This window comes from Aeromicrobium piscarium, from assembly GCF_007421815.1.
Taxonomy (GTDB): domain Bacteria; phylum Actinomycetota; class Actinomycetes; order Propionibacteriales; family Nocardioidaceae; genus Aeromicrobium; species Aeromicrobium piscarium.
Map to the genome: position 1 here is coordinate 206,634 of NZ_VLNT01000002.1, position 226,478 is coordinate 433,111.

Sequence of the window (226,478 nt, forward strand, 5' to 3'; positions counted from 1 at the left end):
CCCCCCGGCGCCCTTTTGGGCGGGGGTGTGCCCCTTCCCACGCCGTTGTGAGGGCCACAACCCGGCAAAAGTCGTCAGAGGGGGTGCGAGGTGGGGCGGTAACGGCGGGTGAGGACTCCGGTGAGCCACTCGATCGGTCCACGACCGACCCAGCGAGCCCAGGCCCATCCAGCGGCGCCGACGCCGAGCACGATGATCAGGAAGCCGCCCCAGTCGTTCGTCGCCCGTATCGCATCGTCGCGGTTCAACCAGGCGATCACCGCGATCTGCAACACGTAGAGCGACAGCGCGACCGTCCCGACCTCCTCGATCGGGCGCAGAGCCCGTGCCCACCGCATCCGCACCGCCAGGCCGCACAGACCGAGAACCACTGCGACGAGCGAGGCGTCGTGCAGCAGATCGAGGGTCGAGCCGGAGACCGTGTCCGCACCGGGTCGCGTCCGCAGCGCCGTGACGACGAGCTGCATCCCGGCTCCACCGATGAGGCTCACGGCAGACCACCACGGGTCGGGACGCCGCGCGTAACCGACCAGCAGCGACCCGACCAGGAAGAACGGCAGCAGCGAGGTCACCCGATAGTGCGGGTCGGCCACGAACCAGCGGACCAGCAGCTCGCCCACGGAGGGATCGTTGGCGATGTCCGCGTAGTAGCCGCCCGGCCAGTCGACGGCGCGCTGCACCGCCGTGTTGAGCAGCGGCGAGAAGACGAAGAAGGCCAGCGCGATGACCGCGACGCTCCGCCGGCCGAGCAGCACCAATGGCATGCCGATGATCAGGAGGCAGCCGAGCATCGCGAGCACGATCGCCACCCAGCTCCCCCACGTCTCCAGCCAGATGCCGAGCGCGATCAGCACGACACCACGCACCAGGTTGTGCACGAGCACGGATCGCGGTCGCGACGCGGACCGCTGGATCATCACACCCGCGGAGATCCCCATCACCAGCGCGAAGAGCGGCGAGGCGACGTCGTTGACGCGGCTCAGCAGCTCGTCGGCCCAGTCGGGCCGATCCGGCACCAGCACCTGGGCGTGCGCGACCAGCATCGCCACGATGGCCACGCCGCGCGCCAGGTCCGGCAGCGGCCATCGAGAGCTCACGAGCTCGTACCGAGACGCTGGAGCGGATCACCGGAGAGCCGGTACGTGAACCACTCGCGCTGATGGACCGCGCCGAGGGACTCGTAGAAGGCGATCGACGGGGCATTCCAGTCGAGCACCTGCCAGACGAGCCGGGAGTAGCCGCGCTCGACGCAGACCTGTGCGAGCGTCGCCAGCAGCGCACCGCCGAGTCCCGCTCCCCGATGCTCGGGCGTGACGTAGAGGTCCTCGAGATAGATGCCGTGCACGCCGTCCCAGGTCGAGAAGTTGAGGAACCAGATCGCGGTTCCGACGACCTCGCCCCCCACCTCCGCCACGTGCGCGAACACCGCCGGCGACTCACCGAACAGCCGCTCCCGGAGATGCTCCTCAGTGAGCCGGCACTGCTCGGGGGCCTTCTCGTAGGCGGCCAGTTCGTGGACAAGCCGCACGAGTGCGGGAACGTCGTCGGGGCGCGCGACACGGATCTGGGGCTCGGCCATGACCCCGATTCCATCACATGGGCCGGGAGGTGGCGGGTCCCGACGCGGTAGCCTCGGCGATGTGACTGATGAGGCGCTGCGAGACGGGGAGCTGTCGCTCGAACCGACCTCGGGGTCCGCGGAGTTCCACGGCTTCGCGGTCCTCATCGACGAGGAGCGCGTGGGCACGGTGGCGTTGCGTCCGGACGGCCGGCGCGAAGGCTCCATCCGCTGGAACCTGGGAGACCATGGTTCCTTCGCCGCCAGCCGTGCGCTGCGACTGGGCATCCAGCACGCGTTCACCGAGCTCGGTTGGGAACGCGTCTGGGCCCAGGTCGATGTCGACGACACCACCGACCTGCGCAGCGCGTCCCTCGCCGGCCTTCGTCGCGAGGGAGTCACCCGTCGCAGCGGGGCGCCGGATCGCGTGCTGGTCGGCCGGCTGATCGACGATCCCCCCGCGCTGAGTCGCGAGGGCTTCGTCTCGATCCTCAACGCGGGCCTGCCGCGCAAGCGCGTCATCGCCCAGGGTCTGCTCCGCGATGAGCACGATCGGGTGCTGCTGTGCGAGCTGACCTACAAGCGGGAGTGGGACCTGCCCGGCGGCGTGATCGAGGTCGGGGAGTCTCCCGGCACGGGACTCGTGCGCGAGCTGCACGAGGAGCTCGGCATCACGGTCGATCTCGGCGCGCTCGTGACGATGAACTGGCTGCCGCCGTGGCGTGAGTGGGACGACGCCTGCCTCTTCGTCTTCGACCTGGGACGGATCGATGCCGCGACCGTCGAAGACATGGAACTGCAACGCACCGAGATCGCCGGGGTCCACTGGTGCGATCTCGAGGCGGCGCGGGCTCACGCCACGGGCGCCACGGTCGAGCTCCTGGAGGCACTCGAGGCCGGTGAGCTCCCCGCCTATCGCGAGGCTCCGCTCCAGCCCGAGTGACCTCGCGCGACCTCAGCGGGGTCGAGCACGGCGCCGGCGATCCCCGCCAAGGTCTGCGACATCCCCTCCAGCATCAGCGCGTCGAAGGTCTCGCGACCGCCCATATAGGTCTCGGTGAGCTCCCCCGAGAAGGGCGAGATGCCCTCGGGCGCCTCGCGGCGCTGCACGAGGGTCGTCCCCTCCTCATGGGGCTCGAGCAGGAAAGACCAGATCACCCAATTCTCCTCGATCCGAAAGGCGATCTCGCGGTCGACCTCGAAACGCACGATCTCGCCGTGGGTGATCCACTCCATCTCCCCGTGGCTGTTGCGATTGGTGAACCGGGTACCCGCCTCCACGCGCTCGAAGCCGGCGCGCAGGCGGGTGGAGACCACCTGGGGGCTCCACTCCGGCATCCTCCGGATCGCTCACGACCGGCCACACCCGTCCCGGTGGCGCGGCGATCACGAGCTCTCGTTCGAGCAGTGTGGCGTCCATCGACATCTCCTTATGCGTCCGATCGGTCGTCTAGGACGACCGTAGGCCATCGCCAACTTGACGTCCACTCGGTCGTCTACCATGTGGGCATGCAGGAGAGCTCACACCGAGACGGGCGGCGAGTCCGCGGGGACCGCACCCGGCGCCTGGTCGCCCACGCCGCGTCTCAGAGCGCCACCGTGCGCGGCCTCGACGCGATCACCGTCGGCACGCTCGCGGCCTCGACCGGGGTGAGCAAGAGCGGCATCCTGACCGTGTTCGAGTCCCGCGAGGCGATCCAGCTCGCCGCCGTCGCCCATGCCCGCAAGCTCTACCGCGAGCACGTCATCGGCCCAGCCTGGCGACGACCGCCCGGCCGCGAGAGGCTCCGCGGATGGATCGAGGCGTGGCAGGACTACCTCCGCGCGAGAGTTTTCGCCGGCGGCTGCTTCGTGACCACCACCTCGGCCGAGTACGGCCATCGCGACGGCCCCGTCGCCGAGGCCGTGCGAGAGCTCAAGACCGAATGGCTGGAACTCCTGCGCGATGACCTGCGCATCGCGGGCTCGGCCGATGCCGAGACCGATGCCTTCAAGATCGACGCCTATCTCAGCGCCGCCGCGACCCGCCGCGAACTGCTCGGCGACGACCTCATCCTCGACCGGGCACGGGCACTGGCCGACGAGATCATCGACGCGGCCGATTCCGCTCAGCCGGGCCCGCCCTCCTGCGAGGACGAGTCCACCACCCCGCCGGACGCTCCGAGAGTCCGCGGAAGCTCATCGGCCCCCTCGGGCGGGATGTAGACGACGAGCTGATGGGCGTACCGCAGCGATCCGGTGCCGACGACCCCGTCGGGCCAGAAGGCCCGTTGAGGTGAATCCTCCGGCCAGGTCACCCGCAGACCTCCGTCCACCGTGAAGGTGTCCTGGCGCAACAACGTCCCGAACACCAGCGCGCCGCCGTCCTCGGTACGCAACGCGTAGACCTGCGGATCGGCCGACCACGCCTGCTCGAAGCTCACGCCTTCGAGCTGTTCATTGGCGCTCAGCGTGCGGGTCATCTGTTCGACGAAAGGGTCGCCGCGCCATGATGCCGCCGCCCCCTCGTCGTCATCGAGGCTCGCGGCGAGCGAGGCCAGCACCCCCTCGGGCGCCCCGGTCATGGCGGTGGCGTCATCGGCTGCCACCCGGCGGGCCGCATCGCCGACGGACCTCACACCGGGAAGGCGCGTCTTCTCGGTGATCTCGGCAGTCAGCGTCACGAGCCACGGTTCGCTCGCCGTACCGCGCTCGAAGACCTGGACCTGACGGCGTCCCGTGGCGTCGTCGGCCACCACCGCCGCGAACCACAGCGGATAGCGCGAGAAGCGCGGCAGATAAGTCTCCTCGATCGTGAAGGGGCCGTCGAAGGCGAACTCCTCGCGTTCGAGCTCCTCGGCGATCGAGAACATGCCGGTGTCGATGGCGAGCGCCGATCCCGTCTCGACCGTCGACAACGGCTGAGGGTCCAGCGCATCGGCGGCGGCACCGCGAACGGTCCGGTACTCGCGGACGACATCGTCGACCTCCTCGGCCGTCAGCACGTGCTTGACGATCGGGGCCTCCGGGTCCCGTTCGCCGGGCAGAGCGCAGCCGGCAAGGAGCATCAGCGCCGCCAGGCACAGGGTAGCGGCCCTCATCGGCTCTCCCCCGGCGGCAGCTCGGTCTCCTCGACGATCTCCACCTCGCCGAGGGCCTCGACCTCCTCGGCCGAGATCTCGCGCTCGGATCCGTCCTCCTCGACGACGACGTAGACGACCTCCTGCTCGTCCTCGACCGGTCGCCGGCGCAGCAGCAGGTGGACCAGGACCGCCACGGCACCCCCGGCCACGATCAGGCCGATCGAGCGGGCGAAGATGCCCTCGATCCCGTAGGCCGTCGACAGGGTGAGACCCCGCAGATTCGCGTCTCCCACCGACAGGACCGCCACCGAGACCGATTCATCGGGGAGCCTGGCCTGGAGCAGCGCGCCGCCCAGGCCTCCCTCGCCGGCGATCCACCAGTCCATGGCGGTAGGGGAAGCGGGCAGTGCGGGCCCGCCCTCGGCAGCTGAGGCCTCCATGCGCCAGGGCGGCTCGAAGGCGGTGACCTCCAGGCGTTCGGTGCCCTCGACATAGCTCATGACATCGACGCTGTTGCCGAGACCGATGAAGACGGGCTTGTCGCCCGGCACCTCGGCGAGGACCTCGATCTGGACGTCCTTCCACGCGATCACCCCCGGGCGGGTGACGACGGCGGACCCCTCGGTGTCGATCGGATGCGGGCCGGAGACGAAACGGCTGTCCGGGCCGAACACGACGATGCCGGCGACGCCGACGAGCAGCGCCACCACCCCGGCGCCTTGAAGCAGCCGCCACCCGATGATCCGCACGGCATGAACCGTAACCGACAGTGACGCCTTCGGCCGCACCACTCACCCGGCCTGGACCGAAATGTGCTCCCGATTCGTCAACCGGGACATCCCTGGGTCGACGAATCGGGAGCACATCTCGGTCCAGGGCGCCGGGGTCAGAAGAGGGCGGTGGCGAGTGAACGCCGCGCCGTCGCCACGCGGGGATCGGTGACGCCGACGACCGTGAACAGTTCGAGCAGGCGCTGTCGGATCCGTTCGCGCTCATCGCCACCCGTGCGCCGGATCAGATCGATGAGCCGGTCGAAGGCATCGTCGACATGTCCGCCCGAGACATCCAGATCCGCCACCAACAGCTGCGCCTCGACGTCCTCGGGACGATCGGCAGCGGCCTGCCGCGCGGATGACAAGTCGGCTCCCTGAGTGCGTGCCATCAGCTTGACACCGGCGAGGCGCTCGCCGATCTCGCTCTCCCCCGGATGCTGCGCCGCGAGCTTCTCGTACTCGGCGATCGCGGTCGTGAAGTCTCCGGCGGCGAAGGCCTCGTCGGCGGCCGCGAACCGCGGGTCGTCGGCCGGCTCGTCGTCGGCACTCTCGTCGACCGGGGCCTCGCCGCTGGGCTGGGCCCGGCCGGTCAGACCGTGCTGGGCGGCGAGACGGACCAGCTCGTCGAAGTAGCGGTCGACCTCGGCGGCGTCCACCGTGCCTTGGAAGAGCGGGACCGGCTGACCCTTGACCAGACCGACCACGAAGGGCACACCCTGGGCACCGAGAGCCTGGGCGACACCGGGACTGGCGTCGACATCGACCCGTGCCACCTGGATCGCCCCTTGATGGCGCGCGGTGGCGGCCACGAGCACCTCATTGAACTCCTCGCTCTGCGGCGATCGCGGCGACCACAGACTCAGGACCACGAGATGCTGCATCGAGGACTCGACCACTGCCTGGAAGTTCTGCTCGGTCGCGTCGATGACGTAGACGCCACCGCCACCGGCTCCTCCGCCGGGAGGACCGGACGGGGCCGGGTTCGACAGAGCGGACAGATCGAAGGCACCGGGGCGCGAGAACGTCATGGACCCATTGTAGGAACCACCTCGACACTCCCCGGGCGGTGACCTACACACCTCTCGCGGGCTCGTTCCGCGCCGGGGCGGTGACGTACGCACCTGTCACGGCCGGCGAGACGTGCCTGACTCACCGCTCGATCGAGTGAGACGTGCGTAGGTCACCGCCCGGGATCGCGGGGCCCGCCGGGCTAGTGGAAGGCCGTCGGGTTGCGCGGACCGCGCAAGCCCGAGCGCTGGACGACGCGCTGGATCGTGAGGTCGCGGCCGTCCGGGTCGGAGATGTAGCGGATCTTGCGGAGCCCCTGCGACCGGGCTGCGGACTCGAAGACGAAGTGCCCGTAACCGAGCACGCGACCGATGACGGGCTTCTCGACCGTGATGTCGAGGATGCGCGTGATGGGCATCGTGGCGATCTTGACGGTGAAGACCCCGGAGGCGCGAAAGACCCGCATATTGGTGACGACGAAGATGTCGCGATACTCGCGAGCGGCGATATAGCCCGCCCAGCCGGCGACGCCGAGCGAGAGCAGGAGGAAGAACCATCCGGCGCCGACCGGGACGACCGCGACGGCGACGTAGATCAGGAAGACCGCGAAGAGTCCGCCGATCGATGGCAGGACATACACCACCCAGTGCTTGCGGACGAGGTCGATGACGTGCTCGCCTTCGTCGTCGAGCAGATGGTGCTCGACCTCCTGCTCGAGCATCCGCAGCAGCCAGGCGAACACCGGCCGGTCACGTCCCGAAGAGCGAGTCGATGAAGACGCCGACCTGCGCGAAGGCACCGAGGGTCGCGTCCCAGGCGTCACCCACCGCACGGGCAGCGCCTTCCGGGGCCGTGAGCAGGTAGTACAGCACGAACCCAGCGATGACGAGAACGACGAGCTTCTTCAGCACGGTTCCGTTGTACCGGAGTCGGCAGCGCGATCGGTGAAGGCGCGCCCGAGGGTGCCGCCCTGCCCGTCCGGCGTGGCGGCCAGCAGTTCGTCGGCCGCGGTGAACGGATCGGTCCGTCCGGCGAGAACGTCCTCGGCGAGCTCCTCGAGCCGGTCCCGGCGTCCGAGCTCGAAGCGGCGGCTCACCTCGGCGAGGGCGATCTGCTCCACCTCACGGCGCAGGCGTGCACGTCGCCGCCGCTCCAGGGCACCCGAGGCCTGCTGGTGCGCGTGATGCTCGTCGAGAGCCGAGACGAGATCGTCGACGCCCTCCCCTGTCGTCGCGACCGTGAGCACGATCGGCGGCGTCCAGGCGTCGTCCGTGCGCTGGGTCATCGAGAGCATCGTGCGCAGTTCGCGCCGCGTGGTGGCTGCTCCGTCGCGGTCGGCCTTGTTGACGCAGAAGACATCGCCGATCTCCAGGATGCCTGCCTTGGCGGCCTGGATACCGTCGCCCATGCCGGGCGCGAGCAGCACCACCGCGGTATCGGCGAGCCCGGCGACCTCGACCTCGGACTGGCCGACTCCGACGGTCTCGACGAGCACCACATCGCAGCCGGCGGCATCCAGCACGCGGATCGCGTGCGGTGCCGCCCACGACAGTCCGCCCAGGTGGCCGCGGCTCGCCATCGAGCGCACGTACACCCCGCGGTCGGTGGCGTGCTCCTCCATGCGGATGCGATCGCCCAGCAGCGCTCCCCCGGTGAAGGGAGAGCTGGGATCGACCGCCAGGACTCCCACGGTCCTGCCCTGGCGACGCATCGCGGTGACCAGCGCCGAGGTGGTGGTCGACTTGCCGACCCCCGGCGCGCCCGTCAGCCCGATCACCTGTGCCCGCCCCGTGTGACCGGCGAGCGCAGCGCTCACCTCGCGCAGCGCTGGCGATTCCGCCTCGACGAGCGAGATCAGACGTGCGACCGACCTGGCCTCACCGGCGCGAGCGCGGGAGACCAGGTCGGCGACGTCGTGACGAGGAGGCAGCGCTCAGCCCTGCGGGACGCGGACGATGAGCGCATCGCCCTGGCCGCCGCCACCGCAGAGCGCGGCGGCACCGACGCCACCGCCGCGGCGCTTGAGCTCGTGGACGAGGTGCAGGACCACGCGAGCGCCGCTCATGCCGATCGGGTGGCCCAGAGCGATGGCACCGCCGTTGACATTGACGATGTCCTCGCTGATGCCGAGCTTCTTGGTGGAGGCGACACCGACAGCCGCGAAGGCCTCGTTGATCTCGACGAGGTCGAGGTCGGCGGCGGTCAGCCCCTCCTTGGAGAGAGCCTTCTCGATGGCATTGGCCGGCTGCTCCTGCAGCGTGGAGTCAGGGCCGGACACATTGCCGTGGGCGCCGATCTCGGCGATCCACTCGACTCCCAGCTCCTCGGCCTTGGCCTTGCTCATGACCACCACGGCACACGCGCCGTCGGAGATCTGGCTGGCGGTTCCGGCCGTGATCGTGCCCTCCTTGGAGAAGGCCGGGCGCAGCTTGCCGAGGGACTCGGCGGTGGTGTCGCCACGCACGCCCTCGTCGGCGGAGACCACGACGGGATCGCCCTTGCGCTGGGGGATCTCCACAGGCACGATCTCGTCGTCGAAGGCACCGTTCTTCTGCGCCGTGGCCGCCAGCTGGTGGGACCGGGCACCGAAGGCGTCCTGTTCCTCACGGGTCAGCCGGTCGACCTGGGCATTGCGCTGCTCGGTGAGCGAGCCCATGGCCTGATCGGTCAGCGCGTCCCAGAGGCCGTCGTACTCCATGTGGTCGAGCATCGTCGCGGCACCGTACTTGTAGCCCTCACGCGAGCCCTTGAGCAGATGCGGGGCCTGAGTCATCGACTCCTGGCCACCGGCGACAACGATGTCGTATTCACCGGCGCGCACCAGCTGGTCGGCCAGGGCGATGGCATTGAGGCCCGACAGGCAGACCTTGTTGATGGTGATGGCCGGAACGTCGAGCGGAATGCCGCCCTTGAACGCCGCCTGACGAGCGGGGACCTGTCCGGCTCCGGCTCCGAGCACCTGGCCCATGATCACGTAGTCGACCTGGTCGCCGGCGATACCGGCCCTCTCCAGGGCGCCCTTGATGGCGATGCCGCCGAGATCGGATCCGGACAGCGTCTTGAGGCCGCCGAGAAGTCGTCCGATCGGGGTCCGGGCCCCGGCGACGATGACGGACTGGGTCATGGCACAGCTCCTTCGCGTGACGTTGCGATCACATTACTGCAGAGTCAACTTACGGTGGCCGCGTGTGGCGGGGTTCACAGGGTCACATGATCGGGATGTGCACGGGCTCGTCCCCGAAGCGCACGCGGCGACCGGTGATCTCATCGGCCTCGATCGCGATGACGTTGTACTTGAAGGTGGGCAGCTGCGGATGGAGTCGGTCGACGTCGAGGCGCTCCTTCTCGTCCTCGGACTCGACCTGCCGGGCGCGACCGCGGACGACGACGCTCACCGCTCCCTCCTCCCCTACCTCGTCGGCCTCGAAGGCCACGTGGCCGTCCAGGATGAGGGCCATCAGCTTGGTGCCCTCGGCCGTGCGGAAGAGGACGGTCTCGCCGGTGACGATGTAGTTGACCGGGAAGATGTCGGGACGGCCGAGGGTCGACACCGCCAGGCGCCCCAGCGACTGCGCCGCCAGGAACTCCCAGGCCTCATCGATGCTCAGCTCGGTGATCGGGGCATCGTTCATGTCTCTATTGTCCTCCACCATCGGGCTCAGCGATATGGGCTGCATTACGCTGCGTCCATGTCCAGCGAATCCCTTGTTCCCGGTCACCTGCTCACCGCCATCGATCACGTCGGCATCGCCGTCGCGGATCTCGATGACGCCATCGAGTTCTATGCGCGCGTCTTCGGCCTCGAGTCCGTCCACGAGGAGGTGAACGAGGAGCAGGGCGTCCGCGAGGCGATGCTCGCCGTCGGCGATTCCGGCTCGTGCATCCAGCTGCTCGCGCCGCTCAGCGATGACTCGACGATCGCCAAGTTCCTCGATCGCAACGGCCCCGGCCTCCAGCAGCTCGCCTACCGCGTGAGCGATATCGATGCCGTCTCGGCGACCCTGCGTGACCGCGGCGTTCGCCTGCTGTACGACGCTCCCAAGCGCGGCACCTCCGACAGCCGCGTCAACTTCGTGCACCCCAAGGACGCGGGCGGCGTCCTGGTCGAGCTCGTCGAGCCGGCGACCGCACACTGACGCGAGACCTGCGTCACACGGTGAGACCGTAGCCTCACAAGTTTCCCCTCGGTAACATCCTGGCAACACCCCGACCCCGGAGGACACCCGTGCAGAACATTCTCGACGCCATCATGGCGGGCGACACGACCAGCGACGAGTTCGCGACGATCGAGCTTCCCGAGTCCTACCGCGCGATCACCGTGCACAAGGACGAGGAGACGATGTTCGAGGGCGTCGCGACCAAGGAGAAGGACCCTCGCAAGAGCCTTCACCTCGACGACGTCGCCCTGCCCGAGCTCGCCCCCGGTGAGGCATTGGTGGCCGTCATGGCGAGTGCCATCAACTACAACACCGTCTGGACGTCGATCTTCGAGCCGGTATCGACCTTCCGTTTCCTCGAGCGCTACGGCAAGCTCTCGGAGTACACCAAGCGGCACGACCTCCCCTACCACGTCGTCGGATCCGACCTCGCCGGCGTTGTCCTGCGCACCGGGCCGGGTGTCAACGCCTGGAAGCCGGGCGCGGAGGTCGTCGCACACTGCCTCTCGGTCGAGCTGGAGAGCCCGGACGGCCACGACGACACGATGATGGACCCCGAACAGCGCATCTGGGGCTTCGAGACCAACTTCGGCGGCCTCGCCGAGCTGGCGATCGTCAAGGCCAACCAGCTCATGCCCAAGCCCGACCACCTGTCGTGGGAGGAGGCCGCGAGCCCCGGCCTGGTCAACTCGACCGCCTACCGTCAGCTGGTGAGCCACAACGGCGCCAACATGAAGCAGGGCGATGTCGTGCTGATCTGGGGCGCCTCGGGCGGCCTCGGCTCCTATGCGACGCAGATGGCCCTCAACGGCGGTGCGATCCCCGTCTGTGTGGTCTCCAGCCCGGAGAAGGCCGAGATCGTGCGCTCGCTCGGTGCCGAGCTCGTCATCGACCGCTCGGCGGAGGGGTACAAGTTCTGGAAGGACGAGTCCACCCAGGACCCGGCCGAGTGGCGCCGGTTCGGTAAGAAGATCCGCGAGCTCACCGGCGGCGAGGATCCCGATATCGTCTTCGAGCATCCGGGTCGTGAGACCTTCGGCGCCTCGGTCTACGTGGCGCGCAAGGGAGGCACGATCATCACCTGTGCGTCGACCTCGGGCTACATGCACGAGTACGACAACCGCTTCCTGTGGATGAACCTCAAGCAGATCAAGAGCTCGCACTTCGCGAACTACCGCGAGGCCTACGAGGCCAACCGGCTCATCGACAAGGGTCTCATCCACCCGACGGTGTCCAAGGTGTACTCGATCGAGGAGACCGGTCAGGCCGCGCTCGATGTCCACCACAACAAGCATCAGGGCAAGGTCGGCGTGCTGACCCTCGCCCCGGAGGAGGGGCTCGGTGTCCGCGACGCCGAGAAGCGTGCGAAGCACCTTGACGCGATCAACCGCTTCCGCGGCATCTGATCATCTCCGCCTGACACGAGGCCCGGTTCCGTCGCGGAACCGGGCCTCGTGCCGTCTCACGCTCCCCCGTCCGCGCCAGGCCACCTCACCGCTCCGGGACCGCCAAGTGGTGCACATTCGCCCTTCATCGACCGGATCGAGGGCGAATAGGCACCACTCGCGGTCACCAGTACCTTCCGGGGCGAGACCGAGGGATCAGGCGTGACGACGCCAGCAGTCGGTGTGCCAGTGCCGGCGCTCGTCGAGCGCGTCGGCGCTCAGCAGGGGCTTGATCTCGGGCCAGACGACGACATGCGGCGTGGCCGGACGAATCGGCTGGAGACAGCCGGGGCACGTGTAGACCTTCGTCGACGACGACCCGGTGAGCGAACGCACCCACCAACCGCCGTCGCGCTTGGTCTCCAGTCGCTCCGTGCCCGGCCTCGCGCCCGGCGGACCGACGCGGCGCTGCGCACGGGCGGCGGCGGCCTTGCGTCGGGACATGACCCCATCGTACGAGTCCATGACGACCGAACGGCGGTAGCTGGTCAACCCCATCGAACCGCCATGAGGTTGACCGGCTACCGCCGTGCCGTGCGTAGGGTTGATGACCTACCGCCACGAGGAGGGCTCAGTAGGTGTGGAAGCCTTCCTTGGTCTTGCGGCCGAGCTTGCCGTCCGCGACGACCTTCTCCAGCGTCCGGGCGGGCTGCCAGCCCTGGTGACCGAAAGCGCCGATCAGGGTCTGCTGGATCGCGAGCGACACATCGTTGCCGACGACGTCGAGCAGCTCGAACGGTCCCATCGGCAGCCCGGTCGCCTTCATCGCGTCGTCGATCTCCGCGAGCGAGAGTCCCTCGGCCTCGTGGAGGCGGATCGCGTCGTTGAGATAGGGGAAGAGCAGGGCGTTGACGATGAATCCCGCTCGATCCCCGCAGGAGACCGGGTGCTTGCCGACGGCGAGACACAGGGCGCGCACGGTCTCGTCGACATCGGCGGCGGTCTCGTCGGTCGTCACCACCTCGACGAGCTTCATGACCGGCGCGGGGTTGAAGAAGTGCATGCCGATGACATCGGCGGGCCGCGAGGTGACCGCCGCGCACTGCGCGATCGACAGCGAGGACGTGGTGGTGGCGAGGATCGCGCCGGGCTTGCAGATGCGGTCCAGGTCGCGGAAGAGCTCGAGCTTGATGTCCAGGTCCTCGGCGATGGCCTCGACCACGATGTCGGCATCGCCGAGGGCCTCTCGCTCCGTCGAACCGGTCAGGCGGCCCAGCACATCGGACTTGCCGTCCTCGTCGAGCTTGCCACGGCTGATCGCCTTGTCGAGGCTCTTGGTGATCCGCGCGAGGACGCCGTCCACCTTGTCCTGCCCACGCCCGACGTAGACGACGTCGTAACCGGACTTGGCGAACACCTCGACGATCCCCGAGGCCATCGTCCCGGTGCCGACGACGCCCACGGTCGCGATCGGGCGCGCGAAGGACGGTGCCGCGGAGGTGTCGGCATTGGGGTCCTCGGAGAACGAGCCGTCACCGGCGGCGTGCCGGGTCAGGACGTCGGCCGGCTGGTGCAGCGGATCACCGGTGCGGCCGTGCTGCTCGATCAGCCCGGAGACGACGGTCTCGGCACCGAGAGCGTCGATCAGGGTCAGCGGCCCGACGGGGTAACCGCAGCCGAAGATCATCCCAGCGTCGATATCGGCGGCCGTGGCATAGCCGCTGCCGAACATCGTGGCGGCATGATTCAGATAGGGATAGAGCAGCGCCCGGGCAATGCGCCCGCCCTGATCGTCGGCCACGATGCGGTCCACGATGTCCTGCATGCTTTAGTCTCCTTAGGCGGTTTGTGCACGAGTCGGTTACCGACTGGTAGCAAACAGTAGCCCACGCCACACCCGACTGAGAGGGAGACTCCACGTTGAGGGTCGTCATCGCCCGCTGCCAGGTCGACTACGCCGGTCGGCTGACCGCTCACCTGCCCATGGCCACGCGCGTCATCATGGTCAAGGCCGACGGTTCGGTCCTCGTTCACTCCGACGGTGGCTCGTATAAGCCACTGAACTGGATGAGCCCTCCGTGCACGCTGCGCGAGGAGGTCGCCGAAGACGGAGTCACCGAATGGACGGTGTCGGCGGCCAAATCCGATGACACCCTGAGGATCCGGATCGAGAAGGTCTTGCACGACACCTCGCACGACCTCGGCGTCGACCCGGGGCTGCGCAAGGACGGCGTGGAGAAGCACCTGCAGGAGCTGCTGGCCGAGCACACGACGACCCTCGGCGAGGGCATGTCGCTGGTGCGCCGCGAGTACATGACGGCGATCGGCCCGGTCGACCTGCTGTGCCGGGACGCCGCCGGGGCGGCCGTGGCCGTGGAGATCAAGCGTCGCGGCGAGATCGACGGCGTGGAGCAGCTGACCCGGTACCTGGAGCTCATGAATCGCGATCCGCAGCTACGTCCCGTGCGCGGCGTTTTCGCGGCCCAGGAGATCAAGCCCCAGGCACGTGTGCTCGCCGAGGACCGCGGTATCCGCTGCGTCGTGGTGAACTACGACGAGCTGCGCGGCATCGACGACCCGAGCCTGCGCCTGTTCTAGCGCCTGACCAGAGGGCGGTGGGTTACGCACCTCTCGACCGAGCTGAGGCGTGCGTAACCCACCGCTCACCGAAGCGAGAGGTGCGTAACCCACCGCTCACCGAAGCGAGAGGTGCGTAACCCACCGCTCACCGAAGCGAGAGTGGTCAGGCGCCGGCGACGGGCGGGGCCATCGGGTCGGAGTCCGGCCCGGAGTCCTCGCGGGCGACCCAGTCCTCGATACGCTCCAGATCATCCTTGGAGCGGGTCACGACCGCCAGCAGATCGCTCATCGTGGCGACCTCCTCGACCTGCTCCTTGATGAACCACTGCATGAACTGGTCCGAGGCGAAATCCGAGGCCTCTCGCGCCACCCGCGTCAGCTCGTTGATCTGCTCGGTGACCCGCTTCTCCTGAGCCAGCGCGAGCTCCACGGGAGACACCACATCGGCGAAGTCCATCCGGGGCGCGTCGAGGGCCGGGATGACGACCTGCTCGTCGGCATCGAGCAGGTACTGCACCATCATCATCGCGTGGTCGCGCTCCTCGAGCGCCTGTGCGTAGAACAGCGCCGCCATCTGCGGCATCGTCAGGGCGTCGTAGTACGTCGCGATCGCCACATACTGCTGGTGTGCCGCGAACTCGTGACCGATCTGCTCTTGCAGCTTCTCGACGAATGCGGGTGCCGCCATGTGCATGTCTCCTGTCTCGAGGTGAGGTCAGGCTCACCTGTCGCTGGTACCGTTCACCTCGTGCCCAAGCCCCCGAAACGCAAGTGCTGCGAGAGCACACCGCGCTGTCAGCGGTGCCCGCTGCGCATGCTCAAGGAGGGCACGCTCCCCGCAGAGTACACCGTCAAGAAGCGACGGCTGGTGATGGCGGACGGCTCACCGCTGCCCAAGAAGGACAAGAAGAAAAAGGGCAAGAAGAAAAAGAAGAAGGCGCGCGCGGAGAAGAAGGCCGCGAAGGCATCGGCCGCCCTCGTCTTTAACGCCTCTGCCGTCGGCGGTGAGCCAACACGTATCTGAAGGCCACTAGTGCGTGCTGGCGCACCGCCCAGGCACCGGGTGCGGGATCACTCACCGCCTGCCGTCGGTCAGTCCAGGCCGTTCGCCTTGCGGATCTCCTCGACCACACGACCCATGATGTCGGTCATGCCGAAGTCCTTCGGCGTGAAGACCGCGGCGATGCCTGCGGCTTCGAGCTTGCGACCGTCCGAGTCGGGGATGATGCCGCCCACGATGATCGGCACATTGTCCAGGCCGGCCTCAGAGAGTCCTCGCTGCACGTCCGGCACCAACTCCATATGGGAGCCCGAGAGGATGGACAGACCCACGACGTCGACGTCCTCGGCCACCGCGGCGGAGACGATCTGATCGGGGGTCAGCCGGATGCCCTGGTAGATGACCTCGAAACCGGCATCGCGGGCGCGCACCGCCACCTGCTCGGCACCGTTGGAGTGGCCATCGAGGCCGGGCTTGCCGACCAGGAAGCGCAACCGACGTCCGCCGAGCTCCTCGCCCGTACGCCGGACCTGCTCGCGGACGGCCGTGAGCTCGGCACCCGCCTCGGTGACGCCCACGACGCCACCGACCCCGGTGGGTGCGCGGTACTCGCCGAAGACCTCGCGCAGCGCCCCGGCCCACTCCCCCACGGTGGCCCCGGCGCGCACCGCGGCGAGCGTCGCCTCCATCAGGTTCTCATCGGTCTTGGCCACGGACTGGACCCGCGCGAGCGCGTCGTCCACCACGGCCTGGTCGCGCTGCTCGCGCCACTGCTGCACGTCGGCGACCGCATTGGCCTCGGCCTGCGGGTCGGCGACCATGATCGCGGCATCGAGGTCCTCCGTCAGCGGGGAGGGCTCGGTCTCGGTATAGGAGTTGACGCCGACCACCTTGAGCTCGCCGTTCTCGATCCTGGCGCGCCGCTCCGCGTGCGACGACACGAGGGCCTGCTTCATGTACCCGGACTCGACCGCCGGGACGGCACCGCCCATCGCCTGGACGCGGTCGATCTCCGCCTTGGCGCCCTCGACGAGCTCGTTCACCTTCGCCTCAATGACATGCGACCCGTCGAAGATGTCCTCGTATTCGAGCAGATCGGACTCGAAGGCCAGGACCTGCTGCAACCTCAGCGACCACTGCTGGTCCCAGGGACGCGGCAGCCCGAGCGCCTCATTCCACGCCGGCAGCTGGACGGCGCGCGCCCGGGCCCGCTTGCTCAGCGTCACGCCGAGCATCTCCAGCACGATGCGCTGGACATTGTTCTCCGGCTGCGCCTCGGTGAGTCCGAGGGAGTTGACCTGCACGCCGTAGCGGAAGCGCCGCATCTTCTCCTCGGTGACGCCGTAACGCTCGCGGGCGATCTCCTCCCACAGCTGCGTGAAGGCGCGCATCTTGCACATCTCCTCGATGAAGCGCACACCGGCGTTCACGAAGAAGGAGATACGTCCGACGACCTTCTCGAACTTGTCCTCGGGCACCTGACCGGAGTCCTTGACCGCGTCGAGCACCGCGATCGCCGTCGACAGCGAGAAGGCCAGCTCCTGCACCGGCGTGGCACCGGCCTCCTGGAGGTGATAGCTGGAGATATTGAGCGGATTCCACTTCGGGATGTTGTTGACCGTGTAGGCGATCATGTCGGTGGTCAACCGCATCGACGCCTCCGGCGGGAACACATAGGTCCCGCGCGAGAGGTACTCCTTGATGATGTCGTTCTGCGTGGTGCCCGCGAGCGCCGCCGCGTCCACGCCCTGCTCCTCGGCCGCCACTTGGTACATCGCCAGGAGCCACATCGCCGTCGCGTTGATCGTCATCGACGTGTTCATCTCGTCGAGCGGGATGTCCTGGAAGAGCCGCCGCATGGCGCCCAGGTGCGGGATCGGCACGCCGACCTTGCCGACCTCGCCGCGCGACAGCACGTGGTCGGGGTCGTAGCCGGTCTGCGTCGGCAAATCGAAGGCGACCGAGAGACCGGTCTGCCCCTTCGCGAGGTTGCGGCGGTACAGCGCGTTCGACTCCGCGGCGGAGCTGTGGCCGGCATAGGTGCGCATCACCCAGGGCTTGTCAGGCATGGCCACACGTTACCGCCAGGTAAAGCACCCCGTCACCCATGGTCGGGTGATGCAGGTCACCCCGCTCAGAGGCGTGGTGCGAGCAGGTCGCGGCGAATCACGTGCTTGGTGATCTTCCCCGAGGGATTGCGCGGGAGCTCGGGCACGCGGACCACCTCTCGCGGGAGCTTGTAGCGGGCGAGCTTGTCGCCGAGGTACTCCCGTAGTTCCTCCACCGTGATCTCTTCGTCGTCCCCGCTGACGTACACGGCGACGACGACCTCGCCCCACTCGGGATCCGGCCGGCCGACGACGGCGACATCGGTCAGCCGCGGATGACCGCGCAGCACCTCCTCGACCTCCTGAGAGTGCACGTTCTCGCCCCCGACGATGATGATGTCCTTCAGGCGGTCGACGATGAACAGATAGCCGTCCTCGTCCATGCGGGCGACATCGCCGGTGCGGAACCACGGGCCCGCGAACACCGCGTCGGTCGCCTCGGGATTCTCGTGGTAGCCGATCATCCGGGTGTCGGCTCGCAGCCAGATCTCCCCGGTGCCGCCCGGTCCGACATCGCGGCCGTCCAGGTCGACGACACGCAGGTCTACGCCGACGTGCCCGCCCCGCCCGATCGATCCGGCCTTGGCGATCTGCTCCTCGGGATAGAGCGCCGTCCCCACCGGACCCATCTCGCTCATGCCGTAGACCTGGAAGAAGCGATCGGTCCTGTAGGCATCGATGAGCGAGGTCGCGACCTCTCGACCGAGGGGTGCTCCGCCGTACAGCCACGTGTCGACGCTCGACAGGTCGAAGGACTCCAGATCGATCGCGCCGGTCCGCGCGAGCTGCAGCGGCATCGTGTAGGCGATCGGCGCGCCGAAGAAGGCCGTGATCCGGTGCCGTTGGACGTTCTGAAGCATCTCGACCGGGTGATACTCGCGCTGCAGCACGACGGTCGCGCCGAGGAACATCATGGTGAGGAACCAGCAGTTGAGCGGCGCGGCGTGCCAGATGGGCATCGCCAGCAGGAAGCGCTCGCGCGAGGTGAACCCGAGGGTCGCGGCGAGAAGAGGCGCGGCGCTGCTGATGGTGCGGTGGGTGTGCACGCAGGCCTTCGGCGCACTCGTGGTGCCCGAGGTGAAGAGCAGCTGCGCCGGGGTGTCCAGGTCGTCGTCGACGGGGGCCGCGATCGGCTCGCAGGAGCGCGAGAGCTCATCGAAGTCCTCCAGCCCCTCCGCCGGAGCCTCGGTCGACAGCCAGCTGACGCCCGGGGCGGCCTCGGTCGCCGTACGGGCCAGCTCACCGGCCACGATGCCGAGAACCGCGCCGCTGTGCCCGGCCGCGTGACGGACCTCGGGCACGGCGAGCTTGTGATTGACCGGCACGAGAACGGCTCCCGCGAACCAGGCCGCGAAGGCCGCCACGGTGAACCCGGGGGTGTTGAACGACATGATGGCCACACGGTCACCCGGCCGCACTCCGCGCTCGACCAGGGCAGTCGCACCGCGGCGCGACCTCTCGAGCAGCTCCGCATAGGTGAGGGTCTCGTCGCCGTAGACGATCGCCTCGGTGTCGGGCGCGGAACGGGCGGCGCGTTCGAGGACCGCTGTCAGGTGCATGGGGCTTCTCCAAGTCCGAGGGGTGACGGTAGTATTGAACCACGCTTCAATTCTTCAGTAGGGGGTCGGTCATGCCGTACCGCGAGACGGACGCCACCCGGCGACGCGCCGAGGAACGCCGCTCCTCCCTGCTCACAGCGGCGCGCGCCCTCGTCGCCCGGCACGGATTCGCGGGGGCCAAGGTCTCGGCGATCGCCGACGCCGCCGGGACCAGCACCGGTCTCGTCTACTCCTACTTCGACAATCGCGACGAGCTGCTCGCCACGGTGTTCCGCGAGTCCGCCTCACATGAGCTGGCCATGACGCGACACGCCACGACGACCTCGGGCCCGGACGTGGCCGGCCGCCTCGAGGCCTTCATCCGCACCTTCGCCGGTCGCGCCCTCCGGGGCCGTCAACTGGCCTGGGCCCTTCTCTTCGAGCCGGTGTCGGCGCTCGTCGAGGCCGAACGACTCGTCTATCGGCGTGCCTATATCGACATCGCGGAGCACCTGGTGCGCGACGGCATCGACACCGGGGCCTTCGCGCCCCAGCATCCGGGAGTCAGCGGTGCGGCCACGATCGGCGCGATCAGCGAATCGCTCATCGGCCGCCTCAATCCGCTCGGCCACGACAGCCTCGACGGCCTGCCCGACGAGACCATCGTGGACGACATCGTCCTCTACTGCCATCGCGCTCTCGGCGCGTCTGTCATCGAACCGAAGGAGACATCACGATGAGCCGCACCCATGAGGTCCTCAACCAGTCGCCGCCTCGCGTGGACGTCAACGAGTACACGGCCAACACCGCGCTTGTCGAGGCCGTGGCCCGCTATGACGCGGACTGGGCGCACGATGCGCTCGTCGAGGCCGGCGCGCTCGTCGGGCGCGCGGACTTCCAGCACGATGCCGAGATCGCCAACACGATCACCCCGGTGCACCACAGCCACGATCGCTGGGGGCACCGCGTCGACGAGATCGAGTTCCATCCCGCGTACCACCGTATCTTCGGCGAGGCGATCGCACGTGGCGCTCACACCTCCTGCTGGACCGAGGATCGCAAGGGCGCACACGTCGCCCGCGCCGCGATGTTCATGCAGTTCGGGCAGATCGAGTCCGGTCACTCGTGCCCGGTGAGCATGACCCATGCCGTCGTGCCCTCTCTGCAGCTCGCCGAGGCGCCCCTCCGCGAGTTCTGGCTGCCCAAGGTCTTCGCCACCTCCTACGACCCCGAGCTGCGCGATCCGGCCACCAAGGCCAGCGCCGTGTTCGGCATGGCCATGACGGAGAAGCAGGGTGGCTCGGACGTGCGCGCCAATACGACGCGCGCCGTGCCGGCGGCCGATGGCACCTGGCGCATCACCGGTCACAAGTGGTTCTGCTCGGCGCCGCAGTCGGACGCATTCTTGATGCTGGCTCGGACCGAGTCCGGACTGTCCTGTTTCCTGGTCCCCCGCGTGCTGCCCGGCGGCGAGCTGAACCGGTTCTTCGTCCAGCGACTCAAGAACAAGCTCGGCAACAAGTCCAATGCGTCCTCGGAGATCGAGGTGGACGAGGCCACCGGATGGCTCGTCGGCGACGAGGGACGCGGCGTGCGCACCATCATCGAGATGGTCAACCAGACCCGGCTCGACTGCATCTTCGGCTCAGCCTCGGGCATGCGTCAGTCGGTCGCCGAGGCCGCCTGGCACGCCGCGCACCGGCGCGCCTTCGGTGCGACGCTCATCGACCAGCCGGCGATGGAGCAGGTCATCGCCGACCTGCACCTCGAGGCCGAGGCGGCGACCTGGACGGCGATGCGCATGGCGGCGGCCTTCGACGCCGCCGACGAGCAGTCGACCGCCTTCGCCCGGCTCGGCACCGCCGTCGCGAAGTACTGGATCTGCAAGCGCGGCCCGCACCATGCCTATGAGGCGATGGAGTGCCTGGGCGGCAATGGCTACACGGAGGACTTCCCGCTGGCCCGCCGCTACCGCGAGCAGCCTGTGATGGCGATCTGGGAGGGATCGGGCAATGTCATCGCCCTCGACGTCCTGCGCGCCATGGCGCGCGAGCCGCACGCGGTCGAGGCCTTCGTCGACGAGGTGAGCCGGGCGCGCGGCGCCTCCGCGGGCTTCGACGCGCATCTGGACCGCATGGGCGCACTGCTCGGTCATGCGGCCCAGGACCCGGCTGCCGCGCCCGCCTTCGCCCGCCGGGTGGTCGAGTCGATGGCACTCGCACTGCAGGGTTCGGTGCTGCTCCGCGAGGCACCGACGGCGGTGGCCGATGCCTTCGTCGCCGGCCGTCTCGGTGACGATCGTTCCTTCGAGTACGGCGGCCTGCCCGACGGCGTCGACACCACCGCCCTCGTCGCCCGCGCCCAACCCCGTTGACCCTGGGGGCGCGTAACTGAAGCCCTAGACTCGGGGCATGGTGAACCTGACGCGCATCTACACCCGTACGGGCGACGACGGCACGACGGCGCTCGTCGACATGAGCCGGACCTCGAAGAACGATACGCGGCTCGTGGCGTATGCCGATGTCGACGAGGCGAACAGTCACATCGGCGTGGCCCTGGCCATCGGCGGATTGGACGACGCCGTCAGCGCCATCCTCACGCACATCCAGAACGATCTGTTCGACGTGGGTGCCGACCTGGGCGCCCCCGTCGTGGACGACCCCGAGTTCCCTCCCCTGCGGATCGAACCGGACTACGTCGAGCGGCTGGAGGGATGGTGCGACGAGTACAACGCCCTGACTCCGAAGCTCCGCTCGTTCATCCTGCCCGGCGGGACCCCGGCCGCCGCGCAGCTGCACGTCGCGCGCACCGTCGCACGACGCGCCGAACGATCGGCCTGGGCTGCGCTCGACGAGCACGGCGACAGCATGAACGTCCTCACCGCGAAGTACCTCAACCGACTGAGCGATCTGCTGTTCATCCTCGCGCGCCACGCCAATCTCGAGCACGGAGACGTGCTCTGGGTGCCGGGGGGCGAGCGCGGCGGCCAGCAGCCCTGAGCCCGGACACGACGACGGGGCCGCCCCGAAGGAGCGGCCCCGTCGTCGACTCGTCGTCTCGTACCGGTGATCAGTACCAATCGATCCGGAACGGCGCGAACGAGGTGACAGGCGCCGTCTTGGACGACGTCGTGACCGAGCTCTTGGTGGAGGTGTCGGCGGGGGCAGCATTCGAGGGAGCCGGGATGGCAATCACCATCGCGGCTGCCACGAACGTCGAGGCGATGATCTTCTTCACCTGCTCATCGTGACACAAAGTGACCCCCGGTCGGTAGTGCTTACAGCACATTGTTGACGCCCTGGCCCGGCGGGGAGGATTCGAGCCACGCCAGCAGGCCCGTGAGCGACGAAGGGCTCAGGGCCAGCTGCCGGATGGGCGTGGGGCTCTGTGCGTCGACGATGACGTGACTGTCGTGCAGGGCGTAGGCCTCGGCGCCCTGCGGGACACGTCGTCCATCGATCTGGACCGCACCGCGCGGGAGCCGGTACTTGGGTCGCGGCGAGAGAGAGAATCCGCGGAACCACTCGATCTCCGTCGACCGGTACACCGCGATACCGAGCATCCACCCGCGTGCCGATGCCTCAGGGTGGCGGTTGACGCTCATCTCGAAGGCGCCCCCGCGGCGCGTCAGCCAGCGGCGACGCACCACGAGAGCGACCAGCAAGAACGCTGAGAGGGCGACGAGCAGCGCCAGGGAGTCGACCAGCCACAGCCACAGCGGCACGATCTACTCCCCGGCCAACTCAGGCTGCCTTGCCCAGCAGGCGCAGCTTCACCTCGGCACGATGGCGTGCCTCGTCGTCGTTGTTCGCCTCGGCCTCGGACAGCTCATGGCGGACCTGCGCCTCGTCGATCTCCTCCAGCAGCCAGGTGTCCTCGCTGAGGATCGACACGTGATTGTCGGCCACCGAGAGGAAGCCGTCGCCCACCGCGGCCTGGACGATCGCGCCGTCGACCGGCTTGATCATCACGACACCGGGCACCAGCAGCGACAGCAGCGGAGCGTGATCGACGAGCACGCCGAGGTCGCCCTCGGACGTGCGGGCGATGACCTCCGAGGCCTCACCGGACCAGACCACGCGATCGGCCGCGACGAGCTCGATCTGCAGTGCGCCCGCCATCAGGAGTTCTTCTGGATCTCGGCCCACTTCTGATCGACGTCGTCCAGACCGCCGCACATGAAGAAGGCCTGTTCGGCCACGTGGTCGTAGTCGCCGTCGCAGATCTTGGTGAACGCCTCGATCGTCTCCGACAGCGGGACCGTCGAGCCCTCGATGCCGGTGAACTGCTTGGCCACGTAGGTGTTCTGGCTGAGGAAGCGCTGGATACGACGGGCGCGCGAGACGATCGTCTTGTCCTCTTCGCTGAGCTCGTCGACACCGAGGATCGCGATGATGTCCTGCAGCTCCTTATTGCGCTGCAGGATCGACTTGACCCGGGTGGCGGTGTTGTAGTGATCCGCGCTGATGTAGCGGGGATCGAGGATCCGCGACGTGGAGGTCAGCGGGTCGACCGCCGGATAGATGCCCATCGACGCGATCTCACGGTTGAGCTCGGTCGTGGCGTCCAGGTGCGCGAAGGTCGTGGCCGGAGCCGGGTCGGTGTAGTCATCGGCCGGCACGTAGATCGCCTGCATCGAGGTGATCGAGTGGCCACGCGTCGAGGTGATCCGCTCCTGCAGCACGCCCATCTCATCGGCGAGCGTCGGCTGGTAGCCCACGGCCGAGGGCATGCGGCCCAGCAGCGTCGAGACCTCCTGGCCGGCCTGCGTGAAGCGGAAGATGTTGTCGATGAACAACAGCACGTCCTGCTTCTGCACATCGCGGAAGTACTCGGCCATCGTCAGCGCCGACAGGGCCACGCGCAGGCGCGCTCCCGGCGGCTCGTCCATCTGGCCGAAGACGAGCGCCACCTTGTCGAAGACGCCGGACTCCTGCATCTCGTCGATGAGGTCGTTGCCCTCACGCGTGCGCTCACCGACACCGGCGAACACCGAGACGCCGTCGTGGTCCTTGGCGACGCGGGCGATCATCTCCTGGATCAGCACGGTCTTGCCGACGCCGGCGCCGCCGAACAGGCCGATCTTGCCGCCCAGCACGTAGGGGGTCAGCAGGTCGATGACCTTGATGCCCGTCTCGAACATCTCGGTCTTGGACTCGAGCTGATCGAAGGCCGGGGCCTTGCGGTGGATGCCCCACCGCTCCTCGGGCTCGAAGGTCTCACCCTCGGCCAGGTTCATGACGTGGCCAGTGGTGTTGAACACCTTGCCCAGGGTCACCTCGCCCACGGGCACCGAGATCGGGCCGCCCGTGTTGGTCACGGTGCTGCCGCGCACGACGCCATCGGTCGGGCGGAGGCTGATCGCGCGGACCAGACCGTCACCGATGTGCTGGGCGACCTCGAGGGTCAGGGTCTCCTGCGCGCCCTCGATCTGGGTCTCGACGGTCAGGGCGTTGTAGATGTCGGGCATCGCATCGGACGGGAACTCGATATCGAGCACCGGACCGGTCACCCGGGCCACGCGACCCGTGGCGGTCTTCTTCTCTTCGACGGTGGCAGTCATGTCTCTCACTCACTCCCAGCGGCGTCGGCAAGCGCGTTAGCGCCACCCACGACCTCGCTGATCTCCTGGGTAATGCCGGCCTGGCGGGCCTGGTTGGCAATGCGGGTGTACTTGTCGATGAGGTCCTCGGCGTTGTCCGTCGCGGACTTCATGGCCTTCTGACGGGCGGCGAGCTCGGAGGCTGCCGCCTGCAGCAGGCAGTAGTAGATGCGGCTGTGCACGTACTTGGGCAGCAACGCGTCCAGCACCTCGTGGGTGCTGGGCTCGAACTCGTACAGCGGCAGCAGCTCACCCTCCTCGGGCGGCTCGGTGCCCTCGACGACCTCCAGCGGAAGCAACCGGATCGTGGTCGGCTCCTGCGTCAACATCGAGCGGAAACGCGTGAACACGATGTGCAGCTCGTCGACCGCGCGCGCCGGATCGACCGCCTCCTCTGCCGACTCATCGGCATTGAAGGCCTCGACCAGCGTGTTGCCGATCTCTCGTGCCTCCTCATAGGAGGGCCTGTCCGAGAAACCGGTCCACGCGCGGACGAAATCGCGCTGACGGAACGTGAAGTACGCCTCGGCCTTGCGGCCGGCGAGGTAGAAGTCGACCTCCTTGCCCTCGCCGCGCAGCTTCTCAGCCAGCCGCTCGGCCTCCTTGAGCGCATTCGAGGAATACGCTCCGGCCAGACCGCGGTCGCTGGAGATGACCAGCACGGCCGCCTTGGTGGGGTTCTCCTTTTCCGTCGTCAACGGATGGTCGACATCGGAGAAGGTGGCCACCGCGGAGACCGCTCGGGTCAGCTCACGGGCATACGGCGCCGCCGCCGCCGCGTACTGCTGCGCCTTGATGATGCGCGAGGCGGCGATCAGCTCCATGGCACGCGTGATCTTCTTGAGCGACTGCGTCGACCTGATCTTCGCGCGGTATTCGCGGAGCGAGACGGCCATGCTCAGCCTCGCTTCTGCTTGACGATCTGCTCCTGCTCGACGTCCTCGTCCTCGAGCGCCTCGAACTCTTCGTGACCGGCCTTGATCGACTGACCTTCGCTGGTCTCGAACTGGTCGAGGAACGAGTCGTAGGCGGACTCCAGCGCCGAGCCGTTGTCATCCTCGAACCGTCCGCTCTCACGGATCGCGTCGAGGATGCCGCTGTGCGAGCGCTTGACGTAGTCGAGGAACTCGGACTCGAAGCGACGGACATCGCTGACCGGAACCGGATCGAGCTTGCCGTTCTGGATCGCCCAGAGCGAAACCACCTGCTGCTCCATCGGATACGGAGCGTACTGGCCCTGCTTGAAGACCTCCATGATCCGCTGACCGCGAGCGAGCTGCGCCTTGGACGCCGCGTCGAGATCCGAGGCGAACATCGCGAAGGCTTCCATCGCGCGGTACTGCGCGAGCTCGACCTTCAGCGAGCCGGTCACGGCCTTCATCGCCTTGGTCATCGCGGCGCCGCCGACGCGCGACACCGAGATGCCGACGTCGACCGCGGGACGCTGGTCGGCGTTGAAGAGATCCGACTGCAGGAAGATCTGACCGTCGGTGATCGAGATGACATTGGTCGGGATGTACGCCGACACGTCGTTGGCCTTGGTCTCGATGATGGGCAGACCCGTCATCGAGCCGGCGCCGAGATCGTCGCTCAGCTTCGCGCAACGCTCCAGCAGGCGGCTGTGCAGGTAGAAGACGTCACCGGGGTACGCCTCACGGCCCGGCGGACGGCGCAGCAGCAGCGAGACGGCGCGGTAGGCCTCCGCCTGCTTCGAGAGGTCGTCGAAGACGATGAGGACGTGCTTGCCCTCGTACATCCAGTGCTGGCCGATGGCCGAGCCGGTGTACGGGGCCAGGTACTTGAAGCCGGCCGAGTCCGAGGCCGGGGCCGCGACGATCGTGGTGTACTCCAGCGCGCCGGACTCCTCCAGAGCGCCACGCACCGAGGCGATGGTCGAGCCCTTCTGGCCGATGCCGACGTAGATGCAGCGCACCTGCTTCTCCGGATCGCCCGTCTCCCAGAACTGCTTCTGGTTGATGATCGTGTCGATCGCGATGGCGGTCTTGCCGGTCTGCCGGTCGCCGATGATCAACTGGCGCTGACCGCGGCCGATCGGGGTGAGCGAGTCGATCGCCTTGATGCCGGTCATCAGCGGCTCGTGCACGCTCTTGCGCTGCATGACCGTGGGTGCCTGCAGCTCAAGCGCGCGGCGGCCGACCGTCTCGACCTCGCCGAGGCCGTCGATGGGATTGCCCAGCGGGTCGACGACGCGGCCGAGGTAGCCGTCGCCGACCGGGACGGAGAGCACCTCGCCCGTGCGGCGGACCTTCTGGCCCTCCTCGATCCCGGCGAAGTCACCGAGGATGACGACACCGATCTCGCGCACGTCCAGGTTCAGCGCGAGGCCGAGCGTGCCGTCCTCGAACTCCAAGAGCTCATTGGCCATCGCCGAGGGGAGACCCTCGACGTGGGCGATGCCGTCGGAGGCATCGGAGACGATGCCGACCTCCTCGGCCTTGTCCGCGGTCGGCTTGTAGTCCGACACGAACTTCTGCAACGCGTCGCGGATCTCGTCCGGACGGATCGAGAGTTCCGTCATGTGTGGTGCCTGCCTTCTTGAGGTAGAGAGATCGGGGTCAGCCTGCGAGGGCCCGGCGGGCGGACTCGAGGCGGGTGGACATCGTGGCGTCGACGACTTCATCGCCCACCGTGACCGCGACGCCGCCGACGACGGCCGGATCGACGATCACATTGAGCTGGACCTCGGCGCCGTACTTGCGCTGCAGCACCGACGCCAGTCGCTCGCGTTCGGCGTCATCGAGGTCGTAGGCGGCCCGCACAGTGGCCGCCAGACGTCCGCGGCGCTGGGCGACGAGGACGTTGAAGCCTTCGAGCACCTTCTCGAAGGACCCGGTCCGAGCCACGGTGGCCTGCTGGAGCACCGCCAGGGCGGTGGGGACGACCTTGTCGCCCAGCACATCGGCCAGGAGCTGCTTGCGGGCCGCCACCGGAGCGGACTTGTCGCTCACCGCGCGACGAAGGTCGACATCGCCCAAGACGGCCTGCCCGGCCTCGAAGAGGCCGGTCTCGAAGCGCTGGCCTTCGCCAGCGTCCTGAGCCGAGCGCACGTAGGCGGCGATACCGGCTTGCTCGAGCCCATCGGCGAGGTCACGCCCGGCCGCCCACCGGCCGCCCACAGCTGTGCGCAGCACGCCGACGGTGTCGGCCGAGAACGTGCCCCCGAAGACGGAGGACGCCAGATCCTGCTTGGCCTCCGTATCCGTCGAGGGGTCCGTCAGCACACGACGCAATGCGGGGTTGGCGTCGAGGACGTCGACCGCGGCCAACAGCTGGGTGCCGAGCTCGGCGACATCGCCCTGGACCGCGTCGACCGCGGCCAGGACCTCGTCGCGAGACTTCGCTGACGTTCCGCGCATCAGTTGGCAGACCCCTCGAGCTCGTCGATGAAGCGAGCGACCGTGCGCTTCTGCCGTTCATCGTCGGCCAGCGACTCGCCGACGATCCGCTCGGCGAGCTCGGTCGCGAGCGCGCCGACCTCGCTCTTGAGCTGAGCGAGGACCTGCGAGCGCTCCGCCTCGATCTGCGCGTGGGCGGTCGAGGTGATGCGTTCGGCCTCGGCCTGAGCCTGGCCGCGCATCTCGGCGACGATCTGCGCGCCCTGCTCCTTGGCCTCCTCGCGGATGGCCGCTGCCTCATGACGGGCATCGGCCAGCTGTGCGGTGTACTGCTCGAGCGCAGCCTTGGCCTCGGCCTGCGCCTGCTCGGCGTCGGCGATGCCGCCCTCGATCGCGGCCGTCCGGTCGGCGTACGCCTTCTCGAAGCGCGGAACCACGAACTTGGCGATCGCAGCGACGAGCAGAAGGAAGACGACCGCGCCCAGAACGATCTCGCTGAGGTGCGGAATCAGCGGATTGGGTTCACCGCTGGCCGCCATAAGCGATTCGGACATGATGCTCCTTGGGTCTCGTACGCCAGTTCAGAGGCCGGCGATCAAATGACGAATGCGAGCGCGATGCCGATGATGGCGAGCGCCTCGGCCAGGGCGAAGCCCAGGATCGCGATCGGCTGCAGACGCGACTGCGACTCGGGCTGACGGGCGACGCCGTTGATGTACGCGGCGAAGATCAGACCCACGGCGATGGCCGGGCCGATGGTCGCCAGGCCGTAGCCAATCATGTTAAGGGAGCCCACGGGCTTTTCCTTTCGTCGTGACGCACCAAGCGTCTCTTCTGGACCGGATCGGTCCGTTGTTCTCGGTCGTATTCAGTTGTGCCGTCCCGGGTTTCCCCGAGACGAAGCCAGATGAGCTCAGTGCTCGTCAGCGAGCGACTCGCCCAGGTAGGTGGCGGCGAGCAGCGTGAAGACATAGGCCTGGAGGAACATGATCAGCAGCTCCAGGACGGTGACGGCCCCGAACATGACGGCCGACAGGATGCCCGCGAAGCCGTTGATGAGGCTCTGCGACTCGAAGAGCAGGTACTCCGCGCCGAAGGCGAACAGCATGAGCAGCAGGTGGCCGGCGAACATATTGGCGAACAGACGCAGCGAGAGCGTCGCGGGGCGCACGAGGATATTGGAGAGGAACTCCAGCGGGATGATGATGATCAGCACCGGGCCCTTGACGCCGCTGGGGATCGTGACGTGCTTGAGGTAGCCACCGAAGCCGTGCTTGCCGATGCCGACGCCGATGTAGAGGATCCAGACCAGCAGCGCGAGGGCGAGCGGGAAGCCGAAGTGCGCCATCGGGGGGTACTGGACGACCGGGATCAGGCCGAAGTAGTTGTTGACCGCGATGAACAGGAAGAGGCTGAACAAGAAGGGCACGAACTTCATGAACTTCTCGGAGCCGATCGCGTCGCGGGCGATGCCATTGCGCACGAAGCCGTAGACGGCCTCCCCCGCATACTGCAAGCGCCCGGGCACAACGGCGGCCGGGCGCGCAGCGAAATAGCTGAAGGCGAAGACGAGGACCGCCGCGAGCACCACGAGCATCATGGGCTTCGTGACCTCGCCGAAGACCGGCGGCAACTGGAAGTCGGCTGGGCCGGGCGGCTGGAATCCATTGCCTCCGGCAGTGCTGATCACGGTCGCGATCGTCAAGTCGTCATTCCTTCATGTGGCGCGGTCGGGTGCTGAACCGCCTGGGCGTGCGTCACGATGCAGTGCTCGGGAAATCCGTCACTTGCTCGTACCTAAGCTATCAGGGCCCTTGTCCTCGTCGTCAGGCAGGTCGAACATCGGAATCCTGGCGCGAGTCGCATCGACGGTGCTCACGGCCATCCAGACGAGCGTCACGACGATGACGGTGCCCGCGACCGCCGCACGGTGCAGGGGGCCCGCGGGCTCGGCGAACCGGTCCACGACCACGAAGAAGGCCAGCAGCGCGACGACCTTGGTGAAGTAGAACAGCATGGCGGTCGCCAGCGAGGCATGTGGCAGCACCGCGACGATCGGACCGAGGAAGGCCTTCGTCGAGCCGAAGAACACGATCACCAGAGCTCCGCCGACCGCCGCGCTGCCGGCCCCGGATGCTCCGTACTCGGCTGCGGCCACGGCGGCACAGACGACGATGGCGATGAACGCGGCGGCACCGGTGAAACGCCGGGGCTGCCTCACTTCCATACGCGCTCCTCGATTCGGGGCAGGAGAAGCATGGCCGCGGCCGTCAGAGCGGCGAGCACCCCGAACACCACCACGAGCTGCCAGCCGCTGAAGAGGCTGACGATGACGACGCCGAAGGCGACGAGCGCGGCGGACGCGTACATCAACAGGACGGCGCGGCGATGTGAGTGGCCGATCTCGAGCAGCCGATGATGCAGGTGCATCTTGTCCGGGGCCCAGGGCGACTGACCGGCGCGCGTCCGGCGCACGACGGCGAGCACCATGTCGAGGAAGGGGATGAGCAGGATCGCGAACGGCAGGATGAGCGGCAGGTAGGCGGCCAGGAAGCTCGCGTCCGCTCCCCCGATGCCCTCGGAGATGCTGGTGGCCGGGAACTGTCCGGTCAGGCTGATCGCCGAGCAGGCGAGCACGAAGCCGATCAGCATCGATCCGGAGTCGCCGATGAACATCTTGGCCGGGAAGAAGTTGTGCGGGAGGATCCCGAGACAGGCACCTGCCAGCCCGGCGGTCAGCAGCGCCGACGACATCGCGCGGGACTCGCCGTTCTCGACCGCCAGCACGAAGGCGTACAGGAAGAACGCGATCGCGCCGATGCCGACGATTCCCGCCGCCAGACCGTCGAGACCGTCCACGAAGTTGACGGCGTTGACCGTGGCGACGATGACGAAGACGGTCAGGATCATCGCCTGGATCTGATCGAGCCCGAAGTAGGTGCCCGGCAGCGGCAGATAGATGAACTGGACGCCCATCGCCACGACGACGACTCCGGCGAAGACCTGCCCGGCCAGCTTGCTCAGGGCGTCGAGCTCGAAGACATCGTCGATGATCCCGACCGCGCAGATGATCGCCCCGCCGATCAGCACGGCGCGTGCGTCCTCGAAGACGGTCGTCCCCGCTCGCGACAGGAACGGCAGCTGCGTGGCGACCACGAAGGCGGCGATGAGTCCGAGCAGCATGGCCGGTCCGCCGAAGTACGGCATCGGCACCGCGTGCACGTCACGGTCGCGTACCTTGGCGACGGCCCCGAGCGAGTGCGCCGACTGACGCGCCACCGACGCGAGCAGATAGGTGACCGCGAGGGCGATGCCGAACACGACGAGGTATTCGCGCACTAGGGAGCGTCCTGCGCGGGCTCGATGGTGTTGTTGAAGGCGTGGAGCGTCTCCAGCGCCACCGCGCCATGGCGCAGCACACGCGGACTCGAGCCGGTGGCGTCGAGGATCGTGGAGGGCACCGCGTCGGCCGTCGACCCCCCGTCGAGGTAGACCGTCACGTTGTCGCCGAGCATCTCCTCCGCCTCGCCGACCGTCGTGGCGGGAGGCTCCCCCGTGCGATTCGCGCTGCTCACCGCGAGAGGGCCGGTGACATCGAGCAGTCGCCGGGTCCGTTCATCGGCGGGGACGCGCACGGCGACCGTCCCGTGCGTCTCTCCGAGATCCCACGTGAGCGAGGGCTGGGCCTGCAGGACGACGGTCAAGGCGCCCGGCCACACCTCGCCCAGCAGGCGGCGCAACCATCCCGGGACATCCGCGACGAGTGCATCGAGGGTCTCGGGACGGCCGATCAGGACCGGAGGGGGCTGACTTCGCGTTCGGCCCTTGGCGTCGAGCAGACGGCGCACAGCGGTGGGCGAGAAGGCATCGGCCCCCACGCCGTACACCGTGTCGGTCGGCACCACGATCAGCTGTCCGGCGCGAACGGCCTGACTGGCCGCCGCGATGCCGCCTTCGAGATCGGTGGTGAGGTCGCGCGTCGTCACGCCCGCCAGCGTAGCCGCCGCTTCCCGGCCACCCACCGCGCCCTCGTGCGTCAGCGCCGGCGCCCGGAGACCGATGATGATGTGTTGCGGTCGCTATGGCAGCCGCAACGCATCGTCGTCCGTCCGGGCGCGCACGAAAGTTGATGCACCGGGGTCGCCCTGGCGACCGCTACGCATCATCATCAGTGCGCGGCGTAGGCGATCGGGAGCGCCACCATCGCGAAGCGCGCCAGTCGGCCGACGAACACCGCCACACTGAACAGCACGATGTTCTGCCGGGCGACACCGGCCATCACCGCGACGATGAACAGCGGCGGTATCCCGAAGATGGCAGCGGCCAGGATGGTCAAGGGGCCGAGGCGCGGGTCCCCGAGCCAGGTGAGGAGCAGGTCACCGGTCTGCCGAATCCACAGCCGGATCCGCGATGTCGGCGGCGGGAGGCTGTCACGGGACTGGGCCTTGCCCACGCCGAGCTTCTGCGAACCACCGCGGGCGAGGACGAAGAGCACGACCTTGCCGGCCACGGTGCCGAGCGCCATGGCGATCACCGCGAGCACCGTGGTGCTGGGCTGGGCCGCCGCGGCGACGACACCGACGTAGAGCTCGGAATTGAAGATCGGGATGATCGAGGACAGCACACCGAAACCGAGTGCGCTGATCACCGTCAGCAGATCATTCACACTCGGCCCTCCGAAGGCCGCAGACCGGCGTGGCCGTCACGCCGCGATTTCCCGCGCCGATGCCAGTCTCGCCACCCGCACTGCGCTGGCGATCTTGACGGCAATCTGTGCCAACACGATGATCAGCGCCACCCACAGGTTGCCGATGACGACGGCCACGACGATGCCGACATTGTTGAGCGCCTTGGCCGGATGCGACCAGTTGTACCGGAAGACCTTCTGATCCACCTGCGCGAAGTAGTTGGGGCTCACCAGGGGCCACAGTAGGAAGGACAGCGAGAGCACATTGTCGACCACCATGAAATTGAGCAGGAAGATGGCGATCGGCACCACCAGGTGCGGCTGCTCGAGGATCAGGCCGCACGCGAGGAGGGCGGTGCACAGACGGTCGCTGCAGATGTCGAACACGGCACCGGCACGCGTCTCCTGGTCCAGGATACGGGCGAGCAGGCCGTCGAGGCTGTCCCCCAGCCAGTAGGTGAGATAGCCGGCGATGAGCCACGGCACCCGGTCATCGGCGCTGAGCGCCACGAGCGCCAGCGCGGTCGCGGCAACCGTCCGCACGATCGTGACGAGGTTCGGAACCGTGCGAAACGGGCCCGGACCGGGCAGGTGCGTACTCACGGTCAAACCCTACGATGCCGCAGAGAACGACCGTGGACGGGTGCCGCAGTCACCGAAGCTGTGGCTTGCGGGCTGTCAGGAATCTCGGCCGTTCGGCGAGGTCACGATGATCCTGGACATCGGTCCACCGCCGCGCGAACACCTCCGGCGCGCTGACTGCCTGCGCGTCGGCGTGCTCCGCGCCGACCACTCCCCCGGGACGCAACAGACGCCAGGCGGTCTGTTCCAGCACCCGCATGGCGTCCAGGCCGTCCTCGCCGGACCAGAGCGCCAGCGACGGATCGTGGTCGCGGACCTCGGCCGCCACGCTCTCCCATGCCTCGAGGGGGATATAGGGCGGATTCGAGACGACGACGTCCACCTGCCCGGTGAGGTCCTCGAAGGCATCGGCCATATCGCCGTGACGCAGGTCCACGCCCGTGCCGTCGAGATTCCGCTGGGCCCAGCCGAACGCCCGTTCGTCGAGCTCGACGGCATGGACGCGGGCCTTCGGCACCTCGTGCACGAGCGACAGTGCGATCGCGCCCGAGCCGGTGCACAGGTCGACGACGACGGGATCGTCCCGAGTCGATGCCTGCTCGACGGCCCAGCCGGCCAGCAGCTCGGTCTCGGGCCGCGGCACGAAGACGCCGGGTCCGACGTCCAGCTCGACATAGCGGAAGGCAGCCGACCCGGTGAGGTGCTGTAGCGGCACCCGTCGGCTGCGTGCCTCGACCAGCTCGCGATAGGAACGTCGTTGCACGTCGTCGAGGCGCGCGGACACGATCAGCAGCGCGCGCGGCACACCGGTGACATAGGACATCAGCAGCTCGGCATCGGCCCGCGGGGACGCGACCCCGGCGGCCGCCAGCTCGCCCTCGGCCCGCTCGAGCTCTGCCCGCGTACTCATCGCTGTCCCACCTGTACCGAGATGTGCTCGCCATGAGTCGACCGGAGCCCACTGGGGTTGACGAATGGGGAGCACATCTCGGTACAGGGTGCGTTCATGCGCGGTCCTCGAGGGAGGCGAGCCGTTCGGCGAGGTCGGCCTCGACCAAGGAGGCGATGACGCCGTCGAGTGCCCCGTCCATGACCTGGTCGAGGTTGTAGGACTTGTAGCCCGTGCGGTGGTCGGAGATGCGATTCTCCGGGAAGTTGTACGTGCGTACGCGCTCGGAGCGGTCGACGGTGCGAACCTGCGACTTGCGGACATCGGCGGCCTCCGCGTCCGCGGCAGCCTGCGCGGCATCCAGCAGCCGCGACCGCAGCACGCGCAATGCCTGCTCCTTGTTCTGCAGCTGGCTCTTCTCGTTCTGCATGCTCACGACGATGCCGGTCGGCAGGTGCGTGATCCGCACGGCCGAGTCGGTCGTGTTGACGCTCTGACCGCCGGGCCCGGAGCTGCGGAAGACGTCGATGCGCAGATCGTTGTCGTTGATCTCGACATCGATCTCCTCCGCCTCGGGCAGCACCAGCACACCGGCGGCAGACGTGTGGATGCGCCCCTGCGACTCGGTCACCGGCACCCGTTGGACCCGGTGCACGCCGCCCTCGAACTTCAGCTTGGCGTACGGCGCCTCGCCTGGATCGGGCGTGCCCTTCGCCTTCACCGCCATCGTCACCGACTTATAGCCGCCGAGGGCGGACTCGGTGGCATCGAGGATCTCGGTGCGCCATCCGTGCTGCTCGGCGAAACGGGTGTACATGCGCAGGAGGTCGCCGGCGAACAGGGCCGATTCCTCGCCGCCCTCGCCACCCTTGATCTCGACGATGATGTCCTTGCCATCGGAGGGATCGCGCGGGACGAGCAGCTGCTGGAGCCGCTCAGCCAGCTGGTTCGCCTGCTGTTCCATCTCGTCGATCTCGTCGTCGAGGCCGAGTTCACGGGCGGCGCCGAGGTCGGCGGTCGCCTCCTGCCATGCGCGATAGGTGCGCACGATGGCACCGAGCTCGGCGTAGCGCTGCCCGAGCCGCTTGGCGCGGGCGGGGTCGCTGTGGACGGCAGGGTCGGCCATCGCCGTCTCCAGCTCGTGATGCTCACGAACGAGCTGATCGACCGCCTCGAACACATCGACTCCTCACGTCACGACGGGTCTGGAAACACCAGAACGCCGGCCCTGTCGTGCAGGACCGGCGTTCGGACGGACTTACTTCTTGCCGTAACGCTTCTCGAAGCGCGCGACGCGTCCACCGGTGTCGAGGATCTTCTGCTTGCCCGTGTAGAACGGGTGGCAGGCCGAGCAGACGTCGGCACGGATGTTGCCCTCGGTGGCGGTGCTGCGCGTGGTGAACGTGTTGCCGCAGGTGCAGGTGACCTGGGTCTCCACGTACTCGGGGTGGATGCCTTGCTTCATGATGAGTCCTCTCTGCAGGTCGCTGGGTCGAGCCGCGGCGCGCCTCGTGAACCAGAACCAAGGAACGATTCTGCCAGTTGCCCCCTTGTCAACGACACCCGGGGCGGCTTTGTTCCCCACCGGCGGCCAGGGGCCCCGACCTCCCCCGCCTGGGGCGGTGAGCTAGGCACGTCTCCCCGCGGGGGGCGGTGAGCTACGCACGTCTCAGAAGCGCGGAGAGGTGTCTCATCCACCGCTCATGATCGAGAACGGACGCCTCAGCACCGCCCGCGGTCAGAGCAGCTTCTCGATATCCGGCGCGATCGACTCGGGCTTGGTCTGCGGCGCGTAACGCTTGACCACCTCGCCCTCGCGATTGACCAGGAACTTGGTGAAGTTCCACTTGATGGCACCCCCGAGCACACCGGACTTCTCGTCCTTGAGCCACCCGTAGAGCGGATGCGCGTCCTCACCGTTGACATCGATCTTGGCGAACATCGGGAACTGGACGCCGAAGCTGGACTCGCAGAAGGTGGCGATCTCGTCCTCCGTGCCGGGCTCCTGGTGGCCGAACTGGTCGCAGGGGAAGCCCAGCACGACGAATCCTCGCTCGCGGTAGGTCTCGTACAGCTCTTCCAGTCCGGCGTATTGCGGCGTGAAGCCGCACTGCGAGGCGGTATTGACCACGAGCGCGACCTGGCCTCGGTAGTCCGCGAGCTGGCGCTCGGCGCCGTCGATCCCCGTCGCCGTGAAGTCATAGGCAGTCGTCATGGGGCCCAGGTTACTGTCCCCTCCCCGCCGCGGTGCCTCATCAACCCCATCCGGAGTCGATGAGGTTGCAGGGCTACCGCGCCCGAGGACGAAGGGTTGACCAGCTACCGCCACGGGGCGGGAGATGACCGAAGGGCCGCACCCGTACTGGGTGCGGCCCTTCGATGAGGACGATCAGGAGTCGCCGTTGTTGACGCCCCCGGGCATCGTCTTGTTGATCTCCATGAGGAACTCGACGTTGTTGGAGGTCTTCTTCAGCTTGCCGAGGACGAGCTCCAGTCCCTGCTGGCCCTCCAGGCCCGACAGCACCCGGCGGAGCTTCCAGATGATCGAGAGCTCGTCGCGTGCCATCAGCAGCTCCTCGCGACGGGTGCTCGACGCATCGACGTCGATGGCCGGGAAGATGCGCTTGTCCGCGAACTCGCGGCGCAGACGCAGCTCCCAGTTACCGGTGCCCTTGAACTCCTCGAAGATGACCTCGTCCATGCGGGATCCGGTCTCGATCAGCGCCGTGGCGAGGATCGTCAGCGAGCCGCCGTCCTCGATATTGCGTGCAGCACCGAAGAACTTCTTCGGCGGGTACAGCGCCGAGGAGTCGACGCCGCCGGACATGATGCGGCCCGACGCCGGAGCGGCGAGGTTGTAGGCACGGCCCAGGCGGGTGATGCCGTCGAGCAGCACGACCACATCGTGGCCCAGCTCGACCAGGCGCTTGGCGCGCTCGATCGCCAGCTCGGCGACCGTCGTGTGATCGCCCGCGGGACGATCGAAGGTCGAGGAGATGACCTCGCCCTTGACCGTGCGCTGGAAGTCGGTGACCTCCTCGGGACGCTCGTCCACGAGGACGATCATCAGGTGGCATTCGGGGTTGTTCTCGGTGATGGCGTTGGCGACCTGCTGCATCACCATCGTCTTGCCTGCCTTGGGCGGGGAGACGATGAGACCGCGCTGGCCCTTGCCGATCGGCGAGACCAGGTCGATGACGCGACCGGTCAGGCCGCCGGCCTCGCCCTCCAAGCGCAGGCGCTCGGAGGGGTACAGCGGCGTGAGCTTGGAGAACTCGACCCGGCGCTTGGCGTCGTCGACCTCGAGCCCGTTGACCGAGTCGATCTTCACCATCGGGTTGAACTTCTCCTTGCGCTCGCCCTCGCGGGGCTGGCGCACCTGACCCACGACGGCGTCGCCACGGCGCAGGCCGAGACGGCGCACGAGGGACATCGCGACGTAGACGTCGTTCTCGCTCGGCAGGTAGCCGGTGGTGCGGACGAAGGCGTAGTTGTCGAGGATGTCGAGGATGCCCGCTGCCGGCACCAGGACGTCGTCCTCGGTGTAGGTCGGCTCGGCCTCGAGCCCGCGGCCGCCACGGCCGCGCCCACGACGGTTGCGGCGGCGTCCGCCGTCGTCGTCGTTGTCATTGCCACGGTTGCCGCGGTTGTCATTGCCACGGTTGCCGCGGTTGTCGTTACCACGGTTGCCGCGGTTGTCGTTACCACGGTTGTCGTTCTTGCCCTGGCCACCGCGCGACTGGTCGTTCTTCTGGCCGCCCTTGCCCTGGTCGCCGGACTGGTCGTTCTTATTCTGGTCGCCCTTGGACTGGTCGATCTTCTGACCGCCCTTGCCCTGGCCACCCTTGTTCTGATCGGCCTGAGGCTGGTCGTTCTTGGGCTGGTCGTTCCTGTTCTGGGCGTCCTTCTTCTGATCGCCCTTATCGACCGTGTCGTCCTTCGCCGGAGCATCCTGCTTGTGCTCGCTCTCGGCGGCCGACTCGGCATCGCTCCGGCGCGTGGCGCGGCGGCGTGCCGGCTTGCTCTCGGCCGCGGCCGGCGCCTCAGCGGTCGTATCGCCCGACTCATTCGCGGCCTTCGCCTTGGGAGCCTGAGTTGTGGGCGCCTCGGCCTTCGGAGCCTCGCCCCGCGCCTCCTTGATGGCGTCGATGAGCTGGCCCTTGCGCATCTTGGTGCCGTCGATCCCCAGGCCTGCGGCGATCTCCTGCAACTCGGCGAGCACCTTGCCGCCGAGGGAGCCGCCGGACTTGCGGGCTGTCTTCTTGGGCGCCGCGGTGGTCTCGGTGGTGCTGGTTTCAGTCACTCGGTTCAATCCTTCTGGACAGCCACGAGCCCACGGACCCACCCGGTGATCACACGCAGAGGCGGGAAGAATATTGACATGGGCCTGCCCGCATCTGACGGGCATATGAAGTGGCATTGCGCCGGGGAGATCGTCGTCTCGACTCCGACATTCACCACTGTAACACCCGATGCCCTCACGGTATTTCGTTCGGGGTGGTTTTTGGTCGTGCCGGGCTCAGAGCAGCCGTGTGCCGCGAGGGTCCACGCCGAGCTCAGCAGCCCACCAGCCCTCCGGAACGGCCCCGGCGATACCGTCGGCGAAGGCCAACACGGTTGGGCCCGCACCGGAGATCACGGCGGGGATCCCCTCGACCCGCAGCTGGCGGACCAACCTATAGGAGTCCGGCATCGCCTGTGCACGGAAGGACTGATGCAACCGGTCCTCGGTCGCAGAGATCAGCCGCTCCGGCGCTGCGGTGAGCGCCGCGACCAGCAGTGCGGCACGACCGGCGTTGAACGCGGCGTCCCCGTGCGGAACGACGTCAGGGAGCAGCCCCCGAGCCTTCTCGGTGGACACCGCCTCACCCGGCACGAAGACAGTGACCGGGACATCGACGTCCAGACGCAGGCTCTCGGCGGCAGCGCCGTCGATCCACGCGATCGCGAGACCGCCGAGGAGGGCCGCGGCGACATTGTCGGGATGGCCCTCCAGATCGGTCGCCAGCTGGAGCATCGTCCGCGCGTCCAGACGCTCCTCGCCGCCGACCACCAGAGCCCTCGCCAACACGATCCCAGCGCTGATCGCCGCTGCCGACGAACCGAGCCCGCGGCCGTGCGGGATCGTGTTCTCGCAGACCAGCCGGAGACCCTCGGGACGCTCTCCGAGCAGATCGAAGGTCGCGTCCATCGCCCGCACGATCAGATGCGACTCGTCGCGCGGGACGTCGGCGGCACCTTCGCCGCTGACCTGGATCTCCACACCGCCAGCGGTGGCCTCGGCGGTCACCAGGTCGCCCATCGTCAGGGCGAGACCGAGCGCGTCGAATCCCGGGCCCAGGTTGGCGCTGGTGGCCGGTGCGTGCACACGCACCGGCCCTCGGGCGATGCTCATCGCAGGCCCGCCACCTCGGCCGCAGCCTCGACCGTCGGTTCGATGACCTCGTCCACGATGGAGTCGATCCGCGAGAGGGGGGTGTCGATGTCCTTGAGCCCGTGGCCGGTGACCGTCACGGCGATCACCTGCCCTGACGGCACCTCACCGGCCTCCGCGGCCGCGAGGAGACCCGCGATCCCGGCTGCGGACCCGGGCTCGACGAAGATGCCTTCTTCGGCGCCGAGACGACGCTGGGCGTCGAGGATCTGGTCATCGGTGACCGCGTCGATCCGTCCGCCGGACTCGTCCCGGGCGTTCTCGGCGAGCTGCCAGGAGGCGGGATTGCCGATGCGGATCGCCGTCGCGAGGGTCTCGGGCTCGCGCACGATCTCTCCGCGCACGATCGGTGCGGCGCCGGCCGCCTGAAAGCCCCACATCGCGGGGCGAGTGCTCGCGATGCCCGCATCGGCGTACTGCCGGTACCCCATCCAGTAGGCCGAGATATTGCCCGCGTTGCCGACGGGCAGCACGTGCAGGTCCGGGGCCCGGCCGAGAACGTCGACGATCTCGAAGGCCCCGGTCTTCTGGCCCTCAAGCCGCATCGGATTGACCGAGTTGACGAGCGCGACCGGGTAGTCCTTGGCGAGTCCACGACTGATATTCAGACACTCGTCGAAGCCACCGCGGACCTGGATGATCTCGCCTCCGTGCATGACCGCCTGCGCCATCTTGCCCGCGGAGATCTTGCCGTGCGGGACCAGCACGATCGGCGTCAGCCCCGCGCGAGCGGCATAGGCGGTCATCGAGGCCGACGTGTTGCCGGTCGACGCGCAGACGACCGCCTCTGCGCCTTCACCCTTGGCAGCGGAGATCGCGACCGTCATGCCGCGGTCCTTGAACGAACCGGTCGGGTTGTCGCCCTCGACCTTGACGAACACCTCGCCACGAACGATCTCGGAGAGCCAGGCCGAGTGAATGAGCGGTGTGCCGCCCTCACCGAGGGTGACGGTGGGAGTCTCCTCGCCGAGGGGAAGCCAGTCCCGGTACTCGGCGATGACCCCGCGCCAGGGCTGCGCCATCAGGCCACTCCTTCCACGCGCATGACCGAGGAGACACCGCGCACCATGTCGAGATCGCGCAGCCGGTCGATGGTCGCCGACAACGCGGCGTCTTCGGCCTCGTGGGTGACGACAACGAGCTGGGCGTCATCGCCGTGGCCCTCCTGGCGCACGGTCTTGATCGAGACGTCGTTCGCGGCGAAGGCCTGGGCGACCGCCGAGAGCACGCCCGGACGGTCGTCGACATCGATCGCGACGTGGTAACGGGTGCGGGCACGCCCGATCGGCACGATCTCGTGCTGGGCATGCACCGTCTCCCCCGCCCCGCGCACCCCGGCGAGCCGGTGCCGGGCGACGCTCACGACGTCGCCGAGCACGGCGCTGGCGGTCGGTGCGCCACCGGCACCGGGTCCGTAGAACATGAGCTGGCCGGCGCCCTCGCTCTCGACGAAGACGGCGTTGTAGGCGCCGCGGACGCTCGCGAGCGGATGCGAATCGGGAATCATCGCTGGATGCACGCGGGCCGACACCTCACCGGAGGGCCCGAGCTCGCAGATCGCGAGGAGCTTGACGACCGAGCCGATCTCCGCGGCGGAGCGGACATCGGCGGCGGTGACATCGGTGATGCCCTCGCGATGCACATCGGAGATGTGGACCCGGGTGTGGAAGGCGAGGCCGGCAAGGATGGCGGCCTTCGCGGCAGCGTCGAAGCCTTCGACATCGGCCGTCGGGTCGGCCTCGGCGTAGCCGAGACGCTGCGCTTCGTCGAGCGCATCGTTGAAGCCCGCCCCGGTGGTGGACATCGCATCGAGGATGAAATTGGTGGTGCCGTTGACGATGCCGAGCACGCGCGTGACACGGTCCCCCGCGAGCGAGTCACTCAACGGCCGGACGATCGGGATGGCACCGGCGACAGCGGCCTCGTAGTACAGATCGCGTTCGGCCTTCTCGGCAGCCTCGTAGAGCGTGGCGCCGTCCTCGGCGAGCAGGGCCTTGTTGGCGGTCACGACCGAGGCGCCGTTCTCCAGGGCCGCCAGGATGAGCCCGCGCGCCGGCTCGATGCCGCCGATGACCTCGATGACGACATCCAGGTCACCGCGGGCGACCAGGGCCATCGCATCGGTGGTGAAGAGGTCGTCGGGGACGTCGAGGTCCCGGCGTCTGCCCTCGCGGCGGACCGCGATGCCCACGAGCTCGATCGGCGCGCCGACCCGCTGGGCGAGCTCGTCGGCATCGCCGGTGAGGACTCGTGCGACCTCTGTGCCGACGACACCGCAACCGAGCAGAGCGATGCGCAAAGGACGTCTGGGGTCAGGCAAGGTGGTCACCACCACAGCCTATCGGCGCGTCTCGTCGGCCGGACGCGATGCCCCGAATCTGGGACGCACACCCCGCACCGATCACCGGGCCTCGGCCGCTGACACCCGCCGGGAAGCGGGGAGGGCGAGGAGGGCGATCCCAACGGCGACGGCGAATACCGCGATGAACGGGGTCGCGGGGCCCTTCGCGAGTAGCCAGCCGAACAACCCGCTGCACACTGCGAGTACGAGCGCGTCGGCGACCGCATCGCTCGTCTGCATCGAGGCACTGTTGCGGCCTTCCTCCCCCACGACCGAGTGCTCCAGCAGCAGAACGCTCAGCGCCGGCATCGCCAGCCCCATCCCCCATCCCGCGAAGGCCCAGCCGATCGCGAGCGCGACCACCGGAACTCCGGGCACGGGGATGAGGAGTGTCGAGCAGAGGGCCGCCGACACGCTGACGGCGCCGAGTGCGATGCGAGGAGCCGGCGACAGCCAACGGTCCGATGCCCACGCGCCGGCGAACCAGAGCAGTGCCGTCGAGGTGAGGAACAGGCCTGCGTGCGTCGGAGTGAGTTCGCGCAAGCGGACGAGGGCGAGCGGCACGAAGGATTCCGCGGTCGCCAACCCCGTCCCCATCAGACTGCGGGTGGCGATCACCGCGGGGAGCCCGCGAGCAGCCCGCACCGTGCCCCTCGGCACGAGCGGCACCGCCGCCACCACCGCGAGGACGACTCCGACCGCCACGAGCGCGCGCCATCCCGGCACATCGCGCTGGCCGCCGATCATCACGGCGAAGATCGCGACCGCCACCGCCAGGGAGCAGAGGACCCGCGCCCATGGCATCGGAGCGGTCGCATCCCCGTGCGATGAACGCAGCGCAGGACGCAACAGTGCGAGCGCCCCGATGGCGACCGACGGAACACCCAGGAATACCCAGCGCCAACCGAGATGCTCGGCGATGGTCCCGGAGATCAGGGGCCCGACGACCGCGGGGAGCACCCAGGCGCTCGTCAAGACGACGAAGGCCCGCGGTCGGAGGTGATCGGGGAAGGCGCGGGCGACCAGGACGTACAACGCCACCGAGACGAGGCCGGCCCCAAGCCCCTGAACGGCGCGTCCGGCCACGAACCATTCCATCGACGGAGCCGCTCCCGAGAGCACCAGCCCGATGCCGAAGACCGCCATGCCCATGAGGATCGGGCGGGCATGGCCGTACCGATCGCACCACCAGGCGGCGCAGGTCATCGCACCGATCGCCGTCGCCGCCGGGGCGGCGAAGGACACCGCGAACAGGGATAATCCATCGAGTTCGATCGCGACGACCGGAAGGGCTGTCGCCACCGCGAAGGTCTCGAAGGCGACGAGGAATGCGACGCTGAAGAGCCCGACCGCCTGCGGCAGATGTCCGCTCTCCCGCCATCGGGGACGGATCGCCGGCGTCGTCATCGCGGTGCCTGCGTTCTCATGCCCCCGATCGAACAACCTGAAGCGCGCTTGAAGTCAAGGGCGAACGCCCCCTCCGCCTCGTCCAGGATTTGGCCGGTTGTGGCCCGTTCGGGAGCGGTCAAGCGGGCCACAACCGGCCAGATCCTTGGCGGAGGCCCGAGTGTGGTGGGTCAGCCGAGGTCGAGGGCGAGGAGGTCGTCCTCGACCTCACGCCGCAGCAGCAACCGGGCCTCGCCCTCCCGCACGGCAACGACGGCCGGGCGGGGGACGTGGTTGTAGTTGCTCGCGAGCGAGCGGCAGTACGCGCCGGTCCCCGGAACCGCGATCAGGTCCCCCGCACCCACGTCGGACGGCAGGTACTCGTCCTTGACGACGATGTCGCCGCTCTCGCAGTGCTTGCCGACGACCCGGCTCAAGGCGGGTCCCGCATCGGAGTCGCGCGAGGCGAGCGTGCAGGAGTAGTCGGCACTGTAGAGCGCGGGACGGATGTTGTCGCTCATGCCGCCGTCGACTGCCACATAGCGCCGCGAGCTGCCGCCGTCGAGGGCGACCGTCTTGGCGGTACCGACCTCGTACAGGGTGAACGTCGAGGGACCGGCGATCGCGCGCCCGGGCTCGATGGACAGATGGGGCACGTCGATACCGAGAGCCGCGCACTCCTCGTCGATGATCTTGAGCATGCCCCGCGCGAGATCAGCGGGCGGCAGCGGATCATCCTGGGTGGTGTAGGCGATGCCGAAACCGCCGCCGAGGTCGAACTCCTCACCCACGACCCCGAGCTCACGCGCGATCTCGGCGTGCAGACGCAGCACGCGCCGCGCCGCGACCTCGAAGCCGTCGGTCACGAAGATCTGCGAGCCGATATGCGAGTGCAGGCCCCGGAAGTCGATCCCCGGGACCGCGAGCAAGCGCCGCACCGCCTCGAAAGCGTCGCCACCCGCGATCGAGAAGCCGAACTTCTGATCCTCATGCGAGGTGGAGATGTACTCGTGGGTGTGCGCCTCGACACCGGCCGTGACCCGCACCATGACCGATGCCGTGACACCGAGCTCGGCCGTCAGCGCCGCCAGCCGATCGATCTCCTCGAAGGAGTCGATGATGATGCGACCGACACCGGCCTCGAGGGCACGCCGCAACTCGGCCGAGGACTTGTTGTTGCCGTGCAGTCCGATGCGCTCGGGCGGGAACTCGGCCCGCAGCGCGACCGCGAGCTCGCCACCGGTGCAGACGTCCAGGGACAATCCCTCGTCGGCGATCCAGCGAGCAGCCGCCACGCACAGGAAGGCCTTGCCCGCGTAGTAGACATCCGCCTCGGGGAAGGCGTCGCGGAAGGCACGGGCGCGCGAACGGAAATCGTCCTCGTCGAGGACGTAGAGCGGCGTGCCGAACTCACCCGCCAGCTCATCGACACCCAGCCCGGCGACGGTCAGGACACCGTCGACCTTGCTGACATTCTCCGCCCACAGCGGCGTGACCAGCCCGTTGACGTCGTCGGGGTGGCGCAGCCACGCGGGACCCCGGTCGCCGGCCTGGCCGTGCAGAGCACCGGCCTCATGCGCGCGCATCACATCACATCCTCTCCGGAGCGTCGACCCCGAGCAGAGCCAGACCATTCGCGAAGACCTGACGCGTGGCGGCCACGAGCACCAGCCGGGCCCGGTGCACGTCGCCGGGCTCCTCGTCACCCTGCGGAAGGACCCGGCACACATCGTAGAAACGGTGGAAGGTCCCGGCGGTGTCCTCCAGGTAGCGAGCGACCCGGTGCGGCTCGCGCAGCTCGGCCGCCTGCGCCACCAGACGCGGGAACTCCGCGAGCGAGCGCAGCAGGTCGCCCTCGCGGTCGGTCGACACCAGCGCCGGATCGAAGGTCTCCAGGGCGGGCGTGAGACCCAAATCGGCGGCATTGCGCAGGATCGAGGACAGTCGCGCATGCGCGTACTGGACGTAGTACACGGGGTTGTCATTGCTCTTGCGCGTCATCTCGGCGACATCAAGGGTAAGCGGCGAGTCGGCCGGGTAACGGATGAGCGTGTACCGCAGCGCGTCGACGCCGATGAGGTCGATGAGCTCGCGCAGCGTGACGATCGTGCCGGCGCGCTTGCTGAGCTTCAGCTCGCGACCGTCCTGCAGGATCTTGACCAGCTGGCCGATGAGGATCTGGATCTGCTCGCCGGGGGTGTCGCCGACGCACGCGGCCATCGCCTGCAGCCGTCCGACATAGCCGTGGTGATCGGCTCCGAGCAGATAGATGCAGGGATCGAAACCGCGATCGCGCTTGTCAACATAGTAGGCAGTGTCGGAGGCGAAGTACGTGAGCTCGCCATTGGAGCGCAGCAGGACCCGATCCTTGTCGTCGCCGAAGTCGGTGGTGCGCATCCAGGTGGCGCCATCGGACTCGAACAGGCGGCCCTCCTCGCGGAGCCGATCGAGCCCGCGCTCGACGGCGTCCGAGTCGTGCAGGGACCGCTCGGAGAACCAGACATCGAAGTGCGTGTGGAACTCCTCCAGCTCGCTGCGCTGCTCGGCCAGCTGCATCGCATAGCCCTCCTCCCGGAAGGCGAGGAGCTGCTCGTCCTCGGGGAGTTCGAGGATGCCCGGATGCGCGGCGACGACCTTGGCGGCGAGGTCGGCGACATAGTCGCCGTGGTAGCCGTCCTCGGGGGGCTGCTGACCGTGCGCGCGCGCCTTCAGCGAGGCACCGAACTTGTCCATCTGGTTACCGCGGTCGTTGATGTAGAACTCATTGGTCACCTCATTGCCGGCGGCGCGCAGCACGCGCGAGAGCGCGTCACCGACGGCAGCCCAACGGGTGTGGCCGAGGTGCAGGGGGCCGGTCGGGTTGGCGCTGATGAATTCGAGGTTGACGCGGGCGCCGGTCGACGGTGCATGCCCATAGGACTCCCCCGCCTCGAGGACCTGCCGGGCGATCTCACCCTGCGCGGCGGCCGCGACCCGCACGTTGAGGAAGCCGGGCCCCGCGACCTCGACCCCCGCGATCCCCTCCGCCGCACCGAGACGGGCGGCGATCAATTCGGCGATCTCGCGGGGTGGTCGGCCGGCCTGCTTGGTGAGCTGCATCGCGACATTCGTCGCGTAATCGCCGTGCTCCTTGACCTTGGGTCGCTCGACGCGGACAGACTCCGGCACTCCGGCGCTCAGCGCCAGGGAGCCGTCGTCGACCAGGGACTGCAATGCGGCGACGATCGCCGCGGAAAGCTGCTCGGGAGTCACCGCCCCAGCCTACCGACGGGTCAGCCGCGGCCCGCCTGTCGGGCGGCGATCGTCCGCTCGATCGTGGCGACGAGGGCGTCGGGCTCGAAAGGCTTGGTGACATAGGCGTCCACACCGGCCCGGTCGGCGGCCGTCACGTCATAGTGCTGGCCCTGAGTCGTGACCATGACGATGGCCAGCCGATCCCATCGCGGATCGGAGCGGATCTGCTGCACGGCCGCGAGCCCGTCCATGCGCGGCATCATCATGTCCATCGTCACCGCGTCGGGCGGCGGATCGGTGACCGAGAGCATCTCCAGGGAGTCCAGGCCGTCGAAGGCCTCGACGACATCGTGGCCCGCCAGCTCCAGATTGGTGCGGATGAGGAACCTGATCGACGGGGTGTCGTCGACGACGAGGACGGTGGCCACCGGCCCACCGTAACGGAGGAGGCATGCGGTAGGCTCGCATTCGCACGGCCCCCGTAGCTCAGGGGATAGAGCACCGCCCTCCGGAGGCGGGAGCCTAGGTTCGAATCCTAGCGGGGGCGCCGTCGCATCAGGCCTCTGATCAGCTGAGACGCTGATCGGGGCCTCTCTCATTTCTCGGCCCAGACCGCCGCCGCCGAGCGGCCGCGCAGGTCCTTCCGTGTGACTGAGGAGCCCGGGTTCTGCCGCGCCGGCTGCCACAACCAGCCGATTCAGCCGGGACGCGCGACGATGGTGCCGTAGGTCACACCCCGCTCGCTCGGGTCGACATTCCCGGCGGGCCTGGAACCGATGAGAGGTGCGAACGCATGTCCGTTGAGCTGTCGTACGCCGCTGGTCCCACCGATACTCCCCTGCTCGAGGAGACCATAGGGGCCGCCTTCGAGCGCATCGCCGATCTCCACGCCGACCGCGAGGCGCTGGTCGATATCGCGAGTGGACATCGATGGACCTGGGCCCAGCTGGACGCCGCCGTCGATGACATCGCCCGGGGCCTCCTCGCGTCCGGTATCAAGAAGGGCGATCGAGTCGGGATCTGGGCTCCCAACTGTCCCGAGTGGACGATGACGCAGTTCGCGACCGCCAAGATCGGAGCGATCCTGGTCACGGTCAACCCTGCTTATCGGACCCACGAGTTCGCCTATGCGGTCCATCAGTCCGGCATGCGTCTCCTCGTGAGCGCGACGCATTTCAAGACGAGTGACTACCGAGCCATGGTCGACAGCACACGTGCCGACTGCCCCACGCTCGAGCGCGTGGTCTACCTCGACTCCGAGGACTGGGCAGCGCTCATCGACGAAGGACGCTCGCTCCCCTCCCCCGCGATCGCCGAACGGATGTCCACGCTGTCCGCGACCGATCCGATCAACATCCAGTACACGAGCGGAACCACGGGCTTCCCCAAGGGCGCGACCCTCAGCCATCGCAATATCCTCAACAACGGCTACTTCGTCACTGACACGATCGACTTCACCGAACAGGACCGGCTGTGCATCCCGGTGCCCTTCTACCACTGCTTCGGCATGGTGATGGGCAATCTGGGGTGTGTGACCCACGGCTCGACGATGGTCATCCCGGCACCAGGATTCGATCCCGCGGTCACACTGCAGACCATCCAGGACGAGCGGTGCACCGGGGTGTACGGCGTACCCACGATGTTCATCGCGATGCTCGCTCATCCGGACTTCGCCTCCTTCGACCTGTCGAGCCTGCGCACCGGGATCATGGCCGGCGCGCCCTGTCCGGTCGAGGTGATGAAGCGGTGCATCACCGATATGCATATGGACGAGGTGTCCATCGCCTACGGCATGACGGAGACCTCGCCGGTATCGACACAGACCCGGGGCGATGACGATCTGGAGCGACGTACTGCCACCATCGGCCGAGTGGGACCGCATCTCGAGATCAAGATCGTGGACCCGTTGACCGATGAGACGCTCCCTCGCGGAGAGACCGGCGAGTTCTGCACCCGCGGGTACTCGGTGATGCTCGGATACTGGGAAGACGAAGCGAAGACCGCCGAGGCCATCGACCACGAGGGCTGGATGCACACCGGGGATCTGGCGCAGATGCGCGACGACGGTTACTGCGTCGTCGTCGGCCGGATCAAGGACATGGTGATCCGCGGAGGCGAGAACATCTACCCCCGCGAGATCGAGGAGTTCTTCTACGCGCACCCCGATATCGAGGATGTCCAGGTCATCGGCGTCCCCGATGAGCGCCTCGGTGAGGAACTGTGCGCCTGGATCCGCATGCGGGAGGGCACGGAGCCTCTCGACGAAGTATCGGTCCGCGAGTACGCCGAGGGCAAGCTGGCGCACTACAAGATCCCGCGCTACGTCAAGATCGTCGACGACTTCCCGATGACGGTCACCGGCAAGATCCGCAAGGCCGAGATGCGGGAGAGCTCGGCACGCGAGTACGGACTCGCCTGAGAGCAGCTCATGGGCCGCACCTGCGGTCGAGCTGCACGACAGGCACACTGCGAGACATGAGGCTGCTGTTGATGTCCGACACGCACGTGCCGACACGAGCGCGCGATCTGCCCGACCGCCTATGGGCCGAGGTCGATGCAGCCGATGTGGTGTTCCATGCCGGCGACTGGATGGATCTCGCACTGTTCGAGCGTCTCGAGGAGAGATCCGCCCGCCTCGTCGCTTGCTGGGGCAACAACGACGGTGACGATCTGCGGACGCGGATGCCCGAACGAGCCGATGTCGAGCTCGACGGCATCCGCTTCACGGTGGTGCACGAGACCGGGGCGTCGAAGGGCCGCGAGAAACGTATGGCCGTGCTGTACCCGGACACCGACGTACTGGTCTTCGGCCACAGCCACATCCCGTGGGACACGGTCGCCGACAACGGCCTGCGACTGCTCAACCCCGGCTCTCCCACGGACCGCCGACGCCAGCCGCACTGCACCTACATGACCGCGACCGTCGCCGACGGACAACTGCGCGACGTCGAACTCCACCGGCTCTAGTGGTCCGTCGACTTGTGCGATGGCGCGAGGTGGTTAGCGTCGATATCAGACGTCCAACTCATCTGGGAGGCAACCATGCCCACACGCCACGCACGCACCGCTTGGGACGGCGGATTCGAGGACGGATCCGGACAAGTCGAGCTCACCGACTCCGGTCTCGGCACCTTCGAGATGTCCTTCCCGAAGCGCTCGTCCGAGGATGGCGGCGGAGCGACCAATCCCGAGGAGCTGATCGCCGCGGCTCACTCCTCCTGCTACACCATGCAGCTGACCGCGCTGCTCGGCCAGCGCGGTGCGACGCCGATCAGCATCGAGACCTCGGCAGCCGTCACCCTCGGCCCTGACCCCGAGGGCGGTTTCAAGATCAGTCGTATCGACCTCACGGTCCGCGGCGAGGTCGACGGCATCGACGAGGCCGGCTTCGCCGAGGCGGCCGAGGAGGCCAAAGCCGGCTGCCCGGTCAGCAAGGCCCTCGAGGGCGTCGACACCATCACCTTGGACGCCGCGCTCGAGACCGCGTGACGCACTCCACTCGTGGCTCCATGGGCCGCGAGGAGGAGACGAGTACGATGCTCAGGGCCCACTCGTGGGCCCTGAGTTCTCGTTTCTAAGGAGAGGGCATGTCGGTCACCGACGTGGACCTGAGCGCGTTCGACACCCCTGGCCGGGGGCGCGGCCTGCTCGATGTGTTCCGCCGCCGCTATCTGTTGCGACTACTGGTACGCAAGGGCACCGCCACGCGCTACCGCAACTCCGTCCTCGGCTGGACGTGGTCGTACGTCAAGCCCGGCGTGCAGTTCTTCGTCTACTTCTTCATCATCGGCATCGTCCTCAACGCCCACCGCGATGTCCAGTACTTCCCGGTCTACCTGTTCTCCGGCCTGATCCTTGTCAACTTCTTCAACGAGGCCTTCGGCAATGCGACGACGGCGATCGTGGAGAATCGTGCGCTCGTACGCAAGATCTACCTCCCCCGCGAGCTGTTTCCCGTTTCGGCGATCATCGTCGCCCTCATCCATTTCCTGCCGCAGGCAGCAATCCTGCTGGTGATCGTAGTGATCCTGGGCTGGGTACCCACTCTCACGTCGGTCGCGATCGCCGTCGCCGGGCTCGCCTTGATGGCGACCTTCGCGCTCGGTCTCGGGATGATGTTCGGTGCCGTCAACGTCCGTTTCCGGGACGCGCAGAACTTCGTCGAGATCATCCGCATGGTAGCGATCTGGTCCACCCCGACGATCTACACCTGGGGCCTGATGCGTGATGTGCTGCCTCAGTGGGCCTTCAACATCTACTTCTCCAACCCACTGGCGATCGGTGTCGAGATGTATCACGAGGCCTTCTGGGCGCCGGTCATTGATGGAACCGCCGTCTGGCCACCCAATGCCCTCTGGAACATAGTTGCCGCCGTGACCCTCTCCCTGCTCACCGTCGTCGTCGGCCAGCTGATGTTCCGTCACTTCGAGCGTTCCTTCGCCCAGGATCTGTGAGGCCGATGTCCGACCCCGCCCTGCCCAGCATCATCGTCGACGATGTCACCAAGCACTTCCTGAAGCGCAAGACCCACTCGCTGAAGGAGGCCTTCGTGACGTGGGCCAAGCGCAAGCCGGTCCGCGCCGATCGCTTCATCGCCCTCGACGGGGTGAGCTTCTCCGTCCCGGAGGGCGAGGCCGTCGCCGTCCTCGGACTCAACGGCTCGGGCAAGTCGACGACGCTCAAGCTCATCTCCGGCGTCCTGGAGCCGGACGAGGGCCATGTCTACACCCGCGGCCGGGTCGCCGGACTCATCGAGGTCGGCGCGGGCTTCCATCCGGATCTCTCCGGTCGCGAGAATGTCTACCTCAACGCCGCGATCCTCGGGATGAACCGCCAGCAGATCGAGGAGCGCTTCGACGACATCGTCGAGTTCTCCGAGATCGGCGATCACATCGACCAGGAGGTCAAGCACTACTCCTCGGGCATGTTCATGCGTCTCGCGTTCTCCGTCGCGATCCACGTCGATCTGGACATCCTGCTCGTGGACGAGGTCCTCTCGGTCGGCGATGCACCGTTCCGGGCCAAGTGCGAGAAGAAGATCGCCGAGCTCACGGCGGAGGGCGTCACGATGCTCGTGGTGAGCCACAGCCTCGGCATGGTGCAGAAGCTCTGTACCCGCGGCATCGTCCTGCACAAGGGCAAGAAGGTCTTCGACGGCCCCATCAGCGAGGCCGTCGCACGGATCAAGTGACGGCTCGTCGCGAGGCGCCTACCGCTCACCGACCCGCCCTGCGGCCCTGCCTGCAGACCATTGGTCTTCCGCGCTAGAGTTGTCGGGACTTCACCCACTCCTCAGCACACTCCGGAAGAGGCGATTCAGGCCGTGGCCGAGTCCTCCACCACAACGTCCAATTCCGACGCCCAGTCCCCCGACTTCGGAGCCAATGAGTGGCTCGTCGAGGAGATGTACGAGCGGTTCGCCAGCGACCCGTCGTCGGTCGACTCCCAATGGGCGGACTTCTTCCGCCAGGGCAACTACGCGGGCGAGCAGAACGGGGCCGCGTCGAACGGCGCGGCGGCCAAGCCCGACTCGGTCGCCGAGAAGGCCGCAGCCTCCCCGACCCCCACCACGCAGCCGGCCGACAAGACAGCCAGCGGCGAGCGCGCGCAGACGCGCGTGCCCGATAAGGACACCGCCGCGACTCCCCCGGCTGCCAAGAGCACCGAGCCGAAGGCCACTCCGACCAAGAAGAGCGGCACGCCCAAGGCCGCGCCTGCTACCGCCCAGCAGCCGCAGGGCCCCGGCGAGGTGGAGAAGGTCGTGCTGAAGGGCGCTGCCGCCCGCACCGCCACCAATATGGACCAGAGCCTGTCGGTCCCCACCGCCACCAGCGTGCGCTCGGTTCCGGTCAAGCTGCTGTTCGACAATCGCATCGTCATCAACAATCACCTCGCCCGGGCGCGCGGCGGCAAGGTCTCGTTCACGCATCTCATCGGCTTCGCGGTCGTGCAGGCGATCAAGGCGATGCCGGAGATGAACATCGGCTTCGAGCACAACGACAAGGGCAAGCCCGTCCAGCTCAAGCCCGAGCACATCAACTTCGGCCTGGCCATCGATCTGCCCAAGCCCGACGGCACCCGCCAGCTGCTCGTGCCGAGCATCAAGGCCGCCGAGACCATGGACTTCGCCCAGTTCTGGTCCGCCTACGAGACGATGGTCAAGAAGGCTCGCGACGGCAAGCTCGAGGTCTCGGATTTCCAGGGCACCACCGTCAGCCTCACCAACCCCGGCGGCATCGGCACCAATCACTCGGTGCCGCGCCTGATGGCCGGCCAGGGAGCGATCATCGGCGTCGGCTCGATGGAGTACCCCCCGGAGTTCCAGGGCGCCTCGGAGCACACCATCGCGCAGATGGCGATCTCCAAGATGATGACCCTGACCTCCACCTACGACCACCGCGTCATCCAGGGCGCCCAGTCCGGTGAGTTCCTGAAGCGCGTGCACCAGCTGCTGCTCGGTGCCGACGGGTTCTACGAGGACGTCTTCCGGTCCCTGCGCATCCCCTACGAGCCGATCCGCTGGGCTCAGGACATCGCGGTCAGCCACGATGACCAGCTCCCCCGCCAGTCGCGGGTGCTCGAGCTCATCCACGCCTTCCGGGTTCGCGGCCATCTCATCGCCGACACCAACCCGATCGAGTACAAGATGCGCACGCATCCCGATCTCGACACGGCCTCGCACGGTCTGACGCTGTGGGATCTGGACCGGGAGTTCGCCACCGGCTCGTTCGGCAACGCCTCGGGCAAGCCGCTCATGAAGCTGCGCGAGATCCTGGGCATCCTGCGCGACTCGTACGTCCGCACCATCGGTGTGGAGTACATGCACATCCAGGACCCGGGCGAGCGCGAATGGTTCCAGGACCGCCTGGAGCGTCCGCACGTCAAGCCCCCGCGCAGCGAGCAGTTGCGCATCCTGCAGAAGCTCAACCAGGCCGAGGCCTTCGAGACCTTCCTGCAGACCAAGTTCGTCGGACAGAAGCGCTTCAGCCTCGAGGGCGGCGAGACCACCATCCCGGTGCTCGACGAGATCGCCTCCGGTGCCGCCGCCGACGGCCTCTCCGAGGTGTGCATCGGCATGGCCCACCGCGGCCGGCTGAACGTCCTGGTCAACATCGCCGGCAAGGACCCGAGTCAGGTCTTCCGCGAGTTCGAGGGCAATATCGACCCGCGTACCGTCCAGGGTTCCGGCGACGTCAAGTACCACCTGGGCGTCGAGGGCGAGTTCACCTCGTCCAAGGGCGACAAGGTCAAGGTCTCCGTCGCGTCGAATCCCTCGCACCTCGAGGTCGTCGACCCGGTGCTCGAGGGCATCACGCGGGCCAAGCAGGACCGGCTCAACCGCGGCGAGGAGTTCCCGGTGCTGCCGGTCCTCGTCCACGGTGACGCCGCCTTCGCCGGTCAGGGCGTGGTGGCCGAGACCCTCAACCTCTCGCAACTGCGCGGCTACCGCACCGGCGGCACGATCCACCTGATCGTCAACAACCAGGTCGGGTTCACCACCAGCCCGTCGTCATCGCGCTCCTCGACGTACTCCACCGATGTCGCGCGCATGATCCAGGCGCCGGTCTTCCACGTCAACGGCGACGATCCCGAGGCCTGCATCCGGGTGGCACAGCTCGCCTATGAGTACCGCCAGACCTTCCACAAGGACGTCGTCATCGACCTGGTGTGCTACCGCCGCCGAGGCCACAACGAGGGCGACGACCCGAGCTTCACGCAGCCGCTGATGTACGACACGATCGAGAACAAGAAGTCGGTGCGCAAGCTCTACACCGAGGCCTTGGTCGGTCGCGGCGACATCACGATGGAGGAAGCCGAGGAAGCCCTGGCGGACTACCAGAAGCGTCTGGAGTCGAACTTCGCCAAGGTCAAGGACGCCACCGAGATCCCCGACTACACGCGGATCCCCGAGTACCCGGCCAAGCCCTTCGAGAGCGGCTACGTCACCGCGGTCTCCCCCGAGGTCCTCAAGGCCGTGGCGGACGCCTACACGACGGCGCCCGAGGACTTCACGGTGCACCCGAAGGTGATGCCACAGCTGCAGCGCCGGGCCCAGTCGATCACGGCCGGTCCCATCGACTGGGGCACCGGCGAGATCATCGCCATGGGCTCGCTGCTCCTCGAGGGCCGTCCGGTACGCCTCGCGGGCCAGGACTCGCGTCGTGGCACCTTCTCCTCGCGCTTCGCCGTCATCATCGACCGGCACAATGCGGCCGAGTGGACCCCGCTGTCGCACGTCGGCGGGGACCAGGGCACGTTCTACATCTACGACTCCCTGCTGAGCGAGTACGCCGCGCTCGGCTTCGAATACGGCTATTCGGTGGCTCGTCCCGAGGCACTGGTGATGTGGGAGGCGCAGTTCGGCGACTTCGTCAACGGCGCCCAGTCGGTGATCGACGAGTACATCTCCTCCGGCGAGACCAAGTGGGGCCAGAAGTCCGGTGTGGTGCTGCTGCTGCCGCACGGCTACGAGGGTCAGGGCCCTGACCACTCGTCCGGTCGCATCGAGCGCTTCTTGCAGCTCGCCGCGAACGACGAGATGCGCATCGCCCAGCCGTCCACGCCCGCGTCGTACTTCCACCTGCTGCGCAAGCAGGCGATGGAAGCCGACCACCGTCCGCTCATCGTCTTCACGCCCAAACAGCTGCTGCGGCGCAAGGCAGCGACGAGCATGCCCGATGACTTCACCCGCGGCGAGTTCCGTCCGGTGATCGCCGATGACGTGGTCGAGGCCTCGACCGTCGAGCGCGTGATCCTCACCTCTGGTCGTGTCGCGTACGACCTGCTCGATGAGCGCAAGAAGCGCGAGGACTCCCGCACGGCGATCGTCCGCGTGGAGCAGCTGTACCCGCGCCCCGAGAACGAGATCCTCGCCGAGATCGCGAAGTACCCGAACGCCGCCGAGGTGCGCTGGGTGCAGGACGAGCCGGAGAACCAGGGACCGTGGCCGTACTACGCGCTGCACCTGCGCGACCTGCTCGGTCTGCCCTTCACGGTCGTCTCGCGCCCGGAGTCCAGCACGACGGCGGTCGGCTCGCACGCGGTCCACGTCACTGAGGCGCGCGATCTGATGGACCAGGCCTTCGCCTGAGCGGCGGGTAGCAGGCGTGTACTTCACCGATCGCGGCATCGAGGAGCTCGCGTCGCGCCGGGGAGACGAGGAGGTCTCCCTGGCGTGGCTCGCGGAGCAGTTCTCGGCCTTCGTCGACCTCAACCCGGAGTTCGAGGTGCCGGTCGAGCGGCTGGCCACCTGGCTGGCCCGGCTCGACGACGAGGACGAGTGATCCGGTGGCCTTCGAGGAGCAGCCGGTCGTGCGAGTGCTCCCCGGCGCGCTCCCGCCCAGCGACTGGTCTTCAGCGATCCCCGCGGTACGGCAGCTGCTCAACGAAGGGCTGGAGCTCGGCCCGGGAGTGACCTTCCTGGTGGGTGAGAACGGGTCGGGCAAGAGCACGCTCGTGGAAGCCGTCGCCGGCGCCTACGGCCTGTCGCCTGAGGGCGGCAGTACTCAAGGTGCCCATACCACCCGGACCAGCGAATCGGGACTCGGTGAGGTGCTGACATTGCAGCGGGGCATCGGGGCGCCTCGGTGGGGTTTCTTCCTGCGCGCGGAGACCATGCACGGGTGGTACACGTACAGCGAGAACCACGCGGCGCCGACGACACCGGACTATCACGCGATGAGTCACGGCGAGTCCTTCCTGGAGGTCGTCCGCACCCGATTCACCTCGGCGGGCTTCTACGTGCTCGACGAGCCGGAGGCGGCGCTGTCGTTCTCCTCCACGCTGGCGTTGGTCGCGGCACTCGGCGAGGTCGTCCGCGAGGGCGGTCAGGTCCTCTGCGCGACCCACTCCCCCGTGCTCGCCGCCCTGTCCGGTGCCAGGATCCTGGAGGTCGGTCCCTGGGGTCTGCGTGAATCGGCGTGGCAGGATCTCGAGCTGGTGCGGCACTGGCGCGGATTCCTGGACCATCCAGATCGCTATCTTCGCCACGTGATGGTCGACTGATACGAGCGTAGGGTCGGGCCATGAGCACTCAACGCGAGACGGCGCGCTCGTTGATGGAGCGCCACGGCACCACCTTCGCCGAACAAGCAGGTATCACGCTGCGCGACAAGCCTTCGCCCCTGTACCGGCTGCTCGTCCTGTCCACGCTGCTCTCGGCGCGTATCGACAGCGATATCGCGGTGGCCGCGGCACGGGAGCTGAGCAGGGCCGGTTTCCGCACGCCGCGCCGGATGGCCGACGCGACCTGGCAGCAGCGGGTCGACGCTCTCGGACGGGGCCACTATCGTCGCTACGACGAGCGCACCTCGACCCAGCTCGGCGACGCGGCCCGGTTGTTGCTGGACCGCTATCGCGGGGACCTGCGCCGGCTGCGCGACGCATCCGCCGATGCTGAGGAGATCGGACGACGCTTGCAGGAGTTCCCCGGTATCGGTCCGACAGGGGCGGCGATCTTCTGCCGCGAGGCCCAAGGGATCTGGCACGAATTGGTCCCCTCGATGGATCAGAAGGTCCTGGACGGCGCGCGCGAGGCCGGCCTGCCCGACAAGCCGGAGCGGCTTGCGAAGCTCGTGGAGCCCGGCGAGCTGCCGTCTCTCGCCGCCGCCTGCGTGAGAGCCGCCCTCGCGTGATGCCCGCCCGGAGCGGTGACTTAGCCACCCCTCGCCCGCCGCGGCGGTGGGCTACGCACCTCTCGACAGGGGCTGGACGGGTGCGTAACTCACCGCCCGCGGAGCCTCCGCGAGTGGTGCAATCCGGCCCGCGAGTGGTGCGGATTCGCCCCTGGATCCACCAGAAGAGGGCGGATATGCACCACTCCGCCGGGGGACCCCGCGCTCGGGAGCGGGGCCGACACAGGTGGGGTCAGCGGGTGAGGACGATCTTGCCGAAAAGATCGCCGTCGATGACCTTCTGCAGGCCCTGCGCGGCATCCTCCATCGCGATCTCCGCCTCGATCACCGGACGCACACCCGTGACATCGAGGAACTCCGCCAGCCGGGCGAGCTCGTCGCGCGTGCCCATGGTCGAACCGTGGACGCGCATCTGCTGGAAGAAGATCCTCGTCAGCTCGGCGGCCTTCGGCGCATCGCCTGATGTCGCACCGGCGATGACGATCGTGCCACCCGGGCGCATCGACTTGATCGAGTGCGACCAGGTCGCCGCGCCGACGGTCTCGATGACCGCGTCGACCTTCTGCGGCAGCCGGGCACCGGACTCGAAGGCCTCGTGCGCACCGAGCTCGATCGCCCGCTCGCGCTTGTCGGCATCGCGGCTCGTCGCGAAGACCCGGAAGCCGGCGGCACGTCCGAGCGCGATCGCGGCGGTCGCCACGCCACCGCCCGCACCCTGCACCAGCACCGCGTCACCCGGTCGCAGTCCCGACTGGGTGAACAGCATCCGGTAGGCGGTCAGCCAGGCGGTCGGCAGACATGCCGCTTCGGCCATCGAGAGACCCTCGGGCTTGGGCACCACGTTGCGGCGCGGCACGGCGACCCGCTCGGCGAAGGTGCCCTGGTACCGCTCCGACAGCAGCGAGCGGCGCGGGTCGAGGGTCTCGTCATCGCGCCACGAGGGATCGGAGATCACGGCATGCACGATGACCTCGTTGCCGTCTTCGTCGAGGCCCGCGGCGTCGCAGCCCAGGATCATGGGCAGCGACTCCTCGCGCAGGCCGACACCGCGCAGGCTCCACACATCGTGATGGTTGATCGAGGCGGCCTTGACGGTCACGGTGGTCCAGCCCTCGGGCACCTCGGGCTCGGGACGGTCACCGATGACGAGGCCCTCGAGCGGGCTATCGGGGTTGATGGATCCGGCGTAGACGGCGAACATGCTTCTCCTGATGTCGGTCAGTACGGTCGGCGGGCAAGTCCGTCGCGACGTGCCGTGTCGGTCACGGCCCGCGCCACCACCTGCGCCACCCGCGGGTCGAAGGGCGAGGGGATCACATAGTCCTCGCGCAGATCGTCGCCGACGAGGTCGGCCAGTGCCGACGCCGCGGCGAGCTTCATGCTCTCGGAGATCTCGGTGGCCCGCACGTCCAACGCGCCGCGGAAGATCCCCGGGAAGACCAGCACGTTGTTGATCTGGTTCGGGAAATCCGACCGCCCCGTCGCGACGACACGGGCGTGCCGGCGGGCCACATCGGGATGCACCTCCGGATGCGGATTGGCCATCGCGAAGACGATCGCATTCGGCGCCATCTGCGCGACCGCATCCTCGGGGACGGTGCCGCCGGAGACACCCACGAACACGTCAGCATCGACCAGGGCGTCCTCGATCGAGCCCGCCGACGCCCACGGCGAGCAGAACTCCGCGAGCCACCGCTTGATCTCGGTGAGATCCTCGCGCTCGGGCACGAGAACGCCGGTGCGGTCGACGACGCTGATCTTGCGGATCCCCGCGGCGCGCAGGATCTTGGCGATCGCCACGCCCGCGGCGCCGGCGCCGGAGATGACGACCTTGAGCTCGTCCAGCTCGCGGTCGGTCAAGCGGGCAGCGTTGATGAGCGCCGCGAGCGTCACCACGGCGGTGCCGTGCTGGTCGTCGTGGAAGACGGGGATGTCCAGTCGCTCGATGAGTCGCCGTTCGACCTCGAAGCACCGGGGCGCGGAGATGTCCTCCAGATTGATGCCGCCGAACGAGGGCGCGAGCCGGGCCACCGTGTCGACGATCTCGTCGACATCGGTGGTGTCGAGGGCGATCGGGATCGCGTCGACCCCGCCGAACTGCTTGAACAGCACGGCCTTGCCCTCCATGACCGGCATGGACGCCGGAGCGCCGATATCGCCCAGACCGAGCACCGCCGTGCCGTCGGTGACCACCGCCACCGTGTTGGACACCCAGGTGTACTCGTGTGCCAGCTCGGGGTCGGCGGCGATCGCCTCGCACACCCGCGCGACACCGGGCGTGTACGCCAGCGAGAGGTCGTCGGCGTCACGCAGCTCGACGGTGGAACCGATCGCCATCTTGCCTTGGCGATGAAGGGCGAAGACCGGATCGGTCTCGTCGGGAAGGGTCATGTCGATATCCGGGGAGGCTGAGATGTCATAGGCGACCATGCGGGTGTCCTTGAACGCGTGGGGCGGGGCGTGGAGAGGTCACCGGTCTGGCGGCCAGAAGCGGAGATGTCCGCAAGGGCGTGGGTGTGCCTCGGACAGTCTCTCACACCGGATCAGGCCGGCTCGTCGCGGCTCATCGCCCGGCGTCCCGGGCCTGAGAACAGGCACGCCAACACCACCAGCGCCGCGAGCGCCAACACCGGCGAGACGCCACGGACGACATCGTCGCCGGCATCGCGAAGGTTCCAGGCCAACCCCAGCGAGATGAGCTGGGCGACCAGGACCGGCCCACGACCCCCGTGCCGGCCCCGCATCACCGCGATCGCCGCGACCGCCAGGCCACCGCCGAAGACCAGGAGCATGAGGGCGATACCGACGCCGAGGCCGACCCGTTCGGCCACGAGGTGAGTGAGGTCGAGGACGGCGAGCCCCAGCAGCGCCGTCGCCTGCACGAGGGCGATCGCCCCGGCCGCGACGAGCAGCCGACGCCCGGTCGGGTCAGCGGTGGTGGACACGCCACTCAGCCTAGAGTGTGGCGCCTCGCGCGAGGGCGCCCCGACGAGACCGAAACGCGTTACAACGGGTCCCGCCGACGAGCCACCTCGACACGTGTGAGATAACCGACACCTCTCACAGGCGTATCACTCTTGTCATGTATTCGAAACCTTGCGAGAGTAGTCCTCGAATGCCGCCGGGCTGTGCGATACGAGCCTGCCTCATTCTCATCCAGAAAGCCGCCAATTTGGGAAGGAGCGTCCTCATGGACTGGCGCCACCGTTCCGCCTGCCTCGACGAGGATCCCGAGCTCTTCTTCCCCATCGGAACCACCGGTCCCGCGATCATGCAGATCGAAGAGGCCAAGGTGGTCTGCCGCCGTTGCGACGTCCGCGAACTGTGCCTCCAGTGGGCACTCGAAAGCGGTCAAGACCACGGAGTGTGGGGAGGCATGAGCGAAGACGAGCGCCGTGCACTGAAGCGTCGCAACGCACGAGCCAGGATCCGTACTGCGTGACCTCACGCTAGCATGTCGAACCCCGGGGCCCTGATGGGCACCGGGGTTCTTCGATGGTGCGACCTCTCAGGTCACCCTGACCGCGAACGCGCAGGACGCTCCTATGGATCGTCAAGCCCTGGCGGGGGCTGATTCAAGGATCCGGTAGAGGTCGCGAGCGATGTAGCGCTTGAGGCAGCGTTTGATCTCGCGGTTGGTCTTGCCCTCGCTAGTGCGTCGCGCCACGTAGTGGCGGGTGGCGTCGTCGTAACGGATGCGGGATAGCACGATGGTGTGCAGCGCTCGGTTGAGCTGGCGGTCGCCGTAGCGGTTGAGCCGGTGGCGGGTGGTGACCGTCCCGCTGTTGGCCGGGATTGGAGCAGCGCCGGCGAGCATTGCGAATGCGGCCTCGGAGTGGATCCGGCCCGGGGTGGGACCAGGCGCACAGGTCGCGGCCACGATCGGCCCGACGCCCGGTTGGGCGAGGAGATCGGGTCGCCAGGACCGCATGATGACCCAGATGGCCTTCTCATGCTCAGCAGCCTCATCAGCCAGCGTCCGGGCGCGGCGCGCCAGGGACGGCCGGGCGACGACGGTCGTGGCGGTCTCCACGTCCCACGCCGCGTTCAGGCGCATGGACGCGGCGGTGCGGATCGTCGCGGGGAGCTTCTGGCCGCGGAATCGCTCGCGGATCGACTCCGGTGCGGTGATGACCAGGCTGAACAGCTGCCGTTGGGCGTCGGTGGAGGCGTTGACAGCTGAACTGCGGGCAGCCAGCAGCACCGACAGCGCCTGGCGGTCCCCGCCTCCTGCCACGTGGGGTACCGAGCTTGGCCCGTGAGAGTGCTTCCCGGGCGGCGCGGATGGCGTCGAGCGGGTCGGACTTCGCGCCGTTGCGCCGCTTGGCCCGGCCGGGTCGGTCGAGCTCGATCACGACCTCCCCACGACGCTCGAGGTGTCGGGTGAGGCCGGCGCCGTGCCCGCCGGTCCCTTCGATCGCCCACGCCCGCAGTGCTGCGTGCTGGTCGGTGAACTCCACCAGCTGGGCGTAGCCATCAATGGTGGCCTCGACGGTGATCTCATCGAGCACTCCGCCGGTCGCGGCGTCGACCACGGCCCAGCACCATCAGGCTGCGAAGGGAACCCTCACAGTCAGGCGAGGTCGACGTTGATCGTGACCATCGCACCGCCCAGCGGCGAGCGCTCGAAGGAGAGCGATCCACCGAGTTCGCTCTCCACCAGCGTCGTCGCGATCGACAGTCCCAGACTGGCGCCAGCGTCGAAATCATCATCGAATCCGCGGCCATCGTCACTCACTCGCAGCCGCAACCGCCCCCGAATCCGGTTGACAGCGACGGTCACCCGGCCCTCCGGGCTCGTGAACGCGTGCTCGACCGCGTTCTGCAAGAGCTCCGAGAGCACCATGGCGAGCGAGGTCGCCACCTCCCCGGGCAGCAGTCCGAAACTCCCGATCCGCTCGGCCCGCACGGTCACCTGGTCGGCGAACTCCGGGATGGTGCGCAGCAACGTGTCCGCGACATCGTCGAAGGGCACCATCTCATCGAAGGACTGGCTCAGCGTCTCGTGCACGAGCGCGATCGAGCCCACCCGCCGCTCCGCCTCCCGCAGGGCCTCCTTGGCCTCATCGGCGACGACCCGCCGGCTCTGCAGGCGCAGGAGCGCGGCCACCGTCTGCAGGTTGTTCTTCACCCGGTGGTGGATCTCGCGGATGGTCGCCTCCTTGGAGACCAACTCCCGCTCGCGCAGGCGCAGCTCGGTCACATCGCGCAGGAGCACCAGGTAGCCCTCGCGGTGACCCCCGCAGGTCAGCGGCACGATCTGCATCCGCAACGAGGCGTCCACGCCTTCGACATCGGCGACCGACTCGGTGTCGCCGAACAACGCGGCGAAGCCGCGGTCCGTCGGGCGGTGGTGCAGCAGCTCGCTCGTGACCGCCACGAGATCGGCTCCCACGAGATCGCTGCGCAGTCCGAGCCGCCGGTAGGCCGACATCGCATTGGGACTCACGAAACCGACCCGCCCGGACGCATCGGCGCGGATCAGCCCGTCGCCGACCCGCAAGGTATCGGCGAGCTCCTCCGTGCCCGCGACGGGGAATCGCCCCTCGCGGACCATCTGCAACAGCACATCGCTCGTCTGCGCGTAGGACTGCTCGAGCGCGCCGGGGAAACGACGTGCCTCGCGATAGCGGCGTTGTCCGAGCAGCGCGATGGTGCACCCCTCATAGCGCACCGGGATGGTCTCGACCTGCACCAGGACACCGTCGGGCAGCTGCTCCTCGCCCGGTGGCTCCTCACGCGGCACGAAGGAGCCGACGATGTCCTCCAGCAGGGTCGTGGGCCCGGTCGCGGGGCGGATCTGGGCCGCGGCCCACCAGCCCTTGCCCTCCACGTCGGCGACCCAGAGCACCAGGTCACAGAAGGCGAGATCGGCGATCATCTGCCATCGCGCCACAAGCGCCTGGAGTCGCCCGGTCTCAGCGGCGGAGAGCGAGCTCTGCGAGTCGGCGATGTCCTCCAGCGTCGGCACGTCGTCAGCCTACTGCGCCCAACCGGCCAGTAACCTACGTCACATGAGCGAGCACAGCGCACCCATGACCACGATCTGCTCCGCACTCGTCGACCAGAGGCGGTTCCCATCGACGAATCGGGAGCACATCTCGGTACAGGTGGCGGCATGAGCGAGCAGGAGATGCCCGAGCCGACGGGTCCGCACGGCGGCCACCACGCCCTGGACGTGGCACGCGCGCACGGCGTGACCACCATGTTCACCCTTTCCGGCGCCCACGTCTTCCCGATGTACGACGCCGCGGTGACGACCGACGATCCGATGCCGATCATCGACGTGCGGCACGAACCCTCGGCCGTCTTCGCCGCCGAGGCGATCGGCAAGCTGACCCGCACTCCCGGGCTCGCCGTCCTGACCGCCGGGCCGGGCGTCACCAATGGCGTGAGTCCGATCGCCCAGGCGCACTTCTCGGGCGCGCCGCTCGTCGTCGTCGGCGGCCGCGCGCCCGCGGCCACCTGGGGCAGCGGCACGCTGCAGGAGCTCGACCATCCCCCAATCGTGGAGTCGGTCACCAAGTCCGCGCGGACCGCCGGATCGCTCACCGAGATCGCGCCCGCCGTCGACGAGGCGTTCACCGCGGCCCGCGCCTCACACCGCGGACCGACCTTCGTCGACATCCCGATGGACGTGTTCTTCTCCAACGGCCCCGTCGAGCACATCGCCAGCGGAGAGGCCACCGTGGTCGAACCAGATCCCGATGACATCGCGCGGGTCGCGGCCCTGCTCGCCCAGTCCCACCGCCCCGTCCTCGTCCTGGGTTCGGATGTCTGGTCCGATCACGCCGACGAGGCGGCCCTACGCTTCGTCGAAGGCTCGGGAATCCCCGTCGTCGCCAATGGCATGGGTCGCGGTGTCGTGCCCGGCGGCCATCCGCTCCTGGTCACGAAGGCACGTTCACCAGCACTGGGCACCTGTGATCTGGCGATCGTGGCCGGCACACCCCTGGACTTCCGGCTCGGGTTCGGACGCTTCGGGGGCAAGGACGGCGCCCCGGCCGCCACGACCGTGCACCTGGCCGACTCCCCCGGGCAGGTGTCCTCCCACGCCGAGCTAGGTGCCTCTGCCGCCGGAGACCTCTGCACCCTCTTCGACGCCCTGCTCGAGGCATTGCAGTCGCAGCAGCGCCGACCGGACTGGAGCACCTGGACCGATCAGCTCCGGCAGACGGTCGCCGGCGCGGTCGAACGGGACAAGGCGCTACTCGGCGCCGAGGCCGATCCGATCCACCCGGCCCGCATCTACGGCGAGCTGCTCCCCCGGCTCGACGACGATGCCGTCGTGATCGGAGACGGCGGCGACTTCGTGTCCTTCGCCGGCAAGTTCGTCGAGCCGCGTCGCCCCGGTGGCTGGCTGGACCCGGGTCCGTACGGCTGCCTCGGTGCAGGACTCGGTGCCGCGATGGCGGCGCGCATCGCCCGTCCGAGCAGTCAGGTCGTCTTGCTGCTGGGCGATGGGGCCGCCGGCATGTCGCTCATCGATGTCGACACCCTGGTACGACACAATCTCCCGGTCGTGATGATCGTCGGCAACAACTCCGCTTGGGGGTTGGAGAAGGCCCCGATGCAGATGCTCTACGGCTACGACGTCGCCGCCGACCTCGCACCGAGCACTCGCTACGACCAGGTGGTGACGGCGCTGGGAGGCGGGGGTGAGATGGTCACCGATCCGCGCCAGATCGGCCCTGCCATCGACCGGGCTTTCACCTCCGGCGTCCCCTATCTGGTCAACGTCATGACCGATGTCAACGCGCAGTACCCCCGCGCGACCATGGGCGTCTGACCCGGGGCCGCGGTATGACACTGGAGATCCGCCGTCCGTCCGGCGACGAGCTCGTCGCGGCCGGACGGGTGGTGGTCGACGGCTACACGACCGACGGGCATCTCACCACCGGCGATGAGTACGGTAGCTGGCTGGCCGATGCGGCCGGACGTGCCGACGACGTCATCGTCGCCGTGCACGACGGCGCCGTCATCGGATCGATCACCTGGTGCCCGCCGGGGTCACCGTATCGGGAGCTGGCGACGAGCGATGACGAGGGAGAGTTCCGCGCCCTCGCGGTCGACCCGGCTCATCGTGGTCGCGGAGCCGCCCGCGCGTTGGTCGGCCGCTGCCTCGACGAGGCCGCGGAACTCGGCCTGTCACGGATGTGGCTCTGCTCGATGCCGACGCAGACGAAAGCCCACCGGCTCTACGAGTCGATGGGCTTTCGCCGCGTGCCCGAGCGCGACTGGTCGCCACCGGACCCCCGTGGCATCTCCCTGTGGGCCTTCGTCCGCGAGATCGCCTGAGGTGACCTCGATCCAGCGCGGCGACGCCCCAGGTCCGGCGTACGAGCGGTGATCGAGTAGGCGCAGCGAACTCTGTGAGCACGTGCCGTATCGAGATCACCTTCCGTCGAAGGGACCGTCGGGTTCAGTTGCCGGTGAGCTCCTCGGCGGCGGCACGCAGATCCTCGACCTGCTTGTTCGCCCCGGCGAAGGTGTAGTTGGTTCCCGAGGTGATCGGGAAGGCGTGACCGGCCTTGACGGCGGGCAGCGCCTGGAAGGACGGCGAGTCGATCAGCTGCTGCACCGCGGGATCAGGCGTGCCGTCGATGCCGACATCGTAGAAGATCGCGTCCTGATCGGCCAGATCGGGCAGATTCTCCATCGCCAACTCGGTGACATAGCGCTCGGGGTTGTCGGTGTACGCCGGGTTGTATCCGAAGCCCGCCGCCGTGATGCGGTCGTAGAGCAGAGCCTTCGACGTATCGACCCAGATGGTGCCGTCCATGATGCCGAGCGAGGTGACCTGCAGGTCGGCGAGACCCTCGCCGTACTCGTTCTGGATGGCCGCGAGAGACTTCTCGAGCTCAGCCTGCTCGTCCTCGTAGTCGGTGCTCCTGCCGACGGCCTCGGCGACCAGCGGGTAGTTCGCCCAGACGTCCGTGGGCTCGGCGATCTTGAAGATGACGGTCGGCGCGATCTCGGACAGCTCGTCGTAGTCGATCGAGAGGCTGCCGTGGTCCATGCCGATGATGAGATCGGGATCGGCTTCGATGACCTTCTCGATGTCGACACCCTCATAGGAGCCGACCACCGGGACATCGGCGACCTTGTCGAAGACCTCGGGCTCGAGCTCGGAGTCGATGAGCTCACCCTCCAGCTGTGCCACGGGAACGACGCCGAGATCCGCGAGCTCCGAGCCGGTCCGCCACAGGGCGATGACCCGCTGCGGCTCGGCCGGTACCTCGACCTGCTCGCCGGTGAAGGTCGACTCGACGGTGCGGGTGTCATCGGACGACGCGTCCTGCGACTCTCCGCCGCCGTCACCGCATGCGCTCAGGGCGATCGCCGCCGCCAGTGTCACGGCGCCGGCCTTCCAACTCGGTCTCATGGGTGCCTTCTTCCGGGGTGTTCATCGACAGAGACAACGGTGAGGCTAACCTAAATCCGTGAGCGCCGTGCATGCACCCCCTGTCGGGCGTTCGCGTACCCGTCGCCAGGCCGGTGCCACGGTCGTTCTCGCGGTGCTCCTAGCCGTCGCGATCGCGCTGAGCCTGTCCATCGGCGCACGGTCGATCCCACTCTCGACCGTGCTGGACGCCCTCCGCGGCTCCGCCAGCACGGCCGACGCGGTCGTCATCACGAGCCAGCGATTGCCACGCACCCTGCTGGGGCTCCTGGCGGGGCTGGCCTTCGGCATGGCCGGAGCCCTCATGCAAGGGCATACGCGCAACCCGCTGGCCGAACCCGGACTGTTCGGCGTGAACGCCGGTGCCGGTTTCGCGGTGGCGATCATGGCCTTCGCGTTCGGTGTCAGCACGCCGATCGGCATCATCGGCGCGGCCCTCATCGGCGCGGCCCTCGCGTCCTTCCTCGTCTTCTTCCTCGGACTCGGCCATCTGCGCGGCGGAGCCCTGGTGATGCTGGCCGTCATCGGCACGACGGTCTCAGCGCTCCTCAGCTCGTTGACCTCGGGAATCGTGCTGCTGGACCGGCAGAGCCTCGATGTCATGCGCTTCTGGGAGGTCGGCTCTCTCGCCGGGCGCGATACCTCCTATGTGCCGCTGCTCGCCGTGCTCATCGTGACCGGAGCCGTCGTCGCGATCGCCAACGGATTCTCCATCAACTCCCTCGGACTCGGTGAGGACGTCGCCCGCTCGCTCGGCGTCAGCATCATCGCGGCCCGGGTGCTCGGCATCATCGGCATCACCCTGCTGGCCGGTGCCGCGACGGCGGCCTGCGGTCCCGTCCTCTTCGTCGGACTCGTCGCTCCGCACGCGGCCCGGCTGATCAGCGGCCACGACTACCGCTGGCTCGTGCCACAGGCCGGCCTGATCGGCGCGGCGCTACTGCTGATCGCCGACACGATCGGGCGCGTCATCGCCTCTCCCGGCGAACTGCAGGTGGGCATCGTCATGTCCATCGTGGGTGCGCCAGTGCTGATCGCGATCACCCGACGCCGCAGGATGGTGGCTCTGTGAGCACCGAGACGCGTACGGGATGGGCCATCGGGCCGGTCGGGACCCGCTGGCGGCGGCGCACCGCGATCGCCACCCTCGTCAGCATCCTGCTGCTGCTGGCGATGTGGTGGCTGACCATGACGACCGGCGCCCTGGCGATCAGTCCCGGCCGGGTCGTCGCGACGCTCACCGGCGGCGGAACCCGGATCGAGAACCTCGTCATCATCGACCGGCGCCTCTCGCGGCTGCTGGCCGGGTCCCTCATCGGCTTCTGCCTGGGCACGAGCGGCGCGCTCACGCAGACGATCACGCGCAATCCGATCGCCACCCCCGACATCCTGGGCGTCTCAGCCGGTGCCGGCACCTTCGCGGTCCTTGCCCTCGTGCGGCCGGAGACGACCGAACGACTGCTCGGGGTCTCCACCACCGTCGCGCTGGTCCCCGTCGCGATCCTCGGCGGCCTGATCACGACCGGGGTGATCCTGACCCTCGGATGGCGCGGTGGATTCGACGGCTACCGACTGGTGCTCGTCGGTCTGGGCATCAACGCCCTGGCCCTGGCCCTCACCTCGTGGCTACTCACCCGCGCGGAGGTCGAGGAGGCAAGCGTCGCCGTGCGATGGCTGGTCGGATCCCTCGGCGGGGTGCGCATGGGTGACGTCGTCTACCTCGCTCCGATGGTGGTGCTCGCCGTCCTCGTCTGCCTGCGGCTCGCCGGCGGCCTCGGCGCCCTGAGGCTCGGCAGAGACATCGGCCAGGCGCTGGGAGTCTCCGCCGGCCGCACCGAGGCCGGCGCGCTCATCACGGCGGTCGCCCTCGTGTCGGTCGCCACCGCCGCTGCGGGACCGATCGCCTTCGTGGCCTTCGTCGCGCCTCAGGTCGCCATGCGACTGTTCGGCACCGCCGGTCCCCCGCCCCTCGCCTCCGGCCTCGTCGGCGCCCTGCTGCTCGTCGGAGCGGACTTCCTCGCCGCGCGTCTACCGCTCGAGCTGCCGGTCGGTATCGTCACCTCGGTGCTGGGAGCCCCGGTCCTGCTGTACCTCATGACCCGACATCTGCGGAGGACCAGTGTCTGACGTTCCCTTGCACGTCCGCGGGGTGACCGCCGGCTACACGTCGCGAACCGTGCTCCGCGACGTCGATCTGACGATCGACAGCGGCAAGATCACCACGATCATCGGTCCGAACGGCTGCGGCAAGTCCACCCTGCTGCGCACCATGGGTCGTCTGCTGCGCCCCACAACCGGGGACGTGACGCTGTTCGGCGACGCGGTCGGGTCTCTGCGCACCAGACAGATCGCCCAGCGCCTGGCGATCCTGCCGCAGAGTCCGGTGGCTCCCGAGGGGCTCACCGTCGCGGACCTCGCCGCGCGAGGGCGACAACCGCACCAGCCCTGGTACCGGCAGTGGTCGGCGGCCGACGAGGCGATCGCGGCCGAGGCGATGGAGGCGACCGGCGTCCTCGATCTCGCGGACCGTCCGCTCGACGAGCTCTCCGGCGGCCAGCGCCAGCGCGCCTGGATCGCGATGACGCTCGCCCAGGAGACCCCGCTGCTCCTGCTCGACGAGCCCACGACGCATCTCGACCTGGCCCATGCCGTCGACGTGCTCGACCTCGTGGTCCGACTGCGCGAGCGCGGCAAGACGATCGTCCTCGTCCTGCACGATCTCGGCCTCGCCGCCCGCTACAGCGACCACATCGTGGTGATGAAGGAGGGCACGATCGTCACCGAGGGCGATCCCCTGTCGCTGCTGCGGCCGGAGCTGCTGCGGGAGGTCTTCGGCCTGCAGGCCCACGTCTTCGCCGACCCCGTCGACGGACTGCCCACCGTCGTGCCGACGAGCCATGCCTGAACCGTCGGCCGCGCCGCGCACCGGCGCCGGAATGCTGCGGCAGACGATCCGCCGGCAGGGGCGACGGCTGCTGCTCGCCTATCCGCTCATCATCGCGTGGCAGCTCGGCGAGGCCCTCACCCCGGTCGTCATCGGACTCGTCGTCGATCACGGCATCGCCGGCGACGATCTGGGCCCGTTCCTGCTCTGGCTCGGCGTGCTGGCAGCGCTCATGGCCGGGTTCAGCCTCGCGTACCGCTTCGGCGGACGGCTGGGCTTCCGCAGCGTGCAGGAGGAATCGCACACGCTCCGCGAGGAGATCGGCGGCCATGTGCTCGATCCTCGCGGGGCCGACACGGATCAGCTGCCCGGCGAGGTGCTCTCCCTCGCCACCGCCGATGCGAACATGACCGGCATCGTGGTCCGGCAGTTCGGCTTCGCCCTCGGCTCGCTGACCGCGGTCGTCGTGATCGGGGTCTGGCTGCTGTGGACCGACTGGGTGATCGGCGTGCTCGTCATGCTCGGCATGCCGCTGACCGTGGCCCTCACTCAGCTCCTCGCTCCCGCTGTCGCGCGGCGCACCACGTCACAGCAGGCGACGATCGCCCGTGCGGCCGGCGTTGCCAGCGACCTGATGGCCGGCCTCCGCCCCCTCAAGGGCGTGCACGGCGAGGACGTCGCCGCCGGGCGCTACGCGCGGGCGAGCCTCGACGCCCAGCGCGCGAGCATCACGATGGCGCGCTCATGGGGCGTCCTGTCGGGTGTGAGCTCAGGCCTCAGCACGCTCTTCCTCGGTATCGTCGCGGCCGTCGCCGGGATACGGGCGCTCGACGATGCGATCACCCTCGGACAGTTCATCGCCGTCGTGGGCGTCGCGCAATATCTCGCCGAGCCGATCGTCGCCCTCGGCGAGCTGACCGCTCAGGCGGCGGCCTCGCTCGCATCCGGGGCGCGGATCAGCCGCTTCCTGCACACACCCCCGCTCGTCCCCGAAGGTCCTGTCGAGCTCAACACGCCGGCTGACCGGCTGACCGTCGAGGAGCTGGACCTCACGGTGAAGGGCGGCGATCTCGTCACGATCGTCAGCGACGATCCCGCCTTCGACGCCGCGCTCATCGACACGCTGCACGGGACACGGCCGGGCGGCGGACGGGTCCTCCTCGGCGAGCACGAGCTGTCGGCGCTGAGCATCGCGTCGCGCCGCACCTCGATGCTCGTCGTGGACCACGGCGCCGATCTCTTCGAGGGCACCGTGCTCGACGCGATGGATCCCGACCGCGCGCTGTCGAGCGAGCAGCTCGACGTCGTGCTCGATGCCTCCGCGGCACACGATGTCATCGCGGCCCACGAGGACGGGCTCGACCACCACCTCCGCGCCAGTGGCGGCACGCTGTCCGGTGGACAACGCCAGCGGCTCGTCCTGGCGCGCTCGCTCGCGGCGGACCGGCCCGTGCTCGTGCTGCACGACCCGACCAGCGCGGTCGACGCCGTCACGGAGCAGCGGATCGCCGCCGGGCTCCGCTCCGTGCGAGCGGGACGCGCGACCCTCGTGCTGAGCTCAAGCCCGGCCCTCCTCGACGCCAGCGACCATGTGGTCGTCGTGCGGGCCGGTCGCGTCGCCGATCGCGGCACCCACCGCGACCTGCTCGCGCGCGACGACACCTACCGTGAGGCGGTCATCCGATGAGCCGCGCGATCCTGCCGATCGCGGACCGACGCACGACCACGCGCCACGCGTGGGCGCTGCTGCGTTCCCATCGGGGACCGTTGACCGTGAGCGTCCTGTTGTTCGCCGTCGTCGGCTTCGCCGGGATCGTGCCGCCCTTCGTCTTGGGCTCGATCGTCGATGTCGTCAACTCCGGCGACGGCACCGCCCGCGAGGTGCTGACGCGCAGCGCGATCATCGTCGGCGCCGCGATCGTCGGGGCAGTGGCCACCACGGGGTCCGCCGTGCTTCTCGCTCAAGCGGCGAATCCCGCACTGGCGCGCCTGCGCGAGGAGGTGCTGGACCGAGCGCTGCACCAGGACACCGAGCGATTGGAGGCCGCGGGCACAGGCGACCTCATGTCCCGGGTGGGCGACGATGTCCGACAGATCAGCGAGTCGCTCGACAACGCCATCCCCGAGTTCGTCCGCGCGGGTGTCGCTATCGCCTTCACCGCGATCGGGCTGTTCGCGCTCGACTGGCGACTAGCGCTCGCCGGACTGCTGGCAGCACCGTTCTATGTGTTCGCGCTGCGGTGGTACCTGCCCCGTTCGGCACCCTTCTACCGGCGTGAGCGGATCGCCCAGGGCGAGCGGGCCGAGGCGCTCGTCGCCGGTGTGCACGGCGCCGCCACATTGCGTGCGCTCGGCCGCGAGGCGGGCGCTCGCGGCCGCATCCACCATCATTCGCGCGCGACGCTCAGCCAGGCCGTGCAGGTCTTCGCGCTGCTCACGCGCCTCTTCGGCCGCATCAACTTCGCCGAATGGGTCGGCCTGACCGCCGTGCTGACGACCGGATTCCTCCTCGTCCGCGCCGATGCCATCACGATCGGCGCGGCGACGGCAGCCGCGCTGTACTTCCACCGGCTGTTCAATCCCATCGGCGCCGTCTTGATGATCTTCGACCAGATCCAGTCCTCGGGCGCATCGCTGGCCCGACTCGTCGGTGTGCTCGAGCTACCGTCACCGACACCCGAGCAGCCGCACGAGGGATCTCCCGTGGTGCGGCTGGACGGTGTCTCCCACCGCTATGGAGACGGTCCCGAGGTCGTCCGTGATGTCGACCTGGAGATCGCACCGGGTGAGCACGTGGCGCTCGTCGGTTCGACCGGTGCCGGCAAGTCGACGCTGGCGGCGATCGTCGCCGGGCACGTGGAGCCGTGCTCGGGCGAACGCGACGTGCGTGGTCGCTTGACCCTCGTGTCCCAGGACGTGCATGTGTTCGCCGCGACCGTCCGCGACAACATCACCCTCGCCGCGGCGGGCCTCGACGATGACGGCGTCTGGGCGGCGATGCGCACCGCTCGGTGCGCGGAATGGGTCGGCGGGCTCCCCAACGGCCTCGACACCCGCGTCGGCCACCTCGGGCATCCGCTCACCACCGCACAGGGGCAACAGCTCGCTCTGGCCCGGTTGGCGGCGCACGACCCGCAGATCGTGGTGCTCGACGAGGCGACGGCCGAGGCGGGTTCGTCGGGCGCCCGGCTCCTCGACGATGCCGCCCACGCGGTGATCGCGGGACGTTCCGCGCTCATCGTCGCCCACCGACTCAGCCAGGCCCGGGAGGCCGACCGCATCCTCGTCATGGAGCACGGCCGCATCGTGGAGGCCGGGACCCACGACGCTCTCGTCGCCGCCGGCGGCCACTACGCCGAGCTCTGGGAGGCCTGGAGCGCCCCCACCCTCGCCGACTGACAGCCCGACTCGCCTCGGCCGGTGGCGGTAGGTGGTCAACCTCTCGCCACCGTTGGCGGTACATCGGCAACCTCATGACGACTCGATGAGGTTGACCGCGTACCGCCGCTGGCGAGGAAGGGTTGAGCACGCACCGCCACCGAGTTCGCCGGGGCGTCCTCAGACCACTAAGGTCGCACCATGGCCAGCACCGTGACCCATGTCGTGACCGCCGAGCACACCGCCCGGGCGGTCGGCAGCGGGGATCTGGAGGTCCTCGGGACCCCCGTCGTGATCGCCTGGCTGGAGGAGGCGACCTGCGCGGTCCTCGATATCGACGAGCGGCAGACGAGCGTCGGCACGCGGATCGAGGTCGACCACCGTGCTCCGAGCGCGGTCGGAGCGACCATCACGGCCACCGCCTCCCTCGCCCATCAGGACGGCCGGCTCCACCGCTTCCAGGTCGCCGCCCACGACGAGCACGGCACCCTCGTGGCCGCCGGCGAGATCCGGCGCATCGTCGTGGACCGGGAGCGATTCAACGCCCGTGTCCCCGATGTGGGAAACTAGGACACCGAAGCGTCGAGATCAGGAGGACCTCATGGGTAAGACCGGCCGCAAGCGCCGCGCGCGTCGCAAGAAGAACGCGAACCACGGCAAGCGCCCCAACGCGTGAGTCGTCACTGACGTCCGAGAGCCCCACCCCCGGTGGGGCTCTCGGCATGTGAGGGTAGCCTTACTCGCATGCCACGACTACGCCGCGATGTCGAGATGTTCCCCATCAGCCTGCGCGAGCTGGAGGTGGCCGCCGTCCACGACGTGACGCCGGGCATGCGGCGCATCACCTTGCGCGGCGAGCAGCTGCGCGCCTTCACCACGCCCGACGGCATCGACGTCCCGGAGCTGCGCAACGACGGCTTCGATGATCACGTCAAGGTCTTCGTTCCCGGCGCGGGCGAGGAGCGGCCGGTGCTCCCGGTACAGGTCGAGGGCCACCTGGACTGGAAGGCACCTGACACCCGGCCGATCGCCAAGGACTACACTCCGCGACGCTGGGATCCCGAGGCCGGGGAGCTCGACCTGGATTTCGTCCGCCACGAGGCCGGCTTCGCCACTCGCTGGGCCGAGAACGTCCGCGTCGGCGACTCGGCCTGGATCGCGGGTCCGAAGATGTCCTCCGCAGTCCCCCACGATGTCGACTGGCTGCTCATCGCCGGCGACGAGACGGCCCTTCCGGCCATCGGACGACTGCTGGAGGAACTGGACCCCTCTGTGCCGGCGACGGTGTTCGTCGAAGTCGCCGAGGCAGGCCATGAGCAGGAACTGCGGGTGGGGCCCAACACGGAGCTCACCTGGCTGCATCGCGACGGCGCGGAGCCCGGCACCACCGATCTGTTGGAGAAGGCGATCCGCGAGCTGGACTGGCGCCCGGGCGATGCCTACTGCTGGGTGGCCGGCGAGGCCGCGACGCTCAAGCCGATCCGTGCCCACCTGGTCCACGAGCGTCAGGTCCCGCGCGACTGCCTCGATCTGACCGGGTACTGGCGCCGTACCGAGGTGACCACCGACGACTCCGGCGTCCCGACCGACGATGTCGCCGATGACGAACGCATCGCCCGCCACGAGCGCCTCCACGAGCTCACCGATCTGACGACACCGTTCGCGATCCGGGTCGCCGTCACCACCGGCGTGATCGAGGCGCTCGACGCCGAGCCGCGGTCGGCCGAGACCCTCGCCTCCCGGCTGGGTCTCCACGCCCCTTCACTGCGAGCCCTGCTCGACGTACTGGTCGCCGAGCAGATCGCCACGTTCGAGGCGGGAGTCTACGGACTCGACCTGATGGGGTCCGAGATGGCCGGGGACGGGCATTCCCTCGAGGAGTACCGCCTCGACGGCATCGAGGCGATGCTCCACCTGAGCATCGCCGATCTCCCCGATGTCATCGTGAACGGCCGACCGACCCGCACGGTGGCCGAGCGCACCGCGGACGCCCCCGACCTCGTCGCGTCCCTGCGGCGGTTGGGCGAGGAGAACACCCAGTGGGTGGCACCGTCGATCGCTCAACGCCATGACTGGACTCGCTATGAGCACGTCGTCGCGCTCGGCCCGGGGGCGGGTCACGTGCTCGAAGCGGTGCTGCGGCAGGCGCCGGACATCACGGCGACGCTCGTGGGCCTGCCGTCCGAGCTCGAGGTCGTCTTCGCCGAATCGCTGACTCAGGCCGGGCGAGTGACGGCCCATCGCGCGCATCCGCTCGCCCCGCTCTCGGTCACCGGCGACGTGGTCCTGACGGTGGATCTCCTGAAGACTCTCGCCGATGCGGACGCGGCGTTGGCGCTCGGCCAGTTCACGGCGCCGCGGATCGTGCTCGTCGAACGAGTGGCCGACGACCCCCACGATCACGAGGAGGCCGCCGCACAGCTCCTGCACTGGTGCGCTCACGGAACGGGTCTGCGCGACGAGGCGTCACTGCGCGCCCTCGTCGCGGACTCGCCGTACACGATCGTCGACGAACGCGACGCGGGCTGGGGCGTGCGCCTCTACACCCTCACCCGCTGAGTGTGGGGGTACCTCCCACGAGCGCAGCGAGTAGGGGGAACGTTTGGACGGTGACATCGGGCGTTCGACCGTCCAAACGTCACACTCACCGAGGACTCACGCTCAACGAGAAGACGGTCAGTCGGCTTGTTCGCGGAACTCGACGTGGACGGTGCGGATCGACAGCAGGACACGCTCGCGCAGGGGCGGCGGCGCCGTCTCGCTGCACGAGCGCGAGAGCAACGCCTTGACGAGCACATCGATCTCGTACTCGGTCAGGCAGTCGCGGCAGTTGTCGATATGCGCCTGGATCTGCTCGCAGCTGGCGTCCTCGAGTTCATGGTCGATGAACAGGTAGAGCTTCTGGAGCGCTTCCGTGCACTCGGGTCCGTCGCACTGGCTCATGCCGCCACCGCCTCACGGGAAAGAACACTAGGCCGATGGCGGCATTCCTCAGTACCCATCGTTCGCTCGCTCATGCGTCGTCACCCGCCTTCGCGACGGCCATGCCGCGGCCCCGGGCGTAGTCGGTCAGCATCTCGCGCAACTGGCGACGGCCACGGTGCAGGCGCGACATCACGGTGCCGATGGGCGTGTCCATGATCTCGGCGATCTCCTTGTACGGGAAACCCTCGACATCGGCGAGATAGACCGCGTAACGGAAGTCCTCCGGCAGCGCCTGGAGCGCCTCCTTGACGTCGCTGTCAGGCATCCGCTCGAGGGCCTCCATCTCCGCGGACTTCAGTCCGCTCGACGTGTGCGCCTCCGCGGCGGCTACCTGCCAGTCCTCGATCTCCTCGGTGACCTGCTGCGGCTGACGCTGCTTCTTGCGGTACGAGTTGATGTAGGTATTGGTCAGGATCCGGTACAGCCAGGCCTTGAGATTGGTGCCGGGCTTGAACTGGTGGAACGAGCTGAACGCCTTGGCGTAGGTCTCCTGGACGATGTCCTCGGCATCGGCGGGATTGCGCGTCATGCGCAGCGCCGCCGAGTACAGCTGATCCAGGAACGGCAGAGCATCGGCCTCGAACCGCGCTTGGCGCTGTTCGGGGGTTTCCTCGTTGAGTACGACGTCGTCGGTGGCCATCTCCTCGAAGTCTACGGGGATCGGCCTCTCAGGACACGCGAGCATCGACTACCTCCTCTGCAGCAACAACGCGCGGACCCGCCGGCCTATTCCGCCGCGACCGGCTCGACCAGTTCGGGACCGTTGTTGCGCACGTTGTTGACCGCGAGCGAGACCGGCCAGGCGTCGAGCACCCCGGGCGTGGCGGGGACGAGTTCCGGCAGCAGCTGTGCGCCGGGCACGTCGCGATCCAGCCAGTCGTCACCGATGCCGGAGGGAACCAGCAGCGGAGCGCGGTCGTGCAGCCGTCCGTCGTCACCCTCCGCCGACGTGGTCAGGATGCTGTAGCTGAGCACCCAGGTGCCCTCCGGGTCCTTCCAGAACTCGTAGATCCCGGCGAGCCCGAGTCCTGCACCTTCCCGGCCGGTGAGGTAGAAGGGCTGCTTGCGCGGTTTCGCTCCATCGGCACCGGCCTGGGGCTGATACCACTCGTAGAACCCGTCGGCGGGCACCACGGCACGACGAGAGGCGAAGGCCCTCCGGAAGGACGGCTTCTCCGCGACGGTCTCAGAGCGGGCGTTGATGAGCTTGTTGCCGATAGAGGGGTCCTTGGCCCAGGAGGGGATCAGTCCCCAGCGCGCCGTCACGACCTCTCGCCAGGATCCCGACTCGTCCCGCCGGCCCACGATGAGAGGCTCAGGCTTGGTGGGCGCGGCGTTGTAGTCCGCCTCGGCCTCGACGTGCAGGTCGCCCAGTCTCGCCTCGAAGTCCCGTTCCAGTTGCGACGACGTTCGTGACGTCGCGTATCGGCCGCACATGTCGTCATGGTGCCAGCCCCATCCAGCGAGTCGCCTGACGGATGTGGAGTCCTTGCCTAGGATGAGAGGCAGACGACGCCGACCCCGGGGACAGTATGAGAGCCGACGACGCCCAGCGCACTTCGCAGCGCAGCGATGAGGCGTTGGTCAGTGCTGCCCAGGCGGGGGACGCCACCGCTTACTCAGCGCTCTTCGATCGTCACCGCCCGGCTGTCGAGCATCTCGCGGTCTGCCTGACCCGTGAGCGAGCCTCCGAGGCGCTCGTCGGCACCGTGTTCGCCGAAGGGCTGTCCCGCGTGCTCGCCGGAGAGGCCGACGATGCGGCGATCCGCCCATGGCTGCTCGGACTCACGCTCGATGCCCACGGCGCGGCGTCTCCCGACTCCGCGGCGTCGCGTGCCTGGCAGAGCCTGACACCGGTTCATCGCACGGTCCTCTGGCACACGGTCGTCGAGGAGGCTCCGGCCGCCGAGACGGCCCTCGTGGCCGGCGTCCGGCCCCAAGAGATCCCCGCGCTCCGGGCCGGAGCGGAGACCGCCCTGCGGACGGCCTATCTCACTCGCCAGCGCGAGGATGCCGCCGCCCTGCATGCGCGCACCCATCTGGACGATCTCTCGGCCCACGCCGACGCGTGCGCCACGTGCCTCGGCCTGTGGTGGGCCGTCGAGGACCTCACCCATGCCCACGAGCTGGCCGCAGCGACCCTCGGGCCCGTGGCGGGACGCTACCTGCGCGAGCCCACCTCACGGCGCGCCGCTCCTGTGCGTCCGCGCTGGGTGCCCGCGGTTCTCATCGCCACCGCCGCCACCCTCCTGGCGGCCACGAGCGCGGGCGCGCTCGCAGTCGCCCAGTGGGGTCCTTCCAGCGTCCCCACCGCGTGGGGTGGTCTTCCGTCCGTGCCGAGCGCCAGCGCCTCTCCCACACCGGATCCCGAGACCCCTGAGGAGCCCACGCCGGAGAGCACCGAACCCACCACGGCCGAGCCCTCGCCGGACGACGAGGACACGCCCGAACCCTCGACCGAAGCCCCTGCGCCCTCGACACAGCCACCCGATGCTCCTCCACCGAGCGCGCCGCCCGCCGCCATGGGCGTCGGCTTCGCCTTCGGCGATCCGGACCGGCTCGCCGAAGGCGGCCAGCGCCTCGTCCGCATGAATCTGCAGTTGGTCGGCGAGCAGGCCTCGCCGGGCGCCCGACAGGTCACGGTGCGCTTCGATATCGACACGACCTTCAGGTTCTCCGGCGCCTCCGGCCTCTCCTGCGCCCCGTCCTCGAGTGCAGTGACCTGCACCCGGACGCTGCGGCCCGGTGAGACCGCTCGGGCCTCGGTGACGGTGGTCGCCGATGAGGTCCGTGGCCGGGCCCACGTGTGGTCGAGCGATACGTCGGGATCGCCGCGCGGCCACTCCTTCTCCTTCGGCCCGTGGGCCGGCGGGGAGACCCCACCGCCCAAGCCCGGGCCCGTCCCCGAGGACACCCCCGGGCCCAGCGGCGGCGACGCCCCGACCTCGGGTGATGACGACACGCGTCGTCCAACCACGGAGTGACCCCGCCACGGCGACGGATGAGCGACTCAGGTCGCGGATGCCGGGCTCGTCCGGGTGCGGTAAGAATGACCTATGACGCTTCTGCGCACCGTAGCCCGGCCCATGCTCGCCACTATGTTCGTCTACGGCGGCACGATGGCGCTGCGCAACGCCTCCGCGATGGCTCCCAAGGTCGAGCCGATCGCGGACGCGGCGCGCTCGATCGCCCCTGCCGCCCCCATCTCGGCCACGAACCTCGTCCGGCTCAATGCCGCCGTGCACGTCGCCGCCGGACTGGCCTTGGCCACCGGGCGCTTCCCGCGCGCGAGCGCCCTGGCGCTCGCGGCGACGATGCCCGCCACCACAGCAGTGGGACACCAGTTCTGGAACGAGACGGATCCGGATGCGCGACGCAACCAGGCGATCCACTTCGCCAAGAACGTCTCGATGACCGGTGGTCTGCTGTTGTCGACCCTCGACCCTGACCCCAAGAAGCGCTGGATCGGCGCCCGTGCCAAGAAGAAGGTGGTCGACACCGGGCACGCCATCGCCGATCAGGTCGATGACCTGCGGAGCTGAGGCGTGACCGACTGGCCCGCTCCCGTTCGCAGCCGGCCCCTCGAGGCCGATGTCACCATCCCGGGCTCGAAGTCGCTCACCAACCGCGTACTCGTCCTCGCCGCGCTCGGCGAGGACGAGTCGCGTGTCGAGCGACCTCTCGTCTCGCGCGACACCGACCTCATGGCCGCGGCACTTGAATCGCTCGGGGCCCAGATCGAGCGCCAGGCACAGCAGTGGACCATCCGTCCCATCGAGTTCGGGGATGCCCCAGTCGAGATCGATTGCGGCCTGGCCGGTACCGTCATGCGCTTCGTTCCTCCCGTCGCGGCCCTCGGACACGCCCCGGTGACCTTCGACGGCGACCCTCGGGCGCGCGAACGGCCGATGACAGGCACCATCGCCGGCGTGCGAGCCCTCGGCGCGGAGGTCGATGACCACGACCGAGCCAGCCTCCCCTTCACCGTGCGTCCGCAGCCGGATGCCCGAGGCGGCGAGATCGCGATCGATGCATCGGCATCGAGTCAGTTCGTCTCGGCACTGCTTCTCGTCGGCGCACGGTTTCCCGACGGGCTGCGGATCCGGCATATCGGCGATGCCCTCCCCTCGCAGCCTCATATCGAGATGACCATCACCCAGCTGCGCGAGCGCGGCGTGCGGGTCGATGCCGAGACCTCCAGCTGGACCGTCCATCCCGGTCTGATCGCCGCACGGGACGTGACGATCGAGCCCGACCTGTCGAATGCCGGGCCCTTCGTCGCAGCGGCCCTGGTCACGGGCGGGAGGGTTCGCGTCCACCAGTGGCCCGAGGACACCGACCAGGCCGGCGATGCCTGGCGGTGGATCGTTCCCGCCTTCGGAGGCTCGGTGCATCGCGACGACGACGCCCTGGTGTTCTCGAGCGACACCGCACTCACAGGCGTGGATCTGGATCTCCACGATGTCGGCGAGCTGACGCCGGTGGTCGCGGCGCTCGCGGCCCTGGCCGACGGCCCCTCGACGCTACGAGGGATCGCCCATCTCCGGGGGCACGAGACCGACCGACTCGCCGCGCTCGCCACCGAGATCAACGCCCTCGGAGGTGAGGTCACCGAGACCGCCGACGGCCTGCGCATCGTGCCGCGGCCGCTGCACGCAGGGGTCTTCGGCACCTACCACGATCACCGCATGGCCCACGCCGCGGCGGTGCTGGGGCTCGCGGTCCCCGGTCTGGTGGTGGCGGACATCGAGACCACGGCGAAGACGTACCCGGACTTCCCCGCCGACTGGACGGAGCTGTGCCGATGACTCGTCGCGAGCGCGACGAGCACGAGGCCTATGACCGCCCCCGGCGGCGTGGGAGCCGCCCGCGCACCAAGGAGCGCCCGGACTACGACGATGCCGCGGTGGCCCAGGTGGTCACGATCGATCGTGGCCGCTACACCCTCGACCTCGACGGCGGCCCCGTCACGGCGATGAAGTCACGGCCGCTGGGCAGGCAGGGCGTTGTCGTCGGAGACGAGGTGCGAGTGGTGGGCGATCTCTCCGGACGTGACGGTACGCTCGCGCGGATCGTCGAGGTCCTCCCTCGCCGCACCGTGCTGCGCCGTACGGCGGACGACGACGAAGCCCTCGAGCGGGTGGTCGTCGCGAATGCCGACCAGCTGGTGATCGTCCAGGCCCTCGCCGACCCTCCCCCGCGCGCCGGGCTCATCGATCGATGCCTGGTCGCCGCCTACGATGCCGGGATCGAGCCCCTGGTCTGCTTCACCAAGGCCGACCTCGGCTCCCCCGAGGAGATGCTCACGCTGCTCGACCCGCTCGACGTCCGGGTCGTCGTGACCCATCGTGGTGGCGATCTCGATGAGCTGCGAACCCTGTTGCGCGATCGCACGAGCGTGCTCGTCGGGCACAGCGGCGTCGGCAAGTCCACGCTGGTCAACGCCCTCGTGCCCCAGGCGGCCCGCGCGACCAGCCATGTCAACGAGGTCACCGGCCGGGGGCGCCACACCTCCACCTCCGCGCAACTGCTGCGGCTGCCGTTCCCGGGGTCGATCATCGACACGCCCGGGATCCGCTCGTTCGGGCTGCGGCATGTGGAGACCGATCACATCATCCGTGCCTTCGACGATCTCGATGCCGTGGCGCGCGACTGTCCACGAGGATGCACGCATCTGGCCGAGGAGCCCGAGTGCGCACTCGACGTGGCGATCGCCGCCGGCGAGCTGCCTCGTGCCCGGGTGGAGTCCTTCCGCCGCATCCTGTCCAGTCGATCGCTCGCCACCGACTACTGACGCCTGACGCCATTGGGCGGTGCGTCATCCCGCACCCGAGGGCCTGATCTGCGTGCTGACGCACCGCCCACCTGCCTTCGCGCGGGCCGCCCGGGCGTTTCGTTACGCTGAGCCCATGGCCACCCCGTACTTGGACGACCTGCGTCTCGCGCACGTGCTGGCCGACTCGGCCGACAACCTCAGCATGGACCGTTTCGGCGCGGTCGATCTCAGCGTCTCAACCAAGCCCGACCTGACCTATGTGACGGAGTCCGACCGAGCGGTCGAGGCGACGATTCGACGCACCCTCGCCTCTGCCCGCAGCCGCGATATCGTGCTGGGTGAGGAGGAAGGCGAGACCGAGGGCACCGCTTCCTCCTCCGAGCGGCGCTGGATCATCGACCCGATCGACGGCACCTCGAACTTCGTGCGAGGCGTGCCGGTGTGGGCGACCCTCATCGCGCTGGAAGAGGCGGGCGAGATCGTCGTGGGCTGCGTCTCCGCACCCGCCCTCGGCCGCCGCTGGTGGGCTTCGAAGGCCGGCGGCGCGCACACAGGCAAGTCACTGTTGAGCTCGCGTCAGATCGAGGTCTCGCAGGTGACCGACCTCGCGAACTCCTCGATCTCCTACTCCTCGCTAGGCGGTTGGGCCGATATCGGCAAGCAGGTCGAGTTCCTCGAACTCCTCTCGCGGGCGTGGCGCACGCGGGCCTACGGCGACTTCTGGTCGTACATGCTGCTCGCCGAGGGCGCCGTCGACGTCGCCGCCGAGCCCGAGCTGAACCTGTGGGACATGGCCGCACTCGACGTCATCGTGCGAGAGGCCGGCGGCACCTTCACCGGGCTGGACGGCCACCCGGGGCCCTGGGGCGGAAACGCACTGGCCACGAACGGTCGCCTGCACGACGCCTCGATGGCGTTCGTCGGCTACTTCCCCGATGACGAGCCCGACCCGGAGGACAACGTGCGCCACCTCGACTTCGGTCGACACTAAGAGGTTCCCCCAGTAGGGGTGGTGTTGCGAGCGCCGCAGCCGTGGGATGCTCCGCAAGGCGCAGGCTCGCTGGCAGGCTTGGACGCCTTCCGAGAGACTGCACCGTAGCGGAGCGCCCACGGGGTGGCGCGCAGTAGCCACCCCTACTGGCGGAACCTCTAACTCCATCATGTGATCTGAGCTACACTCGCTGCACCCGGAGGTGTTCCATGCGAGTCAACGATGTCCTGACCTCGAAGGGAAGCGACGAGGTCTTCACCATCAGTCCCGATGCCAGCGTGTCGCAACTGCTCGACGTGCTCGCCGAGCTCAATATCGGCGCGCTGGTCGTCCGCCGCGATGACGATGACGCGATCGCCGGTATCGTGTCCGAGCGCGATATCGTGCGCAAGCTGCGGGGCGTGGAGGATCCGCGCACCGCGACCGTGGCCACGATCATGTCCGAGCAGATCCAGGTCTGCTCACCGGAGACCCCGCTGGCCGAGCTCACCGCCACGATGACCGAGTACCGGGTCCGCCACGTCCCCGTCGTCGACGACGGGCGACTGGTGGGGCTGGTGAGCATCGGCGATGCCGTGAAGTACCGCATGGACCAGTTGCAGTTCGAGCGCGACCAGCTCGAACAGTACGTCCAGGGCTGAATCCCGTGTTCTCGATCACTTCTCTTGTCGTCGACACTATTTCGATATATCGTTAACGTAACGACGATACGAAAGGAGGTCCCCCCATGGGACCCCACGACACCCCTGGACGCGCACCACGCCGTCCGTTCAATCCCCACGAGATGGACCAACATCTCGAACACCTCGCCCGCTTCGGATTCGGAGGTCCGCGAGGCCGCCGAGGACGCGGGGGCCGGAGAGGACGCGGGGGCGATGTCCGCGCGGCCGTCCTGTTACTCCTCGAGGAGTCGCCCATGCACGGCTACCAGCTCATCACCGAGATCGGCGAACGCAGCGAGGGCGAATGGACACCCAGCCCCGGCTCGGTCTATCCGGTCCTCCAACAGCTCGAGGACGAAGGACTCATCACCTTCGAACGCGTGGAGGGTCGCAAGAGCGCGCAGCTCACCGAGGCCGGCCGCGCCTACCTCGAGGAGCATCGCGAGACCTTCGGTACGCCGTGGCAGGTGGCCGAGGAACGGGGCGGGCAGCCCGCACGCGAGTCCGCCGAGTCCCTGCGGTCGCTAATCGGCGCCTGGACGCAGGTCATGCAGGCAGGAACGGACGAGCAGCGCCAGCAGGCCTCCGAGATCCTCGCGGATGCCCGCAAGTCGCTGTACCGCGTCCTCGCCGACGCATGACGGCGCGACGCGTCCGGATCCCCGACGACGAGCTGAACTGGAAGTTCACTCGCTCGTCGGGGCCCGGCGGCCAGCATGTCAACACCAGCGACACCCGGGTCGAGTTGCGCTGGTCGCTGGAGGACAGCACGGCCCTCGACGAGGCCGAGAAGGACCGCGTGCGCGAGCGGCTGCGCTCCCGTCTGCGGGACGGTGCCATCACGGTCGTGTCCTCCCAGTACCGTTCGCAGCACCGTAACCGCGAGGCAGCCCGAGCTCGCCTGATCGCGCTCGTGGAAGCGGCGATCACACCGGCCAAGCGCCGTCGCCCGACACGGGTCTCCAAGGCCGCCGATCAACGCCGGCTCGATGCCAAACGGCGCCGCGGCGACATCAAGCGTCAGCGCCGTATGGAACCCTGAGTCCCATGCCAGCCCTTCGCTTGCGCGGTCGCGAGGTCGAGCGCGATCGCGCTCTGGTCATGGCGATCGTCAACCGCACACCGGATTCGTTCTTCGATCGCGGCGCCACCTTCGAGCCGTCACGCGCCATCGACGCGGTCGCCCGGGCGATCGACGAGGGCGCCGACATCGTGGACATCGGCGGCGTCAAGGCGGGCACAGGCGACGAGGTCACGGTCGCCGAGGAGATCAGCCGCACCGTGCCCTTCATCGCGACGGTGCGCGAACGCTTCCCCGAGGTGGCGATCAGCATCGACACCTGGCGGGCCGAGGTCGGCGATGCCGCCGCACAGGCCGGGGCGGATCTGCTCAACGACACCTGGGCGGGTGTCGACCCGGCTCTGGGAGTGGTCGCGGCCGACCACGGCTGCGGCTATGTGTGCTCCCATACCGGCGGCGTCCGCCCTCGCACCGATCCGATCCGTGCCCGGTACGACGATGTCGTCGCCGACGTGATCGACGAGACCACGGCGGCAGCGGAGCGTCTCGCGGGACTCGGCGTCCCGCGCGAGGGCATCCTCATCGACCCGACCCATGACTTCGGCAAGAACACGTTCCACGGGCTCGAGCTCCTGCGCAGGACCGACGAGCTGGCCGCGACGGGCTGGCCCGTGCTCATGGCGTTGAGCCGTAAGGACTTCGTCGGCGAGACCCTCGACCTCGGCGTCGGGGACCGGCTCGAGGGCACCCTGGCGGCGACGGCGATCGCGGCGTGGAAGGGCGCGGCGGTCTTCCGGGCCCATGACATCGTCGCGACCCGGCGAGTCCTCGAGATGATCGCGACGCTGCGCGGTGAACGCCCTGTCGCCCGCCCACGCCGCGGTCTCGCTTGACCCAGGGCGGTCCTGCCCTCCCCACGCGCGGCCTCGTCCCCGAGGCAGCCTGACGGAGGATGTGTCTTCGTGGCGGCTGTAGCAACCGAGTCACATCCGCCGTCGCCCGGCACACACCATGCGGGCCGTCAGCGTTTGAGGAAGCGGGCGATGTGGTCTCCGGCCTCCTCGGTCGCGACGATCGAGGAGATCGACTCGGCCTCGGCCTCGAGATGCGCGGAGAGCGGGCGCTCCCACGACGACCGCACCAATCGGCGGGCCTGGCCGATCGCCGTCATCGGACGATCGGCCAACGATCCCGCCACCTCGGCCACCGTCGCGTCCAGCGCGTCGTCGGCGCAGAGGCGGCCGACGATCCCCCAGTCCCGCGCTTCCGTCGCCGGGAGCGGCCGCCCCGACACGATCAGGTCGAGAGCCCGCTGCTGACCGACCGCCCGCGGCAGCAGCCAGGACATCCCGCCATCGGGAGTCAGACCGACCGACGTGTAGGCGGTGACGAACTTCGCCGACTCGGTGGCCACCACGAGGTCGGCCCCCAGCGCGAAGGAGAAGCCGATCCCCGCCGCGGCTCCCTGGACGGCGACGATCAGCGGCTTCGGTAGAACCTGCATCGCCTCGACCGCACGGTGCGCGGAGTCCACCAGCTCACGCAGATAGGCACTGCGATCGTCCTCGCCCACCATCGCCGCGAGGTCGCCGCCGGCACAGAACACCCGGCCGTTGCCCCGCAGCACCACGGCACGCACGCGCTCGTCGGCGCCCATCGCCTCCACCGCGGCCTCCAGGGCGCGCGACGTCGGCAGATCGAGGGCATTGGCATCCGTGGGGCGGTCGAAGGTTACGTAACCAACGGCCCCCTCCACGGTCGTCGTCACTGTCGGTCGGTCATCGTTCATCGGTGTCGTCCTTCCTGGGCGCCGGCCGTCAAGAGGGCGGCGAGTTGGTGATAGGCCGAGGCATCGTCGAGGCCGGTCAGTGCCTCGATCTCCCCGCGATGGATGGCTTCCATGAGCTGGCCCGCCACGGCACCGGCGAAGGCCGAGGTCAGCGGGCCGGGCGCGTCGTCGATCGCCCGCACGAGCTGCTGAACCCGCCGCGCGGCGTACTGGGTGTTCTGCCGATAGATGTCCCCCGCCGGGTCGAAAGCATCGAGATCGGCGAAGAACCGCGGGGAGGCAGGGCGCAGCTGTGCCGCGATCGCCTCCAGGTAGAGGCTCACCGCCTGCGGGCTCTCCTCCCGGCCGGCAATGGCGTCCTCGACCCTTTCGGTCGCGCGGCGGAAGAAGGCGCGGACTGCGGTGACGATGATGCGCTCCTTGCTCCCCGCGATGGCGTAGAGCGTCGACTTGGAGCAGCGCAGGCGGGCGGCGAGATCCGCCATGCCGAAACGGAGGAAGCCCTCGGCGAGGTAGAGAGCGATGAGGTCCTCGACGAGTGCCTGGCGAGCGCTCTCGCCTCGACCTCGCGACACCGTCTCGCTGTTCACGTCGGCGAGAGTACCCGATACAGTTCCGGAGTACTGTTCCCGGTATCGAAAGGGGTCGCCGTGCCCGCCGAACGGATGCTGCCCACGACAGAAGCAGAGGACCTGATCGGCCTCACCCGTCGTATCGTCGACGAGCAGCTGCGCCCCGTCGTCGACTCCCACGAGCGCCAGGGCACCTTTCCGCGCGACACCTTCCGAACCCTCGGCCGAGCGGGCCTGCTCGGACTCCCCTATCCCGAGGAGTACGGCGGTGGCGGCCAGCCCTATGAGGTCTACCTCCAGGTGCTCGAGGAGATCGGCACCGCGTGGGCCTCGGTCGGGGTGGGAACGAGCGTGCACGCACTGTCGTGCTTCGGCCTGTTCACCGCGGGCACGCAGGACCAGCGGGAGCGCTGGCTTCCCGACATGCTCGGCGGCGAACTGCTCGGCGCCTACTGCCTCTCGGAGGCCCACGCCGGCTCGGACCCCGCAGCCATGCGCACCACGGCCCGGCGCGCGGGAGACGAGTACGTCATCGATGGCGCCAAGGCCTGGACCACGCACGGCGGCCAGGCCGACTTCTACAAGGTGATGGCCAAGACCGACGCAGGCATCACCTGCTTCCTCGTGCCTGCCGACGCCGACGGACTCAACGCGGACCCGCCCGAGGACAAGATGGGCCTGATGGGCTCGACCACGGCGACGATGCTGTTCGACGGCGTGAGGATCCCCGTCGAGCGCCGCCTCGGCGACGAGGGACAGGGGCTGTCCATCGCGCTGGCCGGCCTGGACGCCGGACGCCTGGGAATCGCGGCAGTCGCGACCGGAGTGGCCCAGGGCGCACTGGACGTCGCCATCTCCTACGCCAAGGAACGCGAGACCTTCGGCAAGCCGATCATCGACCACCAGGGACTCACCTTCGTCCTCGCCGACATGGCCGCCGCGGTGGAGTCGGCCCGGGCGACCTATCTCGCGGCCGCCCGGCGACGCGACGCGGGACTCCCCTTCGGACAGCAGGCCTCGATCGCCAAGCTCGTCGCGACCGACAACGCGATGAAGGTGACCACCGACGCCGTCCAGGTCCTCGGCGGAGCCGGTTACACGCGCGACTTCCCCGTCGAGCGCTACATGCGCGAGACCAAGATCATGCAGATTTTCGAAGGCACCAATCAGATCCAACGCCTCGTCATCGGACGCGGGCTGAAGAAGCAGTAGTCCGACCGGCCTGCGAGCGCTTGGCCACCGTGGTCTCCTGGACCTACGGCCATTCACTGAGGAGGTTCCATCATGACCGATCCGTTGATCGAGCCCGCGGCGGCCGAGGACGTCGCCGAACAGCATGAGGACGTCTGGGAGGACGAGGAGCCCGATCAGGTCGTGCTCCCCGACGAAGAGCGCCCTGTCCCCCTCGACGAACCCGAGAGCTGAGCCGCTCCCCCGCAGGCGGTGAGCTGTCCCGCGCTTCGTGCCCCCACCTGCGGGACGGCTCACCGCTCGCGTCCGACGACGCGAACGAGCTCAGCGGGGGTGAAGCGTGCCCGGTCGTTGCCGTCTTCGCCGGCTCGTCAGAGGATCGTGACGGCCGTGAACGCGATGAACGCCGAGCCCGTCAGAGCGGTGAGTGCTCCCCCGGCGAACACCAGTCCGTCCTTATGCTTGCGGCGCCCGATCACGAGGGTGGCGATCCCCACAGCGAGCAACAGGACCAACCGCACTGCGACGGGCATTTTTCCTCCGATACGAGAACAAATTGACGTGATGTCATCCATGATGAGGCATCGGCCGCCAGAACCCGTCATCGGCGCGATTTGATCTGTGTCACATCCGGAGATCGCCCGTCAACGAGACCGCCCGGCTCCCCGTAGAACGCTCTCGGGCGCCACCGCGTCGACCCCGAGCGCCTCACCCACAGCCGGTTGCGTGAGCTCGCCGGCATGCACGTTCAACCCCGCGGCGAATCCCTTGTCGGCTTCGAGGGCGGCGAGCCATCCGTCGCGCGCGAGCCGCTGGACATACGGCAGCGTGACGTTGGTGAGAGCCATGGTCGACGTGCGGGGCACCGAGCCCGGCATGTTGGCCACACAATAGAAGACGGAATCGTGGACGCGGAACGTCGGATCGTCGTGCGTGGTGGGCCGCGAGTCCTCGAAGCAGCCACCCTGGTCGATCGAGATGTCCACCAGTACCGTGCCGGACCGAAGCCGGGCCACCAGCTCGTTGCTGACCAGCGTCGGCGCCTTGGCACCGGGCACGAGCACCGCCCCGATGACGAGATCGGCGTCGAGCAGCCGCTCCTCGATCACCTGGGGATTGGACGCGAGGGTCGTGAGACGACCACCGAACTGCTCGTCGAGCTCCCGCAGCCGCGGCAGCGACAGATCGAGCACCGTCACCCTGGCGCCCATCCCGAGGGCTATGGTCGCCGCATGGGTACCGGAGACGCCTCCTCCGAGAACGACGACCTCCGCCGGCTGGACCCCGGGGACACCACCGAGCAGCACACCTCGGCCGCCGGCGGGAGCCATCAGGTGGTAGGCGCCGACCTGCGCGGCGAGGCGTCCGGCCACCTCGGACATCGGCGCCAGCAGCGGCAGGCCGCCGTCCGGCCCCTCGACCGTCTCGTAGGCGATGGCGGTCGTGCCGCTCGCCATGAGCGCCTCAGCGGTATCGCGATCCGCGGCCAGATGCAGGTAGGTGAACAGCACCTGGCCGGCCCGCAGCCGGTCGTACTCGGCGGCCACCGGCTCCTTGACCTTGAGCAGCAGCTCGGCCTCTTCCCAGACATCCGTGGCCGTCTCGTACAGCCGGGCACCACTCGCGCGGTACTCGTCATCGGCGAAGTGCGAGCCCTCTCCTGCCCCGGCCTCCACGATCACCTCATGGCCGTCAGCCACCAGCGTGGCAGCACCCGCCGGCGTCAGCGCCACACGGTCCTCGTGATTCTTCAACTCCGTGACGACGCCGACTCGCATGCAGCAACATCATCAGACCTGAGAGCGCCGCGCAACCGCGCTACGGTCGATCTATGGACGCGACGCTGGAGGAACTGCTGACCCTCGAACGCGTGGGCTGGGACGCCCTGTGTTCGAGCTCTGGAGCCGGCTTCTACGGGGACCTGATGACCGAGGACGGCGTGATGGTCCTCGCGGACGGTTCGGTGTTCGACCGTGCGGCCGTCGTGACCTCGCTCGACGGCGCCCCGGCGTGGGACGAGTACACGATCGACGATCCCCGATTGGTCCGGGTGGGCGACGAGGCTGCCCTCGTCTATGCCGCGGAAGCCCGGCGCGGTGACACCACCTTCGTCGCGCGGATGTCGAGCGTCTACGTCCACGAGGGCGACCGCTGGCGGCTGGCGCTGTATCAGCAGACGCCCACGGGCGCCGCAGGCTGACGCACCGTCCTGCGAAGCGGGCGGTGTGGCCCTACGGTCGAAGAGAGCCATCACCGATCCTGAGGAGGACTCCCTATGGCGACCATCGACGCGGCGGGCACCACCCTGGCCTATGAGGACACCGGCGGCGACGGGCGTCCCGTCGTCCTGATCCACGGCTGGCCGCTGAGCGGCGCGTCCTGGTCCGGCCAGGTGCCCGCCCTCACCGACGCCGGCTACCGCGTCATCACCTACGATCGCCGCGGTTTCGGTGCCTCCAGCAAGCCCGATGACGGCTACGACTACGACACCTTCGCCGCCGATCTTGCCGCCCTGCTGGACTCACTCGATCTCACCGACGCGACTCTCGTCGGCTTCTCGATGGGTGGCGGCGAGGTGGCTCGCTACCTCGGGCGCCACGGATCGCAGAGGGTCCGCTCGGCGGTGTTCGCCGGTGCCGTGCCCCCGTACCTACTGATCACCGGCGACAATCCCCACGGCGGCCTCCAGGACAGCGACGTCCAGGAGATGATCGACGGCATCGCGGAGGACCGCGAGGGCTTTCTGAACGACTTCAGCGTGACCTTCTTCTCCGCCGATGACGAGCTCAAGGTCAGCGACGACCAGCGCAAACAGGCCTTCGCGCTCTCCGCGCCGGCGAGCGACGCGGCCATCCAGGGATGCATCGATGCCTTCGGCCGCACCGACTTCCGGGCGGACTTGGAGCGGATCGACGTCCCGGCACTCGTGATCCACGGCGACGCGGATGCCATCGTGCCCTTCGAGGTCTCGGGCAAGCGGACCGCCGAACTGGTCGATGACGCCGAACTTCAGGTGATCGACGGTGGCCCGCACGGCTTCACCGTGAGCCATGCGGACGATTTCAACGCCGCGCTCGTGGGCTTCCTCGCACGCTGAACCCTCGTAGCGTGGCGGACCGATGATGATGCGCCGTGGTCGCTCCGGCCGCCGTAACGCATCATCCTCGGTCCGATGCCGGTCCGGCTAGCCTGGGCCGATGCGCGACGACCACCCGTCCGACGATCTGACAGCCGTCGAACGACGCCTCCATCAGTGGGCTAACGCGCTACTGGCCGACGCACCAGCGGACGGCGCCCGGGCGAAGCTGGTCGAGTTCCTCGTCTTCGGCGCCAAACAGGCCTGGGCCTGCGTCTTCGGCGCCGCGATGCTGGTCCTCATCATGGCCGCGCGGCTGTGGTATCCCGATGACGCCGCGCTCGCTCGCAATGACTTCCTCGTCATCACCGCGGTGGCGATCCAGGTGACGATGATCGCGACGAAGCTCGAGACCGGACGCGAGCTCATCGTCATCATCATGTTCCATGTCGTCGGCACGGCGATGGAGCTGTTCAAGACCGATGTCGGCTCGTGGGAGTACCCCGGGGAGGGCGCGCTGCACCTGGGCGCCGTTCCCCTCTACACGGGATTCATGTACGCGGCCGTGGGCTCCTATCTCGTGCGCGTCTACCGTCTCTCGGATCTGCGCTTCGATCGCTACCCGCCTCGCTGGATCACCTCGGTGCTGGCCGTGCTGATCTACGCCAACTTCTTCACCCACCACTACGTCTACGACCTCCGTTGGTTCCTGGTCGCGGCCGTCTTGGCGCTGTACGCCCCCACGGTAATGCACTTCCGGGTGTTCCGAGGCGTGCACAGGATGCCCGTGCTCGTGGCCTTCGTGGGCGTTGCCTTCTTCATCTGGGTCGCCGAGAACATCGGCACGGCCTCGGGCGCCTGGCTCTACCCGACGCAGGTCGACGACTGGCACCTTGTGTCGCTCAACAAGATGGTGTCGTGGTTCCTGCTGATGATCATCTCGGTGGTGATGGTCACCTGGGTCGACAAGCCGAGGCCTCCCGAACGCTGAGCACACGGACCCCAGCCAGCCCACCACCCGGTCCAGATACCGCGAGTGGTGCACATTCGCCCCGAATCCGCCGAGGGCGAATCTGCACCACTCGCGGTACCACCATCACGCGCGCTGGACGCCGCGGCTACCGAGGGGCGGCGGCGTCGGCGAGGCGGGACATCGCTTCTGCGATCGGGCGTCCGAACATCACCGCGTCATTGTGTCCCACGCCGTCGAGCACGAGCTCCTCATGCAGGTTGGCCGTCGATGCGGCGACCTCGACGCTCAGCGCGGACGGAACGATATCGTCATCGGTCCCGTGGACGACCGTGACGGGAACATCGGACTCTGCCAGGTACTCCGCGACGGGGAACCGATCGCGCAGCAGTGCGGCGCCCGGCCATCCGTAGTGTTCCCGGGCGACCGCCGCGAAATCGGTGAACGGCGAGCGCAACAGGACTCCCGCCGGCGGATGCGTGCTCTGCAAGCGGGCCACGACCCCGGTGCCGATCGACTCCCCCAGATAGAGCGTCCGCTCGGGAACGAAGCCCTCGTTCGCGAGCGCCTCCACGGCGGCGACCGCATCGCGGGCGAGCCCGTCCTGCGAGGGGCTCCCCTCGTTGCCGCCGTAGCCGCGGTAATCCAGGAGCAGGACGGTGAAGCCCTCCCCGGCCAGGTGGCGTGCGATGCCGAGGCGTCCCTCACGGTTGCCGCCGTTGCCGGGGGCATAGAGCACTGCCGCCTCACGGTCGGCTGCCGCGTCGGGAGGGATGAGCCAGGCATCAAGCTTCACGCCATCGCTCGCGGTGAAGGCGAGATCGCGACCGCCCTCGACCGCTTGGGCTGCCGGGCCGACCGGCGTCGTATCGGGCACGAAGACCAGGGACCGCTGCAAGGCCCAGGCGAGCGCCACCGCCCCACCGGCAGCAGCGACGATCGTCGCGATCACGGCCGCCAGTCGTCGCCTGCTGGTCATCGTTCCATCGTCGCAGGTGTCACAACCGCCGGGGGCTGCACCGCAATTCGTCGACCTGCTCTCCCCCATCGCAGCGCAGGAGCGCGATGACCATCTCGCCGCTGAGCTGACCGTCGTCGAGCACGCTCCAGGTTCCGCCGAACTGCTCCCATCGCCGCAGCACCGCCGACACGTCCGTGTCCTCCATCCCCCCATGGTCGCACGACCGGACCTTGACGGGGCCCGGCGATCGAGTAATATACAACCAAATGGTTGTACGTATTGGGCTGACCGATGACGAGGTGGACCGGATCTTCCGGGCCCTCGCCGACGCGACCCGACGCGACATCGTCCGCCGGACCCTCACCGGCCCGGCGAGCGTGTCGCACCTCGCCGCCACCTATGACATGTCCTTCGCCGCCGTGCAGAAGCACGTGGCCGTTCTCGAAGGGGCCGGTCTCGTGACCAAAGAGCCCCAAGGACGCACACGACTCGTGCGCGCCAATCCCGAGACACTTCACCACGCTCAGCGGCTCCTGGACTCCTATGAGCGGATCTGGCGCGGCCGGATCGCTCGCCTCGACGCCCTCCTCGAGGACGACTGACCACAGAGAAAGGCCCATCATGCCCATCACCTCCGTCGAGAAGGATCCCGGCGCCCTCACCATCACCGTCACCGCCGAGTTCGAGGTGCCCCTCCGCCGACTCTGGGATGCCTACGCCGATCCGCGCCAGCTCGAGCGCTTCTGGGGACCTCCGACCTATCCGGCGACCTTCGTGCGCCACGACTTCGCCGAGGGAGGCCGCTCGGACTACTACATGACCGGCCCGGAGGGCGACAAGTCGGCGGGATTCTGGGAGTTCCTCAGCGTCGATGAGCTGACGTCCTTCGAAGTACGCGACGGCTTCTCAGCCGACGACGGCACTCCGGATCCGTCCATGCCCAGCATGCGCATGGTCTTCTCCTTCGATGAGACACCCACCGGTTCTCGCGTCACGACCACCACCCACTTCGGCTCCGCCGACGAGCTCGAGCAGCTCCTCGCGATGGGCATGGATGAGGGCATGCGCCTGGCCATGGGACAGATGGACGAGGTGCTCGCCGACCTCACCTCCTTCACCGCGGGCGACGGCACGCGAACCCAGATCATCAGCGATACCCTCGTGCGGGTGAGCCGGGTGATCCGCGGCTCGGTCGAGCAGGTGTGGCGAGCCCATCACGACCCCGAGCTGCTGCGGCGGTGGCTCCTCGGCCCCGACGGCTGGCGCATGGCCACCTGCGAGGTCGCCGCGAACGTGGGCGACACCTACGTGTACGAGTGGGAGACGCTCGAGGGTGAGCATCGGTTCGGCTTCACCGGTGAACTCCTCGCATCGGCCTCCCCCTACCGCGAGGTCACGACCGAGCAGATGATCGGCGTGGACGGACCGAGCACCACCAACGAGCTCACCCTCACGCCAGTCGAGGACGGCACCCTGCTGTCAATCCTCATCACCTACCCGAACGCGGAGCTCCGCGACCAGATCCTCGCCACCGGGATGACCGACGGCATGGAAGCCAGCTATGCACGACTCGAGGAACAGGTCCTGACAGCCGTCTGACGAGGCCGCGCATCGCGACCGACGGAGGCAAGCAGACGGGCGCTCGAGCGCGCTATGCTGCCCGGAAGAGGGCTCATCCGGGCAGCATCGGCAACGAGGAGATTCCAGTGACCAAGACGATCGTGGTGGGCGTCGACGACAGCGAGAGCGCATCCGCCGCCGCCCGAAAGGCAGCCGAACTCGCACTCGCCTTCGGCGGCGAGCTGCACGTCCTGTCCGCCTACGGCAAGTTCGAGGCCGAGACCTTCCGCAGCGGTAGCGAGGAGATCCACTTCACCACCGAGAAGGATGCCAGCGACGTCGCGTCCTCGGTCGTGGCAGAGCTCCGCCGCGACTTCCCTGGGCTGACCCTGTCCTACTCGCCCCTCGAAGGAAAGCCCGGTGAGGCACTCGTGCAGGCGGCCGAACGGCTCGATGCCGACGTGATCGTCGTGGGCAACAAGCGGGTCCAGGGCATCGCGCGCGTGCTGGGCAGCATCGCGCGCGACGTGGCCGCCCACGCCCCGTGCGATGTCTACATCGCGCACACGCACCAGCGACGCTGACGGTTCAGCCTCGCCGTACGCCCTCGGAGGATCGGGGCTCGGCCGAGGGCAGATGGGCCCGCCAGGCGAAGGCCACGATCAACAGGCAGCCGGTGGCCACGAGCGCACCCGCACCGAACATCTGGGGGTAGCTCCACTGCACGGCGAGCGCGGCGAGCACCACGGGGGCGAAGAAGCCGAGATAGGTCAACGAGTAGTACACGGCCGTTAGCCCGGCGAGGTCGTCGGGGCGCGCGATGCGCTGGACCTCGCTCAGGCTCGCGACGAGCGCGAGTCCGTAGCCCGCACCCAGTACGGCGGCCGCCGCGATCGTCGTCACCAGATCCAGCCGGGCCGCTGCCACCGCTCCGAGCGCCATGCCGACCGCGACGATGGTCATCGCGATCACCGAGGCCCGTGCGCTGTCGCTGGTGTCGATGAGCCGGCCGAGCACCTGGATCCCGACGCCGCAGCCGAGCCCGAGCACCGTCAGAGCCCCGGCGAAGGCGACGGCTCGCCCGGTGACCTGATCCATCATGAGCGCCGGCAGCACCGCGTAGGCCGAGGCCGCGCATCCGAAGACCCAGGGGGCGACGGGGACGACGACCCGCCAGAAGCGCCGGTGCGCCGCGGCAGGGACCTTCAGATCATCGATCAGGCGACTGGGTGACACCGTCTCCCGCGGCCGGGTCTCCGGAACGACCAAGAGCCAGAGTCCGCCGCCGAGAGCGAGCAGGGCGTGCAGGACATAGGCCAGATGGGTCGGCCACGGCGCCCACTGCGCCAGGCCGGCGGCGACCCCCGCGCCCAGCAGGAACCCGAGGGTCAGGGAGAGGCCCGCACGGCGCGCACCGGCGGAGGAATCGATGTTCGCGCCCTGTCGTGCGGCGCTATCGGTCAGCTCCTTGACCCAGGTCGTCCCGATCGCCATCACCAGGCCGAGCGCCACGCCGCACAGCACGCGTCCCAGCGCGAGCACGACTGCCGATGTCTCTCCGAGTGCGAGCACGAGGGAACCCGCGACCGCGATCGGGGCCGCCGGCAGGAGCATCGGGCGGCGACCGTAGCGATCCGACAGCGGGCCACCGAGCAGCAGCGCCGGGACGATGCCGAGCACATAGGCGGCCAGGAGGGCGTCGACCGTCACGGTCGAGAAATCGCTGACCTCGCGATACATGACGAGCAGCGGGGTGAACTCGTTGCCGCCCCAGGCGACCACGAGCATGACCGCCGCTACCGGCCACCACGAGCGGGACCCGACGGTCGACGCCGGCTGCTGGACGGTCACCTCGGCCGTCCTGCTCACAGGCCCGCCCTCGCGTCGTCGAGATGCTCGCCGATGAGCCGCTCGAAGGCGGCGGGGTCGCGCTGCTCTATCGCATCGAGCAGTGCCCGATGCCCTTGCACGAAGACGGTGACACGGCTGGCATCCCAGCGAACGCTGTGGGCGATCATGCGCTGCTGCCGCTCGCGCAGACCGACTGAGAATCGCCGCAGCACCTCGTTGCCGCCCGCCTCCACGATCTCCTGGTGGAAGCGTGCGTCGAGGGCCGCGTAGCCGGCCAGGTCGCCGTCCAGCACTGCCCCTTCCTGGGCGGCGAGCAGCTCGCTCAACAGCTCCACGAGACGCCGGTGGGCGGCGGGAGGCAGCTCTGTGGCCGTCCGACCCGCGTGGGTCTCGACGAGCAGTCGCGCCTCGAGCACGTCATCGGCCTCCACCGCGCTGACCGGCACCACGAGCGCGCCACGTTTCGGGAAGAGGCGCAACAGTCCCTCGGCCTCCAATCTCAAGAAGGCCTCGCGCACCGGGGTCCGGCTGATGCCCAGCTGCGCCGAGATCTCGCCCTCGCTGGTCATGCTGCCGCCCACGAGCTCTCCGCTCAGCAGCCTCTCCTTCACGACCCGATAGGCACGCTCGGTCACCGGCACTGTCTCAACCTGCATAGATACATCTTGCATCTATCACGTCGTGGCATCATCAGCGGGGCATGGGAGACTGCGGGTGATGGAGTACCAACGCTTTCGCATGGATCCCCGCCTGGCGGGAGCTATAGGACCGATCGCCTCCGAACCGGCCGGGCAAGACCTTATGGAGCGGCTGAGATCACTGGTCGAGACCGCTTCCCCCTCTCCCGCTGGTAAGCATCTGACCGTGGCTGTCAGCGCCTACCAGCACCTCCTCGAGCACGTCGGCGACGGCGGACTCACCCTGACCGGCGCGAACTACCTCAAGCCCTCAGATGTTCGGGTGATCGCGGACGGACTGCCCTCGATGGCCGAGTGGATCTTTCCCATCACCCGAGAAGTGAACGTGCTCCCGGTCCACGGATTCCGGGTCTCCGCCGAAAGGCTGGGACTGGTCCGTCGTCGGCAGGGATCGCTGTCGCTCACCCGAGCCGGGCGGGATGCCCGCAACGACCCGCGTCTCCTTTGGGACCGCCTGCGGCAACGACTCCTCCCCACCGCCCCGGCTTTCGACGTGGCCGCCGGGGCCATCGTGGCTCTCCACCTGGCCACCACACCCCGCTTCGCCATCGACTCCCAGGACATCTCCCACATACTCACGGCCCTGGGGTGGGCGCATGCGGGTGGCCGTCCCGTCCTCGCGAGCGACGTGATCGCCGTTCGCAACACCCTCTGGGACTGCGTCGGGAATGTCGGTCCGTGGGCGGGAACGCGGTGGGAGCGGCGCCTCAGCCAGGACGCGGTGTCGTTGATCCGTGACGCACTCGTCACGCAGGTGCCCCTCGAGGGCTGAACCGATGATCACCAACCTCTAGGCTCGCCGCATGGCCATCGTTCTGCTCGTCCGGCACGGCCGGACCACCGCCAACTCCGCGGGCATCCTGGCGGGCCGCTCCCCCGGCGTCCTCCTCGACGAGACCGGGCACGATCAGGCGACCCGGATGGGGCAGCGGCTCGCCGACGCCCCGCTCGTCCGCGTGGTGACGAGCCCCTTGGAACGGTGCCGTGAGACATCGCAGGCGATCCTCGATCACCAGGAGATCGCCGTGGACCTGATCGCGGACGAGGCGATCACCGAATGCGACTACGGACGATGGCAGGGACGGGCGCTGAAGGAGCTGGCCGGCGAACCGCTGTGGTCGACCGTGCAGGCACAGCCCTCGGCGGCGGTATTCCCCGAGGGAGAGTCGCTGGCCGCGATGCAGGCACGCGCGGTCGCGGCAGTGCGCCGCATCGACGCCGCCGTGGAGGCCGAGCACGGCCCCGGCGCGGTCTGGGCGGCCGTCTCGCACGGCGACATCATCAAGTCGGTCCTCGCCGACGCCCTCGGCATGCACCTGGACCTGTTCCAGCGACTGCATGTCGATCCGGCCTCCGTCTCGATCGTCCGGTACGGCCGACAACGTCCCGATGTCGTCTGCAGCAACTCCTCGGCGGGCGACCTGGGATGGCTGCGAGGTGCCGGTGAGGCGGGGGACGCACCGGTCGGCGGCGGTGCGGGCCGCTAGCGGCCCTCGGCCCCGACTCGGACCTCGCGAGTTTCCCCGGCCACGCTCTAGGCTGGAGACATGGCGACGGTGGTGCACGACTTCGATTGGCCGGACCGGCTCGTGGTGGGAACAGTCGGGCCTCCCGGGCATCGCACGTTCTACCTGCAGGCTCGCGACGGTGAACGACTGATGAGCGTCGGCCTGGAGAAGGAGCAGTCGGCCGTACTCGCCGATCGTCTCGACGAACTGCTCGACGAGCTCATGTCGATGGACGGCAATCCCGCCAGCATCCCGGCCACCGCTCCGGACGGCCTCGACGATCACGCTCCCCTCGAGGAGCCGGTCGAGGAGCAGTTCCGCGTGGGTCTGATGACGCTGGGATGGGACCCGAGCACGGCCCAGGTGGTGATCGAGGCCCATCCTCTCGTCGAGATCGAGGGGGATCCCGCGGCCATGCCCGCCCCCGATCCCGAGGACTCCCCCGAGGTGCTCCAGGTGCGCATCCCCGTGGGAGCAGCCCGATCCTTCAGCAAGCGCACGCGCGAGATCGTGCTCGCCGGACGGCCGTTCTGCCCGCTGTGCCTCGGCCCCATCGACCCGGAGGGCCACGAATGCCCCCAGGTCGGGGAGTTCGAGTAAGAGGCACGGCCGCCTTCCGCCCGAATGGGCGGTGATTTACGCACCTCTCGCCGCCCGTGAGAGGTGCGCAGGTCACCGCCCCGGGACGTGAGGGGTGCGTAAATCACCGCCCACGGGGAAAGGTGAGACGTTGTTCAGGGCCCCGCCCGACTGAGCCTTTCGGACTAGTAAGTCCGCTCCGAAAGCGCCATTGTCACTGCGAGTTACACCGCGAGACCATCGTCCGGGATCGATCGAGGAGATGACGTGAAGCAGTGGTTCTTGTCCCATACCGTCGGTCAGCGGATGGGATTGAGCGCGGGTGCCGCGCTCATCGCTCTGGTGACCCTGGCCGCCGGCGCGGGAGCGATCGCGCCCCAGGAGACCGAACCATCACCCACCAGGGCGACCGCATCGGCCAGCCCGTCGCCCACCGCGCCGAAACCGGTAGTCCTCCACCGCACCGAGACGATCACCGAGGAGATCTCCTTCGACAGCAGCACCGTCGAGGACAGTGATCTCGAGGTCGGACAGACCCGCGTTCAGACCGCAGGCGTGCCGGGACAGCTCGAACGTACCTTCCGCGTCACGCACACCGATGGCGAAGAGACGGCCCGCGAGCAGGTATCCGAACGGGTCGTCACCGAGCCGGTGCACGAGGTTATCGCACACGGCACTCGCCAACCGGCCCCGCCTCCGCCGCCGGAGCCCGCGGCACCGGCGCCGGCCACCTGCCCGAATGGGACCTACGTCAACTCTGCGGGCAATTCGGTCTGCCGCCCCCACGAGAGCGACCAGGCGCCGGCGGGTGCCACCGCCCGCTGCCAGGACGGGACCTACAGCCATAGCCAGAGCCGCCGCGGGACCTGTTCGGGCCACGGAGGCGTCGCCGCCTGGCTCTGACCCATTCATCGCTGGGCGGTGACCTGCGCACCTTTCGCCAGCCGTGAGAGGTGCGCGGGTCACCGTGCCGCGGCCGGGGAGTCCTACCATGGGCGCCATGGTCGAGTCGTCCGATGTCGCTCCTGAGCTGGTCCTCGAAGGGCGCATCCTGCCCGCCTCGAATGCCACCTTCTACGGGCATCTCGGCGACACCCCCGTCGTCTACAAGCCGGTGGCGGGCGAGCGGCCGTTGTGGGATTTCCCCGGCGCCGTGCTGGCACATCGGGAGATCGCCGCGCGACTCGTGTCCGAGACCCTCGGATGGGACATCGTGCCGCCGACCTGGCTCGGTGACGGTCCGCACGGCGAAGGGATGATCCAGATCTGGCAGGAGACGGATCCGGCACAGGAACCGGTCACCATCGTGCCGGCCGGCGAGGTTCCCGAGTCCGGGTGGAAGCACGTGCTCGACGGGGTGGACGCCGACGAGCAGCCGGTCTCCGTCATCCACGAGGACTCCGCGGCGCTACGGCGCATGGCGGTCTTCGATGTGCTCGTCAACAATGCCGACCGCAAGGGGGGCCACGTCCTCGCGATGCCCGGCGGGCACCGTCACGGCGTCGACCACGGACTCACCTTCCACACGGAACCGAAGCTGCGCACGGTGTTGTGGGGGTGGATCGGCGAACCGCTGACCGATGACGAGCGAGCCGGTGCCGCCCGGGTGCTCGCCGCCCTCGACGGCGAACTCGGAGCCCGCATCCGCGAGCTGCTCGCTGAGCCGGAGATCGACGCCTTGCGGCACCGTGTCGACAGCCTGTGCCAAGCCGGCCGGTTCCCGTCCCCCGTGGGAGAGATGCCGCCGGTCCCCTGGCCGCCGTTCTGAGCACGGCGGGCGAGACGCGCGGTACCGTAAACCTGTGAGCAGGATCTTCACCATGAGCTTCGCCTCCGTCTATCCGCTCTACCTCGCCAAGGTCGAGCGGAAGGGCCGCACGAAGGCCGAGCTCGACGCGGTGATCGAGTGGCTGACGGGATTCGACGAGGGCGAGCTGCAGCATCATCTCGACGCCGAGACGACCTTCGAGGAGTTCTTCGCCGACGCGCGGCTGAACTCTGCTGTCTCGCTCATCACGGGCGTGGTGTGCGGCGTGCGCGTCGAGGAGATCGAGGATCCCCTGATGCAGAAGATCCGCTACCTCGACAAGCTGGTCGACGAGCTGGCCAAGGGCAAAGCCCTCGAGAAGGTCCTTCGGGCCTGAGGCGTTGAGTCAGCGTCCATCCCCAGATTAAAGAGGCGGGCCACCATCCATCCTCCTCGCGAAACGACGCCGTCTCACCGCTCTCTGCGCGCTCATCAGGCTCGTGGATCCGGCTCGGCGTGCACCTGCCGGCCCCGCGCCAGGACCAGGCTCGGCGAACGCAGGTGACGCAGGTCGTCCCGGGGATCGCCAGTGGCCAAGAGCAGATCCGCGGAGGCGCCGGGGTGCAGCACACCGACCGTTCCGCCTAGGCCCAGCAGATCGGCATTGGCCACTGTCGCGGCACGGAGAGCCGCGGTGTTGTCCAGGCCGGCCTCGGTCAACGCCAGCAGCTCGGGCAGGATCTGACCGTGGGGAAAGTGGCGCCCTGAGTCACTGCCGACGCCGATCCGCACGCCGGCCCGCAACGCGCGGGCGAGGGAGTCGATCTTGGACTGGTAGAGCCGCGTCGCATTCTCGGCGATGCGGGCATCCCAGCCGTCGACATTGTCGGCAATCCGCCGGTACACCGCTTGAGTGGGCACCAGGACCGTGTCGCTGTTCCGCAGCGCCTCGATGCCGTCGTCGTCCAGAAGGGCGGCGTGCTCCACCGAAGTCACTCCCAGCCCGACCGCCAGCACGACAGCCGCGGACGAATGGGCGTGGACGGCCACGGGGACGTCGACGGCCTGCGCCTCGGTGACGAGGGCCTCGATCTCATCCGGCCGTAGCTGCATCGCGTCGGGACGCTCGTCGACATTGGCCGATCCTCCCGTCAACATGATCTTGATGAGGTCGGCACCAGCGCCGATCTGCTCGCGCACCGCCTTACGCGCCTCATAGGGGCCGTCGACCGGGCGGCCGAAGTAGTGGATGTGACCGCCGGTGGCGACGATGGGCTTGCCCGCGGCGAGGATCCGCGGGCCGGGCACGTCGCCGCGTTCGATCGCGTCGCGCAGTTCGAGGTCGACATGCTGGTGTCCGCCGAGGTCACGACACGTGGTGACACCACCTGCGAGGGTCTGCTGAGCGGCGCGCGCCGACAGGAACGGGCTCGGCGGGTAGAACGCGTCGACCTCGGGAGCCTCCACGTGCAGCGTCAGATGACTGTGGGCGTCGATCAGTCCGGGGACCACCCACCCACCGTCGACGCTCACCCGCCGCTCGTTCTCGCGAGGACTCGCCGTCGCGGTCGGCTCCACCGCGACCACCGTCCCGTCCTCGATGAGGAGGTCGTGGCCGGTCACCGCCTCCGTGGTGTCCAGCAGCAGGGCGTCGGCTCCGGTCAGTCGGGTCAGCAAGTGGTCTCCTCGATATCGGTGATGGTCCGCTCCCAGTCGGGAACGGGGTGACCTGGGTGGGTTCTCAAGGCAGGATCCGTGTCGCGGCCGTCGGCCAGGAGACGGCACGGACACTGCCGCGTGGATGATCGGTCGCGAGGGAGCGCGGGCCGCGGACCGACAGAGCGGTGCCGTCGTCGGTGCGCAGCCGCAGTTCCGAGGCCGAGCCGAGGAACGAGACCGTCTCCACCGTGGCGTCGAGGATCCCGGTACCCGGCTCGGACATGGTGGTGTCCTCGGGACGGACGATGACCACGGCCTCCGCGCCGAGCGCGAGGACCGCTCCCGGGCCCGCGGTCCCCGATACGGCGATGCCCGAGCTCAGGGTCACGATGACGGCGTCGCGCCTCGTCTCCGCGACCGTGCCCTCCAAGAGATTCGCCGCGCCGATGAAGCCGGCGACGAACCTGGTCGCGGGATTCTCATAGATTTCCTGGGGTGTGCCAACCTGCTCCAGGCGGCCGTCGTTCATGACCGCGACCTGGTCGGCGATTGCCATCGCCTCCTCCTGATCGTGGGTGACGAAGACGGCCGTGATCGCGAGCTCCTGTTGGAGCCGTCGCAGCTCGGTGCGGGTGGAGGTGCGCAGTTGCGCGTCGAGGGCCGAGAACGGCTCGTCGAGCAGCAGCACCGAGGGATTGAGGATGAGGGCACGACCGACGGCCACGCGCTGCGCCTGTCCTCCGGACAGCGCGGCCGGACGCCGATCGGCCAGATGGCTCAACCCGAGCAGTTCGAGCATCTCCCCTACCCGGTCGGCCCGGTCGCGTTTGCCGATCTTGCGTCTGCGCAGCCCGTAGGCGAGGTTGCCGGCCACCGTCATGTGCGGGAACAGGGCGTAGTGCTGGAACACCATGGCGGTGTCGCGCCGGTGCGGCGGCACCCCGGCGATGTCGTGCCCGCGCAGGTGGATCTGCCCCTCGGTGCTGTCGACGAATCCGCCGAGCATCCGCAAGGTCGTGGTCTTGCCACAGCCCGACGGGCCCAGCAGCGCCGTGAGGCTGCCGCGCGGTATGTCGAGGGTGAGGTCGTCGACGGCCTTCACCTGTCCATAGCGCTTCGTGACGCCCCGGATCGACAGCTCGGTCTCGGGGGACTCGCCCTGCGCTGCGGCAGGGGCGGCCGGGTCGATGGCAGACACTCAGTCCTCCTGGGGTGTGGTGCTGGGAACGGTCGGGGTGAAGCGGGCCGTGATCAGCTGTCCCACGACCATGAAGGCGGCGGTGAGGACCAGCAGCATGGTGGACACCGCTCCGACGGTGGGGTCCAGGCCGAACTGGACATTGCTGTAGATCTGCATCGGCAGGGTCGGCGCCGACGGCGGTGCCAGGAACAGCGCGAGGACGAGCTCGTCGAAGGAGATGAGGAACGCGAGGCCGAAGCTGACCAGGACCGTCGGTGCCAGGATCGGCACGGTGATGGTCCGGGCCGTCGTCAGGGCGGACGCTCCGAGGTCCGCGGCGGCCTCGTTCAGCGACGCGTCGAGCTGTTCGATCACCGGCAGAGCGGTGCGGATGACATAGGGGATGGTGATCACCAGATGCCCGGCGACCAGTCGCCAGATGCCCGGCGGGCCCCAAACGGTGGCGAAGAAGATGAGCAGGGCCACGGCGAAGACGAGGGTCGGCATGATGAGCGGGGACAGGAAGAAGGCGCCGATGAGACCCGATCCACGCAGTCGGTAGCGCCCCAGGGCATAGGCCGCGAGGAGTCCGATGACGGTCGCCGCCAGCGCCGACACCACGCCGACCCACAGGCTGGTGTAGAAGGTCGACCAGTACACGCCATCGGACAGCGCCCGGCCGAACCATTCGAAGGTGAAGCCCTGGGGCGGGAACCGCAGGTAGCTGGTGGCGCCGAAGCTCGCGATGGCGACGATGACCAGCGGGGCGAGCAGGAAGACGTAGATGGCGGTGTTGGTGACCCGCAGGGTGGTGCGGACGGAACGGTTCATCGTTCGCTCCCTCGTGCCGCCGCCGACTCCCCGGACAACAGCCGGGTCTGGACGAGCACGACGATCCCGGTGATGACCAGCAGCACGACCGCGAACGCGGCAGCGCGCGGGTAGTTCACCAGGGAGATCGCTTGCTGGTAGATGGTGGTGGCGACCACCTGGACACGTGCCCCGCCGATCAGCGCGGGCGTCACGTAGGTGGAGATGGCCAGCGAGAACACCAGCAGCGAGCCGCCCAGCAGGCCTCCCTTGGACAGGGGCAGCAGGACCCGGGTGAAAACCGCGATGGGTCCGTCGCCAAGATCCTGTGCCGCCTCCTCCAATGCCACCGGGATGTTGCGGATCACGCCTTGCAGGGTCAGCACCATGAACGGGAGCAGCACCTGGGTGAGGGCGATGATGACACCGGCCTGACTCCCGATCAGGGTGACATCGGCCCCGAACCAGGAGAAGAAGGTCGATATCGGCCCGGTCTCGTAGAAAATGACCTGCCATCCGAAGGTCCGGATGACCGCGCTGGTCAGCAACGGGAAGAGGGTCAGCGCGACGAGCAGCCCCTTGAACCGCGAGGTCGACCGGCTCAGCTGGTAGGCCAGCGGGAAGCCCAGGACGGCGCAGGCGGCGGCGACGAGCGCGGCGATCCAGATCGAGCGCCAAATGATGCCGAGCGCGAACCGGTCCCCCAGGACGGCCTCATAGTGCTCGGTGGTCACCGCCACGCCGTCGGGCGAGATGGACTGCGCGAGGAGCCCGGCCTGCGGGACGACGAAGACGAGCAGGTACAGCACCGCGCCGGGGATCAACAGCAGCCACGGGGTCGGTGAGATCCGGCGTCGCTTGGTCGAGGTCACCGGTCCGCCGCGCGCGGACTCGGGTGGGCTCGTGGAGGTCGGGGTGCTCACGGGCGCCTCAGAGGGTGGCGATCTCGCGATTGAAGCGTTCGGTCCACTCGGGACGCTGTTCGGCGATCGCCTCACGATCGAGCATGTTCAGCCCGTCGAGCGCCTCCTGTCCCACCGGCACCTCGTCGGCCACCTCGCCGGACAGCTCGGTATCCGGGTTGACCGGGATCCAGCGCAGCTGCTCGGCGAGCTGCGCCTGGGCGTCCGGCTGCAGCGCGGCCTGGACGACCGCCTGGGCCGTCGAGACATTGGGTGAGCCGTCGGCGATCACATGGGTGATGAGGTTGGCGGGGCTGCCCTCCTCCGGCGTGGCGAACGCCACCGGCAGCCCGGCCTCGGCGGTGCGGAAGGCATTGGACGAGTCGTAGGGCATGAGCCACACCCCGCCCTGGGAGAACAGGGTCTGCATCTCGGCGGCGGACTGGAAGATCTGGGCGTGGGCGGCGATCTCGGCGAGCGCCTCGAAGCCGGGATCGATGTCGGTCTCGGAGCCACCGTACGCGTAGGCCAGCATCACGAGGAAGTCGACGCCGTAGCCGCTGGTGATATTGGGGAAGGCGATGTGTCCGCGGTACTCGGGCCGCAGGAAGTCCCGGTAGCTGGTGGGCGCCTCGGAGATCTGCTCGGTGTCGTAGACGATCCCCTCGGGGATCACGGCGACCGCGGCCCACTGGCCGTCGGGGTCGACGAACTGGCTGTCGACGTCCACGCCGAGGTCGCCGATATCGGTGCTCAGCCCCTGTGCCTTCGCGCTGCTCTCCTGACCGCCGGAGAACTGGAACATGTCGATCTCGGGACTGCCCTTCTGCGCGAGCATCCGGGCCAGGGCATCGTCAGACTGGAGCGTCACCTCGGTGACGCGCGTGCCGTGCTCCTGGCCGAACGGTCCGTAGACGATCTTGTTGTAGATCTCCTGGGTCGTGCCGCCGAAGGCGGTCACCGCGAGGGCTCCGGCCATTCCCTCGGAGCCACCGGAACCGCTGCCGCTCGAAGAGTCCCGGCTACCGGGCACCGAGCATGCGGCGAGCGCGAGACTGCCGAGGACACCGCCGAGGAAGAGGCGGCGCGAGGGCATGGCTTCGTGGGGAGGGCGAGTGGTCATTGCCGTGCTCCTTTAAGGGTCAGCTGCCAGGACCGCTTGAGGACCTGGATCTCGGGGGTGATGCTGGCGTCGGTGATGTCCTCGATGCCGGCGATGTCCTCGGTCAAGAACGGGTAGATCGACTCGTAGTCGCGCAGGGCCGCTCGTCCGATGAGCTGGTGCTCACCGGACGCGGCGACGAGGTACTTGACGGCCGGGTGCTCGGCGAGGCGCGTCGCGGCCGCGGTCAGCCCGGCCGGGGACACCTTGCACCACAGCATGATCTCCTCGGGCAGGCCGAGGGCCGAGGGCTGGACGAGGGTGCGGAACCGTATCCGGCCCGTGCTCAAGAGGGCATCCATCCGACGCGAGACGGTGGCTTGACTGGTGTCGAGGGCGGAGGCAACCTCGCCGTAATTGCGTCGGCCGTCCTGTGACAGCTGGCCCATGATCGCGTGGTCGAGGTCGTCCAGTCCGCCCTGATCGGCGGTCGAGGCCGTCGCCTCGAAGGTCGGCACCTTCCGAGGGCGCAGCACCGCGCTCGCCTCCGCGGGCAACGCGCCCGGGTCCCAGTCGTGGATGCCGCGGAACGTGCGCAGCACCGGATAGTGATCGACGCGGTCGACGAGGGTCGGATCGGCCAGCACCGGGCCTCCGATGTCGAGCAGCCCGGCACGGCCGTCGACGACGAACTCCGCGACGACATCGGTGCCACCACTGACGGTGGTGACGAACCGGACATCGTCGCGGGCGGCCATCGCCGCACCGACCTCGGCCGTCCTGCCGGGGCGGCAGCGGATGCCCACGAGGGCCGGCGTTCCCAGGCCGCACAGGAGGACGTCGACGACGCCGACCACCCGCACGATGCCGGAGTCCAGCAGACGCTGAGCGCGCCGCGCCACCGTCGTCTCGGTGGAGTCCACGGCGACCGCCACGGCCTTCCAGGTGGCGCGGCCGTTGAGCTGCAGGGCCGCGACGATGGCGCGATCCAGGCTGGAGAGCTCCCCGCTGTTGTGCATAGCACTCAGTTCTACTGCATGAAATCACCATTGACAAGATCGTGAACGAAAGAAATCTGCAACTATATGCAAGTGACGTATGGAAACATCATCGCAAGGTTGGCCTCTAGGACCACGAGCAGGCAGACGTAAGGCCGGCTGTCCCCTACGGACACCCCTTCTGGGACCGGAGCGATGAGGACGCTGAGTGACCCTGGTCCCGCTCGACGGGATCCCTAGGGAAGCCCGTGTCCGTCGAGTGGTGCATATTCACCCTCATCCGGGCCGATCGAGGGCGAATCCGCACCACTCGCGGTGGTTCGCAGCTCATCGGACCGCGGGAGCGGGGGAAGGTGTTACGGTCCGGTATGCCGAGATCGCCGTGCCCGCTCCTGTGGGCGCCACCTACGGGTGACGACTCCCTCTCCTCATGTTGGAGCGGACAGCTCGAGGATGCGGTCGGATCGGGTGTAGACGTTCATCGAGTCCCCGCGCAGGAAGCCGACCAGCGTCAACCCCGCGTCCTCGGCCAGTTCGACCGCGAGCGACGAGGGTGCCGAGACGGCGGCGAGGATGGGCACGCCCGCCATGACGCACTTCTGCACGAGCTCGAAGCTCGCCCGTCCCGAGACCTGCAGCACCGCCCCTCGCAACGGAACCCGGTCGTTCAGCAGTGCCCACCCGATGACCTTGTCGACGGCATTGTGACGGCCGACGTCCTCGCGCACCACCAACAGCTCGCCGGTCCCCGCCTCGAACAGCGCGGCCGCGTGCAGACCCCCGGTCTTGTCGAACACCGCCTGTCGCGCCCTGAGCTCGTCGGGGAATCGCACGAGTCGATGCACGTCCAACGGGGCAGGGTCGTCGGCGATCTCGAAGTCCGATTCCGTCGCGACCGCGTCGATGCTCGCCTTGCCGCACACGCCGCACGAACTCGTGGTGTAGAAGGCCCGTGCGATGTCGGGATCCGGTGGCTCGACCCCCGGCGCGAGAGCGATGTCGAGCACGTTGTACGTGTTCTCGACGCCGCCGCTTCCCGGCCCACCGCAGTGGATGGCCGAGCGGAACTGCTCGCCGGCGGAAACCACTCCCTCGGAGACGAGGAACCCGGCGGCGAGCTCGACATCGTGGCCGGGCGTGCGCATCGTCACCGCCAGCGGTGTCCCGCCCACCCGGATTTCCAGCGGCTCCTCCACCGCCAGCGAGTCCGGACGGACCCGAGGCTCACCACCGACGGTCAGCTTCGTCGTCCGCCACCGCCTCGTGATCGAGCCCACGACGATCAGCCGCGACCGGCGGCGGTCGGCGCGCCGACCGGCTCCAGCCGCACCACGACGCTCTTGGACGCTGGTTGGTTGCTGACGTCGGCGACGCTGTCGAGGGGAACCAGGACATTGGTCTCCGGATAGTACGCGGCGGCACAGCCCCTCGGGGTCGGATAGGCGACGACCTCGAAGCCGGGTGCACGTCGCTCGACATCATCGGACCACACGCTGACCAGGTCGACACGGTCGCGCTCGGCCAGCCCCAGCTCGTCCATATCGGCGGCATTCACCAGCACTACGCGGCGACTGCCGTGGATGCCCCGGTAGCGGTCGTTATTCGTGTACGGGATGGTGTTCCACTGGTCGTGCGAGCGCAGCGTCTGCAGCAGCAGATGGCGGGGCGGGGCGGTCGGCGCCGAGGCATCGTTGCTGGTGAAGATCGCCGTACCGGTCCGCGTGGGAAACATCCCCTCGTTGACCGGATTGGGCAGCTTCAGACCACCGGGACGCGCTACCCGCGCATTGAAGTCGTGGAAGCCCGGGACGACGCGCGAGATCCGGTCGCGGATCGTCCCGTAGTCGTCCTCGAACTCCTGCCACGGGATATCGACCTTGTCGTGCACGGTCTTGTTCGCCAGCCGCGCGAGGATCGCGACCTCGCTCAGCAACACTCGCGACGCGGGCTCCAACCGCCCATGCGACGCGTGCACCTCGCTCATCGAGTCCTCGACGGTGACGAACTGCTCGCCGCCAGCCTGGACGTCGATCTCCGTGCGGCCGAGGGTGGGGAGGATGAGGGCGGTCTCACCGCAGACCGTGTGGGACCGGTTGAGCTTGGTCGACACATGCGCGGTGAGGCGGCACCGTCGCATCGCTTCCTCGGTGACCGCGCTGTCCGGGGTCGCCCGGACGAAGTTGCCTGCCATGCCCAGGAAGACCTTGATCCGGCCCTCGTGCATGGCGCGGATGGTGTTGACCGCGTCGAGGCCGTGCACGCGCGGAGGGTCGAATCCGAACTCCTGCTGCAGAGCGTCGAGGAAGTGATCGGGCATCTGCTCCCAGATGCCCATCGTGCGATCACCCTGGACATTGCTGTGGCCGCGCACCGGGCAGGCTCCCGAGCCGGCACGCCCCACATTCCCGCGCAACAGCAGGAAGTTCACCATCTCGCGGATGGTGGGCACGGCGTGACGGTGCTGGGTGATCCCCATCGCCCAGCACACGACGATGCGATCGGCCCGCATCACCTCATCGCGGGCCACCTCGATCTCCGCACGGCTCAGCCCTGTCTCAGCGAGCACCGTGTCCCAGTCCGTCGACCGGGCGTGCTCCGCGAACTCCTCGAAACCGCTGGTGCTGGCGTCGATGAAGTCGCGATCGAGCACCTCACCGGGACGGGCGTCCTCGGCCTCGAGGAGCAGCCGGTTGAGGGCACGGAAGAAGGAGAGGTCTCCCCCGAGCCGGATCGGGAGGTACTGGTCGGCGATCGGCACGCCCGAGCCGATGACACCACGGGGTTTCTGAGGGTTCTTGAAGCGGAACAGGCCGGCCTCGGGCAGCGGATTGATCGCGATGATGCGCGCGCCGTTGCGCTTCGCCTCCTCGAGAGCCGACAGCTGGCGAGGATGGTTCGTTCCCGGGTTCTGGCCGACGACGAAGATCAGGTCGGCGTGGTGCAGGTCCAGCAGGCTCACCGTGCCCTTGCCCGTGCCGAGGGTCTCGCTCAGCGCGGTGCCACTGGACTCATGGCACAGGTTGCTGCAATCGGGCAGGTTATTGGTGCCGAAGGCCCGAGCGAACAGCTGCAGCACGAAGGCAGCCTCGTTGCTGACGCGTCCGGAGGTGTAGAAGGCCGCCTCGTCGGGCGAGTCCAGGGCGCGCAGCTCCGTGGCCACCAGGTCCAGTGCATCGTGCCAGCTGATCGGCTCGTAGTGATCCGAGCCGGGACGCTTGACCATGGGCTCGGTGAGCCGGCCCTGCCGGTTCAGCCACTCATCGGACTGCTGCGCCAGCTCCGAGACCGGATGCTGCGCGAAGAACTCGGCGGTGACACGGCTCGACGTGGCCTCGTCGTTGATGTGCTTCGCGCCGTTCTCGCAGTACTCGTTCTTGTGCCGGTGCCCCGGAGCCGGGTCGGGCCAGGCGCAGCCGGGGCAGTCGATCCCGTCGACCTGGTTCATGTTCAGGAGTGTCAGCGCAGTGCGTCGCGGGGACGTCTGCTCCAGCGAGTACTGCAGCGCGTGGGCGACGGCGGGAACGCCGGCGGCCCAGGTCTTGGGCTCGCTGACCTTCAGCTGCTCGTCGGAGTCGCCGTTCGGGGTCGTGCTCATCACCATCGCCTCTCGTACGTCGTCTGATACCCGGACGGGCCGCTCACCCGTGCGGCCATGTGGGCGCACGCGGCGCAGTCGCCTCGGGCTGCTGCACACGGCCCTCGTGGATCGTGCCGCGCCAGGCCCCACCGGCCTCGCCGATGCCTTCGATGAAGTCCTTGAAGGCCCCGAGCTCCTGTCGCAGAGCGCGCTCGACGATGCCCCGGAACGGTCCGCTCCTCCCCGAGATGAGACGGATCCGCACCGAGACCCGCGTGCGGCCCTCCGTGACCTCGGAGAAGACCACCTCGCCCTCGTGGGTCGGGTACGCGTCGAGACTCCGCCAGCGCAGGCTCTCGTCGGGATGCTGTTCGAGGATCTCAGCGTGGAAGTCCCGGTGCAGCGGGCCGACGCCGATGCGCCAGCGGGTGACCGTGGGGCTCACATGGTCGACCGCCCGCACCGCGGACATGAACCGGGGAAAGCTCTCGAACTGCGTCCACTGGTCATAGGCGGTGCGCCGGGGAACCTCGATGTCGGTGTGCGCCTCGATCATGACCATCCTGCGCCTCCGATCCTGTGCCGTCGGCGGCCGACGGGCCACATCGTTACGGACGCCTTCATCGTAACCGAAACGACGACCTCCGCTCGGGCGACGCCGGGGACGTCCTCACTGTCCGACCCGGCCGTCGATGCACTCGCGGAGCAGGTCCGCGTGGCCGCAGTGCCGGGCGTATTCCTCGACCCGGTGGACCCACAGCTCACGCACCGAGGTCCCATCGTCGCCGAACCGCTCGCCGAGGTCCGTGAGTGCCAGCAGCGCCGCATCCGTCGCCTCCTGCTCGCGGGCGAGATCGACATAGGCCGCCTCGACCACCGCCGGGTCGGCGACGGCCCCGTCGAAGTCCCCGTCCTTGGGCCCGTAGAGCCGCTCCTGCGGGGTGGTGAACCAGCCGAGCCAGTCGCGCTCCACCTCGGCGAGGTGGCGCAGCAGGCCGAGCAACGACATCGTCGACGGAGGCACCGAGCGACGCGCGAGCTGCTCGGCATCGAGTCCGTCGCACTTCATCACGAGTGTCAGCCGGTAGCCGTCGAGGAAGTCGCGCAGGGTGGCCAGCTCGCCGTCGGGGCTCGCCCCGTCCTTGTCGCGGGGATCATCGTCCGGGTCGACCCACATGTCCTCATAGGTGGTGGCGCGGCTCCAGCGGCCGGGGACTTCTGTCATCGTGCCATCGTCCTCGTCCCGGCCGTCCAGCACAATCCCTCGCGCCGAGCGATGACGTCGGAGGGATGCGGCAGGCTGAGCCCATGACCAGCTACGTCTCCCACACGTCGGTCGACTGTGCCGACGCCTATACCCTCGCCATCTTCTGGCAACGCGTGCTCGGCTACACCGAACTGCCCGACGAGCCACTGCGGCCCGATGACGACGAATGCCTGATCGTCGATCCCGAGACGGGACATCAGATCCTCTTCATCGAGGTCCCGGAGCCGAAGTCCGTCAAGAACCGCATCCACTTCGACCTGCGCCCGCGCGAGGGGACTCGCGATGCCGAGCTCGAACGGCTCCTCGAGATCGGCGCCACGCAGGTCGCCGATCATCGAGGCCAGTACGGCCCGGGTACCGGGTGGGTCATCCTGGCCGATCCGGAGGGCAACGAGTTCTGCATCCTGCGGTCCGAGGCCGAGATCGACATCTGAGGGGCCCCCGCGGAGATCTTCAGCGGTGGATGACGGTGTGCGTCTCTGTCTCGGCGATGATCCGTCCGTCGCGCACCACCCAGCGCGGTGCCGCGTGGTCGCGCAGCAGATCCACCACCCGTTCGGCGGTGTGCACGCAGAGATCCGCCGGGGCACCGGTCTCGATGCGGTGCTGCTCGATGCCGAGCACGGTGGCCGCGCGGTCGGTGATCAGCTCGATCAGGCGGATCTGGTCGGGACCGGAAAGGAACCGCAGCAGGTGCGCGGCGAGGAAGGCCACCTCGAGCATGTTGTTGCGGCCGAAGGGGTAGTACGCGTCCTCGATGTCGTCCTGTCCGAGCGCCACCGCGAGGCTGTCGTCGAGGAACTCCCGTACCGGCAGGTGCAGCGGCCCGGTGTGCGGGTCGGAGACGAAACCGAGGCCTGCACGCCTCGCCAGCTCCGTGAGGCGCTGCACCGACGGCGTCGGGTACACCCCGAGCGCTCGGGCATGACAGGCCACGCCGCGGCCTTGCAGCCCGTGATCGATCATCGCCTCGGCGAGCATCTCGGTCGTGCGGAGCGCGGGGTCGCCGGCATCGTCGACCAGCATCGCCACCCGATGGCCGCCGCTGGCGGCGAGACGGCACGCCCACTCGACGTGGGCTCGCGCATCTCGGTCGGTGCTCTCGATCCAGGGGATGCCGCCGACGACATCGGCGCCGAGCCGCATGGCCTCCTCACAGAGCTCGGCCGCTCCGGGGTCCCGGAGGAGCCCGTCCTGCGGGAAGGCCACGACCTGAAGATCCAGGAGATCGCGATACTCCTCGCGCACCGCGAGCACGGACTCGATGCCCTCCAGGCCGGCGGCGGTGTCGACGTCCACGAAGGCCTGCAGGTGCAACGTGCCGTGGCGGACCGCCTCATCGAGGGCGCGGCGCACGTTCGGCATGATCCACGACCTGTCGTAGTGCCGCTTGACGGCCGAGGCGTCCCCCACGATCGAGCTGAGCGCCTGATCCATGGCCCCCGAGGTATAGGCCGACAACGCACCGTCGCCGGCCAGCGGCAGCGTGTAGACCTTCTCCAGGTGCAGGTGACCGTTGACGAAGGAGGGCGTGACGAGGGCTCCGCCGGCATCGATGGTGCGTGCGGCGTCACCGGAGAACGGCTCTTCCGCCTCCTGGATGAAGCGGTAGCGGCCGCCGCCGATGCCGATGGTGACGACGCGGCCGTCGAGCAGGCGGGCGTTCTGGATCAGCAGGTCGATCTCGGTCATGATGTCTCCGTTCATCGGGCGAACTCGACGGTCTCGGTGAGCCTGAGGCCGCGGCGCAGGGTGTTGCCGACCGGGCAGGTCTCCACGCCGTGGGTCAGGAGGGTGCGCTGTTCCTCGGTGAGATCGCCGTGGATGGTGATCGCGGCGATGATCCGGGAGATCCGCAGCTCCCGCTCCCCCGGGTCGAGCGGACCGGAGGTGGGACGGTTGACGCGCAGCGAGAGACGGATCGCGGCACGGTCGTAGTCGAAGCCGTGCTGACGGGCCACGCCGCGCAGCGTCCCGGCGATGCAGCCGCCGAGGGCGGAGAGGATCAGCCCGAAGGGATTGGGACCGATGCCCTCACCCTCGAACTCCCGGGGCTCGTCGATCACCACGGAATGCTCGCCCCCGATCACGGCCATCGAGGCGAAGCCGTCGAGGCTCTGGACGACGACATCGCGGTTGGCCGAGGCGGCGTTCTGGTCGGTATCGGTCATGATCCCTCCTCGCTGACGACAACCTGTCTGACAGGTAACGTACTACCTATCTGACAGGTTGGCCAGAGCGATAAGGTGACCGAGTGACCAGTGAGACCGCGCGGGATCGACAGCCTCCACTCGACGAGCGGCTGGAGGAGTTGTGGGCGGAGGCCGCCCGAGACGGACGTCGTCTTCCCGGCGAGCCCGCGCTCGCCGCCGCGCTGTCCAGCAGCCGACCGGCCGTGCGCGAGGCGCTGATCCGCCTCGAGGAACGCGGGTACATCCATCGCCGCAAGGGAGCCGACACCACGGTCAACGCCTCACTCCTGGACATTCCCGCCCGATTCGATCGACGGGTGGAGGAGTCCGCGTTGATCCGTGCCATGGGTCAGACCCCACAGCTGGATGTGCTGGACGTGCAGCGGACGCGGATCACCCTCGACGAGGCCGAGGCCTACGACCTGAGGCCCGGCACCGAGGTGCTGCGGGTGCACAAGCGCTGGACCGCCGATGGCGTCCCCGCACTGCTCGCCCACGACTCGGTCCCGATCACCGGGGCCGTCGACCCCGAGACGATCGACCCGGAGCAGCCGATGGTCGACATCGCCGTGACCCTCGCGGGAGCCCGGGCCGAGTGGGAGGTGGTCTGGCCCACCGCCACGGCACTCGACGAGGCCGACGCGGCCCACGCCTCGCGCCCCGCCGGCGAACCGGTGCTGACCTTGGAAGTCAGCGGCATGTCACCGACCCGCGGGGTCTGCTACTGGACCACCGAGCATCATCTGAGCGGTGCCTTCCGCTATGCGATGGTCCGCCGCGCCGACTGGCGCTGATCGGTCACCTGCCCCTCGGACCCGAGTCCCCGACGCATCGACGACGGCGACCCTCGTCAGCGCCCGATGATGACCACCGCGGGCCGGTGCCCCAGATCGGCCTGCAAGTACTTGAGCCGGACGGCATCGCCCGTCTTCAGGTTCCCCGAGACGGTCTGGCTGGTCCAGCGGGTCTGCCCCGCTGAGTCCGTGAAACGGATCGTCACGCGCGTCACGTCCTGATAATTCAGCGAATAGCGGTGCGTACGTGTCACGCGGCCCTCGGCGAGCACGCCGCTGCGCTGGACTCGCGCACGTAGGCGAGCCCCGTCGCGCACCTTCCGGGCGATGACCTCGGTCGACAGCAACGCGACGACACCGGCGATGACGAAGACCAATCCGAGAACCGAGAGATCGCCGGCGCGCTGCCACTGCCCGCCGGTCATCCCCGCCCCCAAGGCGATGAAGTATCCCGCGAGCGGCATGAACAGGGATCGACCCTCGAACTCCTCGGAGTCGACACCGAACTGGTACAGGAATACACCGAGGATCAGGAGCGGGATCGACACGGTGCTGGCGACGAGCGAGAGCGCGGCCGGCGTCGAGCCGACGGCCCCACCCAGATCCCAGGCACCGAAGCCGGCGGAAAGGACTGCGACGGTCCAACAGAGATACGCGGCACCGCGGCGCGTCGAACCGCGGTTCCACCAGCGGCTGGAGGGATCGATCAGGCTCATCGAGGAGGAACTCTATCGCTTGATGCCCCGACCCGGGGCAGGGCCGAGACTCAGGTGAGCGCGACGAGAGCCAGCATGCACGGCATCGTGATGACCGAGAGCAGCGTCTGCACGCCCGTGATGGAGGCCGTCAGCCGGCCATCGCCGCCCAGCCGAACCGCCAGCACATAGGCGGAGGGAGCAGCAGGCAGGGCGCTCACCAGCACGAGGCAGTCACGCACCACCGTGTCGACATCGAGATGAAGCGTCACGATGATCGCGATGGTGGGCAACACTAGGAGCTTGAGGGTCGAGGCGATCGCGATGGCCACCAGATCCGGGCCTCGCAGCTGCCACTGCAGCGCCGTGCCGGTCAGGATCGCGCCGCACACCACGGCCGGTCCGGCGAGCATCGAGAACACCGGCTCAGCGAGGCTCGGCACTCCCCCGGCGAGGTTCAACGCCACGCCTCCCAGACACCCGAGGATCAGCGGATTGCCCGCCATCTCGCGCGCCACCGCACGGATCGCGCTCGCCCCACTGCGCGCTTGATAGGCGGCCAGAGTCCCGACCGACAAGGCGTTGACCACGGGCACCATCACCGCGGCGGTCACGGCGAAGCCCGCCGTTCCTGCGGCACCGTGCAGAGCGCTGGAGTAGGCCAGCCCGAGATAGGCGTTGAACCGGATCGAGCCCTGGAGTACCGCTCCAGTGGCCGGCTCGTCCTGCCGCATCGGTGCCCGCAGCAACACGAGGGCCGCCGCCACGACGACCGTCGGAAGCCCCAGCGCCAGCAGGATCGGCGGGAACGCCCCCGCCCGCAGCTCGGCCGCGCCGATCGCCGAGGCGATCATCGCCGGAGTGAAGCAGTAGTACGTGAGCCATTCCAAGCCACGCCACGCGGACACCGGCCCGACGACCCGCCGCGCCCCCGCGCCCAAGGCGATGGCGAGCACCACCGGCACGACGGCCGAACCGACGACGCTCACGGCAGGCGGCGGCGCCCGAGGACGACACCGCGACGGAACAGCGGCACCCGCTGCTCCGTCGCGGTGAAGCCCGGCGACCCATGCACCATGGACCGAGTGCTCAGCCGGCGTCCTCGTCGAAGAACTTCCAGGCGACCATCCCGTGGGTCATCGCACCGCCCGATCGCAACGCGCTGGCGATGTGGATCACCCGGGCCAGTTCCTCCTCGGTCACGCCGGCCGATCGCGCGGCGACACTATGGCTGTGGATGCAGTGCGGGCACTGCGTCGTGAAGGCCACACCGAGGGCGATCATCTCCGTCGTGCGCGCGTCCAGCGGCGAGCTGTCGCCTCGCAGCACCTCCTCGTGGTAGGCCGAGTAGGCGGCGAACGCATCGGGATCGGCCTTGCGGATGTCCTTGGCGTACTGGCGGTCGGTGAGCTCGTACATGGTCACTTCTCCTCGTCGTTGTCGGTGGGCCAGGTCGAGACGAACCAGGACTGGTCGCCCGTCTCGGGGTCGTAGGAACGGCGCTCCAGCCGACCGATGTCACGTCCGTAGACGTGGATGCCGACGCACGGGACGTCCCCGTCGTTCCAGACCTGGTGGACGTCGTCGTCGATCGTGCAGCAGACGGTCACCTGTCCCGGCGACCAGACGGCCTGGTCGAGTGCGCTCAACGGCACGCCCTCTCGCTGTGGCTTCTCGTACTGGCGTTCGGTCTCCTGACCGGAGTAGATGCCGACGACACCCCAGGTCTCGTGTCCGTGCACCGGCGTACCCTGGGCGACATTCCAGACCGCGCTGGCGATGCTGAGATCGTCGTCCTCGCTCACATAGAGCGGGTACATGATGTAGCGCTCCTCCTGGGGACGGCGCAGCTCCTCGGGCAGGTCGAACCCGGCATCGAGCACCTGGGTCAGGTCGCGGGCGATCTCCTGGGTCAGCCGCTGCTCGTCATCGGTGTTCCGGATGCGTTCGCGGCAGCGTTCAGCGAACTCGGCGATCTCGGGTGGGCATTGTGTGGCAAGCATGTGTCCTGCTTCTCCTTCGCTTTCGGTAGTGGTCAGCGGTCAGGCGCGGCCCTCGTCGGGTGTGGTGGCTCCCACCAGCACGACGGTGTTGCCGAACACCTCCTCACCACGTCCCATCTGGGCGTGAACGGCGGGCAGGTCGGTGAAGGGCACGACCCTGCCGACGCATGGGTCCACCACCCCTGCGCGGACCAGCTCGTTGTAGGCGTACGCCTGCGTGTCGTTGGTGCCGTGGGATCCCTGCAGTCGCTTCTGGCGGGTCCAGTGGTAGCGCAGGTCGACCATGGCGTCGAAGCCCGTGGTCCCGGCGCAGATGACGATCATGCCGCCGGGGCGGCAGAGGAAGACGCTGGTCGGAATGGTGGCGGCTCCGGGATGCTCGAAGACGATGGCCGGGTCTTCGCGACTACCGGCGATCTCCCACAGCTTCTTGCCGAATCTGCGCGCCTCGGAGGACCATGCCTTCTGCCCCTCCGCATCGTCGACCCGCGGCGGAACACCCCAGTGGGTGAACTCCGAGCGGTTGATATAGCCGATGGCTCCGTACTTCATGGCGAAGGCGCCGCGCTCGTCGTCCGACACCACCGCGACCGCCCGTCCGCCGGCCGCCCGGACCAGCTGGGAGGCCTGGGTGCCCAGACCCCCCGAGCCGCCCCAGACCAGCACGAGGTCACCGTCGAGCACCTCATTGCCGGCCCAGCCGTGGAGCATGCGGTAGGCGGTGGTGCCGACCAGCGTCGGAGCCGCCGCCTCGGCCCAGGAGAGATGGTCGGCCTTCGGCATCAGCTGGTGCGACTGCACGCGGGCGAACTGGCCGAAGGAGCCGTAGTTGGTGTCGTATCCCCAGATCTTGGCCGAGGGCGCGATCATCGGGTCACGTCCGGCGGCGATCCACGGATCGTCGGCGTCCCAGACGCCCGGATGGACGACGACATGGTCGCCGATCTGCCAGTCGGTCACCGCGTCACCAACGGCATAGACGATGCCGGACGCGTCGGAGCCGCCGATGTGGAAGTCCTCCGACTCGCCACGCTTGCCGCGCACCGCCACCTGGTCGACGGGATATCCGCGCGCCGCCCAGACATTGTTGTAGTTGACGCCCGCCGCCATCACACCGACGAGGACCTCGTCGGGACCGATCGCGGGTGTGGGCACCGTCTCGGGCACGAAGGCCGTGGCCGGATCGCCGTATCTCTCCGGGCGTACCACCTGGGCATGCATCGTCGCGGGGATCTCGCCCACCGGCGGCAGTGCGCCGATCTCGGTCGCGGTCGTCGTCGGGTTCGCGACGGATGTTCGCTCGTCCATGGGTCTCTCCTCTGGCTCAGTGATCGTGGGTCGCCCAGCGGCGCAATTGCTCTCCGTGCTCGTCGAGCAGCGGCGCGGGACGGTGTCGTTGTCCTGGTGCCTCGTCGTCCCAGCGGATCGGACTGCCGGGCACCTTCAGGGGGCCCAGCCGGGGGTCGTCCAGATCGGCGACGAGCCCCTGTGAGATGACCTGAGGGTCGGCATAGACGTCCTCGAGCGTGCGGATCACGCCGGTGGGGACGCCGACGCCCTCCAGCTCGTCGGTCCACTCCTGGGCGGGGCGGGTGCCGAATGCCGCCTCGACGAGGGCATCGAGTTCGCCTTCGTGCTCGCGCCGCGCCTCATTGGTCGCGAACCGCGGGTCATCGGCGTCGATCCCGACCGCGGGCGCGAAGCGGTTCCATAGGCTCTGATTGCCGACGGCGATCTGCACCAGCTCCCCGTCGGAGCAGCGGTAGGCGCCGTACGGGGACACCGTCGGATGGCTGTTCCCGGAGGCCTCCGGGAGGTCCTTGCCGAGCAGCCACCGGGTGCCCTGGAAGGTGTGCATACCGATCAGGCTGCCGAGCAAGGATGTATGGACGACCCGGCCGCGCCCGGTGCGATGCCGCTCGTCGAGCGCCGCGAGCGCACCGATGACGCCGAACATGCCGGCGGACAGATCCGCGATCGGCACGCCGACCTTAGTGGGTTGCCCCGCATCGGGGCCGGTCATGCTCATCAGGCCGGCCTCGCCCTGGATGATCTGGTCGTATCCGGCGCGCTGCGCCGAGGGACCGTCATGCCCGAAGCCACTGATCGAGACGACGATCAGCCGGGGATTCGCGTCCTGGAAGATCCGATGCCCCAGGCCGAGCCGGTCGAGCACACCGGGACGGAAGTTCTCCACCAGGATGTCCGCCTTGCGGACCAGGCCCTGTAAGACCTCACGGTCATCGGCATCGCGCAGATCGAGCCCGATCGACTCCTTGTTGCGGTTGACGGACAGGAAGTAGGTGCTGGTGCGCCCCTCCCCGGTGCCGACGAAGGGGGGCCCCCAACCACGCGTCTCGTCCCCGATCCCGGGCCGTTCGACCTTGATGACCCGGGCCCCGAGATCCCCCAGCAGCATCGCCGCGTAGGGGCCGGTGAGCACGCGCGACAGGTCCAGCACGGTGAGGCCCTCCAAGGGCCCGCCGCCGTCATCTCGCGAGGAGTCCGGGGGCGACTCCCTCGCGTTCGGGGAGGTCACGCGCCCACCCAGTTCGGCTGGCGCTTCTCCGCCCGCGCCGCGAGGGCCTCGGCGTAGTCCTTGCTGTCGTTGACAGTGGACAGGTTGTAGCGCGTACGCGCGGCGCGCTCGGAGGGCGAACGCAGGACGGAGTCCTCGCAGTCCTGCCGCAAGCGCTGCACGACGAGCGGAGCGCTGTCGGCGAGGCGGCGTGCCCACGCCGTGGCCAGCTCGAGATGCTCGCCATAGGGCACGCAGCGGTTGACCATGCCGATCTCATAGGCACGCTCGCCGGACATCGGCTCGCCCAGCAGCAGGAACTCCATCGCGTGCTTGAGCGGGACCCGGGCCGCCAGGCCGGCCGAGATGCCACCGGTGAAGCCGATCATCGCCTCCGGATACAGGAACCGGGTCGTGTCGGCGGCGACGATCAGGTCGCAATGCTGGGCGAGGACATAGCCACCGCCGATCACATGTCCGTGCACCGCGGCGACGAGCGGCTTGTCGAGCTCGAAGCCGACATGGGGCACGGCGCGGAAGAGATCCATGGGATTGTCGTCGAGATCCGCGCCCGCCGAGAAGGCGCGCTCACCTGCCCCCGTGAGCACGGCCGCCCGGTCCGAGGAGTCCCGGAATCGGATCAGCGCCTGTTCGAGATCGGCGACCAGGGCCGTGTTGAGGGCGTTGAGCTTCTCGGGGCGGTTGAGGGTGATGATCGCGACGCCCTCGTCGGACGTGTAGCTGACGGTGTTGCTCATCGTGTTCTCTCCATCACTTGAGTGCTTGCAGGTCTCGTGGCCACGGCGAGGTCCTCCGGTACGCCGATGACGCCGCGTTCGCGACATCGGCGCACCTCGGCCTCGGACATGCCGAGCCGTTCGCGCAGGACATCGTCGGTATCGGCGTCCAGGACGGGGGCTGCCGCGCGGGGAGCGCATCGTCGGCCGTCGATCGTCAGGGGAAGCCCCGGATAGTGGTGGCGGCCCACACGGGGGTGATCGAGCTCGACGAGGAAGCCGCGATGCAGATCGGGATCCTCGTAGACCTCGGCCGCCGTGTTCACGGGCGCCGCGGCCACACCGTTCTCCTGCATCCGATGGGCCAGCTCTGCGACGTCCGCCTCCTGGCGCAACACCCAGGTCGCGATGATGTCGAGGACCCGTGAGGAGGAGTCCCTCGCCTGCTCGACGGTCCGGTAGGCACCGAGCGCGTCACCGGCTTGGTCATCGAGCAGCGCACACAGGCGCTCCCACGCCTCCTGGTCGTGGACCGACAGCGCCAGCCAACGCCCGTCCTGGGCGACGAACATGCCCTGCACGGGGATCCGGGCATCGGCGTTGAGCTCCTCGGCCACCTCCTCACCGCGTGAGGCGGCGAGGAGGTACTCGCCGTGCAGCGGGATCATCGCATCGCGCTGGATGACCTCGATGCAGCTGCCCCGTCCGGTTCGCCGCCAGTGCGCGATCGCCGAGGTCGCGGCGGTGGCCGCGGCCAGACCGGCGATGGGGTCGCTCAGGGCGAAGCCGGTGAGCAGCGGCTCCTTCCCGTCTCCGGTGAGGAAGGCCGAACCGCTCATGGCATCGAACTGGGCGCCGTACGCCTGGAGCCCGGCCATGGGACCGCTGCGCCCGTATCCGGTCATCTCGATGAGGCTGATGTCGGGACGCCGCTCGCAGAGGGCTGCGTATCCCAGGCCCATCCGGTCGAGCACGCCGGGGCGGAAGTTGGCCATGACGAGGTGGGATCGCTCGGCCAGCAGCAACGCCAGTTCCAGTCCCTCGGGGTCTTTGAGATCGAGCACGATATCGCGCTTGTCGGTGTTGACGGTGTTGAACCAGGCATTGCGGTTCCACGGATCAGGACCGTAGTCCTGGTCGGGATAGCGGCTGCGGGCGTCGGCGGTGCCCGTTCCCCGCAGGAAGTCGCGGCGATGCGCGCCTTCGATCTTGATCACCTCGGCGCCGAGTCCGGCGAGGAGGCGGGTGGCGCTCGGACCGGACCACACGTGGGTCAGGTCAAGCACCCGGATGCCGCTGAGCGGCAGCGAACGCTGTGCATCGGTCATGGTGTCTCCCTCACGTGATAGGCGAGGCCGGCCAGGGCGACCTCGCGGCCGTCGACGACCTGACGGGTCAGCACCTCGTTGTCGAAGAGGCTGGCGTCGGCCAGGGCGTCGGCGAGCTCGTAACAGGGAGCGACCGCCACCGAGGCGGCGTCCGCTGCCCGCACGGCCTCGCTGACGGTGCGGTTCTCGGTCCACGTCTGGATGAGCCGGCCGAGCTCGTCGGCGTGGGCGAAGCGCGACCCGATGGCGGTGAAGCGCGGGTCATCGGGATCGACGAGGTCGCCCAGCAGCTTCGCCTGGTCCGCCCAGGAGCCCCCCGCGTAGACGCACAGGTAGCCGTCCACGCACGCGGCGACGAACCGGGGTCCGGACTGCTCGACCGTCGTGGCGGTCCCGTTGTATGCGTACTGCGTGGTGCCGTAGGGCAGGAGGGCCGTGACCACCTCGTCGTTGGCGACGCGGACCCGCGGATGCGTCGGCGCCGCGGGGGGCTCGACCCCCAGCATCGAGACGATCGCCGTATACAGGTAGGTGCCGGCCAGGTACTGGAAGCGGCGGCCGAAGCCGTAGACCGGTGTTCCGTCGGAGGTCCTCGTGTAGTTCGTGCTGCCACCGACCGACGCCAGCACCATCTCCGAGGGACTCCAGTCGGCGCGGGAGCCGGTGTGCGTGAACGGGTCGACGGTCCCGGTGACGACCTGCGGTGCGATGTCCTCCCAGGGGGAGTCGGGGTCGCCGATGACGATGTCGTAGTCGCGCGAGGGCGCGCCGCTCGGCCGCTTGCCGTGGTCGAGATAGTCCTCCACGGCGTCCGCGAGCTCCTCCCCTCGCGCGGCCGGTGCGTAGTCGACCCTCGCCCCCGCGAGCGACAGGAGCCGGCCGCAGTAGCGGATCGCGGGAGACTGCCCCGTTTCGAGGACGGCGAGGTGTGTCAGCAGCTGGTTCACGACGGGTGCCCCGCGATCCGTAGCGCCGCCTCCTGCAGGGCCGGGAGCAGCTCGTCCTGTCGCGCCAGCGTGCGTTCGGTGGGACCGGAGAAGCCGAGGGCGGCCACCGGGAGCATGTTGGCATCAAAGAGCGGAACGGCCATACCCGAGACATCTGACCGCCATTCGCCGCGGTTGACCGCGAAGCCCTGCGAACGGATCTCGGTGAGGGCCTCCATGAGTCGCTCACCCTGCGACACGGTGGTCGGCGTGTGCGGTTCGAGCCCCGCCTCGATGACGTTCTGGACCTCATCGGATGTCTGGTACGCCAGTAGTGCCTTGCCGGTGGCCACGCAGTACGCGGGGGCCCGTCCGCCGAGTCTCGTGTACGAGCCGATCGGCTGCCAGCCGTCAGCCTTGTCGATGTAGACCGCCTCGCGATCATGGTAGATGGCCAGGTGGACGCTCTCGCCGTACTTGTCGGCGAGAGCGCGTACCTCGCGGCCGGCCGCCATCCGGATCTCCGAGGGAGCCAAGGTGCCGACTCCGAGCTCCCAGAGGCGGGGCGTGAGCCGATAGACCTTGTCGTCGAGGCCGTCCCGTTGGATCAGACCATGTGCGAGCAGCGTCTGGACCAGTCGATAGGCCGTCGATCGGTTCAGTCCGAGCGCGTCACCGACCGCGCGAGCGCTGCGCGGTCGCGCGGCGAGGAGCTCCAGCACCTCGATGCCGCGCCCCAGCGTCTGCGCGTAGGGGCCCTCGACCGTCTCTCCCGTTCCGTTCGTCTCCACCATCATCGCCGCCTTCCTGTTCGATCTCGAAATGCCGTCATCCGCTGCGCGAGTCCCGGGGTCATCGACTCCTCCAGCAACTCCAGGTCGCTCTGGGCGGGCCGGTCCCGGCGGACGGCCCGGGTCAGCCCGGCGATGCCCACGACCGAGCTACCGGCGGCACCGACGACGGCCCCTGCGGTCGACTCCAGCTGGTCGGACTCGACGAGCTGAGTGAGGAGACCGACGTCGAGGGCGCGTCGCGCGGACAGCTTCGCTCCGGTCAGCGCGAGACCCTGAGCGATCGCCGGAGACGTCTCCTGGGCGAGTCGGCGCGTCCCCAGCAGGAGGCCGAACTGCGGGCCCGGGAAACGGAATGTGGTACGCGGACTGCCGATCCGGTGGTCGCAGGCCAGCGCCAGATCGGCCCCCGCTCCCACCGCGTCACCGTCCAGGACCGCGACCGTCACCAGGGGTGCCTGGTAGAGATCGGTGAGCAGACCCTGGATCTCACGGAACTGCCTGCGCAGTGTCTCGTCATCGGCGTGGTCGATCTGCCGCAGGTCCATCCCCGCGGCGAAGGCCGGACCGGTGGAGGTCATCACCAGCGCGGCTCGCTCCTCGGCGACGGCGCTCTCCACGGCCCGACGGAGAGCTCGGACGGTCTCGGGCGAGAGCGCGTTCCTGGTCGCCGGGGAATCGAGTTCCAGATGCACCGCCGATCCCTCGCCGGTCATCCGCACCTTCACCGGTGCCGCGTCTTCGAGCGTGGTCATGGCGTCCATCCCTGCGCCTGTTCGACGATCGCATCGATGTCGAGGTCCTCGGCGGCCTCCTTGGCGGCCTCCATCCCGTCGATCTGCTCGACCGGGACTGCCTGGTCGATGAGCCCGTGCTCGACGAAGAAGGCGATCGAGTCCTCCAAGGCCTGCTCGTCCAGGTAGCCCACGAGGTCGTCGGACCCCGGTGCGGCGTCGGCGGCCCAGCGGGTCTCGACGATCGGCAGGGTGTCCTGGACCGCCTGTTCCTCATCTCCCTTCGGCGCCTGCGACGGGTAGGCCTTCCAGTGCATGCGGATGGCCGCCTCGGGGTTGGCATCGGCGAAGACCTTGCCCTCGTTGAAGGCACGGAGGAAGGCGGCGACCTCCTCAGGATGCTCCTCGAGGAACTCCGTCGTCGTGGCGATGCCGAGCGTGCCGCTCAGATCGTCCAACGGTGAGGCCAGGGAACGGAGCGGCTCACCGTAGAGCTGCTCGACGACTCCCAAGGGGCCGTCGTAGGTGGCGTAGGCGTCGATCTGCCCCGCCTGGAGCGCTTGCGCCGCCTGCGCGCCGATACCGACCTCGAGCCACTTGACCTCGTTCTCGGGGTCGATACCCGAGGAGGACAAAGCGGCCCGGCCGAACAGATAGGAGGCCGAGGACTTGCTCTGGCTGCCCACGGTCTTGCCCACGAGATCGTCGACGGTCTGGATATCGGAGTCCTCCGGCACCACGGTGCGCCAGACATTGTCGGCGCCGAGGCTGATGACCTTGATCCGGTCGTCGGAGGCCGCGGCCTGGTAGAAGGCCGTCGATCCGCCGTTGACGATGTCGAAATTGCCCGTCAACAGTCCTTGAACGCTGGCGACCGCCCCTTCGGTCCCCTGGATCTTGACGTCGATCCCGTGGTCCTCGAAGTAGCCCATCTCCTGAGGCACCGACGTATAAGGCGCTGTGCCCACCTGCAGTTGCGGGTCACCGACGCCGAAGCGGACCGATCCGCTCTCGGTGCCCGACCCTCCCCCGCAGGCGGCGAGCGCGATAGCGCTGGCGGCGACCGCAGCAGCGGCGAGAATCTTGGTTCGTTCAGACATCTCCGGTCCTCCTAGGGACGTCCTGGCAGCACCTGCGCAGGGATGGGGTCGAGGGTCGTGACAGGTCATTCACGGAACAGCACCGCCTTCTTCACACCGACCATCAACAGATGCAGGGTGGTGCCGAGGACGCCGAGGATCAGCAGCACGGCGTAGACACTCGCGGTGTCACCGAAGGCGGTCCGGTCCTGGATCCGGAAGCCGAGGCCCGCGTCGGCGCCGACGAACTCGCCGACGATCACGCCGAGCAGCGACATCACGAGCGCGACGTCCATGGCGGCAAAGATGTAGGGCATCGTGTTGGGCAGGCGGAGCAATCGCATCTCCTGCATGCGGCTCGCGCCCAGCGACCGCATCAGGCGCAGCTCGTCCTTGTCGATCTCGGACATGCCGGCCAGCGTGTTGGTGAACATCGGGAAGAAGGCCAGCAGGGCACCGATGACCGCCTTCGGCGTCAGGCCGTAGCCGAGCCAGGAGACCAGGAGCGGTGCGATGGCGACTTTGGGGAAGGTCTGGAAGAAGATCACATACGGGTAGATCGCCATGCGCAGCACTTCCACATAGGCGAGCAGGGTGCCCAGCACGAAGGCGACGGCGATGCCGATGAAGAAGCCGATGGTGGTGGTCTGCAGGGTGACGCCGATATCGCCCCACCAGGAGCCTGCTCCGGGCGTGAGCCCGGCGCGCAGGCTGTCGGCCACGTCGAGTGGGGCGGGGAGGATGAGACTCGAGGTGACCTCGAGGGTGACGGCCAGCTGCCAGGCGGCCACGGCGGCGATCAGGAAGACTGCGGCCAGGACGGCGGCCTGGATGCGCGTCGAGACCTGCCATCCCCGGCGCCGCGGGGCGGTGCCGGTCCGCGGGGCGGGCGGAGCGCTGCGGGGGGTCGCGGTGGAGGTGCTCATTCGGCGGCTCCGTTCACCTCGGGCTGCAGCACCGCGCGGATCCTGCCGACCAGCTCGTTGAACCGCGGCGACTGTCGCATGTCCTCGTTCCGGGGCCGGGGCAGGTCCACGTCGACCATCTCGAGCAGCCGTCCGGGACGGGCGGCCATCACGGCGACCCGATCGGCCAGGTAGACCGCCTCGGGGATGTGGTGGGTGACGAAGACGATGGTCGTGGACTTCTCCTGCCAGATGCGCAGCAGCTCGTCGTTGAGCATCTCGCGGGTGAACTCGTCGAGGGCGGCGAAGGGCTCGTCCATCAGCAGCACCGAGGGCTTCATGATGAGCGAGCGGACGATCGCGGCGCGCTGCTGCATACCGCCGGAGAGCTCGTGCGGGTAGCGGTTCTCGAACTGGCTGAGGCCGATCATCTCGAGCAGGTCGCGCGCATACTGCTTGGTCTGCGCATTGAGCGTCCCCGCGATCTGCGCCGGCAGGAGCACGTTGTCCATCACGGTGCGCCAACGCAGCAGGGTCGACTTCTGGAAGGCGATGCTCACCGCCGGGTGCGCCGCGCGAGCCGGCTCTCCGGCGACCGAGACTTCGCCCTGTGTGGCGTCCAGCAGCCCGCCGATCATCATCAGCAGGGTCGTCTTCCCGCAGCCGCTGGGGCCGACGAGGCTGACGAACTCCCCCGACGTGATCGACAGATCGACGGGCAGGAGCGCCTGCACGGAGTCCTGCTTGGGACGTTCGTAGGTCTTGGCCAGCTGGTCGATGTAGATCGAACCGTCGCTGCCGGAGGCGGGTTCTCCGACGCTGCCGAGCGTCGCACTCCCGACATCGGTGAGGTGTGTCATCCTGCTGCCCCTTCGGATTGTGTTCAATATGCAAACAGGCTGTGCATCCTTTGACCACTTTACCGTGGCACACGTCACACGGACTGTCAACGGGTCGCCTCGTGAGACCTGGCGACCGATGGGGAGCGACCCCCGGTCCCTGAGAAGATCGCCACATGACGATGCCGAGTGACGTGCACGTGATCGTCGGAGCCGGCCCGGTGGGTGCGAGCCTGGCCGGCAGGCTGGCCCGCGACGGCCACCGTGTACGTGTCCTCACTCGTTCGGGCCATGATCTTGGCCTGCCCGGTGTGGAGTCGGTCGCCGTGGACGCCTCGGAGGAGTCGGCTCTCAGCGACTGTGCGAAGGGCGCGGCGGTGCTCTACAACTGTGCGAATCCCGGCGCCTACCCGCTCTGGGAGAAGCGGTGGCCACCGCTGGCGACGGCGATCCTGCACGCTGCCGAGCGCACCGGTGCGGTGCTGGTGACGGCGAGCAATCTCTACGGATACGGACCCCCGGACGCACCGATGGTCAGACAGACACCGCTGCGCCCGTCGGACCACAAGGGAGTGCTACGCGCGCACATGTGGACCGAAGCACTGGCCATGCACGAGGCGGGCCGCGTCCGCGCCACCGAGGCGCGGGCCTCGGACTACATCGGCCCCACATTGCCGACCGGCAATGGGCTGCTGCCGCGCTACGCTGACGCGACGCTGAGCGGGCGGACCGCTACGGTGTTCGCCGATCCGGACCAGCCTCACTCCTGGACCGCGGTCGATGATGTCGCCGATACGCTCGCGGCCTTGGGACGGGACGAGCGCGCCTGGGGCTCGGCGTGGATCGTGCCCTCGAACCCACCCTCGACTGTGCGAGAGGTGCTGCGAAGCCTGGCCGAGCAGATCGGGGCGGATGCACCCCGTATGCGGCAGATACCTCGCTGGCTTCTTCGAGCCGGAGGTCTGGGGATCCCGATGCTGTGCGAGGTCGACGGCATCCTGTATCAGTTCGACGCGCCGTTCATCGCAGACGGATCGGAGACCGCGGAGCTGTTCGGGGTCACGCCGAGCCCGTGGGAGCCCTTGCTGGCCGAGACCGCACGCGCGTGGGCCGAGCGCGCCCGGTAGCCGCCCGGAGGAGATGCGGCTGCCCGCGCGATCCCGTACTCGACGTCATTCGCTGAGCCCGACCGGCAGCCGATGAGCGATCTTCTCGACGCCACCGGTCTACTCGTGCCCCATCATCGCCTGATCGACCTGCACGAGGACTCGGTAAGGCCAGGGGCTGGACCGACCAAGATCGAGACCATCGCCCAGACCGACGATGTCGTCCGACGCGCCGATGAACTGCAGTACGAGCACCACGAAGGTCCCTGCCTGCAGAGCATCCACGAACAAGAGACCGTCTACTCGCCCGACCTGAGCCATGAGCAACGCTGGCCCTCATGGGCGCGGCGCGCCCGCGCCGAACTCGGCATCCGCAGTGTTCTCGGGCTCCAGCTGTTCGTCGGCCCGACGTCCCTGGGATGTCTGAATCTGTTCTCCGACAGCCCCGAGGCGTTCCAGGCCGACCAGCGCGTCTCCGCCCTCGCACTGGCGTCACACGTCGCCGTCGCGATGGCCGCGGAGCAGAACCACCAGGATCTGAACTCCGCCCTGGTCAACCGCACCATCATCGGCCGCGCCGAAGGCATGCTCATGCAACGATTCGACATCTCCGCCGACCAGGCCTTCGCCGCGCTCGTCCGCATCTCCCAGGACCGCAACATCAAACTGCACCTCGTCGCCGCCGACATCGCCGAGAAAGGCATCCGCCCGGATCTCTTCGACTGATGACAAAGAAGCCGGGATCCCAGTCTTACTGGAATCCCGGCTTCGATTGGTAGCGGGGGCAGGATTTGAACCTGCGACCTCTGGAATCACACAGAGCGATTCCGGCTGCTACCGAACGTTGCGGGAAACAGCCGAATCGCTTGTATTGATGCGGTGTCTGCTGTCTCGAACACCTCCGACTATACCCGATCAGTTCGTACTCAGGCTGGCTGAATCCGGAGGGTAAGAGGAGGGTGATCGATTCGTGAGCAAGGCATCGGACGATGGGACCGCCGACAGCGCAGCGGGTCGGCCCAAGTTTGGGTCAGGCCAATCTCACTGTGGTGAGGCAGGTGGGATCGTCTGTGCCTGTCGCGATGTCCGCTTCGCCACTCCTGCCGTCATAGGTGATCTTTATGGTGCCTTTGATGTCGCGGGGCAGCCAGAAGCCAACGAACCCATTTTCGAACGTCGTGACTGTCTTCTCTACCAGGACCTCGTCGTTGGTTTCGTCGACGATCTGCACCTCGACCTCAGTGGAGGCGAGCTCTCCCGTGCAGGTGGTCAGCGAGTGGTTGTAGCACTCGTGGGTTTGATGGACGTATGGCGCGACCGAGAGGTAGAAGGCGTCGCTTGGAGTTGCGATGGTGACCTCGTCGCCACCGGACGACAGCACCAGTTGATCAGGGCGCACAGATGCGATCAGGTCTTGTGGCCGCTCTGATCCACCAAGCCGGTCGAGGTGGTCGATGATTTCGACTACGTCATCCATCCCGCTCATTCCATGCGCGCTGAGCAATTGATCTGCGTCTGCGGCTGTTGCCCCTGTTGCGGACCCGGCCGCGCCGGTTGCGGTGGTGTCAGAGTTGTCGTCGGTAGTCGAGCAGGCGGTCAGGCCCAACGCGGCTACAAGGCCGAAGGTGCTGACGATGTTTCTGATGCTTCTTCTCACGTACGTGTTCCTTTGATGGGGAGCTGGCTAGTGGGGCGGGCCATCTGCGGGCCAGGGGTTCGGGGAGCAACCCTCCATCCTGAGGGTCTGCTGCAGCATGACGGGGGCGGGCGTCCCGGGTTGCGGGCAGGACTGGTGGGGGTATCCGAGCGCGTGTCCTGTCTCATGGTTGATGACGTACTGGCGATATTCACGAAGGGGCCGCTGGAACGGCTCTGCGCCGAAGAACCACCGCTTGGCGTTGATCACGACCCGGTCCTCGTTTCGGCACGAGACTTCTCCCTTTGTGTCGAGGGGCGCGCACAGTTGATCGACGGTGTCAGGTGTGGCGAGCAGTATGCGTATCTCTTCGCCGCTGGCAACGCGTTCGAACTCGTGGTCGCCGACGCTTCGCCATCCCCTGTCGTCCGCAAGCGTCTGGTCGACGACTTTGGCGAACTCGGCCGGGTCAACGTCGAGCCCTTCTTCCACGGCTACGGAGTAACGCAATGGTGCAGGTCCAGTGCTGGCCCCTGCGCTTGGGGCGAGCATGAACTCTCCTGTCCCTGCTTGCGGCACTTGAGGTGTCAGCGTGACCGGTGGCGCAATGGGCGAGAGCCGCGAAGGCGACGTCGCCGGCGATGGCGGCGTGTCGGCCAATGACGATTTCGTCGTGTTGGCGGGTGCTGGTTGCGACGAGTTCCAGAACGTGAGCACGCCGGTGAGCGCGATGACGCCAGTTGCAACTGCGAGGCCGAGCAGGATTCGGGTCGTTCGGTGGTGTGGCCGCGCACTGTCTGCTCGACGCCTGCCAACAGCGCGTGGCCTGTTCGCTCGGCGCCGGCCGAGATCGGCTCGCGCGCCGCGTGCGCGGCGTGCTCCTGGCTGTCGGTTCACGAGATGACCTGGATCAAGGGCACCCAGGTGCGTCCGACGTCCTCGGATCGGTAGATCCCCTGATCCGTGGCGGCGTGCCACTGCTGCCCCGTTACGTCGAATGCCTCCGGATCCCCCGGAACTCGGCCAACACGATCCCAGGTCTCCCCTTGGTCGGTGCTGGAGTAGACCGATCCGTCTGCGGCGAGTCCGGCAAGCTGATCGGACGTGGGCCATCCCAGGAAGACCAGCGGAGGTGCAGAGTCGAGAGTGATCGAGGTCGAGTCGACTCCACGCAGTTGCAGTTTCCCTTCAGGCGATGAAGTGAGGACCTCTTGTGTGTTTGAGGGGTTGATGACGAGATCAATGACCGGTTCCTCGGCCACGACCGACCAGTTCCTGCGATCTGTCGCAGTCAGCAGCCTGCCAGTCACCGAGTCGAAGGCATAGATACGGTCTCCCACCACGTCGAGGGCGTGGAAGTCAGCCTCGCCCTTCAACGAAACGCTCGACCACGTGCTGGCTGCGTCAGTCGATTCGATCATTCCGAGATGAGGTGGAAGGTCTTCCCTCATGTCGGGGTGGCCGCTCCCCAGGAAGTGGTCGGGTCCGATGATGGTGAACGCCATGGTGTCCTGCCATCGATCGGCGATCCTGGCCAGGGAACCGTCATCACCAATGCGGATGACTCCGAAGTGGGTCGCGGCATAGAGCATCTGGTCACCTGGGTTGACTCCGAGGCCGTGGACGTGACCCAGCGACTGGACCTCCGATGTGGCGGGCGCGGCGGGTTCCTCCTCAGCGGCGCAACCGGTGGTCAGGATGAGCGCGCCGATCGCGAAACTGGCGAGCAGATTGCGGGCAAGCATGATTGTTCCTGTCGATCAAGGCATGAAGGGTTGGGCCGACCACATAGGTGGTCGACCCCAAGGGGCGATCAGGACCCGAGCAGGTCCTTCATGGTCGTGATCTCGGTGTCTTGCGATGTCGCGATCGACTCTGCGAGTTCGACCGCGGGCCCAAAGACGCCTTGTTCTTGTTCTGTTTTGGCCATCTCGATGGCACCTTCGTGGTGTTCGATCATCATTTCCAGCCACATCCGCTGGAAGTCAGCGCCGCTGGCAGCCTCGAGCTTGGCCATGTCGTCGGCCGACATCATTCCGGGCATGTCAGCGTCCATTTCCATGTCGCCGTGCGCGTTCGCGTGGTCGCGCGAAGTCTCGGGAATGGGCTTGTCCCACTGGGTAAGCCAGTCGACCATCTGCTCAATCTCGGGGGCCTGTGCCGCACGGATGCCCTCGACGAGCTCGGCGACCTCAGGATCCAGCTCGCGGCCCTGAGTCATGTCAACCATCGACAGTGCCTGGGCGTGGTGCTGCATCATGTCGGTGGCGAACGTGACGTCAGCGTCGTTGAACTTGCTTCCGTCAGAAGCAGTGCGAGTCTCGGGTGTGGGTTCGTCGTCACTGCCACATGCGGTGAGCAGAGCCAGGGCGAATACGACTGTAAATAATGCTGCAAGCTTCTTGATCATTGATGCTCCTTGTTGGTCTGTTGCGAAACGTGATGGGCATGCCAAGGACTCGACCGCACCTGGGGCACAGTCGAGTCGGGCGCCCATCAGTTCCGTAGGACCGACAGTTTGTAGATGCAAGGAGGATCTGGATCGCGCGCGGCGGATTGCGGGATCGGGGCCGACCTTGGAGCACGTCCTCGAAGGAAGACCAATCCGCGGGGTGGCCCGCGCAGGAGCCGCAGCAGCAAGAGCCCCACGAGCAGGACAGCCAGGCACAGGCCCACCATCGTCATGGCCCCGTCGCCGTCGTCATCCGGCTGGGCGGCACTACTCAGCGTGGCCTGCTCTGGAGCGGTCTCGCTCGCGTGGCTCACGTCTCCTGCGTGAGCCATGAGCGTCATCTGCGTTGCGCCTGCGTCACTCACCGCGTGTCCCGCGGTGCCGTGGCCGCCGAGGCCATGCATGGCGAACAGTCCCAAGAACACGCCCACAAGGACCAGCAGGCGTGCTGCAGGTCGGTGCGGGGCGCTCCAGCGAGCGTTTCGGGTCATCGCCAGCAGTCTAGTTGGCCTGCCTTTGGGGACAGTAGGTGACTTCACTGGATGTGGGTCAGATGGACGGGGGTGGGCGTTCAGTTGGACGCCGTGCGGTTCAGTGTCCTCGCCGCGCTCTGTTCAGGCGTCAGGTCCAATCTGCGTAGGAGTTGCGCGTTCAGGGCCACGACGACGGTGGAGGCGGACATCAAGATCGCTCCGACGCTCATCGGCAACACGAACCCGACCGGTGCCAGGACACCTGCGGCGAGGGGGACGCTGATGAGGTTGTATCCAGCTGCCCACCAGAGGTTCTGTTTCATTTTGCGGTATGCCGCATTCGACAGTTCGAAGATCGACAGCACCGATCGCGGATCCGAACTGGCCAGGATCACCCCGGCCGAGCCGATCGCCACATCTGTGCCTGCGCCGATAGCGATACCAACATCGGCCTGCGCCAGAGCTGGAGCGTCGTTGACGCCGTCGCCGACCATGGCCACCTTCCGGCCTTCACGCTGGAGTTCGGCAACCTTGGCTGCCTTGTCTTCGGGCCGCACACCGGCGAACACCCGGTCGATGCCGAGTTCAGCAGCGACTGTTTCAGCGACCGCCTGGGCATCACCGGTGATCATCACGACCTGAGCGCCCACTGCATGGAGCGCGTCCACTGCGTCGTGTGACTCGGGGCGGATTTCATCGGCCAGGCGCAGGGCGCCGATCACCTCACCGTCGGCGACGACGTGCAAGATGATGGCGCCCTCAGTGCGCCACTTGTCGGCGATCGGCAACTCCGACAGGCCGTGGTGCTCCAGCAGATACGGTCCTCCGACCTCAATCACGGAGCCATCGACCCTCGCGCGGACGCCAACTGCCGGTGAGGACGAGAATTCCGCGTACGCCGGAACGTCGAGGCTCCGGTGCTTCGCAGCGCCGGTCACCGCTCTTGCGAGCGGGTGCTCGCTGTCGCTCTCGGCTGCGGCAGCAAGTGACAGGACCGCGTCTTCGGAGTACCCATCGATTGGCTCGATGCCGGTGACGGTCGGCTCGCCCTTGGTCAATGTTCCGGTCTTGTCGAAGAGCACGGCGTCCACCGTGCGCATGGATTCCAACGCCAGGCGATCCTTGATCAGCACGCCACCGCGAGCCGCGCGTTCGGTCGCGATCGACACCACGAGTGGGATCGCCAGGCCCAGTGCATGCGGGCACGCGATCACCAGCACGGTGATCGTGCGTACGACGCCGTCATCGGGCAGCCCGACGAGTGCCCACACGATGGCGGTGATGACCGCGGAGCCCAGCGCGAACCAGAACAGCCAGCCGGCTGCGGTGTCGGCGATCCGTTGCGCACGCGAGGAGGAAGCCTGCGCATCCGCGACAAGCTTCTGGATGCCAGCCAACGCGGTGTCATCGCCGATGGCGGTGACTTCCACCCGCAAGCCGGAGTCGGTGGCGACCGTTCCAGCGACCACCGACTCTCCCACCTCTCGGCGTACGGTCTTGGACTCGCCGGTGACCATGGACTCGTCCATGCTCGCGCTGCCGTCCACGATTTTGCCGTCGGCAGGGACCGCTGCCCCGGGGCGAACGATGACCACGTCGCCCACTGCCAGGTCCGAGGGAGCAACCTTCACGACGGCGTCGCCGTCGACCTTCTCGGCCTCATCGGGCAACAGCGCGGCCAGGGAGTCCAACGCGGAGGTGGTCTGGGCCAGTGAGCGCATCTCGATCCAGTGCCCAAGGAGCATGATCACGACCAGCAGGGCCAGCTCCCACCAGAAGTCCAGTTGGTCGTCCAACACATCCAGCGTGGAGCCCCATGAGGACACGAACGCGACTGTGATTGCCAACCCGATGAGCAACATCATTCCGGGCTTGCGCGACCTAATCTCCGAGACCGCGCCCGTCAGGAACGGCCAGCCGCCCCAGACGTAGAGCAATGTGCCCAGGATCGGCGAGACCCACTGGACCCATTCACCATCTGGTAGGTGATAACCGACCAGATGGGCGAACATCGCGTTGAATGCCACCACGGGGACCGCTAGGACCAGCATGATCCAGAACAGTCGTCGGAACTGGCCCACGTGGTCGCCGTGCCCGGAGTGGCCGCCGTGTTCGTGGTGCTCACCGTGGCCCTCGTGCGCAGAGGAGCCATGCTCGTGATCCCCAGGGGCGTCCCGAAGGTCTGCGCTGGCTCCCTGGTGGCCAGCATGATGGCCCGCCTCATCCCTACGGTGTTCGTGCTGATGGTCGCGATGCATACTCATACCATGAAGATATACCCCCCATGGGTATATCTTCCACCAAGCGCCACTGCGAACGGGATCACCGAAAAGATCCAGACGGCGACAGAAAGGGGCTCTTCACAGATGAGGGTGTGGTCGTGCGGTCGAGGACTCCGAGATCGCCAAGACGATGCTCGAGGAAGCGATGGGCGTGCACGGCATCCCAGAGGCGGTCCACGCCGACCGGGGCACCTCGATGACATCGAAGCCCGTGGCGCAACTGCTCCTCGATCTCGGCGTCGACAGATCCCACTCCCGGCCACGGGTCAGCAACGACAACCCGTTCAGCGAAGCAGCATTCAAGACCCTGAAGTACGCGCCGGCGTCCCCCGAGAGCTTCGGGTCCCTGGCAGATGCCAGGGCGTTCTGCGAGGCGTTCTTCAACTACTACCACCACGAGCACCGCCACTCCGGGATCGGGCTACACACCCCAGCATCGGTCCACCACGGCACCGCGACCGAGATCCGCACCCAACGCCAGGCAACGCTCGACGCCGCGCACACCACTCACCCCGAACGGTTCGGCAACCGCCGCCCCCTCGCGCCCAAGCTGCCCGAGGCGGCCTGGATCAACCAGCCATCACTGGAGGCCCTCATACAGACGCGTAACGAGACGTGTCTCAGACTGCTTGACATCTTCCGACAGCCCGGTGGCGCTCAAGGTAGGTACCTGACATGCTTGAGGGGGCTCGGCCTGCTCTTCGAGGTCGACGTCGCCGAACTCGGCTACGGCATCGACTACTGGCCTGCCGGCGAGATCGGGCTCTACGCGCTCGACGGGCACACCTTCGTCCGGCTCTGACCGAAACCGCTTGGGCTGCTGTCGGCGCCACGTGTGAACATCGAGGGCATGACCGAGACACCCGAGACACCCGAGCTTGACAAGCCCGAGCAGGTGGCCTTCGACGTCGTCGCGCGCCTGCTCGGTGGCGGGGTGACCGCCGAGCCCAACGACCACAGCGGACGGCAGGGAGCCGTCGACTTCCTCCTGCACTACCCGGACGGGGGTGACGCCGCGATGGAGGTCACGTCCGCAGCGGCCGAGGGCATGCGTCAGCTCTATTCGTTGCTCGACGCCACCCAAACGCTCCCCAACCCCGGCGAGTGGACCTGGAGCGCGACGATCGACCACCCACGCGACCTGCCGGACCTCATCGAGCGGTGTGGCCGGATCATCGAGTACTGCGAGGCCAACGGAATCGAGTGGCCAAGCTACGCCTACGACCACCGCTTCATGAACCCCGACGTCGCCTGGCTGATCGGCTCGACCGCCGCCATGCACGGGTCGCCCGACCTGCCCAAGTGGGACGCCGAGAAGAACCGTGAGCGCCCGCTGTTCCTGACACCCGGCGGTCGCGGCGGTGGGGTCAACGAGTCACTGAGCAAGTTCGCGGGGGCGATCGACGACGTGGTCGCCCAGGGCCACGTGCAGAAGCGGGTCAAGAAGCTCGGGCGGTCAGGCCTCGATGAGCAGCACTTGTTCATCCTTGCCGACGACACCGCGCTGCCCTTCGACGTGATCTACGGACTGATGCGCGGCACGGTGACGCCGCCGACCGCGCCGACACTGCCCGGCACCGTGACGCACCTGTGGGTGCTCGTCACCATGACCCCCAGGGTCTTCCTCGTAACGGCTGACGGGCTGAGGGCGTTCGACCGCAACTGACCGTCGGCAGGCCGGGTGTCACCCCAACCCGTGATCTTTAAGGTCACCGACATGCTCGGCCCGGGTTACACCACTATGCGCCTGCGGTGGACATGCTCTTCGCGTCTTCCAGGATCATGTCTGCGGCGATCCATGCCGCAGCCTGTGTCGGGGCACTGTTGTTGCCGGAGGGTTGTGCAGGAAAAACCGAGGCGTCTACGACCCGGAGGCCCGGGTTGCGCCTCCCGACGTCGACTAAGCAAGTGGCAATCGGGTCGCATACGGAGCCGCGTCAAACCACCCAGGTTGCCGCAGGCACTCGACAAATCTCGATTGCCCGGCACCGAGATCAGGACGCCAGTCGGCGTCGTAGTCTCGCTAGATCACATAGGAACAGGTTGCTGGCGACACGCCCTATGTGTGCCGGTTATGCCGTGGACGAGGCACGAGATCGCTAGGCTGCGGCGATGGGCTCGAAGAAGACCGACAGCATGGATACCATCTGGCCCATCTCGCCGCACACCGCGGCGAAGCACGACCTGCTTCGTAACTACTTGGGCGCGTGGTTCGCGATCTTTGGTCAGTCATCGAACCACGACAAGGTGAACTTTGTTGACGGGTTTGCTGGCCCTGGGGTCTATGCGGCCGGCGAGGAGGGTTCGCCCATCGTCGCGCTGAGGGCGCTCCTTGAGCACAGCGCTGTCGACAAGTTCGCTGGCACCCAGTTCAACTTCCTTTTCAACGAGCACGACCCTCAGCGGCTCGACGCACTGAAAGCCATGGTCGAACGGCTTCGCTACGAGCTCGGAGAGTTCCCACCCAACGTCAACCTCCGCTTCGAGAATCGAAACTTTCACGACCTCGGCCAAGACATCCTCGGCTCGATGAAAGAAACCGAAGTGCTCGCGCCGACGTTCTTTTTCGTCGACCCGTTCGGCTACAAGGACGTGCCGCTCGAATTGATGCAGAAACTGCTCGCTTACAGAGCGTGCGAGATGCTGATCTACTTTGACTTCAACAGTGTGAACCGATTCGCCACGGCCGGTAACGTAGACGAGCATTTCGAGGCTCTATTCGGGACCCACGCATTCACCGAGGCGCCGGCGTCGGGCCCGGCCCGCCACGAGTACTTGCGCGACTTGTACGAGCAGCAGCTCCGCGACGTTGGTCGGTTCACCTACGTACGGAGCTTCGCGATGGTCCGCGGCACCGGCCACGTTGGCTACTACCTCTTCTTCTGTACTCGCGACCTCCAGGCGTTCGACAAGATGAAGGCGCAGATGTGGAAGCTCGACCCATCAGGGTCGTACCGCTTCGAGGACCGGCTCGCCGACGTGCTCGTCCTCTTCGAGGCCGGCGGCTCGACCGAACCGCTGAAGGAGTGGCTCCTCGAGCGCTTCGCGGGCCAGACTGTTCCGATCCAAGTCGTGATCGACACCGTCATCGCTGAAACCCCGTACTACAGCGGCCAAGTGAAGACGAAGACCCTCGCGCCGATGAACCGCGCTGGAGTCATCGGCGGTGCTAACCAGAAGACTGTCGGCCAGTTTCCGGCCGGCACGTCGGTCGTGTTTCCCTAGCCGACTGCGGCTAGGCGAGTCGGATACTGATCCCAGGTGCGGCCGTCGAGCTCACGACCATTGCTCTTCGGACGGATCCCACCCCATTGCTTGAAGAAAAACGCGATCTCTGCGTCGAGGCACTGGTCGCGGATCTCGCGGGCCCACTCGGCTTCCATCGGTCGAGCGTTCTTGCCCGACTCGCCGCCGACAATAACCCAATCGATGTCGTCGAGCGCGAGCTGAGGCAGTGGGGAGAGCAGCGGCTCGCAAGAGAGAAAGCGGGTCGCAGCCGGCGTCTCGCGAAGGTGGCCGATGCGGTCGACGACGTCCTCCGACTCGACAGAGACACCCATCCAGAGGTTGTCGGGCCAGCGCAGCTTGTCGGCGATTCGGTTCATCCGGTGTGCACGCTTAGTGAGGGCCTGATAGGTATGTTGCGGTGTCTGCTCCATGACGTCGAAGACGTCCTGGATAAACGAGACTGGGACCTTCGCGTGAAAGAGGTCTGACATCGAGTTTACGAATACGGTCTTCGGCGCGCGCCACTTCAGCGGCTGCGTGAGCGCGCGCGGGTGGATCGTCACCCCGAAACCCGGACCGGACGTGCGCGGATCGCCGTCGTTCTGATATTTTTCCGACCCCATCGCCTGGAGGCGCTTCGCTAGTGCGAGGGCGTAGCAGTTGTCGCAGCCGGCCGCGATGCGGTCGCAGCCGGTGACCGGGTTCCAGGTGACCTCGGTCCATTCGATCGTGGAGTTGGTGGACATATCAGCCCTCACCTCAATTATTCGAACATGTGTTCGAGTTGCCAGCTTACCCTGCCCTAGGGTATCGGAGTCAACAGGTCGCCTGGCCCTCGCGAGCGCTTCGCTAGTTTCGCGAGGCGCACGACACCTTCCGAGTCTGGGCATCACGACAACGGGGACGACCTGCTCGCCATCCTCAAGCAGTCGCTCGGCAAACCGCAGCCGAGCTCATCACGGCACGTTTCCCACGACAGATTTAAGCGTTCCGGAGGAAACGAGCCCGCTCATGCATCGTCACCGGTGTTGAGTCGATCACCTGGTTGACCAGTCTGGTAAAGAAGCGCGCAGGGCCGAGTTCGTCCGGAACAAGATCCTGGCGCAGTGCGACTATCGGCAGCGTCCCGATGATCGCATCGATATCATCGACCGGAGGTTCGGCCTCAGTGTCGTCTACCTCGACCGCGTCCGATTCGATCGGAGCTGGCGGCTCCACGTCACCGCCGCCGTCGGCAGGTCCGGCACCGTCCCATTCGGGCACCACAAGACAGCAGGCGTCGTAGGCATCCTCTTCCCGTCCGAGCTTCGCCAAGAGATCCACGATCCAGTCGAACTGCCGACGTTCCTCCGTGTAGGCGGTCGAACGCATGGAGTAAAGAAAACCCATGGCAGCCATCGGATGGCGAAGCGCAAGATTCTTCGCGTCGCCGTACGACTCCTCCACACGGTTGGCGGCGTTCTTCCCAAACGAGGAGTCCATCCGCTTGGTCGAGATCAGCAGTTCGGGGCCTGTTTGCCATCCGGAGAGGATGACATCAACCTGCTTCAGATAGTTCTTCCCCAGAATGTTCGCTGATGCTCCCGCCACTCTCCCGGGTCCACTTCCCTTCTGAAGGCGCGCCAGAAGATCGGCACGTGCAGCAGCCGGAGTGACGCCACGAATGAATTCGAGCACGTCTCGCGCCACAACGCGGGGAGGCTCGGCGCGCGGCCAGACAGCATCGGGGTCGAAGCCCGCACGTCGCAGTTCGTATGCCACCCATACGTCGAGGGCAAGCGCCGGAACCCCCGACCTGGTGGGCGCACCAAGGTGAAGGGGAACGCCGAGCAGGGCACGAAGAGTGTCGAGATCAGGGATGAACCGTCCACCCTCCCACGGGTTGAGCTCGCGAAATGGCGCCGTCGCGACGACCGCGTCGAACAGCGGCCACGCCTCAGCTTTGGCCGTCGGCTTCTCGGCCACTTCAGTTGCCCTTTCCGCGTGCCACTCGACGGGCCATGAGGCCAGCGTGCTCAGTCCGTACAGCCGCCAGATCCTTCTTCGACAGCCGTAATCCTTTGACCAGGAGAACGTCGTCGACGGCAGCCACCGCGTCAAGCAGGCGCCCCGCACGTAGTAGGCCAGAGACTGATGCCCGCAGTGCCGTCAATGGCTCTCGGTGGCGATTCACGAGCGATGGCGACGGCATCGGCAGGGCATCGGCCTCGCGTGGCTCGACCTTCAACATCCCGCCACCGTATGCCCGACCGACTGTCTCAGCTCCCAGCAAAGTAACGGAGTTCAGGGAGGCGATTGGCAGAAGGTTGACTCCGTTCTCGCGGTGCTCCGCGTGCAGGTAGACGCCATGCACGGAGTTCAGGTGGTGACCCCGAACACGGTTCGTGGACAGGCGCGGAGTGTCAGCATTCATGTAGGTCAAGAACAGGTCAGCCGGGCGAAGGTACGGCACTCTCCACCACGGCGAGCGCACGCGGCACTTGTAGGCCGTATGGACGTCAAGATCCTCTCCACTGGCGATATACGACCACGCTGCAGGAGAGGGGTCATCCGCAGGACGGAACAAGTACGTGGCTTGCCCCGCCTCGCCCAGCTGACGCAGCGCATCGTGGGTCAGTGAGAGTCCTCGTAGGTGCCGCGATCCGGGTGGGGATAACCGGATCACGTCGGTATCCGCGAGGCCGAGTCCAGCGACTTTCCCTGGGCTCAAGGCGAAGAACCGGTTGTTACCGGTCACCATGCCGAGTGTTGTGTCGCCCCATGTACTCAATGTCGTGAACTTAGGGCTGTCGAGGGCCTTGATGTACGCCGTAAGGCCATCGGTCGACATCAGTCCCGCCGACCAGCGACCACCTAGTGCTGGGGGTGTCCAGCGCCGCGCTTCAGCCAAGTCGGTGAGTCCGGCGGCATCACGAACCTGGTGCAAATTCATGTGACCGGTTCGCGCTTGACCTTGGGGGTCGTAGCCGTCGGCGAGGAGCAGTATGGCCTCGACTTCGACGCCTGGAAACACGCGCTCCTCGAAAAGGATCAGCGTGATGTCAGAGAAGTGCTCCAGCAGGAACCGGCGTACCGGCGCCGCGTAGTTCACGGTCAAGAGTTCTGCAGGGAGCACGAGCCCGAGGCGCCCCCCGTCGCGCAAGTGGAGGGCAGAATGGACGGTGAACGCGGCCCAGGAAGACGCAAGGCTCGTGAGGTTGACGCCGGCTCGAAGCGCAGCCTCGCGCGACTTTGCCCTAGCCTCGCCCGTCCAGCCCTGATACCGGACGTACGGCGGATTACCGACGACCGCGTCGTACGATCCGAACTCCTCGTGGAAGAAGAAGTCGCCAGCGTGAATCGATGCGTTGATCCCTTCGAGGTGCAACAACCGTTCAGCCTCGACTGCTGAGGGTCCGTGTAGTTCGACCCCTACGAGCGGTCCAGCGTGGTTGCCGTCTCGGCCAGCCTCGTGCAGAAAGACCGCCTCACCGCAGGACGGTTCGAGAATCGCATCGGACGCATCGCGGATCGCCCATGAATTAATGAAGCGGGCGACGGCTGGGGGTGTGAAGAACGCTCCTCTAGCTTTGCGCAGATCAGAAGAGTCGCCGGGAAGCATGGCAGCAATCCTGCCTTATGCGGGTCGCCGTACGACGCGGGACTCGCGAACTGGTTCGACGAGTCGCTCCACCAAGGTTGGCTGCGCCATTGCCCACCGCGTCTCGCGGATGGGTATGCCATCGTCTGGCACGGGTGTGGCATCGGGACCAGTGCTGTACACGAGGAGGCCCTCCTATCTCATGCGGAGGCCTGCATCTGTCGCCACATCGGCGCGGCGAATTCGAACCCGAGCTGTGGGGCTCAGAGACATGAGGACGGCCATGGCGCCCTGGGACAGACAGGGTCTCTCTGTAATGGACCACAGTTGGCCCGTGGCCGGCTGAGAGGCTGTTCCTCGTCCCACCGTGTGATGCCGGGTATCTCCGACCTGCGTGTGGGGTGGTCGCCGTCGGGGCAGCACACGCGCGTACGTGGCACCACACCTGAGGGATATGAGTCTCTCCATTCATTCCCCCGACGAGCTGATCGCAGCTCTCCCTCACCTGCTCGGCTTCAAGCCCGAGGAGTCTCTGATCTTCGTTCCAATGCGCCCGGACCTGCCCCTTGTACGAGTCGACCTTCCGACCACCGCGCGGGCACGTGAAGGGGTGTGGGGTGCAGTTTGCGATGCCTTCCGACGTCATGCCCAGCCTGGCGCAGGTACGGCCATCGTCTGCGTCACTCACGACCGCCACTACTCCAAGCAACTCAGTCAGGAGTTCACCGCCCGGCTCAGCAACATCGGTATCGACGCGCCCCTGCGACTGTGGGCCGACGACAGCCACTGGTGCGACTTAGTCACCGGGCAGTCCGGCCTCCAGAGCGACGACACTCGCAACCGGATCGCGGCGGCCACCGTGCTGAACGGACAGCCACGACCAGCAACCAGCCGCTCGTCACTTGCCGCATCCCTGGTCGGCGACCGCGAACCGATCACAAGACTCCTTGCCCACGCGCGAGCAGCCATCAAGACGAGCACACCCCGCGCGGAGACCGCGTGGGCGCAAGCCAGGGCCCAGTTATTCCACCGCAACGGAGTCCGGCTCAACGACAACGACGCAGCGAGATTGTTGGTCGGGATCGAGTCCATTGCCGCCCGCGATTGCCTATGGGAAGGCATCACCCGCAGCACCGCCCCTTCACATGTCGCCCTGTGGCGCGACATGACGCGAAGAGCCCCGGACGAGGTCCGGACCGCACCCGCCGCGTTGCTGGGTTTCGCCAGCTGGCTCGACGGGGACGGAGCGATGGCGTGGTGTGCACTTGACCAAATTCCGGGAGGCAAGCCATACGCCCTTGCTGACCTAGTTGAAGCCGCCGTGCAGGGAGGCGTGCACCCGCGTGAGTGGGAAGAAGCCACCAGGAGAGCCGCGGTATTCGGCACGGATCGTTCGTCCGACTTCACCAATCGACGAACTGTCGCAGGGCACGATTCGATCTCACCAACACACGGAATCTGAGGACGTCGCGATGGAAACCAACTACCGACGCCAACAAGGCGCCCGTATGGAGTCCCTGATGATGCGAGTCGTGCAGGCATACGTGCATCGTCACTCGCAGCGATCCCCGGTCGATTTCGTCCATCCACCGACCTTGGACCTGAGTCCTTGGCAGAGTTCACGGCACCGTTAGCCGGCCCTGCTGTCTTGGCGTCGCCCCGAACATCAGTACCGCCGCTACCCCGGCCAAGCCAGCGAGCACAAGAAACGCGTTGGTGTAGGAGCCCAGGAGTTGCGCCAGTGAGGCGCCCGCGAACGGCGCAACAGCAGACGCAGCTAACGCGGGCGCGGTGAGGATACCGTTGAGTCTGCCGTAGCCAGCAGGGCCCCATCGGTCGGTGACGGCGGTGGCCTGCACGAGGGTATAGATGCCCCGCGCCAAACCGAGCAGCATGCCGAGCGTGATGAGCAACCCGACGGAGTAGGGCACCAACGCGAGTGCGCCCGTGGCGAGGGCGACGGCGGCAAGCACGATGACTCCGCGCGAGGTCACCGACGTGGCTGCAGCGAACCTGGCGTATCCGAGGCGTCCAATCACCTGTCCCACTCCGCCCAAGCCCAGCGTGACGGCGGCGAGGTTGCGGCTCATGCCCTGCTCGACCAGCATCGGGATCATGTTGATGACCACGGCAAAGACTGTCAGAGCGGTCAGGGCGTTGGCGATCGTAAGCAGAAGGAAGGGCGCGCTTCGCGGCACAGCTCCAACCTGTGTATTGCCGGCCGCTGGTTCTTCCATGGCGCCCGCCGGTCTATCGATGGTGGTTCGCCATGGGCGGTTCAGACCCCACCAGTGCAGCGGGACGGTGATGGCGACCAGGCCGGCCAGCAGGATCAGATAGGCCTGGCGCCACCCCAGCCAGTCCTCCAAGCCCGAGGCGAGCGGCGCGAACACCGTGCTGGCTAATCCGGCGACCAGCGTCAGGGTCGTCAGCGCGCGGACTCGGTTTGCGCCACCCCAGTGAGTCAGGGCAGCGAATGCCGGTGGATACAGGGTGCCTGCCATGGCGACCCCGGTCAGCACCCAACCGAGGTAGAACAGCAGCAGGTTGGGTGCGAGTGCGACCATCGCAACGCCAGGGATCGCCACCAGTGAAGCGCCCGTCATGATCCTGCGGGGTCCGAAGGCGTCGAGGTGTCGACCGACCCAGATCCCTACGCCACCGGCGACAAACTGTGACAGTGAGAAGGCGCCGGTTACCGCGACGCTGGACCATCCGGTGTCAGCGGTGATCGCCCCCTGGAGTGCCGCGAACGCGTAGTACAGCACGCCCCAGGAGACGATCTGAACGGTGCTGAGCACCGCGACCACGCGCCGCAGCCCGGCGTCGTCGAGGACGCCGGGCTGCCGGTCGACCGGCTGAGCGTCAGTCCTAGTTTTAGTCACCCCACGGTGCTCTCGCACAGGGCGACTTCTGTAAGTCTCACTGACCAGGGCGGCCCAGGCTGATCAACTCTGGTTCTGCGGCGACCGGCGCTCCGCAGCAACCGCCGCCGGTGGCTACGGCATCAGGAGAATCGAACGCGCCGGCGCCGTTGCAGACGCCGGTATCCGGGAGCACTAGGTCGACGCGCCCTGCTGCCTCGAGGTCGCCAGCAAGTGCGGCGATGACGGAGCGAACTTGCTCGAACCCGGTCATGGCCAGGAATGAGGGGGCGCGACCGTAGGACTTCATGCCGACCACGTAGAAGCCCTGTTCCGGCTGGGCGAGCTCTTGGTATCCGTGCCCCGGCACATCGCCGCAACTGTGGTGGTCAGGGTGAACCAGTTCAGCCAGGAACCGTGCCGACCCGAGGGCGGGGTCGAGATCGAGGCGTACCTCGGACAGGAAACTGAAGTCGGGACGGAAGCCCGTGACGACGATGACTTCATCGACGTCTGTCACCTGTCGACCGTCTATGGAACGGAGCGTAAGCCGCCCATCGGGCTGGATGCTGACCGCTTCGGTGCGGAACTGGGTCACGTTGGTGACCAACCCGCTGGTGGCGGCCGCCTTCGCGTCCTGCCCGAGTTTCCCACGCTGTTCAAGCTGGTCGTTATCGCCTCCACCGAAGGCATCTCCGACGCTGGGGCGTCGCAACAGCCAGGAGACGCGAGTGGCGGGGTCCCGTTGGGCGAGCTGGGCCAGCCCAATCAAGACGCCTTGAGCCGATGCACCTTTGCCTGCGACCGCGACGTGTTTGCCGGCGTACCGCGCAGCGACCGTAGTGTCAGTGAAGTCAGGAATCCCGTAGGCGATGTGGTCCGCATGCTCGCGCTCCCCTAGGGCGGGATAGCCGTCGGCACCCAACGGGTTGGGGCTGGCCCAGGTCCCAGAAGCATCCACGACCGCACTGCCCAACAGACACTCCTCGCCGGCTGGCCCGTGCACGTGCACTGCGAAGGGGTCGTTCTCCCGTCCGGAGTCGACCAGCAGGTCACGACCGGCGCGGCTCACACCAGTGACCCGTGCGTCGTAGCGCACAGTTCCGCTCGCGGAAGACTCCAGAAGGTTGGCCAGCGGCTGCAGATAGGCCTCTCGCCACTCTGCACCTGTGGGGTAGGCGCCGTCCTCTGGGGCAGTCCAGTCACCGCTGGCTTCGAGGAGCCGCCGGGCGGCGGGGTCGATGAGCTCGAGCCAGGATGAGAACAGTCGAACGTGGCTCCACTCCCCTACGGTCGCTCCGGCATCAGCACCGGCTTCCACGACGACGAAGTCCATTTCGCGCTCGGCAGCGTTCGCTGCTGCAGCCAGCCCGATGGGTCCGGCGCCGATGATGATCACGGGTAGTTCCATCTGATGACTCCTCAGTCGTCTTGCATCGACGGATGTCGATAGAGAGACAGTATCGATCTAGATCGATGGACGCAAGCTATTCTTCTGTCATGACCACATCGGGCCCCGCAGCGCTCAGTCTCGACCGCACGAGCGCGGAACACTTCGCTGAATGGTTCGCACTGCTTGCCGACCCCACGCGGGTACAACTGCTCCACACCCTGTCGACCTCCCCGTCAGGCGCCATGCGGATCGGCGACCTATCCGAAGCACTTGGGATCAGCCAGTCGACCTGTTCCCACCACTGCCAGGTGCTGAAGAAAGTCGGCTTCGTGGTGGTCGACAAGGTTGGCACCTCCAGCATGGTCTCGGTCAACCCGGCTTGTTGCACAGGATTGCCTCACGCTGCCGACGTCGTCATGGGCACACTGGCCGCCCCACCGTGTTGTCCATCAGATCTACCTGCCGATGTGTCCACACGGCCGCTGGTCGACAAGGACATGGTCGCCGTGCTCGCCATTTACGAGGAAGGTCTCGCTACTCGCAATGCGACCTTCGAGACCCAGGTGCCGACCGCCGCGCAGTTGCGCGCCAAGTGGCTCCCAGCGATGGCCTGGGTCGCCGTACTCGACGGACGGGTCGTGGGTTGGACGGCAATCCAGGCCACCTCGGAACGTGCCTGTTATGCCGGCGTGGGCGAGTCCTCGGTCTACGTGACCGAGACCGCTCGTGGTCGCGGTGTCGGGAAGGCGTTGTTGTTCACTCAGGTCACGGAAGCCGACCGAACTGGCCTATGGACGCTGCAGACCTCGATCTTTCCAGAGAACAGAGCCAGTCTCGCGCTGCACCGCTCCGCTGGGTATCGCACCCTGGCGGTTCGGCCTCGCCTCGCTCAACTGGACGGCGTCTGGCGCGACACCGTCATGCTGGAACGTCGCAGCGAGATCAACTGACCCGCCACATGACGACAACCTCTCTCCCCGGCGATGTGGCTGTTGCCGTCATTGGCGGCGGACAAGCAGGCCTGGCCACCGGCTACTACCTGCAACGGGCAGGCCTGGTGTCTGGCGAGGACTTCGTCATCCTTGACGCAGCCGAACAACCCGGCGGCGCGTGGCCACGCATGTGGGACGGCCTACGGCTCTTCTCCCCCGCGACGCATTCCTCGCTTCCGGGGTGGATGATGCCGCCATGGGACGACGCCACCCGGGGCTTTCCACCCCGCGACCACGTCGTCAATTATCTGAAGCGCTACGAAGAACGCTACGACCTCCGAGTGCGACGCCCCTACCAAGTCACGTCGGTCGATCGGGCAGCCAACGACGACCCGACGGGTCCACTCGTCGTGCGCACAAAGCAGAACAATGTCGCGGCCCGCGTGGTCGTCTCAGCCACCGGCACGTGGACACGTCCCTTCTGGCCGCACTACGCGGGCGCGGACACGTTCACCGGACAGCAACTGCACACCGTGCAATACCGCCGCCCCGAGGATTTCACCGGACGACGGGTGGCTGTTGTCGGCGGGGGTAACTCCGGAGCACAGGTGCTGGCCGAAGTCTCAGCGGTCACCGACACCGTATGGCTGACCAACCGAACACCACGCTTCCTTCTCGACGATGTTGACGGACGCGCTTTGTTTGCTGCGGCAACCCAGCGCGTCCAGGCATTGCGCGACGGAACTGATCACCCTGGCGTCGGGGGCCTGGGCGACATCGTCATGATTCCCAGTGTCCGTGCTGCTCGGGAGCGCGGCGACCTCCATGCGCGCCCGATGTTCAGTCGGCTGACACCGACCGGTGTGGCATGGGCAGACGGCACGCACCTCGACGTCGACGCCATCATCTGGTGCACCGGCTTCCGGCCCGCCCTCGGCCACCTCAGGTCCCTACGTCTCGGAACCACGGACGGACACTATCGACTCGGCGGACCAGCGGACACCCAGGCTCTGGATGAACCGCGACTGCACCTGATCGGGTACGGCGACTGGGCCGGCCCAGCATCAGCAACCCTCATCGGAGCCGGGCGGACAGCACGCGAGGTGACCCGCGTCGTGCTGGACCAGCTGCGCGAGTAAGGCCTGCGCCGATCTCGGTTGCCGCCGAATCCTTCAAACAGTCACGGGCGTTTGGAGCACATCCGCGAGATGGTCGAGTGCACCGGGCACCAGCGCATAGAACGACCAGGTGCCCCGCTTGCTTCGCGTGAGCAGTCCCGCATCGACGAGGATCTTGAGGTGATGCGACACAGTCGGCTGCGACAAGGCCACTGGCTCGGTCAGATCGCAGACGCAAGCCTCACGGTCCTCCTGCGCGGCAACCAGTGACAGCAACCGCAACCGGGTCGGGTCGCCGAGGGCCTTGAACTTCGCAGCCAGAGTCACCGCGACCTCCACGCCCATTGCCTCACCGACGATCGGCACGCAGCACGGGTCAAGAGTCTCGATCATTTCAGTGGCCATGACCCCAGTATGACCCACGCATTGACAAACGTCGATGGACCGCTACTGTTTATCTTAATAGACGTTCATCGATGGATATGAACGCGAGGTGAACAACCCCGCGAACGCCCAGCCGCCAAAGGAACACAGTGACTCAACAGACGCAGACGCCAAGCAACGACGCCGACGTCATCGCCAAGCTCTCGACGCTCGACAGGTTCTTGGCCGTGTGGATCGCCGTCGCGATGGCAGCCGGCCTCCTCCTCGGCCGCACGTGGCAGGGCCTGGTGGATGCACTCGAGTCGTTCACCGTCGGGTCGATCTCGGTGCCTATCGCCATCGGCCTGCTCGTGATGATGTACCCCGTTCTAGCCAAGGTCCGCTACGACGAGACCCGCCGCGTCACCAGTGACCGCCGACTGCTCGCAGCGTCGCTCGCTTTGAACTGGTTGATCGGCCCTGCCCTGATGTTCGCCCTCGCGTGGTTGTTACTGCCCGACCTGCCGGAGTACCGCACCGGCCTGATCATCGTCGGGCTCGCGCGCTGCATTGCGATGGTGATGATCTGGAACGACCTCGCGTGCGGCGACCGTGAGGCTGCCGCCGTGTTGGTGGCGATCAACTCCGTCTTCCAGGTCTTCGCGTTCGCAGCCCTCGGCTGGTTCTACCTCCAGACGCTGCCCGGCTGGCTGGGTCTCTCCACGACGAGCGCCGAGTTCTCGATCGGTGCCATCACCGCGAGTGTGCTCGTGTTTCTGGGGATCCCTCTCGTAGCGGGCTTCCTTACCCGCGTGATCGGCGAACGGACCAAGGGACGTGACTGGTACGAGGAGACGTTCATTCCCCGGATCAGCCCGTGGGCGCTCTACGGCCTGTTGTTCACGATCGTGCTGCTGTTTGCGCTGCAGGGGGATGCGATCACGAGCAACCCGCTCGATGTCGTGCGCATCGCACTGCCGCTCCTGCTGTACTTCTCCATCACCTTCGTCGTCGGCATGTTCGTCGGCCACGCTTTGCGCCTTGGCTACGCCAAGACCGCCACTCTCGCTTTCACCGCAGCAGGCAACAACTTCGAGCTCGCCATCGCCGTGGCCATCGGCACCTTCGGCGCCACCTCGGGCCAAGCGCTCGCCGGTGTCGTCGGCCCCCTCATCGAGGTGCCCGTCCTCGTCGGCCTCATCTACGTGGCCCTCTGGTCACGTCGCTTCTTCACACCCGCAGGAGACCGCACATGAGCATCCCCGCCTCCACCGCACACGAGGCCACCGTCGATGACCTGGCGTATGCCTTCGATGATGTCTTTGACCGGGCGCACATCGAACGAGCGGTGGCGACCGCGCGCGCCTCGCTCGAGCCGAACGCATCCATCCGTACCTTCCTGCCGATCCTGGTGCGCCGCTATGCCACAGAGCTCTTGACCGCCGAAGCACAGGCCGCCGGAATCAGGCTCAAATCTGTTCCGGAAATCCTGTTCGTGTGCGTGCACAATGCTGGCCGCTCGCAGATGGCCGCGGCGATAGCCGAGCATCTCGCACCTGGACGCGTCCATGTCCGCTCGGCTGGATCTACTCCGACAGGCGAGATCAACCCCCAAGCCATCACGGTTCTCGCCGAGCGCGGAATCGACCTGACCACCGCTTACCCGAAGCCGCTGACAGACACGGTCCTGCATGCGGCCGACATCATCGTGACGATGGGCTGCGGCGACACCTGTCCGATCTTCGCAGGCAAGCAGTACCTCGACTGGGACGTCGCTGATCCCGACGGCGCCAGCCTCGACCAGGTCCGCGACATTCGCGACGACCTCCAGGGTCGAATCACCAGCCTCCTGCGCGACCTCAACCTCTGACTACGAAGGAAAAGCACATGCCCAACACCAGTCGGCCCAGCGTCCTGTTCGTCTGCGTACACAACGCAGGCCGCTCGCAGATGGCAGCTGGGTTCCTGACCCATCTCGCCGGAGACAAAATTGACGTCCGTTCCGCAGGCTCGATGCCCGGCAACCAGATCAACCCCGTGGCTGTTCAGGCAATGAACGAAGTCGGCATTGACATTGCGGGCGAGCAGCCTAAGAAGCTGACCGATGACGCCGTCGCCGCCTCCGACGTCGTGATCACCATGGGCTGCGGCGACGAATGCCCCTACTTCCCTGGCAAGCGATACGAGGACTGGGTCCTCACGGACCCCGCCGGACAGGGCATCGAAACCGTCCGCGAGGTGCGCGACGACATCCGGTCCCGCATCGAGGCCCTTATTGACTCACTCGTTCCTGCCGGCCAGTGAGGACACCGGCTATGAGCGACGTGCGCAACCTCATCATCATCGGCTCCGGACCCGCGGGCTACACCGCAGCGATCTATGCCGCCCGAGCCAATCTGGAGCCTCTCGTCTTCGAGGGTTCAGTGGCGGCCGGCGGAGCCCTGATGAACACGACCGATGTGGAGAACTTCCCCGGATTTCCCGAAGGAATCATGGGTCCGGTCCTGATGGACAACCTCCGTGGTCAGGCTGAGCGATTCGGCGCCGAACTCATCACCGACGACGTCACCGAGGTTGATCTGACCGGCGACATCAAGAAAGTGACCCTCGGCGACGGCACCGAGCACACCGCCCGTGCGGTGATCCTGGCGATGGGTTCGGGTTATCGCAAGCTCGGTATCGACCGCGAGGACGAGTTGTCCGGACACGGCGTCAGCTGGTGTGCCACGTGTGATGGCTTCTTCTTCCGTGAGCAACACATCCTCGTGGTTGGCGGGGGTGACTCCGCACTCGAGGAGGCCACGTTCCTGACCCGTTTCGCCAGCAAGGTCACGCTCGTTCACCGCCGCGACTCGCTACGCGGCTCCAAGATCATGCAGGAGCGTGCTCTTGCCAACGACAAGATCGAGGTCGCGTGGAACTCCGAGATCGGCGAGCTGCACGGCTCGGGCGCCCTCGAGTCCGTTACGTTGCGCGACACCGTCACCGGCCAGACGCGGGCCATCGACGTCACCGGCCTGTTCATCGCCATCGGCCACGATCCACGCTCAGAACTGCTCCGCGGCCAAGTCGACCTTGACGACGAGGGTTACGTCCTGGTGCAGCCCGGCTCCACCGCGACCAACATCGCCGGTGTCTTCGCCGCGGGCGACCTCGTCGACCACACGTATCGACAGGCCATCACCGCGGCTGGCACCGGGTGCTCGGCCTCGCTCGACGCCGAGCGCTACCTCGCCAATCTCGACCACGCAGGGACCCCCACCAGGAATGAGGATCTGGTCGGAAGATCAACCTCATGAGCACCGACAAGCCCACGGAGTTACTCGTCTGCACACAAAAGTCAGCCCGCGATGGGTTCGTCCACGTCGAACCCAGTGATAGAACACCTGACATCGCACCAGCCACCGAGCGCTGGCCATGAAATCCATCGACTCTCGGCTATCCTTTACGGGTGCCTGCCGCCCCGCAACGTCATACGCCCGAGCGCGATCTTCCTCGGGCACCCGCGCATGCGCTGCGTCCAGCCTTGACCAAGGAACAGGCCGAGGATACGGCGCACCTGCTCAGCGTGGTTTCCAATCCCACCCGCTTGCAGATTCTCAGCCTGATCCACCACAGTCCCGGCGGCCAGGCCCGGGTGGTCGATCTGACCAGCGCACTGGAATTGCGGCAACCTACGGTGTCGCATCACATGAAGGTCATGCACGAGGCAGGGGTTTTGAGCCGCGATCCAGTGGGTCGCGAAGTCTGGTACTCGATTGTTCCCCAACGCCTAGCAGCGATCGGCGATCTACTGCGCTGAGGCGCCCGAATGCCCAGCTATCGTGACCGGCGGGCCGCGCAAGTAGCCGCAATGGCCGATCCGGAGCGCGTGCAACTGCTCAATCTGATCCTCACAGATCGCACGGGTGAGTTGACGGCCGAGATGATCGCGGGCGTCACACGCAGCCCAACTGATGTGCACTGGGTACGCAGCAACCTGGCAGAGCTCGCCAGTGTCGGACTGCTTGTGGTGGAAACAGCGCCCGCGGGCACCATCACATTTCGACCCTCGCACGATGCCCTCGCTCGTTTCGGCTCGCTGACGAGCTCTCCCTTCACGAGCCCGCTGCCGGCTGATGACCATGCCAAGCCGCTTGAACGCGTGTCACGGACGCTGGTCCAGAGATTCGAGAACGTTCTGGCGCCTGAGACCGTTCGCGAGTTCGTGGTCGAGACCTACGACCTGCTAGCAAGGCGAGCAACCGTCCGCCGATTCCTCCCACAGCTCACGGAGAGGTTCGCCGCTGAACGTTTAGAAGCACTCGCCTCGATCGAGGACAAGGGTAGATATGTCGATGATGTCCTGTTCGTCTGTGTTCGGAATGCCGGACGATCCCAGATAGCTGCAGCCTTCATGCGAGATCGTGCGGGTGATTCCATACGAATCCGCACCGCTGGGTCAGCTCCGGTGACGCACGTCGACCCTGTTGTACAGCAGGAACTCGTCCGTCGCGGACTCAATGTTGCCACTGAGTTTCCACGACCGCTCACTTCGGAGGTGGTCCGAGCGTCAGGCGTTGTGGTGACGATGGGCTGTGGCGACGCCTGTCCGATCGTGCCCGGGCGGCGCTACATCGATTGGAAGGTCGATGATCCCGTAGGAAAGAGTCATCAAGAAGTCCGCCGAATCGTGGATGACATTTCGGCGCGGGTAGATCGACTCATCGGCGAGATGGGCGTCGCTACTCCGTGAGAGACCCCCATCTGAGGGGCACCTCCGAGGGCCGCGGCGCTGAGCCGATACCCCACTCCCCTGACGGTTTCGATCGCCTCACACACGCCGCGAGCCATGAACTTGTGGCGGATGCGTTTGATAGCCGCAGCCAATAGCGCATTGGGGTCCGGAGAGGTGCCGGACCATGCGGCCGCAATCAGAGCTTCCTTGGAAGCGGCTCGGCCTGCCCGACGCACAAGCTCGGAAAGGACGTGAAACTCCAGGGGACTGAGATCGATCCCCTTCTCGTCCAGCTGGGCATCTTGCCATTCCGGCACGAGGGACAGGCGGCCGAACTCCACGCAGGCCGGTGGGGCTGGTGCGGGAAGGACCTCGCAGACGATGCGGATCATGTCCGAGGCCTCGTACGGGTGAATGATCAGGGGTCGTCCACCGGCGGCGACTGCGGGTCCGATCACGTCCGTCTCATCAGGCCGATAGGCGATCAGGACAGGAAGGCTGGTTTCTGCCCTCACGGCTTCAACGATCACCTCAAGTGGCCCCTGCCCTAGACCGGAGCTCACGACCACCACTGCTGACGACTCGCTACCGAGGTGCGCCAGAGCCCGCCAGGGACTGACGAAATTCAGGAACCGGACGCCTCTCTGGGTCAGTTCCCGTCCGATTCTATCGGCCTCGGCGATATCGGGTTCGACGAGGATCAGCACCTCGCTGGCATCCGAGCGCGCCCGCCAGGTCCGTACATCGCTGCGGACGCTGATCCGTTCCGTCGGCGACAGCTCGTGAAGCTCCCCGGACATCAGGCAAGCTCACCGGTGGACCGGTAAATGACCTGCCGTGCGATCGCCACTGCGTGATCGGCGAAGCGTTCGTAATAACGACCGCACAGTGTGAGGTCGACGGTGGTCGCGACCGGGTCGGTCCCTGTTCCGGCGATCACCTGTTGAAGCAGCGCACGGTGCAAGGTGTCCATGTGATCGTCGTCCGCCTCGAGTTCGCGAGCGAGCGCCGCGTCCTGCTCGGCGAAAACCAGCCCTGCCTTGTTGAGCAGGGACACTGCGGTATCGCCCATCTCAGCGACCGTTTCGCGCATCCGCTCGGGGACCACGTGATCGGGATAGCGGCGCCGTACCTGCTTGGCGACATTCTTAGCCAGAGCACCAGAGCGTTCAAGGTCGCCGAGGATACGCTGCGTGGCGAGTAGTAGCCTCAAGTCCGAGGCAACCGGTTGCTGTCGCATCTGGAGTTCGATCAGCACCCCTTCGATCTCACGGCAACGCCCATCGATCGCGGCATCGGTGTCGATCGCCTTCTCAGCGAGCGCCTGGTCTGCGTCGAGGAGCGCCCGGGTGGCCAGACTCATGGAGTTTTCAACGAGTTTGATGGTCTCAATCACCTGCGCGACGAGGTTGTCCAGATCTTGCTGGAAGTGGACGCGTGCCATCAACCGAACCTTCCTGTGATGTAGTCATTCGTGCGGGGGTCAGTTGGGTTCTCGAAGATCACCGTGGTGCGATCAAACTCCACCAGGAGGCCTGTCCTGTTGCCTGTTGTCTCATCCGGTCGAGCCGTGAAGAAGGCGGTGCGATCAGAAACACGCGCGGCTTGCTGCATGTTGTGAGTGACGATGATGATCGTGTAGTCGCTGCGCAACTGCTGCATCAGGTCCTCGATTTTCGAGGTCGCGATCGGGTCGAGCGATGAGCACGGCTCATCCATCAAGATCACGTCAGGCTTGGTGGCAATCGTTCGGGCGATGCACAAACGCTGCTGCTGGCCGCCGGACAGACCGAAGGCTGACTGCTTGAGCTTGTCTTTGACCTCATCCCACAGTGCCGCGCTCCGCAGCGACTCTTCGACGAGGTCATCCATGCTCTCGACCTTCATCCCGGTCACCCGCGGCCCGTAGGCGATGTTGTCGTAGATCGACTTGGGGAACGGATTCGGCTTCTGGAAGACCATGCCAATGTGCTGCCGTACGGCAATTGGGTCGACTTTGGCGGCGTAGATGTCCTGGTCATGGTAGGTGACCTCACCTTCGACCCGTGCACCAGGCACCAAGTCGTTCATCCGATTGAGGCACCGCAATACGGTCGACTTTCCGCAGCCAGATGGTCCGATCATCGCGGTGATCTCGTGTCGACCAAAGGCCAGATTGACGTCATACACCGCATGGAAGTCGTTGTAGTAGACGTTGAGGTTATCGACTCGCATCACCGGCAGAGGCGGGACTTCGGGCAGTTCAGATCCGTTGCCAGCATGAAAACGGTGAGCGGAATCCGCCGGTGCGCCCACCGGAAAGTGGGACGAAGCGCGCAAGTTGGTCATGGGTCTCCTACCAGGATCTCTGGAACTTGTTACGAATGAAGATGGCCACCGCATTCATGCCGATGATCAACGCAAGCAGCAGGATGATGGCGGCCGACGCAGCTTCTTGGAGGGCTTCCTGCGGTGCTGAGGCAAGGGAATAGATCTGAAGGGGCAGAGCAGTGACCTTGTCCAGCACTGAGGTGGGATCAAACCGGACCGTGGCCACGCCCAGCATCAGCAGCGGCGCTGCCTCTCCTACTGCACGCGACAGGCCGAGGATCGTTCCAGTTGCGATACCTGGGATCGCCGACGGCAGGGTCTGGCGCCAGGTCGTCTGCCAGGTGGTGGCACCCAGTGCCAAGGAACCTTGTCTAATGTCTTGGGGAACCGCTCGAAGAGCCTCACGGGTAGCGATGATGATCACCGGCAAGATCAGCAGTCCCAATGCGATCGCACCACCCAAGACAATGCCCTTGTAAGTGAAACCGAGCAGGCCCATGATCGCCGCAGCCAACATGCCGTAGATGATCGAGGGTACGGCCGCGAGGTTCTGCAGGTTGACCTCGATGACCTTGCTGTACCAAGCGGTGCGGTCAGCGAATTCCTCCAGGTGCACCGCGGTGGCGATGCCAACCGGAATCGCCAACAGCGCCGTGGCCAGCATCAACCAAATCGTGCCCAGGATTCCGGCGCGGAACCCCGTTTCCTCTTTGCGGACCGTCGATTCGTAGTCGAAGAGGAGCTGGCTGTCGAACCGGCCGGCTCCAGAGAGAGCCGTGTCAAGGATGAGCGCAGCCAGCACCGCGACCCCGAAGAACATCGAGAACCACAGGGCACCCATGAAGATCAACGAGGACGTGTTGCGGTCCTTCCTCTTGCCGGTTGCCAGGGTGCTCGCCGTGACGTTGGCGGCAGTTGTCGCAGTGATGTTCATCAGTAGGCCTGCCTATAGCGCCGAACGATTGCGATGCTGATGCTGTTGATGATCAGCGTCATGATGAAGAGCAGAAGCGCCACCGCGAACAGCATGTTGTAGCTGACCGATCCGACTGGGTTCTCACCCTGAGCTGTCTGCGCAATGAAGGCCGTCATCGTCTGATGTCCTTCGCCGACATCGAGTGAGTTGTTTTTGGCCGAGCCGCCGGCGATGGCCACGATCATGGTCTCGCCGATGGCTCGCGACATGCCGAGCACGACGGCTCCGGCGATGCCGGACAGAGCGGCGGGGATAACAACTCTCAGTGTCGTCTGCATCCTGTTTGCTCCCAGCGCCAGCGAACCTTGCCGCAAGGCGAGTGGCACCGCTGACAGCGCATCTTCGGACATCGACGCGATTGTCGGGATGATCATGACGCCCAGGATGATGCCAGCTGCTAAGGAGTTGGTGAAGCTCACATTGAGCCCCAGCCAGCCGTTGAGAACCACCGGGGTGATGAAGAAAACGGCAAAGAATCCGTACACGACCGAGGGAACGCCGGCGAGGAGTTCGACGGTCGGCTTGAGCCATTTGCGTGTGCGCTTGGAGGCGTACTCGGACAGGTACATCGCCGCGCCCAGCCCGATCGGTACTGCGATGACCAGCGCAATGACGGTCACCATCAACGTACCCAGAACCAGGGGAAGCACCGCGGGTCGGATGTTCTGCTGGCCGATGTCTTGCCAGGCGAAGAACTGCCCGATCTCGACCTGACCGAAGAAGTGGGTCACCGGCTCGATGAGCGCGGCGATGATGCCGAAGGTGATCGCGATCGAGGCGACGGCCGAGCTCAGCAAGAGCGCCTTGGCCAAGGCTTCACCGGGACGGCGCTTATGGCCGAGCTCGGGCACCTGGCCCGCCCCGGAGGGCGGACCAGGCGACTTCATGGGTGTGCTCATGTGCTGACGGGAGTTCTCGTCAGCCGAGGGCTTCGACGGCCGATTTGGTCGCGGCGTAGTCGGAGTCGTTCAGTGGGATGAACTGCGCGATCGTGGCGATCTCCGCCAGATTCTCGATGTAGAAGTCGACGTACTCTTTGACCGCTGTGTTGTCAGCGTAGGCCGCGTCGCTGACGTAGATGAACAGCGGACGGGCCAACGGTGTGTAGTCACCCGACTGGGCCGTCTCGGCCGATGGCGCGACGCATCCGGCGCCGCTGTCGATCTCCAGGGCCTTCAGGCTGTCGGCATTCTCCTCGTAGTAGGAGTAGCCGAAGAAGCCCACCGCACCTTGAGTTCCGGCCACACCCTGGACCAAGACGTTGTCGTCCTCGGACGACTCGAAGTCTTCACGTAGGATCTCCTGTTCGGATGCGACAACATCGGCGTTCATGTAGTCGTAGGTGCCCGAGTCAGTTCCGGGGATGAAACCGGTGATCTTGACGTCCGGGAAGCTGGGATCGAGATCGCTCCAGTTGGTCGCCGAATCGTCAGGGCCGAAGATCCGCTTGAGCTGATCAACGGTGATGCACTGAACGTCGAGATCGGGATGGACCACGACGGTCAGCGCGTCAGTTGCGACGAGCAGTTCGGTGTAGTCCGTGCCGGTGTCAGCGCAGGCTGCGGCCTCTTCGTCCTTGATCGGACGTGACGCGTTCGAGATGTCGGTGCGCCCCTCTTCACAGAAGGCCTTGAAACCGCCACCAGTGCCCGAGAATCCCACCGAGACCTCGATGTTCGAGTTCTCCTCGGCCAAGAGCTCTGCGGCGGTGTTGCTCATGGGGTAGACGGTTGATGAACCATCAACAGCGACTTCACCAGAAGTGCCGTCACCGCCGCCGCTACCGCAGGCTGCGGTCGACAGGAGGAATGAAGCGGCACCGATGACAACGGCGGCACGCTTGCCGAATCTGCGCATATAGCAAGTCCTTCTGGGTTTCAGGCGATTTGGGAACCGCCTAGTCGGTTACATGAACTTGATTGATCAAACTCTGTCTATGTAAACGATGGGTGAACGACCGAGGACTCTGCGATGAATGATCGATAGATGTCTATGCATTGCCCGATCCGTGGAACCACCGCGTGCCGCCCACAGCGTCTCGTTCAGGAAGGAGCGGACTGATCGAGTCCGAGGAAACAGGCAGGCTCCGCCTACCTAGAGTCATGGCGATACACGCACGGCCGACCTGGTCCTGGCGAGACGTAGAAGTCGCTGCGCAGACCGAGTCATCACGCCGGCAACCGAAGCGAACGCCAACCACGCGAATCTGATTGCATTCCACGCGCACACGAGAGTGACCAGGTTCAACCAGCCCGAAGCGCCCGAGTCGACGTGAGAGGTGAGCCCAGCCGTCGCTGCGAGATACCCCGCCGCCAGAACCGACGAGACCGAAAGCATCCATCGCCGGCCGCCTGGACTCCTCAAGTGGCGGATCCGCACATTGCTGGGCGCGTAGGTAGAGAGGACATCTTGGACTCTTGCTGCGAGGCGGATCGAGAGTGCGAGGATCATGACGGTCATCCCTTCGAGCGTTGGGCGTGGATCGTGTCGATCTATCAGATGTAACGGACTTGGGTCAGGTCACGGGTCTTCTGTCGCCGTCCTGTGGACAACTCCACGGTGGAACCAGCCTGTGCAAAAGTCACCGGCCGACACCCGATTCCGTGACTGCGTCTACCCGGGTCGCCTTCTGCTCAGCTGCACGAGTGATCGCGTCGACACGTCGGATCGCCGCTCGGGCTCGGACCCGGTCTTGCCGCTGAGCGTCCTTCTCCGGCGACGGGCCCAAGGGCCGAGGTCCGCTGATTCCGTAGCGGTCACGGTACGCAGCCACGGTACGTACTTCCCTAATCCAGCGGCGGACGTCAGCTTCTGACTCCGGCCGGTCCCCAAGGCTGAGCAGCCAAGGCTCCTTGACGCTAATGGCGCGCTCGACGAGGTCGGCGGACCGGCGCTCTATTTCGGCTTGTCGCTCTTCAAGCGCTCGCCGCCTTTCGGGGTCCGCCACCTGGGCCGCTGGTGGGATGAGACCAACGATCAGATTCGGGATGACGCGTCGACTGCCGAACCGGCGTGGCTGTGCGGTGGCGTGGTGGAGTCGGCTGATCAGCACGGCCCCGATGTCGTGGGCGTCGGCGAGCCCCCGGTTCGCGACGAGTCTGGGCAGCAAACCATCGAGGTCGTAGCCGTGGGCTTCGGCGCGGCGGAACTCTGCGGTCAGCGGGGCAAAGGAGTCGGAAGCCAGGAGTCGTTCGACGTCGGCGTCGTCCAGGCCGATCTCGTGGACCAACTTCGTCCATCGATCGTGTTGGGCGTCGGCGGCGATGGTCTCGTACTCAGCGGCAAGTTGGGCGATGGAAGACCAGTGTTCGTGCTCGGCCTCGATCATCTGGTGCGCAGACAACTCGGCACCGGAGCGCTTGAGGATCCCGTACAGCACCGTCCGTGCGGAGATCTCGCCCTCCTGGGGCGGAGTGTGGGTGTCGTCGGGGTCGTCGAGCGCGACGTAGACGGTGTTCGACCGACGGCCGCGGGTCATCGAGACATACAGGTTCTCCCGATTGGTCCGACCGGATGCGACCACGTGGGCGGTATCCACTGTCATGCCCTGGGCCCGGTGAGCTGTAGTGGCGTAGCCGAGGTCCACGCTCGCGCGGACGTATGCCGCGGGCAGCACCACTGCACCCGCGTTCTTCTGGTCGAGGCGGGTGGCCAGGACGGACCCGTCGGGCAGGACGTCGGTGATCCGCCACCGGTCGCCGTTGCGGACCCACCCACCGCGAAGAGATCGGAGATGGCGCTGGTTGCGGCGGGTGATGATCACATCCCCGACCGACGCATGGTTCCCGTCAGCGAGCTCGACCTCACGGCTCGCTTCGGTCTCGCCGGTGAGGATGCGTTCGGCACGGGCCCGCTGGTTGAGTCGAGTGACGGTGGCGGTTGCTTCGGTGACCAGCACACTCGACAGTCCGGCCCGGTTGTCGGTGCGCCAGGCGTAGTACGCGGCGTCGGTCGTCTCTTCGGTGCTGCCACTACGGATGCGGTCGTGGTGGAGGTAGGTGCCGATCACGTCGGTGTCGCCGACCCGCAACGCAGCGGTGGCGGTGGCTTCCCAGTCGTGGTCGAAGCGAAGGATCTCCACCAACTCGGGGGTGTCGTCACGCGAGGCGGCGAGCATCGAGAACGCACCACCGGCGTCGACCGACTGCAGTTGGGCCCAGTCCCCCACCAGGAGCACCTTCGCGCCAGCGTCGGCGGCCAGATCGGTGATCCGGTCCAGCGTGTTCGTGCTGGCCAGCGTGGCTTCGTCGATGATCACCAGCTGACCGGGGGTGAACTGGGCGCGGCCGTGGTCGTGCTCGTGGAGCCACTTCGCGGTGTTGTCACACACAATGCCCAGGTCGTCGGCCAGCACCTGCGCTGCGGCGGCCGACGGCGCCAGTCCGACCACCGAGCCGGGTCCGTGGGTGGTGGTCCAGGCGGCGTGCAGGGCGCGCATCGCAGTGGTCTTCCCGGCACCGGCTGGGCCGACCAGGAGATCGACCTGCCGGCCCGAGGTGGCGATCTGGGCCAGCGCGTTCGCTTGCCCGTCAGACAGGTGATGCCCGCACACGTCACGGCTGGTGGCGTCTTCGACCGTGGACAGGGAAGCCGCCGGTGCGGTCTTCGTGTTGGCGCGGACCAGGAGGCGATCCTCGGCGGCGAGGAGGTCAGCGGAGCTGAAGACCGCGGACTGGCGGGGTCGGAAGCGACTCGAGCCGTCCGACCATCGGAACGCTTCCGGACTCACCGCGAGTTCGGGCGGGGTGAGACGGATGGATGCCCCGGTGGCGGCGTCGACGATCATCGCGACGACGGCTTCCCGGTCTCGCGGGGTGGTGAAGCGCCACTCCATCGTCTGCCGCGATGCCTCGGCCCACAGGTTCCAGTGCCGCCAGGTCGATCGCCTCTCCCCCACCACCGCCACCACCTGACGTCCAACCTCAGTGACCATGTCGAACTGCACGTTCTCGGCACACAGTGTTGTCTTGGCCTCATGGCCGACCACCGAACGGGACCAGCCCGTGGGGTTCGAGCCCAGCAGGCCCTCGGCGCGGTCGTGCCAACCAGCGGTTAGCTCGGCCAGGGAGTGCAGTTCCTTCTCGGGGCGGGTGGCAATCGTCGCCCTCGCCCGGAGTTCGATGATCGTCTTCGTCGACGGCCGCCGGCCATGCTTTGCGGCGAACTCCACGATCAGCCGATCGGCCTCGACATCGACGTCGCGGGAACGGTTCGAGAACTCCGCGATCAGGCCTTCGTTGACGCCGGTGATCTCCAAGGCTTCGTTGCGGTCGGCGCCGCGGCCGCGGCGGTCCCAGGCGACTCCGAGCCGCCGGGTTAGCAGGTCGGCGAGCACTGCGTTGTAATGCTCGGAGATCGCGACGATGCTGCGGTGGATCGCGACGCTGTCCAGACTGCGCCACTTCTGGTCGTACACGGTGCGGACCTTGTTGGAAACCACCACGTGGGTGTGCAGTTGCGGATCACCGCAACGCGAATCCCAGTGGTCGTACGCCGTCGCCGCCACCCCGGCCACCTCGTGCTGCGCGACCGCACCGTTCCGGGCGTTCGCCCCTGCCCGGGTGACCGCCACTTCGCGCTCGAAGAACTCCAGCACCTCAGCGACCGCGTCGTGGTGCGCCTGCACCAGCTGCACCTGCAGGTCGGCGTCCGCAAGCCCCCACAGCACGGAGACCGACTTCGGCACACTGAACGTCAGATCGAACCCCGACACCGCAGTTTTCGGACCACGCACTTCCTCCTCGCGGGTGATCCGAGCGACCGCGTCCGCGCGTGCCTCTGTCGTCAGAGTAGCGTTGAGCCCGGCGATGCGGTTGTCGATCCGCTCCTGGATAGACGGATACGTCGGATAGCCCCGCCCCAGTCGTTCGCCGGTGATCGGGTCGCGGCCGTGCACCAGGAGCAGTTCGAGCTGCGACGGCATCACCTCTGCACCAGCTGTGAGTTGGCCACTGCCGAACTCGCGGACGCCAGAGCCCAACCAGACGCCGGGTGGAGTGCCGGCCTCGGTGTAGTAGCGCGTCATCGGGGTGCGCAGCGTCCGGTTACCGTCGCCCACGACGACGCTCTTGAGCAAATAGTCGCACCCGTGTCCGGGACTCATCTTCCGCAGCGAAACCGTCACCACCCACCTCCTCGAACACAAGGTGTGCCGGGTGTTCCACCTCGCTGTGCCAGAGGTGTGACCGGATTGAGCGGTGGGGCTGCGGAGCAGTCGATTTCGAGCGAGCGCGGGCGGTGGGCGGTGGCTGTGCACCTGGTCGATGAGGTGCACACAGGAGGAAACAAATGTTGCGCAAATCACATTTGACTGGCTCAATGGGGGGAGGCGGTGAGCTCGGTGCGACCGCTATCGGGGTGCCGTCGGCTGCTCTCTCGGGAACTTCCCGCGGGGGCGGATGGACTCGGCCATGACGAAACTCTCCGGAACGTTCTCGGTCGCGACGGCAGTATTTCTGCTCGCCGCAATGGCCGCCTGCGGCTCGGACTCCGACGCCGAACCAGCTCCGAAACCGTCCACCAGCGCGTCCTCCTCTCCGGCCAGCCCCACTCCCTCGACGGCGGGTTCCCCAGAGGACTCCGCAGCCACCGCGGCCGAAGGTGCCGTCGCTGACTACTACGCGCTCACCGATCTCTTGCTCCAGGACGACACTGTCTCGCTCGACCGTCTGGAGGAGGTCGCGATCAGCACCCAGCTCTCGGCGCAGAAGAACTTCCTGACGACCGAGCGTGCTGCTGGAACCCAGCAGCGCGGTGACACGAAGATCGCCGAGACCACGGTGCAGTCGGTCAGCTTGGACAACTCGGACCCGAAGGTCGGCCGCGTCCCGTCGGTGACGATCGACGTCTGTTGGGACGTCAGTGCCGTCGACGTCGTGGATGCCTCCGGCAAATCGATGGTTCCCGCTGACCGGCCTGACCGCGGATGGACTCGACTGACCGTCGCGAACTACACCTGGGACACCGATCCCGACACGGGCTGGCGCGTTGCTGGCGGCGAAGACCTGGAGAAGACCCCGTGCGCCGGGTGAGTACGCGGCTCGTCGCGCTACTGCCCCTCCTCGTCGGGTGCCTGATCGGCATCGCTGCTTCCCCGGCTGCCGCAGATTCCAAGACCGTCTGCCAGCAGACACACCCGACCACCGGCAAGTGCCTGGTGTGGGTGGTCGTCGAGGTGCCAGGCAACGAGAACGTCGACGACGGCCCAAAAGACACCGGCTCCGGCCAGAGCTGCTACTGGGACGGCACGAAGCAGGGCATCAGCAAGCCACCACCAGGACCGGTCCCCTGCACTTCGGAGTACGGCTACTGGTCGAACACCTATCGCTGCTACATCCGCCTCCTCGACCCTCAACCGCCAGCCGGCGACCCGGCTTGGGAGGGGCATGAGCCTGGCGATGGGGCGGTGTATGACTGCTACCAGCCGCAGGTCCATCTGCTCATCCACATCTGGGCTGATAGCCCTCCGGAGAACTCGGGCACAGGGCCGAGCCCGCGCGACGTCGCGCAGTTGGCCATCGACGATATGGCACTACGCGCGATCGACGTCGGGATCACGCCAGAGCCAGGAGCGAATCGGGTCGGGTTGGTCGGGATGCCGGTGTGGATGTGGGCGGCCAACCCTGACGACCACACCTACGGACCGATCACCGCCACCGCCAGCGCAGGTGGGATCACGATCACCGCGACGGCGAACGTGCAGAAGGTGACGTGGCAGATGGGCGACGGCACCACCATCGAGTGCCGAACGGCAGGGACGCCGTACACGGCCGCCTACGGAAAGAAGTCGTCACCGGACTGCGGTCACGTCTACACGAAGTCGAGCGCCGGAGAGCCCGGTGGCACCTACACGGTGACGGCAACGTCGTCGTGGGTGATCACGTGGGAGGGCGCCGGTCAGACCGGAACCATCCGTCTCGACGGCCTGCAGAGGTCGGTCGAGATCACCGTCGGAGAGGCACAGGTGCTCGTGGAGTAGCGGGCAGCGGCGAGAGGGCAGACGAAGATGAGCAGCACCGCGACACGGTATGAGCGATCGCAGGTTCCCCCTCCGGTCTCTGCCGAGCCACCGTTGCCTCCACCTCCGAAGCTGCGACGACGTCCAGCCCTCATCGCTGCTGCGGTGGTGTCGATCTGCCTGGGTGCGATCCTCGGCGGTTGGGCATGGACTGCCACGACCAACACCCAAGAAGTCCTCGCCGCACGTGCCGACATCGAGCGCGGGGCGATCATCGAGGCCGACGACCTGGTCCGGGTCCGGGTCAACAGCGACCCCGCCTTAAAACCGGTCGGTGCGAGTTCTTTGGACTCGGTCGTCGGGCAGCGCGCCGCCGTCGACATCGCGGCCGGTTCGCTGCTGACGCCCTCGTCGTACGCCGACTCGGTAGTGCCGGCCGAGGAGATGTCGGTCGTCGGCGTCGCGCTCACGTCGTCGCAGGCACCCGGGATGAATCTGCAGACGGGTGATCGGGTGCGGGTAGTCGCAACACCTGCTGAGGGCAGTGAGGCTCCGACTGGTGTTCCCTCGTTCAGCGAGGCCGAGGTGGTCGGCGTTCGAGTCTCTGATGACACCGGTCAGCTCGTCGTGGATCTCTTGGTCCCCCGCGCCGAGGCGGCCGCTCTGGCCGCCCAGATCGCGACCGGGAACGTCGCGATCGTGCTGGACTCCAGGGCGCGGTGACGTCATGGCTGTCATTGCGCTCTGCTCTGCGTCCGGCTCCCCGGGAGTCACGACGACCGCACTCGGGATAGCGTTGCTGTGGCCACGACCGGTGCTGCTGGTCGAAGCGGACGCCACCGGAGGGTCCGGCATCTTGGCGGGCTACTTCCGCGGCATCAAGTCCTACGACCGGGGCCTGGTCGAACTGGCCCTCTCGGCTGACGACGTGGCCGACCTGCTGCCCCGCATCGCACAACCGATCGGGTCCTCGACCGCTGCGTTCATCCCCGGCCCACGGGCCCACACCCAGGCACCGGCACTCACCGGACTCTGGGGCCCGCTGATGACGGCGCTGCAGGATCTCGAAGCGACTGGCCAGGACGTCATCGTCGATTGTGGTCGCCTCGGTCTGGTCGGGTGGCCAGAGCCCGTGCTCGCCGAGTCAGATCTCTCCTTGATCCTGTGTCGAACGCACCTGCCTGCCATCGCGGCCACCCGGTCATGGGCCGAAGCCGTCCAGCGTGGTCATCCGGCGTGGGCGAACCCTGGCGTGATGCTCGTGGGCGAGGGGCAGCCGTATTCGGCCAGGGAGGTCAGCAACGTTCTCGGGCTGCCGGTCCATGCAGTGGTCACCGACGATCCGGAGTCCGCAGCGGTCTTGCACCGCGGCGTGAGGATCCCTGACCGGTTCGATCGCAGGCCGTTGGTTCGCAGCCTTCAGGCCGCGATCTCCGCGATCCACGCCGCTGTGAACGCGCGGCGCAATGGCCTCGGCGCGGAGGTGCTCTCCGATGTCCAGTGACCACCTCGTCCGTCCCACCAACGCCGATCCGCGGCTGATCGACCTGCCGCTGTTCGGCCAACCGCTGCCCAGTACCTCCGCTACGACTCCCCCGCAGCCGCCAGATCCGCCAGTTGCTTCGTCATACGACGCCGCAGACATCGACTGGGGCGTCGTCGCCTCGCTGCGCACCCTCGCCTCGAAGCAGTTGAGTCAGGCGGTGAGCGCCGAGTCGTCCCGCCTGGACAAGACAGCGCAGACAGAGTTGGGTCGCGCCATCGTGCTGGATCTGATCGAGTCGACGATGGCCGACCGGGTCAACGACGGGCGCGGCGCTTGGAGCTCAACAGCCCAGGCGGCTCTGGCCCAGGCTGTGTTCGACTCCCTGTTCCGGCTTGGCCGGCTGCAGCCTCTGGTCGACGACGACCGGGTCGAGAACATCATCATCGCCGGGCACGACAACGTCATGCTCGAACTCATCGACGGATCTCTCATCGAGGGACCACCCGTCGCCGACTCCGATGCCGAACTGATCGACTTCCTGGTCTTCCTCGCTTCGCGCAGCGAGGTCAACGCTCGCGGGTTCTCCAAAGCACAACCTCGCCTGCACCTGCGGCTCGACGGTGGCTCGCGACTCGCGGCAGCAGCGTGGGTGACACCTCGGCCATCAGTGGTTATCCGACGGCACCGACTGATGCAGGTCACCCTCGACGACCTTGTCGAGCGCGGGATGCTCTCCCCGCTGCTTGCCTCGTTCCTGCGTGCCGCCGTCCGTGCCCGCAAGTCCATCGTGGTGTCGGGCTGCCAAGGTGCCGGGAAGACGACTCTCGTGCGTGCTCTGTGCAGCGAAATCGATGAGCATGAGGCGATCGGCACGTTCGAGACCGAGTACGAACTCCACCTCAACGAACTGGGCCGTCACAAGATCGTGCACGCCTGGGAAGCACGCCCCGGCTCCGGCGAGCGTGGCGCTGACGGTCGCCTGGCCGGCGAGTTCAACCTCGACGAGGCGCTGATCGACTCGTTCCGGTTCAACCTGTCGCGCCAGATCGTCGGCGAGGTCCGCGGCCGGGAGATCTGGGCGATGATCAAGGCGATGGAGTCCGGCACCGGTTCCATCTCAACCACCCACGCCTCTGATGCCGTTGCGGCGATTCGCAAGCTCGTCACGTGCGCGATGGAGGCGGGACCGCACGTCACCCACGAACTGGCGACGAGCAAGCTCGCATCGACCATCGACCTGATCGTTCAGCTGGATCTCACCACCGAGCGTGCAGCGGACGGCTTCCAGCGGCGCCGCTGCGTGCGTGAGGTGATCGCGGTCGCTCCGGGCGAACGCGAGACCGGCTACGCCACGACACACCTGTTCTCCCCCGATGCCTCCGGAACCGCGCGGCCCGCGATCCTTCCCGAGGAGTACCGAGCGCTGGCGTCCTGCGGATTCGACCTCGGCAGCTTCCTCAGCGAGCAGCAGGTGCTGTCGTGATCGCCCTGGTGCCGGCCGTCGCGGGAGCGCTGATCGTCGCCGGAATCATCGGGTTGGTCGTCGGCCTGAAACCGGCGCCGGTGCGGCCGCCGCGGTCTCGTCCGGTTCGGCGCAAGCCGATGAGCGGTGCCACGAAGCGCCTGCTGCTGGTGGGCGTGGTCGGCGGGTGCCTGGCGTGGCTGGTGACGGGGTGGGCGCTCGCGCTGGTCGCCGTGCCGATGGCTTGCGTGGGTGTGCCGATGCTGCTGTCCACCTCCGGAGCGGCGGCTCGCATCGACCGTCTGGAGGCGATGGAGGAATGGACGCGGTCGCTGTCTGGGGTTCTCACGGTGGGCATCGGGTTGGAGCAGGCGTTGGTGACCACTGAACGATCGACCCCGAGTGCGATCCGGCCGGAGGTGCAGCGCCTGGTCGCGCGTTTGCGTTCGCGGTGGAACACCGAGGAAACGATCCGGGCGTTCGCTGACGAGCTCGATGACGCGACCGGTGATCTGGTGGCTGCGAACCTGATCCTCGCGGCGAGACGTCGGGGCGCTGGGCTGGCGCAGGTTCTGGAAAGTCTGGCCGAGTCGGTCTCTGCCGACGTGCGTGCTCGACGTCAGATCGAGGCCGATCGGACCAAGCCTCGCGCCACTGCCCGGTGGGTGACGATCATCAGCGTCGGAGTCCTGGTGATCCTTGCGATCTCCGGGACGTACGTCGAGCCGTACCGCAGCCCGCTGGGGCAGGTCATCCTGGTGACGTTGCTGGCCGCGTACGTCGCGACGTTGGTGTGGATGAAGCGAATGGCGATCGGGAAACCGTTGGCACGCTTCCTTGTCGGCACGACGGGACCTCTGGGGCGGGCATCGTGATCGCGGGCCTGCCCTTGGCAATGGCGGCCGGGGCGCTGCTGATGCTCGGCGGCGTGCTGCTGGTCGCGCGGTTGCTACCGGTTCAGGTGGATCTCGCCGAGGCTCTCGGGCGGCTCACACCGTCCCGGCACGCCGATCTGGCTGCCACCACCGAGTCAACCTCGGGCAAGGAACGCCTCGGCGTGTGGGCGATCCGGGTGCTTCCTCCCGGGATGTGGGTGCGCACGCCGACTCGGGAACTGGCGCTGCTGCGGATCCCCCTGGCCAAGTTCTACGGCGACAAGCTCACGTTCGCCGCCCTCGGGCTGGTGGCACCGCCCCTGCTCGGCGCCTTCTTCGAGGTCTTGGGCATCGGGCTGCCATTGATGGTGCCGGCGTTCGCCTCGGTCGCGCTGTCGGCGGTGTGCTTCTTCATCCCGAACTACAACGCCATCGACGACGCGAAGCGAGCGCGGGTGGAGTTCGCGCGGGCGCTTGGCGCCTACATCGACCTGGTGGCCCTGGAGCGCCACAACGGCTCCGGCGTCCGTCAAGCGATGGAGTCCGCTGCTGAAGTGGCGGACTCGTGGGTGTTCCGGCGGCTCAGTGAGGAGCTCGGTCGGTCCCGCTGGTCGGGGCTTCCACCGTGGGATGCGCTGCATGCGTTGGCTGAGGAGCTTGGGCTGCCCGAGTTGGAGGACTTCGCCGACATCATGCGGCTCTCCGGCGAGGAGGGTGCCGCGGTCTACGGCAACCTGCGTGCCCGGTCCGCCGCGATGCGCACGGCGATGCTCAACGCCGAAGTCGCCCAGGCCAACGCGGTCGGCGAACGGATGACGATCCCCGGCTCTCTACTCGGAGTCATCTTCATGGCGCTGCTCGTGGCGCCGTCCCTGCTGCGCATGTTCAGCGGCACCTGATTGTGAGAAGGAAGGAAGAAACCATGAAGCGACTGATGACGGCGGTCACGACGCTGATGCTCGTCTGGGAAGACCGACTGAAACGTGACGAGCGCGGCTCGGTCACCACTGAGCACGTCTTGTGGGCGGTGGCGGTGATCGCCATCGTCGGGATCGTGGTCGCGGCGGTGAAGACCTTTGTCGAGATCCAGGCCGGCAAGATCAACTGAGCGACGACGGGATCAGCGTGGTTCGGTCTCGATCGAACTCGTGATTCTGCTGCCGGCGCTGTTCGCGGTCCTCTTCCTGGGGATGCAGGCCGCGCTCTACTACCACGCCCGAACGGTCGCGATTGCCGCCGCGCAGGAGGGTGCGCGAGCAGCCGGGGCGGAGACCGGAAGCGAATCTCGCGGTGTCGACGCTGCCAACGCGTTCATCGATGACATCGGCAACGACGTCCTCCAACACGCCGTCGCCCAAGCAGAACGTACGGCGACCACGGCCACCGTGGTTGTCGAGGCGCGCAGCCTCAGCGTGATCCCCGGCTGGAACCCTGTGATCCGACAGAGCGCCACCGTCCCCGTCGAACGGGTGACCGCCCCATGAAGCGCCGAGATGACCGCGGATCCGCTTCAGTCGAGGCCGCCATCGCCGTTCCGGCCTTCGCCCTGTTCGTGGGCCTCATCATCTTCGGCGGCCGCACCGCTGTCGTCCGTCACTCCGTGGAGTCGGCCGCCGCTGATGCCGCGCGTTCGGCCTCCATCCTGCGCGTCGAGGCCGATGCCAAGAAGGCAGCGAAGGACGCGGCCGTCACCAACCTCGCGAACCAGGGCATCAACTGCCTGCGCGTTGACGTCGACATCGACACTCAGCAGTTCTCCCGCGATGTCGGCACGCCAGCACAGGTCGACGTGACCGTGTCGTGCCTTCTCGACCTCTCAGATCTGTCCGTGCCCGGAGTGCCTGGCACCCGGACCATTTCGGCCACGATGACCAGCCCGATCGACACGTGGCGGGAGCGGTCACCATGACTCGACGCCACAATGAACGCGGCTCGATCAGCATCTGGGTCGTCACCGCGACCATCGTGATGATGACGCTGGTCGGCCTGGCCGTCGACCTCGGCGGTCAGGTCCACGCGCAGCAGCGCGCTCACGACGTCGCTGCCCAAGCAGCCCGCGCCGGTGGACAGCAGGTGGAGGCAGCCCCGGCGGTGGAAGGCCGGTACGTCGCTCTCGACACCGCTGCTGCCCGACGCGCCGCCGAGCAGTACCTGGCCGCAGCCGGGGTCGAGGGAACCGTCATGATCACCGGCGGCACCACCCTGGTCGTCCACGTCACCGACATCTACGAAGCGACTTTCCTCTCTATGGTCGGCATCGGGGATCTCACGGTGACCGGTGACGCGTCAGCACGCCTGATCAGAACTACTGGAGGAGTCGAGCGATGAATCGCACCCATTCCCGTGCCCGAGGGCTTGTTGCCGCCCTCCTGATCGTGGCCGCGCTCGCCGGCGTGCCGGTGCTGCTCGTCGCGCTCGGTGCAAAGCCGTGGACTATCGACCTGGCCGATCTGCGGCTCAGGCTGCTGAGCCCGGATGACGGCAGCGTCGCGCTCATCATCATCGGCGCCACCGCATGGATCGCGTGGGCTGTGATGGCCTTCTGCCTGCTCACCGAGATCGTCGCTGCCGTTCGTGGTGTGCGCGCACCACGGCTGCGAGGTCTCGGAGCCGGGCAGCATTTGGCGTCCCAATTGGTTGCTTCGGCCGCCGTCCTGTTCGCCGTCGCACAACCGCTCAGCCTCACCCTCGCCGCAGCGCCAGCTCATGCCGACAACATCACCGAAGTCCAGACCACCCCTCCTGCTGCATCACTTGCAGAACCAATCGCTGAGGCCACCCCGCCTCCAGCCCTACCTGCGAAGTCCGCTCCTGCGACGGACTCGTACACCACCCGCGCACATGACAGCCTGTGGAAGATCGCCGAAGCCCACCTCGGCGACGGCACTCGATTCACCGAGATCGTCGACCTCAACCCCGACCTGTTCCCCGACGGACCGGGATTCCTCACCGCAGGAACGGTGCTGCAACTCCCCGCGAGCGAAGCCACCACGGCGGTCGATCCCGAGGACAGCCCCTACGTGGTCGAGCCCGGCGACACGTTGTGGGACATCGCCGACGAGAAACTCGGCGACCCGACCCGCTACGACGAGATCTTCGAAGCCTCCGACGACATCATCCAACCCGATGGCCACACATTGACCGATCCCGACCTGATCTACCCGGGCTGGGAACTCGAGATCCCCGACGACGCGCCACGCGTCGACGAGACGCCGCAGGAGACCACCCCCAGGGACTCGACCCCGAACCCACCTCCGCAGACTGCCCCGACTGTTCCTCCGGAATCCACACCGGCTCCCCCACCCCCCGACGTCGAATCACCGGCAAACACGGCTGTCGAGGAACAATCCAGCGACCTCGACGAGAACTCCGCTACACCCACCTGGTTGCTTCCCGGACTCACCGGTGCCGGCACCGTCCTCGCAGGATCCCTCTTCCTCGTCCTGCGTGCCCACCGCCGTACCCAACTGCGCTACCGGAGCCCCGGCGAAGTGATCGAGCCGCCTCCCCAGGAACTGGTTGCCGTCGAAAAGACCGCACGCCTCAGCGCCGGCACGGTACTCCGACTCCAGGACCTCGACCGCCTGCTACGGCACCTCGCCGACGGACTGGAGTTGACTCGGCAGCCGCAACCTCATCTCCAGCACATCGAGCTCGCCGACCGGTGCGTGACTCTCCACCTCGCCGGACCGGCCGCGCCACCGCCCGGATGGGGTGGCACGGACGATGCGTGGACCTTCGAGCTCGACCAACCGCTCCCCGACCCCGAAAGTCCGGCGCCCTGGCCGCTGCTGTGCACCATCGGCGCCACTGACGACGGGTACCCGGTGCTGGCCAACCTGGAAGAACTCGGCACCATCACGCTCACCGGTGACCAGGAAGCAGCAACTGCGCTCGCGCGATCCATGACGGCCGAACTCACGCTCAGCCCGTGGGGCATTCTCACCGACATCGACACGGTCGGCGTCGCCACCGAACTCGCCGACCTCGATCCGGTGCGACTCCACCACCACGAGCCGGACGACGTCGGCTTCCTCGACCGCCTCTCGGCTGAGCTTGCGACCCGAGGTGACAACGAGCCTGAGATGTTCCATGCCGTCATCGCGAGCGACGTCGATGCGGCCGAGCCGCTGATCCGCGTCATCGCCGACAGCACCGGCCGGCTCGGCGCCACTGTGGTGACCTCAAGCAACTCCCCTGTCACCGATTCTGTCTCGTTCCATTTGACCGGGGACAGCCGCCTGCACATCCAAGATCTCGGACTCCACCTCACCAGCGCTGGACTCACGGCCGACGAGGCTGCCGCGACCGCAGCCATCGTCGCCGTCACCCGCGACGCTGCACCCGTACCCACGCCTGTCCATGACGCCCAAGAACCAGCATGGCGTGCGGCGACGGACCGCTCGGGGAATCTCGTGACGGCATACGCCGACGCCCCGCCCTCCGTGCAGGAAGTCGTGCACACAGCTGACGACATCGCCGATACTGCACCTGAACCCGAGACCGTGGATGAGACCTCCGGCCCCTCGCATCAGAAATCATCTGTGGCGCTCGACCCCACGCTCGACCATGACGTCGCCGCCTGGTTCGACGCCGACAGCCGGGTCCCGAAGCTGCACCTACTGGGACCGGTGCGCGCCACGGCACACGGCAACCCAGCCGCAGTCGCGCGGCGCAAGCCGCACTACGTCGAACTTCTCACCTACCTGGCACTCCACCCTGAAGGGGTCTCATCCCAGCAGGTCGCTGAGGCGTTCTCGATGAGCAAGGATCGTGTCCGCATCGACATCGGCGTGGTCCGCAAGTGGCTAGGCGAGAACCCTCGCACCAGCCGCCCCTACCTGCCGCCCGCAGCACAATCTCGCGCCGCCGGCGAGGCGGGAGTCTGGACCTACCAAGTCGACGACGTACTCGTCGACGCGGACCTGTTCCGACGCCTCCGAGCCCGCGGCCAATCCAGAGGCGACGACGGCCAACAGGACTTCGACACCGCCCTCCGTCTCGTCCAGGGTCCGCCGTTCGCCGACCTCCGCGAAACCGGTTGGAGCTGGCTACTCGATGCCGATTCTCGCGACGACGAGATCCTGGCTTGCTCGATCGTCGACGTCGCACACGACGTCGTCACCGCTGCGCTGCGCAGAGAGGACGTCGATCGAGCTGCCCAGGCGGTCGAGACTGCGACAGTGGCCTCGCCCTATGACGAGATCGCGCGCGTCGATCGTGCAGCGGTGCTGGTAGCGCAGGGGCACGAGGACGCAGCCCGAGAGTTCCTCGCAGCCGCAGTCCACAACCGGAGCGATGACTCCCTTGGGCCATTAGAAGTCTCCATACGGACCTCCGTTGAGTTGAGCCAGGGCACGAAAAGACCGAAGGATTGAAGCCCTTGACACCTCCACGAGGCGTTAGGTGAACCAGCTGCTCGCCTTCAACCGAGGAGAGGTATGGAAGACTGACCCACTTCTGCGGGACACCTTGGCGAGACGGGCCCTGACCGGCCGGTCGTCAAAATTGCCCCTTGGCGAGTTGCTCGCCTCGCTGAGTTCCGACTAGCGGCGCCAATTGCGAGGGACGTCCTTCTCAGGCATGCGGTTCGGACGCTGCAGCGTCCCCTCGGCGGCGGATGCGAACCAATCGAACCAACGTTGGAGGAAGTCGTCGCAATCGCCAGCGTCGATGCGTGTCATTCCCCAGGCGATCTGACGCGTGCCCATCACGGATCCGAGAGCGTGGTGCAAGGCGTTCTCGCCCAGGTCGTTCATCGCGAAGGGTTCCTGATCGCGGAAGCCAGTGCGGTTCATCATTGGTATGTCCATGAAGGCCGTTTCGAACCACGCGTACTCGCCCTCGACGAAAGCATCAGCGAAGTAGAGCGAGTGGCTACGCCCAATCCACTGTTGGTCGCCTTCGGTCCGCTTCGGCGTGAGCAGGCTCAGTGTTGACGTCGCCACGATGTCGAAGGAGATCTCAGGTCTGAACGGAGTCTGAAACGCTGGGTAGGAGAGACCGAGCATTGCATCGTTCAGTTCGATCGACCAGTGCTTGTCATGCCGAACGACCACCGTCGCAGCACTCAGGTACTCGTTGACGATCTCGTGGAACTGGTCGCTGATCCGCCACCACGATGCCGTCGCTGCGGCGAACAGGTCTTGACGGCGTTCAAACTCGGTCTGCTCCCGGGCGGTCTCCGCGTCAGCCGCCGCTCGACGCTGGACCACCGCATGGTTGGCTGACGCGAGACGCGACCACCGAGAGTCGGCAGCGCGCTCCTGCGCCTTTCTCAATCGTGCCAGTAGGTTCGCAGCGGTGGGTCGCGCCTCGGGGGCCTTGAACATGCATTCCTGAACCAACGCGGCGAGCGCCGGGCCGACGGTCATAGAGGGAGAATCCGAGTGCAGATGCGCCTCGCGGAGGTCCTCCCACGTCATCCCATCGAAGGGAAGGTGTTGCTCAAACAACTCGAACGCCAGCACGCCGAAGGCGTAGACGTCGGTAGCTGGCGTCGCGTGCTTGGCCAGCCATTGTTCCGGTGCGGCGTACGGGCCAGACATGAAGTGCTTTCGCGTCTCTCCGGACTCAGTTGCTGCGTCGGCGTATCGAGAGATCCCGAAGTCGGCGAGGCACCAAGCCCCGTTCAGACGCAGTACGTTCTCGGGCTTGATGTCCCGGTGAACAACCACGCCGTCCAGGTCTGTCAGTGCGATTGCGACATCGATCAGAACGGCAAGCGCGTCCGCTTGTGAGAGCGGCCCGGCCTGATCGATGTGATCGCGCAGGGATGTCTCGGCCAGGGGCATGACGAGGACGTACTCGTCTCCGACTTCGCCGGAGTCGACGACCGGAACGACGTTGCGCACGCCGTCGAGTTCGGCCAGCAACATCTCTCGTGATGCACCCGGCTGCTTCTTAACGAACTTCGCTGCGTGCACCACGCCGCCTCCGTCGGTTGCCTCCACGACGCGAGCGAACCCGCCTCCGCCGATCTGAGTGCCGAAGATCCACGGCTGGTTCAACTCATCTCCCACGGGGAACCAGTCTAGGTCTTGCGTCCGACACGTTGAGGTGGTTCGGGCCAGTTCGACCCTGGTACTTCGCGTGGGTGGAGAAGGTCGGACCAGAGCGGGAGATCCTTCTTCACTCCTCAGCGACGGATGAAGCCACCGGATTGGTAGGTCTTGACCGTGACGCAAGTTGTCAAGATTTGCTGGCATCTGCTCGACACGTCGAAGCGCCACCGCGAACAATTTTGGCCATCGGCCGTTCATTTGGGGGTACGCCGCCTGACCTGCGCAAACGCGTAGAGGTACGGGTGTACCCCCACGCCTACCGGCCGGTAAGGGGTACGAAGTCGGATACGGGTTCTGAGGATCGTCGAGCCTATGACCGACTCGACACTCCACGCCACCAGCTCACCACGTTGGTCACCAGCGCTGGTGGCTGAATTGGAGCAGTCTGCGACACCCGCGGACGCTGCGGCGGTGCTCGCGTCTGCGGGCGTGCCGGTGTTCCCGTGCGTTCCTCTGCAGAAGAATCCGCTCACCGAGCACGGGTTCCACGACGCCTCGACCGATATCTCCGTCGTGACCGAATGGTGGCGTCGGTGGCCCGACGCGAACGTGGCCATGCCGACCGGCTTCGCCTCTGGCGTCGACGTTGTGGACATCGACGTGCATGTCTCCGGCAGCGGCTTCGATGCTCTGCAGCCGGCTCGATCGGCTGGTCTCCTGGGAACACCTGCGTGGGTGGTCTCGACCCCCTCGGGTGGGATGCACGCGTACTTCCTCCGGACGGGTTCGGTCGAGCAGCGGTCGTGGCAGGCCCCCGGGCGACACGTCGACTTCCGAGGCGACGGCGGATACGTGGTGCTACCGCCGTCTGCCGTCGTCCAGTCCGATGGCGAGGCGCGCCCGTACCGGGTCGTCAAGGTCGCCGGTCGTCAACCCGACGCTGTCGACGCGAACGCACTTCGTCGATTCTTGGAGCCGCCTCGCCCGAGCCGTCCCCCAGTTGACCTGCCGAACCTCGGAGCGCGGCCGGACCGGCTTGCTTCCTGGGTCGCCACCCGCGGTGAGGGCGAAAGGAACCGCGGGCTCTTCTGGGCGTCGTGCCGCGTGGCCGAGTCGGGCGAACGGTTCGACGTCGCCGCCACTGTGCTGGGTGAGGCTGCCCAGTCGGCTGGTCTGACCGAGCGCGAGGCGATGACCACGATCCGTTCGGCTTACCGAATCGCGAACCGTCTGGGACCTCCGTCTGTGGCGGGTGAGGGCCTGGGCCCTTCTCGAACGGCTGGGGGGGTGCGCCTTTGACGCTCACCCCCGACCTTGCCGACCCACCCAGACTTCACGAGGAACCTTCTATGAACGGACCTGACCCCTACGACCGTCGACTCGACCGACTTGCCGATGAAGCCGGGCCTCGCCCCGAGGCCACTCAAGCGGCTGATCCTCCCGCGTTGGCAGTCCGGCGCGATCCCTCCCAACAGCCGGTCATGCCCAGCCAGCAGGGCGCCCAAGGCATCGCCTGGGTGCGCCCGACCGAACTCGCCATGCGTGTCGGATCGCCCGTTGTCGGTCGTGGCATCGACCTGCAAACAGCTCTGGCTACTCGGGCTCGGCGTGCCCCGTCCTTCATCGCCAAGGCGGGGCACCGCACGACCAGGTCGGCTATCGCCCGAGCGGCGACAACCACTGCGCACGAAGGAGTGGAGTTGTGAAGACGCCATCGTTCACTACCGCGCAGGGCTTGCGTCTCCTGCTCGTGCGGCTGCACTACTCGCCCACCGGAACCTGGCAGCAAGATCCGGACGCGGACGAACTGATCCAGTTCGCGACTAAGAAGTACGCCGCGCTGGCACGCAAGTACGACTTGGCTGCCGAGGATGCTGCCTATGCCGCGTTCGAAGCGATGCGGACCCGCGCGGTCCGGACCGCTATCGACCCGTGGGCGGTGGTCACCCGGGCCGTCCAAGTCACCTTGATCTACGAGGCCCGCGCCCAAGGACTGCTGTGCTCGAACCACCAGGCACGCCGTCCCGAGGTTGCAGCTCACCACGACGCGGAACGATTCTGTGAACGCGAGAACGACCTGACCGACTATCACCCGGCGTTCCACGTCACCGACCAGCTCGATGACGAGTACGACGACCACGCAGGTGAGGAACCAGACGCGGACCAGCCGACTAACGCGTGGGTTGCAGCCGAGCACGCCGCGTCGATCATGGTCGACAACGGATGGCCGCAACCAACGGCCACGGGGTGCGTCGAGTACGTGTGCAGCCAGTTGATCCGCTCGGGCAATCGCGCCACGGCGTACGCCCGCCTGACGCGTGATCACCACGCCGAGGCGTTGCTCGACCTGTCGCACGATCACTGGATCGCTGTCTTGCAGGCGCTCCTGGGCAACCAGCTCCCCACGCATGAACGCGCTCGCGAGGGCCGCGGACTCCTGCAACTGCTTGCGCTCGGCTACCTGCCGGGCGAACTCAGTGGCGTGCCGTGTTTCGCCGATGTGTTCGAGGCGACCGCCCCCAGTCATGAGGGGGTCTCCCATGTCTGATGCGCACGGGCACATCGAGTTGGAGCGTCGTGTGGACTCCATCAAGGTCGGGGTGCGGCATCGCTCCGATGCCGAGCGGGACCTGGCGCCCCTCATGCGGTCGATCGAACGTCTCGGGCTGTTGCAGCCGGTCACCATCACTCCCGACGGCGTACTGGTGTGCGGGCATCGTCGGCTGGTGGCCGTGAAGCAGCTGGGCTGGCCCACGCTGCGGGTCTGGGTCCGAACAGGGGTCTCAGACCACCTGACCCAGCTTCTGGCCGAGCAGGACGAGAACACGATGCACCGGCCGCTCTCCCCGCTGGATGCTGCAGCGCTGTATCGGGAACTGAAGACGCTCCTGGCCGAGGACGCCGCCCGCCGGCAGCGGGCCACCCGGTTTGGCGCCGACGACGGTGAAGAAGGCGACGGTGGTGCCGATTCGGCACCACCGCACACCGAACCGGGAAAGTCGCGCAACCAAGCGGCCCAGATGGTGACGAACTCCGCGTCGCACACGCGGCTGGAACAGATCTGCAAGATGGAGAGCATCGCCGCCGACGAGTCGACGCCCAGCAGCGTGCGCAAGGTCGCGGAAGAAGAACTCGAGCGGATCCGTGAAGGCGGGGCAGTCGACCCCAGCTATCAGCGGGTCCGAGCCGCCGTCGCCGCAGCCGAACAGGCGCCCAACGACGAGGATGAGGCGGAGGACCTTGAGGAACTGGCCGCTCGGGCGTTGGCCCATGCCAAAGCAGATCGAGCACGGCGCATCCGGGAGAACCGGCTCAAGCGTGAAGCTGCTGCCGAGGCCGCCCGCCGTTCGGTGCACTCCTTCACGCTGATGTGGGACGACCTGGCCGGATGGGTCAACCGGTACGACCCGGTCAAGGTCGGTCGTGAACTGACCGACGACCAGTGGGACTCCTTCCAGAAGACCCTCGCCGAGTCGGTGGCCTTCGCCGACGCCGCGCGCGAGGCACGCGAGAACCAGCCGAGCGATGCGCTCGTGGACGCGTGAGGAGGAACCTGATCATGCTCCGCTCCCCCAGCTACGATCCCGACCTTCGTCGGCGTCGTCTCATCGTCCTGGCGATCGTTACGGCCCTGCTACTCATCTCTACGCTCGCTTACGCGCTGCTGAGCCGCGACGAGCCGCACAGCGTTCCGCCCAGTACTCCCCCGGTCACGACCGTGCCTGAGGTGGACGCGGTTCCGTCCGGCATGCCGGACGACGGCACCCTGCCGGAGTTGCCGCCCGTCACAGATCCGGAGGATTTCGCCGAGCTGGTGGCTCACGCGATCTTCGATTGGGATACCTCGTCGTTGGCTCCGCGGGCGGGGTACCTGCAGCGCATCGCCACCGTGGCCGATCCGACTGGCGAGTCGTCGCCTGGGCTGATCAGTGACGTCGACGCATACCTGCCACCGGAGAAGATCTGGGTTGATCTGCGCGAGTACGAGACGCGCCAGTGGATCGAGGTCGAGACCGTCGAGGTCCCCGCAGAGTGGGACACGGCTCTGGACCAGGCCGGCAGTGCCCTTGCGCCCGGGACGACCGCCTACACGATCACCGGAGTGCGGCACCGCGACGGCGTGTGGGACGGCGAACCGGTCGCCAGCCAGCACGACGTCGCCTTCACCGTCTTCATGACCTGCGCGCCGACGTACGAACAGTGCCGTCTGTTGCGGCTCTCCCTGCTCGACGAACCGCTGGAGTAGGCGAGGTGCCCCATGCAGAAGGCCCTCATCGGCGGACTTGTCGCGCTCATGCTCGGGCCTGCGACGGTCCTGCTGTCACTCACCGCCATCCTCAACCCGGCAGCCGAGGCATCCTGCCTGCCGTTGACCTCGATCAACTTCTTCGGTAACAACGACAACCCGACACCAGTGCCGGTCGGTGAGTCGTCGCGGGTGGTGTTCCCCCTGCCGGCTGGAACCTGGGTCAAGACCAGCAACTACGGGATGCGTCTCCATCCGATCACCGGCATCTACAAACTGCACTCCGGTGTTGACTTCGCTGCCCCATCCGGAACGCCGATCTTCGCTGCAGCCGACGGCCGGGTCGCATCCGCCGGCCCATCGGCGGGTAACGGGAACCTGATCCTGATCGAGCACACCGTCGCCGGGCAGCCTGTGGCCACTGGGTACGCGCACATGACCGAGGCCAGCATCATGGTTCGAGCCGGCGATCGCGTGACCGCGGGCCAACAGATTGCCTCCGTCGGATCAACCGGATACGCCACCGGGCCGCACCTGCACTTCGAACTGCGCCCCGGCGGCGCGAACGCCGCCACCGCAGACCCCGTGCCCTGGCTCAACGCGCAAGGAGCCGTCGACCTCGCCACCGGCACGCCGAGCGCCACCGGCGACTGCGGCCCCGACGGCGACCCGACGACGTACAACGGAGACAACCCCACCGGGATGGTCGACGACCCGACCACCACCGGCAACATCACACAGCGGACCGCGCACATCCTGGCGCAAGTCCGCCAGCAGTTCCCCACCACTGCCTGGTCGTGCTTCTCCCCTCGCCCCGGCCAACACTCCGAGCACTCCCTGGGCCGCGCCTGCGACGGCACCTTCGGCAACTCCATCGGCGTCGCCGCACAAGGACCGGCCCTCGACCTTGGCTGGAAAGTCACCAACTGGATGAAGGCCAACGCCGAAACGCTCGGCGTCCAATACCTCATCTGGCAGGGCAAGATCTGGTCGGTCGCCCGATCAGCCGAAGGGTGGCGGCCCTACGACGGGGGTGGCATGCACGACCCCGCCAGCATCACCGGCGGCCACTACGACCACCTCCACTTCACGGCCAAGCCCTAACACACTGCAGATAATGGGGCATCCACTCGTATCGTCGCAGGATGGAGCGCCGGGTTATGTCAGACGAGCGCGATCCAGTAGTCCCAGAAGCGGTGGGCGATCAGTGCGAGGACGGCCAAGTACCAGACGGTGAGCATGGCTGCGCGGTACTCGGTGAGCAGTCCGACCAAGCTTCTGGAGCCGCTGATCCCCGAGCTGCGGAGGCGTTGGAGCATGTAGACAGTCGTGTGCAGGAAGATCGGGATCGTCACTGCCCAAACGACCATGCAGTACGGGCAGAGGGCACCGATGACGTACAGGCTCTGGTAGATCAGCCAGTGCACGAACAGCACCGCGAAGGTCGCGCCGGCTTGGAGGCTGAGCCAGAACCACTGCCGGAACTCTGCGCCAGCGAGCAGGACGGCGCCAACCATCGCAATGGCGGTGAAACCCGCAACCCCGATGATCGGGTTGGGGATGCCGAACGCCTCGGCCTGCTGGGTCTCCATGACCGATCCACAGGAGAGGATGGGGTTGATCGAGCAGGTAGGGATGTAGTCGGGGTTCCCGATGAGGGCGATCTTCTCGACCAGCAGGACAACTGCGGCTGCCAGGCCGAGGAGCCCGCCGACGAGAAGCAGTACCCCAAATCCACGCCCCGGTCCCGGTCTTGGCGGGCCATTGCCGACGAGACGACCTTCGGACGTCTCAGTCAAGGGTTGCATCGAATACGTCCTCCAGATCGGCAAAGCTGGTGAGTTCGAGGAGTTGGCCGTTGAGAAAGAACGTCGGCGTCCCTTGCACTCCGAGGACCTGCCCGTCTTGCTGGCTCTGCTCGATGCGCGCGAGGGTGGCGGGATCGCGGTAGGCGGCTTCGAAGCGGTCCATGTTCAGTCCGAGGTCTTCGGCGTAACCGAAGAAAGTTTCCTCCTGCGAGGTCTCCTGGTGTCCCCATTGCTCGGCGGTCTCGAAGAGTCGCTGGTACATGGCCTCGAACTCGCCCTGCTCGGCGGCGGCCTCGGCCACCAGGGCCGCAGCCACCGAGTTGGTGTGGAGCGGCATGTGCCGCACCACGAACGTGACCCGATCCCCATAGCGGTCCCGCAGATCCTCAATCAACGGATACACCGCGAGGCATCCCTCGCATTCGAAGTCAAGAAACTCCACAAACACCGCCTCTGTGCCTGAGGTGAGGCGTGGACTGTCGTCGCGGACCAGCAACTCCGAGGTCTGGTCGGCGTTGCCAGTCGTGGGCTCGGTGTCCGGGTCACCGTCGTTGGTGGCAACCAGCGCGATCACCAGCGTTACGGCGGCAGCAACGATTATCGCCAAGGACAGTTTCAGGCTCTTGCTCACAGGCTCGCGCTTTCGGGGCCGGTGTTCAACGTCGATCAGACAGAGGCTGGGACGCGGTGCGCGGCGCTGGCGGTCAGCACCGGCGTACTTCGTCGGGATCGAGCAGCACGCAGGCCGTTGCCAATCACCACGACCTCGGCGACCTCATGAACCAGCACGACTGCGGCCAGCCCGAGAACGCCGGTGAGCGCGAGTGGCAGCAGCACAATGATGATCGCCAGCGACAGCACGATGTTCTGGTTGATGATCGCTCGGCCACGACGCGCGTGCTGCAGTGCCTCCGGGATCAGGCTCAGGTTGTGACCGGTGAACGCGACGTCGGCGGACTCGATTGCCGCATCCGAGCCGGTCGCACCCATCGCGATGCCCACCGTAGCGCCGGCCAGCGCTGGGGCGTCGTTGATGCCATCGCCGATCATCGCAGTCGGCCGGGCATTGGCGAGACCCTTCACGATGCGTGCCTTGTCCTCTGGTCGGAGCTCGGCGTGCACATCATCGATGCCGGCGATCTTGGCCAGGGCCTTCGCGGTGCGTGCATTGTCACCGGTAAGCATGCTGACCTCGACGCCCTGACGACGCAGGGTATCGACGACCGCGGAGACCTCAGGCCGTAGCTCGTCACGGACACCGATCGCACCAGCGAGCGTGCCGTTGATGGTGACCAGCACGCAAGTCTGCCCCTCAGCCTCCAGACTTTCGAGCCTTGCCCTGAGCGGTCCGGGATCGATCCAACGAGGGCTGCCAACCGTCACCTGGTCGCCATCCACGACGCCGGAGATCCCATGCCCCGCCTGCTCCGACACGTCTTCCGCCGTCGGGACTGCATCCGCGGCAGCCACAATGGCAGCTGCCAGCGGGTGCGTGCTGTGCTGTTCCACTGCAGCCGCGTACCGCAACACGATGTCCTCTTGCGTGCTGTCAACGGGGATCACCGCGGTCACGCTCGGCTGGTTCCGGGTCAAGGTCCCCGTCTTGTCCACTGCAAGATGTCGAATCTCGCCGAGGCGCTCGAACGCCGCGCCACTCTTGATGATCACGCCGAACTTGCTCGCCGCGCCAATCGCCGAGACCACGGTGACCGGCACTGCTATCGCCAACGCACACGGGGAAGCTGCGACCAGCACCACCAACGCACGCGTGATCCACAGCTCGGGGTCACCCAAGAGGGATCCGATCGCGCCTACAAGCACAGCGAGGATCATGACGCCAGGCACCAGCGGCCGCGCAATCCGATCCGCGATGCGTGCCCGGGCACCCTTCTCCGCCTGGGCCTGCTCGACGAGCTCGACCAGAATCGTCAGTGAGTTGTCCGTTCCGGCGCTGGTTGCCTCGACCTCCAGCAGACCGGCGGTGTTGATCGAACCTGCCGAAACCCCATCACCCGCATCGACCTCGACTGGGATCGACTCGCCGGTGATCGCCGAGGTGTCCAGGCTCGACCGACCCGACCGGACGATCCCATCAGTCGCGACCCGTTCTCCGGGCCTGACCACCATCACGTCGCCTACAGCCAACTCGCTCGCCGACACCTCCACCCGGTCACCCCCGCGGATGATGGTCGCGGTCTCAGGCACGAGCTTCAGCAGGGCCCGCAGACCACCACGTGCCCGGTCCATCGCCTTGTCCTCGAGTGCCTCCGCGATCGAGTAGAGAAACGCCAGGGCAGCAGCCTCCTCGACGTAACCGAGGATGACCGCGCCGACCGCGCTGATTGTCATCAGCAGACCGATTCCGAGTTTCCGCTTGCGGAACAGGTTGCGGATTGCGCCGGGCACGAACGTGTACGCCCCGAGCAACAGCCCGACCCAGAACGCTATCGACGCCACGGTTCCTTGCGATGACCATTCCAGGGTCAGGCCCAGTGCGAAGGCAACGCCGGAAAAGATTGGCAGCAGCAGGTCCGCATCACACCACCACGGCCGCGTCGATTCGGCTTTCTCGCCAGTGGGGACAGGCGGTTCGTCACATCCACACGCCGAGCTCACGATGCATCCTCCGAAGTTCCGCCTGTCTCGCAGCATCCAGGCAGCGTGCAGGCCGGATCGATACAGGGCACGTCCTCATCCACCGCCAACGTCACATCCACCACCGCCACCAAGGCGCGAGTCAGGTGCGGGTCCGCGATCTCGTAGCGGGTCTGGCGGCCTTCGACCTCGGTACGCACGATTCCACAGCCACGAAGGCAGGCCAAGTGGTTGGAAACGTTCGTCCGGGTCAGGTCCAGGTCACGCGCGAGTTGCGCAGGATGACCGGGCCCCTGCAGCAACGACAGAAGGATCCGCGACCTCGTCGGGTCGGCCATCGCCCGCCCTAGCCGGTTCATTGCATCCAGTCGAGAAGCTATAGTCATCATACGATGACTATACAGCGGTTGGTGACCAGTCATGGGTTCGATTCGGTCGCAGCCACCCCGTCCCACCTGCGTGCCTGATAGATCCCACCTCTAGCACCCCCTCGAACGGACGACGCAATGAACACTGCCGCTATCGCGCTCGCGCTCTACTTGGCGTACCTCGCGATCGCCTTCGGACTGCGAACATGGCTGCTCTATCGACGGACCGGCACCACCGGCTTTCACGGCCTGACCGGACCTTTGGGATCACCGGGCTGGTGGGGCGGCGTTGGGTTCATCGCTGCACTATTGACGGGGTTGGCTGCCCCCATCCTGCAACTGATCGGTCTCATCGACCCTGTCACGGTGTTGGACACCACTGCCGGCTACCTAATCGGGCTGGCTCTTACGTTGACAGGCACGGTGTTCACACTGGCCGCGCAACAGGCTATGGGCCAGCACTGGCGCGTCGGTGTGAGGAAAGACGAGAGAACCGAGCTCGTGCGGACCGGAGTCTTCGCTGTCGTCCGCAACCCCTTCTTCAGCGGCCTGCTGATCACGGCCACTGGGCTTGCGCTCCTGACCCCGAACTTGATCGCACTTGTCGCCCTCACTGCGCTGGTTACGGCAATCGAACTCCAAGTCCGAGCCGTCGAAGAGCCCTACCTGCACTCCACCCACACCGCCGACTACGACGATTACGCCGCGCGGGTCGGGCGCTTCGCCCCTCGTATCGGCAAGCTCCGGCCGATCGCACCAACCGCGAAACGCGCCGGCTAAGCAGGACAATAGGCACGGAAGTTCCGGCCCTCTGAAGTATGAAATTCCGGCGATTCAAACAATCAGTCGTCCCGATTCCCGCCACGCAAGCCACTGTGACTCTTGCGGGCACGGTCACCGCACCTAGTGGACATGACAACGAGCAATCTGGTCCAGCGGGCCGCTGGCCCTGACTTCGGGGCAGTCGGCGGGTCCGGCAATCTGCGCCAAATCATCGGAGCACTGCTGACCTATGGGCTGATGTTCGCCTGCCTGATGCTCATCATCTCCGCTGCAGCGTGGGCGATCTCATCATCCAACGGCAGTTGGCAGTCGGCCGCGAAGGCGAAGGCTGGCGTGTTCGTCGCGCTCGGCGGCGCGGCACTGACGGGCGGGGCGCTTGCGTGGGCGAACTGGTTGCTCGACGTCGGCGCCGCTCTCTGACCGCGTCCGCTGACGTACCTGTCGGACAGACCGTCCTGTGACCCTTGCTAGGAGGAATCATGCTTCAACTCGACCTGCTACCCACGATCGTGCAGCTTCTGCCGATGGACATCACCATCGATCCGAACTCCAACGGGCTGCCCGGGATCGGGCAGCTCCGCAAGATCGTCGGCGCGTCCATGACGGTCGGTCTGATCTTGGCCGTCTTGGCGCTGATCATTTCGGCCGTGGTGTGGGCGATGGGCGCGAACGCGTCTAACCCACACCTGGCTGGGCGCGGGAAGTTCGGGGTCGTGATCGCGCTTGGCGCCGCGATTGTCACCGGCGCCTCGGTCGCGTTGGTCAACTTCTTCTGGAACGTCGGCCAAGCGGTCTGAGTCGAACGCGAATCGAGAAGGAGCAGAGCGATGGTCGACGTATGCGACGTCCCCGTGGTCTCCACCGTGTGCGACAAGGCCGGCGACGCTGCCGCCAGCTTGGTCACCGCTCCCTTCGATTGGCTCGCCGAGGGCATGGGCAACGCCGCGGAGTGGATGTTCAAGTCCGTGTGGAACGTCTTCGACTCCACCACCTCGGTCGACATCACCAGCGACGAATACATGAAGGTCTACAACATCCTGTTCGGCGTCGCGGTCTTCGTGATGCTCGGCTTCTTCCTCCTCCAGGTCATCGGCGGCATGGTCCGACGAGAACCCGCAGCCCTGACCCGCGCACTCACCGGCCTGGCCAAATCGATCCTCGGGTCCTTCGTCGCGATCACCCTGCTCGCCCTCGCCCTGGAGATCACCGACCAGCTCACCATCGGGATCGTCAACGCGGCCGGCACCAACATGAACGAGATGGGCGACCGCGTTGCCCTGCTCGCGGTCGGGATCGGCGGACTCAGCCTCAAAGCCCCCGGCGCAGCCGCGATCCTGACGATCTTCCTCGCCGGACTCTCCATCGGTGCCGCGGTCATCGTGTGGATCAGCCTGCTGGTCCGCAAGGCCCTGCTGCTGGTCGCGATCGTGTTCGCGCCCGTGGCCCTGGCCGGTGCCTCGTGGGATCAGACCCGGGGCTGGATCGGCAAGTGGGCCACGTTCGTGATCGCGCTGATCTTGTCCAAACTCGTGCTCGTGGTGATTTTCCTGCTCGCCACCGCCCAAGTTTCCGCGCCGATCGACGCCGACCTGCAGTCGGTCAGCGAACCGATCGCCGGCGTCGTGCTGATGCTGATGGCCGGGTTCGCGCCGTACATGACCTACAAGGCGATCAGCTTCATGGGCTTCGACATGTACCACGCCATGTCGGCCGAACAAGAGACCAAGTCGTCGATGAACCGGCCCCTTCCGATCCGAACCGGCGCAGGCTCGAATGGCATGGTCCCGAAGATCCTCGGCGGCGACGGCGGAGGATCCGGTAGCGCAGGGCGGGGCGCCGCACCTGCTGCCGCCCCCAACGGAGGCGCCGCAATCAGCGGCGCCGGCGGCGCTTCGTCGGGCGGGGCCGCGGCAGGCGGAGTCATGGCCGCCGGTGCCGTGGCAGCCAAGAAGGCCGCGACGGCCGGTCCGAAGATGGGCAACTACGTGGCCGCGCAGTCCTCGGGCCAAGCCGAGCAAGCAAGTGCACCCGCCGGCGCCGCCGGGACGGTTCCGGCCCACACAGCAGATCCGACCCCTGCCATGACAGGCCGCCGCTCGGATGACTCAGGTACCGGACGATGAGCACCACGAACACCACCCGGACGGGCGACTACGAGCTACAGCCGGTGAAATTCTCCCGACTGGCACGCCGCGGGGTCCTGTTCGGGCTGACCGCCTCCCAACTGGTGGTGGTCGGCATCGGCGCAGTGACCCTCGTGCTCTCCCTCTACATTGGCGGCGGCGCGAGCTTGGTCTTCGCCCTCCCGGTCATCGTCTGCTGCAGTGCCCTGGCCTGGATCAGCGTCGGGGGCCGCAAACTCATCCAGTGGCTGCCCATCGTCGGCGTCTGGCTCTGGCGCTCCACCGGGGGCCAGTTGCTCTACCGGCGTCGCGTCATCGCCCCGCGACCAGTCGGCACCCTCGCGCTTCCCGGGGATGCGGCCCGGTTGCGTCAGTGGCTCGACCCCGACACCGGCGCAGTGATGGTTCACGACCCGCACCGCTCGACGCTGACCGCGATCGTGGCGGTCTCCCACCCAGCGTTCATCCTGCTCGACCCGCTCGAACAGGAACGCCGCGTCACCGGCTGGGGCCGAGTCCTAGCCACCGCATGCCGCTCGGGACGGATCGCCTCGCTACAGATCATGGAACGCACCCTGCCCGACTCCGGCAAAGGGCTGGCCGAGTGGTGGCACCAGCACGGCTCCGGGGACGACACCTTCACCGCCACCACCTACGGCGAACTCATCGACCGCGCCGGACCAGCCGGTGAACGGCACGCCTCGACCATCTCGCTGTCGCTGAACCTCAAGACCGCCAGCCGAGCCATCCGCGCAGCCGGCGGAGGCAACCGTGGGGCAGCCGCCGTCCTGCGCCAGGAAATGTCGACGATCATCGCCGCGCTCCGCTCCGCCGACCTCGCCCCCTCCGAATGGCTCGACCCCGGCGAACTCGCCGTCATCCTGCGCGGTGCCTACGACCCCGACGTCGGCGCAGCCCTGGAGCGTCACGGAGACGTCGGCCGCGACCTCGCCACCGCCGGCCCAGTCGCCGTCACCGAAAGCTGGTCAATGCTGCGCTCCGACTCCGCGCACCACTGTGTGCTGTGGATCAGCGAATGGCCACGATCCCTCGTTTTCCCGGGGTTCCTCGCACCCGTCCTGCTGTCCTCCGGAATCCGACGCACCTTCACGTTGCTCTACACGCCGCTGCGCACCGACCAGGCCGCCCGCGACATCCGCAAGAAGAAGACCGAGTACGTCTCCGACGCCGCGCAACGTCAACGCATCGGCCAGATCGAGGACGCCCAGCACAGCGCCGAATACCAAGACGTCCTCAAGCAGGAGGCGGACCTGACCGCCGGCCACGGCATCCTCCGCGTCACCGGCCTCATCGCCGTCAGCGCCAGCGACCCCAACGAACTCGAACGCGCCGTCGCCGACATCGAACAAGCCGCCATCCAAGCCTCATGCGAGACCCGGCGCCTGTGGGGTCAGCAGGCCCAGTCGTTCACCGCCGCTGCACTGCCGTTGTGCCGTCACGTCTGACACCGGTTGCGCACCTCGATAGCAGCCAGGCTCCAGCCCCTTCAGGAGGAATCCATGCCGACCTTCGACAACCCCACTACTGATGCTTCCGAGGCCGAACAAGCCCTACGCGGACTCGCCCACGCCACCCGTCGGATCGAGGACCCGTCCCAGATCTACGGGGTGCTCGGATCACTGTCCCGAGCGACCGCGTCGCTGAGTCAGACGTTGCACCAACTGGGTTCGTATCACGACAACCACGGGGCACGCGCTGACGCGACGATCGTCGATCCGAAGCAGACAGGCGCTGCGTACCGAGTGTCGTGGGATCTGCACCGTGCCGGGGAGATGCTGACCAGCATCCAGAAGTCGATCGACAGCGCACACCAGTCAGAAGCCACGATCGTCTACCCAAGCCCGGTCACCGCATCCCGCCCATCGAGTCGCAGTCACGACGGGTTGTCACTGTGAACGACCACGAGGCATCCCGACTGCACAGCGCCGTACTGGTCTCACCGAAGCGCGAACGACGGCGTGACCGCAAGGCCCGCAAGCTTGCTGCCCGGGACCTTCTCTCCCGCGACCGCGCCGAGCAGAAGAGCGCCGCCCGAGCCAAGGCCGACGCCCTCACCGCCGAACGCAAAGCCACCGTGCTGCTGCCCAAGGCCGGCGAGCACAGGCCCGCGGCATTGCGAACACCAGGCCGGTTGCGGCTCCCCCGCCACCAAGACACCTCGGCCACCCTGGCTGGCGCCTACCCGTTCCTCGCCGAAGGCGGACTCGGCAGCGACGGCGTGTTCGTCGGCCAGGATCTGTACTCCGGCAGCTCGTTCGTCTACGACCCCTGGGTCCTATACGCCCGCGGACTGATCACCGCCCCCAACGTCGTACTCGCCGGGATCGTCGGCTCCGGAAAATCCTCTCTGGCCAAGAGCCTCTACACCCGCTCCATCCCCTTCGGGCGCCGCGTCTACATCCCCGGCGACCCGAAAGGCGAACACACCGGTGTGGCAGAGGCGGTCGGCGGCAAGGCGATCGCACTCGGACACGGCATGTCCGCCCGACTCAACCCCCTCGACGAAGGCCACCGACCCAGCGGACTCGACGACACCCAATGGGCAGCCCAGGTCAGCGCACGCCGCCGCGACCTCCTCGGCGCTCTCGCCGAAACCGTGCTCGACCGTCGACTCTCCCCGCTGGAACACACCGCCATCGACATCGCACTGGCCGAGGTCGTCCGCACCGCCGACGTACCCGTGCTTCCGCTCGTGGTCGACCGACTCCTGGAACCCGACCCCAGCGTCGACCCCACCGGACGCCTCACCGAGGACGGCCGACTGCCCGGCCATGCGCTACGCCGCCTCGTCGCGGGCGACCTAGCCGGACTCTTCGACGGACCCTCGACTGTCCGGTTCGATCCCACGCTGCCGATGATCTCCCTCGACCTGTCACGCGTCACCGAGAACGCCACCCTCGTCTCGGTGCTCATGACGTGCGCGTCGGCATGGATGGAGTCCGCGCTCCTCGACCCCAACGGCGGACAACGCTGGGTCGTGTACGACGAAGCCTGGCGGCTCATGTCCCACCCAGCACTACTGCGGCGCATGGATGCCCACTGGCGCCTCGCCCGGCACTACGGCATCGCCAACATGCTCGTCTTCCACAAGCTATCCGACCTCGACAACGTCGGTGACTCCGGCTCAGCGATGCGAGCACTCGCCTCCTCGCTGCTGGCGAACGCCGAGACGCGAGTCGTGTACCGCCAAGAGTCCGACCAGCTCGGGAGCACCGCCACCGCACTCGGGCTGACCGGCACCGAACAGTCGCTGCTGCCGACGTTGGGGACCGGCCAGGGCCTGTGGCGAATCAAGCACCGCTCATTCGTTGTGCAACATCAACTCCATCCTGCTGAGCTGGAACTGTTCGATACTGCGGGTCGGATGACCTGCAGTGTTTGAACTTCCCCGCCCAATTTGCGTCCACACAAAAGGTCCAAATGGCTTAGGTTCTGGTATCCAAGAGCCGTTCAGATGTATCGGCAGACCAGGCCGGGATCACAAGTGTCGGGTGCGGGCTCGGCAGCGGCATCGCGCAGGACTGCGATGGAGTCGTGCAGTGCGGTGAGCCGGGCAATCTGCTGCTCGATCTCAGTCAGGCGGGTGTGGAGAAGGTCCCGAACGTGCTCGCAGGGCGAGCCACCGCTGTCACGGATGTCCAGGATCTGGCGGATTTGGGCGAGGGTGAGACCTGCCGCTTGGCCGCGGTGGACGAAGTCGATCCGGTTGACAGCATCGGGCTCGTAGGCCCGATATCCGGACGGTGTGCGCTCAGCCGGTGGGAGTAGCCCCTGCTTCTCGTAGAACCGCAGCGTCTTGGCCGTCGTGCCCGCCCGTTGGGCGAGTTCTCCGATGCGCATCATGGATTCCGATCTATCACCGGGGCGCGTGCTTGACCTTCCCCTGTACTGGAAGGTCCAGTATGGCTGACACGGATGCAGCCAAGCGGTGACAGGAGAGCCATGCTTACAAAGTTCGACCTCGCCATCGTCGGATCCGGCGGTGGCGCGTTCGCCGCCGCGATCCGCGCCACCACGCTGGGGAAGTCGGTGGTGATGATCGAACGCGGCACGCTCGGCGGGACCTGCGTGAACACCGGCTGTGTTCCCTCGAAGGCCCTCATCGCCGCAGCCAATGCCCGCCATGTAGCAGAAGACGCCTCAGAGCGCTTCCCGGGGATCGTGACGAAGGCGAACCCCGTAGATATGGCGGCGCTGATTGGGGGGAAGCAAGCGTTGGTCGAATCACTGCGCGGCGAGAAGTACGTCGACGTCGCCGACTCCTACGGCTGGCAGGTCCGCCGGGGAGACGCCGCGTTCGTGGGCACGCCTGATGCACCGGTTTTGGAGGTCATCGGAATCGACGGGAGCGTCGAGATCGTCGAGGCTGAGCACTATCTGGTCGCCACCGGTTCCCGACCTTGGGCACCGACGATCGATGGTCTGGACGAAGCGGGATACCTGACCTCGGCCACCTCGATGGAGTTGACCAAGGTTCCCGAGTCACTGCTCGTACTCGGCGGCGGCTACGTCGCCCTAGAGCAGGCACAACTGTTTGCCCGACTGGGTGCGAACGTCACCATGCTGGTTCGCTCCCGGCTGGCATCGAAGGAGGAGCCAGACGTCTCCAAAGCGCTTGAGGAAGTGTTCGCCGACGAGGGTATCCGCGTTATCCGCCACGCAGTACCGACCCGAGTCGCCCGCGAAGTAGGCGGCGAGATCGTCCTGAGCGCCGACGTAGCCAGCGGAACGCGAGAGTTCCGCGCCGACCATGTCCTGGTCGCCCTCGGCCGCCGCCCCGTCACCGACAGACTGAACCTCCTCGCCGTCGGAGTGAAGACCGGTGACGCCGGAGAGGTCGTGGTGACGGATCAACTGCGGTCGTCCAACCCGCGGATCTGGGCGGCGGGTGATGTCACCGGGCACCCCGAGTTCGTCTACGTAGCCGCCCACCATGGCACCCTGGTCGCCGAGAATGCCCTCTCCCACACCGAGAGAGCCGTCGACTACGCGCGGCTACCGCGGGTGACCTTCACCAGCCCCGCCATCGGCGCAGTCGGCATGACCGAGAAAGACGTCATCGCCGCCGGTATCCCCTGCGACTGCCGTGTGCTGCCCCTGCACCACGTGCCCCGCGCACTGGTGAACCGCGACACCCGCGGGTTCATCAAGATCGTCGTGAACGCCGACACAAGCGAGATTCTCGGCCTGACCGCCGTTGCCCAGGACGCCGGCGAACTGGCCGCCGCCGGCGTCCACCTCCTGGGCAAGACCATCGCCGAGGTCGCCGACACATGGGCCCCCTACCTGACCATGGCCGAAGGCATCCGTATTGCCGCCAAGGCCTTCACCACCGACCCCTCGCAACTGTCCTGCTGCGCATGAGGGTTACGCAAGGGTGTTCATCAAGAACGGGGCGCCGGCGATGAGCCGTCGTGCCTGGTCTTTCACTCAAGGCCTACGTCACCGCAACTACGCTCCGGCGTGAGGTATCTGCGACCGCTCGGCCTGAATCGAACGGAAACGTAGAGATAGCGACTCAGTCCGGCGGCAACGGACGCACCTGATGGACGACACGTTGTCCAGGAGGTGAGGTCGGGATGCGGCACCAGACACAGCAAGCGCAGCAGGCCCGGGAGGCCAAGCTCGACGCGCTGCACGCCAAGCTCACGGAATCCGTAAGCACTCTGGTCAGCGGCGATGACTGGCGCCGCGCTCTCGAGTTCTCCGCGAGGTTCCGCAGCCGATCGTTCAACAACACGATGCTGATCTACCTGCAGCACTACGAAGCCTTCAGGGCTGGCCGCGTTCCATCGGCGACCCCGACGTACGTCGCCGGGTTCAAGCAGTGGCAGACCTTGGGCCGACAGGTGATGAAGGGCCAGTCCGGCTACGGGATCCTCGCCCCCGTCACCGCTCGGTTCGCCTCCCGCACCCCCAACAGTGCCGAGTCATGGCGGCGTCTGGGCCGCGGCGAACGCTCCCAACCCGGCGAGACAACCCGCACCAAGCTGGTCGGGCTCCGACCCGCGTACGTGTGGGACGTGACGCAGACCGACGGTGAGCCGATCCCCGAACAACCGGCACCAACCCTGTTGTCCGGGCAAGCACCGCTCGGGCTTTGGGAGGGACTCGCCGCCCAAGTCGAAGCCCACGGGTTCGCCCTCAAGCAGGTCCCCGATGCCGACACGATCGGCGGCGCGAACGGCATCACCGACTTCACCACCCACGAGGTCTGTGTCCGTAGCGACATGGACGAAGCAGCCCAGGTCAAGACACTCGCCCACGAACTCGGCCACGTCATGCTCCACTCCCCCGAAGCCCGCACCGGCGACGACACCGCCACCCGCGACGCGGCGCTGCACCGCGGCATCGCCGAAGTCGAAGCCGAGTCCGTAGCCCTGATGATCGGTGCCGTCCATGGCCTCGACACCAGCGCCTACACGATCCCGTACGTGTCGAGCTGGGCCAGCAGCATTCCAGGCAGCGACCCGGTCGAGGTCATCCAGTCCACAGCCGAACGAGTCCGCACCACCGCCGTCCGCGTCCTCGACCAACTCGACACCGCACAGATCGGCAACGGTGACCCGCCAGGCCTCGACCGCTCCGCCGCCGTCCCTACGGCGCCGGTGCGCCAGCAACAGCCGGTCGTCGAACCGCAGGTGGTCAGACTATGAGCCTGCTGAACCCAGCAACCGCCTACCGCCGCTCCACATCACGGCCACGGATCCCCGTCGTCCTGCCCCTGGTCCGCGTCGCTGTCGACGACACAGGATCCTTGAGCGTCACCGTCGATGACCAACCGCTCGCTGATGAAGCGTCGGCGCGCTCGCGCGGCGAGCTGCGACCGCTCCTGGACCGCATCGCCACCGAACAGGAATCAGCGCTGCGCGTCGAGATCCACGAACCCGACGGGAAGGTTTTCACCGACTTCCACACGCTCGAACCGACAGCCACGCCCAGCCCGGCGTCGGAGCCGGTCACCCACGCACGGAGCACCCACGACGGCCAGCCAATCGTGAACGTGCGGGCAGGCTCACTGACCGGCGAAGGCTTCCAATCCAAAGAGCAGGTCTTCGTCGCGATCGTCGTGCACACCACCACCAGCAACTCCGACGGCACACTCGACCTGCACCTTCCCGTGGCGCTACTCGACCGCACGGCAGGCGATGTCGTGCTCGTTGGAAAGGTGTCCGGTGCAACCCGCCCCTCCCCTGACGAAAGCGACGCATCTGAACGGGACGCCTCGTGACCACCGCGGCCCGCCCGGTCGACGACACCCTCGTCAACCTCGCACTCATCGCCATCGGAGTCGCCGGCGCCGCTGCAGCGCTGCTCCGTGGTGCTGCGGCACTCACCGCTTGGGTAAGCAGAACTGGCCAACCCACCGCCGACTGGGCATCCGGCATCCGAGTGCTCGGTGACCCGGCCGACCCGGGCCGCGTCTTCGGAGCAGACATCTCACCCTTGGCCTACTGGACTGTCCTCGCCGTACTCGTCGCCACGCTCCTCGCGACGGGTTTCTTGGCTTGGCGAAAGGTCGACTCACTGCGCCACAAGACCCGGCACGACCCGCGCCGACTGGTCGGAGTCGCGACCCGGACCGACGTAGCCACCGTGGCATCCAAGAAGGCCCTCCTCGCACGGAGCACGACCCTGCGGCCCAGCCTCACCAGCGCCCGGGCCAGCGACGTCGGATACCTGCTCGGACGCTCCCGCGGCATGGAGGTCTGGGCCTCGGTCGAGGACTCGATCCTGCTGCTCGGGCCGCCGCGGTCCGGCAAGGGCCTGCACGTCGTCATCAACGCCATCCTCGACGCCCCCGGCGCTGTCGTGACCACCGCAACCCGACCCGACAACATCGCCGCCACCATCACCGCCCGCCAGAAGGTCGGTCCAGTCGCAGTCTTCGACCCCCAACGACTCGCCGAAGGACTCCCATCCGGCCTGCGCTGGTCTCCCGTGCGTGGATGCGAAGACCCACTGACCGCGATGATCCGCGCCACCGGACTCGCCTCCGCAACTGGACTGTCCTCTGGAGGCGTCGAATCCGGCGGATTCTGGGAGGGCAAGACCCGCAGCGCACTGCAAGCCCTGCTGCATGCCGCAGCACTCGACCACCGCAGCCCCGCCGAACTCTTCGCCTGGACCCTGTCGCCCTCATCGGCCAGCGACGCCGTCGCGATCCTCGCCTCCCATCCGAGTGCAGCTGCCGGTTGGGGCGAATCGCTGGACTCGATGATCCACGCCGACGCCCGCACCCGCGACTCCATCTGGATGGGCGTCTCTCTCGCCCTGTCCTGTCTCGCCGACCCCCGCGTCCTCGACGCCGTCACCCCACGCCCCAGCGAACACTTCGACCCCGTCGAGTTCCTCACCGGCAACGGCACCCTCTACCTCCTCGCCACCGGCGCAGGAGCCGGCGCCTCCTGGTCCCTGGTCGCAGCCTTCATCGAAGACCTCGTCGAAACCGCCCGCCGCCTCGCAGCCGCCTCAGCCGGCGCCCGCCTCGACCCGCCACTGCTGCTGGCTCTCGACGAAATCGGGAACCTCTCCCCGCTCCCGTCACTGCCGGTGCTCATGGCCGAAGGCGGCGGCACCGGCATCACCACCATGCCCGTCCTCCAGTCGCTGTCTCAAGCGCGCGACAAATGGGGCGACCACGCAGCCGGTGCCATCTGGGACGCCTCGATCGCCAAGATCATCCTCGGCGGAACCTCGTCGGCCCGTGACCTCCAAGACCTCTCCGCATTGATCGGGGAACGCGACGAGAAGACCGACTCCATCTCGGTCGGCGACTACGGATCTCGCTCTCTCCAACGCTCCACTCGCCGCGTCCCCGTCATGCCACCCGAAGCTATCCGTACCCTGCCATTCGGAACCGCACTCATCCTGCTGCGCAGTTCACCTCCGCTCATCACCGACCTGCGACCATGGACCACCCGCCGGGACGCTACGCAACTCCGGACCGAACGGACTATGACCGAGGCGGCGCTTCAGCGGCGCGGATGACGTCAACCTTCCACGTGGACGGACGTCGGGTTCCAGGATTGTAGTTTCCTCCGCTTGCCAGCAGAACGAGGTCACGCGGGCACGATCGTTAGCAGGCAGAGCGACGTCACGGCAGTTCCTCGCCGTAGACGATTCCGTGGCCTCGGGCAGTCTCGTCCATTTCGTCGGCCACTTGAACCATCACGGTGGCGATGTCGCGGCAATCGATGGCGCTCAGGTCACCAATTGCGCCATTGCCGCCGTACCAAAGCGAAGCGAGGACATCAAAGCGTGCGTCCTCACCGAGCTCTCGATCGTCTTCGTCTAGTTGCTCAATGTGCGCGCTGGCCGAACCGGCACGTATTGTCCTGCCAATATGCGTCGGTGCCGTCTGATGTATCAGCGGATCATTCTGTCCATCGCGCCAGGACGGGCAGGCTCCCTTGGACTCGTTCATGATTGATCTCCTAGTTGGGTAAGTCCATGTCCCCGGCTGGTCCAACAGCGCGGGGACAACTGTGCTCTCATCTGACGATCCACCGATCCCATGTCGCTATGCCAAGGACTACGTCAGACCTGTGGATGAGTCCGTAATCGCGCATGCTGTGGACAACGCTGAAAGACCGACGCGTGCGTTCTCGTTGTCCACGGAATACTGATTCTCGAACCCGCAAGGCCCCGTGAATCTCACCCCTCTCGTCGGTGTCGAGTGTCGCGGAGCCCCACACGCACCTTTCTCCTGAGAGCGATCGCCGACGATGGCGTCGCGTGAGGTCAGGAGTCGATGATGACGATCCCCACCCAGATGAGCCTGCATGGCTTCATCGTCACTGCACCTGAGTTGACGTATGGCAAGAGCGACGTCGCGAGGTTCCGCGCACGGGTCGGCGTCGAGCAGTGGCGCAAGGAGGCCGATGGGTCGTTCACCAAGCTCGACCCGCAGTTCTGCGAGATGGTGATGTTCAAGTCCGCGGCCGAGCGGGCCTACGCCCGGCTCCGTGCCGGTGACCACTTCGTGGCCTCCGGCTACGTCCACGAGTACGAGTTCGACCGCGACGGCGAAGCCGTCCAGCGCGAGGAGTTCGTGGCCCGCCGAATCGGACACGACACCGCCCGCACCCGCTACAGCGTCGAACGGCCCGCCACTGAACGCGCCACCGGCCCGGAGTCCGGTCGGGACGCCCAGCGCACGGTCGAGCATTCCTCGACCGCTGTCGGGATCTGACCATGACCGAAGAGACCCCCGAACGGACCGGCGCGGATCCGTCGGTGCTCGATGCCGAGCGGCACCCAGTCTTCAACACCTGGCAGAACTTCAACGCCAACGACACTGCCGAGGGCGAAAGAACCGAGTCGGAGTGGCCCGGGTCGTTCGAGTCGGCGTCATTGGCCGAACCGTTGGAGCCGATCAACTGGAACACCCTCACCGCTGACGAGGCCGAAGCCGAATGGCTCGACCTGAACGCGTGGGTGCACTGGCTGCGCGGCACCTACGGCCTCGCACCGAACGAGATCCCACCAATGTGGCACCGCCACGACGAACTCGTCTGGGAACTGTCCGCCCTGCACCTGCACTGGCTCAACTCCTACAGCCCCGACGCGTCCCCCTCATCGCCGCTGGCGTGGCATCGCGACTTCGCCGAGACCCGGCACCGGCTGCGAGACTGGGTCGCCGCCTGCGGCACCCGACTCGACCGCGACCGCCCCACCCGACAGACCACCTGGCCCGGCGAACCCGCCGCACTCCCCACGGCCGAAGCATCGGTCACCGACAGGGACGCCGACTTTGTGCAGTTCGTGATGGAAGACGTCACCGCACGCCGTCAGGTCGAAGCCGACCTGGAACGCCGCGCCTCCTGACCCGTTCCGGCGATCTGTGGAGAACCCGGCGTTGTCCACAGCTCGACGAATCTGCCCGTCCTGCAACCAACTCTCGGGCGGACGGTGGCGGTGCGCACCTGATCCTTCAACGAAGGGACACCCTCATGCTTCTCGCCCACGCGGTCACCCTGGCCGAAGCCCGCTCCTACATCGCAGCGCTCACCGATGAGGCAGCCACGTTCGACGGCTCGGTCGAGTACGACCACGCCCTGCTCTACCTCGACCTGATCCACGGCGACGACGTCCCCGCCCTCGACACACACGGGCTCACCGACGACCGCGCCATCCTGCACGCCGTCGCCGTCAGCGCCGTCAAAGAACTCGCCGACCACGGCGTCGACAAACTCCAGGTCGAACTGCTCCTCGACATGCTCGACCTCGCCCGCGACCGCGACAACCCGAACCCCGACGCCAGTGGGTTCTGATGTACGGCGACAACACGGCCGCACTGCGCAGTGAACTCGCCACGCTCCTGCAGATCACCCGCAACCAGCAAGGCCTCGACACCCTCACACCCGACGACGTCGCGCTGATCGCCTCGTTCCGCACCAGCCTGACCCTCTGGTGCCAGCAAGCCGTCCGAGCGTCGAACCCCGACGGAGACTTCGGCGGAGCAACGCCGCGCAGCCGCGGTCCAGCCGAGGAACTTCGGCACCGCCTCGACCAGGCCCGCACCGCGTACACCGCTCCCCTGCCGGCCCTAGATCAGCCCGCCACGCCCCACCCCAACCACATCGTTGACCAGTGGCGGCGAGCAGCGAAAGCAGCAGCACTCGGCGAACACGACTTCCCTGCCGGACTGGACTACGGCGCTCTCACCGAGCGCCAAGCCATGACGGTTCTGAAAGACTCCGCCGAAGTCGCCCGGGCACTCACCGGGCTCGACCGTCACTACAGCGGGGCTGTCCCCGACTGGGAACCCATCACCGACGCCGAACTGCTCGGCCGTGCCGCCGTCGTCTGCGCCGCCCACGCCGGTTACGACAAGCCCGACTACAGCGTCGACCAGCGTGGGTGGCGTCCCCCGGTCCAACTCGTCGACGGACCCGCACTCCCCGGCCTCGACGGTGTGCTGCAGGCGCAGAACAACCTGCTCGTCCATCTGCGCCACCAACCCGACGCCTACAGTCTGCGACTCATCTTCGACTCACAGCGCATCGTCTCCGCGCGCGCGGCCGTGATCGGCAACCGCGCGGGCACGCCGGTCCCAGTGGCGGAACGCTGGCTACGCCGGTCCGACACCTACAGGCTGCTCATCGACCAGACCCGCAACCTGCGTGGCCTCGTGGGCACGGGCCATGCGGCGGGCCAGGGTGCACTCGCGGCGGCTCGCATCCGTGACCTGCCCCCCTCCGACCGGCCCCGTTTCCAACAGTTGCGGCACCTTGATGCGCTGTTCATCCACATCGACCAGAGGCTCGCCGAAACGATCGCTGCGGGCGCTGACGATCGCAGCTACCTGATGCGTGTCGACCTGCCCCGCATCGACCTGAGCGAGCCGGGTGCGGTCAAGCCGCCGCGGGCACGCCACGTACCTCTCGACGTGCAACCACGCACCCCAGTGCTCGACACCGTCAAGAACCGGCTCACCCCACGCCCGACATCTCCAGCGTGTTCGCCTGGCAGCACGACGCAGCGGCGATCATTCACCGGCGCCATCGACGCTGCCCGCCGCTCCGCACCGAAGTCGTCGGACCTCAGCCTCTGAGTTGTACGGCCGTCATGAGATCTTAGGTCAGGCGATCTGGAACGTCTCCTCGCCAACCGTCACCTCGACCCGCAGCGTTCCACCGAGCGCGTCGGCATACCGGCGCAGCGTGTCGACCTTCGTGAAGTCGACCTGGCCACGCTCGATCTCCGAGACCCGCTTCTGACTGACCTCCAACACCTGCGCCACCTCGGTCTGCGTCATCGCGAGCATCTCACGCAACTCACGCAGCTTGTAGGCGCGGACCTCGGCCAGCATCCGCTTCATGTGCGCTTCCTGCACCGCGGGATTGCCGGGACGCTCGGCGAGCATCTCTTCCATCGTCTTGGCCATCTCAGTCGCCGCCCTTCTGCTTGCGCAAACCTTCCAAGTGTTCGTCATACCGGTCATCCGCGACCGGGATGTTCTTGCGGTACCACTTGTCCCACCGACCCTGCTTGTCGCCAGCGAGCAGCAATACCGCCCGGCGAGTCGGATCGAACGCGAACAAGATCCGCACCTCGCTGCGCCCCGACGAACCGGGCCGCAACTCCTTCATGTTGTTGTGTCGCGAGCCGATGATCGTGTCGACCAACGGCCTGCCCAACGCCGGACCAACCGAAGCCAAGACCCGCAGCGCCGCCATCACCTGGTCATAGGTGCTGTCGTTACTGGACTTGAGCCACTCCTCGATCAACTCGACATCGACCACCCAAGGATACCCTTTTCCTTCTACATGGAAAAGGGTATGACGCTTGTCATTCACTAGTCCGCCTCCCTCATCCGCGGAGCCAAGGCCTCAAGAATCTCGGCCGTCACCGGGTTCACCTTCTCGTCCGGCTCGATATAGTGCGCCTTGGTGATCTCCGACGACGTGTGACCGAGCATTTCCGCGGCGAGGTCTGCTCCACCTGCGCGATCCAGCGTCGTGGCGACCGTCCGCCGGAACGAGTGCGGTGTCACCCCCTCGATGCCAGCCTCAGCCAGGACGGCGCGCAACCGCCTCCGTACGTTGTTGGTCGTCAGCGGCGTGCCATTGCGAGTGAAGAAGATCAGGTGCTCTGGGTCCTCGGCGGCGATCTTGACCAGCCGCTCCCGCAGCACTTCTGCGGTGAAGCTCGGCACAGAAACCGTGCGTGTCGACTTCACCGTCTTTGGGTGATGCTGTCGATGCGTTGTCTGGCCCTTGGGCGACACAATCGTTCCGCAGATCCTCACCGTGGCCGGAGAACCCGTCACGTCGACATCGCACTTACGGATGGCGAGGACTTCACCGATGCGGGCTGAAGTTCCCAGCATCACCTCAATGATCCGTTCCAACTGCCCGTCCGGCGGAGGACCCGGCACGCCCGGACCGCGCCGCCACCCCCGCACAGCCCCCCGGATTGCGTCCACCTGGCCCACAGTCAACGCCAACGCCTGCGACGGGGGCTTGCGAAGACGAACGGTGTCTCGCACCGGATTCTTCGCCATCGCCTCGTAACGGACCGCTAGGCCGAGTGCGAGGCTCAGCACGGTTCGGGCCTGCTTAGCGGTGCTGTAACTCTTGGTGGTCGCCAAAGCCTTGATGAACTGGTCGACGCGGCTAACCGTGATCTCTCTCAGGGCGAAGTGCTGGAACGCTGGCATCACCAGTTGGTGCATGTTGCGTTCGTAGAGCGCGCGCGTACTGGGCGCGATCTTTCCTTCCAGGTCCAGGTCACCGAGCCACACCTCAACCAGGCGGGCGAAAGGGCTGTCCGGCGTCAGTTCGCCAATTCCGCGATTGGAGCCCGCGCGTTGCGACAGCTTCTCCTTGAGCCGGTGCTCGGCGAGCTTGCGTGTGGCGGCGCTCGACTCAACCCGACGCACCTGACCGTCGAAATCGCGGAACCGCACGCGCGCACGCACGGTGCCGTTCGACAGATTGGTGAACTCAATGTCGCCGTACGTGCCGATCGGCGTGCGGGGCCTAGCCATGTGACCTCACCCCCGCTCCACTGGTCGTCCAGGATGGGATTCGCGAAGGTTGTCCAACCAGGCTCGCACGTCCGACACCGCGAACTTCAGGTGTCGTCCCATGCGGACCGCTACAGGACCGCGCCCGTTCTGGCGCCACTCGTAGATCGTCTTGATCGAGACACCGAGGTACTCGGACAGTTCGTCGATGCTCAGGAGCGGATCGAGTCCACTCAGCGGGTTCGTGTCGGCCTTCATGCACATCAGGTGTGCAGGGCCGCCCGCAACGATCGGTGGCAACCGGAGTGTGCGGGGGCCACCCGGAGGGCCCGTCGACCGACGCGCCTAGAAGAAGGGCAAAACGGAGGGTTTCCGGAGGGGTGATCAATTCTCAAATGCTTTCAGCCTGGGATTCGCACTGAATCCCAGGCTGATCTGGTAGCGGGGGCAGGATTTGAACCTGCGACCTCTGGGTTATGAGCCCAGCGAGCTACCGAACTGCTCCACCCCGCGTTGCTGAAGACAACTCTACAGGACCGCCTCAACACCCTCGCACCGGGGTCGAGCATCTGCGAGCTCCCGTTCAGTACTCTCGGCTCATGAGCGAGGACCGGGCGATCGCCGCCCTCGATGCCGCCGGAATCGCCTACACCGTCACCCGCCACGGGCCGGTCGGCTCGCTCGACGAAGCCGCCCGCGCCCGTGGAGTCGAGCCCCGGTCGATCATCAAGACCCTGGTGGTCCGCCGGTCCAATGACGACTTCCTCTTCGTACTCGTCCCCGGGGACCGGCAGATCAGTTGGCCCAAGCTACGGGCGCTGCTCGGCGTCTCACGGCTGTCGATGCCCGACAAGGACATCGCCCGGCAGGTCACCGGCTACGAGCGCGGCACCATCACCCCGTTCGGATCCACCAGCGCCTGGCCCGTGATCGCCGACGAGGGCGTGACCGGCACCGTGTCGATCGGCGCCGGCGCCCACGGGGTCGCTGCCACCGTGGACGCCGACGTGATGATCGACGCGCTCGGCGCTCAGATCGCCGCCGTCACCGAACCGCTCTGACGCCGCCGGGCCAGCCGGTCGCGCAGTCGCTCGACCAACAGATAGAGCACCGGCACCAGCACCAGGGTCAGCAGCGTCGACGTTATGAGACCGCCGATTACCACGATCGCCAGCGGCTGGGAGATGAAGGCGCTGCCGCCGGTCAGACCGAAGGCCATCGGCGTCAGTGCCCCGATCGTCGCCAACGACGTCATGAGGATCGGCCGCAGACGATGCCGCGCCCCCTCCTCGACGGCCTCTCGAGCATCGAGACCACGCTCTCGATACTGGTTGACCAGGTCGATCAGCACAATCGCGTTCGTCACGACGATGCCGATCAGCATCAACATACCGATGAGCGACGGCACGCCCAAGGGGATGCCTGTCGCCACGAGCAGGCCGATCGAGCCGGTCGCCGCGAACGGGATCGACACGAGCAGGATGAGCGGCTGGATCAGGGAGCGGAACGTGCCCACCATGATCAGATAGACGATCAGCACGGCCAGCAGAAGCGCCAGTCCGAGCTGGGCGAAGGCCTCGTCCTGGTCGGCGGCGACACCGCCGATCGTCGCCTCGGCGCCGTCGGGCAGATCCAGCCCGTCGACCGCGGACTGAAGAGCTGATGTCACCGAGCCGAGGTCATCGCTCTCCGGCGTGGTCGACACCGTGATCGAGCGATCCCCGTCCAGACGCGTCACGGTGGTGGGCACGAGCACCTCCTCGACATTCGCGATCTGCCCGAGCGTGACGCCCTCGGCCAAGGGCGTCTGCCGTAGCGCGTCGACTCCCTGCGGCACCTCCCCCATCGCGAGCACCGCGTCGCGGCGCTCGCCGTCGAGGACCACCGTGCCGAGCGGCACCGGCTGCAGCGCGCTCGCCACGATGCCGGCCAGAGCCGACTCGTCGAGTCCAGCCTGCGCCGCGGCGGCCTGATCGAGGGTCACTGACACGATCGGCTGCTCCCCCGACGCGTTCGATGTGACGTCCTGCGCGCCGTCGATGTCCTGGACGGCTCCCAGCACCTGGTCGCCCGCCTCTTCGAGCGTCTCCGGGTCGTCAGCCGTGACCACGACGTCGAGGCTCGACCCGAAGCCGCCGCTGGCGTCGAGGTTCACCCGGCCGACATCCTCGAGGCCGTCGATCGCCTCTCGGATCCGCCCCTGCACCGCCTCCTGGTCAGCGTCCTCGTCGGTGGTCACCGAGAACGACGCGTCGCTCGACCCGGCGATCGCCATGATGCCCTCACCGCTGCCGACCGTCGTCTGCACGGTCTCCACGCCGTCGACATCAGCCAGCGCCTCCTCGACCTGCGTGGCGGCCTCGTCCTGCCGCGCCAGTGAGGCACCCGGATCGAGTTCCTGGGTGATCGCGACCGTGTTCTGGCCCGTGTCGCCGAGGAAGTTCGTCTTCATCAGCGGACTCAGTGCGACAGTGCCGGCGAGGATCGCCACCGCCACCACCAGGGTGATGACCGGATGCGCGTTGGTGCGATGCAGCACCGGGAGGTAGAGCCGCTGAAGGAAGCCGTCGCGCTCCTCGTCCTCGATCTCCTCCATCGTCTTCGGCTGCTCGACCGGTTTGAGGAACCAACCCGCGATGACCGGAACGATCGTCAGCGCGACGACGAGCGAGGCGAGCAGCGCGAGGGAGACGGTCAGCGCGAAGGGGCGGAACAGCTCGCCCACCTGCCCACCCACCACGGCGATCGGCAGGAACACCGCCGCCGTCGCGAGGGTGGCCGAGGTGATGGCTCCGGCCACCTCCTTCACCCCGGTCACGATCGCCTCGAACTTCGCCGTGCCGTAGGACAGGTGCCGCTTGATGTTCTCGATGACGACGATCGAGTCGTCCACCACGCGTCCGATGGCGACGGTCAGCGCGCCGAGGGTGAGGATGTTGAGCGAGTAGCCGCCGACATACAGGCCGATGAAGGCGAGCAGCAGCGACAACGGGATCGAGATCGCCGTGACGAGGGTCGAGCGCAGCGACAGCAGGAAGATCAAGATGACCACGATCGCGAACACGAGGCCAAGCGCGCCCTCGACCGTCAGATCCTCGACCGACTTCTCGATGAATGGGGCCTGATCGAAGACCACGTCGACGCTCGCACCGTTGCCGACGGCGCTCTCGATATCGCCGAAGACGTCCTGGACCTGGTGGGAGATGTCGACCGTGTTGCCGTCCGGCGTCTTGGTGATGCCGATCGAGATGCTCGGGCGGCCGTCGGTGCGCGAGATCGAGGAGGCGGCGGCGTCATCGAGCGAGACCTCGGCGACCTGTCCGAGCGTCGTGGGCTGCTGCGCGCCGACCACCGGTAGCGCCGTGAGGTCCTCGACATCGCTGAACTGGGTGCCGACCTGCACCGTCAGCGTCGAGTCGCCCTCAGTAAGCGCGCCCGCCGGGACCAGACTCCCGTTGTTCTCCAGGGCGGTCCCGATCGACTGCGCGTCCAGCCCCGCGGCCGCGAGCGCCGCCTGGTCCGGAACGATCCGCACCTGCTGCGTAGGAGCACCCGAGACCGTCACCTCCCGCACGCCGTCGAGATCGGACAGCACCGGCACGACCTCGTCCTGGACGCTCGCCGACAGCGTGCTCAGATCGTCATCGCTGGCGACCGAGAGCTGGATCACCGGGAAATCGTCCACGCTCCCGGCGAACACCTCGGGTGACACGCCGTCGGGGAGACCCGCCGCTGGACCGTTCAGACGGTTCGTGAGGTCCTGCCGCGCCTGGCCGAGGTCCGTGCCGTAGTCGAGCTCGACCAGCACGGTCGAGACACCACTGCTGGAGGTAGCGTTGGTGCCCGCGACACCGCTGATGGCGCGTACCGCCGTCTCCACCGGCTCGGTGATCTGCTGATCGACGACCTCCGGCGACGAGCCCGGATCGGTCGTCACGACCGCCATCACCGGCAGCTCCAACGACGGGATCAGCTCCAGCTTGAGGCTCGTCAGCGACACGAAGCCGAAGATCGCCACTATGACGGTCGACAAGCCCACGAAGGCGCGGTTGCGCAGGCTGAACCGAGCGAGAGAGGACACAGTGCTCCTAAGATAGTTAGCGTCGGACTAACTATGACAGGAACGATCAATGAGTGAGCGCGATGATCTGGTGAGAACACTGGCTTCCGACCAGCTCGCCATCGCGATGTTCCTGGTCCGCCGCGACGACACCGCCCGCGATATCCCGAGTCAACAGCTCAACACGCTCTTCGTGATTCGCGCCCTGGAGACTCCTACTGCCCACGACATCGCCCTTCGGCTGGGGGTCAGCGCCGCCACGATGTCCGGGCTGCTACGCCGACTGTCCGATCGTGGCTATATCGAGCGCCGCGTCTCCTCCACCGACGCCCGCGCCCGCATCCTCGTCGTGACGCACGAGGGCGAACGTCTCCTGCAGGAGATGCTCACCCTCGCTCACGATGCCAACCGCGATCTGCTCGATCGCCTCGACCTCGACGACCTCCAGGCCCTCGTTCGCGGCACCACCGCCCTGCGCCGGGCCGCCGAGCATCTCGACCAGTAGACCGGCCGACTACGCGCTGGCCGGCTCCGCGCTCGCCCGAGATCTCTCGTCGATGGTGTTGAGAGCTGCCGTGACGATGTCATTGACCGCTGCGATGGCGATCCGGGGATGTGAGACGTGACGGGACAGCCAGCGCTCGGCCGCCCGGTCACCGGCGACCCAGAGCCATTGGGAAAGCGCGATACCGGCACCGCCCACGACCATTCCGGCCACCGCTCGCGGTCGATTCGCGCTGGCCCGGGTGGCCACGGCACCCATGCCCGCCACGAGGACAGCGGGCCCGCCTATGAAGGCGGCCCGACCCCGGCCTTCTAGCCTGCCGACGGGGAGCAGACCCAGGGCCGCACCCGCGGCCCCGAAGCCCGCTGCTCGTATGACACGTCCCGTGATGAGGTCGCTCTCCATGCCGTCACCGTATCGCCCGATGTGGTCTCGATACGCTCGGTCGCTAGCGCTCCCTCACACTCGACCACCGAGTATGCGGCTACTCGACCACCGAACGGGTGACCGATCCTCAGTTGCCGAGGGCCTGCTCCGCCTGCTCGATCGCATCGGCCATCTGGTTGATGCGCCGCTGGTACAGCGCGAGATCACCGTCGGCCAGCGCCTGCTGAGCCTCGTCGTAGTACTGCGAGGCCTGCTCGAGCAGCTCGGCCGGAGTGGCATCGCCAGCCGGTGCCTCGGGCTCCTCCGTGCCCTCATCGCCCTCGGCAGGCTCCTCGACCTCTTCCTCCGGCGGCGGCGCGGCTCCTTCCTCGAGGCCGAGCGCCGCTCGCAGGGCTTCGTCGAGGGTCGTGCCGATGCCGACATCCTCACCGAAGGAGGCGATGATGTACTGCAGAACCGGATACGAGCCTTCGGCCTGCGACCGCTGGATATAGACGGGCTGCACGTAGAGCATCGCGCCACCGACCGGCAAGGTCAGCAGGTTGCCGCGCAGGATGGTGGCATTCGACGCCTGCTCGAAGGGCAGCAGCGTCTGGGTCACCTGGTTGTCGGCCTGGATCGCCGCGGCGATCTGGTTCGGGCCGCCGACACGCGTGTCGCTCGGCAGCTCCAGGATCTGCAACTTGCCGAAGTTCTCCTCATCGGCCGATTCGGAGTTGACCGACATGAACGCCGCCAGATTCTCGCGGTTGTTCGGCAGGTAGACGCTGGTCAGCGAGAACTGGGGGTCCGCCTGCTCCGGACGCGATGTCGTCAGGTAGTACGGCGGCTGCAACGTGCCGTTGCCGCTCGACGGATCCTCCGGCACGCGCCAGCGCTCGCCGTCCTCGTAGAAGGTCTGCGAGTCGTTGACGTGATACCGCGTCAGCACATCGCGCTGGACCTTGAACAGGTCGACCGGGTACCGCAGGTGCCGCATGAGATCCTCGGAGATCTCGCTCTTGGGCTGCACCGAGTCGGGGAAGGCATTGGACCAGGTCTCCAGTACCGGATCGTCCTCATCCCAGGCGTACAGGTCCACGGTGCCGTCATAGGCGTCGACGACGGCCTTGACCGAGTTGCGCATGTAGTTGACCTGATCGGTCGGGAGCGCCGCCTGGGCCGCGGTCTGCGTCAGCGTGTCGGAGGTGGCCTCACGCAGCGAGCGGTGCTGGCTGTACGGATAGTCGTTGCTGGTCGTATAGCCGTCGGCGATCCACACCACGCGGCCGTCGACGACCGCGGGGTAGACGTCGCCGTCGACCGTGAGCCACGGGGCGACCTTCTGCACGCGCTCGCGCGGGTCACGGTCGTAGAGGATCTTGGAGTTCTCGTTGACACGATCGGACAGGATGATATTCGGCTCGGCGAACTTCAGCGCGTACAGCGCCTTGTTGAAGATATTGCCGACCGGGACGCCGCCCTCACCGTCGTAGGTGTTGGCGGTGACGTTGTCGGCATCATCCTCGTCGTCGCCGCCTCCGCTGCCGGAGCCGCGCGGGATGTCGACCTCGATCGGGTCCGCGCCTTCGGGGCGACCGACGATCGAGTACTCCGGCGAGTTCTCGCCGAAGTAGATGCGCGGCGGGATCTCGAACTCCAGCTCGCCGGTCGGCGGGATGTCGCGGGCGACCCACACCGGCTCGCCCTGCGGACCGCGCTCGTTGCCGTAGGCGGCGATGACGCCGTAGCCGTGCGTGTAGACCGTGTGGTCATTGGACCAGGTGCGCTGCGAATCCTGCAGACCTTCCAGGCTCACCTCGCGCGCCGCGATGACGACATCGCGGGGCTGATCGTCGTCGTCGAGGACGTAGCGGTCGACGTCGAGAGTCTCATTGACGGTGTAGTAGCCACGGACCTGCTGCAGCTGCTGGAAGGCCGGCGAGACCAGCGTCGGGTCGATCAAGCGCGAGCTGACGCGTGACTCGGCGGTGGCGTTGAGCTCCTCGGCCGACAGCTCTGTGGTGGCCGAGTAAGGCAGCACCTCGACATCGGATACCCCGTAGGCATCCTTGGTCGCCTCGATATTGCGGGCGATGTACGGGTCCTCGCGATCGGCCTCGGACGGGCTGACCTGGAACTGCTGCATGAACGCCGGCCACAGGCCGCCGATGAGGACAGAGGCGACGATCAGGCCACCGAGACCGATCGCGGGGAGCGTCCAGCCCTTGAGGAAGATCGAGGAGAAGAACAGCAGCGCGCAGATGATCGCGACGACGATGAGGATGTTCTTGCTCGGGATCCGTGCGTTGATGTCGGTATAGGTGCCGCCGTCGACGACTCCCCCGCTGGCGGTCAGATAGGCGAACCGATCGAACCAGTACTGCAGCGCCTTGATCAGCACCGCGACACCCGCGAGCACCGCGATCTGGATCTGCGCGCCGCGCGTGAAGTTCAGCCCGCGACCGGCGAACCGGATGCCGCCGTAGACGTACTGCACGAAGGCGGTCACCACGAGGGCCACGATGAGCATCGTGAACGCGAAGGACGTCAGGAACTGCCACCACGGAAGATCGAAGGTGAAGAAGCCGATGTCGCGCCCGAACTGGGGGTCGTTCTGACCGAATGAGCTGCCGTGCCACCACTGCAGGAAGGTCTGCCACCGCGACTGCCCGACGACACCGGCGAAGATGCCGATCACCACAGCGACGACGATGAAGGCTCCCCGTCGGACCGGCGCCAGCGCGAAGCGGTAACGCGCGGCCGGGTCGTCGCGCCGCAACAGGTGCGGTTCGGCACGCGTGCGGTAGGCGAGGAAGAGGTTGAGCGCGACGAACGCGCCGATCACCAGAGCGAAGACCACGAACAGTCCGGCCCGGGTCAGGATGACGGTGGTGAAGACGTGGGAGAAGTCCAAGGACTTGAACCAGAGGCGGTTCGTCCACACATTCGTGAACACGCTGGCAGCGACAACGAGCGCGGCCAGCGTGATGAGGGTGGGGACGAGCACCTTTCGGCGCCGGTCGGGCGGCTCAGGGGCCGGCTGTGGACGGGGGGCACCGAAGATGTCGCTCACAGTTCTCCTGGGTCATGTCACGGCATGGCCGATGGCAGCCCAATACTACCGAGTGACTCCAATCACGACATGCTCGCCCGCAGCAGTTCCACGAGGCCGGGCACGAGGTCGGGACCTTCGAGCAACGGCGGGTCCTCACCGTCGCGAGCGCGGACCCCGGTGTGCCCGCTGCCGTCGCGCAGCACCGCGGCGACGATGCGCACCTCCTGGCGGTCGGGATGTGCGGCGACATAGGCGCCGAGCTCGTCGGGATCCTCGGGGAGATCCGCCTCGGCCGAAGGAGGCAGCATGACGCGCTCGATCACGACGGCGCATCCGTCGACCGTCTCCGGCCACATGATCGTCGGCAGGATCTCCTCCACCGGACGGTCGACGCCCAGCTGCTCCTGCTCGACCGGCGTGTAGTCGCCATCGAGCTGGTCGGCGAGCTCGGGATGGGACTCGCGCAGCTGCTCCGTGGAGACGAGAGCGAACAACCTCGGGGGCTGGTCCCAGCCCGCCTCGGCCACGTGTCGCTCCACTTCGAGAGCCGCCTGGCGCAGCGGCGAGTCGGGGGCTACTTCGAGCATGTGGGCACCGTCGCTTCGGGGTCGTCGGCCAGGGCCTGGAGGGCGTCGATCGCATCGTCGAGGGTCGCGACGTCGACGAGGGTCATGTCGGTGTCCTTCGCCGCGGCCTCGGCGCAGTTGCCGGTGGGCACCAGGAAGATCGTGGCTCCCCCTTCCTCGGCGCCGACCATCTTCTGCTGGACGCCACCGATCGAGCCCACCTCGCCGTCGGGGGTGATGGTCCCGGTGCCGGCCACGGACTGCCCGCCCGTGAGCGCCCCGGGGGTGAGCTTGTCGTAGATCGCGAGCGCGAACATCATCCCGGCGCTCGGACCGCCGACCCGGTCGCCGATGTGGTTCTCGATCTCGATCGGGAAGTCGAATCCCGCGCCGACGGTGATGCCGATCATCGCCCTATCGGGGTCGTCATCGGCCGGCTTCGTGTCCACGGTGACGTCCTCGGCCTGGCCGTCGCGTTCGATGCCGAGACTCACCTGATCCCCTGGATCCAGGGCGCTGATCACCTCGGCCACCTGCTGGTTGCTCTCGACCTCGGTGTCCTGGACGCGGACGATGCGATCCCCCGCCTCCAGCACGCCCTCGGCCGGCGACCCCTCGACGACATCGGCGATCTGGACCGTCTCAGGCACCTCGACGTCCATCGCGCGCAGCGCCGCGGCCCGCGAGGAGTCCTGCGAGCTGCTCAGCTGCGCGGCGCTGACCTCGCTCGCGTCGTCATCGGTCTCGCCGTCGCGATAGAGGAAGTGGTGCGGCACCAGGTTGACGTCGCCGTCCACCCACGCCTGAAGGGCGCTGAACAGGTTGATATCGGTCTCCGCGCGAGAGACGGCGACGGTCGTGAACGCGAGCTCGCCCTCCGTGGGGTAGGTCTCCACTCCCTCGCCGAAGGTAAGCAGCGGCTGATCGTCGAGGCTGCCGAGGGTGTCGAAGGAAGGCCCGGGCTTCATCGTCGAATACGGCACCGGCAGGATGAAGACCAGGCTGGTGGCAGCGACCAGCGTCACGAGGGCCACCGTCAGCGTGACGACGCGGCGACTCATCGCCGGCTCCAGGGAACGAACATCACCCGAAGCCTAGCGATCGATGCGCGAGGGATGGCGCATAGCGCGGCCGCCGCGGGCGGAGGATGTGCTTGCATGGTCGCCCCAGCAGCCGCGGAGACACATCGTTCGTCGGCGCCTGTGCCGCGAGGCGGGTGCGTGCATCGAGGTCACGGGGCGGTGAGCTGTCAACCTCCGCCGCCGAGGATCCCTGGTGGCCGTGGTTGATCATGCACCGAACTCGGGCCCCAGGTGATGTCGGTGAGTGGTCAACCTCCGATCACCGAGGGCGGTTGACTGCTCACCGCACTCGTGCCGGACACATCGCGGTGCGCCGTCAACCACCATCGATCGCTCTGGCAACGCATCCTCCGCGAGCGGTGCCCGACGGACACCCGTCCGGTAAGTGCCGCACCTCCGACGGCCGGCTCCGACTCATCACCCGGAGCCGAGGCCCTCGCCGAAAGACCCGCTATCACCGCGTGACTACTCTGGTGACATGGCTGGCGACGACCCCCGCGAAGAACCGGAGAACCCGTTCAAGGGCACGCCCCTGGAGAACCTGTTCGGCCAGATGGGCCCCGGACAGGTCGACCTATCGGCGATCTTCGGGCAGATGCAACGCATGTTCGAGCCCCACGAGGGCTCCGTCAACTACCGGCTGGCCACCGACACGGCACGCCAGAAGCTCGCGGCATCGGGTCCTGACCCGTCCCCTGGCAGCACGAAACAGGGGGCGGTGGACGATGCGGTGCGGCTCGCCGAGATGTGGCTCGATCGTGCCACCGACCTGCCAAGCGGCGTCACCTCGGCCGCCGCTTGGAGCCGCGCCGAGTGGATCGAGTCCACGATGGACCGCTGGAAGGTCCTCGTCGAGCCGATCGCCTCCAATGTCGTCAGCTCGATGGGCGATGCGCTCCCCCAAGAGGCGCAGGCGATGGCCGGCCCGTTCATGGCGATGCTGACCCAGGCCGGCGGGGCCATGTTCGGCCAGCAGGTGGGCCAGGGCATCGGAGAGCTGGCCACCGAGGTCCTCTCCTCGACCGATATCGGCCTGCCGATGGGACCGGACGGTGTGGCGGCGTTGCTCCCCCACAATATCGCCGCATTCGCCGAGGGTCTCGACCATACCGAGGCCGATGCGCTGCTCTATGTCGCGCTGCGCGAGTGCGCGCACCAGCGTCTCTACGCCCATGCGCCGTGGCTGCGCACCGCTATCATCGACGCCGTCACCGAGTTCGGACGGGGCTCGCGCCTGGACACCGAGAGCATCGAGGAGAAGATGCGCTCGATCGATCCCGGCCGGCCGGATGCCATCGCCGAGGCGATGGAAGGAGGCCTCTTCGAGCCGGAGACCACCCCCGAGCAGCAGCACGCCAAGGAACGCCTCGAACTGCTGCTCGCCCTGGCCGAGGGATGGGTCGACGAGGTCGTCGGCCAGGCGACCGCCGACACCATGCCGAGCGCCGTCTCGCTCGGCGAGGCCATGCGCCGGCGCCGGGTGACCGCCGGGCCCGCCGAGCAGACCTTCGCGGCGCTGGTCGGACTCGAGCTGCGGCCGCGGCGACTGCGCGACGCCACCACGCTCTTCTCGGCCTTGCGCGATCGCGACGGGGTCGAGGCGCGCGATCGGGTCTGGAGCCACCCGGACCTCCTGCCGGATGTGACGGACCTGGACGACCCGCTGGGCTACAGCGAGCGTCACGGCGATGGCGACTTCGACGCTGCCCTCGGCCAACTGCTCGATGACGAAGCCGGTCGCGACGAGGAGTCGTGAGCCTGCACGCCGACGCCCGGCGTGTCCTCACCGCGTGGTCGCCGCCCGACCCGTCGCAGGACGCGCTGCGCGAGCAGTACCTGGCCCATCTGGAGGCCCGTCAGGACGCGATGTGGCGATCGTGCCACCCCGATCACCTGACCGCGAGCGCGATCGTCATCGCCGAGGACGCCTCGGCCGTCGCCCTCACGCTGCACGCCAAGCTGGGCAGGTGGCTGCAGTTCGGCGGACACTGCGAGCCCGTGGACACGAGCGTGGTGGGCGCGGCTGAGCGAGAGACCCGCGAGGAGTCGGGAATCGACTCGCTCCGCCTCGATCCCACGCCGCTACTGCTCTCACGCCATGAGGTGCCCTGCGGTCCCGAGCGGCCGGCCCACCACCTGGACGTGCAGTTCCTGGCCGTTGCCCCCGCCGAGGCGCCGCTGGCGGCCTCCGAGGAGTCGACCGAGGTCCGGTGGTTCGCCCTCGACGATCTGCCTGCCGATACCGATGCGACGGTCCGCGCGCTCAGCGCTGCAGCTGCTCGACGGCTTCGAGATAGCCCTCGGCGCGTTCCTTCTTCTCGTAACGACTGAGCTGCCGCTGGAAGCCGGGCCCGTGGTCGGCGTGCAGCAGATGCGCGAGCTCGTGCACGAGGACATAGTCGACGACATATCCCGGCATCTCCTTGAGCCGGTCCGACAGCCGGATACGACCGTCGGTGGTGCTGCACGAGCCCCAGCGCTTGTTCTGATTGGACACCCACCGCACCGAGGACGGCCGCACGTCCCCGTCGAGATAGCGATCCGCGAGCTCGCCGGCGCGGCGCTCGAGCTCGACATCGCCCTGCGGCCCCCGGCGCCGCGCGACCCGTGCATCGAGCTTGGCAACGAGCTCGCGCACGGTGCGCTCGGCGTCCTCCTCGCTCATCGCCGCGGGGATCATGACGATCGTGCGCTCGCCGTCACGTCGCGCCTGGACCGTGCGGCGCCGTCGTGCGCTGCGTCTCACCTCGATGACGGGCTCGGGAGTGTCCATAACGTGGACTGTAGACGAGACCACCGACGAGTTGATGTGGCTCACTGGTAGCGCCTTCAATCTCCACAGTGTCGTCCGCCATCACCGCAGGTCAGAGCCGGTCTCCGAACCCCGGTGGCACCATTCCCACAGCCGCGTCCACACCGGGGATCGGCGTGGCCCACAGGTTGCCCACAAGGTTGTCCACAGGCGTGGACAACCTTCGCGCAATGCCAGCTTGACGGCCTCGCTCCGAACCCCTAATTTTGACGCCAGACGAACCCCCGGTGGCCGCAGGGGAAGGCGCGCCGCCGGGGGTTCTTCGCTGCCTGTGGACGACCCCGGCGCATCCCCTCGTCGGCAGCCACTATGGCGTCATGCACCCCGTACTCCCACCCGGCGCGACGGTCGTGCGCTGCGGCCCCGGCCATCTGCAGATCGGCACGACACCGCCCCTGCGCGTACCCGATCTGCCGGGCACCGCTCAGGTCCTGCGCCATGCCGACGGGGCCACGAGCGCCCGATCCCTGGCAGAGATCGCGGAGCGCGACGGTGCTCCCAGCGGTCGCCAGCTGATCTCGACCCTGCTCTCCCGTGGCGCGCTGGTCCCAGCAGCTCCCGCCGAGAGTTCGCTGCCCGGTATCACCGTCGTCCACGAACCGCTGACGGCCCGATTCGCCGCGACCCTCGAGACGGCGGCCGCGAGTCCCGGCGACGATGTCACGATCGTCGCGAGCTTGGGCGAGCCCTATCGGCCGGCGATCCGTGACCTGGGAGAGCGCGGCCTCTCTCATCTCCCCGTGATCTTCATCCAGGGATATGCGCGCATCGGTCCGCTGACACATCCCGGCAGCTCGCCCTGCCTTGACTGCTATGACGCCGGTCGGTCACGGACCGACCCCGCTTGGCGAGCCGTCGCCGTGCACCTGGGGTCGGGCCGGCCCCCGGGCGGTCCCCCGTCACTCGCGCTGATGCTGTCGGCAGTCGGTCACACCCTGGAACTCGTGCGACTCGGCCGGATCGGGAGAGTCGTCACGGTGGGGCCCGGTCGTGAGACCGGCGTGACCGAGCCGGTGGGATGGGACGCTGCCTGTCCGTGCCAGTTACTCGCGGCCTGACTGCCGCCGATGTGAGCCGATCCGGGCCACGCGTTGCCGCGATCTCCTATCCTGGCAACGTGTCCGGCCGCGACGAGTCCGACGATGAGCGCCCGCTGAGCGGCAATCCGATCGCCCGCGGAGCGCGACTGGCGAGCCTGCCCGCCTCTTTCGCGGCCCGCACGACCTGGGGACTCGGCAAGCGCATGGTCGGAGCTCCCGCGCAGGCCGTCCTCACCGATGTCCAGCGGCGGACCGCCGACCAGATCTTCAGCGTCCTCGGTCAGCTCAAGGGTGGCGCGATGAAGTTCGGGCAGGCGCTGAGCGTGTTCGAGGCCGCGTTACCCGATGAGCTCGCCGGGCCGTATCGCGATGCCCTCACCAAGCTTCAGGACGCCGCGCCGCCGATGCCGGCTTCGACGGTGCATCGCGTGATGGCCGCGGAGTTCGGGCCACGCTGGCGTGATCGGTTCCCGGTCTTCGAGGACCATCCCGCGGCGGCAGCCTCGATCGGTCAGGTGCACCGCGCGACCTACGAGGACGGCAGTGACATCGCGGTCAAGCTGCAGTATCCCGGCGCCGGGGAGGCGCTGATGTCGGATCTGCGACAGATCGCCCGCCTCGCGCGGTTGTTCGGCGTCCTGGCGCCGGGCATGGACGTCAAGTCCCTCGTGGCCGAGCTGCGCGAACGGGTCGCCGAGGAGCTCGACTACAGTCTGGAGGCCGCCGCGCAGGATGCCTTCGCCATCGGCTTCGCGGACGACCCCTATGTCGTCATTCCACGAACGATCACGCACACCGAGCACGCCCTCGTGTCCACCTGGATCGACAGCATCGGCTCACTCGCGGACATCATCGATCACGGCTCCCATCAGGAACGCGACGACTACGGCGAGGCCTTCGTACGGTTCCTGTTCGCCGGCCCGGCCCGGGTGGGGCTGCTGCACGCCGATCCGCATCCCGGTAACTTCCGCATCCGCGAGGACGGGCTGCTCGGTGTCGTCGACTACGGGGCTGTCGCCCGGCTCCCCGATGGCCTTCCCGACACCATCGGCCGACTGCTGCGGGCCGCCGTGGACGGTGACTACGGGACGGTCGTGGACGGGCTGCGCGACGAGGGATTCCTGCGCGGAGCCGACCTCGACCCGGAGATCATGGAGCGCTATCTCGCGCCGCTCGTCGAACCTGCCCGGCAACAGAGCTTCACCTTCAGCAGGTCGTGGCTGCGTTCCCAGGGCCAGCGGCTCAGCCGGCCCGATGCCGAGGGTTTCGGCACGGCTCGCCAGTTGAACATCCCGCGCGAGTACCTGCTGATCCACCGCGTCTGGATGGGTGGTGTCGGTGTGCTCTGCCAGCTCGGCGCGACCGCTCCGTTCCGCGAGATCCTCGCCGAATCCCTCCCCGGTTTCGACGACTGACTCTCCGTCCCCGTCCCCGACTTTTGGCCGGTTGTGGCCCCCTTCGGAAGGTGGCGAACGGGCCACAACTGGCCACATCGTGGTTCCCGACGCCACGCTGTCCGAACCGTGAGATCGTCTCAACCTCCGGACTACAGCCGACGAGGCCTCACATGTTGGCCGGTTGTGGCCCCTTTCGGAGCGTCGAGAGGGGCCACAACCGGCCAAAAGGTGTCCGGAGGAGAGGACGGGACAGGAAGGGTCAGGCGTGCTGGGCGACGACGGCGAGCACGGCCTCGCCGTAGCGGTCCAGCTTGGCCTGGCCGATCCCGCGCACCTGGGCGAGCTGCTGCACGCTCGACGGTTTGACCTCGGCGATGGTCTGCAAAGTGGCGTCGGTGAAGACCACGTAGGCCGGCACCGACTGGTCGGTGGACTCCTCCTTGCGCCAAGCGCGCAGCGCTTCGAAGAGGACTTCGTCGTAGGTGGAGGGGCAGTCGGCGCATCGCCCACGCGCGCGATCCGAGGCCGCCAGCGGACGATGGCACACCCGGCAGGTCGCGACCTTGCGCCGCCGCGGCTGGCGCGCGACCTGACGCGCCTCGTGCGATGCCGGTAGCAGTCCGTCGAGGAAGCGTGTGGGCTGGCGATTGCCTCGCCCGCCGGGGTTGCGGGTGGCCGACCAGCTGATGAGGAGATCGTGACGGGCACGGGTCACGCCGACGTAGAACAGCCGACGCTCCTCCTCGACCGCCGCGGGGGTGTCGGCGTGGACGCTCGGCATCATGCCCTCGTGCATGCCGACGAGGAAGACCGCATCCCATTCCAGCCCCTTGGCCGCGTGCAAGGTCGCGAGAGTCACCCCGTCGGCGGTCGGCGCGTGGGCCTGCTGGGCCCGGCGATCGAGATCGGCGACGAGGTCGGTGAGATCGGCCGCCGGATTCTCCGCGACGAGGTCTCCGGCCATGGTGATGATCGCGTGCAGCGACTCCCATCGGTCGCGGACCGCGCCACCACCGCTCGGCGGTTCGTCGGTGTGGTTCATCGTCGCCAGCACCGCGCGCACATCCGCCACCAGTTCCCCGGCTCCCTCGCCGGCGCGGGCAGCGCCCCGCAGCAAGGTGACCGCCTGACGGACCTCGGCGCGGTTGAAGAATCCCTCGACACCGCGGAGCACGAAGGGCACCCCGAGCTGGCCGAGTGCCTCCTCGAAGGCCTCCGACTGGGCGTTGATGCGGAACAGGATCGCCATCTGCTTGTACGGGGTTCCCTGTCGATGCAGCGCCACGATCTCGTCGGCGACGGCGAGCGCCTCGGCCGGCTCGTCAGGGTACCCCTGATACGAGACCGGATTGCCGGGCTCCTGCTGCGACTGCAAGGCGACCCCGTCGCGGCCGCCGGGGCCGAAGACGGCGTTCGCTGCCGCCACGATCTGCGGGGTCGACCGGTAGTTGCGCACCAGCTGGACCTGGGTGGCCTGGGGGAAGCTGCGCGTGAACGAGCTCAGAATGCGTGAGGAGGCGCCGGCGAAGGAGTAGATCGTCTGCCGCGGATCGCCGACGACGCAGATCTCGTCACGTCCGCCGAGCCACAGGCCCAGCAGCGTGGCCTGCAGGGGGTTGACGTCCTGGTACTCGTCGACCACGAACCAGCGGTACTGCCGTCGGACCTCCGCGGCGACGCGTTCGTCGTCGGCCAGGATCGCCGTGGTGTGCAGGAGGATGTCCTCCATGTCGATCCGGCCGCGTTCGCGCTTGACGTCCTCATAGGCGCGCAGCACCTGCCCGGTGGTGGCGGCGTCGAGATCGGCCACCTGGCGGCGGCGCTTGGGCGCCTCGCCGGCGTAGTCGTCGGGGCGGATCGTGCTGACCTTGGCCCACTCGACCTCCGCCGAGAGATCCCGTAGCAGCGCGGTATCGGTGGACAGGCCGATCCGGCGCGCCGCCTCGGCGACGAGGCCGAACTTGGAGGAGATGATCTCGGGGAACTCCGTGCCGTAGACCCGCGGCCAGAAGTAACGTGCTTGCCGCAGCGCCGCGGAGTGGAAGGTGCGGGCCTGTACCCCGGATGCACCGAGCTGCCCGAGCCGGGTGCGCATCTCCCCCGCCGCCCGGGTGGTGAAGGTGACCGCGAGGACCTCCGTGGGCTTGTAGACGCCCGAGGCGACACCGTAGGCGATCCGATGCGTGATGGCCCTCGTCTTGCCGGTGCCCGCTCCCGCCACGACACACACCGGCCCGCGCAACGCCTCGGCGACCTGACGCTGCTCGGGGTCGAGTCCGGTCAGCAACTCGTCGGCGTCGGGCACGATGCTCCTCGGGTCGGGGACGGATAGCGGCCGAGGCCCAGAGTAGACGCCGGGCCCGACAGCCTGGACCGCCGAGTTCCGCCGCACCGGGCCCGTCGCAGTGCGGTCCCATCGCGGATCGGTGAGTGAGCGTCCATCGCCGCGTCGGGATGGACGCTCGCTCACCGAACCGGCAGCGGGAATGGACGCTTACCCACCGCCCTCGGCGCGGGGAATGTGGGAGGGGAGAATGACGTTGACGTCATCGAGCGGCAGCCGCTCATCACACCCGATCCGAGGGGGCTTCGTGTCCGCTGAGAACCAGTTCGTCCTGTACTCCACGCCGTGGTGCGGCTACTGCCACCGGCTCAAGAGCCAGCTCCAGCGCGAGGGCATCACGTTCTCGGAGGTCGACATCGAGGCCGAGCCCGAGGCCGCCCTGATCGTCGAGCAGGCCAACGGCGGGAACCAGACTGTGCCGACCCTCGTCTTCGCCGACGGGTCGGCGCTCACGAACCCATCGGTCGCGCAGGTCAAGGAGAAGCTCGGCGTCTGAGGACGGAAGACGTGACGTCGTGGTTGCGCGGGCGACCATGTCGTCACATCGTCCGTCGACGCCGTGACGCAAGAGGTGATTCTGCGGCGGCCCTGACGACCACGGAGTCACATCTCCCGTCAGCGCGCGTGGTCGGAACCGGACGTCAGGACCAGGCTCCCGGGATCTCGCGGCCGGCCCACTGCTCGATGAGCCAGCGCGAGATCGAGACGTGCGGCGGAGGCAGCACGATCTCCTCCCGCTCCCCCAACTCCACCAGCTCGTCACGAGTGAACCAGGCCGCCTGGGCGATCTCGTCGGCATCGACGTGGATGTCGGTGGTGGTGGCGCGTCCGAAGAAGCCGAGCATCAGGCTCGCGGGGAACGGCCACGGCTGACTGGCCGCGTACCGTACCTCGCCGACCTGGATGCCGACCTCCTCGTCGACCTCGCGCCGCACGGCATCCTCCAGGGACTCGCCCGGTTCCACGAAACCGGCCAGCGTCGAGAACCGCCCCTCGGGCCACCGGGGATTGCGGGCGAGCAACGCCCGGTCGTCTTCGTCCGTGATGAGCATGATGACCGCGGGATCCGTACGTGGGAAATGATCCGTGCCGCAGGCGTGGCACCGCAGAAGATGTCCGGAGCTCTCCACCGAGAGGTACTCACCACAGCGCGAGCAGTAGGAGTGGCCGGCGATCCAGCGGGCGATGCCGACGGCGTGGATCGCCAGAGACAGCTCGGGCCCACTGAGCAGCGGGGCGAGGATGCGCAGGCTCACCGGGGCCAGCTCCTTCGGCACCCTCCCGACGATCACAGCGACGTGGGTCACACCCTCGTGCTCGCCGAGCAGGATCCACTCCCCCTCGGGCGCGTCGGCCGGGGCCAGCCATCGCAGTGCGGGACCGTCGACGGTGGCCACGTGCTCGCCGCCGAGAACGAGCACACGCAAAGTCGGGTCCTTGCGCCATTCCTCGTCGGCTCGCCGATTGCCCTGGCGGTCATGGTGTGTGCGGTCGAAGGCGAAGTCCACCCGCTCACCGTAGCCCGAGCCGGATGGCCAGCTCCTCGCGACCGGGGAGCTCGTCGGGACGTTGGAGCTCGTCGGTGCGCACGTAGTAGAAAGCCGCTGTCACGCGTGCCGGATCGATATCGTGCATCTCGGCCCAGGCGAGCCGGTAGACCGCCAGCTGCAGGGGGTCGGCATCGGCGCGTCGATTGGTCTTCCAGTCGACGATCTCGAAACCATCGTCGGTGGTGAAGACCGCGTCGATCCGGCCGAGGACCTGCTGGCCCCCCAACCGCAGCGTGAACGGGACCTCGACGGCCGCCGGCTCCCGGTCGGCGAAGAGACCCGACTCGAAGGCCTTCTTCAGTGCCTCCAGCTCACCGTCATCGGAGATGTCGACGATATCCGTGCCCGGGGCGCCCGGCAGCTCCTCCGGGTCGAGCAGGGTCTGCTGGCCGTAGCGGGCCTCGATCCAGGCGTGGAACCGCGTGCCGAACCGCGCGGCGCCCGAGGGACGCCGTGGCAACGGGCGAGCGAGCGAACGCGCGAACGCGTCCGGGTCCTCGGCGAGCGCGAGGGTCTGTGTGGCGGAGAGGGTGTCGGGCAGCGGAACTTCGACGACCTGGTCCTGGGCCCGTTCCGCCTCCTCGATCAGCAGATCCAGTTCGGCACGGATCTGCTGGAGTTCCGGATGCACCGTGAGCGGTAGCGCCTCCGTGGCTTTCAGGTGCGAGCGAACCTCGCCGGCGAAGGCTCGGCGCGACTCCATCCCCCGCAGGGTCACCGGCCAGGCGTAGACGGTGTCGTCGATATGCGGATTGGTCGCATCGGCCTCCGGCTCCGCGGCCCAGACGAGGGGCTCGGTTCCGCGTTCGGCGAGCCACTCGCGGACATCGGAGAGGAACCGCGAGACCTGGCGCGGCCTGACTTGGGTCCGCCCCCACCGATGACCGCTCACGTGGAGGCGATACCGGGCACGGGTGAAGGCGACATAGCCCAGCCGGATCTCCTCCATCAGCGCATCGGCCTTGTTGCGTCGCTTGAAGTCCTCCTCGCCTTCACGCGAGAGCTCCTCGAGGTCCGGCACGAAGGCCGCGTCGCCGCGCAGCCCGACCGGAAGCACGCTCGCATTCGAGATCCAGCGAGACCGCCCCTTGTCATCGGGGAACACCCCGGCGGACACGAAGGGCACGAAGACCTCGTCGAACTCCAGGCCCTTCGACTTGTGGATGGTCAGCACTTTGACGGAGTCGGCCTCCGAGGGAGCCGACAGCTCCATGCCCCGGTTGAAATCGGTCTCGGCGCGCAGATACGCCAGCAGCCCGGTGAGCGATGCGTAGCGGTCGTGCTGGGCGTAGTCGCTGATCGCGTCCAGCAGCAGCGCCAGATTGTCCGAACCCGCCCCCGACACCGTGAGCTCGACATCGAGATCGAGCTCGGCGACCGCCCGGCGAGCGAGATCCGAGAGCGGCTCGTGCACATGCCGGCGCAGCCTCGCGAGGAGGGACGCGAGATCGGCGAACCTCCGCCGCGCCTCGTCCGAATACGGCAGATCGCCCGGGTCCTCGACGGCCTCGGCCAGCGACACGACCTCGGTGGGATCGGCTCCTGCGGTCGCCTCCGCCAGATCGGCGAGGAGTTGCTCGTCGGGCTGTTCGGCGTCAGCCCCCGAGGCCGTCCAGACGCGACCGAGATCGGCCGCGCGACGGCCCAGGAGGGCGAGATCGCGATCCCCGATACGCCACCGCGGGCCCGCCAGCAGGCGCAGCATGGACGGATTGGCGGTGACATCGTCGAGCACCTCGAGCACCGCGAAGACATCCAAGATCTCCGGCTGACTCAGCAAGCCGGTCAGCCCGACGATCTCGACGGGGATCTGCCGGGCCCGGAGCGCTCGGACGATCTCGGTGTTCTCGGCGGTGGCCCGCACGAGGATCGCGATGTCACGCCAGAGGTGATCGGCTCCTGTCTCTCGCGCGCGCTCCCCCGCGGCCGCGACAGCATCCACCAGGGCGTCGATCTCCTCCGCGACACCCATGTGCAGGGCGACCGTGACCTCGCCCGGCGGATTCTCCGGAGCTGCCCGCAACGGAGTGACGATCGGCTTGACGGCATCGTCCTCGTAGTACTCGCGAGCGACGACCGCCGCGAGATCGATGATCTCGGGGGCACAGCGCCGAGTCACCGACAGAGCATGCCGGGTGCCGGGCGAGTCTTTCTCACCGGCGAAGTCGTCGAGGAAGGCCGCCAGATTGCCCGAGGCCGCACCCCGCCAGCCGTAGATCCCCTGCGCCGGATCGCCGACGGCGCTGATGCCCTGTCCGGCGAAGACGGCTCGCAGCAGATCGCGCTGCGCGACCGAGGTGTCCTGGTACTCATCGAGCAGGACCACGTCGAATCGGTCGCGCAGGCTCTGCTGGACCTCCGGGAGCTGAGCGAGCCGCGCCCCCCAGGCCATCTGATCGGAGAAGTCCATCACCCCGGCCTCGAGCTTGGCCGCACGATAGTCGTCGACGAGCCGTGACAATTCGATGCGCTTGCGCGAGGTGGCGGCCACGTCACGGTGCAGTTTGAGCTGCTTGGCGACCGACTCGGCCTCGGCGATCATGCGTTCGTCGAAGGCCCGTAGCTCGTCCGTGCCCACCAGATGCTCGGACAGTTGCCCGTCCAGGGCGAGAAGATCGGTGATCGTGGTAGGCATCCACGCGGAGACATGTGTGAGGGTGCCGGTGTGGTCGCGCACGACACGCGCCGCGATCTGGAAGCGGGTGGCGTCGGCGAGCACGCGCAGATCCGGCTCGACCCCCAGGCGAAGTCCGTGTTCGGCGATCAGCGTGCCGGCGAAGGCGTGGTAGGTCGAGATCGTCGGCTCGCCGTGCTCGGAGAAGTCGCCGATCCGCATCAGCGAGGCACGGACGCGCATGGCCAGCTCACCGGCGGCCTTGGCGGTGAAGGTCAGCCCCAGGATCGTCGCCGGGTCGATCTCCTCATAGCCCACCAGCCAGACGACCCGAGCCGCCATGACCGCCGTCTTTCCCGATCCCGCGCCCGCGATGATGGCCTGCTGACGGTGCGGTGGCTCGACGATGGCCGCCATCTGCTCGTCGCTGAAGGGGATCTCCAGGACCTCGCGCAGCTGATCCGGCGATGTCAGCAATCTCATGTCGCCTCACCACCGACGGTGAAGGTGGTCTTGGCGGGACACACGGTCTCGAACTCGCAGAACGAACACGTCTGGGGCATTGCCGCGAAGCGCTCGGACCGCATGGTCTCGACCGACGTGCGGATGAGGTCGAGGGCGAAGAACGGCTCGTCGTCGCTGGGGGCGTCCTGGGGTTGCACCTTGGGATCGTCGGGATGCTTGGCTCCGGCCGCCGCACGCAGCTGAACCAGCTCGGCCCCGCCTACGGGCGCCCCCGGGGCAAGATCCTCGACCGCACCGTGCTGCACAGCGAGCTGGTAGACGCCCAGCTGCGGATGCTCCGCGACATCGGCACCTCGAGGAGGGTTCTTGGAGGTCTTGAGGTCGATCACGTGCACTCGGCCATCGGCGTCCAGCTCGACACGGTCCATCGACCCACGCAAGACCGCGCGCTCACCGTCCAGCTCCAGCTCGACCGAGAACTCGTGCTCCGCGGCGATCACCCGGCGGGGATTGGCTGCGTGCCAACGCGCGAACCTCACGAGTGCCTCACGGGCCGCGCCCTTCTCGCGTTCGCTGATCCACGGAGCGGCGAAATCCAACTGCCCCCAGACGGCATCGAGGTGACCCATCATCGCCTCGACATCGGGGGCATCCTCGCCACGACGGACGATGTCGGCGGCGAGCGCGTGCACGATGAGGCCGAAACCCTGAGCCGTGGAACTCGCGCGCGAGCCGCGCACCTCACGCGAGAGGAACCACTTGAGCGAGCAACTCGTGATGTCGCCGACGGACGAGCCCGACAGTCTGAGGGGCGACTCCGGGTCCTTGATCGGCTCCTCATTGACGGTGAGCTCCCGCACGCCCCACCAGCGATCCGGATGCGCGGCGCGACCGGACCAGAGATCGTGCCGCGCGATCTCGGCCAGCATCGCGGCTGCCTCGGACCTCACGGCGGGGTCGCTCGCATCGCCGTAGCGTCGCAACTGGGCGATGACTGCTCGCAGTGAGAGCGGGCGGTGCGGGCGAGCGCGGGGCAACTCGGCCCGATCCTGCGGGCCGAAACCCGCAGCCAGCAGCTCGCGGACGAAGCGAGACGGCTGATCGCCATCGTCGGTGGGGGTCTCGACCGCCGTGACGACCAGGCGACGACTCGCCCGCGTGCAGGCGACATAGAACAGCCGCCGCTCCTCGCGCAGCCTCTCGGACCGCTCGCTGGCATGCTCGCCCGCGAGGTTCTCCGCGCCGAGCAACGATCCACGGAAGCGCAGATCCGGCCAGCGCTCCTCCTGTACCCCGGCGACGATCGCCAGCGGCCATTCGAGCCCCTTGGCCCGGTGCGCCGTCATCAGCCGGACGGCATCGGGACGCATCTGGCTGGTGACGAGCTGGTCGGCAGGGATCTGCTGGGCACGCAGGTCGGCGATGAAGTTGATCACTCCGACCCGCCGCTTGCGCTCCTCACCTCGAGCCGCGTGGTGGAAGAGAGCGACGACCGCGTCGAGATCGCGGTCGGCCGCCAGTCGGCCTTCGCCGCCTTCCTCCCACTGGTCGCGCAGGCGGGCCGGCCAACCGGTCCCGTCCCAGAGGGTCCAGAGCACCTGCTCGGGCGGCTCGCCCTCGTCGATCTGCCGAGCCGCGCGACGCAGCAGGACGGCGAGACGACGGGCGAGCTCCACCGCCTCGGAGGTGGCCGGCTCCAGCCGGCCGAGACCGAGCATCGCCGGATCGAGCAGGGCATCGGCGATCAGTTCGGGTGAACGGCGATCCGGGGTGCGGCGGCGCAGCGCCCGCCCGACCCGGCGGAGCGCCGGAGCATCGAGGCCGGCGAGCGGACCCGTCAGCAAGGTCTGGGCATGCTCGGGATCGAGGGGGAAACCCCGTGCCACGAGGTCGGCCGCCTCCAGCGCCGACAAGAGCGCCCGCACGGCGGGCTCGGCGACCAGGGGCACCTCGTCGCCGGCGACCTCGACGGGGACACCGGCCGGGACGAGGACTCGCTGCAGCCTCGACAGATCGCTGCCCGAACGCACGAG

233 protein-coding genes, 2 tRNA genes and 1 pseudogene (1 of these 236 only partly in view) are annotated in these 226,478 nt (G+C 67.5%); 108 read left to right on the forward strand and 128 right to left on the reverse strand.

The genetic code is table 11. From position 1 onward, the window contains the following. Nucleotides 1-74: 74 nt before the first annotated feature. Together FNM00_RS03800 and FNM00_RS03805 are read right to left on the reverse strand one after the other, a co-directional pair. Nucleotides 75-1,097: a DUF418 domain-containing protein gene (locus FNM00_RS03800; RefSeq protein ID WP_143911679.1), complete on the reverse strand. Its 1,023-nt coding sequence runs from the start codon at nt 1,095-1,097 to the stop codon at nt 75-77. Further along, entirely contained in the window at nt 1,094-1,579 is a 486-nt protein-coding gene (locus tag FNM00_RS03805; protein WP_143911680.1) for a GNAT family N-acetyltransferase, read from the reverse strand. Before FNM00_RS03805 ends, FNM00_RS03800 begins: the two co-directional genes overlap by 4 nt. Before the next feature lie 61 nt (nt 1,580-1,640). Between FNM00_RS03805 and FNM00_RS03810 the strand changes: the two genes are divergently transcribed. Further along, nucleotides 1,641-2,501: an NUDIX hydrolase gene (locus FNM00_RS03810; RefSeq protein WP_221933569.1), complete on the forward strand. Its 861-nt coding sequence runs from the start codon at nt 1,641-1,643 to the stop codon at nt 2,499-2,501. Here FNM00_RS03810 and FNM00_RS03815 read toward each other — a convergent pair. Further along, complete coding sequence (locus tag FNM00_RS03815; RefSeq protein ID WP_221933570.1) at nt 2,471-2,896, reverse strand: SRPBCC family protein; 426 nt, start codon at nt 2,894-2,896, stop codon at nt 2,471-2,473. The two genes, FNM00_RS03810 and FNM00_RS03815, sit on opposite strands and share 31 nt — an antisense overlap. A 171-nt stretch (nt 2,897-3,067) precedes the next feature. Here FNM00_RS03815 and FNM00_RS03820 point away from each other — a divergent pair, with 171 nt between their 5' ends. After that, the gene (locus FNM00_RS03820; protein ID WP_221933571.1) at nt 3,068-3,763 is read left to right on the forward strand and encodes a TetR/AcrR family transcriptional regulator; all 696 of its coding nucleotides are present in this window, start codon (nt 3,068-3,070) and stop codon (nt 3,761-3,763) included. On the opposite strand, the gene FNM00_RS03825 is transcribed toward FNM00_RS03820, so the two are convergent. From FNM00_RS03825 to FNM00_RS03855, 8 genes are all read right to left on the reverse strand, one after another. Next, nucleotides 3,667-4,638, reverse strand: coding sequence for a DUF8094 domain-containing protein (locus tag FNM00_RS03825; RefSeq protein WP_143911682.1), 972 nt, complete (start codon nt 4,636-4,638; stop codon nt 3,667-3,669). The genes FNM00_RS03820 and FNM00_RS03825 overlap by 97 nt on opposite strands. After that, entirely contained in the window at nt 4,635-5,369 is a 735-nt protein-coding gene (locus FNM00_RS03830) for a hypothetical protein (RefSeq protein ID WP_143911683.1), read from the reverse strand. The genes FNM00_RS03825 and FNM00_RS03830 overlap by 4 nt, the downstream gene beginning before the upstream one ends. 137 nt (nt 5,370-5,506) lie before the next feature. Continuing rightward, nucleotides 5,507-6,421 (reverse strand): tetratricopeptide repeat protein, encoded by a 915-nt coding sequence (locus FNM00_RS03835; protein ID WP_143911684.1) that lies wholly within the window; start codon nt 6,419-6,421, stop codon nt 5,507-5,509. 182 nt (nt 6,422-6,603) lie between these two features. Beyond that, nucleotides 6,604-7,143, reverse strand: a complete 540-nt coding sequence (locus FNM00_RS03840; RefSeq protein ID WP_143911685.1) for a PH domain-containing protein — start codon at nt 7,141-7,143, stop codon at nt 6,604-6,606. A gap of 7 nt (nt 7,144-7,150) precedes the next feature. Beyond that, nucleotides 7,151-7,312, reverse strand: coding sequence for a hypothetical protein (locus FNM00_RS18745; RefSeq protein ID WP_185972956.1), 162 nt, complete (start codon nt 7,310-7,312; stop codon nt 7,151-7,153). Next, complete coding sequence (meaB, locus tag FNM00_RS03845; RefSeq protein WP_143911686.1) at nt 7,306-8,331, reverse strand: methylmalonyl Co-A mutase-associated GTPase MeaB; 1,026 nt, start codon at nt 8,329-8,331, stop codon at nt 7,306-7,308. The genes FNM00_RS18745 and meaB overlap by 7 nt, the downstream gene beginning before the upstream one ends. A gap of 3 nt (nt 8,332-8,334) precedes the next feature. Beyond that, a complete protein-coding gene (locus tag FNM00_RS03850) occupies nt 8,335-9,525 on the reverse strand; it encodes an acetyl-CoA C-acetyltransferase (protein ID WP_143911687.1) in 1,191 nt (396 codons plus the stop codon). A gap of 82 nt (nt 9,526-9,607) precedes the next feature. Then, complete coding sequence (locus FNM00_RS03855; protein ID WP_143911688.1) at nt 9,608-10,033, reverse strand: pyridoxamine 5'-phosphate oxidase family protein; 426 nt, start codon at nt 10,031-10,033, stop codon at nt 9,608-9,610. A 57-nt stretch (nt 10,034-10,090) separates the two neighbouring features. On the opposite strand from FNM00_RS03855, the gene mce reads away from it, so the two are divergent. Together mce and ccrA (FNM00_RS03865) are read left to right on the forward strand one after the other, a co-directional pair. Continuing rightward, nucleotides 10,091-10,537, forward strand: a complete 447-nt coding sequence (mce, locus tag FNM00_RS03860; RefSeq protein ID WP_143911689.1) for a methylmalonyl-CoA epimerase — start codon at nt 10,091-10,093, stop codon at nt 10,535-10,537. Nucleotides 10,538-10,626: 89 nt separating this feature from the next. Beyond that, entirely contained in the window at nt 10,627-11,964 is a 1,338-nt protein-coding gene (ccrA, locus tag FNM00_RS03865; RefSeq protein WP_143911690.1) for a crotonyl-CoA carboxylase/reductase, read from the forward strand. 195 nt (nt 11,965-12,159) lie between these two features. Here ccrA (FNM00_RS03865) and FNM00_RS19150 read toward each other — a convergent pair whose 3' ends face one another. Both FNM00_RS19150 and FNM00_RS03875 read right to left on the reverse strand, forming a co-directional pair. Next, on the reverse strand, nt 12,160-12,447 hold the full coding sequence (locus tag FNM00_RS19150; protein WP_143911691.1) for a hypothetical protein: 288 nt from the start codon (nt 12,445-12,447) through the stop codon (nt 12,160-12,162). 127 nt (nt 12,448-12,574) lie between these two features. After that, complete coding sequence (locus FNM00_RS03875; RefSeq protein WP_143911692.1) at nt 12,575-13,768, reverse strand: 3-hydroxyacyl-CoA dehydrogenase family protein; 1,194 nt, start codon at nt 13,766-13,768, stop codon at nt 12,575-12,577. 95 nt (nt 13,769-13,863) lie between these two features. On the opposite strand from FNM00_RS03875, the gene nucS reads away from it, so the two are divergent. Beyond that, a complete protein-coding gene (nucS, locus tag FNM00_RS03880; RefSeq protein WP_143911693.1) occupies nt 13,864-14,541 on the forward strand; it encodes an endonuclease NucS in 678 nt (225 codons plus the stop codon). Nucleotides 14,542-14,686: 145 nt separating this feature from the next. Here the strand turns inward: nucS and FNM00_RS03885 are convergent, their stop codons facing one another. Next, the gene (locus FNM00_RS03885; protein WP_143911694.1) at nt 14,687-15,211 is read right to left on the reverse strand and encodes a ferritin; all 525 of its coding nucleotides are present in this window, start codon (nt 15,209-15,211) and stop codon (nt 14,687-14,689) included. A 60-nt stretch (nt 15,212-15,271) separates the two neighbouring features. Between FNM00_RS03885 and FNM00_RS03890 the strand changes: the two genes are divergently transcribed. After that, complete coding sequence (locus FNM00_RS03890; protein ID WP_143911695.1) at nt 15,272-15,547, forward strand: hypothetical protein; 276 nt, start codon at nt 15,272-15,274, stop codon at nt 15,545-15,547. Between the two features lie 68 nt (nt 15,548-15,615). Here FNM00_RS03890 and FNM00_RS03895 read toward each other — a convergent pair whose 3' ends face one another. Together FNM00_RS03895 and FNM00_RS03900 are read right to left on the reverse strand one after the other, a co-directional pair. Beyond that, nucleotides 15,616-17,592, reverse strand: coding sequence for a protein meaA (locus tag FNM00_RS03895; protein ID WP_143911696.1), 1,977 nt, complete (start codon nt 17,590-17,592; stop codon nt 15,616-15,618). A 65-nt stretch (nt 17,593-17,657) separates the two neighbouring features. Beyond that, complete coding sequence (locus tag FNM00_RS03900; protein ID WP_143911697.1) at nt 17,658-19,190, reverse strand: class I adenylate-forming enzyme family protein; 1,533 nt, start codon at nt 19,188-19,190, stop codon at nt 17,658-17,660. A gap of 71 nt (nt 19,191-19,261) precedes the next feature. Here FNM00_RS03900 and FNM00_RS03905 point away from each other — a divergent pair, with 71 nt between their 5' ends. From FNM00_RS03905 to FNM00_RS03915, 3 genes are read left to right on the forward strand one after another with little or no spacing between them, the layout of a single operon-like run. Beyond that, nucleotides 19,262-19,909, forward strand: coding sequence for a TetR/AcrR family transcriptional regulator (locus FNM00_RS03905; RefSeq protein ID WP_143911698.1), 648 nt, complete (start codon nt 19,262-19,264; stop codon nt 19,907-19,909). Next, nucleotides 19,906-21,543, forward strand: coding sequence for an acyl-CoA dehydrogenase family protein (locus tag FNM00_RS03910; protein WP_185972957.1), 1,638 nt, complete (start codon nt 19,906-19,908; stop codon nt 21,541-21,543). The genes FNM00_RS03905 and FNM00_RS03910 overlap by 4 nt, the downstream gene beginning before the upstream one ends. Nucleotides 21,544-21,580: 37 nt before the next feature. After that, a complete protein-coding gene (locus FNM00_RS03915) occupies nt 21,581-22,168 on the forward strand; it encodes a cob(I)yrinic acid a,c-diamide adenosyltransferase (RefSeq protein WP_143911700.1) in 588 nt (195 codons plus the stop codon). A 70-nt stretch (nt 22,169-22,238) separates the two neighbouring features. On the opposite strand, the gene FNM00_RS18750 is transcribed toward FNM00_RS03915, so the two are convergent. The 27 genes from FNM00_RS18750 to FNM00_RS04045 form a co-directional block, all read right to left on the reverse strand. Continuing rightward, a complete protein-coding gene (locus FNM00_RS18750; protein WP_185972958.1) occupies nt 22,239-22,406 on the reverse strand; it encodes a hypothetical protein in 168 nt (55 codons plus the stop codon). Nucleotides 22,407-22,446: 40 nt separating this feature from the next. After that, nucleotides 22,447-22,893 (reverse strand): DUF2550 domain-containing protein, encoded by a 447-nt coding sequence (locus tag FNM00_RS03920; RefSeq protein WP_185972959.1) that lies wholly within the window; start codon nt 22,891-22,893, stop codon nt 22,447-22,449. A 19-nt stretch (nt 22,894-22,912) separates the two neighbouring features. Continuing rightward, the gene (locus FNM00_RS03925; protein ID WP_143911702.1) at nt 22,913-23,290 is read right to left on the reverse strand and encodes a F0F1 ATP synthase subunit epsilon; all 378 of its coding nucleotides are present in this window, start codon (nt 23,288-23,290) and stop codon (nt 22,913-22,915) included. Continuing rightward, entirely contained in the window at nt 23,290-24,732 is a 1,443-nt protein-coding gene (gene atpD, locus FNM00_RS03930; protein WP_143911703.1) for a F0F1 ATP synthase subunit beta, read from the reverse strand. The genes FNM00_RS03925 and atpD overlap by 1 nt, the downstream gene beginning before the upstream one ends. 5 nt (nt 24,733-24,737) lie before the next feature. After that, the gene (locus tag FNM00_RS03935; RefSeq protein ID WP_143911704.1) at nt 24,738-25,667 is read right to left on the reverse strand and encodes a F0F1 ATP synthase subunit gamma; all 930 of its coding nucleotides are present in this window, start codon (nt 25,665-25,667) and stop codon (nt 24,738-24,740) included. 2 nt (nt 25,668-25,669) lie between these two features. After that, complete coding sequence (gene atpA / locus FNM00_RS03940) at nt 25,670-27,310, reverse strand: F0F1 ATP synthase subunit alpha (RefSeq protein ID WP_143911705.1); 1,641 nt, start codon at nt 27,308-27,310, stop codon at nt 25,670-25,672. Between the two features lie 37 nt (nt 27,311-27,347). Beyond that, the gene (locus FNM00_RS03945) at nt 27,348-28,148 is read right to left on the reverse strand and encodes a F0F1 ATP synthase subunit delta (RefSeq protein WP_143911706.1); all 801 of its coding nucleotides are present in this window, start codon (nt 28,146-28,148) and stop codon (nt 27,348-27,350) included. Beyond that, nucleotides 28,148-28,681, reverse strand: a complete 534-nt coding sequence (locus FNM00_RS03950; RefSeq protein ID WP_143911707.1) for a F0F1 ATP synthase subunit B — start codon at nt 28,679-28,681, stop codon at nt 28,148-28,150. Before FNM00_RS03950 ends, FNM00_RS03945 begins: the two co-directional genes overlap by 1 nt. Before the next feature lie 41 nt (nt 28,682-28,722). Further along, on the reverse strand, nt 28,723-28,908 hold the full coding sequence (locus tag FNM00_RS03955; protein ID WP_087622973.1) for a F0F1 ATP synthase subunit C: 186 nt from the start codon (nt 28,906-28,908) through the stop codon (nt 28,723-28,725). Between the two features lie 132 nt (nt 28,909-29,040). Next, nucleotides 29,041-29,832, reverse strand: a complete 792-nt coding sequence (gene atpB, locus FNM00_RS03960; RefSeq protein ID WP_240190711.1) for a F0F1 ATP synthase subunit A — start codon at nt 29,830-29,832, stop codon at nt 29,041-29,043. 78 nt (nt 29,833-29,910) lie between these two features. Next, nucleotides 29,911-30,354 (reverse strand): hypothetical protein, encoded by a 444-nt coding sequence (locus tag FNM00_RS03965; RefSeq protein WP_143911708.1) that lies wholly within the window; start codon nt 30,352-30,354, stop codon nt 29,911-29,913. After that, nucleotides 30,345-31,466, reverse strand: coding sequence for an MraY family glycosyltransferase (locus FNM00_RS03970; protein WP_143911709.1), 1,122 nt, complete (start codon nt 31,464-31,466; stop codon nt 30,345-30,347). Before FNM00_RS03970 ends, FNM00_RS03965 begins: the two co-directional genes overlap by 10 nt. Continuing rightward, nucleotides 31,466-32,113: an L-threonylcarbamoyladenylate synthase gene (locus FNM00_RS03975; RefSeq protein ID WP_143911710.1), complete on the reverse strand. Its 648-nt coding sequence runs from the start codon at nt 32,111-32,113 to the stop codon at nt 31,466-31,468. Before FNM00_RS03975 ends, FNM00_RS03970 begins: the two co-directional genes overlap by 1 nt. Before the next feature lie 182 nt (nt 32,114-32,295). Next, nucleotides 32,296-32,793, reverse strand: a complete 498-nt coding sequence (locus FNM00_RS03980; protein ID WP_143911711.1) for a YqaA family protein — start codon at nt 32,791-32,793, stop codon at nt 32,296-32,298. 36 nt (nt 32,794-32,829) lie between these two features. Continuing rightward, nucleotides 32,830-33,417 carry a CDP-alcohol phosphatidyltransferase family protein gene (locus tag FNM00_RS03985; RefSeq protein WP_205197471.1) on the reverse strand — a complete coding sequence of 196 codons (588 nt, stop codon included), beginning with the start codon at nt 33,415-33,417 and terminating at the stop codon, nt 32,830-32,832. Between the two features lie 49 nt (nt 33,418-33,466). Further along, the gene (prmC, locus tag FNM00_RS03990; RefSeq protein ID WP_143911712.1) at nt 33,467-34,306 is read right to left on the reverse strand and encodes a peptide chain release factor N(5)-glutamine methyltransferase; all 840 of its coding nucleotides are present in this window, start codon (nt 34,304-34,306) and stop codon (nt 33,467-33,469) included. 94 nt (nt 34,307-34,400) lie between these two features. Then, complete coding sequence (gene prfA / locus FNM00_RS03995; RefSeq protein WP_143911713.1) at nt 34,401-35,465, reverse strand: peptide chain release factor 1; 1,065 nt, start codon at nt 35,463-35,465, stop codon at nt 34,401-34,403. Between the two features lie 78 nt (nt 35,466-35,543). After that, entirely contained in the window at nt 35,544-35,750 is a 207-nt protein-coding gene (rpmE, locus tag FNM00_RS04000) for a 50S ribosomal protein L31 (protein ID WP_087622967.1), read from the reverse strand. A 273-nt stretch (nt 35,751-36,023) separates the two neighbouring features. Continuing rightward, nucleotides 36,024-36,500: a glutathione peroxidase gene (locus tag FNM00_RS04005; RefSeq protein WP_143911714.1), complete on the reverse strand. Its 477-nt coding sequence runs from the start codon at nt 36,498-36,500 to the stop codon at nt 36,024-36,026. A gap of 174 nt (nt 36,501-36,674) precedes the next feature. Next, entirely contained in the window at nt 36,675-38,588 is a 1,914-nt protein-coding gene (rho, locus tag FNM00_RS04010) for a transcription termination factor Rho (protein ID WP_246065051.1), read from the reverse strand. 216 nt (nt 38,589-38,804) lie between these two features. Beyond that, nucleotides 38,805-39,680, reverse strand: a complete 876-nt coding sequence (thrB, locus tag FNM00_RS04015; protein ID WP_143911716.1) for a homoserine kinase — start codon at nt 39,678-39,680, stop codon at nt 38,805-38,807. Next, nucleotides 39,677-40,741: a threonine synthase gene (gene thrC, locus FNM00_RS04020; RefSeq protein WP_143911717.1), complete on the reverse strand. Its 1,065-nt coding sequence runs from the start codon at nt 40,739-40,741 to the stop codon at nt 39,677-39,679. The genes thrB and thrC overlap by 4 nt, the downstream gene beginning before the upstream one ends. After that, a complete protein-coding gene (locus FNM00_RS04025; protein ID WP_425456795.1) occupies nt 40,741-42,054 on the reverse strand; it encodes a homoserine dehydrogenase in 1,314 nt (437 codons plus the stop codon). Before FNM00_RS04025 ends, thrC begins: the two co-directional genes overlap by 1 nt. Nucleotides 42,055-42,120: 66 nt before the next feature. Continuing rightward, on the reverse strand, nt 42,121-43,467 hold the full coding sequence (locus FNM00_RS04030) for an MFS transporter (RefSeq protein ID WP_143911718.1): 1,347 nt from the start codon (nt 43,465-43,467) through the stop codon (nt 42,121-42,123). A gap of 170 nt (nt 43,468-43,637) precedes the next feature. After that, the gene (gene lysA / locus FNM00_RS04035) at nt 43,638-45,035 is read right to left on the reverse strand and encodes a diaminopimelate decarboxylase (protein ID WP_425456796.1); all 1,398 of its coding nucleotides are present in this window, start codon (nt 45,033-45,035) and stop codon (nt 43,638-43,640) included. A gap of 1 nt (nt 45,036) precedes the next feature. Next, on the reverse strand, nt 45,037-46,698 hold the full coding sequence (argS, locus tag FNM00_RS04040; protein ID WP_143911720.1) for an arginine--tRNA ligase: 1,662 nt from the start codon (nt 46,696-46,698) through the stop codon (nt 45,037-45,039). A gap of 20 nt (nt 46,699-46,718) precedes the next feature. Next, nucleotides 46,719-47,108, reverse strand: coding sequence for a response regulator (locus FNM00_RS04045; RefSeq protein WP_143911721.1), 390 nt, complete (start codon nt 47,106-47,108; stop codon nt 46,719-46,721). Nucleotides 47,109-47,155: 47 nt separating this feature from the next. Between FNM00_RS04045 and FNM00_RS04050 the strand changes: the two genes are divergently transcribed. The 10 genes from FNM00_RS04050 to FNM00_RS04090 all read left to right on the forward strand — a co-directional run bounded on the left by FNM00_RS04050 (nt 47,156) and on the right by FNM00_RS04090 (nt 57,314). Next, nucleotides 47,156-47,227: transfer RNA gene (locus FNM00_RS04050), tRNA-Arg, on the forward strand. A 246-nt stretch (nt 47,228-47,473) separates the two neighbouring features. Beyond that, entirely contained in the window at nt 47,474-49,099 is a 1,626-nt protein-coding gene (locus tag FNM00_RS04055) for an AMP-binding protein (RefSeq protein WP_143911722.1), read from the forward strand. A gap of 56 nt (nt 49,100-49,155) precedes the next feature. Further along, nucleotides 49,156-49,647: a metallophosphoesterase family protein gene (locus tag FNM00_RS04060; RefSeq protein WP_143911723.1), complete on the forward strand. Its 492-nt coding sequence runs from the start codon at nt 49,156-49,158 to the stop codon at nt 49,645-49,647. 75 nt (nt 49,648-49,722) lie between these two features. Continuing rightward, nucleotides 49,723-50,169: an OsmC family peroxiredoxin gene (locus FNM00_RS04065; protein ID WP_143911724.1), complete on the forward strand. Its 447-nt coding sequence runs from the start codon at nt 49,723-49,725 to the stop codon at nt 50,167-50,169. Nucleotides 50,170-50,267: 98 nt separating this feature from the next. Further along, nucleotides 50,268-51,134, forward strand: a complete 867-nt coding sequence (locus FNM00_RS04070) for an ABC transporter permease (RefSeq protein WP_143911725.1) — start codon at nt 50,268-50,270, stop codon at nt 51,132-51,134. Nucleotides 51,135-51,139: 5 nt separating this feature from the next. Beyond that, a complete protein-coding gene (locus FNM00_RS04075; protein ID WP_143911726.1) occupies nt 51,140-51,871 on the forward strand; it encodes an ABC transporter ATP-binding protein in 732 nt (243 codons plus the stop codon). A 132-nt stretch (nt 51,872-52,003) separates the two neighbouring features. Continuing rightward, entirely contained in the window at nt 52,004-55,771 is a 3,768-nt protein-coding gene (locus FNM00_RS04080; RefSeq protein WP_143911727.1) for a multifunctional oxoglutarate decarboxylase/oxoglutarate dehydrogenase thiamine pyrophosphate-binding subunit/dihydrolipoyllysine-residue succinyltransferase subunit, read from the forward strand. Between the two features lie 16 nt (nt 55,772-55,787). Further along, nucleotides 55,788-55,964 (forward strand): DUF6104 family protein, encoded by a 177-nt coding sequence (locus FNM00_RS18755; protein ID WP_087622952.1) that lies wholly within the window; start codon nt 55,788-55,790, stop codon nt 55,962-55,964. A gap of 4 nt (nt 55,965-55,968) precedes the next feature. Further along, on the forward strand, nt 55,969-56,685 hold the full coding sequence (locus tag FNM00_RS04085) for an AAA family ATPase (RefSeq protein WP_143911728.1): 717 nt from the start codon (nt 55,969-55,971) through the stop codon (nt 56,683-56,685). A 20-nt stretch (nt 56,686-56,705) separates the two neighbouring features. Continuing rightward, nucleotides 56,706-57,314 (forward strand): HhH-GDP family DNA glycosylase, encoded by a 609-nt coding sequence (locus FNM00_RS04090; protein WP_143911729.1) that lies wholly within the window; start codon nt 56,706-56,708, stop codon nt 57,312-57,314. Nucleotides 57,315-57,546: 232 nt separating this feature from the next. Here the strand turns inward: FNM00_RS04090 and FNM00_RS04095 are convergent, their stop codons facing one another. The 3 genes from FNM00_RS04095 to FNM00_RS04105 all read right to left on the reverse strand — a co-directional run bounded on the left by FNM00_RS04095 (nt 57,547) and on the right by FNM00_RS04105 (nt 60,259). Further along, nucleotides 57,547-58,515, reverse strand: coding sequence for a zinc-binding dehydrogenase (locus FNM00_RS04095; protein ID WP_143911730.1), 969 nt, complete (start codon nt 58,513-58,515; stop codon nt 57,547-57,549). Nucleotides 58,516-58,532: 17 nt separating this feature from the next. Beyond that, nucleotides 58,533-59,744, reverse strand: coding sequence for an NAD(P)-dependent malic enzyme (locus FNM00_RS04100; protein ID WP_143911731.1), 1,212 nt, complete (start codon nt 59,742-59,744; stop codon nt 58,533-58,535). Nucleotides 59,745-59,857: 113 nt separating this feature from the next. Beyond that, complete coding sequence (locus tag FNM00_RS04105) at nt 59,858-60,259, reverse strand: hypothetical protein (protein ID WP_143911733.1); 402 nt, start codon at nt 60,257-60,259, stop codon at nt 59,858-59,860. A 245-nt stretch (nt 60,260-60,504) separates the two neighbouring features. Between FNM00_RS04105 and FNM00_RS04110 the strand changes: the two genes are divergently transcribed. Next, nucleotides 60,505-60,756, forward strand: coding sequence for a WhiB family transcriptional regulator (locus FNM00_RS04110; protein WP_087622947.1), 252 nt, complete (start codon nt 60,505-60,507; stop codon nt 60,754-60,756). Nucleotides 60,757-60,867: 111 nt separating this feature from the next. On the opposite strand, the gene FNM00_RS19155 is transcribed toward FNM00_RS04110, so the two are convergent. Beyond that, on the reverse strand, nt 60,868-61,551 hold the full coding sequence (locus tag FNM00_RS19155) for a transposase (protein WP_221933573.1): 684 nt from the start codon (nt 61,549-61,551) through the stop codon (nt 60,868-60,870). Nucleotides 61,552-61,887: 336 nt separating this feature from the next. Further along, the gene (locus tag FNM00_RS04120; protein WP_143911734.1) at nt 61,888-63,285 is read right to left on the reverse strand and encodes a sensor histidine kinase; all 1,398 of its coding nucleotides are present in this window, start codon (nt 63,283-63,285) and stop codon (nt 61,888-61,890) included. Between the two features lie 147 nt (nt 63,286-63,432). On the opposite strand from FNM00_RS04120, the gene FNM00_RS04125 reads away from it, so the two are divergent. Both FNM00_RS04125 and FNM00_RS04130 read left to right on the forward strand, forming a co-directional pair. After that, complete coding sequence (locus FNM00_RS04125) at nt 63,433-65,103, forward strand: acetolactate synthase (protein WP_246065052.1); 1,671 nt, start codon at nt 63,433-63,435, stop codon at nt 65,101-65,103. A 14-nt stretch (nt 65,104-65,117) separates the two neighbouring features. After that, nucleotides 65,118-65,612 (forward strand): GNAT family N-acetyltransferase, encoded by a 495-nt coding sequence (locus FNM00_RS04130; RefSeq protein WP_143911736.1) that lies wholly within the window; start codon nt 65,118-65,120, stop codon nt 65,610-65,612. Nucleotides 65,613-65,736: 124 nt separating this feature from the next. Here FNM00_RS04130 and FNM00_RS04135 read toward each other — a convergent pair whose 3' ends face one another. Next, the gene (locus tag FNM00_RS04135) at nt 65,737-66,699 is read right to left on the reverse strand and encodes an ABC transporter substrate-binding protein (RefSeq protein WP_143911738.1); all 963 of its coding nucleotides are present in this window, start codon (nt 66,697-66,699) and stop codon (nt 65,737-65,739) included. 58 nt (nt 66,700-66,757) lie between these two features. Between FNM00_RS04135 and FNM00_RS04140 the strand changes: the two genes are divergently transcribed. From FNM00_RS04140 to FNM00_RS04170, 8 genes are all read left to right on the forward strand, one after another. Beyond that, on the forward strand, nt 66,758-67,789 hold the full coding sequence (locus FNM00_RS04140) for a FecCD family ABC transporter permease (RefSeq protein ID WP_221933574.1): 1,032 nt from the start codon (nt 66,758-66,760) through the stop codon (nt 67,787-67,789). Then, nucleotides 67,786-68,844 (forward strand): FecCD family ABC transporter permease, encoded by a 1,059-nt coding sequence (locus tag FNM00_RS04145; protein ID WP_221933575.1) that lies wholly within the window; start codon nt 67,786-67,788, stop codon nt 68,842-68,844. Before FNM00_RS04140 ends, FNM00_RS04145 begins: the two co-directional genes overlap by 4 nt. Then, on the forward strand, nt 68,837-69,622 hold the full coding sequence (locus tag FNM00_RS04150; protein WP_143911740.1) for an ABC transporter ATP-binding protein: 786 nt from the start codon (nt 68,837-68,839) through the stop codon (nt 69,620-69,622). The genes FNM00_RS04145 and FNM00_RS04150 overlap by 8 nt, the downstream gene beginning before the upstream one ends. Continuing rightward, nucleotides 69,615-71,288 carry an ABC transporter ATP-binding protein gene (locus tag FNM00_RS04155; RefSeq protein ID WP_143911742.1) on the forward strand — a complete coding sequence of 558 codons (1,674 nt, stop codon included), beginning with the start codon at nt 69,615-69,617 and terminating at the stop codon, nt 71,286-71,288. Before FNM00_RS04150 ends, FNM00_RS04155 begins: the two co-directional genes overlap by 8 nt. Further along, the gene (locus FNM00_RS04160; RefSeq protein ID WP_143911744.1) at nt 71,285-73,000 is read left to right on the forward strand and encodes an ABC transporter ATP-binding protein; all 1,716 of its coding nucleotides are present in this window, start codon (nt 71,285-71,287) and stop codon (nt 72,998-73,000) included. The genes FNM00_RS04155 and FNM00_RS04160 overlap by 4 nt, the downstream gene beginning before the upstream one ends. Nucleotides 73,001-73,180: 180 nt before the next feature. After that, nucleotides 73,181-73,549, forward strand: coding sequence for a thioesterase family protein (locus FNM00_RS04165; protein WP_143911746.1), 369 nt, complete (start codon nt 73,181-73,183; stop codon nt 73,547-73,549). 31 nt (nt 73,550-73,580) lie between these two features. Further along, the gene (locus FNM00_RS19510; RefSeq protein WP_373887156.1) at nt 73,581-73,655 is read left to right on the forward strand and encodes a 50S ribosomal protein bL37; all 75 of its coding nucleotides are present in this window, start codon (nt 73,581-73,583) and stop codon (nt 73,653-73,655) included. Between the two features lie 68 nt (nt 73,656-73,723). Beyond that, on the forward strand, nt 73,724-75,538 hold the full coding sequence (locus FNM00_RS04170; RefSeq protein ID WP_143911747.1) for a siderophore-interacting protein: 1,815 nt from the start codon (nt 73,724-73,726) through the stop codon (nt 75,536-75,538). Between the two features lie 117 nt (nt 75,539-75,655). Here FNM00_RS04170 and rsrA read toward each other — a convergent pair whose 3' ends face one another. The 3 genes from rsrA to FNM00_RS04185 all read right to left on the reverse strand — a co-directional run bounded on the left by rsrA (nt 75,656) and on the right by FNM00_RS04185 (nt 77,401). Continuing rightward, nucleotides 75,656-75,922, reverse strand: a complete 267-nt coding sequence (gene rsrA, locus FNM00_RS04175; RefSeq protein WP_143911749.1) for a mycothiol system anti-sigma-R factor — start codon at nt 75,920-75,922, stop codon at nt 75,656-75,658. 70 nt (nt 75,923-75,992) lie between these two features. Further along, the gene (locus FNM00_RS04180; protein ID WP_185972960.1) at nt 75,993-76,604 is read right to left on the reverse strand and encodes a sigma-70 family RNA polymerase sigma factor; all 612 of its coding nucleotides are present in this window, start codon (nt 76,602-76,604) and stop codon (nt 75,993-75,995) included. Nucleotides 76,605-76,690: 86 nt separating this feature from the next. Next, entirely contained in the window at nt 76,691-77,401 is a 711-nt protein-coding gene (locus tag FNM00_RS04185; protein ID WP_143911753.1) for an SOS response-associated peptidase, read from the reverse strand. A gap of 95 nt (nt 77,402-77,496) precedes the next feature. On the opposite strand from FNM00_RS04185, the gene FNM00_RS04190 reads away from it, so the two are divergent. From FNM00_RS04190 to folP, 9 genes are all read left to right on the forward strand, one after another. Next, nucleotides 77,497-78,948 carry an RNA polymerase sigma factor gene (locus tag FNM00_RS04190; RefSeq protein ID WP_143911754.1) on the forward strand — a complete coding sequence of 484 codons (1,452 nt, stop codon included), beginning with the start codon at nt 77,497-77,499 and terminating at the stop codon, nt 78,946-78,948. Between the two features lie 72 nt (nt 78,949-79,020). After that, nucleotides 79,021-79,506, forward strand: coding sequence for a DoxX family protein (locus tag FNM00_RS04195; RefSeq protein ID WP_143911756.1), 486 nt, complete (start codon nt 79,021-79,023; stop codon nt 79,504-79,506). A 3-nt stretch (nt 79,507-79,509) separates the two neighbouring features. Next, nucleotides 79,510-80,772 (forward strand): 3-phosphoshikimate 1-carboxyvinyltransferase, encoded by a 1,263-nt coding sequence (aroA, locus tag FNM00_RS04200; RefSeq protein ID WP_143911758.1) that lies wholly within the window; start codon nt 79,510-79,512, stop codon nt 80,770-80,772. Beyond that, a complete protein-coding gene (gene rsgA / locus FNM00_RS04205) occupies nt 80,769-81,758 on the forward strand; it encodes a ribosome small subunit-dependent GTPase A (RefSeq protein WP_143911760.1) in 990 nt (329 codons plus the stop codon). The genes aroA and rsgA overlap by 4 nt, the downstream gene beginning before the upstream one ends. Before the next feature lie 115 nt (nt 81,759-81,873). Next, complete coding sequence (locus FNM00_RS04210) at nt 81,874-82,731, forward strand: inositol monophosphatase family protein (protein WP_143911761.1); 858 nt, start codon at nt 81,874-81,876, stop codon at nt 82,729-82,731. A gap of 209 nt (nt 82,732-82,940) precedes the next feature. Next, the gene (locus tag FNM00_RS04215; protein WP_143911763.1) at nt 82,941-83,372 is read left to right on the forward strand and encodes a CBS domain-containing protein; all 432 of its coding nucleotides are present in this window, start codon (nt 82,941-82,943) and stop codon (nt 83,370-83,372) included. 143 nt (nt 83,373-83,515) lie between these two features. After that, nucleotides 83,516-84,034, forward strand: coding sequence for a PadR family transcriptional regulator (locus FNM00_RS04220; protein WP_281281083.1), 519 nt, complete (start codon nt 83,516-83,518; stop codon nt 84,032-84,034). Beyond that, nucleotides 84,031-84,435, forward strand: coding sequence for an alternative ribosome rescue aminoacyl-tRNA hydrolase ArfB (arfB, locus tag FNM00_RS04225; RefSeq protein ID WP_143911767.1), 405 nt, complete (start codon nt 84,031-84,033; stop codon nt 84,433-84,435). Before FNM00_RS04220 ends, arfB begins: the two co-directional genes overlap by 4 nt. A 5-nt stretch (nt 84,436-84,440) precedes the next feature. After that, on the forward strand, nt 84,441-85,307 hold the full coding sequence (folP, locus tag FNM00_RS04230; protein WP_143911769.1) for a dihydropteroate synthase: 867 nt from the start codon (nt 84,441-84,443) through the stop codon (nt 85,305-85,307). 128 nt (nt 85,308-85,435) lie between these two features. Here the strand turns inward: folP and FNM00_RS04235 are convergent, their stop codons facing one another. Both FNM00_RS04235 and FNM00_RS04240 read right to left on the reverse strand, forming a co-directional pair. Next, nucleotides 85,436-86,203 (reverse strand): enoyl-CoA hydratase/isomerase family protein, encoded by a 768-nt coding sequence (locus tag FNM00_RS04235; protein WP_143911771.1) that lies wholly within the window; start codon nt 86,201-86,203, stop codon nt 85,436-85,438. Continuing rightward, nucleotides 86,200-86,793, reverse strand: a complete 594-nt coding sequence (locus FNM00_RS04240) for a TetR/AcrR family transcriptional regulator (RefSeq protein WP_143911773.1) — start codon at nt 86,791-86,793, stop codon at nt 86,200-86,202. Before FNM00_RS04240 ends, FNM00_RS04235 begins: the two co-directional genes overlap by 4 nt. Nucleotides 86,794-86,853: 60 nt before the next feature. On the opposite strand from FNM00_RS04240, the gene FNM00_RS04245 reads away from it, so the two are divergent. Together FNM00_RS04245 and FNM00_RS18760 are read left to right on the forward strand one after the other, a co-directional pair. After that, on the forward strand, nt 86,854-87,987 hold the full coding sequence (locus FNM00_RS04245) for an acyl-CoA dehydrogenase family protein (protein WP_143911775.1): 1,134 nt from the start codon (nt 86,854-86,856) through the stop codon (nt 87,985-87,987). Between the two features lie 72 nt (nt 87,988-88,059). Further along, complete coding sequence (locus FNM00_RS18760; protein WP_185972962.1) at nt 88,060-88,200, forward strand: hypothetical protein; 141 nt, start codon at nt 88,060-88,062, stop codon at nt 88,198-88,200. A 137-nt stretch (nt 88,201-88,337) separates the two neighbouring features. Here the strand turns inward: FNM00_RS18760 and FNM00_RS18765 are convergent, their stop codons facing one another. Beyond that, nucleotides 88,338-88,499, reverse strand: a complete 162-nt coding sequence (locus FNM00_RS18765) for a hypothetical protein (protein WP_185972963.1) — start codon at nt 88,497-88,499, stop codon at nt 88,338-88,340. A gap of 111 nt (nt 88,500-88,610) precedes the next feature. After that, nucleotides 88,611-89,744, reverse strand: coding sequence for an alanine dehydrogenase (gene ald / locus FNM00_RS04250; protein WP_143911777.1), 1,134 nt, complete (start codon nt 89,742-89,744; stop codon nt 88,611-88,613). Between the two features lie 53 nt (nt 89,745-89,797). Between ald and FNM00_RS04255 the strand changes: the two genes are divergently transcribed. From FNM00_RS04255 to FNM00_RS04265, 3 genes are all read left to right on the forward strand, one after another. After that, complete coding sequence (locus tag FNM00_RS04255; RefSeq protein ID WP_143911778.1) at nt 89,798-90,166, forward strand: nuclear transport factor 2 family protein; 369 nt, start codon at nt 89,798-89,800, stop codon at nt 90,164-90,166. A gap of 75 nt (nt 90,167-90,241) precedes the next feature. Beyond that, entirely contained in the window at nt 90,242-91,063 is an 822-nt protein-coding gene (locus FNM00_RS04260) for an alpha/beta fold hydrolase (protein ID WP_143911780.1), read from the forward strand. Between the two features lie 100 nt (nt 91,064-91,163). After that, nucleotides 91,164-92,033, forward strand: coding sequence for a DUF817 domain-containing protein (locus FNM00_RS04265; RefSeq protein WP_143911782.1), 870 nt, complete (start codon nt 91,164-91,166; stop codon nt 92,031-92,033). A 127-nt stretch (nt 92,034-92,160) separates the two neighbouring features. On the opposite strand, the gene FNM00_RS04270 is transcribed toward FNM00_RS04265, so the two are convergent. Continuing rightward, nucleotides 92,161-92,991 (reverse strand): alpha/beta hydrolase, encoded by an 831-nt coding sequence (locus FNM00_RS04270; protein WP_143911784.1) that lies wholly within the window; start codon nt 92,989-92,991, stop codon nt 92,161-92,163. Between the two features lie 19 nt (nt 92,992-93,010). Beyond that, nucleotides 93,011-93,178, reverse strand: a complete 168-nt coding sequence (locus tag FNM00_RS18770) for a hypothetical protein (RefSeq protein WP_185972964.1) — start codon at nt 93,176-93,178, stop codon at nt 93,011-93,013. Nucleotides 93,179-93,239: 61 nt separating this feature from the next. On the opposite strand from FNM00_RS18770, the gene FNM00_RS04275 reads away from it, so the two are divergent. From FNM00_RS04275 to FNM00_RS04285, 3 genes are all read left to right on the forward strand, one after another. Further along, entirely contained in the window at nt 93,240-93,575 is a 336-nt protein-coding gene (locus FNM00_RS04275; protein ID WP_143911785.1) for an ArsR/SmtB family transcription factor, read from the forward strand. A gap of 19 nt (nt 93,576-93,594) precedes the next feature. Beyond that, a complete protein-coding gene (locus FNM00_RS04280) occupies nt 93,595-94,572 on the forward strand; it encodes an SRPBCC family protein (RefSeq protein WP_143911787.1) in 978 nt (325 codons plus the stop codon). Nucleotides 94,573-94,679: 107 nt separating this feature from the next. Next, nucleotides 94,680-95,117, forward strand: coding sequence for a universal stress protein (locus FNM00_RS04285; RefSeq protein ID WP_143911789.1), 438 nt, complete (start codon nt 94,680-94,682; stop codon nt 95,115-95,117). A 4-nt stretch (nt 95,118-95,121) separates the two neighbouring features. On the opposite strand, the gene FNM00_RS04290 is transcribed toward FNM00_RS04285, so the two are convergent. Together FNM00_RS04290 and FNM00_RS04295 are read right to left on the reverse strand one after the other, a co-directional pair. Further along, nucleotides 95,122-96,402: an MFS transporter gene (locus FNM00_RS04290; protein ID WP_221933576.1), complete on the reverse strand. Its 1,281-nt coding sequence runs from the start codon at nt 96,400-96,402 to the stop codon at nt 95,122-95,124. Next, nucleotides 96,399-97,040: a GntR family transcriptional regulator gene (locus FNM00_RS04295; RefSeq protein ID WP_185972965.1), complete on the reverse strand. Its 642-nt coding sequence runs from the start codon at nt 97,038-97,040 to the stop codon at nt 96,399-96,401. The genes FNM00_RS04290 and FNM00_RS04295 overlap by 4 nt, the downstream gene beginning before the upstream one ends. A 208-nt stretch (nt 97,041-97,248) precedes the next feature. Here FNM00_RS04295 and FNM00_RS04300 point away from each other — a divergent pair, with 208 nt between their 5' ends. The 6 genes from FNM00_RS04300 (at nt 97,249) to FNM00_RS04325 (ending at nt 101,313) form a co-directional block, all read left to right on the forward strand. Next, complete coding sequence (locus tag FNM00_RS04300; protein WP_143911793.1) at nt 97,249-97,854, forward strand: hypothetical protein; 606 nt, start codon at nt 97,249-97,251, stop codon at nt 97,852-97,854. Nucleotides 97,855-97,885: 31 nt separating this feature from the next. Continuing rightward, nucleotides 97,886-98,569, forward strand: coding sequence for an MSMEG_4193 family putative phosphomutase (locus tag FNM00_RS04305; RefSeq protein ID WP_143911795.1), 684 nt, complete (start codon nt 97,886-97,888; stop codon nt 98,567-98,569). A gap of 60 nt (nt 98,570-98,629) precedes the next feature. Beyond that, entirely contained in the window at nt 98,630-99,190 is a 561-nt protein-coding gene (locus FNM00_RS04310) for a DUF3090 domain-containing protein (RefSeq protein WP_143911797.1), read from the forward strand. 246 nt (nt 99,191-99,436) lie between these two features. Continuing rightward, a complete protein-coding gene (locus FNM00_RS04315; protein WP_143911799.1) occupies nt 99,437-100,072 on the forward strand; it encodes a G5 domain-containing protein in 636 nt (211 codons plus the stop codon). 97 nt (nt 100,073-100,169) lie between these two features. Then, the gene (locus FNM00_RS04320) at nt 100,170-100,937 is read left to right on the forward strand and encodes an SCO1664 family protein (protein ID WP_143911801.1); all 768 of its coding nucleotides are present in this window, start codon (nt 100,170-100,172) and stop codon (nt 100,935-100,937) included. A 34-nt stretch (nt 100,938-100,971) separates the two neighbouring features. After that, nucleotides 100,972-101,313, forward strand: coding sequence for a DUF2200 domain-containing protein (locus tag FNM00_RS04325; RefSeq protein WP_143911803.1), 342 nt, complete (start codon nt 100,972-100,974; stop codon nt 101,311-101,313). 95 nt (nt 101,314-101,408) lie between these two features. Here the strand turns inward: FNM00_RS04325 and FNM00_RS04330 are convergent, their stop codons facing one another. From FNM00_RS04330 to FNM00_RS04375, 10 genes are all read right to left on the reverse strand, one after another. Continuing rightward, on the reverse strand, nt 101,409-102,593 hold the full coding sequence (locus FNM00_RS04330) for a metal-dependent hydrolase family protein (RefSeq protein WP_185972966.1): 1,185 nt from the start codon (nt 102,591-102,593) through the stop codon (nt 101,409-101,411). 64 nt (nt 102,594-102,657) lie between these two features. Further along, on the reverse strand, nt 102,658-103,773 hold the full coding sequence (locus FNM00_RS04335) for an ABC transporter ATP-binding protein (RefSeq protein ID WP_143911806.1): 1,116 nt from the start codon (nt 103,771-103,773) through the stop codon (nt 102,658-102,660). Then, nucleotides 103,774-104,586, reverse strand: a complete 813-nt coding sequence (locus FNM00_RS04340) for an ABC transporter permease (RefSeq protein ID WP_143911808.1) — start codon at nt 104,584-104,586, stop codon at nt 103,774-103,776. After that, on the reverse strand, nt 104,583-105,488 hold the full coding sequence (locus FNM00_RS04345) for an ABC transporter permease (protein WP_185972967.1): 906 nt from the start codon (nt 105,486-105,488) through the stop codon (nt 104,583-104,585). The genes FNM00_RS04340 and FNM00_RS04345 overlap by 4 nt, the downstream gene beginning before the upstream one ends. Nucleotides 105,489-105,495: 7 nt before the next feature. Next, nucleotides 105,496-106,590, reverse strand: a complete 1,095-nt coding sequence (locus tag FNM00_RS04350; protein ID WP_143911812.1) for an extracellular solute-binding protein — start codon at nt 106,588-106,590, stop codon at nt 105,496-105,498. Continuing rightward, nucleotides 106,587-107,588: an Lrp/AsnC family transcriptional regulator gene (locus FNM00_RS04355; protein ID WP_143911814.1), complete on the reverse strand. Its 1,002-nt coding sequence runs from the start codon at nt 107,586-107,588 to the stop codon at nt 106,587-106,589. The genes FNM00_RS04350 and FNM00_RS04355 overlap by 4 nt, the downstream gene beginning before the upstream one ends. Nucleotides 107,589-107,995: 407 nt before the next feature. After that, nucleotides 107,996-108,844 (reverse strand): formate dehydrogenase accessory sulfurtransferase FdhD, encoded by an 849-nt coding sequence (fdhD, locus tag FNM00_RS04360; protein WP_143911816.1) that lies wholly within the window; start codon nt 108,842-108,844, stop codon nt 107,996-107,998. A gap of 5 nt (nt 108,845-108,849) precedes the next feature. After that, nucleotides 108,850-111,162 (reverse strand): FdhF/YdeP family oxidoreductase, encoded by a 2,313-nt coding sequence (locus FNM00_RS04365; protein ID WP_143911818.1) that lies wholly within the window; start codon nt 111,160-111,162, stop codon nt 108,850-108,852. Between the two features lie 43 nt (nt 111,163-111,205). Then, nucleotides 111,206-111,700 carry an SRPBCC family protein gene (locus FNM00_RS04370; RefSeq protein WP_221933577.1) on the reverse strand — a complete coding sequence of 165 codons (495 nt, stop codon included), beginning with the start codon at nt 111,698-111,700 and terminating at the stop codon, nt 111,206-111,208. 114 nt (nt 111,701-111,814) lie between these two features. After that, nucleotides 111,815-112,369: a DinB family protein gene (locus FNM00_RS04375; RefSeq protein ID WP_143911822.1), complete on the reverse strand. Its 555-nt coding sequence runs from the start codon at nt 112,367-112,369 to the stop codon at nt 111,815-111,817. Nucleotides 112,370-112,452: 83 nt separating this feature from the next. On the opposite strand from FNM00_RS04375, the gene FNM00_RS04380 reads away from it, so the two are divergent. Further along, nucleotides 112,453-112,845, forward strand: a complete 393-nt coding sequence (locus tag FNM00_RS04380) for a VOC family protein (RefSeq protein WP_143911824.1) — start codon at nt 112,453-112,455, stop codon at nt 112,843-112,845. Between the two features lie 19 nt (nt 112,846-112,864). On the opposite strand, the gene FNM00_RS04385 is transcribed toward FNM00_RS04380, so the two are convergent. Next, nucleotides 112,865-114,118 carry an amidohydrolase family protein gene (locus tag FNM00_RS04385; protein ID WP_246065053.1) on the reverse strand — a complete coding sequence of 418 codons (1,254 nt, stop codon included), beginning with the start codon at nt 114,116-114,118 and terminating at the stop codon, nt 112,865-112,867. Further along, nucleotides 114,115-114,582: an OsmC family protein gene (locus FNM00_RS04390; protein WP_143911828.1), complete on the reverse strand. Its 468-nt coding sequence runs from the start codon at nt 114,580-114,582 to the stop codon at nt 114,115-114,117. Before FNM00_RS04390 ends, FNM00_RS04385 begins: the two co-directional genes overlap by 4 nt. 83 nt (nt 114,583-114,665) lie before the next feature. On the opposite strand from FNM00_RS04390, the gene FNM00_RS04395 reads away from it, so the two are divergent. Then, entirely contained in the window at nt 114,666-115,397 is a 732-nt protein-coding gene (locus FNM00_RS04395) for a GntR family transcriptional regulator (RefSeq protein WP_143911830.1), read from the forward strand. A gap of 56 nt (nt 115,398-115,453) precedes the next feature. Here FNM00_RS04395 and FNM00_RS04400 read toward each other — a convergent pair whose 3' ends face one another. The 14 genes from FNM00_RS04400 to FNM00_RS04465 form a co-directional block, all read right to left on the reverse strand. Further along, nucleotides 115,454-116,113 carry a hypothetical protein gene (locus tag FNM00_RS04400; protein WP_143911832.1) on the reverse strand — a complete coding sequence of 220 codons (660 nt, stop codon included), beginning with the start codon at nt 116,111-116,113 and terminating at the stop codon, nt 115,454-115,456. Between the two features lie 50 nt (nt 116,114-116,163). Then, nucleotides 116,164-117,081, reverse strand: a complete 918-nt coding sequence (locus tag FNM00_RS04405; protein WP_143911833.1) for an AEC family transporter — start codon at nt 117,079-117,081, stop codon at nt 116,164-116,166. 100 nt (nt 117,082-117,181) lie between these two features. Further along, nucleotides 117,182-117,511 carry a carboxymuconolactone decarboxylase family protein gene (locus tag FNM00_RS04410; protein WP_143911835.1) on the reverse strand — a complete coding sequence of 110 codons (330 nt, stop codon included), beginning with the start codon at nt 117,509-117,511 and terminating at the stop codon, nt 117,182-117,184. A gap of 2 nt (nt 117,512-117,513) precedes the next feature. Beyond that, nucleotides 117,514-118,095: a cysteine dioxygenase family protein gene (locus FNM00_RS04415; RefSeq protein ID WP_143911837.1), complete on the reverse strand. Its 582-nt coding sequence runs from the start codon at nt 118,093-118,095 to the stop codon at nt 117,514-117,516. 39 nt (nt 118,096-118,134) lie between these two features. Then, complete coding sequence (ccrA, locus tag FNM00_RS04420; RefSeq protein WP_143911838.1) at nt 118,135-119,403, reverse strand: crotonyl-CoA carboxylase/reductase; 1,269 nt, start codon at nt 119,401-119,403, stop codon at nt 118,135-118,137. 16 nt (nt 119,404-119,419) lie between these two features. Beyond that, a complete protein-coding gene (locus tag FNM00_RS04425) occupies nt 119,420-120,634 on the reverse strand; it encodes a CaiB/BaiF CoA transferase family protein (RefSeq protein WP_143911840.1) in 1,215 nt (404 codons plus the stop codon). After that, nucleotides 120,631-121,371 (reverse strand): enoyl-CoA hydratase/isomerase family protein, encoded by a 741-nt coding sequence (locus tag FNM00_RS04430; RefSeq protein WP_143911842.1) that lies wholly within the window; start codon nt 121,369-121,371, stop codon nt 120,631-120,633. Before FNM00_RS04430 ends, FNM00_RS04425 begins: the two co-directional genes overlap by 4 nt. Further along, on the reverse strand, nt 121,368-122,678 hold the full coding sequence (locus tag FNM00_RS04435) for a CaiB/BaiF CoA transferase family protein (protein ID WP_143911844.1): 1,311 nt from the start codon (nt 122,676-122,678) through the stop codon (nt 121,368-121,370). The genes FNM00_RS04430 and FNM00_RS04435 overlap by 4 nt, the downstream gene beginning before the upstream one ends. Beyond that, on the reverse strand, nt 122,675-123,625 hold the full coding sequence (locus FNM00_RS04440; RefSeq protein ID WP_143911846.1) for a CoA transferase: 951 nt from the start codon (nt 123,623-123,625) through the stop codon (nt 122,675-122,677). Before FNM00_RS04440 ends, FNM00_RS04435 begins: the two co-directional genes overlap by 4 nt. Continuing rightward, on the reverse strand, nt 123,622-124,398 hold the full coding sequence (locus tag FNM00_RS04445) for an IclR family transcriptional regulator (protein WP_185972968.1): 777 nt from the start codon (nt 124,396-124,398) through the stop codon (nt 123,622-123,624). Before FNM00_RS04445 ends, FNM00_RS04440 begins: the two co-directional genes overlap by 4 nt. Beyond that, nucleotides 124,398-125,150: an enoyl-CoA hydratase/isomerase family protein gene (locus tag FNM00_RS04450; protein ID WP_185972969.1), complete on the reverse strand. Its 753-nt coding sequence runs from the start codon at nt 125,148-125,150 to the stop codon at nt 124,398-124,400. The genes FNM00_RS04445 and FNM00_RS04450 overlap by 1 nt, the downstream gene beginning before the upstream one ends. Beyond that, nucleotides 125,147-126,229 carry an ABC transporter substrate-binding protein gene (locus FNM00_RS04455; RefSeq protein WP_185972970.1) on the reverse strand — a complete coding sequence of 361 codons (1,083 nt, stop codon included), beginning with the start codon at nt 126,227-126,229 and terminating at the stop codon, nt 125,147-125,149. Before FNM00_RS04455 ends, FNM00_RS04450 begins: the two co-directional genes overlap by 4 nt. A 65-nt stretch (nt 126,230-126,294) precedes the next feature. Further along, nucleotides 126,295-127,134: an ABC transporter permease gene (locus FNM00_RS04460; protein ID WP_143911854.1), complete on the reverse strand. Its 840-nt coding sequence runs from the start codon at nt 127,132-127,134 to the stop codon at nt 126,295-126,297. Beyond that, nucleotides 127,131-127,973, reverse strand: coding sequence for an ABC transporter ATP-binding protein (locus tag FNM00_RS04465; RefSeq protein ID WP_143911856.1), 843 nt, complete (start codon nt 127,971-127,973; stop codon nt 127,131-127,133). Before FNM00_RS04465 ends, FNM00_RS04460 begins: the two co-directional genes overlap by 4 nt. A 155-nt stretch (nt 127,974-128,128) precedes the next feature. Between FNM00_RS04465 and FNM00_RS04470 the strand changes: the two genes are divergently transcribed. Both FNM00_RS04470 and FNM00_RS04475 read left to right on the forward strand, forming a co-directional pair. Next, nucleotides 128,129-129,079 (forward strand): NAD-dependent epimerase/dehydratase family protein, encoded by a 951-nt coding sequence (locus tag FNM00_RS04470; protein ID WP_221933578.1) that lies wholly within the window; start codon nt 128,129-128,131, stop codon nt 129,077-129,079. 72 nt (nt 129,080-129,151) lie between these two features. Beyond that, a complete protein-coding gene (locus FNM00_RS04475) occupies nt 129,152-129,784 on the forward strand; it encodes a GAF and ANTAR domain-containing protein (RefSeq protein WP_143911858.1) in 633 nt (210 codons plus the stop codon). Nucleotides 129,785-130,088: 304 nt separating this feature from the next. Here the strand turns inward: FNM00_RS04475 and FNM00_RS04480 are convergent, their stop codons facing one another. The 6 genes from FNM00_RS04480 to FNM00_RS04495 all read right to left on the reverse strand — a co-directional run bounded on the left by FNM00_RS04480 (nt 130,089) and on the right by FNM00_RS04495 (nt 135,883). Then, entirely contained in the window at nt 130,089-130,715 is a 627-nt protein-coding gene (locus FNM00_RS04480) for a CueP family metal-binding protein (RefSeq protein ID WP_221933579.1), read from the reverse strand. A 27-nt stretch (nt 130,716-130,742) separates the two neighbouring features. Further along, the gene (locus FNM00_RS19390; protein WP_281281079.1) at nt 130,743-131,672 is read right to left on the reverse strand and encodes a DUF3152 domain-containing protein; all 930 of its coding nucleotides are present in this window, start codon (nt 131,670-131,672) and stop codon (nt 130,743-130,745) included. Then, the gene (locus FNM00_RS18780) at nt 131,588-132,439 is read right to left on the reverse strand and encodes a F510_1955 family glycosylhydrolase (RefSeq protein WP_185972972.1); all 852 of its coding nucleotides are present in this window, start codon (nt 132,437-132,439) and stop codon (nt 131,588-131,590) included. The genes FNM00_RS19390 and FNM00_RS18780 overlap by 85 nt, the downstream gene beginning before the upstream one ends. Before the next feature lie 68 nt (nt 132,440-132,507). After that, nucleotides 132,508-133,104 carry a DUF305 domain-containing protein gene (locus FNM00_RS04490; protein ID WP_067434640.1) on the reverse strand — a complete coding sequence of 199 codons (597 nt, stop codon included), beginning with the start codon at nt 133,102-133,104 and terminating at the stop codon, nt 132,508-132,510. A gap of 86 nt (nt 133,105-133,190) precedes the next feature. Further along, nucleotides 133,191-133,637 (reverse strand): DUF6153 family protein, encoded by a 447-nt coding sequence (locus tag FNM00_RS19515; protein WP_221933580.1) that lies wholly within the window; start codon nt 133,635-133,637, stop codon nt 133,191-133,193. A gap of 80 nt (nt 133,638-133,717) precedes the next feature. Further along, nucleotides 133,718-135,883 (reverse strand): heavy metal translocating P-type ATPase, encoded by a 2,166-nt coding sequence (locus FNM00_RS04495; RefSeq protein WP_143911861.1) that lies wholly within the window; start codon nt 135,881-135,883, stop codon nt 133,718-133,720. A gap of 118 nt (nt 135,884-136,001) precedes the next feature. On the opposite strand from FNM00_RS04495, the pseudogene FNM00_RS19160 reads away from it, so the two are divergent. Beyond that, nucleotides 136,002-136,496 (forward strand): annotated as a pseudogene (locus FNM00_RS19160) (transposase); the annotation flags it as partial. A 255-nt stretch (nt 136,497-136,751) separates the two neighbouring features. After that, nucleotides 136,752-137,567 carry a hypothetical protein gene (locus FNM00_RS04505; protein WP_143911865.1) on the forward strand — a complete coding sequence of 272 codons (816 nt, stop codon included), beginning with the start codon at nt 136,752-136,754 and terminating at the stop codon, nt 137,565-137,567. Nucleotides 137,568-137,640: 73 nt separating this feature from the next. On the opposite strand, the gene FNM00_RS19520 is transcribed toward FNM00_RS04505, so the two are convergent. Next, entirely contained in the window at nt 137,641-137,817 is a 177-nt protein-coding gene (locus FNM00_RS19520) for a GMC oxidoreductase (protein ID WP_143912094.1), read from the reverse strand. A 196-nt stretch (nt 137,818-138,013) separates the two neighbouring features. Between FNM00_RS19520 and FNM00_RS04515 the strand changes: the two genes are divergently transcribed. Further along, the gene (locus tag FNM00_RS04515; protein WP_143911867.1) at nt 138,014-139,126 is read left to right on the forward strand and encodes a three-Cys-motif partner protein TcmP; all 1,113 of its coding nucleotides are present in this window, start codon (nt 138,014-138,016) and stop codon (nt 139,124-139,126) included. Here FNM00_RS04515 and FNM00_RS04520 read toward each other — a convergent pair. From FNM00_RS04520 to FNM00_RS04530, 3 genes are all read right to left on the reverse strand, one after another. Beyond that, nucleotides 139,123-139,875 carry a DUF5131 family protein gene (locus FNM00_RS04520; RefSeq protein ID WP_143911869.1) on the reverse strand — a complete coding sequence of 251 codons (753 nt, stop codon included), beginning with the start codon at nt 139,873-139,875 and terminating at the stop codon, nt 139,123-139,125. The genes FNM00_RS04515 and FNM00_RS04520 overlap by 4 nt on opposite strands. Nucleotides 139,876-140,110: 235 nt before the next feature. Continuing rightward, entirely contained in the window at nt 140,111-141,094 is a 984-nt protein-coding gene (locus FNM00_RS04525; protein ID WP_143911871.1) for a hypothetical protein, read from the reverse strand. A 1-nt stretch (nt 141,095) separates the two neighbouring features. Further along, nucleotides 141,096-142,730 carry an N-6 DNA methylase gene (locus FNM00_RS04530; protein WP_143911873.1) on the reverse strand — a complete coding sequence of 545 codons (1,635 nt, stop codon included), beginning with the start codon at nt 142,728-142,730 and terminating at the stop codon, nt 141,096-141,098. A gap of 433 nt (nt 142,731-143,163) precedes the next feature. Between FNM00_RS04530 and FNM00_RS04535 the strand changes: the two genes are divergently transcribed. Further along, complete coding sequence (locus tag FNM00_RS04535; RefSeq protein ID WP_143911874.1) at nt 143,164-144,171, forward strand: DUF4192 domain-containing protein; 1,008 nt, start codon at nt 143,164-143,166, stop codon at nt 144,169-144,171. 157 nt (nt 144,172-144,328) lie between these two features. On the opposite strand, the gene FNM00_RS04540 is transcribed toward FNM00_RS04535, so the two are convergent. Next, nucleotides 144,329-145,612 (reverse strand): MFS transporter, encoded by a 1,284-nt coding sequence (locus tag FNM00_RS04540; protein ID WP_221933581.1) that lies wholly within the window; start codon nt 145,610-145,612, stop codon nt 144,329-144,331. A 19-nt stretch (nt 145,613-145,631) separates the two neighbouring features. Beyond that, nucleotides 145,632-146,984 (reverse strand): FAD-dependent oxidoreductase, encoded by a 1,353-nt coding sequence (locus FNM00_RS04545; RefSeq protein ID WP_143911878.1) that lies wholly within the window; start codon nt 146,982-146,984, stop codon nt 145,632-145,634. An 89-nt stretch (nt 146,985-147,073) separates the two neighbouring features. Between FNM00_RS04545 and FNM00_RS04550 the strand changes: the two genes are divergently transcribed. Further along, nucleotides 147,074-147,916, forward strand: coding sequence for a helix-turn-helix domain-containing GNAT family N-acetyltransferase (locus FNM00_RS04550; protein WP_143911880.1), 843 nt, complete (start codon nt 147,074-147,076; stop codon nt 147,914-147,916). A gap of 8 nt (nt 147,917-147,924) precedes the next feature. Then, the gene (locus tag FNM00_RS04555; protein ID WP_143911881.1) at nt 147,925-149,037 is read left to right on the forward strand and encodes an ArsO family NAD(P)H-dependent flavin-containing monooxygenase; all 1,113 of its coding nucleotides are present in this window, start codon (nt 147,925-147,927) and stop codon (nt 149,035-149,037) included. Between the two features lie 33 nt (nt 149,038-149,070). Here the strand turns inward: FNM00_RS04555 and FNM00_RS04560 are convergent, their stop codons facing one another. After that, nucleotides 149,071-149,421 (reverse strand): ArsR/SmtB family transcription factor, encoded by a 351-nt coding sequence (locus FNM00_RS04560; RefSeq protein ID WP_143911883.1) that lies wholly within the window; start codon nt 149,419-149,421, stop codon nt 149,071-149,073. Nucleotides 149,422-149,549: 128 nt separating this feature from the next. Here FNM00_RS04560 and arsB point away from each other — a divergent pair, with 128 nt between their 5' ends. The 6 genes from arsB to FNM00_RS04590 all read left to right on the forward strand — a co-directional run bounded on the left by arsB (nt 149,550) and on the right by FNM00_RS04590 (nt 154,114). Next, complete coding sequence (gene arsB / locus FNM00_RS04565; RefSeq protein WP_281281080.1) at nt 149,550-150,635, forward strand: ACR3 family arsenite efflux transporter; 1,086 nt, start codon at nt 149,550-149,552, stop codon at nt 150,633-150,635. Next, on the forward strand, nt 150,632-151,249 hold the full coding sequence (locus FNM00_RS04570; RefSeq protein ID WP_143911885.1) for an arsenate-mycothiol transferase ArsC: 618 nt from the start codon (nt 150,632-150,634) through the stop codon (nt 151,247-151,249). The genes arsB and FNM00_RS04570 overlap by 4 nt, the downstream gene beginning before the upstream one ends. A gap of 17 nt (nt 151,250-151,266) precedes the next feature. Then, nucleotides 151,267-151,683: an arsenate reductase ArsC gene (locus FNM00_RS04575; RefSeq protein WP_143911887.1), complete on the forward strand. Its 417-nt coding sequence runs from the start codon at nt 151,267-151,269 to the stop codon at nt 151,681-151,683. Between the two features lie 11 nt (nt 151,684-151,694). Beyond that, on the forward strand, nt 151,695-152,678 hold the full coding sequence (trxB, locus tag FNM00_RS04580) for a thioredoxin-disulfide reductase (RefSeq protein WP_143911889.1): 984 nt from the start codon (nt 151,695-151,697) through the stop codon (nt 152,676-152,678). 152 nt (nt 152,679-152,830) lie between these two features. Beyond that, nucleotides 152,831-153,181, forward strand: a complete 351-nt coding sequence (locus tag FNM00_RS04585; protein WP_143911891.1) for an ArsR/SmtB family transcription factor — start codon at nt 152,831-152,833, stop codon at nt 153,179-153,181. 9 nt (nt 153,182-153,190) lie between these two features. Beyond that, a complete protein-coding gene (locus FNM00_RS04590; RefSeq protein ID WP_143911892.1) occupies nt 153,191-154,114 on the forward strand; it encodes an arsenate-mycothiol transferase ArsC in 924 nt (307 codons plus the stop codon). Here FNM00_RS04590 and FNM00_RS04595 read toward each other — a convergent pair. The 7 genes from FNM00_RS04595 to mobF form a co-directional block, all read right to left on the reverse strand. Beyond that, complete coding sequence (locus tag FNM00_RS04595) at nt 154,033-154,896, reverse strand: winged helix-turn-helix domain-containing protein (protein WP_143911893.1); 864 nt, start codon at nt 154,894-154,896, stop codon at nt 154,033-154,035. The two genes, FNM00_RS04590 and FNM00_RS04595, sit on opposite strands and share 82 nt — an antisense overlap. Further along, the gene (phoU, locus tag FNM00_RS04600) at nt 154,896-155,540 is read right to left on the reverse strand and encodes a phosphate signaling complex protein PhoU (RefSeq protein WP_143911895.1); all 645 of its coding nucleotides are present in this window, start codon (nt 155,538-155,540) and stop codon (nt 154,896-154,898) included. The genes FNM00_RS04595 and phoU overlap by 1 nt, the downstream gene beginning before the upstream one ends. Continuing rightward, nucleotides 155,540-156,310, reverse strand: a complete 771-nt coding sequence (gene pstB, locus FNM00_RS04605) for a phosphate ABC transporter ATP-binding protein PstB (protein ID WP_221933601.1) — start codon at nt 156,308-156,310, stop codon at nt 155,540-155,542. Before pstB ends, phoU begins: the two co-directional genes overlap by 1 nt. A gap of 121 nt (nt 156,311-156,431) precedes the next feature. After that, on the reverse strand, nt 156,432-157,340 hold the full coding sequence (gene pstA, locus FNM00_RS04610; protein ID WP_143911898.1) for a phosphate ABC transporter permease PstA: 909 nt from the start codon (nt 157,338-157,340) through the stop codon (nt 156,432-156,434). Next, entirely contained in the window at nt 157,340-158,281 is a 942-nt protein-coding gene (gene pstC / locus FNM00_RS04615) for a phosphate ABC transporter permease subunit PstC (protein ID WP_143911900.1), read from the reverse strand. The genes pstA and pstC overlap by 1 nt, the downstream gene beginning before the upstream one ends. Nucleotides 158,282-158,300: 19 nt before the next feature. Beyond that, nucleotides 158,301-159,239, reverse strand: a complete 939-nt coding sequence (locus FNM00_RS04620; RefSeq protein WP_143911902.1) for a PstS family phosphate ABC transporter substrate-binding protein — start codon at nt 159,237-159,239, stop codon at nt 158,301-158,303. Between the two features lie 724 nt (nt 159,240-159,963). Continuing rightward, nucleotides 159,964-163,506 (reverse strand): MobF family relaxase, encoded by a 3,543-nt coding sequence (gene mobF, locus FNM00_RS04625; RefSeq protein ID WP_221933582.1) that lies wholly within the window; start codon nt 163,504-163,506, stop codon nt 159,964-159,966. Nucleotides 163,507-163,792: 286 nt separating this feature from the next. On the opposite strand from mobF, the gene FNM00_RS04630 reads away from it, so the two are divergent. The 12 genes from FNM00_RS04630 to FNM00_RS04685 all read left to right on the forward strand — a co-directional run bounded on the left by FNM00_RS04630 (nt 163,793) and on the right by FNM00_RS04685 (nt 174,540). Further along, nucleotides 163,793-164,413 (forward strand): hypothetical protein, encoded by a 621-nt coding sequence (locus FNM00_RS04630; RefSeq protein ID WP_143911905.1) that lies wholly within the window; start codon nt 163,793-163,795, stop codon nt 164,411-164,413. Then, the gene (locus tag FNM00_RS04635; RefSeq protein ID WP_143911907.1) at nt 164,401-165,360 is read left to right on the forward strand and encodes a hypothetical protein; all 960 of its coding nucleotides are present in this window, start codon (nt 164,401-164,403) and stop codon (nt 165,358-165,360) included. Before FNM00_RS04630 ends, FNM00_RS04635 begins: the two co-directional genes overlap by 13 nt. A gap of 147 nt (nt 165,361-165,507) precedes the next feature. Beyond that, nucleotides 165,508-166,062 (forward strand): SAF domain-containing protein, encoded by a 555-nt coding sequence (locus tag FNM00_RS04640; RefSeq protein WP_246065054.1) that lies wholly within the window; start codon nt 165,508-165,510, stop codon nt 166,060-166,062. A gap of 4 nt (nt 166,063-166,066) precedes the next feature. Beyond that, nucleotides 166,067-166,843: a CpaE/TadZ family protein gene (locus FNM00_RS04645; protein WP_143911910.1), complete on the forward strand. Its 777-nt coding sequence runs from the start codon at nt 166,067-166,069 to the stop codon at nt 166,841-166,843. Then, nucleotides 166,833-168,308, forward strand: a complete 1,476-nt coding sequence (locus FNM00_RS04650; RefSeq protein WP_143911912.1) for a TadA family conjugal transfer-associated ATPase — start codon at nt 166,833-166,835, stop codon at nt 168,306-168,308. The genes FNM00_RS04645 and FNM00_RS04650 overlap by 11 nt, the downstream gene beginning before the upstream one ends. After that, on the forward strand, nt 168,305-169,162 hold the full coding sequence (locus tag FNM00_RS04655; protein ID WP_143911914.1) for a type II secretion system F family protein: 858 nt from the start codon (nt 168,305-168,307) through the stop codon (nt 169,160-169,162). Before FNM00_RS04650 ends, FNM00_RS04655 begins: the two co-directional genes overlap by 4 nt. After that, nucleotides 169,159-170,061 carry a type II secretion system F family protein gene (locus FNM00_RS04660; RefSeq protein WP_143911915.1) on the forward strand — a complete coding sequence of 301 codons (903 nt, stop codon included), beginning with the start codon at nt 169,159-169,161 and terminating at the stop codon, nt 170,059-170,061. The genes FNM00_RS04655 and FNM00_RS04660 overlap by 4 nt, the downstream gene beginning before the upstream one ends. 35 nt (nt 170,062-170,096) lie before the next feature. Continuing rightward, the gene (locus FNM00_RS04665; RefSeq protein ID WP_246065055.1) at nt 170,097-170,270 is read left to right on the forward strand and encodes a hypothetical protein; all 174 of its coding nucleotides are present in this window, start codon (nt 170,097-170,099) and stop codon (nt 170,268-170,270) included. Beyond that, nucleotides 170,239-170,646, forward strand: a complete 408-nt coding sequence (locus tag FNM00_RS04670; RefSeq protein ID WP_143911918.1) for a TadE/TadG family type IV pilus assembly protein — start codon at nt 170,239-170,241, stop codon at nt 170,644-170,646. Before FNM00_RS04665 ends, FNM00_RS04670 begins: the two co-directional genes overlap by 32 nt. After that, the gene (locus FNM00_RS04675; RefSeq protein ID WP_143911920.1) at nt 170,643-171,071 is read left to right on the forward strand and encodes a TadE family protein; all 429 of its coding nucleotides are present in this window, start codon (nt 170,643-170,645) and stop codon (nt 171,069-171,071) included. Before FNM00_RS04670 ends, FNM00_RS04675 begins: the two co-directional genes overlap by 4 nt. Next, entirely contained in the window at nt 171,068-171,490 is a 423-nt protein-coding gene (locus FNM00_RS04680) for a pilus assembly protein TadG-related protein (protein ID WP_143911922.1), read from the forward strand. Before FNM00_RS04675 ends, FNM00_RS04680 begins: the two co-directional genes overlap by 4 nt. Then, nucleotides 171,487-174,540 (forward strand): LysM peptidoglycan-binding domain-containing protein, encoded by a 3,054-nt coding sequence (locus FNM00_RS04685; RefSeq protein WP_143911924.1) that lies wholly within the window; start codon nt 171,487-171,489, stop codon nt 174,538-174,540. Before FNM00_RS04680 ends, FNM00_RS04685 begins: the two co-directional genes overlap by 4 nt. Before the next feature lie 168 nt (nt 174,541-174,708). On the opposite strand, the gene FNM00_RS04690 is transcribed toward FNM00_RS04685, so the two are convergent. Continuing rightward, a complete protein-coding gene (locus FNM00_RS04690) occupies nt 174,709-176,184 on the reverse strand; it encodes a serine/threonine-protein kinase (protein WP_185972973.1) in 1,476 nt (491 codons plus the stop codon). Between the two features lie 354 nt (nt 176,185-176,538). Here FNM00_RS04690 and FNM00_RS04695 point away from each other — a divergent pair, with 354 nt between their 5' ends. The 5 genes from FNM00_RS04695 (at nt 176,539) to FNM00_RS04715 (ending at nt 181,516) form a co-directional block, all read left to right on the forward strand. Further along, the gene (locus FNM00_RS04695; RefSeq protein ID WP_143911927.1) at nt 176,539-177,465 is read left to right on the forward strand and encodes a bifunctional DNA primase/polymerase; all 927 of its coding nucleotides are present in this window, start codon (nt 176,539-176,541) and stop codon (nt 177,463-177,465) included. 403 nt (nt 177,466-177,868) lie between these two features. Further along, nucleotides 177,869-178,714: a hypothetical protein gene (locus FNM00_RS04700; RefSeq protein ID WP_143911929.1), complete on the forward strand. Its 846-nt coding sequence runs from the start codon at nt 177,869-177,871 to the stop codon at nt 178,712-178,714. Further along, the gene (locus FNM00_RS04705; protein ID WP_143911931.1) at nt 178,707-179,711 is read left to right on the forward strand and encodes a ParB N-terminal domain-containing protein; all 1,005 of its coding nucleotides are present in this window, start codon (nt 178,707-178,709) and stop codon (nt 179,709-179,711) included. Before FNM00_RS04700 ends, FNM00_RS04705 begins: the two co-directional genes overlap by 8 nt. Nucleotides 179,712-179,725: 14 nt before the next feature. Continuing rightward, a complete protein-coding gene (locus FNM00_RS04710; protein WP_143911933.1) occupies nt 179,726-180,412 on the forward strand; it encodes a hypothetical protein in 687 nt (228 codons plus the stop codon). 12 nt (nt 180,413-180,424) lie between these two features. After that, complete coding sequence (locus tag FNM00_RS04715) at nt 180,425-181,516, forward strand: M23 family metallopeptidase (protein ID WP_143911935.1); 1,092 nt, start codon at nt 180,425-180,427, stop codon at nt 181,514-181,516. A 59-nt stretch (nt 181,517-181,575) separates the two neighbouring features. Here FNM00_RS04715 and FNM00_RS04720 read toward each other — a convergent pair whose 3' ends face one another. From FNM00_RS04720 to cmtR, 4 genes are read right to left on the reverse strand one after another with little or no spacing between them, the layout of a single operon-like run. Next, nucleotides 181,576-182,211 (reverse strand): vitamin K epoxide reductase family protein, encoded by a 636-nt coding sequence (locus tag FNM00_RS04720; protein ID WP_246065057.1) that lies wholly within the window; start codon nt 182,209-182,211, stop codon nt 181,576-181,578. Continuing rightward, a complete protein-coding gene (locus FNM00_RS04725) occupies nt 182,204-182,851 on the reverse strand; it encodes a DsbA family protein (RefSeq protein ID WP_143911937.1) in 648 nt (215 codons plus the stop codon). Before FNM00_RS04725 ends, FNM00_RS04720 begins: the two co-directional genes overlap by 8 nt. Before the next feature lie 35 nt (nt 182,852-182,886). After that, nucleotides 182,887-184,836 carry a heavy metal translocating P-type ATPase gene (locus FNM00_RS04730; protein WP_143911939.1) on the reverse strand — a complete coding sequence of 650 codons (1,950 nt, stop codon included), beginning with the start codon at nt 184,834-184,836 and terminating at the stop codon, nt 182,887-182,889. Further along, nucleotides 184,833-185,204 carry a Cd(II)/Pb(II)-sensing metalloregulatory transcriptional regulator CmtR gene (gene cmtR / locus FNM00_RS04735; protein WP_143911941.1) on the reverse strand — a complete coding sequence of 124 codons (372 nt, stop codon included), beginning with the start codon at nt 185,202-185,204 and terminating at the stop codon, nt 184,833-184,835. The genes FNM00_RS04730 and cmtR overlap by 4 nt, the downstream gene beginning before the upstream one ends. A gap of 117 nt (nt 185,205-185,321) precedes the next feature. Here cmtR and FNM00_RS04740 point away from each other — a divergent pair, with 117 nt between their 5' ends. From FNM00_RS04740 to FNM00_RS04770, 7 genes are all read left to right on the forward strand, one after another. Further along, nucleotides 185,322-185,963 (forward strand): methyltransferase family protein, encoded by a 642-nt coding sequence (locus FNM00_RS04740; RefSeq protein ID WP_143911942.1) that lies wholly within the window; start codon nt 185,322-185,324, stop codon nt 185,961-185,963. 132 nt (nt 185,964-186,095) lie between these two features. Continuing rightward, nucleotides 186,096-186,386 carry a DUF6112 family protein gene (locus tag FNM00_RS04745; RefSeq protein WP_143911944.1) on the forward strand — a complete coding sequence of 97 codons (291 nt, stop codon included), beginning with the start codon at nt 186,096-186,098 and terminating at the stop codon, nt 186,384-186,386. Nucleotides 186,387-186,445: 59 nt separating this feature from the next. Next, nucleotides 186,446-186,763, forward strand: coding sequence for a DUF6112 family protein (locus FNM00_RS04750; protein ID WP_143911946.1), 318 nt, complete (start codon nt 186,446-186,448; stop codon nt 186,761-186,763). A gap of 30 nt (nt 186,764-186,793) precedes the next feature. Next, on the forward strand, nt 186,794-188,089 hold the full coding sequence (locus FNM00_RS04755; protein WP_143911948.1) for a TrbL/VirB6 family protein: 1,296 nt from the start codon (nt 186,794-186,796) through the stop codon (nt 188,087-188,089). After that, a complete protein-coding gene (locus FNM00_RS04760) occupies nt 188,086-189,555 on the forward strand; it encodes a PrgI family protein (RefSeq protein ID WP_143911949.1) in 1,470 nt (489 codons plus the stop codon). The genes FNM00_RS04755 and FNM00_RS04760 overlap by 4 nt, the downstream gene beginning before the upstream one ends. 54 nt (nt 189,556-189,609) lie before the next feature. Then, nucleotides 189,610-190,005 (forward strand): hypothetical protein, encoded by a 396-nt coding sequence (locus FNM00_RS04765; RefSeq protein ID WP_143911951.1) that lies wholly within the window; start codon nt 189,610-189,612, stop codon nt 190,003-190,005. Beyond that, nucleotides 190,002-191,492 carry an ATP-binding protein gene (locus FNM00_RS04770; RefSeq protein ID WP_143911953.1) on the forward strand — a complete coding sequence of 497 codons (1,491 nt, stop codon included), beginning with the start codon at nt 190,002-190,004 and terminating at the stop codon, nt 191,490-191,492. Before FNM00_RS04765 ends, FNM00_RS04770 begins: the two co-directional genes overlap by 4 nt. Before the next feature lie 68 nt (nt 191,493-191,560). Here the strand turns inward: FNM00_RS04770 and FNM00_RS04775 are convergent, their stop codons facing one another. Then, a complete protein-coding gene (locus FNM00_RS04775; RefSeq protein WP_425456797.1) occupies nt 191,561-191,953 on the reverse strand; it encodes a heavy metal-responsive transcriptional regulator in 393 nt (130 codons plus the stop codon). 99 nt (nt 191,954-192,052) lie between these two features. Here FNM00_RS04775 and merA point away from each other — a divergent pair, with 99 nt between their 5' ends. The 4 genes from merA (at nt 192,053) to FNM00_RS04795 (ending at nt 197,101) form a co-directional block, all read left to right on the forward strand. Further along, entirely contained in the window at nt 192,053-193,474 is a 1,422-nt protein-coding gene (merA, locus tag FNM00_RS04780; RefSeq protein ID WP_143911955.1) for a mercury(II) reductase, read from the forward strand. Between the two features lie 215 nt (nt 193,475-193,689). Beyond that, entirely contained in the window at nt 193,690-194,766 is a 1,077-nt protein-coding gene (locus FNM00_RS04785) for an ArdC-like ssDNA-binding domain-containing protein (protein WP_143911957.1), read from the forward strand. Between the two features lie 101 nt (nt 194,767-194,867). Then, the gene (locus tag FNM00_RS04790; RefSeq protein WP_143911959.1) at nt 194,868-195,341 is read left to right on the forward strand and encodes a hypothetical protein; all 474 of its coding nucleotides are present in this window, start codon (nt 194,868-194,870) and stop codon (nt 195,339-195,341) included. Next, on the forward strand, nt 195,338-197,101 hold the full coding sequence (locus tag FNM00_RS04795; protein ID WP_143911961.1) for a type IV secretory system conjugative DNA transfer family protein: 1,764 nt from the start codon (nt 195,338-195,340) through the stop codon (nt 197,099-197,101). Before FNM00_RS04790 ends, FNM00_RS04795 begins: the two co-directional genes overlap by 4 nt. Before the next feature lie 106 nt (nt 197,102-197,207). Here FNM00_RS04795 and FNM00_RS04800 read toward each other — a convergent pair whose 3' ends face one another. Next, a complete protein-coding gene (locus FNM00_RS04800) occupies nt 197,208-197,537 on the reverse strand; it encodes a hypothetical protein (RefSeq protein ID WP_143911963.1) in 330 nt (109 codons plus the stop codon). Between the two features lie 330 nt (nt 197,538-197,867). Here FNM00_RS04800 and FNM00_RS04805 point away from each other — a divergent pair, with 330 nt between their 5' ends. From FNM00_RS04805 to FNM00_RS04820, 4 genes are all read left to right on the forward strand, one after another. Further along, nucleotides 197,868-198,305: a single-stranded DNA-binding protein gene (locus FNM00_RS04805; protein WP_143912100.1), complete on the forward strand. Its 438-nt coding sequence runs from the start codon at nt 197,868-197,870 to the stop codon at nt 198,303-198,305. A gap of 2 nt (nt 198,306-198,307) precedes the next feature. Beyond that, nucleotides 198,308-198,940, forward strand: a complete 633-nt coding sequence (locus tag FNM00_RS04810) for a hypothetical protein (RefSeq protein WP_143911965.1) — start codon at nt 198,308-198,310, stop codon at nt 198,938-198,940. A gap of 125 nt (nt 198,941-199,065) precedes the next feature. Further along, a complete protein-coding gene (locus FNM00_RS04815) occupies nt 199,066-199,386 on the forward strand; it encodes a hypothetical protein (protein ID WP_143911967.1) in 321 nt (106 codons plus the stop codon). Beyond that, complete coding sequence (locus FNM00_RS04820; protein ID WP_143911969.1) at nt 199,386-200,669, forward strand: hypothetical protein; 1,284 nt, start codon at nt 199,386-199,388, stop codon at nt 200,667-200,669. Before FNM00_RS04815 ends, FNM00_RS04820 begins: the two co-directional genes overlap by 1 nt. A 27-nt stretch (nt 200,670-200,696) precedes the next feature. Here the strand turns inward: FNM00_RS04820 and FNM00_RS04825 are convergent, their stop codons facing one another. The 5 genes from FNM00_RS04825 to FNM00_RS04845 form a co-directional block, all read right to left on the reverse strand. Next, a complete protein-coding gene (locus FNM00_RS04825) occupies nt 200,697-201,002 on the reverse strand; it encodes a helix-turn-helix transcriptional regulator (RefSeq protein ID WP_143911971.1) in 306 nt (101 codons plus the stop codon). Nucleotide 201,003: 1 nt separating this feature from the next. After that, nucleotides 201,004-201,360 (reverse strand): type II toxin-antitoxin system RelE/ParE family toxin, encoded by a 357-nt coding sequence (locus FNM00_RS04830; RefSeq protein WP_246065058.1) that lies wholly within the window; start codon nt 201,358-201,360, stop codon nt 201,004-201,006. 53 nt (nt 201,361-201,413) lie between these two features. Then, nucleotides 201,414-202,607 carry a tyrosine-type recombinase/integrase gene (locus tag FNM00_RS04835; protein ID WP_143911973.1) on the reverse strand — a complete coding sequence of 398 codons (1,194 nt, stop codon included), beginning with the start codon at nt 202,605-202,607 and terminating at the stop codon, nt 201,414-201,416. Between the two features lie 6 nt (nt 202,608-202,613). Continuing rightward, complete coding sequence (locus FNM00_RS04840; protein WP_143911975.1) at nt 202,614-202,844, reverse strand: helix-turn-helix transcriptional regulator; 231 nt, start codon at nt 202,842-202,844, stop codon at nt 202,614-202,616. Between the two features lie 178 nt (nt 202,845-203,022). Then, a tRNA-Met gene (locus FNM00_RS04845) sits at nt 203,023-203,099 on the reverse strand. Between the two features lie 86 nt (nt 203,100-203,185). Here FNM00_RS04845 and FNM00_RS04850 point away from each other — a divergent pair. After that, complete coding sequence (locus FNM00_RS04850; RefSeq protein ID WP_143911977.1) at nt 203,186-203,647, forward strand: aminoacyl-tRNA deacylase; 462 nt, start codon at nt 203,186-203,188, stop codon at nt 203,645-203,647. Here the strand turns inward: FNM00_RS04850 and FNM00_RS04855 are convergent. Then, a complete protein-coding gene (locus tag FNM00_RS04855; protein ID WP_143911979.1) occupies nt 203,617-206,667 on the reverse strand; it encodes an efflux RND transporter permease subunit in 3,051 nt (1,016 codons plus the stop codon). The genes FNM00_RS04850 and FNM00_RS04855 overlap by 31 nt on opposite strands. A 49-nt stretch (nt 206,668-206,716) precedes the next feature. On the opposite strand from FNM00_RS04855, the gene FNM00_RS04860 reads away from it, so the two are divergent. Continuing rightward, nucleotides 206,717-207,151, forward strand: coding sequence for a MarR family winged helix-turn-helix transcriptional regulator (locus tag FNM00_RS04860; RefSeq protein ID WP_143911981.1), 435 nt, complete (start codon nt 206,717-206,719; stop codon nt 207,149-207,151). A 9-nt stretch (nt 207,152-207,160) separates the two neighbouring features. Here the strand turns inward: FNM00_RS04860 and FNM00_RS04865 are convergent, their stop codons facing one another. The 4 genes from FNM00_RS04865 to FNM00_RS04880 all read right to left on the reverse strand — a co-directional run bounded on the left by FNM00_RS04865 (nt 207,161) and on the right by FNM00_RS04880 (nt 212,202). After that, nucleotides 207,161-207,556: a hypothetical protein gene (locus FNM00_RS04865; RefSeq protein WP_143911983.1), complete on the reverse strand. Its 396-nt coding sequence runs from the start codon at nt 207,554-207,556 to the stop codon at nt 207,161-207,163. A 109-nt stretch (nt 207,557-207,665) separates the two neighbouring features. Further along, nucleotides 207,666-210,593 (reverse strand): UPF0182 family membrane protein, encoded by a 2,928-nt coding sequence (locus FNM00_RS04870; RefSeq protein WP_143911985.1) that lies wholly within the window; start codon nt 210,591-210,593, stop codon nt 207,666-207,668. A gap of 62 nt (nt 210,594-210,655) precedes the next feature. Next, nucleotides 210,656-211,162: a PPA1309 family protein gene (locus FNM00_RS04875; protein ID WP_143911987.1), complete on the reverse strand. Its 507-nt coding sequence runs from the start codon at nt 211,160-211,162 to the stop codon at nt 210,656-210,658. Continuing rightward, on the reverse strand, nt 211,150-212,202 hold the full coding sequence (locus FNM00_RS04880; RefSeq protein ID WP_143911989.1) for a YlbL family protein: 1,053 nt from the start codon (nt 212,200-212,202) through the stop codon (nt 211,150-211,152). The genes FNM00_RS04875 and FNM00_RS04880 overlap by 13 nt, the downstream gene beginning before the upstream one ends. Before the next feature lie 499 nt (nt 212,203-212,701). Between FNM00_RS04880 and FNM00_RS04885 the strand changes: the two genes are divergently transcribed. Next, entirely contained in the window at nt 212,702-213,979 is a 1,278-nt protein-coding gene (locus tag FNM00_RS04885; RefSeq protein WP_143911991.1) for a zinc-dependent metalloprotease, read from the forward strand. Further along, nucleotides 213,976-214,554, forward strand: a complete 579-nt coding sequence (locus FNM00_RS04890) for an NUDIX hydrolase (protein WP_143911993.1) — start codon at nt 213,976-213,978, stop codon at nt 214,552-214,554. The genes FNM00_RS04885 and FNM00_RS04890 overlap by 4 nt, the downstream gene beginning before the upstream one ends. Here FNM00_RS04890 and FNM00_RS04895 read toward each other — a convergent pair. Continuing rightward, the gene (locus tag FNM00_RS04895; RefSeq protein WP_143911995.1) at nt 214,487-214,996 is read right to left on the reverse strand and encodes a M48 metallopeptidase family protein; all 510 of its coding nucleotides are present in this window, start codon (nt 214,994-214,996) and stop codon (nt 214,487-214,489) included. The genes FNM00_RS04890 and FNM00_RS04895 overlap by 68 nt on opposite strands. 356 nt (nt 214,997-215,352) lie before the next feature. Between FNM00_RS04895 and FNM00_RS04900 the strand changes: the two genes are divergently transcribed. Together FNM00_RS04900 and FNM00_RS04905 are read left to right on the forward strand one after the other, a co-directional pair. Then, nucleotides 215,353-216,093 carry a hypothetical protein gene (locus FNM00_RS04900; protein WP_143911997.1) on the forward strand — a complete coding sequence of 247 codons (741 nt, stop codon included), beginning with the start codon at nt 215,353-215,355 and terminating at the stop codon, nt 216,091-216,093. Between the two features lie 59 nt (nt 216,094-216,152). Then, entirely contained in the window at nt 216,153-217,490 is a 1,338-nt protein-coding gene (locus tag FNM00_RS04905) for an ABC1 kinase family protein (RefSeq protein WP_246065059.1), read from the forward strand. 241 nt (nt 217,491-217,731) lie between these two features. On the opposite strand, the gene FNM00_RS04910 is transcribed toward FNM00_RS04905, so the two are convergent. Further along, entirely contained in the window at nt 217,732-219,777 is a 2,046-nt protein-coding gene (locus FNM00_RS04910; RefSeq protein ID WP_143912001.1) for an ATP-dependent DNA helicase UvrD2, read from the reverse strand. 286 nt (nt 219,778-220,063) lie between these two features. Between FNM00_RS04910 and FNM00_RS04915 the strand changes: the two genes are divergently transcribed. Next, on the forward strand, nt 220,064-220,312 hold the full coding sequence (locus FNM00_RS04915; protein WP_246065060.1) for a mycoredoxin: 249 nt from the start codon (nt 220,064-220,066) through the stop codon (nt 220,310-220,312). Nucleotides 220,313-220,457: 145 nt separating this feature from the next. Here the strand turns inward: FNM00_RS04915 and nudC are convergent, their stop codons facing one another. The 3 genes in view from nudC to FNM00_RS04930 are tightly spaced (at most 4 nt apart) and all read right to left on the reverse strand, a layout consistent with a single transcriptional unit that may run on beyond the window. Continuing rightward, entirely contained in the window at nt 220,458-221,324 is an 867-nt protein-coding gene (nudC, locus tag FNM00_RS04920; RefSeq protein WP_143912005.1) for an NAD(+) diphosphatase, read from the reverse strand. Between the two features lie 4 nt (nt 221,325-221,328). Continuing rightward, nucleotides 221,329-224,463 (reverse strand): ATP-dependent helicase, encoded by a 3,135-nt coding sequence (locus FNM00_RS04925; RefSeq protein ID WP_143912007.1) that lies wholly within the window; start codon nt 224,461-224,463, stop codon nt 221,329-221,331. Continuing rightward, nucleotides 224,460-226,478, reverse strand: the 3' portion of a protein-coding gene (locus tag FNM00_RS04930; protein ID WP_143912009.1) for an ATP-dependent helicase. The gene runs 1,167 nt beyond the window's last position; only the last 2,019 of its 3,186 coding nucleotides appear in the window; its start codon lies beyond the right edge, outside the window; it ends in the stop codon at nt 224,460-224,462. The genes FNM00_RS04925 and FNM00_RS04930 overlap by 4 nt, the downstream gene beginning before the upstream one ends.

Coding starts and splice junctions, on each gene's coding strand:
- FNM00_RS03805 (WP_143911680.1), bottom strand. CDS start 1,579: ATGGCCGAGCCCCAGATCCGTGTCGCGCGCCCCGACGACGTTCCCGCA.
- FNM00_RS03815 (WP_221933570.1), bottom strand. CDS start 2,896: ATGCCGGAGTGGAGCCCCCAGGTGGTCTCCACCCGCCTGCGCGCCGGC.
- FNM00_RS03820 (WP_221933571.1), top strand. CDS start 3,068: ATGCAGGAGAGCTCACACCGAGACGGGCGGCGAGTCCGCGGGGACCGC.
- FNM00_RS03825 (WP_143911682.1), bottom strand. CDS start 4,638: ATGAGGGCCGCTACCCTGTGCCTGGCGGCGCTGATGCTCCTTGCCGGC.
- FNM00_RS03835 (WP_143911684.1), bottom strand. CDS start 6,421: ATGACGTTCTCGCGCCCCGGTGCCTTCGATCTGTCCGCTCTGTCGAAC.
- FNM00_RS03850 (WP_143911687.1), bottom strand. CDS start 9,525: ATGACCCAGTCCGTCATCGTCGCCGGGGCCCGGACCCCGATCGGACGA.
- FNM00_RS03855 (WP_143911688.1), bottom strand. CDS start 10,033: ATGAACGATGCCCCGATCACCGAGCTGAGCATCGATGAGGCCTGGGAG.
- mce (WP_143911689.1), top strand. CDS start 10,091: ATGTCCAGCGAATCCCTTGTTCCCGGTCACCTGCTCACCGCCATCGAT.
- FNM00_RS19150 (WP_143911691.1), bottom strand. CDS start 12,447: ATGTCCCGACGCAAGGCCGCCGCCGCCCGTGCGCAGCGCCGCGTCGGT.
- FNM00_RS03875 (WP_143911692.1), bottom strand. CDS start 13,768: ATGCAGGACATCGTGGACCGCATCGTGGCCGACGATCAGGGCGGGCGC.
- FNM00_RS03885 (WP_143911694.1), bottom strand. CDS start 15,211: ATGGCGGCACCCGCATTCGTCGAGAAGCTGCAAGAGCAGATCGGTCAC.
- FNM00_RS03895 (WP_143911696.1), bottom strand. CDS start 17,592: ATGCCTGACAAGCCCTGGGTGATGCGCACCTATGCCGGCCACAGCTCC.
- FNM00_RS03900 (WP_143911697.1), bottom strand. CDS start 19,190: ATGCACCTGACAGCGGTCCTCGAACGCGCCGCCCGTTCCGCGCCCGAC.
- FNM00_RS03905 (WP_143911698.1), top strand. CDS start 19,262: ATGCCGTACCGCGAGACGGACGCCACCCGGCGACGCGCCGAGGAACGC.
- FNM00_RS03910 (WP_185972957.1), top strand. CDS start 19,906: ATGAGCCGCACCCATGAGGTCCTCAACCAGTCGCCGCCTCGCGTGGAC.
- FNM00_RS03915 (WP_143911700.1), top strand. CDS start 21,581: ATGGTGAACCTGACGCGCATCTACACCCGTACGGGCGACGACGGCACG.
- FNM00_RS03925 (WP_143911702.1), bottom strand. CDS start 23,290: ATGGCGGGCGCACTGCAGATCGAGCTCGTCGCGGCCGATCGCGTGGTC.
- atpD (WP_143911703.1), bottom strand. CDS start 24,732: ATGACTGCCACCGTCGAAGAGAAGAAGACCGCCACGGGTCGCGTGGCC.
- FNM00_RS03935 (WP_143911704.1), bottom strand. CDS start 25,667: ATGGCCGTCTCGCTCCGCGAATACCGCGCGAAGATCAGGTCGACGCAG.
- atpA (WP_143911705.1), bottom strand. CDS start 27,310: ATGACGGAACTCTCGATCCGTCCGGACGAGATCCGCGACGCGTTGCAG.
- FNM00_RS03945 (WP_143911706.1), bottom strand. CDS start 28,148: ATGCGCGGAACGTCAGCGAAGTCTCGCGACGAGGTCCTGGCCGCGGTC.
- FNM00_RS03950 (WP_143911707.1), bottom strand. CDS start 28,681: ATGTCCGAATCGCTTATGGCGGCCAGCGGTGAACCCAATCCGCTGATT.
- FNM00_RS03955 (WP_087622973.1), bottom strand. CDS start 28,908: ATGATTGGCTACGGCCTGGCGACCATCGGCCCGGCCATCGCCGTGGGT.
- FNM00_RS03965 (WP_143911708.1), bottom strand. CDS start 30,354: ATGGAAGTGAGGCAGCCCCGGCGTTTCACCGGTGCCGCCGCGTTCATC.
- prmC (WP_143911712.1), bottom strand. CDS start 34,306: ATGAGTACGCGGGCAGAGCTCGAGCGGGCCGAGGGCGAGCTGGCGGCC.
- rpmE (WP_087622967.1), bottom strand. CDS start 35,750: ATGAAGCAAGGCATCCACCCCGAGTACGTGGAGACCCAGGTCACCTGC.
- FNM00_RS04005 (WP_143911714.1), bottom strand. CDS start 36,500: ATGACGACTGCCTATGACTTCACGGCGACGGGGATCGACGGCGCCGAG.
- thrB (WP_143911716.1), bottom strand. CDS start 39,680: ATGAGCATCGCCCGAGGGCCGGTGCGTGTGCACGCACCGGCCACCAGC.
- thrC (WP_143911717.1), bottom strand. CDS start 40,741: ATGGCGCAGCCCTGGCGCGGGGTCATCGCCGAGTACCGGGACTGGCTT.
- FNM00_RS04030 (WP_143911718.1), bottom strand. CDS start 43,467: ATGACGACGCCGGCGATCCGTCCCCGATGGCGGGAGAGCGGACATCTG.
- FNM00_RS04055 (WP_143911722.1), top strand. CDS start 47,474: ATGTCCGTTGAGCTGTCGTACGCCGCTGGTCCCACCGATACTCCCCTG.
- FNM00_RS04060 (WP_143911723.1), top strand. CDS start 49,156: ATGAGGCTGCTGTTGATGTCCGACACGCACGTGCCGACACGAGCGCGC.
- FNM00_RS04065 (WP_143911724.1), top strand. CDS start 49,723: ATGCCCACACGCCACGCACGCACCGCTTGGGACGGCGGATTCGAGGAC.
- FNM00_RS04070 (WP_143911725.1), top strand. CDS start 50,268: ATGTCGGTCACCGACGTGGACCTGAGCGCGTTCGACACCCCTGGCCGG.
- FNM00_RS04075 (WP_143911726.1), top strand. CDS start 51,140: ATGTCCGACCCCGCCCTGCCCAGCATCATCGTCGACGATGTCACCAAG.
- FNM00_RS04090 (WP_143911729.1), top strand. CDS start 56,706: ATGAGCACTCAACGCGAGACGGCGCGCTCGTTGATGGAGCGCCACGGC.
- FNM00_RS04095 (WP_143911730.1), bottom strand. CDS start 58,515: ATGTTCGCCGTCTACGCCGGATCCATCAACCCCGATAGCCCGCTCGAG.
- FNM00_RS04100 (WP_143911731.1), bottom strand. CDS start 59,744: ATGGTCGCCTATGACATCTCAGCCTCCCCGGATATCGACATGACCCTT.
- FNM00_RS04110 (WP_087622947.1), top strand. CDS start 60,505: ATGGACTGGCGCCACCGTTCCGCCTGCCTCGACGAGGATCCCGAGCTC.
- FNM00_RS04125 (WP_246065052.1), top strand. CDS start 63,433: ATGAGCGAGCAGGAGATGCCCGAGCCGACGGGTCCGCACGGCGGCCAC.
- FNM00_RS04130 (WP_143911736.1), top strand. CDS start 65,118: ATGACACTGGAGATCCGCCGTCCGTCCGGCGACGAGCTCGTCGCGGCC.
- FNM00_RS04135 (WP_143911738.1), bottom strand. CDS start 66,699: ATGAGACCGAGTTGGAAGGCCGGCGCCGTGACACTGGCGGCGGCGATC.
- FNM00_RS04155 (WP_143911742.1), top strand. CDS start 69,615: ATGCCTGAACCGTCGGCCGCGCCGCGCACCGGCGCCGGAATGCTGCGG.
- FNM00_RS04160 (WP_143911744.1), top strand. CDS start 71,285: ATGAGCCGCGCGATCCTGCCGATCGCGGACCGACGCACGACCACGCGC.
- FNM00_RS04165 (WP_143911746.1), top strand. CDS start 73,181: ATGGCCAGCACCGTGACCCATGTCGTGACCGCCGAGCACACCGCCCGG.
- FNM00_RS04170 (WP_143911747.1), top strand. CDS start 73,724: ATGCCACGACTACGCCGCGATGTCGAGATGTTCCCCATCAGCCTGCGC.
- rsrA (WP_143911749.1), bottom strand. CDS start 75,922: ATGAGCCAGTGCGACGGACCCGAGTGCACGGAAGCGCTCCAGAAGCTC.
- FNM00_RS04180 (WP_185972960.1), bottom strand. CDS start 76,604: ATGGCCACCGACGACGTCGTACTCAACGAGGAAACCCCCGAACAGCGC.
- FNM00_RS04185 (WP_143911753.1), bottom strand. CDS start 77,401: ATGTGCGGCCGATACGCGACGTCACGAACGTCGTCGCAACTGGAACGG.
- FNM00_RS04190 (WP_143911754.1), top strand. CDS start 77,497: ATGAGAGCCGACGACGCCCAGCGCACTTCGCAGCGCAGCGATGAGGCG.
- FNM00_RS04195 (WP_143911756.1), top strand. CDS start 79,021: ATGACGCTTCTGCGCACCGTAGCCCGGCCCATGCTCGCCACTATGTTC.
- rsgA (WP_143911760.1), top strand. CDS start 80,769: ATGACTCGTCGCGAGCGCGACGAGCACGAGGCCTATGACCGCCCCCGG.
- FNM00_RS04210 (WP_143911761.1), top strand. CDS start 81,874: ATGGCCACCCCGTACTTGGACGACCTGCGTCTCGCGCACGTGCTGGCC.
- FNM00_RS04215 (WP_143911763.1), top strand. CDS start 82,941: ATGCGAGTCAACGATGTCCTGACCTCGAAGGGAAGCGACGAGGTCTTC.
- FNM00_RS04220 (WP_281281083.1), top strand. CDS start 83,516: ATGGACCAACATCTCGAACACCTCGCCCGCTTCGGATTCGGAGGTCCG.
- arfB (WP_143911767.1), top strand. CDS start 84,031: ATGACGGCGCGACGCGTCCGGATCCCCGACGACGAGCTGAACTGGAAG.
- folP (WP_143911769.1), top strand. CDS start 84,441: ATGCCAGCCCTTCGCTTGCGCGGTCGCGAGGTCGAGCGCGATCGCGCT.
- FNM00_RS04235 (WP_143911771.1), bottom strand. CDS start 86,203: ATGAACGATGACCGACCGACAGTGACGACGACCGTGGAGGGGGCCGTT.
- FNM00_RS18760 (WP_185972962.1), top strand. CDS start 88,060: ATGACCGATCCGTTGATCGAGCCCGCGGCGGCCGAGGACGTCGCCGAA.
- FNM00_RS18765 (WP_185972963.1), bottom strand. CDS start 88,499: ATGCCCGTCGCAGTGCGGTTGGTCCTGTTGCTCGCTGTGGGGATCGCC.
- ald (WP_143911777.1), bottom strand. CDS start 89,744: ATGCGAGTCGGCGTCGTCACGGAGTTGAAGAATCACGAGGACCGTGTG.
- FNM00_RS04255 (WP_143911778.1), top strand. CDS start 89,798: ATGGACGCGACGCTGGAGGAACTGCTGACCCTCGAACGCGTGGGCTGG.
- FNM00_RS04260 (WP_143911780.1), top strand. CDS start 90,242: ATGGCGACCATCGACGCGGCGGGCACCACCCTGGCCTATGAGGACACC.
- FNM00_RS04265 (WP_143911782.1), top strand. CDS start 91,164: ATGCGCGACGACCACCCGTCCGACGATCTGACAGCCGTCGAACGACGC.
- FNM00_RS04270 (WP_143911784.1), bottom strand. CDS start 92,991: ATGACCAGCAGGCGACGACTGGCGGCCGTGATCGCGACGATCGTCGCT.
- FNM00_RS18770 (WP_185972964.1), bottom strand. CDS start 93,178: ATGGAGGACACGGACGTGTCGGCGGTGCTGCGGCGATGGGAGCAGTTC.
- FNM00_RS04275 (WP_143911785.1), top strand. CDS start 93,240: ATGGTTGTACGTATTGGGCTGACCGATGACGAGGTGGACCGGATCTTC.
- FNM00_RS04280 (WP_143911787.1), top strand. CDS start 93,595: ATGCCCATCACCTCCGTCGAGAAGGATCCCGGCGCCCTCACCATCACC.
- FNM00_RS04295 (WP_185972965.1), bottom strand. CDS start 97,040: ATGCAGGTTGAGACAGTGCCGGTGACCGAGCGTGCCTATCGGGTCGTG.
- FNM00_RS04305 (WP_143911795.1), top strand. CDS start 97,886: ATGGCCATCGTTCTGCTCGTCCGGCACGGCCGGACCACCGCCAACTCC.
- FNM00_RS04310 (WP_143911797.1), top strand. CDS start 98,630: ATGGCGACGGTGGTGCACGACTTCGATTGGCCGGACCGGCTCGTGGTG.
- FNM00_RS04320 (WP_143911801.1), top strand. CDS start 100,170: ATGGTCGAGTCGTCCGATGTCGCTCCTGAGCTGGTCCTCGAAGGGCGC.
- FNM00_RS04340 (WP_143911808.1), bottom strand. CDS start 104,586: ATGAACCGTTCCGTCCGCACCACCCTGCGGGTCACCAACACCGCCATC.
- FNM00_RS04350 (WP_143911812.1), bottom strand. CDS start 106,590: ATGACCACTCGCCCTCCCCACGAAGCCATGCCCTCGCGCCGCCTCTTC.
- FNM00_RS04355 (WP_143911814.1), bottom strand. CDS start 107,588: ATGCACAACAGCGGGGAGCTCTCCAGCCTGGATCGCGCCATCGTCGCG.
- FNM00_RS04365 (WP_143911818.1), bottom strand. CDS start 111,162: ATGAGCACGACCCCGAACGGCGACTCCGACGAGCAGCTGAAGGTCAGC.
- FNM00_RS04370 (WP_221933577.1), bottom strand. CDS start 111,700: ATGATCGAGGCGCACACCGACATCGAGGTTCCCCGGCGCACCGCCTAT.
- FNM00_RS04375 (WP_143911822.1), bottom strand. CDS start 112,369: ATGACAGAAGTCCCCGGCCGCTGGAGCCGCGCCACCACCTATGAGGAC.
- FNM00_RS04380 (WP_143911824.1), top strand. CDS start 112,453: ATGACCAGCTACGTCTCCCACACGTCGGTCGACTGTGCCGACGCCTAT.
- FNM00_RS04385 (WP_246065053.1), bottom strand. CDS start 114,118: ATGAACGGAGACATCATGACCGAGATCGACCTGCTGATCCAGAACGCC.
- FNM00_RS04390 (WP_143911828.1), bottom strand. CDS start 114,582: ATGACCGATACCGACCAGAACGCCGCCTCGGCCAACCGCGATGTCGTC.
- FNM00_RS04400 (WP_143911832.1), bottom strand. CDS start 116,113: ATGAGCCTGATCGATCCCTCCAGCCGCTGGTGGAACCGCGGTTCGACG.
- FNM00_RS04410 (WP_143911835.1), bottom strand. CDS start 117,511: ATGTACGAGCTCACCGACCGCCAGTACGCCAAGGACATCCGCAAGGCC.
- FNM00_RS04415 (WP_143911837.1), bottom strand. CDS start 118,095: ATGCTTGCCACACAATGCCCACCCGAGATCGCCGAGTTCGCTGAACGC.
- ccrA (WP_143911838.1), bottom strand. CDS start 119,403: ATGGACGAGCGAACATCCGTCGCGAACCCGACGACGACCGCGACCGAG.
- FNM00_RS04430 (WP_143911842.1), bottom strand. CDS start 121,371: ATGAGCAACACCGTCAGCTACACGTCCGACGAGGGCGTCGCGATCATC.
- FNM00_RS04435 (WP_143911844.1), bottom strand. CDS start 122,678: ATGACCGATGCACAGCGTTCGCTGCCGCTCAGCGGCATCCGGGTGCTT.
- FNM00_RS04445 (WP_185972968.1), bottom strand. CDS start 124,398: ATGGTGGAGACGAACGGAACGGGAGAGACGGTCGAGGGCCCCTACGCG.
- FNM00_RS04450 (WP_185972969.1), bottom strand. CDS start 125,150: ATGACCACGCTCGAAGACGCGGCACCGGTGAAGGTGCGGATGACCGGC.
- FNM00_RS04455 (WP_185972970.1), bottom strand. CDS start 126,229: ATGTCTGAACGAACCAAGATTCTCGCCGCTGCTGCGGTCGCCGCCAGC.
- FNM00_RS04460 (WP_143911854.1), bottom strand. CDS start 127,134: ATGAGCACCTCCACCGCGACCCCCCGCAGCGCTCCGCCCGCCCCGCGG.
- FNM00_RS04465 (WP_143911856.1), bottom strand. CDS start 127,973: ATGACACACCTCACCGATGTCGGGAGTGCGACGCTCGGCAGCGTCGGA.
- FNM00_RS04470 (WP_221933578.1), top strand. CDS start 128,129: ATGACGATGCCGAGTGACGTGCACGTGATCGTCGGAGCCGGCCCGGTG.
- FNM00_RS04475 (WP_143911858.1), top strand. CDS start 129,152: ATGAGCGATCTTCTCGACGCCACCGGTCTACTCGTGCCCCATCATCGC.
- FNM00_RS18780 (WP_185972972.1), bottom strand. CDS start 132,439: ATGCTTGCCCGCAATCTGCTCGCCAGTTTCGCGATCGGCGCGCTCATC.
- FNM00_RS04490 (WP_067434640.1), bottom strand. CDS start 133,104: ATGATCAAGAAGCTTGCAGCATTATTTACAGTCGTATTCGCCCTGGCT.
- FNM00_RS19515 (WP_221933580.1), bottom strand. CDS start 133,637: ATGACCCGAAACGCTCGCTGGAGCGCCCCGCACCGACCTGCAGCACGC.
- FNM00_RS04495 (WP_143911861.1), bottom strand. CDS start 135,883: ATGAGTATGCATCGCGACCATCAGCACGAACACCGTAGGGATGAGGCG.
- FNM00_RS04505 (WP_143911865.1), top strand. CDS start 136,752: ATGACCGAGACACCCGAGACACCCGAGCTTGACAAGCCCGAGCAGGTG.
- FNM00_RS04515 (WP_143911867.1), top strand. CDS start 138,014: ATGGGCTCGAAGAAGACCGACAGCATGGATACCATCTGGCCCATCTCG.
- FNM00_RS04520 (WP_143911869.1), bottom strand. CDS start 139,875: ATGTCCACCAACTCCACGATCGAATGGACCGAGGTCACCTGGAACCCG.
- FNM00_RS04530 (WP_143911873.1), bottom strand. CDS start 142,730: ATGCTTCCCGGCGACTCTTCTGATCTGCGCAAAGCTAGAGGAGCGTTC.
- FNM00_RS04535 (WP_143911874.1), top strand. CDS start 143,164: ATGAGTCTCTCCATTCATTCCCCCGACGAGCTGATCGCAGCTCTCCCT.
- FNM00_RS04545 (WP_143911878.1), bottom strand. CDS start 146,984: ATGGAACTACCCGTGATCATCATCGGCGCCGGACCCATCGGGCTGGCT.
- FNM00_RS04550 (WP_143911880.1), top strand. CDS start 147,074: ATGACCACATCGGGCCCCGCAGCGCTCAGTCTCGACCGCACGAGCGCG.
- FNM00_RS04555 (WP_143911881.1), top strand. CDS start 147,925: ATGACGACAACCTCTCTCCCCGGCGATGTGGCTGTTGCCGTCATTGGC.
- FNM00_RS04560 (WP_143911883.1), bottom strand. CDS start 149,421: ATGGCCACTGAAATGATCGAGACTCTTGACCCGTGCTGCGTGCCGATC.
- FNM00_RS04570 (WP_143911885.1), top strand. CDS start 150,632: ATGAGCATCCCCGCCTCCACCGCACACGAGGCCACCGTCGATGACCTG.
- FNM00_RS04575 (WP_143911887.1), top strand. CDS start 151,267: ATGCCCAACACCAGTCGGCCCAGCGTCCTGTTCGTCTGCGTACACAAC.
- trxB (WP_143911889.1), top strand. CDS start 151,695: ATGAGCGACGTGCGCAACCTCATCATCATCGGCTCCGGACCCGCGGGC.
- FNM00_RS04590 (WP_143911892.1), top strand. CDS start 153,191: ATGCCCAGCTATCGTGACCGGCGGGCCGCGCAAGTAGCCGCAATGGCC.
- FNM00_RS04595 (WP_143911893.1), bottom strand. CDS start 154,896: ATGTCCGGGGAGCTTCACGAGCTGTCGCCGACGGAACGGATCAGCGTC.
- phoU (WP_143911895.1), bottom strand. CDS start 155,540: ATGGCACGCGTCCACTTCCAGCAAGATCTGGACAACCTCGTCGCGCAG.
- pstB (WP_221933601.1), bottom strand. CDS start 156,310: ATGCGAGTCGATAACCTCAACGTCTACTACAACGACTTCCATGCGGTG.
- pstA (WP_143911898.1), bottom strand. CDS start 157,340: ATGAACATCACTGCGACAACTGCCGCCAACGTCACGGCGAGCACCCTG.
- pstC (WP_143911900.1), bottom strand. CDS start 158,281: ATGAGCACACCCATGAAGTCGCCTGGTCCGCCCTCCGGGGCGGGCCAG.
- FNM00_RS04620 (WP_143911902.1), bottom strand. CDS start 159,239: ATGCGCAGATTCGGCAAGCGTGCCGCCGTTGTCATCGGTGCCGCTTCA.
- FNM00_RS04630 (WP_143911905.1), top strand. CDS start 163,793: ATGACGAAACTCTCCGGAACGTTCTCGGTCGCGACGGCAGTATTTCTG.
- FNM00_RS04645 (WP_143911910.1), top strand. CDS start 166,067: ATGGCTGTCATTGCGCTCTGCTCTGCGTCCGGCTCCCCGGGAGTCACG.
- FNM00_RS04650 (WP_143911912.1), top strand. CDS start 166,833: ATGTCCAGTGACCACCTCGTCCGTCCCACCAACGCCGATCCGCGGCTG.
- FNM00_RS04665 (WP_246065055.1), top strand. CDS start 170,097: ATGACGGCGGTCACGACGCTGATGCTCGTCTGGGAAGACCGACTGAAA.
- FNM00_RS04675 (WP_143911920.1), top strand. CDS start 170,643: ATGAAGCGCCGAGATGACCGCGGATCCGCTTCAGTCGAGGCCGCCATC.
- FNM00_RS04680 (WP_143911922.1), top strand. CDS start 171,068: ATGACTCGACGCCACAATGAACGCGGCTCGATCAGCATCTGGGTCGTC.
- FNM00_RS04685 (WP_143911924.1), top strand. CDS start 171,487: ATGAATCGCACCCATTCCCGTGCCCGAGGGCTTGTTGCCGCCCTCCTG.
- FNM00_RS04695 (WP_143911927.1), top strand. CDS start 176,539: ATGACCGACTCGACACTCCACGCCACCAGCTCACCACGTTGGTCACCA.
- FNM00_RS04705 (WP_143911931.1), top strand. CDS start 178,707: ATGTCTGATGCGCACGGGCACATCGAGTTGGAGCGTCGTGTGGACTCC.
- FNM00_RS04710 (WP_143911933.1), top strand. CDS start 179,726: ATGCTCCGCTCCCCCAGCTACGATCCCGACCTTCGTCGGCGTCGTCTC.
- FNM00_RS04715 (WP_143911935.1), top strand. CDS start 180,425: ATGCAGAAGGCCCTCATCGGCGGACTTGTCGCGCTCATGCTCGGGCCT.
- cmtR (WP_143911941.1), bottom strand. CDS start 185,204: ATGATGACTATAGCTTCTCGACTGGATGCAATGAACCGGCTAGGGCGG.
- FNM00_RS04740 (WP_143911942.1), top strand. CDS start 185,322: ATGAACACTGCCGCTATCGCGCTCGCGCTCTACTTGGCGTACCTCGCG.
- FNM00_RS04745 (WP_143911944.1), top strand. CDS start 186,096: ATGACAACGAGCAATCTGGTCCAGCGGGCCGCTGGCCCTGACTTCGGG.
- FNM00_RS04750 (WP_143911946.1), top strand. CDS start 186,446: ATGCTTCAACTCGACCTGCTACCCACGATCGTGCAGCTTCTGCCGATG.
- FNM00_RS04755 (WP_143911948.1), top strand. CDS start 186,794: ATGGTCGACGTATGCGACGTCCCCGTGGTCTCCACCGTGTGCGACAAG.
- FNM00_RS04760 (WP_143911949.1), top strand. CDS start 188,086: ATGAGCACCACGAACACCACCCGGACGGGCGACTACGAGCTACAGCCG.
- FNM00_RS04765 (WP_143911951.1), top strand. CDS start 189,610: ATGCCGACCTTCGACAACCCCACTACTGATGCTTCCGAGGCCGAACAA.
- FNM00_RS04775 (WP_425456797.1), bottom strand. CDS start 191,953: ATGATGCGCATCGGAGAACTCGCCCAACGGGCGGGCACGACGGCCAAG.
- merA (WP_143911955.1), top strand. CDS start 192,053: ATGCTTACAAAGTTCGACCTCGCCATCGTCGGATCCGGCGGTGGCGCG.
- FNM00_RS04785 (WP_143911957.1), top strand. CDS start 193,690: ATGCGGCACCAGACACAGCAAGCGCAGCAGGCCCGGGAGGCCAAGCTC.
- FNM00_RS04800 (WP_143911963.1), bottom strand. CDS start 197,537: ATGAACGAGTCCAAGGGAGCCTGCCCGTCCTGGCGCGATGGACAGAAT.
- FNM00_RS04805 (WP_143912100.1), top strand. CDS start 197,868: ATGACGATCCCCACCCAGATGAGCCTGCATGGCTTCATCGTCACTGCA.
- FNM00_RS04810 (WP_143911965.1), top strand. CDS start 198,308: ATGACCGAAGAGACCCCCGAACGGACCGGCGCGGATCCGTCGGTGCTC.
- FNM00_RS04815 (WP_143911967.1), top strand. CDS start 199,066: ATGCTTCTCGCCCACGCGGTCACCCTGGCCGAAGCCCGCTCCTACATC.
- FNM00_RS04820 (WP_143911969.1), top strand. CDS start 199,386: ATGTACGGCGACAACACGGCCGCACTGCGCAGTGAACTCGCCACGCTC.
- FNM00_RS04825 (WP_143911971.1), bottom strand. CDS start 201,002: ATGGCCAAGACGATGGAAGAGATGCTCGCCGAGCGTCCCGGCAATCCC.
- FNM00_RS04835 (WP_143911973.1), bottom strand. CDS start 202,607: ATGGCTAGGCCCCGCACGCCGATCGGCACGTACGGCGACATTGAGTTC.
- FNM00_RS04840 (WP_143911975.1), bottom strand. CDS start 202,844: ATGAAGGCCGACACGAACCCGCTGAGTGGACTCGATCCGCTCCTGAGC.
- FNM00_RS04850 (WP_143911977.1), top strand. CDS start 203,186: ATGAGCGAGGACCGGGCGATCGCCGCCCTCGATGCCGCCGGAATCGCC.
- FNM00_RS04860 (WP_143911981.1), top strand. CDS start 206,717: ATGAGTGAGCGCGATGATCTGGTGAGAACACTGGCTTCCGACCAGCTC.
- FNM00_RS04865 (WP_143911983.1), bottom strand. CDS start 207,556: ATGGAGAGCGACCTCATCACGGGACGTGTCATACGAGCAGCGGGCTTC.
- FNM00_RS04875 (WP_143911987.1), bottom strand. CDS start 211,162: ATGCTCGAAGTAGCCCCCGACTCGCCGCTGCGCCAGGCGGCTCTCGAA.
- FNM00_RS04880 (WP_143911989.1), bottom strand. CDS start 212,202: ATGAGTCGCCGCGTCGTCACGCTGACGGTGGCCCTCGTGACGCTGGTC.
- FNM00_RS04885 (WP_143911991.1), top strand. CDS start 212,702: ATGGCTGGCGACGACCCCCGCGAAGAACCGGAGAACCCGTTCAAGGGC.
- FNM00_RS04895 (WP_143911995.1), bottom strand. CDS start 214,996: ATGGACACTCCCGAGCCCGTCATCGAGGTGAGACGCAGCGCACGACGG.
- FNM00_RS04900 (WP_143911997.1), top strand. CDS start 215,353: ATGCACCCCGTACTCCCACCCGGCGCGACGGTCGTGCGCTGCGGCCCC.
- FNM00_RS04925 (WP_143912007.1), bottom strand. CDS start 224,463: ATGAGATTGCTGACATCGCCGGATCAGCTGCGCGAGGTCCTGGAGATC.